This window comes from Streptomyces spiroverticillatus (assembly GCA_014650415.1).
GTDB classification, from domain to species: domain Bacteria; phylum Actinomycetota; class Actinomycetes; order Streptomycetales; family Streptomycetaceae; genus Streptomyces; species Streptomyces spiroverticillatus.
On record BMUX01000004.1, the window covers coordinates 1 to 229217 of the forward strand.

General features: G+C 71.4%; 198 protein-coding genes and 4 pseudogenes (1 of these 202 running past the window's edge). 76 read left to right on the forward strand and 126 right to left on the reverse strand.

The features are described 5' to 3' along the window. From IE269_RS11550 to IE269_RS11610, 13 genes and pseudogenes are all read right to left on the reverse strand, one after another. The coding region (locus tag IE269_RS11550; RefSeq protein WP_189823287.1) for an S-adenosylmethionine synthetase N-terminal domain-containing protein at positions 1-84 on the reverse strand (84 nt) is incomplete at its 3' end. Positions 85-600: 516 nt separating this feature from the next. Next, a pseudogene (locus IE269_RS43760) lies at positions 601-750 on the reverse strand (transposase); the annotation flags it as partial. Positions 751-886: 136 nt separating this feature from the next. After that, positions 887-2020 carry an MFS transporter gene (locus tag IE269_RS11560; RefSeq protein ID WP_229897574.1) on the reverse strand — a complete coding sequence of 378 codons (1134 nt, stop codon included), beginning with the start codon at positions 2018-2020 and terminating at the stop codon, positions 887-889. Positions 2021-2224: 204 nt separating this feature from the next. Further along, positions 2225-3037: a class I SAM-dependent methyltransferase gene (locus IE269_RS11565; protein ID WP_189822784.1), complete on the reverse strand. Its 813-nt coding sequence runs from the start codon at positions 3035-3037 to the stop codon at positions 2225-2227. A 48-nt stretch (positions 3038-3085) separates the two neighbouring features. Further along, positions 3086-3493, reverse strand: coding sequence for a YybH family protein (locus IE269_RS11570; RefSeq protein ID WP_189822785.1), 408 nt, complete (start codon positions 3491-3493; stop codon positions 3086-3088). Between the two features lie 74 nt (positions 3494-3567). Next, positions 3568-3948 carry a nuclear transport factor 2 family protein gene (locus tag IE269_RS11575; RefSeq protein ID WP_189822786.1) on the reverse strand — a complete coding sequence of 127 codons (381 nt, stop codon included), beginning with the start codon at positions 3946-3948 and terminating at the stop codon, positions 3568-3570. Between the two features lie 171 nt (positions 3949-4119). Then, entirely contained in the window at positions 4120-4755 is a 636-nt protein-coding gene (gene phzG, locus IE269_RS11580; RefSeq protein ID WP_189822787.1) for a phenazine biosynthesis FMN-dependent oxidase PhzG, read from the reverse strand. A gap of 53 nt (positions 4756-4808) precedes the next feature. Further along, positions 4809-5645 carry a PhzF family phenazine biosynthesis isomerase gene (locus IE269_RS11585; RefSeq protein ID WP_189822788.1) on the reverse strand — a complete coding sequence of 279 codons (837 nt, stop codon included), beginning with the start codon at positions 5643-5645 and terminating at the stop codon, positions 4809-4811. A gap of 77 nt (positions 5646-5722) precedes the next feature. Then, a complete protein-coding gene (locus IE269_RS11590) occupies positions 5723-7705 on the reverse strand; it encodes an anthranilate synthase family protein (protein ID WP_189822789.1) in 1983 nt (660 codons plus the stop codon). Next, positions 7702-8327: pseudogene (locus IE269_RS11595) on the reverse strand (isochorismatase family protein). Before IE269_RS11595 ends, IE269_RS11590 begins: the two are co-directional and overlap by 4 nt. 34 nt (positions 8328-8361) lie before the next feature. Further along, positions 8362-9534: a 3-deoxy-7-phosphoheptulonate synthase gene (locus IE269_RS11600; RefSeq protein WP_189822790.1), complete on the reverse strand. Its 1173-nt coding sequence runs from the start codon at positions 9532-9534 to the stop codon at positions 8362-8364. Positions 9535-9586: 52 nt separating this feature from the next. Further along, positions 9587-10081: a PhzA/PhzB family protein gene (locus IE269_RS11605; RefSeq protein WP_189822791.1), complete on the reverse strand. Its 495-nt coding sequence runs from the start codon at positions 10079-10081 to the stop codon at positions 9587-9589. A 284-nt stretch (positions 10082-10365) separates the two neighbouring features. Continuing rightward, positions 10366-10596, reverse strand: a complete 231-nt coding sequence (locus IE269_RS11610; protein WP_189823353.1) for a hypothetical protein — start codon at positions 10594-10596, stop codon at positions 10366-10368. Positions 10597-10995: 399 nt separating this feature from the next. Here IE269_RS11610 and IE269_RS43075 point away from each other — a divergent pair, with 399 nt between their 5' ends. Further along, positions 10996-11151, forward strand: coding sequence for a hypothetical protein (locus IE269_RS43075; protein ID WP_229897576.1), 156 nt, complete (start codon positions 10996-10998; stop codon positions 11149-11151). A gap of 391 nt (positions 11152-11542) precedes the next feature. Here the strand turns inward: IE269_RS43075 and IE269_RS11620 are convergent, their stop codons facing one another. After that, positions 11543-12781 carry an IS701 family transposase gene (locus IE269_RS11620; protein WP_229897578.1) on the reverse strand — a complete coding sequence of 413 codons (1239 nt, stop codon included), beginning with the start codon at positions 12779-12781 and terminating at the stop codon, positions 11543-11545. Positions 12782-12990: 209 nt separating this feature from the next. Then, positions 12991-13875, reverse strand: a pseudogene (gene pabB / locus IE269_RS11625) (aminodeoxychorismate synthase component I); the annotation flags it as partial. Positions 13876-14113: 238 nt separating this feature from the next. Between pabB and IE269_RS11630 the strand changes: the two are divergent. Both IE269_RS11630 and tal read left to right on the forward strand, forming a co-directional pair. Beyond that, positions 14114-16069, forward strand: coding sequence for a helix-turn-helix domain-containing protein (locus IE269_RS11630; protein ID WP_229897580.1), 1956 nt, complete (start codon positions 14114-14116; stop codon positions 16067-16069). A 250-nt stretch (positions 16070-16319) separates the two neighbouring features. After that, complete coding sequence (gene tal / locus IE269_RS11635; protein ID WP_189822794.1) at positions 16320-17429, forward strand: transaldolase; 1110 nt, start codon at positions 16320-16322, stop codon at positions 17427-17429. Between the two features lie 69 nt (positions 17430-17498). On the opposite strand, the gene hydA is transcribed toward tal, so the two are convergent. The 5 genes from hydA to IE269_RS11660 all read right to left on the reverse strand — a co-directional run bounded on the left by hydA (position 17499) and on the right by IE269_RS11660 (position 22143). Continuing rightward, positions 17499-18890 carry a dihydropyrimidinase gene (gene hydA / locus IE269_RS11640; protein WP_189822795.1) on the reverse strand — a complete coding sequence of 464 codons (1392 nt, stop codon included), beginning with the start codon at positions 18888-18890 and terminating at the stop codon, positions 17499-17501. 120 nt (positions 18891-19010) lie between these two features. Next, on the reverse strand, positions 19011-20294 hold the full coding sequence (locus IE269_RS11645; RefSeq protein WP_189822796.1) for an aspartate aminotransferase family protein: 1284 nt from the start codon (positions 20292-20294) through the stop codon (positions 19011-19013). 67 nt (positions 20295-20361) lie between these two features. Further along, on the reverse strand, positions 20362-21204 hold the full coding sequence (locus tag IE269_RS11650; protein ID WP_189822797.1) for a nitrilase-related carbon-nitrogen hydrolase: 843 nt from the start codon (positions 21202-21204) through the stop codon (positions 20362-20364). A gap of 237 nt (positions 21205-21441) precedes the next feature. Further along, positions 21442-21831 (reverse strand): PPOX class F420-dependent oxidoreductase, encoded by a 390-nt coding sequence (locus tag IE269_RS11655; protein WP_189822798.1) that lies wholly within the window; start codon positions 21829-21831, stop codon positions 21442-21444. A gap of 42 nt (positions 21832-21873) precedes the next feature. Then, a complete protein-coding gene (locus tag IE269_RS11660) occupies positions 21874-22143 on the reverse strand; it encodes a helix-turn-helix domain-containing protein (RefSeq protein ID WP_189822799.1) in 270 nt (89 codons plus the stop codon). A 63-nt stretch (positions 22144-22206) separates the two neighbouring features. On the opposite strand from IE269_RS11660, the gene map reads away from it, so the two are divergent. Beyond that, complete coding sequence (gene map / locus IE269_RS11665) at positions 22207-22977, forward strand: type I methionyl aminopeptidase (protein ID WP_189822800.1); 771 nt, start codon at positions 22207-22209, stop codon at positions 22975-22977. A gap of 71 nt (positions 22978-23048) precedes the next feature. Here map and ggt read toward each other — a convergent pair whose 3' ends face one another. Continuing rightward, the gene (ggt, locus tag IE269_RS11670; protein WP_189822801.1) at positions 23049-24890 is read right to left on the reverse strand and encodes a gamma-glutamyltransferase; all 1842 of its coding nucleotides are present in this window, start codon (positions 24888-24890) and stop codon (positions 23049-23051) included. 211 nt (positions 24891-25101) lie between these two features. Here ggt and IE269_RS11675 point away from each other — a divergent pair, with 211 nt between their 5' ends. Beyond that, positions 25102-25848 carry a hypothetical protein gene (locus tag IE269_RS11675; RefSeq protein ID WP_189822802.1) on the forward strand — a complete coding sequence of 249 codons (747 nt, stop codon included), beginning with the start codon at positions 25102-25104 and terminating at the stop codon, positions 25846-25848. Here the strand turns inward: IE269_RS11675 and IE269_RS11680 are convergent. The 10 genes from IE269_RS11680 to IE269_RS11725 all read right to left on the reverse strand — a co-directional run bounded on the left by IE269_RS11680 (position 25845) and on the right by IE269_RS11725 (position 36203). Further along, the gene (locus IE269_RS11680; protein WP_189822803.1) at positions 25845-27083 is read right to left on the reverse strand and encodes a cytochrome P450; all 1239 of its coding nucleotides are present in this window, start codon (positions 27081-27083) and stop codon (positions 25845-25847) included. The genes IE269_RS11675 and IE269_RS11680 overlap by 4 nt on opposite strands. Next, complete coding sequence (locus IE269_RS11685) at positions 27080-27862, reverse strand: alpha/beta fold hydrolase (protein WP_189822804.1); 783 nt, start codon at positions 27860-27862, stop codon at positions 27080-27082. Before IE269_RS11685 ends, IE269_RS11680 begins: the two co-directional genes overlap by 4 nt. A gap of 94 nt (positions 27863-27956) precedes the next feature. Further along, the gene (locus IE269_RS11690) at positions 27957-28553 is read right to left on the reverse strand and encodes a PH domain-containing protein (RefSeq protein ID WP_189822805.1); all 597 of its coding nucleotides are present in this window, start codon (positions 28551-28553) and stop codon (positions 27957-27959) included. Positions 28554-28647: 94 nt separating this feature from the next. Then, positions 28648-29691, reverse strand: coding sequence for an ABC transporter permease (locus tag IE269_RS11695; RefSeq protein ID WP_189822806.1), 1044 nt, complete (start codon positions 29689-29691; stop codon positions 28648-28650). Next, positions 29688-31367 carry a sugar ABC transporter ATP-binding protein gene (locus IE269_RS11700; RefSeq protein ID WP_229897582.1) on the reverse strand — a complete coding sequence of 560 codons (1680 nt, stop codon included), beginning with the start codon at positions 31365-31367 and terminating at the stop codon, positions 29688-29690. Before IE269_RS11700 ends, IE269_RS11695 begins: the two co-directional genes overlap by 4 nt. Then, positions 31364-32347, reverse strand: coding sequence for a sugar ABC transporter substrate-binding protein (locus IE269_RS11705; protein ID WP_189822807.1), 984 nt, complete (start codon positions 32345-32347; stop codon positions 31364-31366). Before IE269_RS11705 ends, IE269_RS11700 begins: the two co-directional genes overlap by 4 nt. Positions 32348-32459: 112 nt before the next feature. Continuing rightward, complete coding sequence (gene rbsD / locus IE269_RS11710) at positions 32460-32849, reverse strand: D-ribose pyranase (RefSeq protein ID WP_189822808.1); 390 nt, start codon at positions 32847-32849, stop codon at positions 32460-32462. Continuing rightward, on the reverse strand, positions 32839-33813 hold the full coding sequence (locus IE269_RS11715) for a ribokinase (RefSeq protein ID WP_189822809.1): 975 nt from the start codon (positions 33811-33813) through the stop codon (positions 32839-32841). Before IE269_RS11715 ends, rbsD begins: the two co-directional genes overlap by 11 nt. After that, positions 33810-34907 (reverse strand): LacI family DNA-binding transcriptional regulator, encoded by a 1098-nt coding sequence (locus tag IE269_RS11720; protein WP_189822810.1) that lies wholly within the window; start codon positions 34905-34907, stop codon positions 33810-33812. The genes IE269_RS11715 and IE269_RS11720 overlap by 4 nt, the downstream gene beginning before the upstream one ends. A gap of 135 nt (positions 34908-35042) precedes the next feature. Beyond that, the gene (locus IE269_RS11725; protein ID WP_189822811.1) at positions 35043-36203 is read right to left on the reverse strand and encodes a nucleoside hydrolase; all 1161 of its coding nucleotides are present in this window, start codon (positions 36201-36203) and stop codon (positions 35043-35045) included. 305 nt (positions 36204-36508) lie between these two features. On the opposite strand from IE269_RS11725, the gene IE269_RS11730 reads away from it, so the two are divergent. Then, positions 36509-37705 carry a L,D-transpeptidase gene (locus tag IE269_RS11730; protein ID WP_189822812.1) on the forward strand — a complete coding sequence of 399 codons (1197 nt, stop codon included), beginning with the start codon at positions 36509-36511 and terminating at the stop codon, positions 37703-37705. Between the two features lie 111 nt (positions 37706-37816). Here IE269_RS11730 and IE269_RS11735 read toward each other — a convergent pair whose 3' ends face one another. The 8 genes from IE269_RS11735 to pcaDC all read right to left on the reverse strand — a co-directional run bounded on the left by IE269_RS11735 (position 37817) and on the right by pcaDC (position 44554). Beyond that, positions 37817-38692 carry an amino acid ABC transporter permease gene (locus tag IE269_RS11735; protein ID WP_189822813.1) on the reverse strand — a complete coding sequence of 292 codons (876 nt, stop codon included), beginning with the start codon at positions 38690-38692 and terminating at the stop codon, positions 37817-37819. Continuing rightward, positions 38689-39333: an amino acid ABC transporter permease gene (locus IE269_RS11740; protein ID WP_189822814.1), complete on the reverse strand. Its 645-nt coding sequence runs from the start codon at positions 39331-39333 to the stop codon at positions 38689-38691. Before IE269_RS11740 ends, IE269_RS11735 begins: the two co-directional genes overlap by 4 nt. A gap of 14 nt (positions 39334-39347) precedes the next feature. Further along, the gene (locus IE269_RS11745; RefSeq protein ID WP_189822815.1) at positions 39348-40259 is read right to left on the reverse strand and encodes a glutamate ABC transporter substrate-binding protein; all 912 of its coding nucleotides are present in this window, start codon (positions 40257-40259) and stop codon (positions 39348-39350) included. A gap of 12 nt (positions 40260-40271) precedes the next feature. After that, positions 40272-41015 (reverse strand): amino acid ABC transporter ATP-binding protein, encoded by a 744-nt coding sequence (locus IE269_RS11750; protein WP_189822816.1) that lies wholly within the window; start codon positions 41013-41015, stop codon positions 40272-40274. Positions 41016-41199: 184 nt separating this feature from the next. After that, the gene (locus IE269_RS11755; protein WP_189822817.1) at positions 41200-41652 is read right to left on the reverse strand and encodes a DUF6278 family protein; all 453 of its coding nucleotides are present in this window, start codon (positions 41650-41652) and stop codon (positions 41200-41202) included. Between the two features lie 113 nt (positions 41653-41765). Then, the gene (locus IE269_RS11760; RefSeq protein ID WP_189822818.1) at positions 41766-42545 is read right to left on the reverse strand and encodes an exodeoxyribonuclease III; all 780 of its coding nucleotides are present in this window, start codon (positions 42543-42545) and stop codon (positions 41766-41768) included. Between the two features lie 58 nt (positions 42546-42603). Then, the gene (locus tag IE269_RS11765; RefSeq protein ID WP_189823290.1) at positions 42604-43236 is read right to left on the reverse strand and encodes an MBL fold metallo-hydrolase; all 633 of its coding nucleotides are present in this window, start codon (positions 43234-43236) and stop codon (positions 42604-42606) included. A 37-nt stretch (positions 43237-43273) separates the two neighbouring features. After that, a complete protein-coding gene (gene pcaDC / locus IE269_RS11770) occupies positions 43274-44554 on the reverse strand; it encodes a bifunctional 3-oxoadipate enol-lactonase/4-carboxymuconolactone decarboxylase PcaDC (RefSeq protein ID WP_189822819.1) in 1281 nt (426 codons plus the stop codon). 164 nt (positions 44555-44718) lie between these two features. Here pcaDC and IE269_RS11775 point away from each other — a divergent pair, with 164 nt between their 5' ends. Next, positions 44719-45159: a cold-shock protein gene (locus IE269_RS11775; protein WP_189822820.1), complete on the forward strand. Its 441-nt coding sequence runs from the start codon at positions 44719-44721 to the stop codon at positions 45157-45159. A gap of 81 nt (positions 45160-45240) precedes the next feature. Here IE269_RS11775 and IE269_RS11780 read toward each other — a convergent pair whose 3' ends face one another. Continuing rightward, positions 45241-45963, reverse strand: a complete 723-nt coding sequence (locus IE269_RS11780; protein ID WP_189822821.1) for a DUF3159 domain-containing protein — start codon at positions 45961-45963, stop codon at positions 45241-45243. 259 nt (positions 45964-46222) lie between these two features. Here IE269_RS11780 and IE269_RS11785 point away from each other — a divergent pair, with 259 nt between their 5' ends. Beyond that, complete coding sequence (locus IE269_RS11785) at positions 46223-46564, forward strand: hypothetical protein (RefSeq protein WP_189822822.1); 342 nt, start codon at positions 46223-46225, stop codon at positions 46562-46564. 40 nt (positions 46565-46604) lie between these two features. Here IE269_RS11785 and IE269_RS11790 read toward each other — a convergent pair whose 3' ends face one another. The 9 genes from IE269_RS11790 to IE269_RS11830 form a co-directional block, all read right to left on the reverse strand. Next, positions 46605-47261, reverse strand: a complete 657-nt coding sequence (locus tag IE269_RS11790; protein ID WP_189822823.1) for a response regulator transcription factor — start codon at positions 47259-47261, stop codon at positions 46605-46607. Next, positions 47243-49141 (reverse strand): sensor histidine kinase, encoded by a 1899-nt coding sequence (locus IE269_RS11795; protein WP_189822824.1) that lies wholly within the window; start codon positions 49139-49141, stop codon positions 47243-47245. Before IE269_RS11795 ends, IE269_RS11790 begins: the two co-directional genes overlap by 19 nt. A gap of 91 nt (positions 49142-49232) precedes the next feature. Continuing rightward, positions 49233-49859, reverse strand: coding sequence for a sugar kinase (locus tag IE269_RS11800; protein WP_189822825.1), 627 nt, complete (start codon positions 49857-49859; stop codon positions 49233-49235). Beyond that, positions 49856-51163 carry an ROK family glucokinase gene (locus tag IE269_RS11805; protein ID WP_229897583.1) on the reverse strand — a complete coding sequence of 436 codons (1308 nt, stop codon included), beginning with the start codon at positions 51161-51163 and terminating at the stop codon, positions 49856-49858. The genes IE269_RS11800 and IE269_RS11805 overlap by 4 nt, the downstream gene beginning before the upstream one ends. Before the next feature lie 224 nt (positions 51164-51387). Continuing rightward, entirely contained in the window at positions 51388-52272 is an 885-nt protein-coding gene (locus tag IE269_RS11810; RefSeq protein WP_189822826.1) for an ATP-binding cassette domain-containing protein, read from the reverse strand. Further along, positions 52239-53282: an ABC transporter permease gene (locus tag IE269_RS11815; protein ID WP_189822827.1), complete on the reverse strand. Its 1044-nt coding sequence runs from the start codon at positions 53280-53282 to the stop codon at positions 52239-52241. Before IE269_RS11815 ends, IE269_RS11810 begins: the two co-directional genes overlap by 34 nt. Then, positions 53279-54292, reverse strand: a complete 1014-nt coding sequence (locus tag IE269_RS11820; protein WP_229897584.1) for a sugar ABC transporter substrate-binding protein — start codon at positions 54290-54292, stop codon at positions 53279-53281. Before IE269_RS11820 ends, IE269_RS11815 begins: the two co-directional genes overlap by 4 nt. A 110-nt stretch (positions 54293-54402) precedes the next feature. Then, positions 54403-55422 carry a substrate-binding domain-containing protein gene (locus IE269_RS11825; RefSeq protein WP_189822829.1) on the reverse strand — a complete coding sequence of 340 codons (1020 nt, stop codon included), beginning with the start codon at positions 55420-55422 and terminating at the stop codon, positions 54403-54405. 163 nt (positions 55423-55585) lie between these two features. Further along, positions 55586-56350: a GntR family transcriptional regulator gene (locus IE269_RS11830; protein WP_189822830.1), complete on the reverse strand. Its 765-nt coding sequence runs from the start codon at positions 56348-56350 to the stop codon at positions 55586-55588. A gap of 114 nt (positions 56351-56464) precedes the next feature. On the opposite strand from IE269_RS11830, the gene IE269_RS11835 reads away from it, so the two are divergent. Next, on the forward strand, positions 56465-57463 hold the full coding sequence (locus IE269_RS11835) for a Gfo/Idh/MocA family protein (protein ID WP_189822831.1): 999 nt from the start codon (positions 56465-56467) through the stop codon (positions 57461-57463). A 24-nt stretch (positions 57464-57487) separates the two neighbouring features. On the opposite strand, the gene IE269_RS11840 is transcribed toward IE269_RS11835, so the two are convergent. Beyond that, entirely contained in the window at positions 57488-58144 is a 657-nt protein-coding gene (locus IE269_RS11840; protein WP_189822832.1) for an NAD(P)-dependent oxidoreductase, read from the reverse strand. Between the two features lie 122 nt (positions 58145-58266). Here IE269_RS11840 and IE269_RS11845 point away from each other — a divergent pair, with 122 nt between their 5' ends. Next, complete coding sequence (locus IE269_RS11845; RefSeq protein WP_189822833.1) at positions 58267-59184, forward strand: helix-turn-helix domain-containing protein; 918 nt, start codon at positions 58267-58269, stop codon at positions 59182-59184. A gap of 11 nt (positions 59185-59195) precedes the next feature. Beyond that, a complete protein-coding gene (locus IE269_RS11850; protein WP_189822834.1) occupies positions 59196-60122 on the forward strand; it encodes an alpha/beta fold hydrolase in 927 nt (308 codons plus the stop codon). On the opposite strand, the gene IE269_RS11855 is transcribed toward IE269_RS11850, so the two are convergent. From IE269_RS11855 to IE269_RS11870, 4 genes are all read right to left on the reverse strand, one after another. Beyond that, entirely contained in the window at positions 60106-60525 is a 420-nt protein-coding gene (locus tag IE269_RS11855) for a PaaI family thioesterase (protein WP_189822835.1), read from the reverse strand. The genes IE269_RS11850 and IE269_RS11855 overlap by 17 nt on opposite strands. A 3-nt stretch (positions 60526-60528) precedes the next feature. Then, complete coding sequence (locus IE269_RS11860; RefSeq protein ID WP_189822836.1) at positions 60529-61722, reverse strand: cytochrome P450 family protein; 1194 nt, start codon at positions 61720-61722, stop codon at positions 60529-60531. A gap of 131 nt (positions 61723-61853) precedes the next feature. Continuing rightward, the gene (locus IE269_RS11865) at positions 61854-62534 is read right to left on the reverse strand and encodes a response regulator (protein WP_189822837.1); all 681 of its coding nucleotides are present in this window, start codon (positions 62532-62534) and stop codon (positions 61854-61856) included. Positions 62535-62565: 31 nt separating this feature from the next. Continuing rightward, complete coding sequence (locus IE269_RS11870; RefSeq protein ID WP_189822838.1) at positions 62566-63819, reverse strand: sensor histidine kinase; 1254 nt, start codon at positions 63817-63819, stop codon at positions 62566-62568. 157 nt (positions 63820-63976) lie between these two features. On the opposite strand from IE269_RS11870, the gene IE269_RS11875 reads away from it, so the two are divergent. After that, positions 63977-64267 (forward strand): hypothetical protein, encoded by a 291-nt coding sequence (locus IE269_RS11875; RefSeq protein WP_189822839.1) that lies wholly within the window; start codon positions 63977-63979, stop codon positions 64265-64267. 27 nt (positions 64268-64294) lie between these two features. On the opposite strand, the gene IE269_RS11880 is transcribed toward IE269_RS11875, so the two are convergent. From IE269_RS11880 to IE269_RS11890, 3 genes are all read right to left on the reverse strand, one after another. Further along, positions 64295-65227: a DMT family transporter gene (locus IE269_RS11880; protein WP_189822840.1), complete on the reverse strand. Its 933-nt coding sequence runs from the start codon at positions 65225-65227 to the stop codon at positions 64295-64297. Between the two features lie 162 nt (positions 65228-65389). After that, positions 65390-66568: an acyltransferase family protein gene (locus IE269_RS11885; RefSeq protein WP_189822841.1), complete on the reverse strand. Its 1179-nt coding sequence runs from the start codon at positions 66566-66568 to the stop codon at positions 65390-65392. Positions 66569-66587: 19 nt separating this feature from the next. After that, on the reverse strand, positions 66588-67493 hold the full coding sequence (locus IE269_RS11890; protein WP_189822842.1) for a DUF459 domain-containing protein: 906 nt from the start codon (positions 67491-67493) through the stop codon (positions 66588-66590). Between the two features lie 229 nt (positions 67494-67722). Between IE269_RS11890 and IE269_RS11895 the strand changes: the two genes are divergently transcribed. After that, positions 67723-68475 (forward strand): SDR family NAD(P)-dependent oxidoreductase, encoded by a 753-nt coding sequence (locus IE269_RS11895; RefSeq protein WP_189822843.1) that lies wholly within the window; start codon positions 67723-67725, stop codon positions 68473-68475. Between the two features lie 36 nt (positions 68476-68511). On the opposite strand, the gene IE269_RS11900 is transcribed toward IE269_RS11895, so the two are convergent. The 3 genes from IE269_RS11900 to IE269_RS11910 all read right to left on the reverse strand — a co-directional run bounded on the left by IE269_RS11900 (position 68512) and on the right by IE269_RS11910 (position 71653). Beyond that, positions 68512-68916 (reverse strand): STAS domain-containing protein, encoded by a 405-nt coding sequence (locus IE269_RS11900; RefSeq protein ID WP_189822844.1) that lies wholly within the window; start codon positions 68914-68916, stop codon positions 68512-68514. Positions 68917-69052: 136 nt separating this feature from the next. Then, positions 69053-70717 carry a PP2C family protein-serine/threonine phosphatase gene (locus IE269_RS11905; protein WP_229897585.1) on the reverse strand — a complete coding sequence of 555 codons (1665 nt, stop codon included), beginning with the start codon at positions 70715-70717 and terminating at the stop codon, positions 69053-69055. 369 nt (positions 70718-71086) lie between these two features. Next, on the reverse strand, positions 71087-71653 hold the full coding sequence (locus tag IE269_RS11910) for a MarR family transcriptional regulator (protein ID WP_438817540.1): 567 nt from the start codon (positions 71651-71653) through the stop codon (positions 71087-71089). 101 nt (positions 71654-71754) lie between these two features. Between IE269_RS11910 and IE269_RS11915 the strand changes: the two genes are divergently transcribed. Further along, on the forward strand, positions 71755-72927 hold the full coding sequence (locus tag IE269_RS11915; RefSeq protein ID WP_189822845.1) for a PP2C family protein-serine/threonine phosphatase: 1173 nt from the start codon (positions 71755-71757) through the stop codon (positions 72925-72927). A gap of 140 nt (positions 72928-73067) precedes the next feature. Here the strand turns inward: IE269_RS11915 and alc are convergent, their stop codons facing one another. After that, entirely contained in the window at positions 73068-74195 is a 1128-nt protein-coding gene (gene alc / locus IE269_RS11920; protein WP_189822846.1) for an allantoicase, read from the reverse strand. A 3-nt stretch (positions 74196-74198) separates the two neighbouring features. Then, on the reverse strand, positions 74199-75575 hold the full coding sequence (allB, locus tag IE269_RS11925; RefSeq protein ID WP_438817541.1) for an allantoinase AllB: 1377 nt from the start codon (positions 75573-75575) through the stop codon (positions 74199-74201). 236 nt (positions 75576-75811) lie between these two features. Here allB and IE269_RS11930 point away from each other — a divergent pair, with 236 nt between their 5' ends. Next, positions 75812-76618: an IclR family transcriptional regulator gene (locus IE269_RS11930; RefSeq protein ID WP_189822847.1), complete on the forward strand. Its 807-nt coding sequence runs from the start codon at positions 75812-75814 to the stop codon at positions 76616-76618. A 54-nt stretch (positions 76619-76672) separates the two neighbouring features. Here IE269_RS11930 and IE269_RS11935 read toward each other — a convergent pair whose 3' ends face one another. Both IE269_RS11935 and IE269_RS11940 read right to left on the reverse strand, forming a co-directional pair. Beyond that, positions 76673-77362: an ABC transporter ATP-binding protein gene (locus IE269_RS11935; RefSeq protein ID WP_189822848.1), complete on the reverse strand. Its 690-nt coding sequence runs from the start codon at positions 77360-77362 to the stop codon at positions 76673-76675. Next, positions 77359-78435 carry an ABC transporter permease gene (locus IE269_RS11940; protein WP_189822849.1) on the reverse strand — a complete coding sequence of 359 codons (1077 nt, stop codon included), beginning with the start codon at positions 78433-78435 and terminating at the stop codon, positions 77359-77361. The genes IE269_RS11935 and IE269_RS11940 overlap by 4 nt, the downstream gene beginning before the upstream one ends. Before the next feature lie 112 nt (positions 78436-78547). Here IE269_RS11940 and IE269_RS11945 point away from each other — a divergent pair, with 112 nt between their 5' ends. The 4 genes from IE269_RS11945 to IE269_RS11960 all read left to right on the forward strand — a co-directional run bounded on the left by IE269_RS11945 (position 78548) and on the right by IE269_RS11960 (position 85076). After that, positions 78548-79780 (forward strand): sensor histidine kinase, encoded by a 1233-nt coding sequence (locus IE269_RS11945; protein WP_189822850.1) that lies wholly within the window; start codon positions 78548-78550, stop codon positions 79778-79780. Further along, a complete protein-coding gene (locus IE269_RS11950; protein ID WP_229897586.1) occupies positions 79777-80418 on the forward strand; it encodes a response regulator in 642 nt (213 codons plus the stop codon). The genes IE269_RS11945 and IE269_RS11950 overlap by 4 nt, the downstream gene beginning before the upstream one ends. A gap of 53 nt (positions 80419-80471) precedes the next feature. Continuing rightward, positions 80472-80771 (forward strand): hypothetical protein, encoded by a 300-nt coding sequence (locus tag IE269_RS11955; RefSeq protein WP_189822851.1) that lies wholly within the window; start codon positions 80472-80474, stop codon positions 80769-80771. A gap of 225 nt (positions 80772-80996) precedes the next feature. Continuing rightward, positions 80997-85076 carry a HEAT repeat domain-containing protein gene (locus IE269_RS11960; protein ID WP_189822852.1) on the forward strand — a complete coding sequence of 1360 codons (4080 nt, stop codon included), beginning with the start codon at positions 80997-80999 and terminating at the stop codon, positions 85074-85076. On the opposite strand, the gene IE269_RS11965 is transcribed toward IE269_RS11960, so the two are convergent. Next, entirely contained in the window at positions 85048-85389 is a 342-nt protein-coding gene (locus IE269_RS11965; protein WP_189822853.1) for a DUF5955 family protein, read from the reverse strand. The two genes, IE269_RS11960 and IE269_RS11965, sit on opposite strands and share 29 nt — an antisense overlap. A 275-nt stretch (positions 85390-85664) precedes the next feature. Here IE269_RS11965 and IE269_RS11970 point away from each other — a divergent pair, with 275 nt between their 5' ends. The 5 genes from IE269_RS11970 to IE269_RS11990 all read left to right on the forward strand — a co-directional run bounded on the left by IE269_RS11970 (position 85665) and on the right by IE269_RS11990 (position 90399). Next, entirely contained in the window at positions 85665-85850 is a 186-nt protein-coding gene (locus tag IE269_RS11970) for a hypothetical protein (RefSeq protein ID WP_189822854.1), read from the forward strand. Between the two features lie 38 nt (positions 85851-85888). After that, complete coding sequence (locus IE269_RS11975; RefSeq protein ID WP_189822855.1) at positions 85889-86497, forward strand: nucleotidyltransferase family protein; 609 nt, start codon at positions 85889-85891, stop codon at positions 86495-86497. Positions 86498-86766: 269 nt separating this feature from the next. Then, complete coding sequence (gene aceB, locus IE269_RS11980; RefSeq protein WP_189822856.1) at positions 86767-88392, forward strand: malate synthase A; 1626 nt, start codon at positions 86767-86769, stop codon at positions 88390-88392. A gap of 184 nt (positions 88393-88576) precedes the next feature. Then, positions 88577-89764 carry an FAD-dependent monooxygenase gene (locus IE269_RS11985; protein ID WP_189822857.1) on the forward strand — a complete coding sequence of 396 codons (1188 nt, stop codon included), beginning with the start codon at positions 88577-88579 and terminating at the stop codon, positions 89762-89764. Positions 89765-89838: 74 nt separating this feature from the next. Continuing rightward, complete coding sequence (locus IE269_RS11990) at positions 89839-90399, forward strand: hypothetical protein (RefSeq protein ID WP_189822858.1); 561 nt, start codon at positions 89839-89841, stop codon at positions 90397-90399. 44 nt (positions 90400-90443) lie between these two features. Here IE269_RS11990 and IE269_RS11995 read toward each other — a convergent pair whose 3' ends face one another. Further along, positions 90444-91013 (reverse strand): CGNR zinc finger domain-containing protein, encoded by a 570-nt coding sequence (locus IE269_RS11995; RefSeq protein ID WP_189822859.1) that lies wholly within the window; start codon positions 91011-91013, stop codon positions 90444-90446. 84 nt (positions 91014-91097) lie between these two features. Between IE269_RS11995 and IE269_RS12000 the strand changes: the two genes are divergently transcribed. Next, positions 91098-92612: an alpha/beta fold hydrolase gene (locus IE269_RS12000; RefSeq protein WP_189822860.1), complete on the forward strand. Its 1515-nt coding sequence runs from the start codon at positions 91098-91100 to the stop codon at positions 92610-92612. 107 nt (positions 92613-92719) lie between these two features. Here IE269_RS12000 and IE269_RS12005 read toward each other — a convergent pair whose 3' ends face one another. Continuing rightward, positions 92720-95956 carry a DEAD/DEAH box helicase gene (locus IE269_RS12005; RefSeq protein ID WP_189822861.1) on the reverse strand — a complete coding sequence of 1079 codons (3237 nt, stop codon included), beginning with the start codon at positions 95954-95956 and terminating at the stop codon, positions 92720-92722. Between the two features lie 149 nt (positions 95957-96105). Between IE269_RS12005 and IE269_RS12010 the strand changes: the two genes are divergently transcribed. Both IE269_RS12010 and IE269_RS12015 read left to right on the forward strand, forming a co-directional pair. After that, the gene (locus IE269_RS12010; RefSeq protein WP_189822862.1) at positions 96106-96606 is read left to right on the forward strand and encodes an excalibur calcium-binding domain-containing protein; all 501 of its coding nucleotides are present in this window, start codon (positions 96106-96108) and stop codon (positions 96604-96606) included. A gap of 62 nt (positions 96607-96668) precedes the next feature. Continuing rightward, positions 96669-98363, forward strand: coding sequence for a TerD family protein (locus IE269_RS12015; protein WP_229897648.1), 1695 nt, complete (start codon positions 96669-96671; stop codon positions 98361-98363). A 16-nt stretch (positions 98364-98379) separates the two neighbouring features. Here the strand turns inward: IE269_RS12015 and IE269_RS12020 are convergent, their stop codons facing one another. The 3 genes from IE269_RS12020 to IE269_RS12030 all read right to left on the reverse strand — a co-directional run bounded on the left by IE269_RS12020 (position 98380) and on the right by IE269_RS12030 (position 101494). Continuing rightward, positions 98380-99339 (reverse strand): fibronectin type III domain-containing protein, encoded by a 960-nt coding sequence (locus tag IE269_RS12020; protein ID WP_189823295.1) that lies wholly within the window; start codon positions 99337-99339, stop codon positions 98380-98382. A gap of 107 nt (positions 99340-99446) precedes the next feature. Further along, positions 99447-100985, reverse strand: coding sequence for a YfcC family protein (locus IE269_RS12025; protein ID WP_189822864.1), 1539 nt, complete (start codon positions 100983-100985; stop codon positions 99447-99449). A gap of 116 nt (positions 100986-101101) precedes the next feature. Next, positions 101102-101494: a winged helix-turn-helix transcriptional regulator gene (locus IE269_RS12030; RefSeq protein ID WP_189822865.1), complete on the reverse strand. Its 393-nt coding sequence runs from the start codon at positions 101492-101494 to the stop codon at positions 101102-101104. Positions 101495-101661: 167 nt separating this feature from the next. Here IE269_RS12030 and IE269_RS12035 point away from each other — a divergent pair, with 167 nt between their 5' ends. Together IE269_RS12035 and IE269_RS12040 are read left to right on the forward strand one after the other, a co-directional pair. Beyond that, positions 101662-103056: a DHA2 family efflux MFS transporter permease subunit gene (locus tag IE269_RS12035; protein ID WP_229897650.1), complete on the forward strand. Its 1395-nt coding sequence runs from the start codon at positions 101662-101664 to the stop codon at positions 103054-103056. Between the two features lie 38 nt (positions 103057-103094). Then, the gene (locus IE269_RS12040; RefSeq protein ID WP_189822867.1) at positions 103095-103694 is read left to right on the forward strand and encodes a 3'-5' exonuclease; all 600 of its coding nucleotides are present in this window, start codon (positions 103095-103097) and stop codon (positions 103692-103694) included. Between the two features lie 62 nt (positions 103695-103756). Here IE269_RS12040 and IE269_RS12045 read toward each other — a convergent pair whose 3' ends face one another. Further along, the gene (locus IE269_RS12045) at positions 103757-104227 is read right to left on the reverse strand and encodes a TetR/AcrR family transcriptional regulator (protein ID WP_189822868.1); all 471 of its coding nucleotides are present in this window, start codon (positions 104225-104227) and stop codon (positions 103757-103759) included. On the opposite strand from IE269_RS12045, the gene IE269_RS12050 reads away from it, so the two are divergent. Then, entirely contained in the window at positions 104214-104474 is a 261-nt protein-coding gene (locus IE269_RS12050; protein WP_189822869.1) for a hypothetical protein, read from the forward strand. The two genes, IE269_RS12045 and IE269_RS12050, sit on opposite strands and share 14 nt — an antisense overlap. A gap of 67 nt (positions 104475-104541) precedes the next feature. On the opposite strand, the gene IE269_RS12055 is transcribed toward IE269_RS12050, so the two are convergent. Then, complete coding sequence (locus IE269_RS12055; RefSeq protein ID WP_189822870.1) at positions 104542-105108, reverse strand: TetR/AcrR family transcriptional regulator; 567 nt, start codon at positions 105106-105108, stop codon at positions 104542-104544. A gap of 150 nt (positions 105109-105258) precedes the next feature. Between IE269_RS12055 and IE269_RS12060 the strand changes: the two genes are divergently transcribed. After that, complete coding sequence (locus IE269_RS12060; RefSeq protein WP_268253596.1) at positions 105259-106665, forward strand: MFS transporter; 1407 nt, start codon at positions 105259-105261, stop codon at positions 106663-106665. Positions 106666-106701: 36 nt separating this feature from the next. Here IE269_RS12060 and IE269_RS12065 read toward each other — a convergent pair whose 3' ends face one another. Continuing rightward, entirely contained in the window at positions 106702-107382 is a 681-nt protein-coding gene (locus IE269_RS12065; RefSeq protein ID WP_189822872.1) for an alpha/beta fold hydrolase, read from the reverse strand. Positions 107383-107593: 211 nt separating this feature from the next. Here IE269_RS12065 and IE269_RS12070 point away from each other — a divergent pair, with 211 nt between their 5' ends. Together IE269_RS12070 and IE269_RS12075 are read left to right on the forward strand one after the other, a co-directional pair. Continuing rightward, complete coding sequence (locus IE269_RS12070; RefSeq protein ID WP_229897653.1) at positions 107594-108370, forward strand: chitosanase; 777 nt, start codon at positions 107594-107596, stop codon at positions 108368-108370. 80 nt (positions 108371-108450) lie between these two features. Next, positions 108451-109281: a chitosanase gene (locus IE269_RS12075; protein WP_229897587.1), complete on the forward strand. Its 831-nt coding sequence runs from the start codon at positions 108451-108453 to the stop codon at positions 109279-109281. A gap of 102 nt (positions 109282-109383) precedes the next feature. On the opposite strand, the gene IE269_RS12080 is transcribed toward IE269_RS12075, so the two are convergent. From IE269_RS12080 to IE269_RS12115, 8 genes are all read right to left on the reverse strand, one after another. Continuing rightward, positions 109384-110745, reverse strand: coding sequence for a nucleobase:cation symporter-2 family protein (locus IE269_RS12080; RefSeq protein ID WP_189823298.1), 1362 nt, complete (start codon positions 110743-110745; stop codon positions 109384-109386). 382 nt (positions 110746-111127) lie between these two features. Beyond that, the gene (locus IE269_RS12085) at positions 111128-112552 is read right to left on the reverse strand and encodes an 8-oxoguanine deaminase (protein ID WP_189822873.1); all 1425 of its coding nucleotides are present in this window, start codon (positions 112550-112552) and stop codon (positions 111128-111130) included. A 45-nt stretch (positions 112553-112597) separates the two neighbouring features. Next, positions 112598-114070, reverse strand: a complete 1473-nt coding sequence (locus IE269_RS12090; RefSeq protein ID WP_189822874.1) for a nucleobase:cation symporter-2 family protein — start codon at positions 114068-114070, stop codon at positions 112598-112600. A 105-nt stretch (positions 114071-114175) separates the two neighbouring features. Next, positions 114176-115099, reverse strand: a complete 924-nt coding sequence (pucL, locus tag IE269_RS12095) for a factor-independent urate hydroxylase (RefSeq protein ID WP_189822875.1) — start codon at positions 115097-115099, stop codon at positions 114176-114178. 5 nt (positions 115100-115104) lie between these two features. Continuing rightward, a complete protein-coding gene (gene uraH, locus IE269_RS12100; RefSeq protein ID WP_189822876.1) occupies positions 115105-115497 on the reverse strand; it encodes a hydroxyisourate hydrolase in 393 nt (130 codons plus the stop codon). A 1-nt stretch (position 115498) separates the two neighbouring features. Next, entirely contained in the window at positions 115499-116026 is a 528-nt protein-coding gene (gene uraD / locus IE269_RS12105) for a 2-oxo-4-hydroxy-4-carboxy-5-ureidoimidazoline decarboxylase (protein WP_189822877.1), read from the reverse strand. A gap of 177 nt (positions 116027-116203) precedes the next feature. Further along, entirely contained in the window at positions 116204-116581 is a 378-nt protein-coding gene (locus IE269_RS12110) for a helix-turn-helix domain-containing protein (protein ID WP_189822878.1), read from the reverse strand. Further along, complete coding sequence (locus tag IE269_RS12115; protein ID WP_189822879.1) at positions 116578-116829, reverse strand: hypothetical protein; 252 nt, start codon at positions 116827-116829, stop codon at positions 116578-116580. The genes IE269_RS12110 and IE269_RS12115 overlap by 4 nt, the downstream gene beginning before the upstream one ends. A gap of 125 nt (positions 116830-116954) precedes the next feature. On the opposite strand from IE269_RS12115, the gene IE269_RS12120 reads away from it, so the two are divergent. From IE269_RS12120 to IE269_RS12130, 3 genes are all read left to right on the forward strand, one after another. Next, on the forward strand, positions 116955-117794 hold the full coding sequence (locus IE269_RS12120; protein WP_189822880.1) for a TIM barrel protein: 840 nt from the start codon (positions 116955-116957) through the stop codon (positions 117792-117794). Between the two features lie 57 nt (positions 117795-117851). Beyond that, complete coding sequence (locus IE269_RS12125; protein ID WP_189822881.1) at positions 117852-118742, forward strand: 2-hydroxy-3-oxopropionate reductase; 891 nt, start codon at positions 117852-117854, stop codon at positions 118740-118742. A 227-nt stretch (positions 118743-118969) separates the two neighbouring features. Beyond that, positions 118970-120430 (forward strand): catalase, encoded by a 1461-nt coding sequence (locus IE269_RS12130; protein ID WP_189822882.1) that lies wholly within the window; start codon positions 118970-118972, stop codon positions 120428-120430. Between the two features lie 348 nt (positions 120431-120778). On the opposite strand, the gene IE269_RS12135 is transcribed toward IE269_RS12130, so the two are convergent. From IE269_RS12135 to gcl, 3 genes are all read right to left on the reverse strand, one after another. Beyond that, complete coding sequence (locus IE269_RS12135; RefSeq protein ID WP_229897654.1) at positions 120779-121885, reverse strand: acyltransferase family protein; 1107 nt, start codon at positions 121883-121885, stop codon at positions 120779-120781. A gap of 307 nt (positions 121886-122192) precedes the next feature. Then, positions 122193-123119, reverse strand: coding sequence for an alpha/beta hydrolase (locus IE269_RS12140; protein WP_229897588.1), 927 nt, complete (start codon positions 123117-123119; stop codon positions 122193-122195). A gap of 358 nt (positions 123120-123477) precedes the next feature. Then, entirely contained in the window at positions 123478-125262 is a 1785-nt protein-coding gene (gcl, locus tag IE269_RS12145) for a glyoxylate carboligase (protein WP_189822885.1), read from the reverse strand. A 339-nt stretch (positions 125263-125601) separates the two neighbouring features. Here gcl and IE269_RS12150 point away from each other — a divergent pair, with 339 nt between their 5' ends. Both IE269_RS12150 and IE269_RS12155 read left to right on the forward strand, forming a co-directional pair. Continuing rightward, a complete protein-coding gene (locus IE269_RS12150) occupies positions 125602-126450 on the forward strand; it encodes a hypothetical protein (protein WP_189822886.1) in 849 nt (282 codons plus the stop codon). A gap of 130 nt (positions 126451-126580) precedes the next feature. Next, positions 126581-127150: a GNAT family N-acetyltransferase gene (locus IE269_RS12155; RefSeq protein WP_189822887.1), complete on the forward strand. Its 570-nt coding sequence runs from the start codon at positions 126581-126583 to the stop codon at positions 127148-127150. Between the two features lie 4 nt (positions 127151-127154). Here IE269_RS12155 and IE269_RS12160 read toward each other — a convergent pair whose 3' ends face one another. From IE269_RS12160 to IE269_RS12175, 4 genes are all read right to left on the reverse strand, one after another. After that, the gene (locus IE269_RS12160; RefSeq protein ID WP_189822888.1) at positions 127155-127517 is read right to left on the reverse strand and encodes a hypothetical protein; all 363 of its coding nucleotides are present in this window, start codon (positions 127515-127517) and stop codon (positions 127155-127157) included. 184 nt (positions 127518-127701) lie between these two features. Beyond that, positions 127702-129312 carry an AMP-binding protein gene (locus IE269_RS12165; RefSeq protein ID WP_189822889.1) on the reverse strand — a complete coding sequence of 537 codons (1611 nt, stop codon included), beginning with the start codon at positions 129310-129312 and terminating at the stop codon, positions 127702-127704. Position 129313: 1 nt separating this feature from the next. Then, entirely contained in the window at positions 129314-130855 is a 1542-nt protein-coding gene (locus tag IE269_RS12170; RefSeq protein ID WP_189822890.1) for an AMP-binding protein, read from the reverse strand. Positions 130856-130977: 122 nt separating this feature from the next. Continuing rightward, positions 130978-131430 (reverse strand): HIT family protein, encoded by a 453-nt coding sequence (locus tag IE269_RS12175; RefSeq protein ID WP_189822891.1) that lies wholly within the window; start codon positions 131428-131430, stop codon positions 130978-130980. 508 nt (positions 131431-131938) lie between these two features. Between IE269_RS12175 and IE269_RS12180 the strand changes: the two genes are divergently transcribed. Both IE269_RS12180 and lysA read left to right on the forward strand, forming a co-directional pair. Next, on the forward strand, positions 131939-132322 hold the full coding sequence (locus IE269_RS12180) for an SAV_915 family protein (RefSeq protein ID WP_189822892.1): 384 nt from the start codon (positions 131939-131941) through the stop codon (positions 132320-132322). Further along, positions 132312-133649 carry a diaminopimelate decarboxylase gene (lysA, locus tag IE269_RS12185; protein ID WP_189822893.1) on the forward strand — a complete coding sequence of 446 codons (1338 nt, stop codon included), beginning with the start codon at positions 132312-132314 and terminating at the stop codon, positions 133647-133649. The genes IE269_RS12180 and lysA overlap by 11 nt, the downstream gene beginning before the upstream one ends. 18 nt (positions 133650-133667) lie before the next feature. Here the strand turns inward: lysA and IE269_RS12190 are convergent, their stop codons facing one another. Beyond that, positions 133668-134855, reverse strand: a complete 1188-nt coding sequence (locus IE269_RS12190; protein WP_189822894.1) for a winged helix DNA-binding domain-containing protein — start codon at positions 134853-134855, stop codon at positions 133668-133670. A gap of 215 nt (positions 134856-135070) precedes the next feature. Here IE269_RS12190 and IE269_RS12195 point away from each other — a divergent pair, with 215 nt between their 5' ends. After that, complete coding sequence (locus IE269_RS12195) at positions 135071-136201, forward strand: magnesium and cobalt transport protein CorA (protein WP_189822895.1); 1131 nt, start codon at positions 135071-135073, stop codon at positions 136199-136201. A gap of 58 nt (positions 136202-136259) precedes the next feature. On the opposite strand, the gene IE269_RS12200 is transcribed toward IE269_RS12195, so the two are convergent. The 5 genes from IE269_RS12200 to IE269_RS12220 all read right to left on the reverse strand — a co-directional run bounded on the left by IE269_RS12200 (position 136260) and on the right by IE269_RS12220 (position 140404). Beyond that, positions 136260-136859 carry an MBL fold metallo-hydrolase gene (locus IE269_RS12200; RefSeq protein ID WP_189822896.1) on the reverse strand — a complete coding sequence of 200 codons (600 nt, stop codon included), beginning with the start codon at positions 136857-136859 and terminating at the stop codon, positions 136260-136262. 46 nt (positions 136860-136905) lie between these two features. Continuing rightward, positions 136906-137931, reverse strand: coding sequence for a L,D-transpeptidase (locus tag IE269_RS12205; RefSeq protein ID WP_189822897.1), 1026 nt, complete (start codon positions 137929-137931; stop codon positions 136906-136908). A 55-nt stretch (positions 137932-137986) separates the two neighbouring features. Beyond that, the gene (locus IE269_RS12210; protein ID WP_189823299.1) at positions 137987-139132 is read right to left on the reverse strand and encodes an LLM class flavin-dependent oxidoreductase; all 1146 of its coding nucleotides are present in this window, start codon (positions 139130-139132) and stop codon (positions 137987-137989) included. A gap of 2 nt (positions 139133-139134) precedes the next feature. Then, positions 139135-139776 (reverse strand): SRPBCC family protein, encoded by a 642-nt coding sequence (locus IE269_RS12215; protein ID WP_189822898.1) that lies wholly within the window; start codon positions 139774-139776, stop codon positions 139135-139137. Between the two features lie 115 nt (positions 139777-139891). Then, the gene (locus IE269_RS12220; RefSeq protein WP_438817550.1) at positions 139892-140404 is read right to left on the reverse strand and encodes a DUF6328 family protein; all 513 of its coding nucleotides are present in this window, start codon (positions 140402-140404) and stop codon (positions 139892-139894) included. A gap of 351 nt (positions 140405-140755) precedes the next feature. On the opposite strand from IE269_RS12220, the gene IE269_RS12225 reads away from it, so the two are divergent. Genes IE269_RS12225 through IE269_RS12235 form a run of 3 tightly spaced genes read left to right on the forward strand, consistent with a single transcriptional unit; the run spans position 140756 to position 149277 of the window. Continuing rightward, entirely contained in the window at positions 140756-145204 is a 4449-nt protein-coding gene (locus IE269_RS12225; protein WP_189822899.1) for a HAMP domain-containing protein, read from the forward strand. Further along, entirely contained in the window at positions 145201-148029 is a 2829-nt protein-coding gene (locus IE269_RS12230; protein WP_229897589.1) for a SpoIIE family protein phosphatase, read from the forward strand. Before IE269_RS12225 ends, IE269_RS12230 begins: the two co-directional genes overlap by 4 nt. Before the next feature lie 42 nt (positions 148030-148071). Next, positions 148072-149277: a phospholipase D-like domain-containing protein gene (locus IE269_RS12235; protein WP_189822900.1), complete on the forward strand. Its 1206-nt coding sequence runs from the start codon at positions 148072-148074 to the stop codon at positions 149275-149277. Here IE269_RS12235 and IE269_RS12240 read toward each other — a convergent pair. The 7 genes from IE269_RS12240 to IE269_RS12270 all read right to left on the reverse strand — a co-directional run bounded on the left by IE269_RS12240 (position 149252) and on the right by IE269_RS12270 (position 159116). Beyond that, on the reverse strand, positions 149252-150289 hold the full coding sequence (locus tag IE269_RS12240; RefSeq protein ID WP_189822901.1) for a YihY/virulence factor BrkB family protein: 1038 nt from the start codon (positions 150287-150289) through the stop codon (positions 149252-149254). The two genes, IE269_RS12235 and IE269_RS12240, sit on opposite strands and share 26 nt — an antisense overlap. A gap of 30 nt (positions 150290-150319) precedes the next feature. After that, the gene (locus tag IE269_RS12245; protein ID WP_189822902.1) at positions 150320-151690 is read right to left on the reverse strand and encodes a glycoside hydrolase family 6 protein; all 1371 of its coding nucleotides are present in this window, start codon (positions 151688-151690) and stop codon (positions 150320-150322) included. Between the two features lie 573 nt (positions 151691-152263). Further along, entirely contained in the window at positions 152264-153427 is a 1164-nt protein-coding gene (locus IE269_RS12250) for an XdhC family protein (protein WP_189822903.1), read from the reverse strand. A gap of 70 nt (positions 153428-153497) precedes the next feature. Continuing rightward, on the reverse strand, positions 153498-154955 hold the full coding sequence (locus IE269_RS12255; protein ID WP_189822904.1) for an NCS2 family permease: 1458 nt from the start codon (positions 154953-154955) through the stop codon (positions 153498-153500). Between the two features lie 255 nt (positions 154956-155210). Then, the gene (locus tag IE269_RS12260; RefSeq protein WP_189822905.1) at positions 155211-157610 is read right to left on the reverse strand and encodes a xanthine dehydrogenase family protein molybdopterin-binding subunit; all 2400 of its coding nucleotides are present in this window, start codon (positions 157608-157610) and stop codon (positions 155211-155213) included. A gap of 4 nt (positions 157611-157614) precedes the next feature. Then, the gene (locus IE269_RS12265) at positions 157615-158220 is read right to left on the reverse strand and encodes a (2Fe-2S)-binding protein (RefSeq protein ID WP_189822906.1); all 606 of its coding nucleotides are present in this window, start codon (positions 158218-158220) and stop codon (positions 157615-157617) included. Positions 158221-158222: 2 nt separating this feature from the next. Next, positions 158223-159116 (reverse strand): FAD binding domain-containing protein, encoded by an 894-nt coding sequence (locus IE269_RS12270; RefSeq protein ID WP_189822907.1) that lies wholly within the window; start codon positions 159114-159116, stop codon positions 158223-158225. Positions 159117-159453: 337 nt separating this feature from the next. Here IE269_RS12270 and IE269_RS12275 point away from each other — a divergent pair, with 337 nt between their 5' ends. The 4 genes from IE269_RS12275 (at position 159454) to IE269_RS12290 (ending at position 164540) form a co-directional block, all read left to right on the forward strand. Beyond that, positions 159454-161181: a PucR family transcriptional regulator gene (locus IE269_RS12275; RefSeq protein WP_189822908.1), complete on the forward strand. Its 1728-nt coding sequence runs from the start codon at positions 159454-159456 to the stop codon at positions 161179-161181. 189 nt (positions 161182-161370) lie between these two features. Continuing rightward, the gene (locus tag IE269_RS12280) at positions 161371-162204 is read left to right on the forward strand and encodes a hypothetical protein (RefSeq protein ID WP_438817542.1); all 834 of its coding nucleotides are present in this window, start codon (positions 161371-161373) and stop codon (positions 162202-162204) included. 152 nt (positions 162205-162356) lie between these two features. After that, positions 162357-163232, forward strand: a complete 876-nt coding sequence (locus tag IE269_RS12285; protein ID WP_189823303.1) for a (2Fe-2S)-binding protein — start codon at positions 162357-162359, stop codon at positions 163230-163232. 243 nt (positions 163233-163475) lie between these two features. After that, positions 163476-164540 carry a DUF2637 domain-containing protein gene (locus IE269_RS12290; protein WP_189822909.1) on the forward strand — a complete coding sequence of 355 codons (1065 nt, stop codon included), beginning with the start codon at positions 163476-163478 and terminating at the stop codon, positions 164538-164540. Positions 164541-164642: 102 nt separating this feature from the next. Here IE269_RS12290 and IE269_RS12295 read toward each other — a convergent pair whose 3' ends face one another. The 5 genes from IE269_RS12295 to IE269_RS12315 form a co-directional block, all read right to left on the reverse strand. Then, positions 164643-165137, reverse strand: a complete 495-nt coding sequence (locus IE269_RS12295) for an ATP-binding protein (protein WP_189822910.1) — start codon at positions 165135-165137, stop codon at positions 164643-164645. Positions 165138-165398: 261 nt separating this feature from the next. Beyond that, the gene (locus IE269_RS12300; RefSeq protein ID WP_189822911.1) at positions 165399-166085 is read right to left on the reverse strand and encodes a hypothetical protein; all 687 of its coding nucleotides are present in this window, start codon (positions 166083-166085) and stop codon (positions 165399-165401) included. A 151-nt stretch (positions 166086-166236) separates the two neighbouring features. Next, positions 166237-167979: a pyruvate dehydrogenase gene (locus tag IE269_RS12305; protein WP_189822912.1), complete on the reverse strand. Its 1743-nt coding sequence runs from the start codon at positions 167977-167979 to the stop codon at positions 166237-166239. Positions 167980-168075: 96 nt separating this feature from the next. Then, complete coding sequence (locus IE269_RS12310) at positions 168076-170400, reverse strand: protein phosphatase 2C domain-containing protein (RefSeq protein ID WP_189822913.1); 2325 nt, start codon at positions 170398-170400, stop codon at positions 168076-168078. Positions 170401-170518: 118 nt separating this feature from the next. After that, entirely contained in the window at positions 170519-174307 is a 3789-nt protein-coding gene (locus IE269_RS12315) for a S8 family peptidase (protein WP_189822914.1), read from the reverse strand. 155 nt (positions 174308-174462) lie between these two features. On the opposite strand from IE269_RS12315, the gene IE269_RS12320 reads away from it, so the two are divergent. Further along, positions 174463-175458: a helix-turn-helix domain-containing protein gene (locus IE269_RS12320; protein WP_189822915.1), complete on the forward strand. Its 996-nt coding sequence runs from the start codon at positions 174463-174465 to the stop codon at positions 175456-175458. A 172-nt stretch (positions 175459-175630) separates the two neighbouring features. Here IE269_RS12320 and IE269_RS12325 read toward each other — a convergent pair whose 3' ends face one another. Beyond that, the gene (locus IE269_RS12325; RefSeq protein ID WP_229897591.1) at positions 175631-176596 is read right to left on the reverse strand and encodes a LysR substrate-binding domain-containing protein; all 966 of its coding nucleotides are present in this window, start codon (positions 176594-176596) and stop codon (positions 175631-175633) included. 141 nt (positions 176597-176737) lie between these two features. On the opposite strand from IE269_RS12325, the gene IE269_RS12330 reads away from it, so the two are divergent. From IE269_RS12330 to IE269_RS12400, 15 genes are all read left to right on the forward strand, one after another. After that, entirely contained in the window at positions 176738-178180 is a 1443-nt protein-coding gene (locus IE269_RS12330) for a 2-hydroxymuconic semialdehyde dehydrogenase (protein WP_268253593.1), read from the forward strand. Continuing rightward, on the forward strand, positions 178177-178995 hold the full coding sequence (locus IE269_RS12335) for a 2-keto-4-pentenoate hydratase (protein WP_189822916.1): 819 nt from the start codon (positions 178177-178179) through the stop codon (positions 178993-178995). The genes IE269_RS12330 and IE269_RS12335 overlap by 4 nt, the downstream gene beginning before the upstream one ends. Continuing rightward, entirely contained in the window at positions 178992-179762 is a 771-nt protein-coding gene (locus IE269_RS12340) for a 2-keto-4-pentenoate hydratase (protein WP_189822917.1), read from the forward strand. Before IE269_RS12335 ends, IE269_RS12340 begins: the two co-directional genes overlap by 4 nt. Beyond that, positions 179759-180187: a RidA family protein gene (locus IE269_RS12345; RefSeq protein WP_189822918.1), complete on the forward strand. Its 429-nt coding sequence runs from the start codon at positions 179759-179761 to the stop codon at positions 180185-180187. The genes IE269_RS12340 and IE269_RS12345 overlap by 4 nt, the downstream gene beginning before the upstream one ends. Next, positions 180184-180783, forward strand: coding sequence for a 3-hydroxyanthranilate 3,4-dioxygenase (locus tag IE269_RS12350; RefSeq protein WP_229897593.1), 600 nt, complete (start codon positions 180184-180186; stop codon positions 180781-180783). Before IE269_RS12345 ends, IE269_RS12350 begins: the two co-directional genes overlap by 4 nt. Continuing rightward, a complete protein-coding gene (locus IE269_RS12355) occupies positions 180780-181829 on the forward strand; it encodes an amidohydrolase family protein (RefSeq protein WP_189822919.1) in 1050 nt (349 codons plus the stop codon). The genes IE269_RS12350 and IE269_RS12355 overlap by 4 nt, the downstream gene beginning before the upstream one ends. Next, on the forward strand, positions 181826-182758 hold the full coding sequence (locus IE269_RS12360; RefSeq protein ID WP_189822920.1) for an acetaldehyde dehydrogenase (acetylating): 933 nt from the start codon (positions 181826-181828) through the stop codon (positions 182756-182758). The genes IE269_RS12355 and IE269_RS12360 overlap by 4 nt, the downstream gene beginning before the upstream one ends. Then, positions 182755-183771 carry a 4-hydroxy-2-oxovalerate aldolase gene (gene dmpG / locus IE269_RS12365; protein ID WP_189822921.1) on the forward strand — a complete coding sequence of 339 codons (1017 nt, stop codon included), beginning with the start codon at positions 182755-182757 and terminating at the stop codon, positions 183769-183771. The genes IE269_RS12360 and dmpG overlap by 4 nt, the downstream gene beginning before the upstream one ends. After that, positions 183771-185030: a kynureninase gene (gene kynU / locus IE269_RS12370; RefSeq protein WP_189822922.1), complete on the forward strand. Its 1260-nt coding sequence runs from the start codon at positions 183771-183773 to the stop codon at positions 185028-185030. Before dmpG ends, kynU begins: the two co-directional genes overlap by 1 nt. 118 nt (positions 185031-185148) lie before the next feature. Further along, positions 185149-186921 carry an LVIVD repeat-containing protein gene (locus tag IE269_RS12375; protein ID WP_189822923.1) on the forward strand — a complete coding sequence of 591 codons (1773 nt, stop codon included), beginning with the start codon at positions 185149-185151 and terminating at the stop codon, positions 186919-186921. A 32-nt stretch (positions 186922-186953) separates the two neighbouring features. After that, entirely contained in the window at positions 186954-188192 is a 1239-nt protein-coding gene (locus tag IE269_RS12380) for a branched-chain amino acid ABC transporter substrate-binding protein (RefSeq protein ID WP_189822924.1), read from the forward strand. A gap of 43 nt (positions 188193-188235) precedes the next feature. Continuing rightward, positions 188236-189165, forward strand: a complete 930-nt coding sequence (locus IE269_RS12385; RefSeq protein WP_189822925.1) for a branched-chain amino acid ABC transporter permease — start codon at positions 188236-188238, stop codon at positions 189163-189165. Positions 189166-189170: 5 nt separating this feature from the next. Continuing rightward, complete coding sequence (locus IE269_RS12390) at positions 189171-190868, forward strand: branched-chain amino acid ABC transporter permease (protein WP_189822926.1); 1698 nt, start codon at positions 189171-189173, stop codon at positions 190866-190868. Next, positions 190865-191644, forward strand: coding sequence for an ABC transporter ATP-binding protein (locus tag IE269_RS12395; protein WP_189822927.1), 780 nt, complete (start codon positions 190865-190867; stop codon positions 191642-191644). Before IE269_RS12390 ends, IE269_RS12395 begins: the two co-directional genes overlap by 4 nt. Further along, positions 191641-192357 (forward strand): ABC transporter ATP-binding protein, encoded by a 717-nt coding sequence (locus IE269_RS12400; RefSeq protein ID WP_189822928.1) that lies wholly within the window; start codon positions 191641-191643, stop codon positions 192355-192357. The genes IE269_RS12395 and IE269_RS12400 overlap by 4 nt, the downstream gene beginning before the upstream one ends. Here the strand turns inward: IE269_RS12400 and IE269_RS12405 are convergent. The 11 genes from IE269_RS12405 to IE269_RS12455 form a co-directional block, all read right to left on the reverse strand. Further along, the gene (locus IE269_RS12405) at positions 192339-193790 is read right to left on the reverse strand and encodes a DNA-3-methyladenine glycosylase 2 family protein (RefSeq protein ID WP_189822929.1); all 1452 of its coding nucleotides are present in this window, start codon (positions 193788-193790) and stop codon (positions 192339-192341) included. The two genes, IE269_RS12400 and IE269_RS12405, sit on opposite strands and share 19 nt — an antisense overlap. Before the next feature lie 21 nt (positions 193791-193811). After that, positions 193812-195641, reverse strand: coding sequence for a GH39 family glycosyl hydrolase (locus tag IE269_RS12410; protein WP_189822930.1), 1830 nt, complete (start codon positions 195639-195641; stop codon positions 193812-193814). Further along, positions 195638-197077 (reverse strand): sulfatase family protein, encoded by a 1440-nt coding sequence (locus tag IE269_RS12415; RefSeq protein ID WP_229897595.1) that lies wholly within the window; start codon positions 197075-197077, stop codon positions 195638-195640. The genes IE269_RS12410 and IE269_RS12415 overlap by 4 nt, the downstream gene beginning before the upstream one ends. Positions 197078-197159: 82 nt before the next feature. Then, positions 197160-199526 carry an alpha-L-fucosidase gene (locus IE269_RS12420; protein ID WP_189822931.1) on the reverse strand — a complete coding sequence of 789 codons (2367 nt, stop codon included), beginning with the start codon at positions 199524-199526 and terminating at the stop codon, positions 197160-197162. Further along, positions 199523-202570: a glucoamylase family protein gene (locus tag IE269_RS12425; RefSeq protein WP_189822932.1), complete on the reverse strand. Its 3048-nt coding sequence runs from the start codon at positions 202568-202570 to the stop codon at positions 199523-199525. The genes IE269_RS12420 and IE269_RS12425 overlap by 4 nt, the downstream gene beginning before the upstream one ends. Beyond that, the gene (locus tag IE269_RS12430) at positions 202567-203454 is read right to left on the reverse strand and encodes a carbohydrate ABC transporter permease (RefSeq protein ID WP_189822933.1); all 888 of its coding nucleotides are present in this window, start codon (positions 203452-203454) and stop codon (positions 202567-202569) included. The genes IE269_RS12425 and IE269_RS12430 overlap by 4 nt, the downstream gene beginning before the upstream one ends. Further along, entirely contained in the window at positions 203451-204419 is a 969-nt protein-coding gene (locus IE269_RS12435; protein WP_189822934.1) for a carbohydrate ABC transporter permease, read from the reverse strand. Before IE269_RS12435 ends, IE269_RS12430 begins: the two co-directional genes overlap by 4 nt. A 2-nt stretch (positions 204420-204421) precedes the next feature. After that, the gene (locus tag IE269_RS12440; RefSeq protein ID WP_189822935.1) at positions 204422-205696 is read right to left on the reverse strand and encodes an extracellular solute-binding protein; all 1275 of its coding nucleotides are present in this window, start codon (positions 205694-205696) and stop codon (positions 204422-204424) included. 329 nt (positions 205697-206025) lie between these two features. After that, complete coding sequence (gene rsgA / locus IE269_RS12445; protein WP_308436941.1) at positions 206026-207108, reverse strand: ribosome small subunit-dependent GTPase A; 1083 nt, start codon at positions 207106-207108, stop codon at positions 206026-206028. 328 nt (positions 207109-207436) lie between these two features. Further along, entirely contained in the window at positions 207437-208648 is a 1212-nt protein-coding gene (locus tag IE269_RS43080; protein WP_268253594.1) for a matrixin family metalloprotease, read from the reverse strand. A 112-nt stretch (positions 208649-208760) separates the two neighbouring features. After that, entirely contained in the window at positions 208761-209363 is a 603-nt protein-coding gene (locus IE269_RS12455) for a CGNR zinc finger domain-containing protein (protein ID WP_189822936.1), read from the reverse strand. A 56-nt stretch (positions 209364-209419) separates the two neighbouring features. Between IE269_RS12455 and IE269_RS12460 the strand changes: the two genes are divergently transcribed. Further along, the gene (locus IE269_RS12460) at positions 209420-210586 is read left to right on the forward strand and encodes an MFS transporter (RefSeq protein WP_189822937.1); all 1167 of its coding nucleotides are present in this window, start codon (positions 209420-209422) and stop codon (positions 210584-210586) included. Here the strand turns inward: IE269_RS12460 and IE269_RS12465 are convergent. From IE269_RS12465 to IE269_RS12475, 3 genes are all read right to left on the reverse strand, one after another. Then, positions 210577-211329, reverse strand: a complete 753-nt coding sequence (locus tag IE269_RS12465) for a hypothetical protein (protein ID WP_189822938.1) — start codon at positions 211327-211329, stop codon at positions 210577-210579. The genes IE269_RS12460 and IE269_RS12465 overlap by 10 nt on opposite strands. A 272-nt stretch (positions 211330-211601) precedes the next feature. Next, the gene (gene dhbC, locus IE269_RS12470) at positions 211602-212864 is read right to left on the reverse strand and encodes an isochorismate synthase DhbC (protein WP_438817551.1); all 1263 of its coding nucleotides are present in this window, start codon (positions 212862-212864) and stop codon (positions 211602-211604) included. 81 nt (positions 212865-212945) lie between these two features. Further along, complete coding sequence (locus tag IE269_RS12475; protein ID WP_189822939.1) at positions 212946-213773, reverse strand: 2,3-dihydro-2,3-dihydroxybenzoate dehydrogenase; 828 nt, start codon at positions 213771-213773, stop codon at positions 212946-212948. A 98-nt stretch (positions 213774-213871) separates the two neighbouring features. Between IE269_RS12475 and fhuB the strand changes: the two genes are divergently transcribed. The 3 genes from fhuB (at position 213872) to IE269_RS12490 (ending at position 218099) form a co-directional block, all read left to right on the forward strand. Beyond that, positions 213872-216082: a Fe(3+)-hydroxamate ABC transporter permease FhuB gene (gene fhuB / locus IE269_RS12480; RefSeq protein WP_189822940.1), complete on the forward strand. Its 2211-nt coding sequence runs from the start codon at positions 213872-213874 to the stop codon at positions 216080-216082. 43 nt (positions 216083-216125) lie between these two features. After that, a complete protein-coding gene (gene fes / locus IE269_RS12485; RefSeq protein ID WP_189822941.1) occupies positions 216126-217349 on the forward strand; it encodes an enterochelin esterase in 1224 nt (407 codons plus the stop codon). 105 nt (positions 217350-217454) lie between these two features. Further along, a complete protein-coding gene (locus tag IE269_RS12490; RefSeq protein ID WP_189822942.1) occupies positions 217455-218099 on the forward strand; it encodes an SAM-dependent methyltransferase in 645 nt (214 codons plus the stop codon). A gap of 58 nt (positions 218100-218157) precedes the next feature. Here IE269_RS12490 and IE269_RS12495 read toward each other — a convergent pair whose 3' ends face one another. Further along, a complete protein-coding gene (locus tag IE269_RS12495) occupies positions 218158-219156 on the reverse strand; it encodes an ABC transporter substrate-binding protein (RefSeq protein WP_189822943.1) in 999 nt (332 codons plus the stop codon). Between the two features lie 108 nt (positions 219157-219264). Between IE269_RS12495 and IE269_RS12500 the strand changes: the two genes are divergently transcribed. Beyond that, entirely contained in the window at positions 219265-219927 is a 663-nt protein-coding gene (locus IE269_RS12500; protein WP_189822944.1) for a phosphotransferase family protein, read from the forward strand. A 26-nt stretch (positions 219928-219953) separates the two neighbouring features. On the opposite strand, the gene IE269_RS12505 is transcribed toward IE269_RS12500, so the two are convergent. Then, the gene (locus IE269_RS12505; RefSeq protein ID WP_189822945.1) at positions 219954-220949 is read right to left on the reverse strand and encodes an NAD-dependent epimerase/dehydratase family protein; all 996 of its coding nucleotides are present in this window, start codon (positions 220947-220949) and stop codon (positions 219954-219956) included. A gap of 491 nt (positions 220950-221440) precedes the next feature. On the opposite strand from IE269_RS12505, the gene IE269_RS12510 reads away from it, so the two are divergent. Then, on the forward strand, positions 221441-221836 hold the full coding sequence (locus IE269_RS12510; RefSeq protein WP_189822946.1) for a VOC family protein: 396 nt from the start codon (positions 221441-221443) through the stop codon (positions 221834-221836). On the opposite strand, the gene IE269_RS12515 is transcribed toward IE269_RS12510, so the two are convergent. Beyond that, a complete protein-coding gene (locus IE269_RS12515; protein ID WP_189822947.1) occupies positions 221773-222555 on the reverse strand; it encodes a helix-turn-helix transcriptional regulator in 783 nt (260 codons plus the stop codon). The two genes, IE269_RS12510 and IE269_RS12515, sit on opposite strands and share 64 nt — an antisense overlap. Before the next feature lie 128 nt (positions 222556-222683). Between IE269_RS12515 and IE269_RS12520 the strand changes: the two genes are divergently transcribed. Both IE269_RS12520 and IE269_RS43765 read left to right on the forward strand, forming a co-directional pair. Next, on the forward strand, positions 222684-223076 hold the full coding sequence (locus IE269_RS12520) for a CU044_2847 family protein (RefSeq protein WP_189822948.1): 393 nt from the start codon (positions 222684-222686) through the stop codon (positions 223074-223076). A 121-nt stretch (positions 223077-223197) separates the two neighbouring features. Further along, positions 223198-223434 (forward strand): annotated as a pseudogene (locus tag IE269_RS43765) (hypothetical protein); the annotation flags it as partial. Here the strand turns inward: IE269_RS43765 and IE269_RS12530 are convergent. Further along, positions 223382-224596, reverse strand: a complete 1215-nt coding sequence (locus IE269_RS12530; protein WP_189822949.1) for a YihY/virulence factor BrkB family protein — start codon at positions 224594-224596, stop codon at positions 223382-223384. The pseudogene IE269_RS43765 and the gene IE269_RS12530 overlap by 53 nt on opposite strands. A 17-nt stretch (positions 224597-224613) precedes the next feature. On the opposite strand from IE269_RS12530, the gene IE269_RS12535 reads away from it, so the two are divergent. Both IE269_RS12535 and IE269_RS12540 read left to right on the forward strand, forming a co-directional pair. Continuing rightward, positions 224614-226248: an acyl-CoA dehydrogenase family protein gene (locus IE269_RS12535; RefSeq protein ID WP_189822950.1), complete on the forward strand. Its 1635-nt coding sequence runs from the start codon at positions 224614-224616 to the stop codon at positions 226246-226248. A 109-nt stretch (positions 226249-226357) separates the two neighbouring features. Next, positions 226358-226936 (forward strand): GNAT family N-acetyltransferase, encoded by a 579-nt coding sequence (locus tag IE269_RS12540; RefSeq protein WP_189822951.1) that lies wholly within the window; start codon positions 226358-226360, stop codon positions 226934-226936. A gap of 6 nt (positions 226937-226942) precedes the next feature. Here IE269_RS12540 and IE269_RS12545 read toward each other — a convergent pair whose 3' ends face one another. Next, positions 226943-227191, reverse strand: a complete 249-nt coding sequence (locus IE269_RS12545; protein ID WP_189822952.1) for a hypothetical protein — start codon at positions 227189-227191, stop codon at positions 226943-226945. A 159-nt stretch (positions 227192-227350) separates the two neighbouring features. Here IE269_RS12545 and IE269_RS43085 point away from each other — a divergent pair, with 159 nt between their 5' ends. Both IE269_RS43085 and IE269_RS12550 read left to right on the forward strand, forming a co-directional pair. Next, a complete protein-coding gene (locus IE269_RS43085; protein ID WP_318299652.1) occupies positions 227351-227434 on the forward strand; it encodes a putative leader peptide in 84 nt (27 codons plus the stop codon). A 148-nt stretch (positions 227435-227582) separates the two neighbouring features. After that, on the forward strand, positions 227583-229217 hold the 5' portion of the coding sequence (locus tag IE269_RS12550) for a nitrite/sulfite reductase (protein WP_189822953.1). 72 nt of this gene lie beyond the right edge of the window; 1635 of the gene's 1707 nt are visible here — the first part of the coding sequence; its start codon is at positions 227583-227585; its stop codon lies beyond the right edge, outside the window.

The following is a 229217-nucleotide window of genomic DNA, read 5'->3' on the forward strand; positions in this document are numbered from 1 at the left end:
GAGAATCGTGTCGCTGATCTGGTCAGCGATCTTGTCGGGGTGGCCCTCGGTCACAGACTCCGAGGTGAAGAGACGACGGGACATGGTGCTCCTTGGGGAGTCCGGCTGAACCGGCACAACTGATGGAAGGGGAACGGTGATCGTTCGAAGGCCGCGCCGTTCGAAGGGCCGGGGCGGCCCGCCGCTCGATGGCGGAAGAGCGGACGCCGACACCTCGGCCCGAAGGCTGTGGCGGGCAGGTGCCGGTCGGCGGCAGAGGCCGCGCACCGCGTTCGGGATCACGCCAGACGCACTCGCTCGACTGCTCCAGGGGCGAGCACGGACTCTGTCAGGACGGAGGAATGGAGGGACGGAGGGTCAGACGGTCCTCGTGCGGACCACGTGCGCCACGGACACGAGCGTCATGTGGCGATGCCGACCGTCATCGGGGCGGCCGGTGAAGTCACGAGCGCCGACCTCGTCGGTGATGTGCGCGAAGGAGTTCTCCGCCGTACGAGCCGATACGGCCGGCGTGGCCGGTTCGGCGGGCGCCGAGGCGAGCACGTCGAGCGGGACGGACCTGCCGACCTTGAGCAGGAACGGCGGCCGGGCGACCGCCAGACGGGCCACGGCCCGCCGGACAGCCGGCCAGTCCCAGGTGGAGCAACTGGCGAAGTGGTGCAACCGTTGTTCCAGGGCGGCCCCGCCGCCCAGGCACAGCGCCATGTCGCGAAAGGACCTGCGGCCCTCGGCGACGAGCAGCCCCTTGACCGGCGGACCCGTGACCGTGGGGTGCGCCCTCCGTCTGTGGAGGGCGCACCCCACGGTCACGGGTGTCCGTCTCGGGCCGGGATTCCGCCGCGTCGTGCCTGGCGACGGGGCTCCCTGCTGATCCGGCCGTTACCGGTCAGGCCGCGGAGGCTTCCTGCTCCTTGGGCCGGAAGGCGCCAGTGCCGAGGAAGATGAGTCCGGCGACCACGAGGCAGGCCACTGTGAAGCCGGAGACTCCGTGGAAACCGTCGAACGAGGAGAGCAGGATGCCGCCCACGAATCCGCCGATCATGGTTCCGACGTACAGCGCGGTCGTGGCGAGCGAGGAGACGGTGCCGCGTGCCGCGGTGGTCCGGGAGAGCAGCATGGCCATGAAGATGGGGTAGTTGAGACCGAGCACCACGGAGCCCAGGGCCAGGCCGGTGATCGCCGTGGCCAGGTTGGGAGCGAACGGCACCGCGCCGTAGATCAGGATCAGCGCCACGAAGGCGAAGGCGAGGGTACGTTCCTCGCCCAGCCTCTTGATCAGGTGGCTGCCGAAGATCGAGGTGATGGCCATGCCGACACCGAGCGCCATCATCGCGGCGCCGATGGCGGTGACGCCGAGGCCGAAGTCATCGGCGAGCCAGGACCCGATGAACGAGATGGTCTCGAACACACCGGTCTGGTAGGCGAGATACCCCACCAGGTACCAGGTGAAGGTGCGGGAGCGGAACAGCCCCGCGTACACCGAGAAGAAGCCTCCGGTCGAGGTCGCGGCGGGAACCGAGGGGAAGACCCGGAACAGCACGAGCCAGACGAGGACGGAGAGCCCGGCGACCGCGAAGAAGGGCACGTGCCAGGAGCTGGCCGCGAGCCAGCCGCCGATCGGGACGCCGACGACCTGGGAGATGGACATGCCCGCCCCCGCCAGACCCATGGTCTTCACGATGGCGTCGGCCGGAACCATTACCGGAATGGAGGCCCACAGCTGAGGGGTCACCAAAGCTGCCGACATGCCGGCGAGCACCCGGAAAAGGATCATGGTCCAGAAGTTGGGCGCCACGCCGCAGAGCGCGGTTGCCACAGTGAATCCGGCGAATCCGAGAAGAAGTACGCTGCGCCGGTTCCGCCCGTCCGAGAGGGGCCCGGCCACCAGGGCGAAAAGTGCGAATCCGAGCGCGTAGGCGCTGACCATCCAGCCGGAAATGCTGGTGGAGACGTCGAAACTGCGCGAGAGCGTGGGGAGCATCGGAGCGACCAGGAAGGTGTCGGTTCCGATCACGAACATGGTCGTGAAGGAGAGCCAGGCGATGGCCGCGGCCGAACCCTTGCTCGCCTTTTGCGCATTCAGCGTCGCGGGAGGCACAGAATTGTCCGTGCCTGCCTTTTCCTGCGTGGAACTCATGTCTTTCACACCGCCGTCAGGGGAATTGCTTCAGATGGGGGGATGCTCCGGCGTCGGCAAGGAGGCCGGAACCGAGGGGGGAGGTTTTCAGCCCGCGGGATGGATGGGCTTCCGCCCCCACGCGGAATACACGAACGTCGATATGTCGGGAGCCGGCACGGCGGCGACCAGTTCTTGCGCGGCTGTGATCTGCTCGTCGGTCACCAGCCCCGCCTCGACCAACCGGGGGCCGCTCTGGACGAGCCTGATGGCCGGCAGTTGGTCCTGTACCGGGTCCACGCCGAGACCGCCGGGGGTGACGGAGACGCCCACGGCGTCACAGCCGACCGCCTCCAGCTGTGCCGGGATGCGCCTCGCCCAGGTCAAGTCGATGCCCTGTCCGGCGAGTGCCGTCAGGTAGGCGCCGTGCACCTCGCGCCAGGCGGCGTACGCGGAATCGGCCGCGGGCAGGAAGTGCACGTCCTCCAGGAGCAACCAGCCACCAGGGGCAAGCCAGCGCATTGCGCGCTCGACGATTTCCTCGCGCTGCGGCAGGTGCATGAACACCGCGCGGGCGTGGATCAGATCGAAGGAACCGGCCGGGAAGTGGTCGGTGGTCACGTCCGACCCCCGCACCTCCAGGTGCTCCGCGTGGCCGGCGTCGATGAACCGGGGGTCGATGTCCGGCGCGAGGACCGACCCCTCGGGCACCCGGTCGGCGAGCCAGTACGCGATGGAGCCCGCGCCCGCGCCCAACTCCAGGCACCGCCAGTCGGGCCGGATGGGAAGCCGGTCCAATGCCTCCGTGGTGCCCGGATCGTAGGTCTTCTCCAGGAGTTGGAGCCGCTCAGGCTCTGTGGGGAGGTCCTTGCTCAGCAGACCTGTCGTGTAGGCATCGGCAGGCACGACGCTTGTGCTCATCGCACTCTTTTCCTTTCCGAGGGGGTGTCGGCAAGCGCTGGACGAGGGTCAGCTGGGTTCGCCGAAGTAGCCGGACGAATGCAGGACGCGCAGCCAGCTGCCGTCGGGCTGCCGTCGTGGCACCTGGTACCGGCCTCGGCTGTTGTCCTGCGGAACGCTCGACGTCAGGGCGATGTCGCCGAGGAGCAGCGTGGGCAGCGACTGCTCCATGGGGAAGTACGTGAACTTCTCCAGCATTCCGGCGAACGCGCGCTGGATGGCCTCGCGCCCGTGGTGTTCGTGGCCGATGGGGAAGGCCATGACGGCGTCCGGCTCGTAAACGGCCATTCCCTCCGCGTCGCCCTCGTTCGCACGCTCCACCCACAGGCGGGCCAACGCGTCGGGCTCGTAGGCTCGTTCTCTCTCGGCCGCCACCTGCGTGTCGGGCACGTGGTCGTTCTGGTACTCCGTGGTCATCGGGGTCGACTCCTCGTCGTGTCGTGGGTGTGCGTGTGTGCAAGGGAATGTTGTGAGCGGGGAGGCAGTGGAAGTCAGTCGGCGACCAACGCGCGAGGGTCGTAGACCGCTCGAATCCTGTTGATCTTTCCGTTCTCGACGTGAATCCAGTTCGCGGCGGCGGTGGGGAGAGCGATGCTGGTGTGCAGGGTGAACCATGTGACGACGTCGGGTCCGGACACGAACACCCGTTCCACCACCAGGTCCGTCGTGACCGGTGCCATGCGCTCCAAGGACTTCCTGCACTCGTCCGGGTTGTCCAATGTCGCCAGCGGGCCGACGTAGGAGAAATCATCCGACAGGATTTCCCGCAGGGCGTCGAACTTCTTTTCCCGCCAGGCCGCGATATAAGTCGCGGCGATTTCCTCGGCGTTGCCCAGTCCGGCCTTTTCTGTTTCCTCGAACTTTTCTCTCACTCAAGGAATTGTGCGCAGGCAGTCGAGGTCTGGCGACGGGTCTCACCGCACTATGTCAAGTCATCGCCGGCGGCCCGGACACAGCGGGAGGGCCGCGCAGAAGTGTTCGACAGCGCAGAGGTGTCGCCCCGCCCGAGAGCGGAGCGACACCTGGTCGGGCACCTCCGGAGGTCACGGCTGGAGACGTCGTACCGCGTACCCGTCGCCGTTCCTGTCGTACCGCAGCCGTTGGTGCACGCGGTTCTCGCCGTTGGCCCAGAACTCCACGGCGTCGAAGCGCAGCAGGCAGGCCACGTAGGTCTCCGGGCGCGGCAGCGGACCCGCGTCCGCGAGGCGTGCGACCTCTGCCTGGAACGCCGCCATGTCGAGCAACTCCTCGCTCTGCCGCGAGGTCACCGAAGCGGCGTGCGTGAACAAGGGGCGTTCCAGCCACTTGGCGTCGGCCACCTCGGGTCCGATTATCTCCACCGATCCGCTGACACTGATCTGCTGACTGGTCTCACGCCAGTACAGGAGCCCCGACGCCCAGGGGTTCCCGGCGAGCTCCCTTCCTTTCTGGCTGTTGAGGTGCGTGGCGAAGACCAGGCCCTCGTCGGTCACCTCGTTCACCGCGACGATGCGGGTCGACGGGTGCCCTCGTCCGTCGACGGTGGCGAGGGCGAGCGCCTTCGGTTCCCGTACCCCGAGGCGGGCTGCGGTGTCCCACCATTCCCGGAAAATCCCTGCCGGGCCGGGCGGCGGTGCGTCGTACTCGGGGAAGCGGATGTCCACGGTGCCGGTGAGTGTTTCCGACCTGGTTGAGCTCATGACTGCCTCCGTCGTCGTACGGTGATCAGATGGGTGAGAGGCGTACTGGCCGGTCAGACGAGTGCCGTGCCTTGTGCGAACAGGGCGCCGCTGCCGCCGACCTCCACGGACACGAAGCGCTCCCCGGCGCCTTCCGCGCGCGCCAGCATCAGCGAGGGGCGACCGATCTCGACCCCCTGGAGGATCTGCACGGGCTGCCCGTACGCGATCAGCCCGTGGCGTCCGAGGTGCATGGCGAGCGGCCCCGCCGCCGATCCGGTGGCCGCGTCCTCCACCACGCCGTAGGCGGGTGAGAACATGCGGTTGCGCCAGTGGGTTCCTTCTCCGGCGAAGCAGTTGACGGCCAGGTCCTCGAACGCGGCCAGCGCCCGATGGTCGGGGTGCAGGCGGGACAGCGCCTCGACGCCCGGGAGACCGACGAAGACGTGCCGAGGGCCGTTGCGATACACCTCCACCGGCAGGGTCGACTCCCGTACCCCCAGTGCCGCCAGGAGTTCGTCGGACCGGTCGAACAACTCCCAGGTGGCAAAGGGCTGTTGCATGCGGGCGGAGACGACCCGGCCGGCTTCCCGGTCCAGCTCGAAGGGGATGACCCCCATCTCCGTCTCCAGCAGCAGTTTGTCCCGGTCGGTCTCGGCGCCCAGCGCGATGGCGGTGCCCAGCATGGGGTGCCCCGCGAAGGGCAGTTCGTTGACGGGTGTGAAGATGCGGATGCGTGCGTCCCCGCCGCCCCGGGGTGCCAGCACGAAGGTGGTCTCGGAGAGGTGCATCTCCTTGGCGATCTGCTGCATGCGCTCGCCGGGAATGTCGTCGGCGTCGAAGAAGACGGCCACGGGGTTGCCGCTCAGGGGCTCTTCGGCGAACGCGTCCACGATGACGTACCTGTGCATATGCGGTCATTTCCCTTGGGTGAAGTGTGAAGGGCGTTCGGTGTCCGGACGGCGGTGCCGCAGGTGGTGAAAGGTGGTCAGACGGGGACGTGCGAGGCGGGAAGGGCCGGCACGTCCGCCGGTTCCGTGTCCGGGGCGAGGCTGCTCACGTCGCCGCCTCCGGGCAGCGCGAGCACGTGTCGCAGCGCGCGGGCCACGATGTCCGGACCGTGGCGGGTGAGTACGGACTCGGGATGGAACTGCAAGGACGCGAAGCGCGGCCCCCGCAGGGCGTGCACCTCACCGGTGTCCGACCGGCTCACCTCGACCGTGCCGACCCCGTCGACCTCGACGAAGCCGTCGTCGCTCATGGCGACGAACATGTTGTAGAAGCCGACCTGTTCCACCGTGCCGAACAGGTCGACCGCCTTCTGGACGCCTTGGTTGGGGACGTCCCTGCGGCGCAGGTCGAAGCCGAGCCGACGGCTGAGCAGCTGGTGGCTGAGGCAGACGGCGAGGAAGGGCCGCCGCTCGCGCAACAAGGTGTCGACAGCTGCGCGCAGATGGCGCATCTTCGGGTCGTCGGCGGCGCTCGGGTCACCGGGCCCCGGCCCCATCACCACAAGATCGTGGCCGTCGAAGGAGTAGTCGTCGTCGAAGCGCCGCACCTCCACCATGAGCCCCAGCGAGCGGAGTTGGCCGGCGATCATCGCGGTGAAGGTGTCCTCTGCGTCGACGACCAGGACCCGACGGCCGACGAGATCGGAAGCCGGTCGCTCGCGCTGCCCGATTTCGCTCAGCCAGAAGTCGGCAATGGTGTCGTTCCTGCCGCCCAGGGCGGCACGGACGGCAGGGTGCTCGGCGAAGCGGCCGACTGCGGACGACTGGAGGGCAGCGATCAGGCCCGCCGCCTTGGCCCGGGTCTCGGCGGCCTCCGTGACGGGATCGGAGTGGCGCACCAGCGTGGCCCCGACGCCGATGCTCAGCCGTCCTTCGGCGGAGATGTCGGCGGTGCGGATCAGGATGGCCGAGTCCATCTGCCGGGCGCCGCAGTCGTCTCGACTGATCAGGGCTGCGACACCGCTGTAGTAGCCGCGGCCTTGGGGTTCGTACTGTTCAATGACCCGGCAGGCGCTCTCCAACGGGCTCCCCGTGACGGTCGGGGCGAACAGAGTCTCCCGCAGCACGTCGCGGACGTCCCGTCCGGTGTGTCCTTCGATGAAGTACTCGGTGTGCGCGACGCTGCCCAGTTCCTTGAGGTAGGGGCCGACGACCCGGCCGCCCTCGGGGCATATCTGGGCCATCATCTTCAGTTCTTCGTCGACCACCATGTAGAGCTCGTCGGTCTCCTTGCGGTCGGCGAGGAAGTCAATGATGCCGGGCAGCTCGGGGCCGGACGGCGGATAGCGGTAGGTGCCGCTGATCGGGTTCATGACAGCCACGCCGTCCCGGACACTCAGATGCCGTTCGGGCGAGGCGCCGACGAAGGTGCGGTCGCCGGTGTGGATGACGAAGGTCCAGTAGGCACCGGTCCCCCGGGCAAGCAGCCGACGGAAGAGCGCGAGCGCCCGGTGGGGCCCGTCGTCGCCGATGTCGGCGACGAAGGACCGCTTGACGACGAAGTTGGCACCCGCGCCGGTGCCGATGGCCTCGGCCAGGACGCTGCGTACCGTCTCGGCGTACTCCTCGTCGCTGATGTCGAAGTGCGGGTCGAGCAGTTCGGTCGCCGCGTCGGGGACACGTGCCGTCGCCTCCTCCACTCGTACGGTCTCCTGGTCGGAGACGGTGAGGGTGATCAGCTGTGCACCGTCGTCGGGGGCGGCGAATCCGCGCTCCGAGATCTGCCGGTACGGGACGACGGCGAGCACGTCGTGCCGGGTCCCACCGCCGGCCGGCGGTCCGTCGGGCAGCGGGATGTCCGCCAAGGCGTCCAGGTGGGAGACTTCGCCGACCAGGACGTCGAGGTACCCGGCCCCCGTGGTCTCGGGGCGGTGCAGCACGGCGAACGGCCCTGGTGAGACCCCCAGAATCCGGTCGAGGAGCCGGGAGCCGCCGCCCGGCGGGGTGCGCCGAACGCTCACGCTGCGACCTCCTTGGCGGTGAGCACCACGGCGCAGCGCTCCGCGGCGTACCGCACGGCCATGTGGTGGTACTCGGCCGAGAAGTCGGCGACCGCGTCGGCCACCAGGAACGGCTGGATGTCGTGGGTGAACGCCTCGACCGTCGACATGAGCACGCCGACGTGGGCATAGACGCCGCAGACGATCAGTTGGTCGCGGCCGGCGGCGCGCATGCGCTCCAGGAGGTCGGAGCGGAAGAAGGCGCTGTAGCGCCACTTGGTGAGCGACCAGTCGTCCGGTCCGGGGGTCAGCTCGTCGATGACCTCCCGGTCGGCGGGGTCGGTGCGCATCCCCGGGCCCCAGAAGTCCTTCAGGAGTCCGCGCTGTTCGTCGCCCATGCCGCCGGGCTGGGCGGTGTACGCCACCGGGACGCCGTTCGCTCTGCTCCACTGCCGCAACAGGGCTGCGTGCTCGACGAGTTCTTCGCGCAGGGGGGGGAGGGAAAGGGCTTGAGGAAGTACCTCTGCATGTCATGGACCAGCAGCACCGCGCGCGCGGGGTCGATGGTCCAGCGGGCGGTGTTGGCGGGCAGCTCACCGGCGATGGGCAACGCGTACGGTTCTATGGGCGGTATGCCGGGCATGGCTCTGGCCTCCGGGATCTGGAGCGGTGGGTGGTCAGGCGGCCCAGGCCGAGACCACGTCGATGGCCTGGCCCGGGTTGAGTCGCGGATCGCAACGACTGGTGTACTTTTCGCCGACTCGGGCCAGGGCGGTCTCGTCCGTGGCGCACTCCGTGACGTCGTCCGGGGTGGTCTCCAGGTGCAGGCCGCCGGCGACGCCTCCGGCGGCCGACAGGGCCTGCTGGAACTGGCGCACCTCGCGCACGACCGTCCCCAGCATGCGGGTCTTGTTCCCGTCGGGGGCGGTGACGGTGTTGCCGTGCATGGGGTCGGTCAGCCAGATCACCGGGTGCCCTGCGGCACGGACCGCCTCGACGAGCGGGGGCAGCCGGTCGGCGACGTGGTCCGCCCCCATGCGGGCGATCAGGGTGAGCCGCCCGGGGTCCCTGGCGGGGTCCAGCCGCTCGCACAGGGCGACGAGTTCGGCGGGGGTCATCCGGGGCCCGACCTTGCAGGCCACCGGGTTGAACACGTCTGCGAGCAGGCCGACATGGGCGCCGTCCAGTTGCCGGGTACGTTCCCCGATCCACGGCAGGTGGGCGGAGCCGAGGTAGGTACCGCCGCCTCCGTCCCGGCGCAGCATCGGATGTTCGTAGTCGAGCAGCAGTGCTTCGTGGCTGGTCCACACCGGGGCCTCGATGCCCCGGCTCTCGATGCGGGCCTTCCAGCCGAGGTTCTCCACGATGTCGTTGGCGGCCATGTAGCCGGCCAGGATGCGCAGCGGGTCCGGCCGACGGCTCTCGGCGTCCGGCTCGGGCCCGTTGACCATGTCGCCGCGGTAGGAGGGGAGTTCCTCCCCGCCCACCCATTCGGTCGGGCTGGAACGGGGTTTGGCGAACTGTCCCGCGATCCTGCCCACGCGTACGACCGGCTTGTGCGTCTTCATACAGAGGGTGCCCGCCAGCAGATCGAGAAGAGCCGCCTTGCGCGCCACGTGGCCGGGAGTGTGCTCGTTGACGTCCTCGGCGCAGTCGCCCGCCTGCACCATGAGTGCTTCCCCGGCCGCGACCCGGCCCAGGAGGGCGCGCAGCATACGGATGTCGTCCGCCCGGACGAGCGGCGGGCGGGACTCCAGAGTCTCCCGGACACGTTGGACCTGAAGCGGGTCAGCCCATTCCGACTGTTGCAGGGCAGCCCGGGACTCACCGGCGTGCAGAACGTTTTCCATGCTGTTCTTTCTCCAAGAGTGGGAGGAGGCGAAAACGACCGACTGCGATCCCTCAGGTGGGGATTCCCTCGCGCTTGATTTCGGGAACCGGGATCCCCAGCGCACGCAACTGCTCGAAAGGATTCATGAATTCGCGATTCTGCTTGATCTTCCCGTCCTCCAGCTCGAACGAGTGCAGGAAGTGGTTTTCGTAGTAACCCTCCGGGTAGCCGGGGAATCGGATGAGTCCGTGGCCGTCGCATTCGACCCAGAAGCGATTGGGATCGTCCGTCTCGAAGATTCGGATGTTGTACCACTCCCAGTCGGGGAAGCACTTGAGCGACCACACCGCGTGCTCTGCGAGCCGGTCGCGCCCGTTGATGACGATCGGGGCACCGGTGTCGGTGGTCCAGAGGCCACCGCTGCCGTCCTCGGTGAACAGCTCGTGGCGGCGCAGCCGGCTCTGGCCCTTCGTGTTCATGTACTGCTCCACGACGGCCCGGTGCTTTCGGCGCAGTTCGGTCGCGTCGGCGAATGCCTCGGCGCGCTCGGTCACGGTTTCGGACATGACTGTCCCCTTTTCTGTGAGTGGCGGGGGGAGGCGCCCGGGATTTCACCGGAGCGGGCGCCTGAATCATTGGTTGGCTCAATGCAGCCTAATGACGAGACATGAGGTACGGGAAGAGGATTGAACACTCACATGCGCTGCACACTCGGCCGGAAAACAGGCGTGCCGGAGCAGCCTGCGATGGCGGGCTGCTCCGGCACGAAAGGAGAATACGAGGAGGAATGTGCGGGGAAATGCGGCGAAGGACGACCGGTCGGACGATCATCCGGCGTCCGGACGACCGGTCAGGCGATCATCCGGCATCCGCGCTCGGTCTTCACCGCGTTGGCGAGGGCGTTCCACTCGGCGGCGCGCTGGGTGGCGACGATGCGCACCAACGGGGCGCAGTGTTCGGGCAGGACGGCAGCGATGCGCCGCCACTCGTCGGGGGTCAGGTCCGTGGCGACCAACGCCCGCAGCAGCCGCCGTCCCACTTCGCTGCCCTTGAGGGAAGGGTCCCTGAGCAGTTTGCGCACCGCTTCGCTGACGGAGTCGTGAGCGGGCGCATCCGCATCCCTGCCCGCCCCCGGGCCGGACCGCGTACCGGGGTGCCCCCCGGCGGTCGGCGGGCTCCACAGCGTCCCGCGCCGTCGCCGAGCCCTCGCGCCGCACAGGTCTGACGCCGTGCGTCCCCTCGGGCACCGGGGCCTCGCCGCGCCGCAGCCGGTCGCGGACATCTCGTACTGTCGCGGTGGAGAGCCCCGACCTGCGGGCGAGGTCGCGCAGCGAGGCGGTGGGGTCGACGGCGATCAGGGCCTGCTGCACGCAGTCTTCCGTCGCGGCTGTTGAGCGGGCGCAAGGTGCCGTCGCGGCCGACCCGGGTGTGCGACTGAGGAATTTCCTCACTCACACTCCCCCTCAGCCTGCCCACGGTCTTGCCGCTCAGCCCGGTGCGCTCCGCGATGGCGCGGTCGGACCAGTGGGGGTGGGTGCGCACGATGCGCTCGGCGGCGGCACGACGCTCGGCCCTCGACAGCGGCAGCCCGTGCCGGATGTTCAGCTGGACGGACAGGACGTACGCATCGGCCTGACTGCCGTCGAAGAAGCGCACCGCGACGGTGTCGTATCCCCGCAGCCGGGCGGCGGACAGCCGGTGCATCCCGTCGATGACCCGCATCGTCGGCCGGTGCACCAGGAGCGGCTCGAACTCCCGGCCCGATCCGGCCAGGGCGAGCACATGGTTTTCGTCGCAGGCACCGCCACGGGGCGAGTCGGAAGGCAGCAGCTGGTCGGTTCGTACTTCCTGAGCGCTCTTCGACCATGGCTGCTCGGACGCGTCCGGCCTGCCGGTGGATTTCACAGTCGTCCCCCCTCGGGTCTCTTCAGTCGTCCCGACCCGGTGTCCCCCGGCCGGAATCGTGCGGGACTCGTCGCGATCGGCCAAGGGCGCGGCGGGCACTACGTCAGGTAGCCCGGAGTCCGTCAAGCCGTCATGCCGTGGGCAGCCGGCGGAGCCGTGCCGACGGTTCCCGCCAGGGCCGCGACGGCGTGCGCGGCAGAGGCCAGCGTCATGTGGCGGTGCCAGCCTCGGAAGGAACGCCCCTCGAAGTCCTTCAGCCCCACGTCCTCCCCGGCCCCCGAGAGGTCCTGGCAGGCCCTTCCGCCGAGCCGGGTGAGGCGACTCAACCACTCGGCGGGTGCCGCAGTGGCGTTGGTGACCCACAACGCGCCGAGCGGTCCCCCCGCTTCCGGCCACTCCCCGACGAGGGCGAGCCCGCCGACGGCTTCGGCTGTTCCCACCGCACGCTGTCGTGGCAGTGCGCCCGGGGACATCACCCGCACCGCCGCAGCCAGGGTGCCGGCGTCCTGCCCGCGCCCTGCGACCGGGCGGCGCAGCCCGCGCACGCTCTCCAGGATCCGCTGCGCCTCCAGGACTCCACCGTTGTAGCCGGGCAGCGCGGGGTCGCCCATCAGAAGCCGGGCGGTGCCCCTGACCCGGGCCACGACGGTGACTCCGGCAGCGGTGAACCGCTGCACGGTCTCGGCGATCCGGTTGATGTGGGTGTTGAGCACCACCGGGCGAAGGGGCGCCTTCCAGGACAGCAGCATCTCCAAGGCGGCGTTGGTGGCGCACTGTTCCAGCGTCTCGCGCCCCGTCTCCTCGGGAATCTCCGCCTGGCGTCGCCGCTGTGTGTCGCCGAGCCACGGATCGGGCAGGAAGAGCCGCCAGTTGACGGGGGTGTTGAGCGTCCCGCCGGAGTGCCAGACCCCGAAGGCGCGCTGCCCCCGGAAGACTCCGGTGCAGGGATCGACGCCGTAGTCAACACCCACCGACTGGTCGCCCGCCTTGGGGATGAACAACGGGTGCACCACCCACGCCTGGTGTGTGGTGAACTCCGTCAGGTAACCCGCGAGGGCCTCACGGACCGGCCGCCAGTCCCAGGTGGAGCTGCTGATGAAGTGGTGCAGGCTCTGTTCGGAGGCCGAACCGCCTTCCTGGGCTGCGATGTTGCGGATCGACTTGCGCCCCGGTGTGCACAGCAGCCCGCGCAGGTACTGCTCGCCCTTGCGTCGCTGGTCCCGACGTACGAACGAGGTGAACAGCGCCTCGCCCATGCCCGAGACCAGCGACTCGCGCAGGTCCGGCAGTCCGCCGGGGCGGTACGCGGACCAGGACCGCGGTGCTCGCCCCGCACGTACCTCGCTGCTGATCACACTCACGGGTCTCCCCCCTCTGCCGCCGTCATCCCTCTGCCGTGACCGAGCATCGCCCGGCCGGACCTCCTCGCACGAGGTGCGGTGCCCCTCCTTCCTCCGCCACGGGTGGTGGTCCCACCACACTCTCGAACGGGCCGTCACCCCCCGGTACCCGTCCGCAGCCCGTGGCGACGGTGCCGGGACCACCAGTGCCGGCGGTACGCAGCGTGCGGTCAGCCCCGCACGGCGTTCGCGCTGCGCCTGCCGGGGAAGGCGGCGCCGATGAGCGCCAGCAGCGGTGCCGCTTTGACGGCCGTCTCCTCGAACTCCTCCTCCGCGTCCGAGAGCGCCACCACTGCCCCACCCACGCCGTAGCGGACGCGTCCGGGGGTGACCACGGCAGTGCGGATGGCCACGCTCAGGTCGACCGCGCCGGACAGCGAGAAGTAGCCGATGGCGCCCGAGTAGATGCCTCGCGGCCCGCTCTCCAACCGGTCGATGATCTGCATGGTGCGGGTCTTCGGGGCACCCGTCATGGAGCCGGCGGGAAAAGCCGCCCGGACCAGGTCGACGGGACTGCGGTCAGTGCGCAGCCTGGCCCGGACGGTGCTGACCAGTTGGTGGACGGTGGCGTACGTCTCCACGTCGAAGAGCTTGCTCACCTCGACGGATCCGGTCTCGGCATGGCGTCCGAGGTCGTTGCGCACCAGGTCGACGATCATCAGGTTCTCGGCCCGGTCCTTCTCGCTCCCGCGCAGGCCGTCGATGATCTCCTGGTCCTCGCGCGCTGTTGCGCCCCGCGGCCGGGTGCCCTTGATCGGCTTGGACTCGGCGATCCGCTCCGCGCTCAGGCGAAGGAATCTCTCGGGCGACGAGCTGAGCACGGAGAGCGCTCCGAAGCGCAGCAGGGCCGCGTAAGGGGCGGGGCTGAAGCGGCGCAGCGCCGGGTAGCCCTCCCACGGGTCAAGGGCATGCTCCGCCGCAGCCAGGTTGGTCAGGCAGATCTCGTACGACTCGCCTGCCGCTATCTCCTCGTGGCAGGCGTCGATCAGCCGGAGATAGTCGTCGCGCTCGTGGGGCAGCTGTATCTCGGCGAGGGACTCCACGGGCAGGGCCGGCTCCGTTGCTCCAGGTACGCGTCACGTGTGCGACGCCACCGCGGGGCGGCCCGATGCCGCCCCCGTTGACGAGCATGGCCGAGCGCGTGGAGCCTCATAAGGTGGTCCCGCAACACTGCGCCGCCGCCGAACGATGTTGCAGGCACACGTCATTTGTGAACTCGTACGAAGCTTCCTTGACCTCGCCCATAGCGCCACATACGTTCAAGCGGCGGAAGTTACGAACCGGGGGGCCGAAGTGAAGGGCGAGGATTCCATCGGCGTTCCTGCACTCGCCGTCCTGGAACTGTTGGCACAGGACTCCCCGCCGAGCCGGTTCCACGAAGTGTTCCAGAGCGCCCAACAGCAGCAGAGCCTGTCGTCGGACCATCTGTCCGAGCTCCAGCGGGCGACGCATCTGGCCCTGGACATCCAGGCGTCGGTGAGTCAGCGACGCCGTCGGGAGACCTTCATGACGGGGCTCGTGGACACCGTCCGCGACATGACGCTCCCCTCCAGCCCCGACACACTGCTGAAGGTCGTCACCAGCAGAGCACGCAGACTGCTCGGTTTCGACATGGCCTACGTGAGCCTGCGCGACGCCGACGACAACGCGTACATCCACAGCTCGGACGGCGACAGCACAGCACTCAACACCGGCCTCGTGGTGCAGAAGCAACGCGGTCTGAGCGAGCTGGTCCGCACCTCGGGGGCGCCCTTCTGGAGCACGGACTACCTCAACGACGACCGCATCCCGCACTGGCCCGAAGTCGACGACGTCGTCCGCGCGGAGGGTCTCTCCGCGATCATGGCGGTGCCCATCCTGCGTGCGAGCGAGACCATCGGCGTCCTGTACGGGGCGAACCGGGTGGTGCGGCACTTCACGCCGGACGAAATCAGTGTGATGCGTTCGCTGGCCGACTTCGCCTCGGTCGCCCTGGAGAAGGCCGAACTTCTCGACCGCACGCGGACGCAGGTCGCCGCACTGGAGTCGCTGGGCGCGCAATCCCGCGCAACCGTGGCCAGGCTGACGGATCTGGGAGAGGCCCAGACCCGGCTCACCGCGATGGTCCTCGACGGAAGCGACCTCCAGCAGCTTGCCACTGCGGCGGCCGAGATGCTCGCCGCCGACGTGACCATCGGTGACGCCTACGGCCAGGTCCTGGGGTCGTCGCAGGAGGCCCGGGAGCTGGGCGAGGTGATGACGACCGGAGCGGTTCTGGAGGCGCAGGCCGCAGGAGGGCCGATCCTCCTCTCCCCCGGAGTCTGGGGCTCTCCGGTCAGTGCCGGGGCCGAAAACCTGGGGCTCGTGGTGATGCTCTCGGACACCGAACCGGACACCGACACCCTGCGATACCTGCGCTACGTGGGCCATGCGGTCGCGGTGCTGCTGGTGATTCAGCGCAGTACGGCGGTCGCGGCCGGGCCGGTCCGTGACGAGTTCCTCGACGAACTGCTGGCCGTTCCGCTACGGCTGCCGCACCGGCTCGCCAGCCGTGCCCAACGGCTCCAGGTGGACCTGGAGGAGCCGTACGTGATCGTGATCGTGCGGCCCGAGGGCGGCGAGCACGGCAAGGCCGTCGTCTGGGGGTCGTCGTACAGCCATCGCCACCGCGGGCTCAAGACGGTACGGGACGGCCGGATCGTGCTGCTCCTGCCGGGCACCGACGCCTCGGCCGCCGCTCGCACAGTCTCCGAGGAACTGTCGCGCGTACTGACCGAACCCGCCACCGTCGGCGCGGCGGGACCGGCCACCGGGCTCACCCCGGCGTCGGAACTGCATCTTGAGGCCCAGCGGTGTCTCGACACGCTGATCGTCCTGGGCGAGACGGGCAGCAGTGCGTCCATGAGCGACCTCGGATTCCTCGGGCTGCTGCTCTCGGACGACCGGGACGTGGATGGGTTCGTCGCTTCGGCCGTCGGCCCGCTGCTGAAGCAGGACGCAGAGCGCGGTACCACTCTGATCGGCACGGTGGAGACGTACTTCGCATCGGGGCAGAGTCCCACTCGGGCAGCCGAGGCCCTCTACATCCACGCCAACACGGTGGCTCGGCGCCTCGACCGCATCACGGATCTGCTCGGCCCCGGGTGGCAGAAGGGCGAGCGTGCCGTGGAGGTGCAGCTCGCGCTGCGCCTCCTGCGTGCGCGCGGAGTGCTGCGTCGGCAGCGAGAGACAACACTGGGCACCGCCCCGCGGTCGGCGGATTCGGAGTAGCCCGCCCTTGGTCCGGTAAGCCGGGACTTGCACGGAAATGGTCCGGCGGCGCCGCTTACTTGACGAAGTCGTGGCAATCGTCTTCCGGTCTTCCACATCGTGGACAAGGATCGGGAAGGACGCGAAGGGGCGCTGCGCCCCCTTCTCCCGCCATCGGCCAAAGGAGCACTGAACGAGCGGTGGCCATGCCTCAACCTCCTACGAAGCCGTCCGTCGTGCGGACACCCCCGGCCTGCCCCGGCCACACGCCATGACGGCCGTTCGGCTGGCCCGGCTGAACAGGAACGGCGTCTCCTTCTGGCTCGACGGGATCAGCCGTTTCCTACTGGACAGCAAGGCCCTCGCCGCTCTGGTCCGCGACTGGCGGGTCTCCGGGGCCACGACGAACCTGGAACTTTTCCTGCACGCGGTGAACACCGGCCCCGCCTACACGGAGCAGTTGTGCAGCCTGGCCGAGCTCGGGGGCGACCTCAACCAGGCCGTACAGGAGCTGGCGGTGCGCGACATTCAGTGGGCCTGCGACGTCCTGCTGCCGACCCACCTTGCCCGGCACCACACCACCGGGCTGGTGTCGGCGGACATGGACCCACGGGTCTGTCACGACCAGCACACAACCCTCGACATGGCACGCACACTCTGGCGGGCAGTCGACCGGCCGAACATCTTGGTGAAGATCCCTGCTACCGACGCGGGACTGAGGGCAATCACTTCCTGCCTGGCTGAGGGCATCAATGTCCACGCGACCTCGATCTTCTCGGCAGAGCGCTACCAACAGGTCACCGAGGCACATCTCACCGGTCTCTCCTTGGCCTCGGAAGCGGGCCTCCCACTGTCCCGAATCCATTCCGCGGCATCGTTCCACGTCAGCCCGATCGACGCCGCGGTGGATCCGCTGTTGACCGCGGTCGGCTCGGACCGAGCTCTGGCGCTGCGCGGCAAGACGGCCCTGGCTGCCGCCGGAGCAGTGCTCGAACGGCACAAGGAGACCTTTGCGGGCACTGCTTGGCAGCAGCACGCCCGTCGAGGAGCCAGGCGCCAGCAACTCGTGTGGGCCGCGACAACGGTGAACGACTCCCGTTACCACGACACCCACTACACCGACGGGCTGTTCGCCCCCGACACGGTAAGCATCGTCTCCGAACAATCGCTTTGGGCGGTCGCCGACCATGGACGTGTTCTGCCGCACGAGGTGGCGGGCGTGGAACGCGAACGCGTGCTCGACGCGTTGCCGATGTGGGGCATCTCGCTGCCCGAGATCGGGAGCCGACTCGAAGACGATGCCCACCGGCGCGCCCTTGCTGTGTGGCAGCACCTGCTCGATGTCGTCCGTGCCGCTTTGAAGCAGTACCGCACGCATTGACGCCACGCCGGCGCAGGCTCCTCGGCCACTCAGCGAACAGCGGCACCACCGGCCTGCGAGAAGACCTGCTCAGTTGAGGTACTGAGAGGTCGAACGGGCAAGGTACGCCCCATGTCCGGCGCGCCCCTTGAACTCGCCCTGCGCGATGACCACTTCCCCCCGCGACAGCACGGTCTCCACCCGGCCGGCGATGCGGCGCCCCTCGTACGCCGAGTAGTCGACGTTCATGTGGTGTGTGGCCGCTGAGATGGTCTGTTCGGCAGCCGGGTCGTAGATGACGATGTCGGCGTCCGCGCCCGGGGCGATCGTGCCCTTCCTCCCGTAGAGCCCGAACACCCTCGCCGGTGTCGCGCACGCGATCTCGATCCAGCGGCGGCGGGTGATGTGACCGTCGACGACGGCCTGGTGGAGAAGGTCCATGCGGTTCTCCACACCGGGGAGCCCGTTGGGGATCTTGGAGAAGTCGCCGCGGCCCATTTCCTTCTGCCCGGTGAAGCAGAACGGGCAGTGGTCGGTGGAGACGACCTGGAGGTCGTTGGTGCGCAGGCCTCGCCAGAGGGCGGCCTGGTGCTCCTTGGGGCGCAAGGGAGTTGAGCAGACGTACTTCGCGCCCTCGAAGTCGGGCTCGGCGAGGTTGTCGGTGGAGAGGAAGAGGTACTGGGGGCAGGTCTCGCCGAAGACCGGGAGGCCCTTGTGGCGGGCGGTCGCGATCTCGTGGAGGGCTTCTTCGGCCGATACGTGGACCACGTAGACGGGGGCGCCGGCGACCTGCGCGAGCTTGATCACGCGGTGGGTGGCTTCCGCTTCGAGAAGGGCCTTGCGGACCTCGCCGTGGTAGCGGGGATCGGTTTCGCCGCGGGCCAGGGCCTGTTCGACCAGAACGTCGATGGCGAGGCCGTTCTCCGCGTGCATCATGATCAGGCCGCCGTTGGAGGCGGCTTTCTGCATCGCGCGGAGGATCTTGCCGTCGTCGCTGAAGAAGACCCCGGGGTAGGCAGTGAACAATTTGAACGAGGAAATTCCTTCGGAGACCAAGCCGTCCATCTCCTTCAGGGACGACTCGTTCACGTCCGACATGATCATGTGGAAGCCGTAGTCGATCGCGCACTTCCCGTCGGCTTTCGCATGCCACGCATCCAGGCCGGCGCGCAGACTCTGGCCCACGGACTGGATCGCGAAGTCGATGATCGTGGTGGTACCGCCCCACGCCGCCGCCCGGGTACCGGATTCGAAGTCGTCGGAAGCGTAGGTGCCGCCGAACGGCATCTCCATGTGCGTGTGCGCGTCCACGCCGCCCGGGATCACGTACTTGCCCGTCGCGTCGAGGGTGCGGTCGGCCGTCCAGCCGTGGCTGGACGGGGCGGCAACGCCCACCACGCGCCCGTCCTCGATCAGTACGTCGGCGTGGACTTCGTCGTTGGCGGTGATGACGAGACCGCCCGTGATCAGGGTGCGAGTCACAGCTTCGGCTCCATTCGCGATCGTACGGAGAAGTCGTATGGAGGGGTCGTGCGGAGAGGTCGTGCGGAGAAGAGTCGCGCGGGGCCCGTTCCTCGGAGCGGGCCCCGCGCGAAGGTTGAACTACACGCTGTGCAGGGCGCTTTCCAGGATCGAGGCCCCCTCTTCGGCCTCCGCCACCGTGAGGGAGAGCGGCGGGGCGATCCGCAGGACGCTCGTGTTGTGGCCGCCGCCCTTGCCGAGCAGGAGGCCGCCCTCGCGGGCCGCTTCCTGGATGCGGCCGGCCGCCTCCGGCCAGGCCTGGTCGGTGCCCGGACGGACGATCTCGATGCCCGCCATCAGGCCCCGGCCGCGCACCTCCCGTACGCAGGGGGTGGTGGCGCCGATCGCCCGCAGGCGTTCCAGGAGGAGGCCGCCGACGCGGCGGGAGTTGCCCTGGAGGTCGTGTTCCAGGAGGTACGAGAGGTTGGCGAGGCCGGCGGCCATGGTGACCGGGGAGCCGCCGAAGGTGGAGATGGAGCCGGAGTCCACGCAGTTCATGACCTCGGCGCGGGCGACGACGCCGCCGATGGACATGCCGTTGCCGATGCCCTTGGCGAAGGTCATGATGTCCGGCGGCCCGTTCTCGGCGTGGGCCTGCCAGCCCCAGAAGTGGTCGCCGGTGCGGCCCCAGCCGGTCTGCACCTCGTCGGCGATCCACAGGATGCCCTCGCGGGAGAGGACTTCGCGGAAGGCGGCGTAGAGGCCGTCGGGCGGGGAGGTGAAGCCGCCGACGCCCTGGATGGGTTCGGCGATGAGGGCGGCGACCTGGCCGCGGGTCTGGCCGAGTACGTCTTCGAGGTCGGCGACACACGCCTCGATGAACTGGGCGTCGGAGAGGTGCGCGAACGGCCCGCGGTACCGGACGCCCCCGTGGACGTACAGCGTCTGGAGCGGGGAGAGGCTGGTCGGGGACCAATTGCGGTTGCCGGTGAGGCCCACGGTGGAGAAGGAGCGGCCGTGGTAGCTGTTGCGCATCGCCAGGAGCTGGTTGGAGCGGCGGTACGTGGTCGCCAGGAGCAGCGCGGTGTCGTTGGCCTCGGTGCCCGAGGTGGTGAAGAAGACGCGGGCGTCGGGGATGCCGGAGAGGTGGGCGACCCGTTCCGCCAGGTCGATCATGGGGCGGTTGAGATAGAGGGTGGAGGAGTGGATCATGCGGGCGGCCTGCTCGGAGACCGCCTTGGTGACCTCGGGCAGGGCGTGCGCGGTCATCGTGGTGAGGATGCCGCCGAAGAAGTCGAGGTACTTGCGGCCCTCGGCGTCCCAGACGTGGCGGCCCTCGCCGTGGGTCAGCTCGATCGGGTTCTGGTAGTAGAGGGCCAGCCACTCGGGCAGGACGGCCTGGTGGCGGGAGTGGAGGTCGGTCACGGCTCAACCTGTCCTTCGTGTGCTTCGTACGCGTCGGGGCGGCGGTGCGGGCGGTGCGCCGGTACGGTCACGGCTTGACCAGTCCTTCGTACGCGTCCGGGCGGCGGTCGCGGTAGAACGCCCACTGGTGGCGTACTTCCTCGATGAGGTCGAAGTCGAGGTCGCGGACGACCAGTTCCTCGCTCTTGTCGGACGCCGGGTCGCCGACGAACTGGCCGCGCGGGTCGACGAAATAGCTGGTCCCGTAGAAGTCGTTGTCGCCGTACTCCTCCTGGCCGACGCGGTTGATCGCGGCGACGAAGTACTCGTTGGCGACGGCGGCGGCGGGCTGCTCCAGCTGCCACAGGTGGGAGGAGAGGCCGCGGGAGGTGGCGGAGGGGTTGTAGACGAGCTGGGCGCCTTCGAGGCCCAACTGCCGCCAGCCTTCCGGGAAGTGGCGGTCGTAGCAGATGTAGACGCCGATACGGCCGACGGCGGTCTCGAAGACCGGCCAGCCCAGGTTGCCGGGCTTGAAGTAGTACTTCTCCCAGAAGCCCTTGACCTGGGGGATGTGGTGCTTGCGGTACTTGCCGAGGTAGCTGCCGTCGGCGTCGATGACGGCGGCGGTGTTGTAGTAGAAGCCGGAGGACTCGCGCTCGAAGACCGGGACCACGATCACCATGCCGGTCTCGCGGGCGAGGTCCTGCATACGGCGGGTGGTCGGGCCCTCGGGGACGGCCTCGGCCCAGCGGTAGTGCTCGGGCTCCTGGACCTGGCAGAAGTAGGGGGCGTTGAACACCTCCTGGAAGCCGATGACCTTCGCTCCCTGCCGGGCGGCCTCCCGGGCGTGCTCCTCATGCTTGGCGATCATGGATTCGGTGTCGCCCGTCCAGGTGGCCTGGACCAGAGCGGCGCGTACGACGTGGGCCATGACTCGACTCCGTTCAACCCGTGCGACCGGACGCCCCAGACATCCGACGGGACGTCAGAGACCCTCTACGCCCGTAGAGTTGGGACGTGGATGCTTGAACGTAAGCCGCTGCGCTGAGCGGGGCAAGACCATCGCCGTGAACCCGCGGAGTCGATCTTGTTTCGCACCCGCAGGGGTGAAGGTTCCCGTTCTACACCTTGACCACAGGGCGGGAGGCGTACGCGCCCGCCCGCCCCCTCACGGCGCGAGCTTGATACGGATGCCGACGTGCGGCCGCTTCCCCCGCCGCACCAGTCGCGCGGGCAGGTCCGTCATCAGGTACTGCCAGGTGTACTTGCGCGCGATCATCCCGCGCACCTTCCGCAGCCCCTCCTCGTCGAGCACAGTCGCATGTCCCTCGACCGTCGGAGCACTGGGCCTGAGCCTGCCGCGTACGTCGCAGGCGGTGACGGTGACCCGGCCGTCCCGCCGGATCCGCTTGACCTTCCAGGACTCCTCGTTGGTCCACACGTACAGCGCATCGGCGTCGCCCGCGACCCAGACGGGCGTGGCGACGGGCGTGCCGTCCTTGCGGAAGGTGGTGAGGCTGATGTACCGGGTACGGGCGAAGGCGCTCTGGAGATCCATGCCCCGACCCTACGCGCGCTACCGCACCGCCCGGCGCTCCCGTTACGCCGTGCTCACGACCGGCATCAGCTCGCACTGCACCAGCAGCCCGTCCAGGGACAGCCCCAGCGTGGCCGCGAGCGCGGCGACGGTGAAGAAGGCCGGGGTCGGGGCGCGCCCGGTCTCGATCTTCCGCAGGGTCTCGGCGGAGAGGCCGGCCGCGGTGGCGACGTCGACGATCGTCCGGCCGTTCTCGGTGCGGGCTTCGCGGAGCAGGCGGCCGAGGCGTTCGCCGCGCTCGTGCTCTTCGGGGGTGAGGGGGGTGCGAACCATGGCGTTATTCTAATACCTCCCAACCGTTATTAGAATACCTCTCCGACCGGTATAGTAATTGGCATGGTGGAGATCAAGACAGACGCGTCCATCGACGCGATGCGTGAAGCGGGCCGGGTAGTGGCCCGTGCCCTGACAGCGGTGGAGAAGACGGCGGCGGTCGGTGTGACCCTGCGGGAACTGGACGAGGTGGCCCGGGAGGTCCTGCGGGACGCGGGCGCCGGCTCGCCGTTCCTCGACTACCACCCGGACTGGGCGCCCGTCCCCTTCCCCGCCGTCATCTGCGCGTCCGTGAACGACGCGATCGTGCACGGCATCCCGACCGACTACCGGCTGCGCGACGGCGACCTGGTCAGCATCGACTGCGGGGCGAGCCTGGACGGCTGGGTGGGCGACTCGGCGGTCAGTTTCACGGTGGGCCGGGCGAGGGAGGCAGACCTGCGCCTGATCGAAACGGCGCGGGCGGCCCTGAAGGCGGGCATCGCGGCCGCCGTCGTCGGCAACCGCACGGGCGACATCGCCCACGCGATCGGCACGGTGTGCCGGGCGGCGGGCTACGGAATCCCGCAGGGCTTCGGCGGCCACGGCGTGGGCCGCACGATGCACGAGGGCCCGGAGGTCCCGAACGAGGGCCGCCCCGGGCGGGGCATGAAGCTCCGCCACGGCATGGCGATCGCGATCGAGCCGATGCTGATCGGTGGCGGCGGGGACGGCTACGGGGAGGCCCCCGACGGCTGGACCCTGCGCACGCTGGACGGGAGCAGGGCGGCCCACGTGGAACACACGGTGGCAGTACGGGACGGCTCCCCGGCCCGCATCCTCACGGCCCTGTAACCCGGGCGGGGGAAGAGGGGACGGGGCGGCCCCTCCTCCCGCGGAGGAGGGGCCGCCCCGGAAGCAGGGAGCTACGGCCGCCCCGACGGCCGTACGACCATCGCCGAGCCACCCCCTCGCCGCACCTTCTCCGCCGCCGCCAGCCACCGCCCGTCACTCAACCGCTGCACCCCCGTCGCCGCCCCGATCTCCGGGTTCAGCTTGAAGACGTGCCCGAGCCGCTCCAGCTCGCCCCGCACCGCGCTGTCCCACAGCCCCGGCTCCAGCTCGGTGGCCGCCGCGTTGCGCTGGCTGGCGCGGGGCGCGGCGATCGCGTCGACCAGCGGCAGCCCCCGGTCCACATGCCCGACCAGACTCTGGAGCACGGTCGTGATGATCGTCGCCCCGCCCGGCGACCCGAGCGCCAGCACGGGCCGGTCGTGCTTGTCGAGCACGATCGTCGGCGAGATCGACGACCTCGGCCGCTTCCCGGGACCGGGCAGGTTCGGGTCGTGCACGGCCGGGTTGGCCGGGGCGAAGGAGAAGTCCGTCAGCTCGTTGTTCAGCAGGAAGCCCCTCCCCGGCACGGTGATCCCGCTGCCACCGGTCGACTCGATGGTCAGCGTGTACGAGACGACGTTCCCCCACTTGTCCGCCGCCGTGAGGTGCGTCGTGTTCTCGCCCTCGTACGTCGTCGGCGCGACGGCCCCCGAACTCCCGCACGTGCGCGACGGGTTGCGCGGATCCCCCGGCGGCAGCGGACTGACCAGAACAGCGTCGTCCTTGATCAGGCACTCCCGCGAGTCCGCGAACTTCTGCGACAGCAGTTCCTTCGTCGGTACGTCCTCGAACGCCGGGTCCCCGAGCCACCGTCCCCGGTCCGCGAACGCGATCCGGCTGGCCTCGATGTACCGGTGCAGGTACTTCGCCTGCGAGGCCTTGCGCAGGTCGGTGCGCTCCAGGATGTTGAGCGCCTCGCCGACGCTCGTGCCGCCGGAGGACGACGGCCCCATCCCGTACACGTCGAGCCCCCGGTAGGAGACCTTCGTCGGGGCGCGCCGCTCGGTCTCGTACGCACGCAGGTCGCGTTCGCGCAGGTCCCCGGTGCGCACCTTGCGGGTCGCCTTGGGGTCGACGGGCGGCTTCTGCACCGTACGGACGATGTCGCGGGCGAGGTCGCCCCGGTAGAGGGCGCCGACGCCCTCCCTGCCCAGCTTCTCGTACGTGCGAGCCAGATCGGGGTTCGTGAACTTGGCTCCCACGACCGGCAGTTGACCGCCCGGCAGGAACAGCTTCGCCGAGTCCGGGAAGTCCCGGAAGCGCGCCTCGTTGCCCTGCGTCTGGGTACGGAAGGTCGCGTCGACGGTGAACCCGTCCCGGGCGAGCTTCTCGGCGGGCTTGAGCAGGGTCCGCAGTGACTTGGACCCCCAGGCGTCCAGCGCGGTCTCCCAGGTGGCCGGGGTGCCGGGGGTGCCGACGCTCCGCCCGCTGGTCATGGCCTCGTCGAGCGGGATCGGCTTGCCGTCCTCGACGAACAGGTTCTTGTCGGCGCTGCGCGGCGCGGTCTCGCGCCCGTCGATGGTGCGCACCTTGCGGGACTTGGCGTCGTAGTAGACGAAGTAGCCACCGCCGCCGATGCCCGCCGAATACGGTTCGGTGACGCCGAGCGCGGCGGCCGTCGCCACGGCCGCGTCCACCGCGTTGCCGCCGTTGCGCAGCACCTCGATGCCCGCCGCCGACGCGTCCGCGTCCACGCTCGCCACCGCTCCCCCGTACCCGACGGCGACCGGTACCTTCGCGGGCGGCGTCGCGGCCTGCGGCTGGCTCGCGGCCCCCGGCGGGGCCGCCCCTCCCACGGTCACGACGACCGCGGTCGCAGCCAGCAGGGTCAGCGCCCGAAAAGCGGGCCGGGTGGGCCGAGTGGGTCGACGCATGCGTACCTCCAGGCGTGAGACGTCCGCGCAGCGTAGCCCCAGCGCCATGCCCCCGCCAGGTGCCACGGGGCGCATCTCGCCCCTCGGGCGGGAACGTCATACGTACGCAACAAGCCCGCCCGGCACCGCCGCCGACACCACCCGCCCCACCCGCATCTCCGCCGACACCACCCGCCCCACCCGCACCGCAGTGCCGCTACCATGCCCGCCCATGAGCGACGACCTCCGCAACATCGTCCTGGGCGTGATAGCCGCCGGCCTCAGCGCGGCCATCGGCTGGTTCGCCCGTACGTACCTCTGGCGGCGCAGACTCCACCGCAAACAGCAGTTCTTCGGGCTGCCGCGGAACTCCGAGTCGCTGCTGATCGTCAACCGCGAGGCGGGCAACGACGGGGCGGTGCACCGCTTCGACGTGTTCGCGCTCCTCGAACTCTCCGCCCTGATCAAGGACTGCGGGGCGCACGCCCAGATCCTCTCCCACGACCTCGCCCAGCAGGGCTTCGGCGAGCGCACTGAATTCTGCGTCGGGGGGCCAGGGTCAAATCGGCGCATGACGGCACATCTTGCCAGCCTTCTGCCGGGAATCCGCATCAACGTGGACGTGGAACCCTCCCCCGACCGGGGCGCCTTCCAGATCGGTACGGACCGCTACCGCCTGGAGCACGGCATCGCGGAGTACGTCCTCCTCGCCCGCCTGACAGTCGGCGAGAACGCCCGCCCCGTCTTCCTCTTCTGCGGCCAGCGCGCCATCACCAACCAGGCCGCCACCCGCTATCTCGCCCGCAACCACGAGAAGTTGGCCCGCAAGCACGGCAACCGCTCCTTCTGCCTCCTCCTGAAGGTCGTCAACTCCCAGGCGTACGGCCCGGACGTGGTGGAACTGGTCGCCGACGTGACCCGCGCGGCCCAGACCCCGCTGCCGGTCCCGCCCCGCAACTCCCACCGCGCGATCTCCTAACCCACCTCCACCTCAAGGGACTTGATCCCGTTGATGAAGTGCGAGACGAGCCGTCGCGGGGGCCGGGTCAACCGGTACGGGGGCAGCACCCGCAACGCCTCTTCGTGCAGGACACGCAGTTGGAGGCGGGCGAAGTGGGCGCCGAGGCAGACGTGCGGGCCGTCGCCGAAGGAAACGTGCGGGTTGGGCGAGCGGGTGAGGTCGAGGCGGTGCGGGTCGGCGAAGACCCGCTCGTCATGGTTCGCGGACGCGTGGAAGACGACGACCTTGTCGCCTCTGCGGAGCTTCCTCCCGGCGAGTTCGGTGTCCTCGGCGACGGTCCGCCGGAAGCTGAGCACGGGCGGATGCCACCGCAGCAGCTCCTCCACCGCACCCGCCAACTCGACCTTTCTCATGGCCTCTTGGGCCACCGCGTCCTCGGCGAGCGCGAGGAAGCCGCCGGGCGCCGCGCTGCGTACGGTGTCGTTCCCCGCCACGGTCAGCAGGAAGAAGAACATCTCCAGCTCGGCTTCCCGCAGCCCCTCGGCCTGCGCCAGCGCCGTCATGAGGTCCTCCCCCGGATGCTCGCGCTTGTACGCCGCCAACTCCCGCGCGTACGCGAACATCTCCCCCAGCATCGCCGGTGAACGGGGATTCACCGGCCGCCCGTCGGGCCCGCGCACCAGCCGGTGGGCCTCTTCGGGGTCCTGGTAGGCGATGACGCGCTCGGTCCAGTCCAGGAGCAGCCCCCGGTCGGCCGCCGGGACGCCGAGCAGGTCGGTGAGGTTGAGCAGCGCGTACGTGTCGGTGACGGCGGAGACGAGGTCGAAGACGGGGCCTTCCCGTACCGCCGCCTCCAGAAGCGTCCGGGCCCGCTCCCGCACCCGGTCCTCGAACCGGTCGATGCGCCCCGGCGTGAAGGCCCGACTGACCACCCGCCTCAACACCCCGTGCTCCGGCGGATCCTGATTGAGCATCATGCGCCGTACGAAGGGCAGGTCGGCGGGATCGGGATCACGGATCTGAGTGGCCCCCAGCCGGGAGGAAAAGACCCGCGCGTCCTTCAGCACCCGTACGACGTCGGCGTGCCGGGCCACCGCCCAGAAGCCGGGCCCGGCGGGCCAGCCCAGCACCTCGTACTCCTCCTGCCAGGCGACCGGCTCGTGGTCCCGCAGCCACCGGAAGTCGTCGTGCGGGACACCCCGGGCGTACCGGCGCGGATCGTACACATCCGGAACGCCCCGCACCTCACTCACACCCCCACATCCCCGTCCGCCCGCAGGAAGTCCTCGACCGTACGCACCAGTTCCAGCGGTGTCTCGTCCATGGCGTAGTGCCCGGCGCCACCGATCTCCACGAGCTCGGCCCGCGCGTACCAGCGCATCCAGGTCTCCCGCATCAGCCCCGCACCGAGCGCCGGATCAAGAGCCCCCACGACGGCGAGCGCGGGCACGTCCGCCCCCACGACCTCGTCGTGAAAGTCCTCACCGGCCCAGGAGTCGAGCCAGGTCCGGAACGCCTTGGCGTCGCTGCGCCCCACCGACTGCCGCACCATCCGGTCCAGCCAGGCGGCGGGCCGGACGCCCCCGGTGGTGAGGTCGATGATCGCCCGCCGGTTCTCCGGCCGATCGGCGGCCCCCGCGAACAGTTCCCAGTGCTCCGGCGGCATCGGCAACCCGCTCGCGGGCACGGGCGACACCCCCACCATCCGCCGCACCCGCCCGGGCACGGCCGCCACGATCCGCTGCACCACACTCCCGCCCATCGAATGCCCGACGACCGAGAACCGCTCCCACCCCAGATGATCCGCAACGGCCAGCACGTCCGCCGCCCCTTTCCGGGTGGTGAAACTCCCCGCCACGTTCAACGCCTCCCCGTACCCCCGCAGATCGACGAAGGCATACCGGAAGCTCTCCAGATCCAGGTCGGGCATGACCGCCGCATAGGCGGCCCGATCGGCGAACCACCCGTGCACGGCGAGCACATGGTGAGGGCCTTCGCCGACGAGGGTGTGGGGCAGAATGTGAGGTGCCATCGGGACTCCGATCGGACGGCGCCGAGCACCCGACCCGGCGGATCTCCACGGTGCCGCCGTCCGCTCCCGGGGACAAGGGCGCCTCCCGGGCCCCTCAGCGCCGCCGATCCTCCACATGCAACGTCGCCGGCGCATGCTCCCGCACCAGTCCCAGCACCTCGTCCATCCCGAACTCGAAGACGTACGTCTCGAAGCACCACCCCTGCTTCACCCTCGGCGCACTCCCCGTCATCAGGGAGAAGCGGCGGTACGCCGCCCTCGGCCGGGAGATGTACGGCAGCGCGCCCGGCGTGGACTCGCGGGCCTCCACGATGAGGAACTGGCCGGCCCGCACCCCCGCCGCCCGCACCGCCAGGACGTCGTCCCACGGGACGGTCCGTTCGGCGAGGAGCGGGAGGCGGACCAGGATTCCGGCCGGGCCCGCCCCCAGGGTCAGCGGGCGGACCAGGTAGCCGCAGTACGTCACGGCGACGAACAGGAGCAGCAGGCCGAGGAAGGACATCAGGGCTGCGGAGAGCGCGGCGTTGTTGCCGCCCGCGACGACCGCGTAGACGGTGTATCCCCACATCACGGTGACGACTGCCGCCGCGATGGGCATCGCCTTGACCACCCCGCGCAGCGGCAGCTCGATTCTGGTGTCCTCCGCGCGCACCGCGTCCTGCGGTCCCTGCGGATCCTCTGCATGCGTCATGGTCAGAGCTTCGGCGCTGTGCGGCCCGAGCACCAGTACCCGACGGTAATCGGCCCCGTAATCGGTACCGACTCTCCACCGGGTGACAGTGGATTCAGCCTGCGGCCGCCTTCTGCGGCATGCGGGCGGCAAGCTTGCCCCGGTAGTGGTCGACGACGACCGCGACCATGATCACCACACCTGTGATCATCTGCCGCTGGAAGTCCGAAACGCCCATGAGGAGGAGGCCGTTGGTGAGGACACCCAGCAGGCAGGCGCCCAGCAGGGTGCCGATCATGGAGCCCTTGCCGCCGGAGAGCGAGGCCCCGCCGATGACGACGGCGGCGATCGCGGAGAGTTCGTAGCCGCTGCCGATGGTGGGGCTGGCGATGTTCAGGCGCGCCATGTACGTGACGGCGGCGATGCCGACCGCGAAGCCCGCGATCACGAACACGGCGACCTTGATGATGCTGGTGCGGTGCCCGGAGAGCCGTACCGCCTCCTCGTTCGCACCGATCGCGAAGACCAGCCGGCCGAAGACCGTACGGGTGAGGACCAGGTGGCCGATCACCGCCATGACCAGCGCGATCCAGAAGAGGGAGGGGATGCCGAGGAGGGTGGAGGTGCCGAAGTGGCTGAAGCCGGGCGGGAAGTCGTACAGGGTCTTGGCGTCGGTGTATTCGAGCGCCGCGCCGCGCGCCACGTTGAGCATGCCGAGCGTGACGATGAAGGAGGGGACGCGCCACCGCTCCGAGACGAACCCGTTGACGAAGCCGCAGGCCATGCCCACGGCCGCCGCGATCAGCACCGTCAGCAGTACGGCGACCGGCGTGGACAGACTGGTGGACGTCAGCACCTCGCCCGCGACGACGCCCGACAGTGCCATCACCGACCCCACCGACAGGTCGATCCCGCCGACCAGGATGACGAAGGTCATGCCGACCGCGAGCATCGTGTTGAGGGTGATCTCGGTGGCGATGTTCGTGAGGTTGTCGGAGGTCGCGAACTTGGGCGCGGCGAGCGTGAAGATCAGCACGAGCGCGAGCAGGGCGATGCCGATGCCCGCCTCGCCCATCACCTGCCGGGAGAGCTGGCGTGCGGTGCGCCGCTCGCCGGCGGGCGCCGGGGCGGCTTCCTTGGTGGGGGCCGGTGTGGTCATGAGGAGGTCTCACCGTTCTTGGTGGGTACGTCGGTGGGTGTGTCCGGGACCGGGTCCAGGGCCGGGACCGGGGCAGGGTCCGGGTCAGGGGTCGGGTCCGCGACCGGGTCCGGGCCAGGGGTCGGTTCCGCGGCCGGGCCAGGGACCGGGTCCGCGACCGGCGTCTGCGTGACGTACCCCGAGTACGCCAGCGCCAGGATGCGCGAGTTGTCGAAGTCCTCCCGCGCCACCTCCCCGGCGATCCGGCCGCGCGAGAAGACGAGGATGCGGTCGCAGATGCCCATGAGTTCGGGCAGGTCGGAGGAGACGACGAGGAGGGCCTTGCCGGCGGAGGCGAGGTCGGTCAGCTGCTGGTGGATCTCGTAGCGGGCGCCGACGTCGATGCCCCGGGTGGGTTCGTCGACGACGAGGACGTCGGTCCCGGCGAGCAGCCAGCGGCCGAGAACGACCTTCTGCTGGTTGCCGCCGGACAGGGTCCTCACCGCCGTACGGATGCCGGGGGTCCGGATGCCGAGGCGCTCCACCGCCCGGTGCGCGTACGCGTCCTCCTCACCCCTCTTCAGCAGTCCCCCGCGCGAGACCTTCCCGGTGGCGGCCAGCGTCACGTTCGCGGCGACCGGCATGTCGAGGACCAGCCCCTGCCCCTTGCGGTCCTCGGTGAGGAGGCTGATGCCGTGCCGGACGGCGTCCCGGGGCGTGCGGATGCGGACCCGGCGGCCCTTCACGTACACGTGTCCGCCGTCGTGGTGGTCGGCCCCGAAGAGGGCACGTACGGTCTCGGTGCGGCCGGAGCCGACCAGCCCGGCGACGCCGACGACCTCGCCCGCGTGCAGGGCGAAGCTGACGGGGCTGCCGCCGCGCGGGTGCAGGTCCTCGGCGCGCAGCAGCTCGTCGCCGGGCGGCCGGGACACGTAGGGCGGGTACTCCTGCGCGAGGTCGCGGCCGACCATCAGCCGGATGACCTCGGCGGTGTCGGTGTCGGCGAGGTTCTTGGTGACGACGTGGCGGCCGTTGCGGAAGACCGTCATGCGGTCGCCGATCTCGAAGACCTCCTCCAGGTGGTGGGAGATGTAGAGGACGGCGGTGCCGCGTGCGGTGACCCGGCGGATCACCTCGAAGAGGCGCTCGGTCTCGCGGGAGGTGAGGGTGGCGGTGGGTTCGTCCATGACGAGGACCCGGCAGTCCTGCCACAACGTCCTTGCGATTTCCAGGAGTTGCATCTGCGCGATGCCGAGCCGCTCGACCTTGGTGTGCGGCCGGACGTCGAGACCGACCTCGTCGAGGAGGTCCTGTGCGCGCCGGTTGAGGGTGCGCCGGTCGACGAGCCCGTACCTGCGGGGCAGCCGCTGGAAGAAGAGGTTCTCCGCGACCGTGAGGTTCGGGAGCAGGTTCAGCTCCTGGTGGACGACCTGGACCCCCGCCTTCATCGCCGCCGCCGCGTCCTTGGGCGCGTACGGCTCGCCGCCCAGGCGCATGGTGCCGGTGTCGGGCGGCTGGATGCCCGCCAGGATGCGGACGAGGGTGGACTTGCCCGCCCCGTTCTCGCCGAGCAGGGCGTGCACCTCCCCCGCCCGCAGGTCCACCCGTACGCCGTCGAGGGCCTTGACCCCGGGGAACGTCTTGCCGATGCCGGCGGCCTCCAGGACCGCCGGCACCGCTTCATCGTGCCCGCTCATCCCGCGTCCGCTCCGGTCACGACCTTGACGTCCGTCTTCACCCAGGCCTCGGCCTTGCCGCCGTCGATGGTCTTCAGCGCCACGTCGATGCCGTCGGCGGCCTGCTTGGCCGCGAACTGGTCCACGGTGGCGACGACTTGACCATCCTTCAGGTAGGGCTTGATGGCGTCGATGTTGTCGAAGGAGGCCACGACGACCTTGCCCTTCTTCTTCGCCGCTCCGATCGCCTTGACCGCACCCAGCGACATCGAGTCGTTGGAGGACATGACGCCCTGGATGTCGGGGTGCGCGGTGAGCAGGTTGGTCAGGACGGTGTACGCCTCGTCGGTCTCCCAGTGCGCGGTCTTGGAATCCACGACGGTGAGCCCGCCGTCCTTGGCGGCCTCCTCAAAACCGGCCTTGCGCTGCTGGGCGTTGGCGGCACCCGGGTTGCCCTCCAGGATGACGACCTTGCCTCCCTTGCCGAGCTTCTTGGCCAGCACCTCGCCGGAGAGCCGGGAGCCCTCGGCGTTGTCGGGGCCGACGAAGGGCACGTCCAGCCCGGCGGCCTTCAGCGCGCCGTCGTCCAGCTTGACGTCGATGTTGACGAGCTTGATGCCCGCCTTCGCGGCCCTGCCGAGCGTCGAGACGAGGGCACGCGAGTCGGCGGGGGCGAGCACGATGGCGTCGGCCTGGTCGGTGATGCAGCGGTTGATGGCGGCGACCTGACCGTCGATGTCCGTCTCGTTCTGGATGCCGCTGGCCTTCAGCTCCAGGGTTCCGAGCTTCTGGGCGTGCTCCTCGGCGCCCTTCTGCATGGTCTGGAAGAACTCGTTGCCGAGCGACTTCATGATCAGGCAGACCGTCGGCTTGCCGTCCTTCTTCTTCTCCTTGCCGCCGCCGGCCGAGGGCGAGCCGCCCTCCTGCCCGCACCCGGTGAGGGCGACGGCCAGGAACAGGGATGCGGATGCGGAGACGGCGAGCGAGATCTTGCGGTTCATCGTTGAACTGCCTTCCGAGAGTGCCGGGTTGAGGGACGTTCCTTGTCCGGTGGTACGAGGGCGGACGGGCCCCGGGAGGTCTGGGTGGGCGCCACACGGTCCTGACAGTTCGTCAGAACGGGACGCCCGCGCGGAGGACGACATTCGCGTACGGGGTGGTCTCGCCGGTGCGGACCACCGCGCGGGCACGCCGGGTGAGCTTCTTGAGCCGGGCGTGCGGCACGCGGTCGAGGGTGACGTCGGCGAACTGCTGGTCGAAGACGACCAGGAGGTCCGGGTCGGCTGCTTCGCGGGCCACGGTGGCGTGTTCCAGGACGAGTTCGTCCAGGACCGCTTCGAGTACGGGCAGGAACGTGGGTTCGCCGCGCCGCCACACCAGGTCGACGACCTCCACCCCGGTCGGCACCGGCAGCCCGGGGTCGGCGACGACGAGCAGGTCGCCGTGGCCGAGGGAGGTGATGATCTCCAGGAGGCGGGGGTGCCAGAGGCCGTCAGTACGCATGGTGCACCTCGTTCGCGGAACGCTTCGGGAGGGGTACGCCGTCGAGCAGCGCCTCGACCTCGTCGGTGGACGGCAGTGAACTCTGGGCGCCCGGCCGGGTGGTGGCCAGCGCCCCCGCCGCGCACGCCCGGCGCAGGGCCTCCCCCAGCGGCGTACCGGAGCCGAGGGAGAGCGCGAGCTGCGCGCAGAAGGCGTCGCCCGCGCCGACGGTGTCGACGGCTTCCACGCTGAACCCGCCCTCGCGGCACACCCCGTGCGGGTCGGCGGCGACCGCGCCGTCCGCACCCAGGGTGACGACGACGGTGGTCGGCCCGAGCGCACGCAGGGCCTCGGCGTGCTCGGCCCAGTCGTCGTACGTACGCGGCAGCAGCCCTGCGGCCTCGGTCTCGTTGACCACCAACACGTCCACGGCACGCAGGAGTTCGGCGAGCTCCGCCCTCCCCGATGCGGGCAGCGGCGCGGCATTCAGTACGGTCAGCGCGCCCGCCGTACGGGCCTCGCGGGCGGCGGCGAGGACGGTGGGCAGGGGCACTTCGAGCTGGAGGAGGAGGGTGTCGGCGCTCTGGGCGAGGGTGCCGCCGGTGAGGGTGCCGAGGGCGGGAACGTCGAGGTGGTGATTGGCGCCGGGCGAGAGGGTGATGGTGTTCTCCCCGTCCTGCTGGACGACGATGAGCGCCAACCCGCTGGAAACGCCCGGCAGTTGACGTACCGCCTGGTCGTCGACGCCCTCCAGCGCGAGGCGTTCGCGCAGTTCGCTGCCGAGGGCGTCGTCGCCGAGCAGGCCGACCATGCGCACCTGGGCGCCGAGCCGGGCGGCGGCGACGGCCTGGTTGGCGCCCTTGCCGCCCGCGCCGCGCACCACGTCGGCGCCGGAGACGGTCTCGCCGGGGCGGGGCAGCCTCGGCACGGTGACCGACAGGTCCATGTTCAGACTGCCGACCACGACCAGTCGTTCAGTGCTCACTCGTGCTCACCGTTCTCTCCACGAAGTTCAAGGTGTTCGCCGCCCGCCGGGTCGGGGCACCCGCAGGAGCCCCTGGCCAGCAGGGTCACCGGGAGGACGTCCCGGGTGGGGGGCAGGTCGGGTTCACGCATCCGGTCGAGCAGGCGGCGTACCGCCGTGCGGCCGAGGTCGTCGTAGGGCTGGCGCATGGTGGACAGCGCCGGGCAGGTGTACGCACCGGCCGCGATGCCGTCGAAGGAGACGAGGGCGAGGTCGTCGGGGACCCGGATGCCCAGCTCGGTGGCGGCGCGCAGGACTCCGGCGGCCTGTTCGTCGGAGGTGACGAACAGGGCGTCCACCGAGCGGTCCCGCGACAGCAGCGCGAGCCCCGACCGGTAGCCGTCCAGCCGCCCGAAGGAGCCGTGCAGCAGCGGTGCGGCGTCCGGGCAGGCCTCCCAGCCGGTGCGCCCGCCCGACCCCGAGCCGGCCCGCAGGCCCGCCCGCTCCAGGGCGGTGCGCCAGCCGACGACGCGGTCCACCGTGGGGTGGATGCCGAGCGGTCCGGCGATGCAGCCGACGCGGCGGCGGCCGTGCGCGAGCAGGTGCTCGGTGGCGGTCTGCGCACCCCGGGCGTTGTCCACGAGGACGTACGACGTGGCGACCCCGTCCAGCTCGCGGTCGAAGACCAGGCTGGGCACTCCCGACCTGGCCAGCTCCGCCCGCCACGCCTTCTCCCCCTGGGAGGGGATCAGGACGAGCCCGTCGACCTGGCGGTCCACGAACGTACGGATGTATCCGGCCTCGCGGGCGGGGTCGTCGACGCTGTTGCCGACGAGGAGGGTGTATCCGGCGGCCCAGGCGTGGTCCTCCAGGGAGCGGGCCAGTTCGGCGAAGAAGGGGTTCGCGGCGTCGGGCACCACGAGCCCCAGCGTCATCGTGTGGCTCATCCGCAACGACCGCGCGACCGCGTTGGGCCGGTAGCCGAGTTCCTTGACCGCCGCGAGGACCCGCTCGCGGGTGGCGGGGGCGACGGAGCGCGGACCGTTGTTGAGCACGTAGCTCACGACCGAGGGCGACGTGCCCGCGAGCAGCGCCACGTCCTGTCGTGTTGCCATGCCGACCCCCGGTCTTCCCACGTCACCCGTCGGGCGGGCCGGGAAGTCCGGCCGCCGCAACACGAATTGGCAACTCGTGTTGCGGCGGATTATGAGAAGCAACCCGCGCAACCGCAAGGGGTGCGCGGTCACGTCTTATTCAGTGCGCAGCAGCCCGATGTACAGGTCCCAGAACCGCTCGGCGTTCACGTCGAGCACGATGCCCGCCTTGCGGGTCCCCTTCGGGTTGTTCGGCGCGTCGAACTCGTCGAGCTTGTAGCCGAGCGAACGCCCGTAGTTCTCACCGAAGTTGGCGTCCACGTCGACGTACCGGACGTCGGTCTTCTTCGCGACGGCCGGGTCGAGGAAGACGGCCGCGGTGATGGCGTCCCACAGCAGGTGGGTGGTGTTCGGGTCCTTCGCGAACTCGGGGCCCTGGAGGTCCTTGAAGATCTTCTTGATCGGGGTCTGCTTCCCCGCCACGATCCGGTCGTACTGCTTCTTGCCGTACACGACGTGCTGCGCGGCGTCGTCGGGCACGATCGTCTGCTTGCGGAAGGGGGTGCGGACCGCGATGCGCGCCGACTCGGGGTCGAACCACCAGTTGAACTCGGCGGCGGGGGTGATGTTCCCGGGCTTGTCGAAGGCGCCGCCCATGTAGATGACCTCCTTGATCAGCGGCACGATCTCGGGGTGGGTGCGCACGGCGAGCGCGAGGTTGGTGGCGGGCCCGTCGGCGAAGACGGTGACCTGGTTCGGGTACCGCTTGACCTGCTCGACGATGAAGTCCGCCGCCGCCGTGTCCTTCTTGGGCTTCGTCTTCGGGTAGCCGCCGTACGGGGGCTTCGCGAGCTTGTCGTACGCCGACGGGCGCTTGGAGTCGAAGGCTCCGGCCCACGGCGCCTTCCCGTACAGCGCGTTCTCGGCGGTGAGCCGCTCCTGACGGCCGGGCATCAGGGGTTCGCCCGCGCCCACGACGACGGGGATGTCGGTGCGGCCGATGAGCTCCAGCTGGCGCAGGGAGTAGGCGGTGCCCTCCTCGACCCAGGTGTTGCCGCTGACGACGGTGACGCCGAGGAAGTCGACGTCCTTGGCCTTGGCGAGCATGAACATGGTGACGGCGTCGTCGTTCAGCTCCCCCATGTCGACGTCCAGGATGACCTTGCGACCCTTGCCGGCCACCGGGGCGGCCGGCGCCTTCGCGGGCACCGGGGCGGCTTGCGCCTTCGCGGGCGCCGGGGCGGCCGGCGCCGAGGCGGCGACCAGCGGGACGAGCAGGGCGGCGGCGAGCAGCGGGCCGAACGTTCTCTTGCGCACGGGTGTCCTCCGATGGGGACGCAGGGGGACGGCACAGCACCGCACCCCGGGAAACGGACCGCGCGATTATCAGAAGCAACCCCCACAACGGCAAGAGACGTGCGGGCCACGGATCGTTCGCACCCGCAAGGGGTCGATGGGCCCGGCGTCCAGGGACTTTCGTCCCTGACCGCTGCGGGACTTGTCACAAAGCCGCTCCCCCGTTTGGCGCAACCGGGACCTTCCGGATTACCTCCTTACGAGAGGACGAACAAGGACAAGCAACCGCACCCGCACGACCACGCACCGCCACGGAGGTTTTCCAGTTGACCCGCACACGCCGCCCGCACGCCCGGCACCGTACCGTCACGCTCACCGGTACGGCCGTGCTCGCCGCAGCCGCGCTGACCGCCTGCAACGGCGGCAGCGGCACCGGTGAGGGCTCCGGCGCCGCCAAGGAGACGCCGCAGACCAAGGTGTCGGTGAGCGCCACGGGCAAGCAGGCCAAGGCGGGCGAGCCGGTCAAGGTGACCCTCACCGAGGGCGACAAGCTGGACTCGGTCACGGTGAAGGACACCAAGGGCGGCACGCTGACCGGCCAGATATCCGCCGACGGCAAGTCCTGGACCTCCGCCCGGACCACCTCGCCGGGCACCAGCTACACGGTCGAGGCGAAGGCGGCGGGCGCCACCGCGGCCAAGGCGGACTTCACCACCGCGGTGGCCGACAAGGTCAACAAGCTCTCCATGGCCCCCGGCAAGGACACCACGATCGGCATCGCGCACCCGGTCTCGATCGTGTTCGACAACCCGGTGAAGAACAAGGCCGACGTCGAGAAGCACCTCAAGGTCACCACCTCGAACAACACCGAGGGTTCCTGGGGCTGGATGACCGACTACTCCGGCAAGGACCGCGTCGACTGGCGTCCCAAGGACTACTGGAAGCCCGGCACCAAGGTCACCCTGAACGCCGACCTGAACGGCGTGAACTCCGGCAAGGGCGGCGGCTGGTTCGTCCGCGACTACACGACGACGTTCACGATCGGGAAGAACCAGATCGTCAAGGTCGACCTCGACAACCACCGCCTGAAGCTGATCCGCGACGGCGAGACCGTCAAGGACGTCCCGATGTCGGCGGGCACCCCGGGCGGCGACAAGGCGTCCTGGCGCGGCAAGACGGTGCTGATGTCGAAGGAGGGCACCATCAACATGCGCTCCGAGACGGTGGGACTGGGCGACGCCTACGACAAGATGGTCGACTACTCGATGCGGCTGACCTGGTCGGGCATGTACGCGCACGCCGCCCCGTGGAACAACGCCTACTTCGGCTCCGCCAACAAGAGTTCCGGCTGCGTCGGCATGAGCGACGCCAACGCCAAGTTCATCTACGACGCCGTGCAGGTCGGCGACCCCTTCGAGGTCACCGGCGACGACGCCAAGGGCACCCAGGCCCTCAACAACGGTTACGGCAACTGGAATGTGTCCTGGGCGGACTGGAAGGCCAAGAGCGCCCTCAAGGGCTGACCCCGACGAGCGCAACCTGTCCGGCACGCAGCTGACCTTCTCGTTCCGCCGCTTCCGCGGCGGAACAAGTGATCCCCGGCTGCAGCCGGACAGGCTTGCTCTCTCATCGAGCTACTGCCTGCCGCCCGGCAGCAGCGTCCCCGCCTCGGCCGGACCGATGTCCACGGCCTCCGTCTTGGGATTGCGTCGCTGACGCCTGGCCACCCAGTTGGCGAACCAGGAGAGCAGCATGCACATCCCGATGTAGATCGGTGAGATCACCAGAACTACGGGGATGAAAGGCAAATCGTAGTCGAGATTGGACGCGATGAGCTTTCCGGCATGGAGAAACTCCTCATAAGTGATCAGATATCCGAGGGAGGTGTCCTTGAGTGCGACCACCAACTGGCTGATGATGGTCGGCAGCATCGCCCGGACCGCCTGCGGCACCAGAACATGCGTCATGACCTGCGTCTTGCGCATGCCGAGCGCGTAGGCCGCCTCCCGCTGGCCGCGGTCCACGGAGTTGACCCCGGTACGGAAGACCTCCGCGAGCACCGAGCCGTTGTAGAGCGTGAGTCCGGCCACCAGAGCGGGCAGCGGCTGGACCTTCAGCGCGACGAAGATGAAGAAGATCATCACCAGTACGGGCATGGCGCGGAAGAACTCCACGCACAGACCGGCGATCCAACGCAGCGGGCGGTGCTCGGACAGACGCCCCACCGCGAGCAGCGCGCCCAGTGCGAGCGAGAGCACCGCGGCGTACGCGAACGCCTTGAGCGTGTTCGCGAGTCCGCGGAGCAACAGCTCCTGGATGCCCTTGTACTGGAAGGGGGTCCATTTGGCCGCCGTGAACTGGTCGGTGTGGAACAGGAGATACACGACCCAGCCGACGAGCCCCAGCAGCAGGACCGTCGAGGCGATCCCGTACATGAGGTGCCGTCGCTGGGTCTTGGGACCCGGGATGTCGTAGAGGGCGGTGGACTCCGTGAACAGGGCGCGGCTCATCGGGCGACTCCCCAACGCTTCTCCAGCGCGTGGAAGAGCGCGCTGATGGTGAGGGTGATGATCAGGTATCCGAGGGCGATCCAGACGAAGGACCAGATGACGCTGTAGCCCAGCTCGTTGAGGGTCTTGTACGTGCCGAGCAGCTCGGTGACGGAGAACGCGCCGGCGATCGCGGAGTTCTTGGCGAGCGCGATGAGCGTGGACCCGACGGGCGGGATCACGGACCGGAAGGCCTGCGGAAGCACCACCGTCGTCAGCGTCTGCCCGAAGGTCATCCCGAGGCTGCGCGCCGCCTCGCCCTGCCCGAGCGGCACGGTGTTGATGCCCGAGCGCAGCGCCTCGCAGATGAACGCCGAGGTGTAGCAGCCGAGCGCGAGGACCGCGAACAGCTGGAAGGGCAGGACCAGTCCGAAGCGGGGCAGACCCAGCAGCACCGCGAAGAACAGCAGCGTGAGCGGGGTGTTGCGCAGCACCGTCACCCAGGCCGTGCCGAGCGCCCGGAAGGACCCGACCGGGGAGACCCGGCAGGAGGCCATGAGGAAGCCGAGCACGAGGGCCAGCAGGGATGCGTAGACGGTCAGTTCGACCGTCCCGAGGAACCCCTTGCCGTACAGGGCGAAATTGTCGGTGAGTACGTTCATGACGGGTGCCTCCCTCAGCTCGCCGGGTAGCGGTCGATGGGCGGCGCGGGGGTGGCCTTGCGGCCGGAGAGCCCGAGCGTGACGTCGTACGCCTTCTGCCAGTCGCCGTTCTTCTCGCGTGCCGCGAGCGCGTCGTCGATGGCGAACCGGAGCGCGTTGTCGGGGCGCGGGACGCCGATGCCGTACGGCTCCTTCGAAAAGGGCGTGCCGACGACCTTCATCTCGTCGGGGACCTTGGCCGCGTACCCCATCAGGATCGTGTCGTCGGTGGTGACGGCGTCGACCTGGTAGGTGAGCAGGTTGTCCACGCAGACCGAGTAGGTGTCGTACGCGACGAGGTCCGCCTCCGGGTGGTCGGACTCGATGCGCTGGTACGGGGTGGAACCCGCGGCGGAGCAGACGCGCTTGCCCGCGAGGTCCTTCGGCCCCTTGATGTCGTTCTCGTCGGTGCGCACCAGCAGGGACTGGCCGGCCAGGTAGTAGGGCCCGGCGAAGCCGACGAGCTTCTTGCGCTTGTCGTTGATGGTGTAGGTGCCGACGTAGTAGTCGATCTGCCCGTTCTGGAGGGCGGTTTCGCGGTTCGCGGAGGCGATCGTACGGAACTGGACGGAGGCCGGGTCGAAGCCGAGGGACGCCGAGATCATCTTGGCGATCTCGATGTCGAAGCCGGAGTAGCGGCCGCTGGCCGGGTCCTTCTCGCCCATGTACGGCTGGTCCTCCTTGGCGCCGACGATCAGGTGGCCGCGCCGTTTGGCCTTCTCCCAGGTGGCCGACTCGGGCAGCGAGAAGCCCGGGGCGACCTGGTAGTGCGGGAGTTGGTCGGGGCGCGGGCCCTTGACCGGCGGGCTGCCCTCCTTGCCGCAGGCGACGGCGAGCAGCGCGAGGGCGGCGGTGACGAGAGCTCTTTTGGTACTGGTACGCAACATGACTCCGCCCCCTCAGTGCTTGAGGATCTTGGAGAGGAAGTCCTTGGCGCGGTCGCTCTCCGGGGCGGTGAAGAAGTCCTCCGGGGTGCGGTCCTCGATGATGCAGCCGTCCGCCATGAACACCACGCGGTTGGCGGCGGACCTGGCGAAGCCCATCTCGTGGGTGACCACGACCATGGTCATGCCGTCGGCGGCGAGCTGCTGCATGACCTCCAGGACCTCGTTGATCATCTCCGGGTCGAGGGCCGAGGTCGGCTCGTCGAACAGGAGCGCCTTGGGGTCCATGGCGAGGGCGCGGGCGATGGCCACGCGCTGCTGCTGGCCGCCGGACATCTGCGCGGGGAACTTGTCGGCGTGCGCGGCGAGTCCGACGCGCTCCAGGAGTTCCCGGGAGCGCTTGTCGGCCTCTTCCTTCTTCCGGCCGCGCACCTTGACCTGGGCGAGCGAGACGTTCGCCAGCACGGTCTTGTGCGCGAAGAGGTTGAAGGACTGGAACACCATCCCGACCTCGGCGCGCAGTTCCGCGAGCGCCTTGCCCTCCTCGGGGAGGGGTTTGCCGTCGATGAGGATGTCGCCGGACTCGATCGTCTCCAGCCGGTTCATCGTCCGGCAGAGCGTTGACTTGCCCGAGCCGGACGGGCCGATGACCACCACCACCTCCCCGCGGTCGACAGTGAGGTCGATGTCTTGAAGGACGTGCAACTTTCCGTAGAACTTGTTGACGCCACGCAGCTCGATCAACGGATCGACGGCCATACGCTGCCCTACCCACTCTCAGCTGTGTCGAGGTCAGCGCAAACTATCCAGCCCGGAAAGGGACTTCACGCCCGACACGCACAAGCGGGACGAACCGCCAATAGCCGTATTTACGCGGTTGACGCGGGTGTTGACGCACACGCTGGTGCCCTCGCGCCCCGGGAGGCCACGGGCGTCACACGCGTCACAACTCGGAGGCCTCCGCGTACACCTGCGACAGCTCGGGGGCGCCGGTGGCGGCCCAGTCGTGGCCCGCCTCGACGACGTCGAGGTCGCGGCCGGAGGCCAGCATCACGACGGGAGTGCCGTTGGACCACAGGTGCCAGTGCGCGCCGGCCACGGTGCGGACGATGACGGTGCCGAGGTAGAGACCGGCGTCGTTGCCCAGCCAGGGCAGCTCCTCCATGCCCTCCACGTCGTCCGGGTTGTCGCGCCAGCGCGGCGGAAGCTGGTCGAGGGCCTCCAACGAGGCGGGGCTGTCGTCCAGTTCGAGACCGTAACTCTTGACGCGGGCACGCAGCAGTTCGCACTCGGAGAGCAGCTCGGCGATGCCCTCTTGGTCGGCACCTTCGGCCGTGTACACGGCGAATCCGCGCGCCATACCGTGGCGCTTGCGCCAGGTGTCCAGGAAATTCATACCGCTCAGGTTCGCACCCACATGGCTCTGCACACCACAGGCGCGCGGGTGTTGACGCGCTCCCGGGACCCTCCCGGAGCCCCCGTGCGGGGCCCCGGGAGGGTCCTGCGGCGTCAGAGGTTGAGGTCGACGACCACGGGGGCGTGGTCGGACGCGCCCTTGCCCTTGCGCTCGTCACGGTCGACGTAGGAGTCGGTGACGGCCTCGGTGAACGGCTTGTTGCCGTAGACGAGGTCGATGCGCATGCCCTTGTTCTTGGGGAAACCGAGCTCGCGGTAGTCCCAGAAGGTGAAGGGGTGGTCGTACTTGAGCGGACGCGGCATCACGTCGGACAGGCCTTCGTCCCGCAGGGCGGCCAGGGCGGCGCGCTCGGCGGGCGTGACGTGCGTGGCGCCCTCGAAGAGGGCCGGGTCCCAGACGTCCGCGTCGGTGGGGGCGACGTTGAAATCACCCAGAACGGCGAACGGCCGTGACCCCGCCGCGTCTTCCGCGACGGCGGCCTTCAGCGCCTCGAACCAGGCCAGTTTGTACGTGTAGTGGTCGTGCTCGACCTCGCGGCCGTTGGGCACGTACACCGACCACAGGCGCAGCGGGCCGCAGGTCGCGGAGACGGCGCGGGGCTCCTGCACTCCCCCGTACTCGGGTCCGCCGGGCAGGCCGGAGACCACGTCCTCCAGGCCGACGCGGGAGACCAGCGCCACGCCGTTCCACCGGCCGTCGGCGACGACCGCGGACTCGTAGCCGAGCTCGCGCAGTTGGGCGGCGGGGAACTGCTCGGCGGTCGACTTGGTCTCCTGGATGCACAGCACGTCCGTGCCGGTGTTCTCCAGCCAGGCCAGCAGCCGCGGCAGTCGGGCGGTGATCGAGTTGACGTTCCAAGTGGCGATGCGCATGTCTCTCAACCTACTCGTCGGGTCTGACAGTCGGGGTGCGTGTCGGTGTCCGAGCAGGTCAGAGCCGCGCGGAGGCGCCCGGCGCGAGATGGTGGTGGTCGGTGCCGCCGAGGTTGCCGATGTGCTGGCCGTACAGCGGCAGGGCGAGGTCGGTGAGGAGCGCGTCGTGGATGTCGTACGCGTGCCTCGGCTTGACCTCGCGGACGTAGTCGATGACCTCGGAGACCTTGTTCCAGGGGGCCATCACCGGCACGAGGAGGGTCTCGACGGCCTGGTCGGGGACGGTGAGCGCGTCTCCCGGGTGGAAGACGGACCCGTCGACGAGGAAGCCGACGTTGGTGACGCGCGGGAGGTCCGGGTGGATGACGGCGTGCAGTTCGCCGTGCACCTGGACGTCGAAGCCGGCGGCGCTGAAGGTGTCGCCGTGCCCGACGGTGTGCACCCGGCCGGGGAAGGCGGCGGAGATCTTCTCGGCGACGCTGCGCAGCGTCCAGATCTCGGCGGCGGGGTCGGCCTCCAGGGCGGCCCGCAGGTGCGGCTCGCTGAAGTGGTCGGCGTGCTCGTGCGTGACGAGGATCGCGTCCGCGCCGAGTGCGGCGTCGGCCTCGCTGAAGGCGCCGGGGTCCAGCACCAGGGTGCGGCCGTCCTTCTCCAGGCGGACGCAGGCGTGGGACTTCTTCGTCAGTTCGATGCTGCTGCGGTGGGTGTCACTCATGGCTTCCATCCTGCTACGGCTGCGGCGTGGTCTCCTGCCGGACCACTTCCCGGGCGGTTTCGAAGGCGGCCTGCGCTGCGGGGACCCCGCAGTAGACGGCGGTCTGGAGCAGCACCTCGCGGATCTCGGCGGGGGTGAGCCCGTTGCGCAGGGCGGCCCGGACGTGGGTGGCGAGGGAGGCGTGGTGGCCGCCCGCGACGAGCGCGGTGAGGGCCACGACGCTGCGGGTGCGCCGGTCGAGGCCGTCGCGGGTCCAGACCTCGCCCCAGGCGTACCGGGTCAGCAGGTCCTGGAAGTCGCCGGTCAGCTCGTCGGCCCCGGCCAGCACCCCGTCGACGTACGCCTCACCGAGCACCTCGCGGCGCACCTTCAGGCCTTCGTCGTACGGGTCGGGCCGCCCGGCGGGCACCGGCTCGGGCTCGCTCGCGGGGGCGGCGGGCGGGGCCTCGGGGGCCTCCTCCGGCGCGGGCGCCGGTGCCGGAGGGACGGGGGCGAGCAGGGTGGTGCTGCCGTCCTCCCAGTCCGAGGAGAAGTGCCGTACGAGCAGATCGGTCACGGCGGCGGGCTGCTCGACGGGCGTCAGGTGCGAGGCCCCCGGCACCAGCGCGAGCCGGGCGTCGGGGATGCCCGCGACCAGGGTGCGGGCGTCGCCGGGCCCGGTGACCTGGTCCTGCTCGCCGACCACGACGAGGGTGGGCACGGCGATCCGGCCCAGTTCGGACCGTACGTCGAAGGCGGCCAGCGCCTCGCAGGCGGCGATGTAGCAGCCGGGGTCGGTGGTGCGCACCATCTGCACGGCCCACTCCACTATGGCGGGCTGGGCGGCGGCGAAGGACGGGGTGAACCAGCGGCCGGGCGCGGCGGCGGCCATCGGCTCCATCCCGTTGGTCCGCACGATGACGCCGCGCTGGCGGAACTCGTCCGCCGTGCCGAACCGGGGCGAGGCCGAGACCAGCGCCAGGGAGGCCACCCGGTGCGGGTGCCGCAGCGCCAGCTCGGCGCCGACCGCACCGCCGATCGAGCAGCCCGCGTACCCGAAGCGCTGGACGCCCAGCTCGTCCAGGACGGCGAGCAGCCGGGCGGTCAGCTCCGCCACCGACGCCACGGGCTCGGCGGGGGCGCCGCCGTGCCCGGGCAGGTCGTAGCGGAAGACACGCCAGGTGCGGGTCAGCTCGGGTATCTGCCGGTCCCACATGTGCCACGTCGTGCCGAGGGAGGGGCCCAGGACGAGGACCGGAGCGTGTTCTGGCCCGTCAAAGCGGTATTGCAGGGTTTCTGCCGTCGTCTGAGTCACCGGTCCAGGCTGCCATCTCGCCCGGACGCCCCCCTCAAGCGGGGTCGTCGGAGGCCGGCCGTGGGCCTCCTGAGATCGTCCTGGTCGCCCGAACGGCCGGAACAGGGCTATTTTGAGGTCCAGGTGTTTCGGGCACGGGGCCCGATGTGTATTTGGGGGTTGGCATGGTTGCCGGTCGTGTGGTGCGGTTCGACGGAACGCGGGGTTATGGGTTCATTGCTCCCGCCCATGGTGGGGAGGATGTCTTCCTGCATGTGAACGACCTCTTGTTCCCCGAGGCCTCGGTTCGCTCGGGGCTGGATGTGGAGTTCGAGATCGAGGACGGTGACCGGGGGCTGAAGGCCTCGTCCGTCCGGATGGCCACGGGGCCCGACGGGAGTCCGCTGTCGTCCTCGGCGGGCCATCGGTCCGGTGTTCCGGCCTCCGTGCCCCGGCACCTGGACGGCGACGACCCGCTGTGCGACGTGCTGACCACGGAGGAGTACACCCAGGAGGTCACCGAGGTCCTGCTGGAGGCGGCGCCTTCGCTGACCGGTGAGCAGATCCTCCAGGTCCGGCGCGCGCTGACGCAGCTCAGCAAGAACCACGGCTGGACCGAGGGCTGATCGACCGGACACGTCTGCGGCGCCGCTCGTGAGGAGCGGCGCCGCAGGCGTGTTCCGGGCCCGGTGTCACCGGGCCTGATGTCACCGGGCCCGGTAGTCGGGGTCGTACAGCTTGCGGCGGGCGTCGACCTTGCGGACCGCCCAGATGTTGTTCAGAACGACGACGAAGGTCAGCGGCCACCCCATGAGCAGGCGGACGATGCCCAGCCAGGTGGTCTCGTCCAGGTTGTAGAGCCACCGCTCCACCGCGAACCGTGAGAAGCACAGCAGCGCCCAGAAGACGGTCGCCAGGTCGTAGTGGAGCAGGGACCTGCGGTCGGTGCGCCAGAAGGTGCCCTGGGAGTTGGCGGCGGCCCAGACCTGGCCGATCAGGGGGCGGCGCACGAGGACGGACAGCAGCAGGAGGCTGCCGATGCCGACCGTGATCCAGTTGCCGATGAGGTAGTAGCCCTTGGCCTCGCCGGCCAGGACGGCGGCGCCGCAGGTGATGACGGCGGTGCCCAGGCCGATGAGGGCGGCGGCGGGCTTCTCCTTGCGGAGCAGTTGCCAGACGCCCACCAGGGCCGCGGTGCCCAGGGAGGACCAGATCGCCGGCCACATGCCGGCCGCCGCGTTGACCGCGATGTAGGCGATCACCGGCAGGACGGACAGGACCGTGCCGTGGACGCCGCCGATGTACGCCCAGGCGTAGGCCAGTTGCCCCTGGAAGTCCGCCGGGACCTTCCTGGCCCGGTCCTTGGCGGACGTGTCGTCGACGGCCTGGTCCGGCGGGTCGCCCGGCGACTGCGACGTGGCCGAGTGCATCGTTTCTCCCCGCGTCTGAGGGTCCTTGAGAGGATCTTCCACGCGCTCCATCGTGGCCGCCGGGAGGGGCCGGGCACATCGCAGCCAGGTCCCGAATGAGGGTGGAGTTATCTCTACTTTCCTCGGTGCCGGCTGCCCTCTGTCGGGCAGGTGCATATGCTCAACTCCCTTCAGGGATCAAACTGTTGGCGGTCGGCCACTCGATTGGATGACTTCTGTGTTCCGTGGAAAGGCCCGTGTCTGCGTTCCCTTGTTCGCGGTGGTACTGCTCACCGCGGGATGCGACGACGAGAGAAAGTCCGACAAGGCGTCCTCCGGTGTCTCCGACGTCAAGGACAAGGCTTCCGCCTGCGTCAAGGCGCTCCGGCTGGTCGAGCTCGTGCCGGATCCCAAGAAGGCGGAGGACTACGAGAAGAAGGGCGAGGATCTGCGCAAGCTGTCCGAGCACGTGCGGGACCGTGATGCCGCGAAGGCCATCCGCGAGGTGGCGCACCAGTACGGCATGGCCCGCGTGGAGGCCGCCCGCGACTTCGGCCGGGTCGCGGCGTGGGTCAAGCAGACGGCGTCCAACATCAAGGTGCTGAAAGAGGTCTGCACCTGACCACGGCGCGGACGGACCCCCGGGGCACCCCGTACGTCCGTCAGTCCAGGCCGGCGCTGTTGAGGTAGGCGAGCACGGCCAGGACCCGGCGGTTGGTGTCGTGGGAGGTGGGGAGGCCGAGCTTGCCGAAGACGCCGGCGATGTGTTTGCTGACCGCGCCCTCGCTGAGGTGCAGGCGGTGCGCGACCGCCGCGTTGGAGCAGCCCTCGGCCATGAGTTCCAGGACTTCCCTCTCCCGTGCGGTCAAGGTGCCCAGTGGTTCCTGGTGGGCGTTGCCCGCCACGAGCTTGGAGATGACCTCCGGGTCCATCGCGGTGCCGCCCTCGGCGACCCGGCGCAGCGCGTCGACGAACTGCGCGGCGTTGAAGACGCGGTCCTTCAGCAGGTAGCCGATGGCGCCGGTGCCGTCGGCGAGCAACTCGCGGGCGTAGAGCTGCTCCACGTGCTGGGAGAGCACGAGGACGGGCAGGCCGGGGATGCGGCGGCGGGCCTCGTGGGCCGCCTGGAGGCCTTCGTCGGTGAAGGTGGGCGGCAGCCGTACGTCCACGATCGCGAGGTCGGGCCGGTGTTCGTGGACGGCGTCGAGCAGCTCGGGACCGGTCTGGACCGCGGCGACGACGTCGAAGCCGTGTGCGGTGAGCAGGTGGGTCAGGCCTTCGCGCAGGAGGTAGAGGTCCTCTACGAGGACAACACGCACGGGATCTCCAGGGTGACTGTGGTGGGGCCGCCGGGTGGGCTGGTCACGGCGAGGGTTCCGTCGAAGGTGGCGAGGCGTCGCTGCACGCCGCGCAGCCCGCTGCCTCTGGACGGGTCGGCGCCGCCGGGTCCGCTGTCGGTGACGTCGATGCGCAGACGTTGTGCACGGTGGGTCACGTCGATGCGCACCCGGGCCGCCTCGGTGTGTTTGGAGACGTTGGTGAGCAGTTCGGACACCGCGAAGTAGGCGGCGGCCTCCACGGGGCGTTCGGGACGGCCGGGCAGGTCCGTGCGCAGGGTGACGGACAGCGGCGAGTCCAGGGCGAGGCTGCGGACGGCGTCGGCGAGGCCGCGTTCGGCGAGGACCGGCGGGTTGATGCCGCGGATCAGGTGGCGCAGTTCCACGAGTGCCCGCGCGGCGGACTCCTGGGCGGTCCGGACCAGGGTCCTGGCGGCGTCCGGGTCGCGTGCGATGAGGGCCTCGATGGCGCCGAGGCTCATGCCCATCGCGACCCATTGGGCCTGGGCCCCGTCGTGCAGGTCCCGTTCGATGCGGCGCAGTTCGGCGGAGAGCGTCTCCTGGGCCTCGGTGCGGGTCTCGGTGAGCCGGTCCACCCGGCGGCCCAGCAGCGCGGACCTGGTCGGCCCGAGCAGCAGGCGGCTCCACAGGCCGTGCAGGCGCAGCAGCGGCGGGGCGAGCAGGCATCCGGCGAGGGTGCCGGCCAGGCCGATCAGAGGGGCGAAGGCGGCCGGGTGCTCGGCGAGGACGGGGGTGTCGTCGGGCAGCAGGGGCCAGCGGTCGAACGTGTCGAAGGCGACGAAGAGCTGGAGGAGCGAGGCCCAGGCCCAGGACCAGACCAGGCCGAAGAAGCAGTAGGCGGTGAGGACGACGGGCACGGCGGCGAGCAGCACGGCGACCGGCGGGTCGAGCAGGAGCCACAGCAGGTCGCGCCAGGTGGCCGGGTCCTTCACGTGCCCGCGCAGGCGCAGGGAGCGCAGTGCCGACTCCGGGGAGCGGTGGAGGGTGCGGCCGATCCGGTACGTACCGCCGGGCCGGGGCGGTGGCAGCGCCGGGGCGGGCGGGTAGGGGTGGTCGATGCGGATGCCGGTCCACTCCTGGATCTGCCGGCGGCGCCAGGAGGTGAGCTGGCGGCCCGCGCTCAGCACGGTCGGCCAGGTCCACAGCAGGAGGGGGAACATCGCCAGCAGGTGCACGAGTGCGGCGGTCAGTTCGGCGAACGCGACACCGGCGGTCAGGGCCAGCCGCCAGGTGGCGCGCCCGCCGCGGCCGATCCGGACGAGCGCACGGCGTACGCCGGAGTCGGCTGCGGGGGCGAGGAGTTGGCGGGTGAAGCGGCCGTGCAGGTGCAGCAGCGACGGCCCGGAGCCGAAGCCCGCCAGTACGGTGGCCGCGGCCACCGGGACGGTGAGCGCGGGGTGCCCCGGCCGCAGCCACACCAGGGCGGCCCCGGCCGCGACCAGGGCGGGCGGGAGCAGTGCCGTGACGCTGCCGACGAGGGGGCCGGCGATCATCCAGAGCAGGTCGCGGGGGGTGGCCGGGTCCCGGGCGAGCCAGGCCCAACGCCGTTCGTGGGAGGGCTTCCTGGGCGTCTCGTACAGCCGGTTCTTGTGCCGGTACAGGCCGTCGTGCTCGGGTTCGGGCGGGGGTGGCGGGGGCTGGTAGGGCACGGGGATGTCGACCGCGCACCACCGGCCGACCAGGGCGCGGTAGCGGTTGAGGGGGGTGCGGTAGCCCTCGGCGAGCGACTGGATTCCGCACAGGACGCCGAGGACGACGGCGGCCAGCATCGGAACGGCCCCCAGGCCCAGGCCGAACAGCACGAGGCCGCGCAAGGGCGCCCGCACGTGCCCCTTGCCCATCGCTCTCCCCCGTACCTGCGGCGCCCCCCGCGCGCAGAGCCACGATACCGATCAGGGCAAGGGCTCTTGAGGGGACGGCGGGCGGGTCGGCTCAGGGGGTGGCCGTGGAGACCGCGTACACCCAGGGGCGCTGGGGGATCGTGCGGTCGACCGTGATGTCCACGGTGGGCAGCGGGCTCTTCTGCTCGTAGGTCAGGCCCGACCACTTGCGGCGCGGGGTGAAGACCCAGCCGACGGTGGCTTGGTCGTGCGGGCTGATGGTCACCTCGCCCTCCTTGAGGGCGGCGGTTGAGGCGCCCATCTGCTTCAGGAAGAGGTCCAGGTCGGCGGGGGTGGTGGCGAACCGGACGTGCAGCCGGTTGGTCTTCCAGTTGTTGGTCTCGTAGTAGGCGAGGTTCTGCGCCATCAGCGGGATCGGCAGGTGGTAGATGCGCCGCTGCACCTGGGAGGGCCAGCCGACGGTGAGTCCGGCGTTGGCGGCCTCGCGCTCCTTGTTGACACCGCCCTGGCGGCTCTGCTCGGCGGAGACCAGGAGGTATCCGGCCGGGATACCGATGAGCATCACGATGATGGCCAGGGTGAGGCTGCGGCGCACGATGACGTGCCGGCGGCTCTCCGGCGGCTTGTCCTTCTTGTAGCCCTTGGTGCCCTTGCCGCCGCGCCCGGGGCCGCCGGGGGCGTCCTGGGTGGGGCTCTGGCGCGGAATCGCTGACGTCATTCGGTGGTTCCCTGGGCGTTCTCGGCGCGGTCGGAGCGGGGTGCGGTGTCGGGGGAGGGTGCTTGCCCTTCCACCGTACGTTCCGTTTCCACGGTACGTTCCGGGCCGCCCGGCGCGACGGCGGCGGCCGGGGCGGTGGCGGCCGGGGTGCTGGCGGCGGACGGGGTGGTGGCGGTCCGCAGGGCCTGGGCGTAGCGCTCGTACCGCTCGTGGCGCTCGACCCTGCGGCGGTTCGCGCGCCGGAAACGGCGGGCGACGAGGCGGGCGAGGTCGGCGGCCCCCACCATGCCGGCCTCGGGGCCCAGCTGCGCCTTGGCGATGCGGGCCTCGGGGCGGTAGCCGCGCCCGGTGAGATGGCGGCGGAAGGCGTCCCGGGCGGGGCCGATGAGGAGGTCGTCGGCGGCGCTGACGCCGCCACCGATGACGAAGCAGGACGGGTCGAGGGCGGCGGCGAGGTTGGCGATGCCGACGCCGAGCCACTGGCCGATGTCCTGGAGGAGTTCGACGCACATGGCGTCGCCGCCGCGGGCCAGCTCGGTGATGAGCGGTCCGGTGATCTCGTGGACGTTGCCGCCGACGCGCTCGATGAGGTGGTAGGCGACCGGGGAGTCGGCGGCGGCCAGCTCGCGGGCCTCGCGGACGAGGGCGTTGCCGGAGCTGTACTGCTCCCAGCAGCCCCGGTTTCCGCACGGGCAGCGGTGGCCGCCGGGGACGACCTGCATGTGCCCGAATTCGCCCGCGACACCGTACTCGCCCCGCTTGACCTGGCCGTCTTCGAGGATGGCCCCGCCGATGCCGGTACCGAGGGTGATCATGACGAGGTGGTCCTCGCCGCGTCCGGCGCCGAAGCGCCACTCCGCCCAGGCGGCGGTGTTGGCGTCGTTGTCGACGAGGACGGGGACCGCGAGGCGGGAGGAGACGGCGTCGCGCAGGGGCTCGTTGCGCCAGGCCAGGTGGGGGGCGAAGAGGACCTTGTTGCGGTCCGCGTCGACCCAGCCGGCCGCGCCGATGCCCACCGCGTGGACGTCGTGCCGGTCGGAGAGGTCCAGGACCAGTTCGACGATGGTGTCCTCGACGACCTTGGGGCTCTTGGACTTGTCCGGCGTCTCGGTGCGCAGTGTCTCCAGGATGTTGCCGTCGGCGTCCACGACGCCCGCCATGACCTTCGTACCGCCGATGTCGATACCGACGGTGGGCACGCGGGGGGCGGTCAGGTGGGAGCGGCGCTCACGGGGGCCGACGGTGCGCAGGACGGTGGCGCGGGCGGTGCCGCGGTTCGCGAAGTCGCGGTAGCTGCTGCTCATGATCGGGAGCCTTCCGCGTGGGGCGTCCGGGAGGGGCGGGGGGAACGCACGAGGGGGGTCGTCCCTGCGGGGTGTCGGGGAGCCGGGGGCTCGGGGCTGGGCCGATGGCGCCGGCGGCGGACGGCGCCCGCCGCCGCCGATTCTGCCATCCATGGGCATAAGGAACCTGTCCGGGCGTGCGTCCGGGGGCCCGGCGCAGGGGCTCCCGGACGGCGCCGCGGAGGTTATGACGAGGGCTTGTCGTCCCCGGGTGCGACGGTGTGTCCGCCGATCTGGGCCGGTGCGGGGGCCCGCTCCAGTTCGTGGCTCAGCTCGTCCAGTTCGCTGCCTCCGGCCATCTGCCGGGTCAGCTCGTCGAGGGTGGTGTCCTGCTTCGTACTGCTGCCGGACATGGCCCCCCGCTTGAGGAGGACGAAGCGGTCGCCGACGAGGTAGGCGTGGTGCGGGTTGTGTGTGATGAGCACGACACCCAGGCCCGCGTCGCGGGCGGCGGCGACGTACTTGAGGACCACGCCCGACTGCTTCACGCCGAGGGCGGCCGTCGGCTCGTCGAGGACGAGGACCTTGGCGCCGAAGTGCACCGCGCGGGCGATGGCGACGCACTGGCGCTCGCCGCCGGAGAGGGTGCCGATGGGCTGGTCGACGTCGCGCAGGTCGATGCCCATGCGCAGCAGCTCGGACCGGGTGGTCTCGCGCATGTACTGCACATCGAGGCGGCGGAAGGGGCCGCGGCCCCTGGTGGGCTCGGAGCCGAGGAAGAAGTTCCGCCAGACGGGCATCAGCGGGACGACCGCGAGGTCCTGGAAGACGGTGGCGATGCCCCGGTCGAGGGCGTCGCGCGGGTTGACCAGGGTGGTCTCCTCGCCCTCGATGCGGAAGGTGCCCGCGTCGTGCTGGTGCAGCCCGGCGATGATCTTGATGAGGGTGGACTTGCCCGCGCCGTTGTCGCCCAGCACACAGGTGATCTCGCCCGCGTGGACCTCCAGGGAGACGCCCTCGAGGGCCTTGATGTTGCCGTAGAACTTCGAGACGTCGTCGAGCTGGACGAGGGGCGCTGCGCTCTGTGCGGCTGTGCTCATGACCGTGCCTCCGCGCGCTTGCGTACCCATGCGTTGAGCAGGGTGGCCAGAAGGAGCATCGCTCCGAGGAAGAACTTGAACCAGTCCGGGTTCCACTCGGCGTAGACGATGCCCTTGCTCGTCATGCCGAAGATGAACGCGCCGACCGCCGAGCCGATGGCGGAGCCGTAGCCGCCGGTGATCAGACAGCCGCCGATGACGGCCGCGATGATGTACGTCAGCTCGTTGCCGACGCCCTCGCCGGACTGCACGACGTCGTACGAGAAGAGCAGGTGCTGGCCCGATACCCAGGCGGCGAAGGCGACGCCCATGTAGAGGCCGATGCGGGTCTTGTTGACCGGGACGCCGGTGGCGCGGGCGGCGTCCTTCTCGCCGCCGACGGCGAAGATCCAGTTCCCGGCGCGGGTGCGCAGCAGGATCCAGGTGGCCAGGGCGATCAGTACGAACCACCACAGGATGGTGACCTTGAGGTTCACCGAGCCGATGGTGATCTGCGAGGCGAAGACGGCCTTGGCGGCCTCGAAGCCCTCCATGTCGCCGATGCCCTTGGTGGAGACGGTGCCGCTGATGAGCTTGGTGAGGCCGAGGTTCAGGCCGGTCAGCATCAGGAACGTACCGAGCGTGATGATGAAGCTCGGGAGTTTGGTGCGGGTCAGCATGAAGCCGTTGAAGACCCCGATCAGCAGCGTGACCAGCAGCGACACGAAGACGCCGACCCAGACGTTGGCGGTCATCTGGTAGCTGAACATCGAGGAGATCAGCGCGGAGCTGGTCACCATGACGCCGGCCGACAGGTCGAACTCGCCGCCGATCATCAGCAGGGCCACGGGGACGGCCATGATGCCGATCGTCGACGCCGCGTACAGGACGGTGCCGAAGCTGGAGGCGCGCAGGAAGCTGTCGGCGGCGATCGAGAAGAACAGGAAGACCGCGATCGCGCCGACGATGGACCCCAGTTCCGGGCGGCCCATCAGCTTGCGCAGCGGCGAGGTGCGGATCAGCCGTTCGTCGTGCTCGGCTTGTGGTGCGGTCGCTGTCATCGGGTCCCCCGCTTCGTGTACGCCTTCAGCTCGGCCGCGTCGTCCTTGGTGATGATCTGCGGGCCGGTCAGGACGGGCTTGCCGCCGCCGAGCATGTCCGCGTTGTAGCGGTAGAGCCAGAGCAGGTCGACGGCCTCGTAGCCCTGGAGGTACGGCTGCTGGTCGACGGCGAAGCCGAGCGTGCCCGCGTCGAGGGAGTCGGCGACCTTGGCGTTGAGGTCGAAGGTGTCGATCTCGGCCTCGCTGCCGGCCTGCTGCTTGGCCTGCACGGCGGCGTCGGCGAAGGGCGCGCCGAGGGTGACGACGGAGTCGATGTCCTTGGCGGTCTGGAGCTTGGCCTCGATGGACGCCTGGACGTCGGGCATGTTGGTGCCGTCGACGTAGAGGTTCTCGACCGTGCCCTTGAAGGACTTCTTCACGCCCTCGCAGCGCTGCTCGTGGCCGACGTTGCCCCGCTCGTGCAGCACGCACAGGGCCTTCTTCTTGGAGCGCTTGGTCAGCTCCTCGCCGACGGCCTCACCGGCGATGGTCTCGTCCTGGCCGATGTGGGTGAGCGCGCCGAAGGCCTTGGACTCCTCGGTGCCGGAGTTGATCGTCACCACCGGGATCCCGGCCTTCTTCGCCTTTGTCAGGACATCCTTCATGGCGTCCGGCTTGGCGAGCGTGACGATCAGCCCGTCGACCTTCTTGTCGATGTACGTGTCGACCAGCTGGGCCTGCTGCTGGGCCTCCGCGTTGTTCGCGTAGAGGAAGTCGATGTTGTCCTTGACGGCGGCCTGCTTGGCGCCGTTCTGCACGATGTCCCAGAACGTGTCGCCCGCACCCGAGTGGGTGACCATGGCGAAGGTCCACCGAGGGGTGTTCACCGCGGCCTTGCCCTGGGCGGCGGCCGCGGCCGCACGCTCCTCGGCCCGCTTGCCGCCTGTGCTGCTGCAACCGGTGAGGGAAGCCCCGAGCACCGCCGCCAGCACTGCGCCGAGCGCGCGTACCCCTGTCCGAACCCTTGCCACGACGTCGTGCCCTTCTCGCTGTACTCCTGGGTGCGGCCGGGGGGTATTGAGCCAGACCCCGGCCGCCCAAGTATCCGGCATGGGGGTCCGTCGTGTGGTCGGCGGGTGTGTCATCGGGTGCCGCGGGCGGTGTATTTCTCCAGCGCGGGTACGTCCTTCTCGGTGACGATCGCGGGTCCGGTGAGGACCGGTTTGCCCCCGCCCAGGACGTTCCCATTGGTGCGATTCAGCCAGATTTCGTCGATGGCGAGGTAGCCCTGGAGGTACGGCTGCTGGTCGACGGCGAAGCCGACCGCCTTGGACTTGAGGCTCTTCACGACGGCCGCGTTGAGGTCGAAGGTGTCGACCTCGGCCTTACTGCCCGCGCCCTCCTTGGCCTTCACCGTTGCGTCCGCGAACGGTGCACCGAGGGTGACGACGACGTCGATGTCCTTGGTCGCCTGGAGCTTGGCCTCGATGGAGGAGGTGGTGGAGGGCATGTTGGTGCCCTCGACGTTGAGGTTCTCGACGCTGCCCTTGAAGGTCTTCTTGACGCCCGCGCAGCGTTCCTCCAGGGAGACGTTGCCCTGTTCGTGGATGACGCAGAGGGCCTTCTTCTTTCCGCGCGTGTTGAGCTCCTCGCCGACGCCCTCACCGGCGACGGCCTCGTCCTGGCCGATGTGACTGAGCGCCCCGAGGGCCTTCGAGTGCTGACTGCCGGAGTTGATGGTGACGACGGGGATGCCGGCCGCGACGGCCTTCTTCACGGCCGCCACGACCGCCTCGGGCTTGGCGAGGGTGACGACGATGCCCTGGACCTTCTGGTCGATGGCCGCCTCGATCAGGGAGGCCTGCTCCTTGCCCTCCTTGTTGGCCGAGTAGAGGAACTCGACGTTGTCCTTGGCGGCGGCGGCCTTGGCGCCGCTCTGCACGATGTCCCAGAAGGTGTCGCCCTCGCCGGAGTGGGTGATCATCGCGATCTTGATGCGGGGGGTGTCGGCGGCCTTGCCGCCCGCACCCTGGGCCTGGGTCGGTTTCTCTTCGGAACTCTTCCCGCCGGAGCCGCTGCATCCGGTGAGGGCGAGTGCCGCCGACAGTCCTGCCGCGGTCAGGAGTGCCGCCTTGCGACGTGCCGTACGAGTGGTACGCATCGTGGGTCCGCCTCGTGTCCCCCGCCGCCCGGTTGCGGCTGGGGGTGTTCTAACGGGGGGTGTGCGACGGCGTCAATGGTTTGTCCGGACATTCGCCAGGTGCACACGTCACGTCCGTACGTGACGGCCGTACGACACGGCCGTATGTCTCATCCGTCGTATGTCACGTCCGTACGAGCAGCTGGAAGTCGAAGGAGTACCGGGACGCCCGGTACAGGTGCGAGCCGAACTCCACCGCGCGCCCCGTCCCGTCGAAGGTCCGCCGCTCCATGGTGAGCAGCGGCGCTCCCGTGTCCTCGCCGAGGAGCTTGCCCTCCGCCGCCCCCGCCGCCCGCGCGCCGACGGACTGGCGGGCGCTGTGCAGGGTGATCCCGGCGGCCCGCATCACCCGGTAGAGGCCCGTGGACTCCAGCTCCGCGCTGTCGAGGTCCAGCAGGCCGAGCGGGAGGTGGTTGCGGAGGTACGCCATGGGCTCGCCGTGCGCCGAGCGCAGACGGTCGATGCGGTGCACCTCGGTGCCTTCGGCGACGTCGAGCGCGGCGGCGACGGCCGGGGCGGCGGGCTCGACGGTGTTGTGCAGGACGAGGGTGGTGGGGCGCTGGCCGGCCGCCGCCAGGTCGTCGTACAGGCTGCTGAGGGCGAGCGGGCGTCTGACCTGGCTGTGCACGACCTGGGTGCCCACTCCCCTGCGCCGCACCAGGAGGCCCTTGTCGACGAGGGACTGGATGGCCTGGCGGACGGTGGGGCGGGAGAGGCCGAGGCGGGCGGCCAGCTCGACCTCGTTGCCCAGGCGGCTGCCGGGCGAGAGCCGCCCCTTCTCGATGGCGGCTTCGAGCTGCTGGGAGAGCTGGAAGTAGAGCGGGACCGGACTGCTGCGGTCCACGCCGAGTCGCAGGGCGACGGTGGGGTCGGTCGCTGGTTTCGGCACGGGGGTGAGCGTAGTCCCGGGGCGTCGGCGCGTCACCAAGTCCCGTTGTCCGTACGTCCTGTTGTCAGGACAAAGTCCTTGACAGGGTCCGGGGGCTGTTGTCGGCTGGGCAGCATGCGTATCGGACTCATGGGCACGGGCCGCATCGGTTCCTTCCACGCCGAGGTGCTGTCCCGGCATCCGTCGGTGGGCTCGCTGGTGCTGGCGGACGCGGACGCGGGGCGGGCGGCGGAGGTGGCCACACGGGTGGGGGCCGAATTCACCCCGGCGGAGGACCTGTTGAGCGGCCTTGACGCGCTGGTGATCGCGTCGGCGACGGCCGCGCACGCGGAGCTGATCGGCCGGGCTGCCCGGGCCGGGCTGCCGGTGTTCTGCGAGAAGCCGATCGCCGTCGACCTGCCGGGCACCCTGGAGGCGCTGCGCCAAGTGGAGGCGGCGGGCACGGTGCTCCAACTCGGCTTCATGCGCCGCTTCGACGCCGGGTACACGGTGGCGCGGGCCCGGGTGCGCGCCGGGGAACTGGGGCGGCTGCACACGATCCGTACGGTCTCCTCGGACGCCGCGCCGCCGCCCGCCGCGTACCTGCCGCTCTCCGGCGGCCTCTACCGGGACTGCCTGGTGCACGACTTCGACATCCTGCGCTGGGTGACCGGGCGTGAGGTGGTGCAGGTGTACGCGGTCGGGTCGGCGGCCGGTCCCGAGATGTTCGCGGCGGCGGACGACGTGGCGACGGCCGCCGCGGTGCTGACGCTGGACGACGGTGCGCTCGCCACGGCGACGGCGACCCGCTGCAACGGCGCCGGCTATGACGTACGCATGGAACTGGCCGGTGAGATCGACCAGTTGGCGGTCGGCCTGGACGACCGGACGCCGCTCACCTCCGCCGACCCGTCCGGCCCGCCCGCCCCCGCGAAGCCCTGGTCCGGGTTCCTGGAGCGGTTCGCGCCCGCGTACGAGGCGGAGCTGGACGCGTTCCTGGACGTCGTACGGGGGCTGCGGCCGAACCCGTGCGACGGGCGGGAGGCGCTGGAGGCGCTGCGGGTGGCGGAGGCGTGCGAGGTGTCGCGGCGGGAGGGGCGGGCGGTGCGGCTGGAGGAGATCCCGGGACGGTGAGCCCCGGGCAGGTCCGGTCGGGGCTCAGTAGCCGACCGTGAAGCGCTCCCCCACGTGCTGCGGGCGCTCGATCTCGTCGATCAGGGCGACCGCGTAGTCCTCGGCGCTGATGCGGCTGGTGCCCTCGGCGTCCAGGACCAGGTTGTCGGTGTCGGTGCGGTAGACGCCGGTGCGCTCGCCGGGCTCGATGGTGGCGGCGGGGCTGAGGCTGGTCCAGCGGACGTCGGTCACGGTGCGCAGGGAGGCGAGCGCGTCGCCGTGCGCGTGCATGATCTGCAGGACGAACTCCGGGAGGCCCTCGGCGTCCCAGACCTGCTTGCCGTCGGGAGTGCGCAGCGAGCCCGCACCGCCGACCATGATCAGGCGCGGGGCCTCGTCGCCGAGCGCGCGGACGCCTCCCACCAGGGCCTTCGCCGACGGTTCGACGGTGGCGAGGTGGCCGGGACCGTCGCCGTGACCGCCGCCGACCGCGCTGACCAGTACGTCCTGGCCCTTGGCGACCTCGGTGACGGAGGCCGGGTCGAGGATGTCGCCGACGACCACGGTGAGGTTCTGGTGGGTCTCGCCGAGCTTCGCGGGGTCGCGGACGACGGCGGTGACGTGGTGGCCTCGGTCGAGGGCCTCGCGCAGGATGCGGCTGCCGATGGTGCCGGTGGCTCCGAAGAGGGAGATCTTGGCCATGAGGGGGGTCCTTCCGGGTTTTCTGGGGGATGGTGAATTTCCGGATTCCGGACCTGCCGGCCCTTCGTCGCTCTTCCAACATAGGAGGTGAAAGCCGTGCGCGCCGGGTACGCTCCGGACACATGGTGGTGAAAAAACGACAGCCGGGTGCTTCGGGCACTCCCGGCATCCCCGAGGTCAGGTTCCACGCGCCGGGCGGGGCACCGGCCGGGCTTGAGGTGCTGACCCTGGCGACGCTGCGCACGAACGCCTGCGCGCACTCGATCTCGGCGACCCACCGGCCCGACTTCCACCACCTGCTCCGGGTGGAGAGCGGTGCTCTCCCCCTGATGGTCGACTTCGCGTCGTACCGGGTGCTGCCGGGCGAGTGGCTGTGGGTGCGGCCGGGGCAGGTGCACCGCTGGGACGACCTGTTCGGGGCGGAGGGCACGCTCGTCCTGTTCGAGGCGGGGTTCCCGGACCCGGCGACCAGTGCGGCGGCCCGCCTGGACGACCCCTTCGGGCCGACGGTGCGGCATCCTTCGGCGGCGGGCGACGCAGCCGCCGGGCGGGCGCTGGGACAGCTGCATGCGGAGTACCGGACGCTGCGGGACGCGGGGAGCGCCCCGGAACTCCCGCCGGACGCCCACCTCTCCGTACTGCGGCACCTCCTGGCCGTACTGCTGCTGCGCCTCGCGCACACCGGGGAGCCGTCGGCGGGCTGCGACAACCCGGACGCGTTCCTGCGCTTCCGGGCCGCCGTGGAGCGGGACTTCGCGCGCACGCGGCGCGTGGACGACTATGCGCGGGAGCTGGGGTACGCGCCGCGCACCCTGTCCCGGGCGACGCTGTCGGCGGCCGGGGTGGGCGCGAAGGAGTTCATCGACCGGCGGGTGGTGCTGGAGGCCAAGCGGCTGCTGGCGCACAGCGACCACAGCGCGTCCCGGGTGGCGGCCCTGCTCGGCTTCCGGGACGCGGCGAACTTCGGCAAGTTCTTCCACCAGCGCACCGGGGAGAGCCCGTTGGGATTCCGTGCGACGGCACGCGGCGGGGCCGTCTAACCTCGGCTTTCATGGACGCACAGCGGGAGTACGTGAAGACGGACGACGGTGTACGGATATGGGCGGCGCGGACGGAGAGCGCACCGGGACAGGGGGTGGACGGTGCCGCGCCCGGCGTTGTCCTGTGTCACGGCGGGCCGGGGCTGTGGGACACCCTGGAGGACGTGGCGGCGCTGCTGCACTGGGCGGGGGTGCCTGCCGTGCACCGGTGGGACCAGCGCGGGTGCGGCCGGTCGGAGCGTTCGGGACCGTACACGGTGGACCGGCAGGTCGCCGATCTCGACGCCGTGCGGCGGCACTTCGGGCTGGAGCGGATGGTTCTGGTGGGCCACTCCTGGGGTGCGCGACTGGCGTTGCACTACGCGCTGCGGCATCCGGAGCGGGTCGCGGCGCTGGTGTACGTGTCGGGCACGGGCATCGACGCGGACTCCTCGTGGAAGCCGGCCTACGAGCGGAACCTGCGTGCGGGCATCGGTGAAGGCCTTTCCAGATGGCTGGAGTTGACGGAGCGCACGTCCCTCGCGCCCGCCGAGGAGCGGGAGATGTGCGTGCTCCAGTGGTCGGCGGACTTCGCCGACCCGGACCGCACCCAGGCGCGGGCGCACGCCGAGCGGATGGCGACGCCCTGGCGGGGCGTCAACTTCGCGGCGAACAAGGCGCTGGGCGCGGAGGTGCGCTCCCAGGATCTCGCTCAACTCCGGCAGGAATGCGCCACGTTGGCCGCACCGACGCTGATCGTCGACGGGGCTCGGGACATCCGCCCGGGGTCGGCCGTCGACTCGCTGGCCGGGGTGCTGCCGGACGCGTCCCGGGTCACGCTGCCGACGGCGGGGCATCTGCCGTGGACGGAGGACCCGGCGGGGTTCAGGGACGCGGTCGCCGGGTTCCTCCGCAGCCTGTCCACGCCTGCGCGGGAAGGAGCTACGCCTGCACGGTGAGGACCGTGCCCTGTGCCACCGCGCACAGGGTCTCGGCCCCCGCCTCGTCCGCGACGTACAGCTCGCACCGGCACACCGCCTGACGCCGCCCGGCGTGCACCGTGGAGGCGCGGGCGATCAGGGTGGGGCCGGTGGCGGGGCGGATGTACTGGATGGAGAAGCCGCCGGTCAGGACGGCGGGTCCGACGGCCGAACCGGCGGCGAAGGTGAGGGCGTTGTCGGCGGCGTAGGCCAGGACGCCGCCGTGCAGGAAGCCGTTCTGCTGGCGCAGGTCGTCGCGGGCGTCCAGCTCCAGGACGGCCTCGCCGCCGCCGAACGCGGTGATGCGGGCGCCGAGCAGCACACTGAACGGCTGTGCTTCCAGCGTCTTCTGAGCCAGTGTCAGGTCGAAGGTCTCACTCATGGATCACCACCGTACCGGCAGCTTGCGGACGCCCCGCATGAGGAGTCCGGGCACCCAGTCGAGCGCACCGGCGTCGGGGGCGAGGGCCAGGTCGGGGCAGCGCTCCAGCAGCGTACGGATGGCGATGCGGCCCTCCATGCGGGCCAGGGGCGCGCCCAGACAGAAGTGGATGCCGTGCCCGAAGGCGAGGTGGCCCTGCGGGGCGCGGCGGATGTCGAAGCGGTCGGGCTCCGGGTAGCGGGCGGGGTCGCGGTCGCCGGAGGCGAGGGAGACCAGGACGGGCTTGCCCGCGGGGATGGAAACCCCGGCCAGCTCCAGGGGTTCGCGGGTGAAGCGCCAGGTGGCGTTCTCCACGGGGCCGTCGTAGCGGAGCATCTCCTCGACCGCACCGTCGATCAGGCCGTCGAAGTCGGCGCGGAGGTCGGCGAGTTGGTCGGGGTGGGAGAGCAGTGCGCGGACGCCGTTGGAGATCAGGTTGACGGTGGTCTCGTGTCCGGCGACGAGCAACAGGAAGGCCATGCCGACGAGTTCGTCGGGCGAGAGCTGGTCGCCGCCCTCGTCGCGGGTCTTGATGAGGGCGCTCATCAGGTCACCGCCGGGCGAGCAGCGCTTGTCCTCGATCAGCTCGACGAGATAGGCCCCCATCGCGCCCACGGCGGCGATGCTCACCTCGGTGTCGGTGGGTGAGACGACCTCGTTGGACCAGGCGCGGAAGCGGTCGCGGTCCAGGTCGGGAACGCCGAGGAGTTCGCAGATGACGGTCATCGGCAGGGGGAAGGCGAGCGCGTCGATCAGATCGGCCTCCGCTCCAGAACCGCCTTTCTCCATCATCGAGTTGAGGAGTTCGTCGGTGAGCTGCTGCACGCGCGGGCGCATCGCCTCGACGCGCCGGGAGGTGAACTCGCGGGCGACGAGCTTGCGCAGCCGGGTGTGCTGCGGCGGGTCCGTCTCCAGCATGTTGCTGCTCATGGCGGAGGCGTGGTCCGCGTTCCAGAGTTCGGAGTTGCGCCAGTTCTTGGAGAGCCGGGGGTCGGCGAGGGCCTTGCGGCCCTCCTCGTACCCGACGACCAGCCACATCTCCTCCACGTCGGCGGTGCGGACGTGGTGCACGGGCCCGGCCTCGCGCAGCTTCTCGTAGTACGGGTACGGGTTCGCCGTGAAGGCCTCGGTCTCGTCCCGCAGGTCCACGATCGCCATGGTTCGCCTCTCCGTCATGCTCTGCGTCGCGCTCTCCGTCGAGCCCGCCGTCGAGCTCTCCGTCGAGCCGGAGGCCGACCCCTCGGTCCGGCCTCCGGTTCAGCCTACGCGGCCGTCCCGTTCGGCCGGTGTCAGTCCTCGGCGGAGTCCAGGAGTCCGGCGTCGTGGGCGAGCAGGGCGATCTGGACACGGTTGTTGAGGTCGAGCTTGGCGAGGATGCGCGAGACGTGGGTCTTGACCGTGGGGACGCTCATGTACAGCTCGGCGGCGATCTCGGCGTTGGAGCAGCCGCGGCCGACGGCGACGGCGACCTCGCGTTCGCGTGCGGCGAGCAGGTCGAGCCGGGTCTGGGCGCGGCCCTTGCGGTCCTCGGTGCCGCCCGTTCCGGCGACGTGGGTGATGAGTTGCTGGGTGACGGCCGGGGAGAGCACCGGGTCGCCGGCGGCCACGCGCCGTACGGCTGCGACGATCTCGGCGGGCGGGGTGTCCTTGAGGACGAATCCGGCGGCGCCGACGCGCAGGGCGCGGAGCACCTGTTCGTCGGCGTGGAAGGTGGTGAGGACGACGACTTCGGGGGCGCCGTCCTGTGCGCGCAGCGCCTCGGTGGCGGTGAGGCCGTCGACCACCGGCATCCGGATGTCCATCAGGACGACGTCGGGCTTCAAGTCGGCGACGGCCTGCGGGACTTGGGCTCCGTCGGAGGCCTCGCCGACGATGTCGATGTCGTCGGCGCCGCCGAGCATGAAGGTGAGCCCGGCGCGCACGAGCGGGTCGTCGTCGACGAGGAGGAGCCTGATCGGGGTGGTGGTCATGGTGCTCCCGGCAGTAGCAGCGAGGTCGGCGTCATGGTGCCCACGGTAGCCAGGCGGTGATCCGGAAGCCGCCGTCGGGTTCGGGTCCGTGGTCGAGCCGTCCGCCCGCGAGTTGGGCGCGCTCGGTGAGCCCGATGAGGCCCTGCCCGGAACCGGGGACCTTCGGTACGTCGCCCTCGGGGGCGGGGTTGTGGAGGGTGACGGTGATGCCGTCGCCGGGGCGGCCGGTGACGGTGACGGTGACTTCGGCTCCGGGGGCGTGCTTGCGGGCGTTGGTGAGGGCTTCCTGGGCGATGCGGTAGACGGTGCGGCCCACGGCGGCGGGGACGGCGCCCGGGTCGGCGATGCGGTTGTCGAGGGTGACCTTCGCCCCGGCCTGGCGGGACTCGGCGACCAGGGCGTCGAGGGTGGCGAGGGTGGGCTGCGGGCGGTCCTCGTCGCCGGTGCCGGGGCTGCGCAGGACGCCGATGATCTCGCGGAGGTCCTGGAGGGCCTCGTGGGCGCTGTCGCGGATGACTCCGGCGGCGCGGGCGACCTGGGCGGGCGGGGCGTCGGGCCGGAACTCCAGGGCTCCGGCGTGCACGCTGAGGAGGGTCAGGCGGTGGGCGAGCACGTCGTGCATCTCGCGGGCGATGGCCTCGCGGGCGAGCCGTTGGGCCTGTTCGGCGCGGAGTGCGGCCTCGGCCTCGGCGCGTACGGTGCGTTCGCGCAGCGAGAGGACGAGCTGGCGGCGGGCCCGGACGAACATGCCCCAGCCGACGACCAGCAGCGTGATCACCACGGTCAGGACGAGGGCCAGCTTGAAGGACGTGCCCGGCTCGGGGCGCAGCCAGGACTGGAGCAGGCCCGAGGCGAGGGCGGCGGCCGCCACCGGGCCCGCGACCTTGAACGGCCGGTGCACGGTGACGCCGAACAGCGCGGCGATCATGGCGCCCGAGGCGAGGGGTGCGCCGATGGACAGCAGGACGAGGCCGACCGCCACGCCCGTCGGCCAGCGCCTGCGCAGCCACAGGGCACAGCAGGCGAGCGCCCCGGCGAGCTGGTCGAGGGCCAGCACCACTTCGGACTCGGCGTGGCCGGCCATCTCCTCCACCGCCGCCATCCCGAAGAACGCGGCGAGCACGAACATCAGGACGTCGACGATCCAGTCCCGCAGGGTCCGGCGCGGACGCCGTGCAGTGCGGGCGCCTGCACCGGGGTCGGTGCCGCTGTCCGTGCCGGTGCCGGACAGCTCGGGTCCGCCCATCGCCGACGGCAGCAGCCACCGGTACTCCTGTTCGCTCATACGTACAAAACTACGCAGGTGGGAGCGGTGCGGGCCGCCCTGAGCAGCAGGTGGCTACCAAAGTCGTACGGTCGACGACTTTGGGCGGGGCCACGGCTGCCGCGGGCAGCCCTGTGGACGATGGCGGGGGCCGTCCGGGCGGACCAGCATGGTGGCCATGAAGCGAATCTTCGAAGTCGTCGGTTTCCTCCTGACGCTGTGGGGCGTGGCCGGGCTCCTCCATGAGTGGTTCGACGGGTTCAGGATGTGGCAGTTCGTGGACAGGCTGGGCTGGTTCGAGGGCTACGAGGTCTACGCGAACATCGTGATCGCGGTAGTCGGCATCGCGCTGATGATCGCTTCGGAACGCGTCGGCCGTGGCGGCGGAGGCAGCAAGGGCGGCGGTGCCGGTGACCGCGCCCCGACCGTCGTCACCCGCAAGACCCCGGGGAGCGACGGGAGCCCCTGACTCCTCGTGCCGTCCCTCATGCCGTCCTCATCCCGTACGGTCCGGGCCCGCCGCCCGCCTGCCCCAGGCGGTGCCCGCCAGCACCAGGACGCCGCCCAACAGGCCGAGCGCGCCCAGCCGTTCGCCGCCCACCGCGATGCCGACGGCCGCCGCCCAGAGCGGTTCCGTACCGAGCAGCAGGCTCACCCGGGACGGCGAGGTCCGGCGTACCGCCCACATCTGCACGGCGAACGCGAACAGCGTGCAGAACACGGACAGGAACAGCAGCCCCGCCCACTCCCCCGCCCCGAACCCCGCCGCGACGCTCCACGGCGAGGGCCCCGTGCCCGGCGCGGCGGCCAGCACCGCGAACACCGCCACCGCCGCCCCGAGCTGGACCGTGGTCAGGGACAGCGCGTCCGCGTCCTGGACCGCCTTGATCCGGGCCATGAACAGCACGTGCGCGGTACGGGCCAGGGCGGCCAGCAGCATCAGCAGGTCGCCGAGCGAGGGGGTGGTGAAGCCCCCGCCCTGCGTCAGCAGCACCACGCCCAGCACGGACAGCCCGGCGGCGGCCAGGAACCCGCGGGACGGCGCGGTCCTGGTGACGGCGGCCTCGGCGAGCGGCGTGAAGATCATCGTGAGGCTGATGATGAGCCCCGCGTTGGTCGCCGAGGTGTGCACGACGCCGTAGGTCTCCAACAGGAAGATCCCGCTGAGGACCAGCCCCAGGAGCCCGGCCCCCCGCCACTGCGCCGCACTGAGCGCGCGCAGCTTCCTGTGCCCCGCGACCGCGAGCACGGGCAGCACGATCGCGAACCGGAGCACCAGCACCGCGACGACGGTCTGCGCGGTGGTGATCCCCTTGGCGGCGAGGTAGCTGGCGCCCCACACCACCGCCACGGCCAGGACGGGCAGATCGGCGAACCGGGCCGCGCGGGCGGGCGCGGGGGCGAGGACGGCGGAGGGTGCGGCAGCCACGGCGAGTCTCCAACGGGCGGTGTGATGTGGAGACTTCGGCGGCTCGCACGCGGAGCGCTCACCGTACCGGGCGGTGGATCTTCCCGGGAAGAGATTCCGGCAGGCGGACGGTCCTGCCGGGTCGCCCCGGACACCACCCGTTCCCGAAGGCTTGGAAAAACCCTACCCGGGCCCACTGACAATCGGTCCGCCTGACTCCCGCTGGATCATCACCGGCGCTGTGACCAGCGTGTAAGCAGCCAGCGACAGGGAGGCGACGGCCAGCCAGGACAGCAGGACCGGCGGTCTGAGGACCGTGTACCGCAGGGGTTTCTCGACCGCCTTGTACATCACGGCGGCCAGCCCGAGCGACAGGACGAACGCGAGGGCTCCGCGCACGGCGAGCGGCAGGCCGGGGCTCTCCAGGGTGAGGAACACCCAGACCGGCCAGTGCCAGAGGTAGAGGCTGTAGCTGACCCTGCCGAGGGCGGGCAGCGCCCGCAACGGCCCTGTGGCCAGCGCCCGGTGGAGCGCGGCCGGCCGGTCGAGCGCGGCGATCAGCAGCGCGGCCGCGCATCCGGCGAGGGGCAACTGCCAGTGCGGGAGCGCCGCCTGCCCGAGCCGGGCGAGGCCCCAGGTCCCGGCGAGCCCCAGTACCGCCACCGCGCCGAGTGCCGGGGCGGCCCGGCGCGGCAGGCGGCGCGGGGCGAGCGCGACGGCCGCGCCGAGGAGCAGCGCGCCCGAGCGGGTATCCGTACCGAGGTAGGAGCGGTCCGGGGCGGCCGGGTCGAAGAGGACGACGGCCAGGGCGTACGAGAGACAGGCCGCGCCCGCGCAGAACGCGGTGCCCGCCCACGGGCCCGCCGACCGGCGTTTGGCGGCGACCAGCAGCAGGAAGACGAGAAGGGGCGGCCAGAGCAGGTAGAACTGCTCCTCGACCGAGAGGGACCACAGGTGGGCGAGCGGTGCGGCGTCCCGGCCGACGGACCAGTAGTCGACGTGGCCGTGGATCGCGTACCAGTTGGCGACCTCGGCGAGCGCGGCGAGGGTCTGGCCGTCGGTGGTGGTGCGCAGGGCGGGGTACCGGCCGTCCGCCAGCCACAGTTGTACGCCGATGAGGACGGCGAGCAGGGCGGGCAGCAGGCGTTTGGCGCGGCGGAGCCAGAACCGGCCCAGCCGGATGCGGCCGGTTCCGGCGTGTTCGCGCAGGAGCAGGCGGGTGATGACGAAGCCGGAGAGGACGAAGAAGAGGTCGACGCCGAGGAAGCCGCCGGGCAGACCCCACTCGTAGTGGAAGGCGACGACCCCGAGGACGGCACAGGCCCGCAGGCTGTCGAGGGCGGGATTCCGCTTTCCGGTCACCGGGCGGGCGCGGGGCGGGTCAGTGCTTCGCGGCGGGGACGGCGGACAACGGGGCGTCGGGCCGTGGGGCAGCGGGCTTCGGGGCGGCGGACTTCGGGGCAGCGGGCTTCGGGGCGAACATCGCGTTGAGCGCCCAGGTGGCGAGGCGGTCGCGGACGGCGGGGGCGGGGTGGCCGGTCTCGTCGTAGACGGCTTGGCCGTCCCGGTCGAACGGGCAGCCGTTGTCGTTGCAGAGCTGGGCGCGCAGGTCGAGCAGGCCGCCGCCGGAGCGGGCCTGGCGGGCGGCTGCCGCGTAGATCTCCTCGTTGAGGACGAGGGCCCGGTCGCGGTAGGAGGGGTTGGCCGTGGCCTTGGAGTTCATGAGGAAGACCCTGGCCCCGCCTGCCGAGAGGATCCGGGCGCCGTGGGCCAGGTTGTCGGCGAAGAGCTTGCGGTAGAGGGGGTCGGCGGCGTCGCGGAGCCGGGCGGAGTCGTCGATCCGCTGCGGGGCGAGGTCCCACTGGGCGGTCATGAGGAGTACGGCGTCGGGGCGGTGCTCGGTCACGTACCGGGCCCATTTCTCCTGCCAGTCGCGGCAGTCCGGGGAGGCGTCCGGCGTGTTGGCCTGCATGATGCCGCAGCCGCCGAGGCCCGCGTTGACCACGGTGTTCGTACGGGCGGCGACGGCGGCCATGCCGGTGCCGATGCTCGCTGCCCAGGAGTCGCCGACGACCAGGATCTTCTTGCCGTGCACGGCCGGGTCCAGGGTCTCCTGGCCGAACGGCGGGGTGCCGGTGCCGAGCGGGCGGTCCTGGGCGGGTACGCCGCGGCCCGGGCCGTGCAGCAGTCCGGTGCCGTACGGGTCCTGGCCTGCCCCGGAGCAGGCGGTGGCCGAAGCGCCGCACAGGGCGGCGAGAACGGCGGCGACGAGCCTTCGACCGACCATCTGAGAACTCTCCGTAATCATCGGGAACTCTGAGTGATGGTCACCCGTTGTCCAGTCAGCGGCAACCGGAGGACGGCCGGAGGCGGCACCGAGTACAGGCAGACGGATGAAGGGGAAAGGGGGTGGAGTCGGTGTCCGAATGGCGCCAGCACGGGGAACGGCCGGGACGTTTCCTTGAACTCGCAAGCACCGCTTCGGGCATGCGACACCCAAGGAAAAGGACGACACGATGTCGACGACCATCACGACAGCCATCAACAGGACCGCACTGGTCACGGGCGGCAGCCGGGGCATGGGGGCGGCCATCGCCCTGCGGCTCGCCCAGGACGGGACCGATGTGGCGATCACCTACGTGGAGGGGGAGCAGGCGGCACAGGACGTGGTGCGCAAGATCGAGGCCGTGGGCCGGCGGGCGCTCGCGGTACGGATGGACGCGGCGGACCCGGAGTCGGTCACCTCCGCGGTGGCGGCCGTCGCCGACACCTTCGGGCGGCTGGACGTCCTTGTCAACAACGCGGGCATCGGCGTACTGGGCCCGGTGGAGTCGCTGACGCTCGCGGACGTGGACCGGGTCCTGGCGGTCAACGTACGGGCGGTGTTCCTGGCCTCTCAGGCGGCGGCGTCCGTGCTGGAGGACGGCGGCCGGATCATCTCCACCGGCTCGGCACTCACCCGGTACGCGGGCGGGCCCGGCGGCAGTCTCTACGCGATGAGCAAGTCGGCCCTGACCGGGCTGACCAAGGCCCTCGCGAGGGAGGTCGGCGACCGGGGCATCACGGTCAACCTCATCCACCCGGGCGCGGTCGACACGGACATGAACCCGGCGGACGGTCCGTTCGCCGAGCCGCAGCGGGCGAACACGGCGATCGGCAGGTTCGGCCGCCCGGACGAGGTGGCGTCCCTGGTCTCCTTCCTGGCGGGCGACGAGGGCGCGTACATGACGGGCGCGGAACTGGTCATGGACGGCGGCCACGCGGCGTAGCCGGTACGGGGCCGTAGCCGGGGCGGGGCGTCCTGCCTAGTCGGCGGAGGCGGCCGAGGGGCGGGGCTCCCGTTCCGCCTCGGCCGCGGCCGCGGCCCGGGTGGCGGCGAAGTGGGCGCCGACGCCGGTGACGTCGAGGATGCGCAGGAGGTGGTCTCCGGCCCCCTGGAGGGTCAGTGCCACACCGGCACGGGTGGTGTGGCGGTGCACCATGATGAGTGCGGACAGCCCGGAGGAGTCGAACAGGCCGACCCCGCTCAGGTCGAGGGTCAGTTCGGAGCCCCGGGGCAGGTCCGGCAGGACGTCCAGGACGGCCGCGCGCAGCAGCTCGGCGGTGACGAAGTCGCAGTCGCCGCTGAACTCCAGGACCGTCTCCCGCACGCCGGTGACCCGGTTCTCGGTCTGCCGGGCGGTGACGTCGAGGGGGTTGCCGCTCATCATGATCGGAAGGCGCTTTCCGTGTTCGGGTCCGCAGCGCGGGCCCGGGGTGGTGGGCAGGGGTGGGGTGCGGGGCGCGGGTTCGCCGGTGGTGCGGGCGGCCGGGGCGGGGCGGGGCGGGCCACCGGGGTGGGGCCGGTCAGCCGGTGAAGCGGCCGCGGCCGGTGCCGTTGACCATGCTCAGGTGGGTGCCGCGCGGGGCGGCGATGCCGAGGAGGGCGATGTCGTCGTGCTCCCGGGTGCCGAGCCACTGGGTGGTGAGGCTCTCGACCCGTTCGATCACCGCCTCCACCGGCATGCGGGCGCATTCAGAGAGCGCGGCCCGCAGGCGGTTGTCGCCGAGCATCTCCCTTCCGTCGGGTCCGCCCCTGGCCTCGGTGACGCCGTCGGAGTAGAGCAGGCACAGGTCGCCCGCCCGCAGCACCGTGCGGCAGGTGCGGGTGGTGATCTGCGGGAGGGCGCCGATCAGGGTGCCGCCGGTGGGGATCTCCTCGACCGTTCCGTCGGCGCGGACGATCAGCGGCGGCGGGTGTCCTGCGGCGGTGAGCCGCAGGGCCACGTCGCCGTGGGCGAGCGGGGTGGCCCCGGCCAGCACCATGGTGGCGAACCGGCTGTCGGTGTCCTCCAGCAGCGTGGAGTTGAGGAGGGACAGGAGGCGGCCGTGGTCGCTCTCCACGTGCCGCAGCGCCGAGAGGGTGTTGCGGATCTTGCCGGTGAGGACGGCCGCCTTGGCGCCCTTGCCGCAGACGTCGCCCAGGACGAGGAAGGTCTCGTCGCCCGGGTCCGGCCCCGGATGGACGTCGTAGAAGTCGCCGCCGATCAGGTCGGTGGCCCGGGAGGCGCGGTAGGTGGCGGCCAGGTCGAGGCTGCTGGAGCGGCGCAGCACCGGGGGCAGCAGGGAACGTTGGAGGACGGCCGTGGTCTCGGCCTTCTCCGCGTACAGGGCGGCGGCCGACACGGCGGCCCCGGCGCGGGCGGCGAAGACACGGGCGAACACCTCCTCGTCCTCGTTGAAGACGGGCGTGCGGGTGCGGCGCAGCAGGATCAGCGCCCCGGCGGGCACCCCGTTGCCCGGCATCGGCGTGACGACGACCGAGCCGAGCGGCCCGAAGCCGTCCGGGACCAGCCAGTCGGGGGCGAGTTCGGGGGCCAGCCAGCGTGCGGGCAGCGGCGGGAACCCGGCGAGGGCGTCGGCGAGGCCGGGCACTTCGGCGACGTTCTCGCTCAGGACGCGTTCGTCGGTGACCCGGCCGTCGACGGCGGAGGTGAACCACATCCGGCGGGCCCCCGTCCCGGCGACGACGACCGCCGCGTCGGCCATCCGTTCGCTGGCCAGCTCCGCCGCGGCCTGCACCGACTTGTGCCAGTTCAGGGAGGTCAGCAGCCGGGCGGAGGCCCGGGCGAGGAACTCGGCGCGCTCCCGCTCCTCCTGCCAGCGGCGCTGCCAGACCACCTCCAGGGTGACGTCGTCCAGCAGCCAGGCCCCGTACCCGTCCGGCAGCGACATCCGACGGGCCGTCAACTCCTTTGCGCCGAAGACTCCTTGGGCTTCGGGCAGCAGTTCGTTCTGGGCGTCCGCCAGCCAGCCGGGGACCAGTGGTTCGCTCAGCGTCCCCGCCTCGCGCAGCAACGGGAAGAGGGCTCGCGCCGGTTCGTTGAGCAGACGGACCAGCCCGGCCCCGTCCAGCATCACGACGGCGCCGATTCCGCTCTCCACCAGGGCGTGCACCTGCGCGGCGCCGATGGCGGCGGCGGGCGGCGCACCCTCTGCGGGGCGGTCGGTGGAGCGTGGGAAGGAAGTCACAACGGAAGACGAAGCCCGCGCCGGCCGTGGCCGTGCGGCTCCTGTCACCCTCTCCGAGCTATCGGGATATCGTGGCGCGGCGACAATTGTTGCCGCGCGGCAACCGTCTCGCGTTCGGCAGCCGTATGGCAAGCGGAGCCCACAGGACCTTCACAATGAATCCCGAACTGTCCGCCCATATCGGGACGTTGCGCACCTTCGTATGCACGGGTTCCACACACCGGATACGATGCGCGCGCGGACCGGCTCGCCGGGTTGTCACCGGGCGGAAGCCCGCAGCAGTCGGAACAGGCAGGAGCCGTGATGAACGCAAGCGGTGTCCCCGGAGGCGGTTCGACCACCCTCCCCGGCAGCCCGCCACGCCCCCCGCTACGCGGTCCGCGCGGCCCCGTCCGCGTTGGCACCCGCGCCGGGCTCCTGCCCCGCCCGGTCGGCCAGCGGCCAGATGCGCCCCACGGTGCCCGTCTCCACCGCCGCCCGGAACTCGCCGAGCCCGTGGATGAGCGCCTCCCGCGCGGCCTCCGGCATCGCCGCGACCGCCGCGACCAGCGCCTCCTCGCGCCGCGCCCGCAGGTCGCTGAGGTAGCTGCGGCCCGGCGCGGTGAGCCTCAGTTCGACCTCGCGGCGGCTGACCGTGCTGGCCGACCGCTTCACGTACCCCAGTGCCTCCAGCCGGTCGCAGAGTCTGCTGACCGACGGCGGGGCGGCGCCCAGCACTTCGCCGAGGGTGCGCAGGTTGATGCCCTCGGCCCGTTCCAGGATGTGCATGACCCGCAGCTGCGAAGACGACACGGGTGCGGGGGAGACCGCGTCCCTGCCCCGCTCCCACAGCACTTCCAGCAGTGCGATCACCTCGCAGGCGACGCCCGCGACGGCCTCGGCGGCAGCCGGGGGCGGTGCCGGGGCGACGACCGCCTCCGGCGCACCCGCGCTCACCCGGGTGTCCTCGCCGCGACGGTGTGCACCCGGACGGTGTGAGCCCTGGAGGTCCACGCTTGCCCTCCCCGTACATCCTTCGAGAAAGTGAATCTCCGACGTTGGACAGACTCGCGTCCGTGGAACGCACCTTGCGTGCCGCCGACCCCCATGCACTGCTCGACGCGGTGCGCAAGGTCCTCGCGGACCTCTACGGTGCTCTTGAGGTCGACCTGCTCATGGCCGACTACGCCATGACGATACTGCAACCGGTCGGAGCGCTCCCCCATACCTTCCAGCCCGTTTCGGCGCACACAGGCGCGCCGGGGCGGGCCTTCGGAGCACAGGAGCCCTATCCGTGCGAGGGCCCCTTCCCCGATTCGGTGACGGCACACCTCCCGGTGACCGTGCGCGGGGACCGGCTCGGGGTGCTGTCCGTCACCCTGCCGAAGGACCGCTACGACGCGGACGTACTGGCGGAACTGGCGGACGTCGCCGAGGCCCTGGGCCACCAGATCGTGGTCGCCGAGCGCGACACCGACCTCTACCTCCAGGCGCGCAGGGCCGAGCGGCTGACGCTGGCGGCGGAGATCCAGTGGGGACTGCTGCCGGGACGTTCCTGCGCCCGCGCGGAGTACGAACTCGGGGCGCAGCTGGAGCCCGCGTACGCGATCCACGGCGACAACTTCGACTGGTCGACCTCCGCCGACCACCTCACCCTCGCCCTCACCAACGGCATGGGCGAGGGCATCGACGCGGCCCTGCTGACCAGCCTCGCCATCAACGCCCTGCGCAACGCCCGCCGGGCCGGTCTGAGCCTGACCGACCAGGCGTGCATGGCCGACCAGGCGATCTACGGCCAGCACCGGGGCGCCCTGCACGTCTCGGTGCTGCTGCTGCGCTTCCACCTCCCGTCGGGGAACGTGGAGGTCGTCGACGCGGGCTCGCCGCGCGTGTGGCGGCTGCGGGACGGCGTCGTGGAGGCGATCGAGCTGGACGGGCAGCTGCCGCTCGGCATGTTCGAGGACTCGGTCTACACCCCGCAGACCCTGCGGGTGCTGCCCGGGGACCGGCTGCTGTTCGTCAGCGACGGGGTGTACGACGTGGCCTCGCCCGCCGGTGAGCGCTACAGCGAGAAGGCGCTCGCCCGTGCCATCCAGGCCACCCGGCTGTTGCCCCCGCCGCAGGTGCCGCGCGCGGTGCTGCACGAGCTGGCGGGCCACCGGGGCGAGGTCATGGCGGAGGACGACGCGATGATCGTGTGCCTGGACTGGCGGGGCCGGCCCACCGCCTGAGCGGCAGGGGCACGACGAAGACCCACCGCCTGAGCGGCAGGGGTACGACGAAGGGGCCCCCGGCACCAAGCACAGGGGGCCCCTTCCGGCGTACCGTCAACGCGGCCGGCAGGTCACTGACGTACCGTCAGCCGCGTTGCTCAGCCGCCGAGTTCGTGGTGGCGAGCCGCCAGCAACGCCGCACCGGACTCGGTGAGCGAGCCGAAGAGCCGCAGCCGGGAGATGCCGCCGTCGGGGTAGATGTCGATCCGCACCCGGGTGGCCGCCGGGGCGGAGGCCAGCACGAAGCGGTGGTTGGTGTCGGGCTGGAGGCGGGTGCGGGGCAGGATCTCGGTCCACTCCCCCGTGTCGCCGTCGCGCACCGACAGCGCCGCCCAGCCCGCCGAGTTGCCCTTGAGGTAGGCGGTGTCGATCTCGACGGCGCGGATCTCGGCCTGCTCGACCAGGTGGTAGCTGATCCAGTCGTTGCCCTTGTCGCGGCGGCGCCTGGTCTCCCAGCCGTCGTCCATCTTGCGGGAGCGGCCCGGCTGGATGGTGTTGGTGGCGGGCGAGTAGAAGCGGTCGGAGGCGTCCTCGACGCGTCCGCCGTTCTCCAGGGCGACCAGGTCGAAGGTGCCCAGCGTGGACAGCCACGCCGGGTCGGGGACGACCTCGCCGTAGACCCGCAGGCGGGCGATGCCGCCGTCGGGGTGCTGGTTGACGCGCAGGTGTGTGAAGCGCTGCTCGACGGTGACCTCGAAGCCGTTGGCCGCGTGGCCGCCGACCGCCGTGCGCGGGATCAGGGTCGTCCACTTCACGTCGTCGGAGAGCAGGTCCTCGGGCGACGGGGAGCCCGGCACCGAGGTGCCCTCGACGGACACGGCCTGCGGGTAGTTGCCCCGGAAGTGGGCGGTGTCGATGACGATGCCGCGTACGACACCGGGCGCGCCGAGGCGGACGAGCGCCCAGTCGTGGTCGTCCTCGGTGGGGTGCGGCTGCTCGGCGGAGACGCCGCGGCGGCGGCGGGTCTCCCAGCCGTCCATGATCTTGCCCTTGTGCCCGAAGTGCTCCGGGTCGAAGTGGGCGGGCTCGGGGATGAGCATGTTCTCGCGCTCGGCGAAGAACTCGTCGTTCGCGGCGATCACGCCCGCGCCGAGGCGGCGGTCGGCCAGGTCGGCGTGGTGCGTGAAGGGGAAGACGGCCGTGCGGTAGTCGGCGTACGGGTCGCCGCCGCCGAAGGGGCTGGCGTCACCGGTGAAGGAGGGTATCCCCTGAGAGGTCTCCGGCATGGGTCAGTTGTTCCTTTCCAGGAGGCGGCCCGCGGGCTCGGTGAGGGTGCCTTCTTCGTTGATGCGCGTGCCGCGCAGCCAGGTCTGCTTGACGACGCCGTGCAGGGTCTTGCCCGCGTACGCCGTGACCTGGTTGCGGTGGAAGAGGTGGGCCGGGTCGACCGTGAAGGTCTCCTCGGGGGCCAGGACCGCGAAGTCGGCGTCGCGGCCGGCCTCGATGGCGCCCTTCTGGGTCAGACCGGCGAGCTTCGCGGGGGCGGCCGACATCCAGCGGACGACGTCGTCGAGGGAGTGGCCGCGCTTCTTGGCCTCGGTCCAAATGGCGGGCAGGCCGAGCTGGAGGGAGGAGATGCCGCCCCAGGCGGACGCGAAGTCCGGGGTCTTGAGGTCGGTGGTGCACGGCGAGTGGTCGGAGACGATGCAGTCGATCGTCCCGTCGGCCAGGCCCTGCCAGAGCACGTCCTGGTTCTCGGACTCGCGGATCGGCGGGCAGCACTTGAACTCGGTCGCGCCGTCCGGGACTTCCTCGGCCGTGAGGGTGAGGAAGTGCGGGCAGGACTCGACGGTGACCTGGACGCCCTCGGCCTTGCCCTGGGCGATCAGCGGGAGGGCGTCGGAGGAGGAGAGGTGCAGGACGTGCACGCGGGCGCCGAGGCGCTTGGCGAGCGCGATGAGGCCCTCGATGGCGGTGTTCTCGGCGTCGCGCGGCCGGGAGGCGAGGAAGTCGGCGTACTTGCTCCCGGACTTCTGCGGGGCGGCGGCCAGGTGGTGCGGGTCCTCGGCGTGCACGATGAGCAGGCCGCCGAGTCCGGCGATCTCCGCCATGGAGGTGGCGAGCTGGTCCTGGTCGAGCTCCGGGAACTCCTCGACGCCGGACGGCGACAGGAAGCACTTGAAGCCGAAGACCCCGGCCTCGTACAGCGGCTTGAGGTCGGCGACGTTGGAGGGCAGCGCGCCGCCCCAGAAGCCGGTGTCGACGTGCGCCTTGGGGCGGGCGACCTCCTGCTTGACGCGCAGGTTGTCGACCGTGGTGGTCGGCGGCAGCGAGTTCAGCGGCATGTCCAGGAGGGTGGTGATGCCACCGGCCGCGGCGGCGCGGGTTGCGGTCCAGAAGCCTTCCCAGGCGGTGCGGCCCGGGTCGTTCACGTGGACGTGGGTGTCGACGAGGCCGGGCAGCAGGGCCTGCTCGCCGAGGTCCTCGAAGCGGGTGCCTTTGGGGATCTCCTCGCCGCGCGGCCCGTAGGCGTCGTACGGGAGCACCTCGACGATCTTCCCGTCGGCGACGGCGACCGAGGCGGGGCGGGTGCCCTCGGGGGTGACGACGCGCGAGGAGCGCAGCACCAGGTCCACGGTGGTGTTGGGCACGGCCGACTCAGTCACTCACGTCTCCTTACTTCAACGTTCTGTTGAAGCGGAGTCTTTCGCCGGGGTGCGGAGTCGTCAAGAGGTCCAGGACGCGGACGGGCCGGGATGTGATCACCGACACCAACCTTGGATGTTTCCACAGAATGGAATTAGACTTCCGCTTTGTAGAATGTAGCTCCTGCCTAGAGGGGCTTCCGGGACCACCACAGGTAGTCTGCTGCCTTGCCTGCCAGCCCCGAAAGGACCGCTCCGTGCCGACGTCCAGCGCCAGCACCACCGACGCTTCCAAGCCTGCCGCCGCGACTGGCGGTGTGCAGTCCCTGGAGCGCGCCTTCGACCTCCTCGAGCGTATGGCCGACGCGGGCGGTGAGGTCGGCCTCAGCGAACTGTCCGCGAGCAGCGGGCTGCCCCTGCCGACCATCCACCGCCTGATGCGCACGCTGGTCGCCTGCGGTTACGTACGTCAGCAGCCCAACCGGCGCTACTCGCTGGGCCCCCGCCTGATCCGGCTCGGCGAGAGCGCGTCCCGCCTCCTGGGGACCTGGGCCCGCCCTTACCTGGCCCGGCTGGTCGAGGAGACCGGCGAGACGGCGAACATGGCGCTGCTCGACGGCGACGAGATCGTGTACGTGGCGCAGGTGCCGTCGAAGCACTCGATGCGGATGTTCACCGAGGTGGGCCGCCGGGTACTGCCGCACTCCACGGGCGTGGGCAAGGCGCTCCTCGCGCACACCCCGGCGGACGAGGTACGGGCCCTGCTCGCCCGCACGGGCATGCCCGCCGCCACCGAGAAGACCATCACCACCCCGGAGGGCTTCCTGGACGCGCTGGAGCAGGTGCGCCGGGTGGGGTACGCGGTGGACGACAACGAGCAGGAGATCGGGGTGCGCTGCCTGGCGGTGTCCGTCCCCAACTCCCCGACCGCCGCCGCTGTTTCGATCTCCGGTCCGGCCGGCCGGGTCACCGAGGCGGCGACCGAGCGGATCGTCCCGATCCTCCAGGAGGTCGCCCAGGACCTGTCGGTGGCGCTGGCGAACACGGGGCCTGCGCAGGGCTGAACAGCATGAGAAAGGGGGGCCCGAGGGCCCCCCTTTCTCATGCCCCCAACGGGCTCACACCCCCGACGGACTCATCGCCCCCAGCCGTCCGTCCTCCATCCGCACCACCCGGTCCGCCACCTCCAGATGCGACCGGTCGTGCGTGACCAGCACCGTCGCCACCCCGCGCTCCCGCGTCAGCCCGGACAGCAGGTCCAGCACCGCCGCGCCCCGCTCGTGGTCGAGGGCGCTGGTCGGCTCGTCGACCAGCATCACGGCGGGCTCGTTCATCAGCGCCCGCGCGATGTTGATGCGCTGCCGCTGGCCGCCGGAGAGCTGGTGCGGGCGGCGGCCGGCCTTGTCCGCGAGGCCCACCGCGTCCAGCAACTCCAGCGCCCGCGCCCGCACTTCACGGGGCTTGCGGCCCGACAGGTGGGCCATCACCTGGAGTTGCTCGGCCGCCGTGAGGGAGGCGAGCAGGTTCGGCTGCTGGAAGACGATGCCGATCCGGTCCCGCCGCAGCTCCGCCTTCTCGGCGCGGCTCAGCGTCCCCGTCTCCGTACCGTCGACGAGGACGACGCCCGAGTCGGGTGTCACCAGCGTCGCCGCCACCGCGAGGAGGCTGGACTTGCCGGAGCCCGACGGGCCGACCACGGCCGCGAGTTCACCGGCGGCGACCGACAGGGTCACCGCGTCCAACGCGGTCAGCCGGGACGCGTCGCCGTCCGGGTAGGTGAGGGTGACGTCGTTCAGGGTGAGGGTCATCGGGCGCTCCCGAGGGCGGTGAGGGGATCGACGGCGGTGATGCGCCGGATGGACAGGGCGGCGCCGACGATGCCGAGCGCGATCATCACCAGGGCCGGGACGAGCAGGGTCGCCGCTTCCAGTACGAAGGGGACGGCGCCGCCGATCGACGCGCCCAGCAGCGTCGCCAGCGCCGTACCGAGCAGGGTGCCCAGCGTCAGCAGGACGACGGCCTGGCCCAGTGCGTCCTTCAGGAGGTACGGGGTGGAGGCGCCCAGTGCCTTCAGGACTGCGATGTCGCCGCTGCGCTGGATGGTCCAGACGGTGAAGAAGGCCCCGACGACGAGCGCCGAGATGGCGAAGAGGAAGCCGCGCATGAGCTGGAGGGAGCCGTTCTCCGCCTGGTACGAGGCGAGGGCGGCCAGCGAGTCGCCGAGCGGCACGGACCGCGTCTCGGTCGCCTTGTCGCCGGCGGCCCAGTCGGCCGAGCCCTTCAGCGCGACGACGGTGGCCTGCTCCTCCGTCGACGTACCGCTGTGGCCGAGCTTCTGCCAGTCGTCCAGCGACGTCCACACCACCGGCTGGTGGCTGTACATCGCCCCGCCCTCGACGGCGGCGACGGTCTCCTCGACGTCGCCGAGGCGCACCGTGTCGCCCGCGGCGAGGTTCAGTTCCTCGGCGGCCTTGGTGGAGAGGACCACCTTGCCCGGACCCAGGTCGCCGGAGGCCGGGGCGATCTTCGCGCCCGGTTCGACGCCGAAGGCGGCGACGGCGACCGTACGGTCGCCGGCCCAGCCGTTGACGGTACGGATGCCGATCGGCTCGGCGCTGTCCACGCCGGGCTGCTTGGCCCAGTCGCGCCAGGCGCTCTCGCCCACCGAGGAATTCGTGAACGACACCTCCTGGCCGTCGGGCGGGGCGGCGAACGCCAGCCGGTCGGCGGGCAGCGAGGTGACGGCCACGGTGTTGTCCCTGGCCAGCCCCGCCGTCAGCCCGGACAGCAGGCCGACGAGCAGGGTGATCAGGACCACGACCGTGCCCATGAGGGCGAAGCGGCCCTTGGCGAACCGGAGGTCTCTCCATGCAACGAACATGTGCACCAGGCTGGTCGCAGACGCTCCCCGAAACATCGGGCGCGGGTTCGCTCCGGCATCAATCCTTTGGTTGATACGCCGCGAGGACGTCCCCTTTAGGCTGGTACGAACCATGGATCCGCTCTCCCAGCCCCCGGCTGCCCTCACCCTCACCCCCGTCCTGCGCGTGCTGCGGCTCTGTCTGCACGCACTGCTGGCCGGGCTGCTCGCGCTCGCCGCCGTCAAGGCCGCCGCCGCAGGGGGTTCGTACGTGTACGCGGTCGTCGGGGCGGCCGTGCTGATGGCCGGGGTGTACGTCGCCGGGACGCTCAGCCCCTCCGTGGCCCGCTCGCCGCGCGCCGCCGCCTGGTGGCTGGCGGCACTCGGCGCGTCCTGGCTGCTGCTGCTCGCCCTGTCCCCCGACGGGCTGTGGGCCGCCTTCCCCCTGTACTTCCTCCAGCTGCACCTGCTCCCGATGCGCTGGGGGCTCACGGCTGTCGCCGCGACCGCAGCGGCGGCCATCGCGAGCTTCGTGCTGCACGGGCAGGCGGTGACGCCGGGCACGTTCATCGGGCCGCTGCTGGGCGGTGCCGTCGCGGTGGCGACCGTACTGGGGTACCAGGCCCTCTACCGGGAGAGCGAGCGGCGGCGCGAGCTGATCGACGAGCTTCTGTCGACGCGCGCGGAACTGGCGGAGGCCGAGCGCGCCGCCGGAACCCTCGCCGAACGCGAACGTCTCGCCCGCGAGATCCACGACACCCTCGCCCAGGGCCTCTCCAGCATCCAGCTCCTGCTGCGCGCCGCCGAGCGCGCCCTGCCGCCCCAGGACCCGGCCCTCGCGCACATCCGCCAGGCCCGCGAGGCCGCGCAGGACAATCTCGCCGAGGCACGCCGTTTCGTACGGGCCCTCAGCCCTCCGGATCTGGAGCACGGCTCGCTGGCCGCCGCCCTCGAACGCCTCTGCGCGCCCACCCCCGGCGGGCCGGCCGTGCAGTTCGGTGTGAGCGGGACGCCGGTCGAGCTGCCCACACCGTACGAAGTGGCCCTGCTCCGCATCGCCCAGTCGGCCCTCGCCAACACGGTCCGGCACGCGAAGGCGGACCGCGCGGAGATCACCCTCAGCTTCATGGAGACCTCGGTCTCGCTCGACATCGTCGACGACGGCATCGGCTTCGACCCGGGCGCGGTGCGCCGCAGCCCCGCGTCCGACGCCTCGGACGGCGGCTTCGGGCTGCCCGCGATGCGGGCGCGGGCCCGGTCGCTGGGCGGCACGCTGAGCGTGGAGTCCGCGCCGGGGCAGGGCACGGCCGTCGCGATCACCCTGCCGCTGCCCGTGTCCCCGACCCCCACTGGAGTCACCCCGTGAGCCCCTCCGCCCCCATCCGGCTGCTGCTGGCCGACGACCATCCCGTCGTACGGGCCGGGCTGCGCGCGGTGCTCGACACCGAGGCCGATTTCGTCGTCGTAGAGGAGGCCTCGACGGCGGAACGGGCGGTGGAGCTGGCGGCGGCGGGCGGGATCGACGTGGTCCTGATGGACCTCCAGTTCGGCCCGGACCGCATGCACGGTTCGGAGGCGACGGCGGCCATCGCGGGCCGCCCGGGCGCGCCCCGGGTGCTGGTCCTCACGACGTACGACACCGACGCGGACATCCTGGCGGCGGTCGAGGCGGGGGCGGCCGGATACCTCCTCAAGGACGCCCCGCCGGAGGAGCTGGCGGCGGCGGTCCGCACGGCGGCGGCCGGTCAGTCGGCGCTGGCCCCGGCGGTCGCGCACCGTTTGATGGACCGAATGCGGACGCCTGCGGAGGCGCTGACCAAGCGCGAGCTGGAGGTCCTCCAACTCGTCGGCGAGGGCCTCTCCAACCAGCAGATCAGCAAGGCCCTCTTCCTCAGCCAGGCCACGGTGAAGTCCCACCTCGTGCACATCTACGCGAAGCTGGGCGTCGACTCGCGGACCTCGGCGGTGGCGGCGGCCACGGCGCGGCGGCTGATCAGGCGCTGACCTGCACGAGTCCCCGTGCGGCCCGGTCCGGACGCGTCCTCCATAGTGGAGGCATGACTTACTTCATGTACGACGTCCACGGCAACGCGGTGGACGAGCCCGACGCGGCGACGCTGCGCACCCTGGTCGTGGACGGCCTGGCGGACCCCGAGGCCGTCAACCCGGAGGTCTCGCTGACCCACGAGAGCGGGTGGTCGCTGACCGCGTACGCGGGGGGACTGCTGCTGTGGGAGAACGTCGAGGACGAGGGGGCTGCGCCGGGGACGCGGGACGGGGTGCAGGTGGACGAGGCGGTCCGGCTGTTCGGGCTGCTGGCGGAGGGGGAGGTGGGGGAGGTCGGGGGGACGTTCTAGGTGGGTGGGCCGCGGGCCGCTTGGGCGCGGGGCGGTGCGGGCCGCTTGGGCGCGGGGCGGTGCGGAGTGGTCGGGTCGGCACCCGGTACCGGGCGTGCACGGTTTCCGCGCGGGTTCGTCGTGGCTGGTCGCGCAGTTCCCCGCGCCCCTAGATGCCTGCCCTTCGGGCGGCATCCCTGGGAAACTCCCTGGGCCCGGGGGTCGTCCGCCGCCTAGGATCCCGCGGTGGACACCGCAGCCCCCCTCACCCGTATCGCTCGCCTCCGTGCCGAGATCCTCCGCGACCCGTCCGCCGTGCACCGCGCTCCCTCCGGCCTTCTGCCCCACGCCCTGCACGGCGCCGACGTGACCCTCGCGCACCGCCCCGACCTGCTGGTCACCGAGCTGATCCGCGCGGGCCTCCGCGCCGAGGCCCTGCGCCTGACCACCGAGGGCCTGCACACCTGCGCGCTGACCCCGTCCTCCGCACGCTCCCTCCTGCTCAAGCTGGCGGAAAATCCGGCGGACGACGGCACCACCGAGGAGGCGCTTCGTCAACTCGCCCAGCCCTGGGCCTCGTTGACCCCGCTCCCGCACCCCTTCCCCCTCCGTACCGACGCCTCCCTCACCCTCGCCGCCCGGCACGGCCATCTCGACCCCCTCCGCGACGCCGTCACGGACCGCGCCCTCCCGCCCGCCCTCCGCCGCCGCGCCCTCGAACTCCTCGGCGGGCTGGCCGAGCGCGGCCAGGTCGGCGCGCTCATCGAGACCGCCTCCCGCGACCCGCTCCTCTACGGCGCGGCCCTCCTCACCTGCCTGCGCGGCATGCACCAGCGCGGCCACTTCGCGACGGACGCGGACGTCCCGGCCCTGGTCACGCTCGCCCTCGCCGACCACTCGATACGCCCCCGCGACCTCGCCACCACCCTCTTCACCTGCCGCCACGCCCTCCTGCACACCCTGCTCGACGCCCCGCCCGGCGACCCCACCTGGCCGCGCCGCCTCGACCTCCTCGTCGCGCTCGCCGCACAGGGCACGGGCGACCTGCCGGTCGGCGCGGAAATCACCCGCGCCCTCGCAGCCGCCCCGCACTCCCCCGAGCCCTTCCTCGCCGCCCTGCGCGAGCTGCGCCACGAGAGCGCGGAGGAAGCGGTCCTCGCTCTCCTCCCGTCCGCGCCCCGCGTCGTGCTCCACACGCTGGAGGCGATCGGCGGCGACCGGACGGTGCGGGTGCTCCGTGCTGCCTTCGGGCTGGACGGCGAAGACGCCATCACCGCCGCCCACTTGCTCCCCGTACGCCGTCAAGCCCTGGGCCTGCTCTGGCAGTTGACCCGCGACCCCGCCCACCGCGCCGGCCTTCTCGCCCGTCTCGACCCGACCGACCTCCCTCCGGCCGTCGCCGCCGACCTCGGCGCCCCCGACGAACACGAACTCGACGTCCTGCGGAGCCACTTGGACCCCGGCAGGCCGAAGGAGGCCCTGCTGCGGCTCGCCGCGCACGGCAGCAGCGGCACGCTGCCCGTACTCGCGGACCTCCTGCTGCGCCTCGCGGGCGAACTGGCCGCGGCCGCCGAACCCGGCGCTTCCCCGCACCCCCTCGCCGACGAACGCCCGGAGTGGCAGGACTGGCCGGCCGGGGAGCCGGAGATCCCGCAGGACGTGGTGGAGGCCCTGCGCGACCTCGGCGCCCGGCTCCATCTGCGGCAGCACATCCGCCCCCACTGGCACCTCGACGCCGCCGATCCGGCCGCAGCGGGCCACGCCCTGGTGACGGACCTGGCGCTCGGGCTGCTGGAGCGGCCTGGCCTCCACGAGGGCGAACAGGCAGTCCTCCTGCGGCTGTTGCTCGCCGGCGCCCCCTCCCCCCGCACCCGTCCCCGTGTCCACCGTCTGCTGCGTCACCCCGACCGGCACGTCCGCAAGCACGTGATCGCACTGCTCGCCCGCGACACCGACGGCGAGGACGCCCGTGCCCTGTCCGCGACGCTGATCAACCTCACCCGTGCGCAGGACGTCCAGACCGTACGGCAGGCCCTGCTGGCCCTCGGGCACGCGCGGGCCCACTGGGCGTCGGCGGAGGTCGCCGCCCGCCTCGACCACCCGAACATGAACGTCCGCAAGACCGCCGCCGACGTACTGTCCCGGATCGGCACGCCGGACGCGGTCCCCGACCTCCTGCGGCACCTGGGACGGCAGCGGAATCCGGGCCTGCGGTCCGCTCTCGTACGGGCGCTTCGCGCGATCCTCGGCCCGGCGTACGCGGCGACCGTGCTCGAAGCCGCCCAGCAGACCGCCGAGCGGGCGGCCGAGCAGGCCACGGAGCCCGCCGCCCGTGACCTGCTGCTGGCGGGACTCGACGGCGCGTTGCCGGTACGGTCCTTCCTCGCCCTGCACGCGCAGGCGCACCCGGTCGCCCCGGCCCTGTTCGCCCTGCTGCCGGACCACCGGGTGTGCCCGTCCGACGGCAGCCTGGCCGACCTGGCCGTACCGCTGGGACGCGAACCGCAACAGCCGAGCCCCGCAGCCCTCCTGGCCCGGCGCTGGGACCCGGAGGCTGCGCTGCACCTGGCGAGCGCCCCCATCGACGAGGATCAACTCCCCCAGCTGCGGCCCCACTTGGACGACTGGCTGCGCCTCACGGCCACCGCACCCCACGTACTCGCCTTCGCGCTGCGCCTCTGCCCCGCCCCCTGGGCCGCCGCCGAGATCCGGATCCTTGCTCGGCACCTGCCCCTTCTCCTGAGCGCGTTGGAACCCGGGGCCGAGATCCTGGACGCCCTGCTGCCCGTGCTCGAAGCCGTCGCGCCGACACTGCTCGCCGACGAGGCACTCACGGTGGTCGACGCGGTGCGGGCGCTGCCCGCCGTCCCGGGCCGTCCGGCACTGGCGCTGCTCCGGGCCTGCGGGGCGGCGCTCGTGCGCGCCGACCTCGAACGCGCACTGGAGGCGGCCGGGCGCGGGCGCGACCCGTGGCAGGCCGAAGTCGCTTTGCTGCGGGAGGCGTTCGGGCTCACCGGGGAGTCCCGACGGAAGGATCTGGCCGCACTGATCGAGTCCTACCCGAGCACCGACCCCGCCGACCGCCCCGCCCTGCTGGACCGGATCGAGGACCTTCAGCCCCTCGGCGTGCCGCCGCTGCCGGAGGCCCCGGAACCGACCCGCCCCCGCGTCGTACAGGACGGCGATCTCGACCAGCCCCGTTCCGCCGCGCAATACGCACGGCTGCTCGCCCTGCTCGACGCCCCCGAACAGGCGCGCCGGAAGACCGCAGCCGACGTGCTGCTCTCCTGGCCGGAGCCGGAGGCCCAACTAGCTGCCCTCAAGGCGTACTTGCAGGGTCGGCTCGGCGCGGGGCGCGCCTCACACCGGATGACCTGCGCCTTGCATCTCGCCGGGCCGGAGGTGCTGCACGCCGACGGCGTGCTCCCCGAGAGGGCCCTGGACCTGGCCTGCGAGCTCGACCCTTGGGACCCCGTGCCCCATCTGCCGCGCGTGCTCGACTGGTGGGAGCACGGTCCGGAGGGAGTGCGCGAGCAGGCCCGCCGAGTGCTGCGCCAGGCACCCGCCGACCTGGTCGCCGAACTCGTTGCCGATCGTCTCGCCGTCGGCGCCTGGGGAGTCCTCGACCTGCTCGCCCTCAGCGAACTCCAGCGATCTCCCCTGCTCGACAGGGTTGTTGAACGACTGCGGGCCGAGGGGCGCACCGAAAGCCTCACGCTCACCGACGGCCCCCTGCGCGCCCCCGGGGCCGCCGCCCGCGACGCCGAGGCGCTGGCCGGGCTGCGCGAGCGGGCTCCGGCCGCCGCAGCCGCCCGCCCGCCGTCCCGTGCGGAACTCCTCGCCCTGGCCCGCAGCGGCGACCGGGAGCAGATCCGCCGGGCGCTGACCCGTCTGACGGAGGAGGGCACCGCACCCGATGCCGAACTTCGTGATCTGCTGGCCGAGTTGATGAGCCACGACCGGCCCGCCGTGCGTCTGCACGCCCACCGGACCTCGCGTGCGCTGCTCGCCCCCGAGGACCATCTGCGCCTCACCGAGACCCTGCTCGCCGATCCGCAGACCGATGTGCGGTGCATGGCGGTGCGGGTGCTGTGCGGTGCGGGCTGGGAGCCTGCGGTTCCGGCCGTGGTCGCCCTGCTGGACGACGCCCACCCGGTGGTCCGCAGAACGGCGGCACAAGGGGTGCGGCGGCTGGGCACGCGGGCCGTTCCGGCGCTTCAGCGGAGTGCGGCGCACGCCCGCCCGGACAGGCGGGCCCTCTTCACGAACGTACTCAAGGAAGTCCTGACGGACGCCCTCACGGAACCGGAGGCCCCTGCCCCCTGAACCCCGCCCACCCGTCGCCGAAGCTCTCGACGGCCTCGCGGACCAGGCCGACCGCCGGGGCCAGCGCGCTCACCGAGCCGATCGCCCCGGCGATCAGCAGCAGCGAGCGGCGTAACCGCAGGACGTCGGGCGTGCCGCTGAGCAGCATCGCGGCGAGCGCCGCCAGCTCGTCCTCGGCGATGGCCCGGTCCGACAACTCGGCGGGGTGCGCGGCGAGTTCGCGTCGGAGCCGGGAGACGACCGTATGGAGTTCCGCGACCCTCGGGTCGCTGTCCGCGCCGGTCACGCACCGCTCCTCAACGCTTCGCAACAAAGCTCTCCCCCTCGCACGCCGTCGTGCTGCTTCTCGGGGGTCGTTCTCCAGCGAACGATCCCGGGCGACGGGCACGTTAACGCTCTCAGCGCGTGCGCGCCACCGTACGGACCGTAATCCGGCCCGCAGGGTTGAGCGGGGGGCCGTCACGTTTCCGCTGTGACACTGCCCCGGTCCGGGTACAGCAGAACCCGGGAGCACCCCTTCTGACCTGGGCGGATCTACCGTGAAAGCAGAGCGCGCGCAGTGGGTGCGCGCCTGCTGAAGGAGGGGCCATGGCGGACGGTTGCCGCGACTGCCGTACGTGTACGAAGAGCCTGGTGGGCCGCACCGCGCGGGGCGTGCTGTACGCGGTCACGTTGTCCTGGCTGGTGAAGCCGGTGTTCCTGCGGAACTGTCCGCAGTGCGGGCATGTGATGCGCCGTCACGAGCGCCGCCGCGACGGGTCCTTCCAGGACTGAGCCGCCGGATCCGCCGGGCGGACTGGTATGCAGGGCCCATGACGCACCCCACCCCGCACCCGCCCGTCGCCGGTCTGCTCCTCGCCGCGGGCGGCGGCCGCCGGCTGGGCGGCAGGCCCAAGGCCCTCCTCGACTTCCGCGGCCGCCCCCTGGTCGAGCACGCGGTACGGGTGCTCCGGGAGGGCGGCTGCTCCCAGGTGTACGTCGTCCTGGGCGCCGCCGCCGATGAGGTGCGCCGGCGCGCCGGGCTGGCCGGGTGCGTACTGGTGGAGAACCCGGAGTGGGAGCAGGGCATGGGGTCGTCGCTGCGCGCGGGCTTGCGGCGCCTCTCCGAGGACAAGGGGTACGGGGCCGCGCTGACCTCTCTCGTCGACCAGCCCGGCATCGGGCCCGCCGCCGTCGCCCGGGTGCTGGGTGCGGGCCGTGCCACCGGGCTGGCGGCGGCTTCGTACGACGGGGAGCGCGGGCACCCGGTCCTCTTCGGCGCGGACCGGTGGGCGGACATCGCGAGGACTGCGACCGGCGATCGCGGGGCACGCGCCTATCTGGAGGCGCACGCGGCGGAGCTGACGCTCGTCGAGTGCGGGGACGTGGCGCAGGCGTACGACATCGACTTGCCCGAGGACCTCGCCCGCCTGGAGGTGTGACCGCGGTCCCGCCCGCCTGGAGGTGTGACCTCCACTTGCGGTGAGCGGTGCGGCACTCAGGGCCACGTTCTGTCGCCCCGAAGAATCTCGACGTCAACAAACCATTGAACTTCCACCATGAGGAAACTAATATCCACTGTTCAGAAGCGCCTGATCGACCGAAACACATCAAACGGCGCCTGCGCCCGTATCTCGGCACCCTCGGCACCCCGTGCCGCGGCGACTGCCCGGCGGACGCGAAGGCACCGCCCGCGAAGGAGTGACCGCTCATGTCCGCACCAGCGCCGTCCCCGCTGGCCATCGTCGACGCCGAGCCCCTGCCGAGGCAGGACGAGGTTCTGACCGACGCCGCCCTCGCGTTCGTGGCCGAGCTCCACCAGCGGTTCACCCCCCGCCGCAACGAGCTGCTGGCCCGCCGCGCCGAGCGCCGCGCCGAGATCGCCCGCACCTCCTCGCTGGACTTCCTGCCGGAGACCGCCGCGATCCGCGAGGACGACTCCTGGAAGGTCGCCCCGGCCCCGGCCGCGCTGAACGACCGCCGGGTGGAGATCACCGGTCCGACCGACCAGAAGATGACCATCAACGCCCTGAACTCGGGCGCCAGGGTCTGGCTCGCCGACTTCGAGGACGCCTCGGCTCCCACCTGGGAGAACGTGATCCTCGGCCAGCGCAACCTGATCGACGCGTACACCCGCAACATCGACTTCACCGACCCGAAGTCGGGCAAGTCGTACGCCCTGAAGGACAACTCCGAGCTGGCGACCGTCGTGATGCGGCCGCGCGGCTGGCACCTGGAGGAGCGTCACCTGCGCGACGCCGACGGCAACGTCGTCCCGGGCGCGCTGGTCGACTTCGGCCTGTACTTCTTCCACAACGCCAAGCGGCTCATCGAGCTCGGCAAGGGCCCGTACTTCTACCTGCCGAAGACGGAGTCGCACCTGGAGGCGCGCCTCTGGAACGAGATCTTCGTCTTCGCCCAGGACTACGTCGGCATCCCGCAGGGCACCGTCCGCGCGACCGTCCTGATCGAGACGATCACGGCCGCGTACGAGATGGAGGAGATCCTCTACGAGCTGCGCGAGCACGCGGCGGGCCTGAACGCGGGCCGCTGGGACTACCTCTTCTCGATCGTGAAGAACTTCCGCGACGGCGGCGCCAAGTTCGTCCTGCCGGACCGCAACGCGGTGACGATGACCGCCCCGTTCATGCGGGCGTACACCGAGCTGCTGGTGCGCACCTGCCACAAGCGCGGCGCGCACGCGATCGGCGGCATGGCGGCGTTCATCCCCTCGCGCCGCGACGCCGAGGTCAACAAGGTCGCCTTCGAGAAGGTCAAGGCGGACAAGGACCGCGAGGCCGGCGACGGCTTCGACGGCTCCTGGGTCGCCCACCCGGACCTGGTGCCGATCGCGATGGCCTCCTTCGACGCCGTCCTCGGTGAGAAGCCGAACCAGAAGGAGCGGCTGCGCGAGGACGTCTCGGTCGCGGCCGGTGACCTCATCGCCATCGACTCGCTGGACGCGAAGCCGACCTACCAGGGGCTGGTCTCGGCGGTCCAGGTCGGCACCCGCTACATCGAGGCGTGGCTGCGCGGCCTGGGCGCCGTCGCCATCTTCAACCTGATGGAGGACGCGGCCACCGCCGAGATCTCGCGCTCGCAGATCTGGCAGTGGATCAACGCCGGTGTCGTCTTCGAGAACGGCGAGAAGGCGACGGCCGAGCTGACGCGGAAGATCGCGGCGGAGGAGCTGGGCAAGATCCGCGAGGAGATCGGCGAGGAGGCGTTCGCCGCGGGCAAGTGGCAGCAGGCGCACGACCTGCTGCTGACGGTCTCGCTGGACGCGGACTACGCGGACTTCCTGACGCTGCCGGCGTACGAGCAGCTGGTGGGCTGAGCCTGCCGGTCGGCTGAGTCTGCCGGTGGGCCGAGTCTGCCGGTGGGCCGAGCGCCTGCTGACGGGCTGAGGTCCTCTCGCCGAGGTCCGCAGCCTCTGACGGCCCGGGGCCGGACCCGCACATCGCGTGCGGGTCCGGCCCCGGGCCGTCGTCGTGGGTCAACTCCCCTGCCACAATGGGCACATGATCCCCCACGCGCGACTCGCCGTCATCGGGTCCAGCATCGCCGGATGTGCCGCCGCCCTCGCCGTCCAGCGGGCCGGGGCCGCGTCCGTCACCGTGTTCGAGCGGACCGGTGGGCGGCTCGCCGCGCGCGGGGTCGGGCTCGCCGTGCACGGCGAGCGGTACAAGGAGCTGGAGGCCGCGGGGTTCCTGGACGCGGCGATGCCGTACGTGCCGCTCACGCACCGGACCTGGTACGTCAAGGACAACTCCGCCCCCTCCCCTCTGGGGCGGGCGCTCTCCGTCATGCCCTTCGCGTTCCGGACGTACAGCTGGGGTTCCCTGTGGCGGGAGCTGCGGGCGCGGGTGCCCGAGGCGGTGGAGTTCCGGCCGGGGGTCGCCGTGAAGGAGGTCCGGCTCACCAGCCGGGGCGCGGAGTTGGACGGGGAGGCATTCGACGCCGTCGTGGGGGCGGACGGGTACCGGTCGGTGGTGCGGACCGCCGCCTGCCCCGGGACCGTACCCGAGTATTCGGGGTCTCTCGCGTGGCGCGGCGCGTACGCCGGGGCGGAGCTGCCCGACGCGCACCTGTGGCCCGTCGACGAATGCGCGTACGTCGTCTTCGACGGCGGGCACATCGTCATCTACCGCATCCCCGACGACGCGGGCGGCCACCGCGTCAACTGGGTCTTCTACACCACCCCGCCCGCCGGGCACACCCTGCCGCCGGACGGGCAGCGCGCCCTCACGGCCGACTTGGCGGAACGGCTCACCGACATCACCCGGCACCAACTCCCGCCGTTCTTCGCCGCGTTGATCGAGGCGACCCCGACGGAGGACCGCTTCGTGCAGCCGCTGTACGACTTCACCGCCCCGCAGTACGCCACCGACCGCCTGGCCCTCGTCGGTGACGCCGCCACCGTCGCCCGCCCGCACACCGGCGCGGGCGCAGTGAAGGCCCTCCAGGACGCGACCGCCCTCCAGGAGGCGCTCCGGGCCGCCCCCTCCGCCGCCGAGGGCTTCGCCGCGTACGACGCCCAGCGCGCCCCGGTGGGCCGCACCATGGTCGACCTGGGCCGCTCCCTCGGACGCGCGCTGGTGCAGGAGACGCCGGACTGGTCGGCGATGCGGGACGGCGACCTGGAGGCGTTCTGGAGCAGCGCGGACGGGAGCGGCGCTTTCGGTGGGCGGGAGCTGAAGCGCGGCTGAGCCTGCGGCGACCACCGGCGCAGGGTGCACACCCGGCATTGACCACCCTGGGTGGACCGGCCTAGGGTGGTCGTATGCCATTCAGTGAAGGACTTGAAGTCGTCCAGTTCCGGGACCCCTGGTGGATCACCATGTGGTGGCCGGAGGGGGCCGTCTCCGGAGGCCCGCAGAAGATCGTCATCGAGGCCGCCCCCGACGCCCCGCCGGGAGACGTGGCACGCGGCATCTCGACCACCGTGCTGCGGCGGCTCGACCTGGCGGAGGCGGTGAAGAAGGCGCAGGAGACCGCACCCGCGTCGCCGCCGTGGCGGGCGGAGGAGGGGCGGCTCGTCGAACTGGCCGCGCTGGCGGGCCGGTTGCTCGGCGGGGAAGGGGTGTCGGAGCGGTACCTGTCGGTGCTGTGCCTGACGTACCGGGACCTGGTCGACAAGGGGGTGCAGGCGCCGGTGCCGTGGCTGGCCGAGCGGCTCGGCAGGAAGCCCGATTCGGTCAAGGACCACCTGAAGAAGGCGCGCCGCGAAGGGCTGCTCACCTCACGGGCGGGGCGGGCGGGCGGAGACCTCGGCGAGCGGGCGCGAGAAGCGCTGGAGGGGGTGGAGGGGCTCCCCGAGGAGGTCACGCCGACCGAGGGGTGAGCGAGCGGGGGCCGCTCGCCAGGGGCAGACCCTCCCCCGCATGCTCAGCCCGCGTCTTCCTTGTGCCGCTGGTAGTACCGGCCGACCCGCACCCGGTTTCCGCACAGCGCCGGTGAGCACCAGCGGCGTCGCGGGTTCACCGCGAGGAAGAGCAGCCGGCATCCCGGCCCCTCGCAGCGCCGCACCTTGCCGAGCGCTGCCGGGTCGGTCAGCAGGTCGACGGTGGCGTCGGCCAGTTCGGCGAGCAGGACGCCGGTGGCGCTTCCCGTACGCACCCGGGCGGCGGTGACGCCCCCGTCCCCCCAGGCGAGTTCACGGTGCAGGGGGCCGGCGAGCTGCGCCCGGGTGAGAGCACGCAGCGCCTGGGCGGGCGGCTCCACTCCGTCGCGGGCACAGTCGACCGCCGTCTCGACCTGCCCGCGCAGCGCGCGCAGCGCGTCGAGGTCGATCCCGGCGGAGCCGGGGCCGGGGAGGCGTCCCGCCTGGGAGTCCAGCCACGGACGGAACTCCTGGGCGGACACCAGCAGATCGACCTCCCCGGCGGGTCCGTTCGCGCGGGTGTTGATCAGGTCCAGCGGAAGGGGTTCACCGACCAGGGGCAGCTTGTCTCTCATGGAACTAATGCTACTCCAGCCCATTGACCCATTAGGAGACCGGCCGTATAACTAATGCATCAACACCACGAGGGAGCATGTGACATGACGAGGCACACCCCAACGGGCATCGACGTCGCGCGGACCGTCCACCGCTTCGTGGAGGTGGACCGGGTCCGGGTCTTCTACCGGGAGGCCGGCCCCGCCGACGCGCCCACGCTGCTCCTGCTGCACGGCTTCCCGTCCGCCTCGCACCAGTTCCGGCGGCTGATCGACACCCTCGGCACCCGCTACCGCCTGATCGCCCCCGACTACCCCGGCTTCGGTCACACCGAGGCCCCCGAGGACTTCACGTACTCCTTCGAGAGCCTGGCCGACGTCATGGAGGGCTTCGTCGAGGCCCTGCATCTCGGCGCCGACGGATTCACGCTCTACACCTTCGACTTCGGGGGTCCGGTCGGCATGCGGCTGGCCGTCCGGCACCCCGAGTGGATCAACGGGCTGATCGTGCAGAACGCCAATGCGTACGACGAGGGCCTCTCCGACCTGGCCAGGGCGATGACCGCGAACCGGCCGGGCGTACCGGGCGCCGAGGAACGGGTCCGCGAGATCCTGACCCTCCCGGTCACCCGGGGCCAGTACGAGGGAGGGACCGGCGACGCCGCCCTCGTCGCTCCCGACGGCTGGACCCTGGACCAGCACTTCCTCGACCTGCCGGGCCGCAAGGAGGCGCAGGTCGCGCTGGCCCTCGACTACCACTCCAACATCGACCGCTATCCGCTCTGGCAGCAGTGGCTCCGCGAGCACCGTCCGCCGACCCTGGTGCTGTGGGGCCGCAACGACGCGTTCTTCCCCGAGGCCGGGGCGCACGCCTACCTGCGCGACCTGCCCGAGGCCCAGGTGCACGTGTTCGACACCGGCCACTTCGCGCTGGAGGAGAAGCTCCCCGAAATGGCCCCTCTGATCGCCGAGCTCCTCGAAACGTCCGCACGGCCCGCCGCAGCAGAGAACAGGAAGAGGACCGCCATGAAGATCGCGATCGTCGGAGCGGGCGGAAACCTCGGGGGCGCCGTCGCGGCCGAGGCGGCCGCGCGGGGTCACCGGGTCACGCCGCTCGGCCGGGCCACCACCGATGTCACCGACCCCGCCGCCCTGGCGGCGGCCGTCGCCGGGCACGACGCCGTGGTGGTCGGCGTCAAGGGTCCGGACCGCCTGGTGGCGAGAAGCGCGCAGGCGCTGCTGGAGGCGCTGCCCGAGGCGAAGGTTCCCCGGTTGGTGTTCCTGGGCGGCGGCGGCAGTCTGGAGTACGCACCGGGCGAGCGGTTCGTCGACGCCCCCGGCTTCCCCGCCGCGTACCTGGAGACGGCACGGGACCAGACCGAGGCCCTCGACCTGCTGCGCGCCACGCCGACTGCGGTCGAGTGGACCTACGTCAGCCCGCCGCCCATGCACCTGGTCCCCGGACCGAAGACCGGGTCCTTCCGCGCCGAGGCCAGGGACACCCCGATCACCGACGCCGAGGGCGAGAGCCGGATCTCCGTGGGCGACTTCGCGGCGGCGGTCGTGGACACCCTGGAGCAGGGCACCTTCGTCCGGGAGCGGATCACCGTCGGTTACTGACCGGGCCGGGCCGCCGGGCCCCCTTCCCTTCGGGGCGGGGGCCCGCTGTCGCCTGCACCCCGGGCAGACCCGCCCGTCCACCCCGGGCAGGCCCGCCCGCCCCGCCCTCACGCCGTCCCGTTGTACGCCCGCAGCCACCCTCCGCCCCAGTAGTCGCCCCGCGTGAAGACCGCCGCGCCCCGGTGACCCGCCGGGGCCCCCGACGGGTAGTCGACCTCCGAGGGCTCGCCCTCCGACGCCCACTCCCGTACCGCCGTGCCTTCCCACACCCGTACGACCGTCCCCGCCGGGGCCTCGGCCCGTACCGCCGACGGGGTCACGTCGAGGGAGACTCCCGTCGCCCGGTCCGCGAGCAGCGCGAGATAGCGGTCCGGGGAGAGCGCGCAGCCCGTCGGCGCCCGCGTGCCCCGCCAGTCCGGTGCGCCGATCTCCCGGGCCCTCGCCGCCCGCCACATCTGCGGCACCAGGCGCTGCGCGTGCGGCGCGGTCGCCATCTGCTCGCACATCCACAGCAGCCGCCCGGCACCCCGCTCCGGGCCGAGCACCCGCCACCGCACCCGCTGCGACAGGTCGGACGCCACGACCGCCGCCCACGGGTGCACCGTCCCCAGTTCGCCCTGCGCGCCGAGCCAGGCCAGGTACCGCTGGGACTCCTCCAGGATCTGGGCCATGCTGCCCAGCGGTACGCCGAGCACGTACCCGCTGCGGGTCCGGAAGAGCTTCGGGTTGTTCGCGACGAGCAGCAGCACGGCCCGCGCCAAGTCCCCTGCCACGGCCTTGGGTTCACAGGCCGAGGACTCCTCCGCAGAGGGCTCCTCCTCCCGCATCCCGCGGTTCCGCAGCACTCCCATGAGCGCCTTCTTCGCCCGTTCCGTGAACGGCGCCTGCTCCAGCGCGGGCAGCGTCGTGCTGAGCACCCCGATCAGCACGTCCTCCGCCTCCTCGGCCGACCCCGGCACCGGCGCCGCGTCGAGCGCCGACCGCACACTGTCCGCGAGGTCGGCCGCCACCATGAACCGGCTGGTCAGCATGCCCGTCGGCGTCGGCTCCAGCAGGTCGTCCCCGTCCTCGCCCGCCGTACGGCGCAGGAAGCCCCCGGAGACGAGGAAGCCCACCGCGTCGTACAGCGGGTCGAAGCTCTCGTGGCCCTGGTGGAAGGCGAGCGTGCGCGTCCACCAACTCTCCGCCTGCCGCAGCGAGTTGATGCTTCCCTGCACCGCCTCCGCCAGTACGTGGTCGGGCAGTACGTCCCTGATCCGGGAGGTGACCGTGTACCCGGCGGCCAGCCGCGCCTGCCACTGCGCCCGCTCCGGCCCCTCCGCGAGGAGGAACGCCCACCCCTCCCGTTCCCCCGCGCCGACCCGCCCCGCACGCCCGAACATCTGCTGGACCATGGAGACTTCGACCCGGTCGAGGCCGATCTGGGTGTCCCGTACGACGACGGCACGGGCGGGCAGATTGACCCCGGCGGCAACCGTCGACGTGGCGACGAGCACGTCCGCCGCACGCGTCCGGAAGTCCTGTTCCGCGTCCCGCTTGTACGGCCAGTCGCGGTAGTGCAGCCGTACGCCCGCCTTGGTGGTGAGCCGCTCGACCTCGTCCTCGTCGTCCACGTCCGCGCCCTTGACGGGGACGCCCCGGTCCCCGGCCAGCGCGAGCGCGGTCATCCGCACGCCGCGCTTGCTGCCGCAGAAGACGAGGGTGCTGCCGTCCTCCTCGGTGACGGCCCGGGTGAGCCGCACCGCCTCGGCGGTGCGGGCCGCGCCCCGGGCGGTCCAGTTGTCCTCGGTCGGCGGCAGCACGGGCAGCTGCCAGGTCAGCCGGGTGGGCCGCCAGGCGATACGGACCAGCCGCGCCCCGAGCCAGTCGGCGACCTCGTCGGCGTTGGCGACGGTCGCGGAGAGGCCGACGATACGGACCTGCTCGGCGTTCTCCCGTACGCGCGCCAGCAGCGCCTCCAGGACCGGCCCGCGGGTGGGGTCGCCCAGCAGGTGGATCTCGTCGACGATCAAGCAGCCGACCTCGGCGAGCGCGGTGCGCAGCGAGCCGGTCCGGCAGATCGCCTCGAACTTCTCGGTGGTCGCCACCCACACGTCGGCCGTCCGGATCGCCTCCGCGTCGACCGCGAACTCCCCGGTCAGGCGCACCACTTGGAGACCGGCGCGCCGCCACTTCTCCAGGTCACGGTCGAGTTCGTCGGTGAGCGAGCGCTGCGGGACGAGCCAGGCGGCCTTGCGGCCCTGCGCGTGCGCGTGCAGGGCGGCGACCATGCCGATGGGGGTCTTGCCCGCGCCGGTCGGGGCGACGACGACGGTGTGCTCGCGCTCGCCGAGGATCACGGGTACGGCGGCGGCCTGGGCCGGGTTGAAGGTGGGGTGCGGCAGCAGCCGGGCCCACTCCTCGGGCACGAGGCCGGCCACCGGTACGTACGCGGTCTCCTCCTCGACCGGCTCCAGCGCGTCCCACTGGAGCGCGAAGGCGTCCCGGGCGGCGAAGGCCGCGGGCCCGGCGGCGGGACTGGCCCCGGCGGCGGCGTACGCGACGAGGTCGGTGCTGCCGCCCAGGTCGTTGACGGTGGCGACCTGCTCGGACTCCTGCCAGTGCCGGACGCTGCGGTGCGGCACGGCCAGCGCGTCCAGCTCCGCGCGCAGCGCGTCGTACGGCGTGCCCTCCGGCATGATCACGCGTACGTCGTCGGCGGCGGCCAGCGCGGCGGGCTCCGGCCGCCAGCCGGGGTCGGCGACCTTGCACCACAGCAGCCGCCGGGCCTCGGCCTCGCCGGGCGGCACGAGGTCGTCGGGCCAGTCCGGGCGCGGGGCCCGCCGCTCGGACGACACCGCTGCGGTCCTGGCCGTCGGGGCCGGTGGGGGCGTGGCCCGGGCCTCTGCCGCCTCGGCCCTCAGCTTGCGCGCCCTGGCCGTCTTGCTGGTCCCGGCCGTCCCGGCGGTCTTCGCCGTCCTGGTGGTCTTCGTCGTCCTGGCGGTCTTCGCGGCCGTCCTGGCGGTCGCGGCCGTCCGCGTCTTCCGGGTGAGCTGGTCGTACGTCTTCGCCCCCAGGTCCTCCAGGGTGTACGCGGCGGGGCACTGCGGGCAGACGACGGCCACGTACCGGTACTGGCGGCCCCCGGACTCGTACGGGCGGCGCAGCGAGTGGAGCGGGGCCCCGCAGGTGGGGCAGTCCCGCCCGACCTCCTCCTGGTAGCTCCAACCGGGCGCCTCGAAACGGGAGTTGAGCTCGCCCTCAAGGACCACACCCCACACCCGGTCGACCCGTTCGGCCAGGGTCAACAGCTCCTCCGGCTCCCCGCCGGCCCCGTCCCCCGCCACATCCACGCTCACGTCCATCGGACCACTGTGCCATCAGGCCCGCCGTCCCCTCACCCGGGACCTTCGCCCGTCCGCCCCGGGGCCAAGGGCACTGTCTCCGGCGCACCCCGCGAACGTAACTTTGCGAGGTTGCCCCCTCCCCCTCCCCGTACAGGAACACCTCCCGCATGAGCACGCCCACCTGGAACAACCCGACGAACCCCTACGACGGCGACCGCCCGGCCGCCCGTCGCGGCAAGAAGAAGTACGCGCTGGCCGGCGGCGGCGCCCTGCTGGCCTTCTTCGTGGGCATCGGCGTGGGCGGCACCGGGAGCGACGGCGACACGCCGCAGGCCCGTACGGTCGCGGACGTCTCCCCCGCGCCGACGGTCACGGTGTCCGCCACGCCGCCCCCGGCCCCGACGGTCACCGTCACGGAGACCGCGACCCCGACCGAGCCCGCCCCGACCGTCACGGTGACGGCCACCGAGACCGAGACGGCGGCCCCGGCCCCGGCCCGTGAGCCCGCACGCCAGGAGGCGCCGGCCAAGAGCTCCGGCGGGGGCTCCGCGTACTACAAGAACTGCACCGCCGTCCGCAACGCCGGGAAGGCTCCGCTGTACGTGGGCGACCCCGGTTACAGTCGCAAGCTCGACCGGGACGGCGACGGCGTCGCCTGCGAGAAGTAACAGGGCCGGACGGCAGGCGGGAGCAGCTGATGGGTTTCGGTTTCCGTGTGGGCGTGCCCGGCATGAGCGTGCGCGTCTCCAGCCGTGGGGTGCGCACCTCGGTCGGCCCGCGCGCCGCCCGGGTCAGCTTCGGCGCGGGCGGCACCCGGCTGTCGACCGGCGCGGGACCGTTCTCCGCGTCCACCTCCCTGGGCGGCGGTGGGGGCAGGTCCCGCCGCCGCACCGCCACCGCCTCTCCCGCCCAGACCGACCGGCTCGCCCGGCAGGCCGCGCGGGCCGAGCAGCAGGCGGAACGCGAGGCGGCGATCGCCGAGCTGACCCGGCTCCGTGAGGAGACCACCACCGTCCACCCGGAGGATTTCGCCCCGGCCCGCCCGCCGCAGCTCCCTCCGCCGCCGGCGCGGGACCTGCGCTGGGCGCTCGCGGAGGCCGAACGGCACCATCTGACCGGCATCGGCCTGTTCTCGCGCGACCGGCGCTCCGCCGCCAAGCAGCGGGCGGCCGCCGAGGTACCCGCGTACCTGGCGGCCGAGGTCGCCAGCCGGGCCCACCAGTCGCACGCCCGCGTCGAGACGCAGGCCCGCGACTGGTGGGCCCGGCTGGCCGCGAACGACGAGGAGACCGTCTGCCGCACGGTCAACGAGGCGTTCTCCGACAATCCGGCGGCGGGCTGCGCGGTCGGCGTCTCGGACGGTGTGCTCTCCGTCGTCGTGCGCCAGCCGGACTTCGGCTCCTGGCCGACGAAGACGCCCGCGCTGACCCCGACCGGGCGGCCCACCCTCAAGAACCTCACCCAGCGCGACCGCCTGCACTGGTGGATGACGTCGCTGGGTTCGCACGTGGTGGCCACCCTCAAGGAGGGCTTCGCGGTCGCCCCGGGCATCACCGCGATCGACCTCGCGGTCCTGACCCGCATCCCTGACTCGCGCCGCCTCGGCATCGTCGTGTACGGACAGTGGTCGCGCCGGTCGGTCGAGGGCACGGCGTGGCGCACCGCCGAGGACGCGGTGCGGTTCCTGGACGTGGGTACGGGTGTGGAGTGCTCGGTGACGACGAGCGTCAAGGCGCTCGACGTGTCCCAAGTGCCGTGCCTGGCCGCCCTGTTGGGCAGCGCGGAGGACGACGCGGCGCTGGGCGACCTGGACGCCGGCCTGACGCGGGACGGAGGCACGCCCCCGCCCGCGCCGAACCCGTACACCCCGCCGCCGCCCGCGACGAGCCCGTACGATCCGCTGCCGTACGCCGCCTGGCTGGCCGACCGCAGGAACCCGCCGCCCCCTTCCGCCACCGCCCTGCGCCCCGGCGAGAACGTCGCCCTGCCCGCCCCGCACACCGCCCTGCGGCTGCACTGCCACTCCCCCGGCGCCGACCTGTCCGTGTTCCTGCTGGACACGGCCGAACGGGTCGCCCGCGACGAGGACTTCGTCTTCTACAACCAGCCGTCCGGCGCGGCGGGCGCGGTGCACCTGACCCCGCCCGCCACCGTCGACGTCGCGCTGGACCGGCTCCCGCCGTCCGTCGACCGGCTGGCGGTCGTCGTCAGCGCCGACACTCCGGTGGCCGCCCGGCTCTCGGTGACCGAACCGGCAGGCGGATCATGGGAGTTCGTGACCCCGGCCGCCTCCGGGATCACCGCCCTGCTCGTCGCCGAGGTCTACCGCCGGGGCCCCGGCGTCTGGAAGCTGCGCGCGGTGGGCCAGGGCTGGGCCGAGGGCCTGGCGGGTCCGGCCCGGCACTACGGCGTGGACCTGGACTGACTCCTTCGGCGTCCCCTCAGCCCGCCCCCACCACCGTCCGCTGCGCCGAGAAGTCGCCCCACTTGCCGTCCGGGAGCTTGGCGCGGAGCTTCACGGTGTAGCGGGTGCCAGGGGGTTCCGAGACGGTGAAGTCGTACGTCACGGGGCCGGGTGGCGGTGGGGCGCCCCAGGCGATGGTGGTGGCGAGCTGGCCGTTCAAGTACAGCTGGTACTCGGCCACTTCGCCTCCGGTACGGGGCTGGGTCCAGCGGAGTCGGATCGTGCGCTCGATGCCGTTGGCGTGGGCGGTGGCGGTCAGACCGGTGGGGGCCGTGGAGGCCCGGCCGCCCGGGGTGCGGGCGGTGGTCAGGTCGAGGGCGTTGCTGTCCTGGGAGGAGTTCTCGGCGGCGTCGCGGGCCCGCACGGTGAAGGTGTAGACGGTGCCGGGGCGCAGGCCGGTGACGCGGGTGCCGGTCTCGGTGCCGTGCACGCTGTGGATGCGGGAGTCCTCCTGGTAGATGTCGTACGCGGTGACGGCGCCGCCGGGGTCCGTGGCGCGCTTCCAGGAGAGCTGGACCGAGGTGCCGTCAACGACCCTGCCGGTGAGCGCAGTCGGGGTGCTCGGGGGTGTGCTGTCGTCGGGGGCGGGGGCGCGGGTCTTCGCGGTGACGGCGGGGCTCGGGGCGGAGAGGTTTCCGGCCGCGTCCCGGGCTCGTACGGTGAAGGAGTAGGAGGTGGCGGGGGTCAGCCGGTCGACGTCGACCATGGTGGTCTGCGGCGGAAGGGTCTTGACCTTCTTGCCCTGCGCGTAGACGTCGTAGCCCGCGATGCCCCGGTCGTCGGTGGACGCGCTCCACATGACGTGCACGGAGTGCGCGCTGCCCGCCTGGGCGGTGACTCCGGCGGGGACGGTCGGGGCGGCGGTGTCGCGGGCGGGCTGGGCCTTGGCACCACTACAGGCGGTGGCGCTCGCGAGCAGCAGCGCCGTACAGGTCAACACGGTGCGAACGGTGGGGCGTTGCACAGCCGGGACCTTTCCTCGGAGGGACTATTGGTCCAGACCTGTATGCCATGTCCGGCCGCCCCGGGACAAGGGGCCGGGCGTCATGTCATGACCGCACCCAGCGCCACGAAGCCGCAGATCAGGACGAACAGGGTGGCGAGCAGCGGCCAGACGAAGCGCAGGTAGGAGTTGTAGCCGACCTTGGCGAGTGCGACGCCGCCGATGGTGACGGCGGTGGTCGGCACCCAGAGGTTCATCAGCCCGCTCGCGGACTGCCAGGCCGTGACGACCACCGCACGCGGCACGCCCGCGAAGTCGGCGAGCGGGGCCAGGATCGGCATGGCGAGGGTGGCGTGGCCGGAGGTGGAGGGGATCAGGAAGGCGAGGGGGAGGTTGACGACGAAGACGATCACGGCGAAGAAGGCCGAGGAGGTGCCGGTGACGACGTCTTCGACGGCACTGAGGACGGTGTCGGTGATGCGGGAGTTGTTCATGATGACGGTGACCCCGCGCGCGAGCACGATCACCAGTGCCGGCGAGATGAAGTCCGCCGCGCCCTGCGCGATGGTCGAGCTGAGCTTCTGCTCGCCGAAGCGGGCGACGATGCCGACCACGACCGCCGCGACCAGGAAGAGTGCCGCCAACTGCGGGAAGGACCAGCCGAGTTCGAAGCCGTACGGGGTCGCTTCGGCGTCGCCGGTGAGGGCGCTGGACCACGGCACCACCGAGAAGATCATGAACGCGAAGGTGAGGGCGACCAGCACCAGTAGCACCTGGTGCAGGCCGGTCAGCGGCGGCGGCTCCTCCGCCTCGGCCGCCGACTGCTCCCGGTCACCGGGCAGGAAGCCGGAGATCGAGCGGGCCGGATCGCGCTGCACACGGCGCGCGTACCGGATGACGTACGCGATGGTGACGCCCGTCAGCACCACCCACATCAGCGCGCGCAGCACGATGCCGTCACCGAGCGAGATCCCGGCGGCGGAGGAGGCCACTCCGGTCGCGAAGGGATTCACGGTGGAGCACAGGACGCCGACGCCCGCGCCCAGGATGATCGTGCCGGTCGCCACCATCCGGTCGTACCCGAGCGCCAGCATCAGCGGAATGATCAGCCCGTAGAAGCCGAGGGTCTCCTCGGCGAACCCCTCCACCGTCCCCAGCAGGGCGAAGACGACCATCACGCCCGCGATGAGCAGCGCCCCGCGCTCGCGCAGCCGGTGGGCGAGGCGGCCGATGCCCCGGTCGAGGGCGCCGGTGGCGAAGACGACGGTGATGAACGCGCCGATGGCGAGGACGAAGAGGAAGACGCCCGCGCTGCCGTACAGCTCGCCCGCCAGGTCGGGCCCGACCTGCCCGGTCTTCTCGTCCTGTACGCCGTACAGACCGTTGACCGGGGAGAGGAAGAGGTCGTTGAGCCGATCGGTGAAGCTCTGGCCGGAGTCGACGCGGTGGTACGTGCCCTGGATCGGCGCGCCGTTCTTGTCGCGGTCGTACGCGCCGGAGGGGATGAGGAAGGCCAGCAGCCAGACGCCGAGGGTGACCAGGACCAGGACGGTCAGGGCGCTGGGGAAGCGGAACCCCTTCTTCTGACCCGGGTCGAGGTCGGGGTCCGGGTCCGGCCGGGGCTCGGTTGCCGTGCTCATGTTGATCAATGGATCACAGGAGCACGGCACCCGCATCCGCACCCTTCACCGCCGTTGCGGCCGCATCCGCCCCCTCGCCGCCGGTGCGCCCGCATCCGCACCCGTCGCCGCCGGTGCTACGCGGCCACCCCGTGCTCCTCGTCGTACGCGGCCCGCGCCTCGGCGACCGTCACGCGGTGCCGCTCGGCCCAGCCGGTCAGGGCGAGCAGGGAGACGTGCAGCTCCCGGGCGACCGGCGTCAGCTCGTACTCCACCTTCGGCGGGACGGTCGGGTGCACGGTCCGGGTCAGCATCCCGTCGCGCTCCAGATTGCGCAGGGTGAGGGTGAGCATGCGGCGGCTGATGCCGTCGATGGAGCGCTCCAGCTCGGTGAAGCGGATGGGGCCGTGGGCGGCGGCGATCAGGATCGGCACGCTCCACTTGCCCACCACCCTGTCAAGAACTTCGCGGACGGGGCAGGCCTCCGCGTTCACTGCCTGCGAAGTAACACCGGTGTTCCTGGGGGACATGGAAGTGCCTCCTTACGACGGGCCCTCATGGTCACGCACGATCTCCCTCGTTACAAGGCCCGTTACAAGTAGTGCACCTTTGGAGGTCAGACACCATGCCAGGGATCACGTCACCCACGGAACGCTCGCGTTGGACCGCGCTCGTCATCCTCTGCGCCGGCACCCTGATGACGATCCTCGACGGCAACATCGTCACGGTCGCCATGCCCGCGATTCAGAGCGACCTCGGCTTCTCCCCCGCCGGGCTCGCCTGGGTCGTCAACGCGTATCTGATCCCCTTCGGCGGACTGCTGCTGCTCGCCGGGCGGCTCGGCGACCTGATCGGCCGGAAGCGGATGTTCACGGCAGGTCTCGCCGTCTTCACGCTGGCCTCGCTCTTCTGCGGGGTCGCGACCACCCCGGGCGTGCTGATCGCGGCCCGTGCGCTCCAGGGCGTCGGCGGGGCGATGACGACCGCCGTCGTGCTCGGCATGCTGGTGGCGCTCTTCCCCGAGGGACGCGAGCGGGCGAAGGCCATCGCGGTGTTCAGCGCGACGGGGGCGGCGGGCGGTGCGCTGGGCACCTTCCTCGGCGGGGCGCTGACCAGCGCGCTCTCCTGGCACTGGATCTTCCTGATCAACCTCCCCATCGGTCTGGTCTCGGTCGTCGCGGCCTGGCGGGTGCTGGACCGGGACCAGGGCGCGGGCCTCGGCAGGGGTGCGGACTACCTGGGTGCCGCCCTGGTCACGGCGGCCCTGATGCTGGGCGTCTACACCCTCGTCCAGACCGCCGAACACGGCTGGGGCTCGGCCCGCACGCTGCTCCTGGGAGCCGTCGCGGTGGTCCTCCTCACGGCCTTCGTCCTCCGCCAGACCCGGGCCGCCGAACCCCTGGTCCGCCTCCGCGTCTTCCGCTCCCGCACCCTCACCGGCGCGAACCTCGTGCAGATCGCGATGATCGCGGGCATGTACGCCTTCCAGTACATCGGCGCCCTCTACCTCCAGCAGGTCCTGGGGTACGAGAGCCTCACGACCGGCCTCGCCTTCCTGCCCGCCCCGCTGGTCATCGGCACCCTGATGCTGGGCCTCTCCACCCGCCTGACCTCCCGCTTCGGGCCGCGCGCAGTCCTGCTCGCCGGGCTGGTGTCGATCGTCGCGGGCCTGGCCCTCTTCAGCCGGGCCCCGGCGGACGGCGCGTACCTCGCCGACGTACTCCCGGCGATCCTGCTCCTCTCGCTCGGCTTCGGCATCGGGATGCCCGCCCTCACCGGGCTGGCCATGTCGGACGCCCGCCCCGAGGACGCGGGCCTGGCCTCGGGTCTGTTCAACACCACGCAGGTGGTGGGCGGCTCCTTCGGCCTCGCGGCACTGAACTCGCTGGCGGCGGGCCGCACGGCGGACCTGGGCTCCGCCTCCCGCTCGACCCTCAATGCGGGCTACCAACTCGCCTTCGGTGTCGGCGCGTTGATCGTGACCGTCGGGCTGATCCTGGCGGCGGTGCTGCTCCGCGAGCGTACGAAGCAGACCCCTTCGGCGGTACGGACCGAACCGGCCCACAGCAGCGCGGGAGTTCCCCGGAATTGAGATGCCGGCCGGCGGGCCGTCCTGCCATGCTCACCGCCATGAGCCCCCGCCGTGTGAAGCCCAGCCTCTATCTCTCCGTCGACATCGAGGCGGACGGCCCGATCCCCGGCCCGTACTCGATGCTCAGCTTCGGGGCTGCGGTCGCGGGCCGTCAGGACCCGGACGGTTCGTACGTCGCCCATGACCCCGAGGCGCAGACCTTCTACCGTGAACTCCGCCCGATCAGCGAGGAGTTCGACCCGGCGGCACTCGCGGTGAGCGGTCTCGACCGGGACGAGCTCCTCGCCAAGGGCACGAACCCGGTACAGGCCATGGCGGACTTCACCGCGTGGGTGACGGAGGTCAGCACCGGCGTGGGCCAGCCGGTGATGTGCGGCTACCCGGCCTCGTACGACTGGACCTTCCTCTACTGGTACTTGATCCGCTTCACCGGATCGAGTCCGTTCAGCCACTCGGGCAGCATGGACATGAAGACCCTGTACGCCGTGAAGGCGCGCGTGCCGCTGCGCGCGGCGGTGAAGGGCACGATGCCGCGCGAGCTGCGCTCGGCGCGCCGCCACACGCATCACGCCCTGGACGATGCGCTCGAACAGGCCGATCTCTTCAGCGCGTTGATGACGTGGGAGGGCCCGGTGTGACGAGTCCCGGTCACCGTCCGATGTGACGGGCCCCGGTCACCGTCCGGCGTGACGGATCCCGGTCACCGTCCGGCGTCCGGTTCCGTCGCCCCGTAGAGGCGCATCACGGAGGCCCGGTACTGTTCCGTCGCAGCCCGTGCCCCCAGGTGGCCGCTGCGGATCCGGGCGTCGGCGGCGTGGCCCAGCGCGATCGTCGCGGCGATCAGCCAGCCGGTCTCCAGGTCGGTCCGGAACTCGCCGGTGGCACGGCCCCGGCGGATCAGGGCCTCCAGCCGCTCCTCCACGGGCCGGTGGCGGGCCGCCTCACCCTGCTCGTCCGTACCGGGATCCACCCGGATCGACACCGCCTGATGCATCATCAATTCGGCTGCCGCGTCCAGGAATCGGCCGAGCGCATCGACCGCCGGGCCCGACCCGGTGTCGGCGGCGTCCAGCACGGCTACCGCCCGGCGGCTCACCTCGTCGCGCACCGCCGCGAGTAGCGCCTCCCGGCTGCCGAAGTGTGCGTACGCGGTCTGGGTGACCGACGGCACGACACTCACCTGCGCGCAACTGATCTCGCACGCCCACCCCGTCTGCAAGAACTCCACGAGCTGCGACATGCGGATCGACGAACTCCTCGTGGACGGCAGCCGGTTCGCCGCGCGCTGCCGCCTCAGTTCCGACCACCGCAAGCTGGGGCACCTGGACATCGACTTCTTCCTCTTCGGCGAGGTCGCCGAGGACAGTCGGGTGCGCCGGGTGGACCAGCTCGGCCGCACCCTGAAGACCGCCTCGTGAACCCAGGAGCCGTCCGCACCGTTCACGGACTGGCCCTCCGCGCCCGCCCGCACACATCGGGGCGCGGTCACAGCAACCGGTCGACCAGCCCGTCCACGTAGTCCGGGGTGAGCGGCCCCGCGCCGAACAGGACGCGGATGTACATCGGCGCCATGACGTGGTCGAGCACGTCGAGCGCGGAGAGCGGTTGCTCGCCGCGCTCGGCGGCGCGGTCCAGCATGGACTGCACCTGGCGGCGGCGCTCCTCCATGAGGGCGTCGCGCTCCTTCAGGCCCGACTGCCCCTTGCCGGACAGGGCGACGGCCAGACGCAGCAGGGCCAGGCCGTCGGGGCCGGTGATCTCGCGGGCCACCTGGGCGGCGTACGCCCGCAGGTCGCCGTCCAGGCTTCCCGTGTCGGGCATCGGCGACTGCGCGTCGAGGCGGGTCAGCACCACGTCGGCGAGCAGCGCCTCCAGGCTTCCCCACCTGCGGTAGACGCTCGTGTCGGCGACTCCCGCGCGGGCCGCGACCTCGCCGACGGTGAAGCCGCCGTAGCCGCGTTCGGCGACCAGTTCGGTGACGGCCTGGTGCACCGCAGCGAGGACGCGGGCGCTGCGCCCGCCGGGCCGTCGGGTCGGCTGTCGTTCATCCATGCCCGCACCTTAACGCAGTTCCTGCTTGCGTTTACGAGACGCACACCTCTAAAGTCACCGCTAACGCAGTCCTGCACTGCGTTTAGCGAGAGGAGAACTGTCATCGATGCCTCAACTCCCGTCGGGGGCAAGCGAACCGGCCGGGCGACGCTGCTGGCGGTGACCTGCCTCGGCCAGTTCATGGTGCTGCTCGACAACTCGATCGTCGGCGCGGCCCTGCCCGACATGCAGCAGCGCCTGCACACGCAACTGACCGGGCTGCAATGGATCGTGGACGCCTATGTCCTGCTGGTCGCCATGCTGCTGCTGTCCGGCGGTGTCTTCGCCGACCGGTTCGGCCGCAAGCGGGTGTTCCTCACCGGTGTCGCGGTCTTCACCGTCGCGTCGGTGGTGTGCAGCGTCGCGCCGTCGGTGGGCTGGCTGGTCGCCGGGCGGACGCTTCAGGGGGTCGGGGCCGCGCTGCTGAGCCCCGCTTCGCTGGCGCTGCTCGTCGCCGCGTACCCCGTCGCGCAGGAACGGGTCAGGGGCATCGGGCTGTGGGCCGGGCTCAGCGGCATCGGCATGGCCGCCGGGCCGGTGGCCGGGGGTGTGCTGACCGACGCGTTCGGCTGGCCGGCCATCTTCCTGGTCAACGTGCCCATCGGCGTCGTGCTGCTGGCCGCCGGTGCGCGTGCGCTCGGCGAGTCCCGCAATGCGGGGGCCCCTGCCATCGACGTACCGGGCACGGTGCTGTCCGTACTGGGGGTCGGGGTGCTGACGTACGGGCTGATCGAGGGCGGTGCCCAGGGCTGGACCTCCCCGGTCATCCTGGGGAGCTTCGTGGCCGCGGCCGTCCTGCTCGGCGCCTTCGTCGCGGTCGAGGGGAGGCGTGCGGCACCGATGCTGCCGCTGCGGCTGTTCCGGGAGCGGCTGTTCACCGTGTCGAACACGGCGATGACCGTGGTGGGTTTCGCCCTCATGGGGTCGACGTTCTTCTTCTCCCAGTTCTTCGTGTACGTCCAGGGCAGTTCGCTGCTGGCCGCCGGGCTGCAAACACTGCCGACCACCCTCGCCATGGTGCTCGTCAGCCCGTTCGCGGGCCGGGCCGCCGCACGGTACGGCTTCCGCGTCGTGGTGACGACCGGGCTGGGCCTGGCCGGGCTGGGGCTGCTGGCACTGGGCGCGGTGCACGCCGACACCGGTTACGGGAACGTGTGGTGGCGGCTGGCGGTGGCCGGCATCGGCTTCGCCCTGACCATGTCCCCGCTCACCGGCGCCGCCGTCCTGGCGGTCGGCCCGCAGGAGGGCGGCCTCGCCTCGGGCATCAGCAGCACCACCCGGCAGATCGGTGCGGTGCTGGGAGTGGCCGTGCTCGGGGCCGTGGTCCGGGCCCGTCAGTCGGACGGCGCGTCCTTCGAGACCGGTCTCACCAGTGCGTTCGTGGTGGCGGGTGTCGTCACGCTGGTCGCCGCCGTGTTCACCGGCCTGCGGCTGGCGCGGTCCGCGCCGACGGAGGCGACCGTCGGCGCGGAACCGGCGATGAAGGAGCGGGAGTTGAGCGAGACACCCGGGCGCTAGCTGCTGAAGCCGGGCCTCACCTGCTCAAACCGGGCCTCAGCTGCTGAAGAAGTCGCTCACCCTGTCCGCGAACTGCTGCGCGTTCCGCTCGTGGATCCAGTGCCCGCCCGGCAGCGTGATCTGCGCACAGTCCGGGATGCGGTCGGCCATCTCGGGAACGTCGGAGGCGTCCATGTCGCTCTCCGGGCCGCCCGTGACGATCAGTGTGGGGGCGACGATCTCACCGAGCCGCTCCAGCCATTCCTCCGGCGGGGAGGCGAGCTGGGCCTGGATCTCCGGGACCGCGTTCTCGTCGTAGTCGACCGGCCCCGACTCGGGCAGCAGGTCCGCCGCCCCGTCGAAGGGGGCCGGGGTCTCCTCCAGGACGAGGCGCTCGACCCGGTCGGGGTGGTCCTGGGCCAGGAGGTAGGCGACGACGCCGCCCATGCCGTGGCCGACCACACCGGCCCGGTCGATCTTGGACTCCTCGATGAAGCCGAGGACGTCCTCCTTCATCAGCTCCAGGTCGTACTCGTCGGGCCAGTCGCTCTCGCCGTGCCCGCGCAGATCGAGTGCGTACACCCGCCATTCCTCGCCGAGCGCCTGCCCGGTCTTTTCCCAGGTCAGGGCGGAACCGCCGATTCCGTGCAGCAGAATGACGGGGGCGCCGTGCTGGTCGCCCCAGGAGCGGTACGACATGCGTACGTCGCCCACATCGACGACGGAGTGATCTTCCATAACTCTGACGTTACAGGGGTGTCCGGGATGGCAGAGTCGTCGGGTGAAGTCCGTTGTGCGTGGGGTGGGGCTGCTCGTAGTGGGCCTGACGATGGCAGTGGTGGGAAGCGTGAGCGTGATGCGGGACGGAGGGGGAGATGAGGCGGGCCGTGGGGGGCAGCCGTCGGAAACGAAGCACGAGAGGCCGGTGAAGGACCGGACGCCCGAGCCGGTGCGGCCTACGCGGGCCGGGGATCCGGGGCCGAAACAGGCCAGGCCGAAGCAGGCCGATCCTGGGCTGGCCGATCCGGCGAAGAAGAACGTGGCGATGCAGCTGGTGTCGAGCGCCGAGAACTCCTCGCTGGACTGGCGCAAGCAGTACCGGTACATCCAGGACATCGACGACGGGCGCGGCTACACCGCCGGGATCGTCGGGTTCTGCTCCGGGACCGGGGACATGGCGCAGGTCGTCGAGCGGTACAGCCGTGCCCGGCCCGGCAACGCGCTGGCGAAGTTCCTGCCCGCGCTGCGCAGGGTCAAGGGCAGCGACTCGCACGAGGGCCTGGAGGATCCCTTCACCGAGGCCTGGCGGCACGCCGCCGACACCGATCCCGCCTTCCGCGCGGCACAGGACGCCCAGCGGGACGCGGACTACTTCGACCCGGCGGTCCAGCAGGGGAAGAAGGACGGGCTGGGGGCGCTCGGGCAGTTTGTGTACTACGACGCGTACGTGATGCACGGGCACGACGACAGCCTCGGCTCGACGGGCTTCCTGGCCCTGCGCGAGAAGGCCAGGAAGAAGGCCAGGCCGCCCGCCGAGGGCGGGGACGAGAAGGCGTACCTGAACGCCTTCCTGGACGCCCGGGTGCAGGCGATGAAGGAGGAGCCCGCACACCGGGACACCAGCCGCATCGAGACGGCGCAGCGGGTGTTCGTCCGCGAGGGGAACCTCACACTCCGCACACCGCTTGCGTGGAAGGTTTACGGCGACACCTACCGGGTGAGATGAAGGAACTGTTCCGGCCGGGCCCCCGTCGTACGGGGGTCCGGCCGTCTGTTTCCGTACGCTGACCTGTACTGGAGGTTCCGTTGTCCGTCACCCGTCGAGTCCAGAACACCGTCCGCGCCCTGCTGGGCCTGACTCTCGCCGCCGTCCCCGGCACCGCCGTCGCGGCCGGTGCGCCCGAGGCGGACGATCCCGGTACGAGTGCCGCCTCGGGTCTTCGAGATCCCGCGAAGAAGGAGCTCGCGATGCGGCTGGTGTCCAGTGCGGAGAACTCCTCGCTGGAGTGGAAGAAGCAGTACCGCTACATCGAGGACATCGGCGACGGGCGCGGCTACACCGCCGGGATCATCGGCTTCTGCTCAGGCACCGGGGACATGCTGGAGCTGGTCGAGCACTACAGCGCCGCCAAGCCCGGCAACGTACTGGAGAAGTACCTCCCGGCGCTGCGGAAGGTGAACGGGTCCGACTCGCACCGGGGGCTCGGCTCCGGCTTCGTACGCGACTGGGAGAAGGCGGCGGACGACCGGGACTTCCGCGAGGCGCAGAACCACGAGCGGGACCGGGTGTACTTCGAGCCGGCGGTGCGCCGGGCGGAGCGGGACGGGCTCGGGACACTGGGCCAGTTCGTCTACTACGACGCGATGGTGATGCACGGCGCTGGCGGCCCCGACGGCTTCGACGCGATCCGCCGGGCCGCACTGGAACGCGCCGCGTCCCCCGCCCGGGGCGGCGACCAGGGGGCGTACCTGCACGCCTTCCTCGACGTACGGAAGAAGACCATGAAGCGCGAGGCGGCGCACGAGGACACCAGCCGGATCGACTCCGCGCAGCGCCTCTTCCTGCGCGAAGGCAACTTCGAACTGCGGACTCCGCTGGCGTGGCAGGTGTACGGGGACAGCTATCGGGTCGACTGACGACACGTCACCGTACGACTGCTCATGACTGACGGCACGTCAATGCACGGCGGCCGTACGGAAGTTGCTCCGTACGGCTGCCGCGCATGAAGTGACGGTACGTCAGTGGGTCGCCACCGCGGGCTTCTCGCTGCGGTGGGAGATCTCCTCGCCCGGCTCCATGGGAGCGGTGACCTCGTCGTCGTCGGCACGCTTGCCGATGTGGTTGAAGACGAGGTTGAGGACGACCGCCGCGAGGCAGCCGGTGGAGATGCCGGAGTCCAGGATGATCTTCGCGGTCTCCGGGAAGTGGTGGTAGAAGGTCGGCGCGGCGATCGGGATGATGCCGACCGCGAGCGAGACGGCGACGATCAGGACGTTGTTGTCCTTCTCCAGGCCCGCCTTGACGAGGGTCTGGATGCCGCTGGCGGCGACCGAGCCGAAGAGCACGATGCCCGCTCCGCCGAGCACCGGGCGCGGCACGACCGCGATCAGCGAGGCGGCGATCGGACACAGGCCCATCAGGATCAGGAAACCGCCGCCCGCCGCGACCACGAACCGGCTGCGGATCTTGGTCATGGCGACCAGGCCGATGTTCTGGGCGAAGGCGCTGCACATGAAGCCGTTGAACAGCGGGCTGACCGCCGAGCCGAGAGCGTCGGCGCGCAGCCCCGCGGCGATGGTCTTCTCGTCGGCGGGACGCTCGACGATCTCACCGAGGGCCAGCATGTCGGCCGTCGACTCGGTCATCGAGACCAGCATGACCACGCACATCGAGATGATCGCGGCGGCCACGAACTGCGGTGCCCCGAAGTGGAACGGCGTCGGGAAGCCGACGATCGACGCCTCGGTGATCGGCGTGAAGTCGGTGGCGCCGAAGGGGATCGCGATGATCGTGCCGATGACCAGGCCGAGGAGTACGGCGATCTGCTTGACGAAGCCGCGGGTGAAGCGGCGCAGCAGCAGGACGACGACGAGCGTGATCCCGGCGAGGCCGAGGAAGGTCGTCGAACCGTAGTCGTCCGCCTTGGGGTTGGGCCCCTGCGCCCAGCCGAAGGCCACCGGGAGGAGGGACACACCGATCAGGGTGATGACCGTACCCGTGACGACCGGCGGGAAGAAGCGGACCAGCTTGGAGAAGAACGGCGCGGCGATGAAACCGATCGCTCCGGCGACGATGATCGCGCCGAAGATGACCGGGAGCGCGTCCTCCTTGGACTGGCCGCCGGCTATCGCGAGCATCGGGGCCACGCCGGCGAAGGTGACGCCGTTGACGAAGGGCAGCCGGGCGCCGATGTTCCAGACGCCGAGCGTCTGGAGGAGGGTGGCGAGGCCGGCCATGAAGAGGCTGGCGCCGGTGAGGAAGGTGAGTTCCTTGCCGGACAGGCCCACGGCCGCGCCGACGATCAGCGGGGGTGCGACGACGCCCGCGTACATGGCGGCGACGTGCTGGAGACCGGTCGTGGCGAGCTTCAGGGGAGGCATCCCCTGGTCGACCGGGTGCTTCTCCGTGGTGGAAGGGGTCTTGCTCTCCTCGGCGGTGCCGTCCGTCGTGGAGCCTTGCGCGGTGAACCTGGGCGTCTTGGCCACAGCGTCCTCCTGTCGTTTTCCAGTGCCGGTGTTGGCACGTGCTTCAGGGAGGTGGTGCGTATGTGCAAGGTGCTGGTGGAGCTCAGGGGGGGTGCGGAAGGTGCAGCTGTTGTGCCGTTCGCCCGGTTGTGCCGGACCGCCCCGGGGGCGTGGTCCTCAAAGAGGGGGCCACGCCTCCGGGAACGGCTCCCGAGCAGCCCGCTCGGCTGCTCGGTTCCGGCCGGGAGCCGTCCCTCCCGGCCGGAATCTCAAACAGGTGGATACGAGGTGGTCGGCGTCAGCGGGGCTGCGCGGCGATCCGCGCCAGGCGCTGCGCCTCGTCCCGCGCTTCGCGGGCGATGGCTTCCTCGTCCACCGTGATCAGGTGGTTGTCCTCGACGACGGGTTCGCCGTTGATGAGGGACAGGGTGACCGGTGCCGCCGCGCCGAAGACGATGGCGGTGACCGGGTCGGCGATGGTGGAGTGGCCGAGGCCGTCGATCTTCCACATCACCAGGTCCGCGAGCTTGCCGGCTTCGAGCGAGCCGATCTGGTCTGCGCGGCCCAGGACTTGGGCGCCTCCGAAGGTGCCGAGGCGCAGGGCCTGGCGGGCGTTGAGGGCCCGCTCGCGGTGTTCGGTGTTCAGGCGGTTGATGAGGAGCGCGTTGCGCAGCTCGGTGTGCAGTTCGCCCGACTCGTTGGAGGCGGTGCCGTCGACACCGAGGCCGACCGGGACACCCGACTTGAGCATGTCGGGGACGCGGGCGATGCCTGCGGCGAGGCGGGCGTTGGAGGAGGGGCAGTGGGCGACGCCGGTGCCGGTGCGGGCGAAGGCGGCGATGTCGGAGTCGTTCATGTGGACGCAGTGCGCCATCCACACGTCGCTGCCGAGCCAGCCCGTCGACTCGAAGTAGTCGGTGGGGCCCATGCCGAACAGCTCGTGGCAGAACTTCTCCTCCTCCACCGTCTCGCTGCCGTGGGTGTGGAGTCGCACGCCCTTGCGGCGGGCCAACTCGGCGCCCTGGCGCATGAGTTCGGTGGAGACGGAGAACGGGGAGCAGGGTGCGACGGCGACCTGGGTCATGGAGCCGAAGGACGCGTCGTGGTGCTGGTCGACCGTGGCCTCGGTGGCGGCGAGCGCGCCTTCGAGGGTCTCGATCGCGAAGTCCGGCGGGAGGCCCCCGTCGGACTCGCCGCGGTCCATGGAGCCACGGGCGAGGGTGAAGCGTACGCCCATGTCGCGTGCGGCACCGATGATCGCGGAGGAGAGATCTCCGGAGCCCTGCGGGAAGACGTAGTGGTGGTCCATGGCGGTGGTGACACCGCCGCGGGCCATCATCGCCAGGGAGCCCCGGGCGGCCGCCGTCACCATCTGCTCGTCGATGCGTGCCCAGGTCGGGTAGAGGGCGACGAGCCAGTTGAACAGGTTGTGGTCGGTGGCCAGGCCCCGGGTGATCCACTGGTAGAAGTGGTGGTGCGTGTTGATCAGGCCGGGAGTGACGAGATGGCCGGTGCCGTCGATACGGCGGACCACGTTTTCCAGGCCTGCGGGCGCCGTGCCCGCGCCGATGGACTCGATCCGGTTGCCCGCGACGACGACGTGACCGGACGCGTATTCCGTGTCCTGGGCGTCGACCGTCGCGATCGCGCAGTTCTCAATGACGATCCGTGAGACGTCTCGTGAGCTGTCGGTGCGCGAAGCTTTTGCTGCCGGTGCTGCCATAAGGCTGCTTCCTTTACCTCTGTCATGAGCGGGCACGGCAGGACCCTAGGAGGATTTGAGTGCCACGGACGCCGCTGGAGTGCGACGCGCGCGGGTGCCGAGGTGGTGGAAGAACAGGTTGAGCAGGACGGCGACCAGTGCGCCGGCGCTGATGCCGGAGCCGAGGACGGTCTGTGCCCAGGCGGGGAAGTCCGCGTAGAAAGTGGGTGCCGCGAGCGGAATGATGCCCGCGCCGAGTGCCACCGCCACGAGGATGATGTTCGAGCTGTCGTCGAGTCCGGCCTCGGAGAGGGTACGGATGCCGCTCACCGCGATCGAGCCGAAGAGGACGATCCCGGCGCCGCCGAGTACCGGCATCGGCACCATGGAGACCACCGCGCCCAGCACCGGGAACACGCCGAGGAAGAGCAGTGCGCCACCGGCGACGGCGACGACGTACCGGCTGCGCACGCGGGTCAGCGTGACGACGCCGACGTTCTGCGCGAAGGCGCTGGTCGGGAAGCCGCCGAAGACGGGACCGATCAGGGTGGCGATGCCGTCGGTGCGCAGGCCGCGGGTGATGGTCCTGCCGTTGCAGTCGCGTTCGCAGATCTTGCCGAGGGCGAGCATCCCGGCCGAGGACTCGGTCATCAGGACCAGCATCACGATGCACAGCGAGAGGATCGCGGCGGGCTGGAACTCGGGGGCGCCGAAGGCGAAGGGCGTGGGCAGGGCGGCGATCGGGGCTTCCCCCAGCCCGCTGAAGTCGGCCAGCCCGAACGGGATCGCGGCGAGCGTGCCGGTCAACATGCCCAGAAGCAGGGCGACTTGCTTGATGAAGCCGGTACCGAAACGCTGAATGACAAGAATGACGACGAGCGTGAAGGCGGCCAGCGCCAGGTACTTCATGTCGCCGAAGTCGGCGGCGTCCTTGTTGCCGCCCTGCGCCCAGGCGACGGGCACGGGCATCAGCGTCACACCGATGAGGGTGATCACGACGCCGGTGACGAGCGGCGGGAAGAAGCGGAGGAGCTTTCCGAAGAAGGGGCCGACGGCGAGACAGAAGACACCGGCGACCATCACCGCACCGTAGATGGCGGGGAGTTGGTGGCCCGGGGCGCTGGTCTCGGCGATCGCGAGCATGGGCGCGATGCCGGCGGAGGACGCGGCGTTGACGAAGGGGAGCCGGTTTCCGGCGAACTTCGAGATGCCGATCGTCTGGAGGATCGTGGCGAGGCCCGCGATCAGCAGGCTGGCGGCGATCAGCCGGGTCATCCCGGCGGCGTCCAGGCCGACGGCCTGGCCGATGATGAGCGGAGGGGTGACGACGCCTGCGTACATGGCGGCGATGTGCTGGAGCGCGGCGGGGACGAGCCGCTTGGCGGGGAGCTTCTCGTCCACCGGGTGCACGGGATCGAGGAGATCGACCGGCTTTCCGAGGGACGGCGAGTCACCTGTTTCGGGTGACCCTTGGGTAGGCAGCTTCTTCTGGGTAGAACATGGGCCTTCTGCTGCCGGCCCCTTTGCTGGCTGTGCCATGAATGTTCGTTCCCTCCGGTCCGCGGCGCCGTCCCCCGCCCGGCGGGGCCGGGGGACGGCGCGGCCGTGACCGCGTCAGAGGTGGCCGGTTGAGGACCGACCGCGTCAGAGGTTGGTCATGTCGACCGGGATCTGCGGCTCGACTCCGTCCCGCAGGATGGTGGACTCGATGAGTCCGTACGGGCGGTCGGCGGCGAAGTAGACCTCGTTGTCGTTCTTCAGTCCGAACGGTTCGAGGTCGACCAGGAAGTGGTGGTTGTTGGGCAGCGAGAAGCGGATCTCGTCGATCTCGCTCCGGTTGTTGATGACCCGCGAACCCATCTGGTACATCGTCTGCTGGAGCGAGAGCGAGTACGTCTCGGCGAAGGCCTCGAGGATGTGCTTCTTGGCCTGCGCGTACGACTTCTCCCAGTTGGGCATCCGGTCGTCGTCGCTGGTCCAGTTGTAGCGCCAGACGGTGGAGACGTCGGTGCACAGGATGCGGTCGTACGCCTCCTTCAGCGTCGTGTACTTGTCCTTGACGTAACCCCAGAATTCGGAGTTGGTGGAGTTCATCACCGTGAGGTTCTTCAGGCCGGAGATGACTTCCCAGTTCGTGCCGTCGAAGGTGATCTGGGTGAGGCGCAGCTCCTGGCCCTTGCGGACGAAGGAGTGGTTGACCTCGTCGGAACCGATGAACTTGGAGTTGTTGTCCGAGGAGGCGATGCGCTCCCAGGAGTACTCCTCGATCCGGATGCGCGCCTTCTTGATCGGCTCCTGCGTGGTCACGAAGTGACGCGCGAGGTGGATGCCGAACTGCTCGGCGGACTCGATGCCGAACTCCTTGGCGAACGCGTACACCGTGTTCTTGGTGGTGTCGGTCGGCAGGACGTTGGCGTTCGAGCCGGAGTAGTGGACGTCGTCCATGTCGCCGGAGAGGGCGATCGAGACGTTCAGGTCCTTGATGTGGTGGGTGTCGCCGTCCCGCGTGATCTTGACGACGCGGTTCTCTGCTTTGCCGTACTGGTTCTGGCCGAGAATGGTGGGCATCAGTGCTAGCTCCCTCGGTATACGGAGTAGCCGAACGGGTTGAGCAGCAGCGGTACGTGGAAGTGTTCGCCCGGTACGACGGCGAAGGTGATCGCCACTTCCGGGAAGAACGCGCCGCTGTCCCTTACGCGGGGGGCGTCCTGCTGAGCCTCGGCTTCGGTCTTACTGGCGAAGTAGGTCTCGGTCTCGAAGTCGAGCCGGACGTGGGTCGTTCCCTCCGGCAGGGCCGGGAGGTCCTTGCAGCGCCCGTCCGCGTCGGTCTTCGAACCGCCGAGCGTCTTCCACTCCGCGTCCGCGCCGCTGCGGGCGGTGAGCGTGATGGCGACGCCCTCGGCGGGGCGGCCGATGCTGGTGTCCAGGATGTGCGTGGACACCGAGGCGGTGGTTGCGGTACTCATCTCAGTTCTCTTCTCCTGAATCCGCGGGGGATTCCACGAGGCGGGTCAGCCGGATGCGGTTGATCTTGCCCAGTTCGGTGCGGACGATTTCCCGCTCCTGCTCGGGCGAGTTGCCGCTCCGCTCACGCACCGCGTCGCGCATCTGCTCTCCGGTGGCGCCGGTCGCGCAGATCAGGAAGACATGTCCGAACTTCTCCTGGTACGCCAGGTTCAGTTCGAGCATCTCGGCCTTGAGTTCCTCGGAGGCGCCGGCCATTCCGCGCTGTTCGCGGGAGGAGGTCGGGTCTCCGGGCTTGGGGCGACCGATCGGCGGGTGTCCCGCCATCGCCTCGGCAAGGTCCTCGGCAGTGAGTTCCGCGAGGGCGGCGTCACTGGCGAGAAACAGTTCCTCGGCGGAGGCGTACGGGCGCTGAGCGACGAGCTTGCTCCCCCACGCCGAGCTGGCACACACCTCGTGGAGTTCGGCCTGGGCCGCACTCTCGGAGAGGTGGTTGAACCGGGAAAGGCCCGGTGTCTGGACCGAAGTCACGGGAGCCTCCGTGGCCTTGTGCTGGACGGGCTGCGCATAGCTAACGCCCTCAACAACTGGACGTCAACAGTTTGTTGAAAGTTCGCGAAGACAAAAGCCGCCGCCCCCAAGCGGGGACGGCGGCGACTCAAAATGATCGATCAAATGGGCCTCAGGGAGGGGCGATTGAAGGGGCGACTAGTCCCCCTTGGACCCGTTTTCCCTGTTGAGGTAGTTGTAAATAGTGAAGCGCGAGACACCGAGCGCCCCCGCCACCGTCTCCACACCGTGCCGTACGGAGAACGCGCCGCGCGCTTCCAGCGTCCGTACGACGGCCTGCTTGGCCTTGCGGTCGAGCTCGGCCAGCGGCACACCGTGCCCGCGCTCCAGCGCGGCAAGGATGCGGTCGAGGGAGTCGGAGAGCTGGGGCAGCCGTACGGCGATGACGTCCTCGCCCTCCCAGGCGAGCAGCACGTCCTCCCGGCCGGCCAGCCCCGGATCCAGCATCTCGGCCCCCATCGCGTCGACGAGCGGTTTGACCGCCGTGACCAGTGGGTGGTCCCCGGGTTCCGTCACTGCTCGCCCTCCCCGATCACATTGACCTGCAACGAGACGCGGGTGGCCCCGGCGGCGAGGGACTTGCGCAGCAGCGCGTCCACGGCGGTGAGCACGGCGTCGGCGCTCCCCTCCGCCGTATTGCCGAAGGGACCCACGTCGACGGCGTCCAGCTCGGCCACCTGGATCACCTCACGAGCAGCCACCGCATGCGGCGGCGCCTCGTCGAGATCGAAGGGCTCGGTCGTGAACTCCACTCTCAATCGCACGCGCACAACCTACTGCGAGCAGCACGAAATCCGGGAGCCCCTCTTGACAAGTCCTCGGGGCCGGTTGCAATCTTCCAACAGGCAGAAAACAACTTCCGCAATACGGAAGGAGCGCCGAAAACCCCATGGGCTACTCGGACCACCGCTTCGATGTGAACCTCTCGATCCTCTTCACGGAACTCCCGCTCCTGGAGCGCCCGGCGGCAGCCGCCGCGGCCGGCTTCACCGCGGTCGAGCTGTGGTGGCCCTGGATCGAGACCCCGACCCCCGACCAGTCGGAGCTCGACGCCCTGAAGAAGGCGCTCGACGACGCCGGCACCCAGCTCGTCGGCCTGAACTTCTACGCCGGACAGCTTCCCGGCCCGGACCGCGGTGCGCTCTCCGTGCCCGGCGAGGAGTCCGACCGCTTCCGCGCCAACATCGAGGTGGCGGCCGACTTCGCCGCCTCGGTCGGCTGCAAGGCGCTCAACGCGCTCTACGGCAACCGTGTGGAGGGCGTGGACGCCCAGATCCAGGACACCCTGGCGCTGGAGAACCTGGTCCTCGCCGCCCGCGCCGCCGACCGCGTCGGTGCGATCCTCCTGGTCGAGACCCTCAACAAGCCGGAGTCGCCGCTCTACCCGCTGGTGAGCGCGCCCGCCGCGATCGAGGTCGTCGACAAGGTCAACAAGGCGACCGGGCTCGGCAACGCCAAGTTCCTCCTGGACCTGTACCACCTGTCGATGAACGGCGAGAACCTCGAAGAGGTCATAGACGCCTACGCCGACAAGACGGGCCACGTGCAGATCGCCGACAACCCGGGCCGCGGCGCGCCGGGCACCGGTGACCTCGGCCTGGAAGCCCTGCTCGACCGCCTGAAGAAGGCCGGTTACGAGGGCTGGGTCGGCCTGGAGTACAAGCCGGGCGACAAGCCCAGCGCCGAGGCCTTCGACTGGCTCGACCGGTCGGCCCGCGCCGCCAAGTAGTGCCCTCGGGCACCAACTGAACTTCTTGACACGGTTTTTGAGAGAGGCAGCACCCTCATGAGCACGCTCCCCAAGATCGGTTTCATCGGCCTCGGCATCATGGGCTCCCCCATGTCCGAGAACCTGCTGAAGGCCGGTTACGACGTCACCGGTTACACCCTGGAGCAGGACAAGATCGACCGCCTGGTCAAGGCCGGCGGCAAGGGTGCCGCCTCGATCGCCGAGGCCGTCAAGGACGCCGACGTCGTCATCACGATGGTGCCCGCCTCCCCGCAGGTCGAGGCCATCGCGTACGGTCCGGACGGCATCCTGGAGAACGCCAGGTCCGGCGCGCTGCTGGTCGACATGTCCTCGATCACCCCGCAGACCTCGGTGGACCTGGCGAAGGCCGCCAAGGACAAGGGCATCCGCGTCCTGGACGCCCCGGTCTCCGGCGGCGAGGCCGGTGCGATCGAGGCCGTACTGTCCATCATGGTCGGCGGCGAGCAGGCGGACTTCGACTCCGCCAAGCCGATCCTGGAGGCTCTCGGCAAGACCATCGTGCTGTGCGGTCCGCACGGCTCGGGCCAGACGGTGAAGGCCGCCAACCAGCTGATCGTCGCGGTCAACATCCAGGCGTGCGCCGAGGCCGTGGTCTTCCTGGAGAAGTCCGGCGTCGACCTGAAGGCCGCGCTGGACGTCCTCAACGGCGGTCTGGCCGGCTCGACGGTCCTGACCCGCAAGAAGGACAACTTCCTCAACCGCGACTTCGCGCCCGGTTTCCGGATCGACCTGCACCACAAGGACATGGGCATCGTCACCGACGCCGCCCGCAACGTCGGTGCGGCGCTCCCCGTCGGCGCGGTCGTCGCCCAGCTGGTCGCCTCGCTGCGCGCCCAGGGCGACGGCGGTCTGGACCACTCGGCCCTGCTGCGCGCCGTCGAGCGCCTCTCCGGCCAGCAGGTCTGAAATCCCTCGGGCTCTAGGGCCTGACCTGCGGCTTCTTCACTGAAGCCGCCCCCGAACTCCGGGCTGCGGCAGCGCTGACACCTGTCCTGTCGCGCCCAGGCGCTGCCGCGGCCCGGGTCTCATACTTGCTCCACCTTCAATTTCAACAAACTGTTGACGCCGCGTTCTCCGCGTACTTACGCTCCTCACGCCGCCAGCAGATCCCGCAGGAAGGTCCCAAGGTCACCATGTCGAAGCGTGTGCTCACGACCGAGTCAGGCGCCCCGGTCGCCGACAACCAGAATTCCGCCTCCGCCGGTGTCGGTGGCCCGCTCCTCCTCCAGGACCAGCACCTGCTGGAGAAGCTCGCCCGGTTCAACCGCGAGCGCATCCCGGAGCGTGTCGTGCACGCCCGCGGCTCCGGCGCGTACGGCTACTTCGAGGTGACGGACGACGTCACCGGCTTCACCCGCGCGAACTTCCTCTCCGAGGTCGGCAAGCGCACCGAGACGTTCATCCGCTTCTCCACCGTCGCGGACAACCTCGGTGGCGCGGACGCGGTCCGCGACCCGCGCGGTTTCGCGCTGAAGTTCTACACCGAAGAGGGCAACTACGACCTCGTCGGCAACAACACCCCGGTGTTCTTCATCAAGGACCCGATCAAGTTCCCCGACTTCATCCACTCGCAGAAGCGCGACCCCTTCACGGGCAAGCAGGAGCCGGACAACGTCTGGGACTTCTGGGCACACGCCCCCGAGGCCACGCACCAGATCACCTGGCTGATGGGCGACCGCGGCATCCCCGCCTCGTACCGTCACATGAACGGCTACGGCTCGCACACCTACCAGTGGACGAACGCCGAGGGCGAGGCCTTCTTCGTCAAGTACCACTTCAAGACGAACCAGGGCATCCGCTCGCTGTCGTCGGACCAGGCCGCGGAGATCGCGGGCAAGGACGCCAACTCGCACCAGACGGACCTGCTCCAGGCCATCGAGCGCGGCGTCAACCCGTCCTGGACCCTGTACGTCCAGGTCATGCCGGCCGCCGAGGCCGCGGACTACCGCTTCAACCCCTTCGACGTCACGAAGGTGTGGCCGCACTCGGACTACCCGCTGCAGCGCGTGGGCCGTCTGGTCCTCGACCGCAACCCGGACAACGTCTTCGCCGAGGTCGAGCAGGCCGCGTTCTCGCCGAACAACTTCGTCCCGGGCATCACCGCCTCGCCGGACAAGATGCTCCAGGGCCGCATGTTCGCCTACGCGGACGCGCACCGCTACCGTCTGGGCGTCAACCACACCCAGCTGCCGGTGAACGCGCCGAAGAACGCGCCCGCCGACAACTACGGCCGCGACGGCTTCTACGCCACCCGCACCGGCTCGCGCCACGACAAGAACTACGAGCCCAACTCGTACGACGGTCCCGCGCAGACGGACGCCCCGCTGGGCGCCCCGGCCGAGCTCTCCGGCTGGACCGGCACGTACGCGTACGCGCAGCACGTCAAGGACGACCACTTCTTCCAGGCCGGTGAGCTCTACCGCCTGATGTCGTCCGACGAGAAGGACCGTCTCATCGCCAACATCGCCGGTGGCCTCTCGCAGGTCTCCCGCGACGACGTGATCGAGAAGAACCTCGCGCACTTCCACGCCGCGGACGCCGAGTACGGCAAGCGCGTCGAAGAGGCCGTCCGCGCTCTGCGCGACGACAAGTAATTCCCCGACTGCGGAAGGGGTCTGACGGGAGGTCAGGCCCTGCCCGCTGTCTGTGCCGCCGGCCCGAATGAGGGGTGGTCGGCGGCACGGACACGAACGAGGCCCGCGGTGGTGGGTGAGCCAGTGCGGTGGTGAAGGCCGGCGGTCTCTCCTTCTTGACCTGAGAGAAGGAGCCCCTGCCGGCTCATCGCCCCCACCGCGGCCTCATTCGCATTTCGCACGACGCATGTGCGCATGACGCTCGTGCGCATGACGCTCGTGCGCTTGCCGAACCAGGGCGCGGAGTACGGACGGTCCCGTGCTCCGCGCCCTTCGGCGTGCCCGAGCACCTGTCCCGCCCTGCGGCGGTCACCGGGTCCTCCCGCTCCGCCGCTCGTACGTCCGGTACGCCGCCCAGCACACCAGCAGCGCGCACGCGAACACCGGCAGACCGCCGATCCGGGCGAGCACCCACCCGGGGCCGTCCGGCTCGGTGTGCAGTCCGGGGAGCGGGCGGCCCGCGAGCAGGCCGAGCGCGGTGACGGCCATCATGGCGGTCTGGTGCCAGAGGAAGACGGTCATCGCGGCGAGGTTCAGCAGGGCGACGCCCGCCCAGGCCAGGGGCCGTCGCAGGAGCCTGCGGAGCGGTTCGAGGAGCAGGAGTGCGGCACCGCACTGGGCGAGGCCGAAGCAGACGGCGGCGAGGGTGGGCGGGTTGAGGTTGGAGACGGCCGCGCCGGGGACGCCGACCATGGAGGCGGGGTAGCCCGCGAAGAGGATCAGTGCGGCGGTGGCGGCCGCACCGCAGGACAGCAGCACGATCCCCGTACGAGTACGGAGCCCGCCCCGCGCCCAGAGCGCCCCCAGGCAGTACGGAACGAGCCAGCCCGCGCCGAGGTTGAGCAGCCCGAGCACCTCGGGGCCGCCGAGGGCGAAGCGGATCACGTCCACGCACAGGACGACGGCGAGCGGCCACAGCGGGTGCAGCTTCGCGACGAGCGGGGTGGCGGCGGTGAGCGCGGCGAAGACCAGCAGGAACCACAAGGGGGTGAGCACCAGCTTGAGGAGGGTGCTCAGGGTCTCCGGGCGCACCCCGCCGACGAGCATCGCGGCGGCGGCGACGGCCCAGGTGACCAGGAGTGCGGCGACGGGGCGGAAGAGACGCAGCAGCCGGGCGGCGAGCCAGTCCCGGTAGCGGGTGCCCCGGCCGCGGGCGGCCGCGTACCCCTTGGCTGCGACGTGTCCGCCGACCAGGAAGAAGACGGCGAGGGTCTGGAACACCCAGGATATGGGGGCGAGTTGGGGCATCGGAGCGAGCGGGCTGGTGCCGTGCACGGTCCCGGTGTCGACGACGAGCGCGGTGACGAGCCAGTGCCCGAGCACCACACCGAGAACGGCCAGGGCACGCAGTGCGTCGACGGTACGGTCACGGGTCGGCGGGGTGGCGGCGTCGATGCGCCGGGCCAGGTCTGCCACCTGCGGCAGGACCCGACGGGCCGGGGCCGCACTGGCGGCATCACGGCGGACCGGGGCCGCGCCGGCGGCATCACCGCGGACCGAGGTTGCCTTCGCGGCGTCGCGGCGGACCGGGGCCGTCGCGGGTGGATCGGCAGGAGGAGCCGGGGCCGCCGCCTGCGGGAAAGCTCGGCGGGCCGGGGTTGCCGCCGTCGAGGGGTGGCGCCCCACCGGGACGGGTGCCTGCGGGGTCTCCCTGCGGTCCCGGGCCGCCGTCTGCGGGACGGCGCGGCGGGCCGGCCCCGCCTCCTGCGGAGATGTGCGGTGCTCACGCACGGCCGACCACCGCACTTCCGGTGACGATGTCCGCGAGGTGCGCGAGGGATGCGGAGCCGGGCAACAGGTAGCCGCTGTGGTCGCTGTCGCCCGCATCGAAGCGGCGGGCGCCGAAGGCGGGCGACACCGGGTCGGCCCCGAAGCCCACGGTGGTGACGCCCAGGTCGAGTGCGGTGTGCGGGACGCCGCCGATCCAGTCGGCGCTCCCCCGGCCCGCCCAGACGGTGGCCCGGGTGCCGAGCGCGTCGACGCGTTCGGCGTCGGTGCCGATGCCGGGGCTGCCGAAGAGGACCAGGTTCGCCGCTTCGACGCCGGGGGCGGCTGCGGCGCAGACGACGGCACCGTAGGAGTGGCAGAGGTAGGAGACCGGCACACCGGAGCGCAGAGCGGTCAACTCACCCGCGAATAGGCTGAGTTCGCGTGCCGCTTCGTAGGCGCGCCCGGCCGTGAGGGCGTCGGTGCTGACGGTGGCCGGGGTGCGGTAGCCGACCCAGGCGACGACGGCGGTATGCGGGCCCGCCGCGCGCAGCAGGGCCTCGGCCCCGTCCCGCAGCCGGTCGTAGTGGTCGACGGAGGTGTCCGCCCCGGGCACCAGAACGGCGATCCGGTCCGCCCGCGCGAGGTCCCCGAACACCTCGACCGTACGCCCGCCGTCACGCCCGTCGAAGGCAAGGAACTGCCGGGATGGCAGGGCGAGTTGACGGAGTGCGGCGGCACGCTTGCGCGACCCGTGCGCGTCGGCGGCGGCTGCCGCGTCACGGATCCCGGCCCGCCGGGCGGCGTACCGCTCGGCGAGGTCGCCGGCGGTGGCGGCACGCAGCGGGGCGAGGGAGGCGGGGGCCGGGGCGGGTATCCCGGTGGCCCCGGCCGCACCGGACACGGGCAGCACCACGGACCCGACGACGACCCCGGCCAGCACCCCCCGCACCAAACGCCCGGACCGAAACCGCCCCCGCAGGAAGCCCCGCCCACCGGACCGGCCACCCCGGAGACCGCCCACACCGGTGCCCGCACCGCCATGCCGGTCGCCTGTCCTGGGGGCCGGGCGGTGGGGCTCGGCAGAGCTGGGATGCGGGTTCATGGTGGTGGTCCTTCCGTACCGGTGGCAGCTCCTGCTGCTGGTACGGAACTTAGGGATCGCCCCGTGTCGTCGGCGTCCCCCGCCGGATGGCACCTGCCGCGTACCTCTCACGTATGACAGGGACTACGGGGCACGGCGAAGGGGCCGGTCACCGCACTCCGCGGCGACCGGCCCCTCGTTCCCCCCTGCTTCCCGGCTACTCGCCGGTGAACGCGCGCACGGCGGTCGGCGCGTGGCCGGGCTCGGTCACGATGTCCTCCCACTCGTTGACGGCGTCGATGCCCGCGCCGCTCATCGAGATGTTGGTGACGCGCTCCAGGATCGCCTCGACGACGACCGGCACCTGGAACTCCTGAGCCAGCTTCTTCGCCTCCTCGAAGGCGGGCAGCAGCTGGTCGGGCTCGGTGACGCGGATGGCCTTGCAGCCCAGGCCCTCGACGACCTTGACGTGGTCGACGCCGTAGACGCCCAGCTCGGGCGAGTTGATGTTCTCGAACTCCAGGTTGACCTGGAAGTTGATGTCCAGGTTCCGCTGGGCCTGACGGATCAGGCCCAGGTAGGAGTTGTTGACCAGGACGTGGACGTACGGGATCTTGTGCTGCGCGCCGACGGCCAGCTCCTCCAGCATGAACTGGAAGTCGTAGTCGCCGGAGAGGGCGACGACCTGGCCCTCGGGGTCTGCGGTGGCGACGCCGAGCGCGGCCGGGATGGTCCAGCCGAGCGGGCCTGCCTGGCCGCAGTTGATCCAGTGGCGCGGCTTGTAGACGTGGAGCATCTGCGCGCCGGCGATCTGGGAGAGGCCGATGGTGGTGACGTACCGGGTCTCGGGGCCGAAGGCGCGGTTCATCTCCTCGTAGACGCGCTGCGGCTTGAGCGGCACGTTGTCGAAGTGCGTACGGCGCTGGAGCTTGGCCTTGCGGTCCTGCGTGGAGGCGGCCCACGCGCTGCGGTCGGGCAGCTTGCCCTCCGCCTTCAGCTCCTTGGCGACCTCGACGAACAGCTCCAGGGCGGCCTTGGCGTCGGAGGCGATCCCGTAGTCCGGCGCGAAGATCTTGCCCAGCTGGGTGGGCTCGATGTCGACGTGGACGAACTTGCGGCCCTCGGTGTAGACGGCCAGGTCACCGGTGTGACGGTTGGCCCAGCGGTTGCCGATGCCCAGGACGAAGTCGGACTCCAGGAAGTTCGCGTTGCCGTAGCGGTGCGAGGTCTGCAGGCCCACCATGCCGGCGTTGAGCTCGTGGTCGTCGGGGACGATGCCCCAGCCCATGAGGGTGGGGATGACCGGGGTGCCGGTCAGCTCGGCGAACTCCAGGAGCAGGTCGGAGGCGTCGGCGTTGATGACACCGCCACCGGCGACGATCAGCGGGCGCTCCGACTCCAGGAGGAAGGAGATCGCCTTCTCGACCTGCGGGCGGGTCGCGACCGGCTTGTAGACCGGGAGCGGCTGGTACGTCTCGGGGTCGAACTCGATCTCGGTGAGCTGCACGTCGATCGGCAGGTCGATGAGGACCGGGCCCGGACGGCCGGAGCGCATCAGGTGGAAGGCCTCCTGGAACACGCCCGGGACCTGCGCGGCCTCCAGGACGGTGGTGGCCTTCTTGGTGACCGGCTTGGCGATCGACGCGATGTCGACGGCCTGGAAGTCCTCCTTGTGGAGCTTCGCGACCGGGGCCTGGCCGGTGATGCACAGGATCGGGATCGAGTCCGCGATGGCCGAGTAGAGGCCGGTGATCATGTCGGTGCCGGCGGGGCCTGACGTACCGATGCAGACGCCGATGTTGCCGGCGTTGCTGCGGGTGTAGCCCTCGGCCATGTGGGACGCGCCCTCGACGTGGCGGGCGAGCGTGTGCTTGATCCCGCCGCCGACCTGGAGGGCCTTGTAGAAGGGGTTGATCGCCGCGCCGGGCACGCCGAACGCGTGGCTGACGCCTTCGCGCTTGAGGATCTCAACAGCCGCGAGGGCGGCGGTCATACGGGGCATCGGGTCACTCCTGTGCTTCAGGCCGGTTTTCCGTAATGCGGAATAACTGTTCTGCTATGTGGAAGCAACATAGGATGCGGAGGTGTCGCCGTCAAGGGAGGAGTCCACGGATCGGGAGCGGCGCGGGTGGAGGACCGCACAAAGCGGCACACGGAGGCACGCGGTGGAGTCCACGGATCGAAACGTCGACAGAAAAGACGCGAAGTGCCTGCCAAGGCTTCACAGTTGGTGTGACCATGGAATGACACAGCGCATCAGTCGTTCATGCGTTCCCGCGTTCACGCCCGGTCGCGCGCCGCCGGACGTGCCCGCCGGACGAGATGTCCCGGAGGTCGCCCCATGGGAAGCAGCGTGCCGGTGCGGTGCCCCGCCTGCCGCCGTGACCACGCGTACGAACCGCCCGTCTTCCCCTGCGCGTGCGGCGCGCCGCTGGCCCCGCCGCTCCAGCGCGACGCACCGGCGCAGACCGTCACGCACCGCACGTGGACGGACTCCTGGGTGACGGTCCGCTGCGAGTCGTGCGGCCGCAACGACCAGTGGCCCCAGCCGGAACTGGGCTGCGGCTGCGGTGCGGTCCTGCGCATCCCGGTCCGGCCCGCCCCCACCGTGCCCCCGACCGCGGAACCCGCTGGGCGGCCTGCGATGCGGCCCGAGTCGCTCCGTACGGACGAATCGGTGACCGCGTCGGCCTCGGACGTCGGAGCGGGCCCGGGCGTCGGCGCGGGCCCGGACACCGGCGCGCACCCGGATGCCGGAGCGGACGCGGGCACCCCGCGGGAGCGCTCCCGCGCTCCCCGGCCGCCCTTCCGCCCCCTCACCATCCGCACGGCCCGGGACGCGGTCACCGCCGCCGCGCTCTACCTCAAGTGGCTCGGCTTCCGGGGCATCCTCCAGTCCCCGGAGCACCCCGCGTCGGGCATCGACCTGCGGGCTCCGGGCCTGGTCGCGCAGGTCGACCCGAGCACGGAGCCGTCCACGCTGCGCGACGTGGAGTGCCTGTGGCTGCACGGGCTGAACCAGTCGTCCGTCGCGGTCTTCTTCTCCCTCACGGGTTACGAACCCGCGGCCCGCGCCCGCGCGGAGGAACTGGGCGTCCCCCTGTTCGTCCTCGACCTCACCGGCACCCCGAAACCGGCCACCCGCGCCGCCGACGACCTGGCGGGCAGCAGTACGGGCACGGGCGGCTAGCGGGACGGGCGGCCTGCGGGCACGGGCGGCTAGCGGGACGGGCGGCCTGCGGGCACGGGCGGCTAGCGGGACGGGCGGCCTGCGGGGGCGGGCCGGGTGCAGGCCCCGGGGTCCGCGCGATACTCGACACATGTCAGCACTTCGCCCCCGGCCGCAGACCCGGCCCGTGCCCGTCGGGGCGCACCCCGCGATCCGCCTCGCCCTGGCCGCCGAGCTGCCCCCGCTCCAGGACATCGAGAGGGCGGCCGGCGAGCCGTTCCGGGACCTCGGCATGACGGAGATCGCGGACGACGACCCGCCCGCACTCGACCTCCTGACGACCTATCAACTCGACGACCGCGCCTGGGTGTTCACCGACTCCGACGGCACACCCGGCGCGTATCTCATCTGGCAGGAGGTGGACGGCGCGGCCCACATCGACCAGGTGTCCGTCCACCCCCGCCTGGCCCGCCGGGGCGCGGGCCGCGCGCTCATCTCCCACCTGGCGCAGGAGTCCGGCCACGCCGCCCTCACCCTGACCACTTTCGCCCAGGTCCCGTGGAACGCCCCGTACTACACCCGCCTGGGCTTCCACACCCTCAGCGACGCCCAACTCACCGACGGCCTGCGGGAGATCGTCGCCGAGGAGTCCTCGATGGGCCTCGACCGCTGGCCGCGGGTGTGCATGCGGCGTGACGCGGACCGCTTCCCGCAACCCTGAAGGTTCAGTGACCCTGCTGGTTCGGCGCGTACGTCGGCTGGCCGCCGTAACCCGGCGCGACGCCGGTCGGGGCGGTCGACACCGGGGCCTTCTTGGTCGCGCCGATCGCCACCGACGCCGACGCGACCAGCAGGCCCACGCCCGCGAGGGAGATCGTGATGCCGGTGTTCTCGGCGCCGTTGGACCAGGTGTAGGTGTTGGGGCCCTGGGTCTGGCAGCGCTGCTTGGTGGTGGAGCCCGCGTCGGCGCCGCAGACCCACTCCAGGTTGTGCTCCTTGCGGGCCTTCTCGTCGTCCTCCTCGATGAAGCCGTAGAGGAGGAGGCCCAATCCGGCCACCATGAACAGGACTTGAAGGGTTCTCGCCACTGGGTGCATGAAGTGCTCTCGCCTCGTCGGGGCCGTTCGCAGACAGATGGGGGTCCGTCCGCGCCCCGTGAACGCGCACGCCGAACGACCGGCGCGTGCACCCCCGTGTCACGTGTCCCCCGGCCCGTATCCTGACGCAGCGGCCCCGTCCGGGCAAGGAGTGCGCGGACGGGGCCCGGGCGCGTCAACTGCCGTACTGCTCCCTCAACTCCACCTTGCGGACCTTGCCGCTGACCGTCATCGGGAAGGCCTCCAGGATCTCCACCCGGCGCGGGACCTTGTAGTGCGCGAGCCTGCCCTCGCAGTACGCGGCGAGCTCCTCCCGGGTGGGCGGGTCGGCCGGGTCGCGGGGGACGACGCAGGCCAGGATCTCCTCGCCGTAGCGCGCGTCGGGGATGCCGACCACCTGGACGTCGGAGATCTTCGGGTGGGCGTGGAGGAACTCCTCGATCTCGCGCGGGTACACGTTCTCGCCACCGCGGATGATCATGTCCTTGATGCGGCCGACGATCTGGAGGTACCCGTCCTCGCGCATCGTGGCGAGGTCGCCGGTGTGCATCCACCGCCCGGCGTCGACGACTTCGGCGGTGTGGTCCGGGTCCTCCCAGTACCCGAGCATCACGCTGTAGCCGCGGGTGCACAGCTCGCCCGAGGTGCCGCGCCGCACAGTGGTGCCGGTGGCCGGGTCGATCACCTTGACCTCCAGGTGCGGCAGGACCCGGCCGACGGTGCCGGTGCGGCGCTCCAGATCGTCGTCGCGGCGGGTCTGGGTGGAGACCGGGGAGGTCTCCGTCATGCCGTAGCAGATGGACACCTCCGCCATGTGCATCTCGGCGACGACCCGCTTCATCACCTCCACCGGGCACGGCGATCCGGCCATGATCCCGGTGCGGAGCGAGGTCAGGTCGTACGAGGCGAAGTCGGGCAGGTTCAGCTCGGCGATGAACATGGTCGGCACGCCGTACAGCGAGGTGCAGCGCTCGTCCTGGACCGCGCGCAGGGTGGCGGCGGGGTCGAAGGAGGGCGCCGGGATGACGACGCAGGCGCCGTGCGAGGTGGCGGCGAGGTTGCCCATGACCATGCCGAAGCAGTGGTAGAAGGGCACGGGCAGGCAGATGCGGTCGTGTTCGTCGTAGCCGACCGTCTCGCCGACGAAGTAGCCGTTGTTGAGGATGTTGTGGTGGGAGAGGGTGGCTCCCTTCGCGAAGCCCGTGGTGCCGGACGTGTACTGGATGTTGATGGGGTCGTCGCAGGACAACTCGCTTGTACGGGATTCCAGTTCGGCTTCCGTGGCCAGTTCGGCGGTGAGCGCGTCCCAGGTGGGGTCGCCGATGTGGTGGACGGAGCGCAGGGCGGGGCAGCGGTCGGCGGCCTCGGCGGCCAGCGCCCGGTAGTCGCTGCTCTTGTGGGTGAGGGAGGCGACGAGCAGGCAGACCCCGGACTGGTTGAGGACGTACGCCAACTCGTGCGAACGGTAGGAGGGGTTGATATTGACGAGGATCGCGCCGATGCGGGCGGTGGCGTACTGGAGGAGCGTCCACTCCGGACAGTTCACCGCCCAGATCCCGACCCGGTCGCCCTTCGCCAGACCCCGGGCGAGCAGCCCGCGCGCCAACTCATCGACATCCGACCGCAGTTGTGCGTACGTCCACCTCCTGCCCGACGGTACGTCGACGAGCGCCTCCCTCTCCGGGAAGGCCTCGGCGGTGCGCAGCAGGTTGGCGCCGATGGTGTCGCCCAGCAGCTCGGTGGTACCGGTGCCGTGGGTGTACGAGAGAAGTCCCTTGTCCAGCACGTCAGTTGACCTTCCGGTCCAGGCCCGCCCAGTAGGGCTCGCGCAGCTTGAACTTCTGGATCTTGCCGGTCGCGGTGCGCGGGATCTCCGCCCGGAACTCCACGGACGTCGGGGCCTTGTAGCCGCCGATCCGCTCCTTGCAGTGGGCGATGATCGCCGCCTCGTCGGCAGTCGCGCCCTCGACCAGGACGACCAGCGCCTTGATGGTCTCGCCCCACTTCTCGTGCGGGACGCCGATGACGGCGACCTCGGCGACGGCCGGGTGGCTGAAGATGGTGTCCTCGACCTCGATGGAGGAGACGTTCTCCCCGCCGGTGATGATGACGTCCTTCTTGCGGTCGGAGATCGTGAGGTGACCGTCGCTCTTGTCGAGGAAACCGCCGTCGCCGGTGTGGAACCAGTCGTCGGCGAGGGCCTCGGCCGTCTCCTCGGGCTTCTCCCAGTAAGCGTCCAGCACGACGTTCGACCGCGCCAACACCTCGCCGTTGTCGGCCACTTGGAGCTTCACACCGAGCGCGGGGATGCCCGCCCGGGACAGCTTGCGGGCGCGTTCCTCGGCGGGGAGGGCGTCGTCGGCGGGCTGGGTGCGGTTGAAGGTGAGGAGGGGTGAGGTCTCGGTCAGACCGTAGATCTGGGTGAACTCCCAGCCCAGCTCCTCGCCCATGCGCTGGATGGTACGGGTGGGCGGCGGAGCCCCCGCACACACCACTCGCACCTTGTCCCGCCCCGGAATCTCGCCGTCCCAGGTCGCGGCGGCATCCAGCACCGCATTCCACACGGCGGGCGCGCCGCACATCAGCGTCACCCCGTGCTCCTCCACCCGCCGCAGGATCTCCGCGCCGTCGACCTTCCTCAGCACCACCTGCTTTGCCCCGAGCCCGGCCATCACGAACGGCATGCCCCACCCGTTGCAGTGGAACATCGGCAGCGTGTGCAGGTAGACGTCCCGCTCCCAGGCGCGGGTGTGCAGGCCGAAGGTGAGCCCGTTCACCCAGATGTTGCGGTGGGTGAGCTGAACCCCCTTGGGCCGGGCGGTCGTTCCGGAGGTGTAGTTGATGGTGGCGGTGGCGTCCTCGTCCGGCCGCGACCACGGGCGCGGTTCGATCCCGTACCGCATCAGCTCGTTGTCGGTCTGCTCGCCGAGCACGAAGCGGTGCCGGGCCTTCACTCCGCTGAGTGCGTCGTCCAGCTCCGGGTCGACGAGCAGCACCTGGGCGCCGCTCTGCCGCACCATGTAGTCGATCTCCTCCGGCTTCAGCCGGAAGTTGATCGGCACGCAGATCCGCCCGCTGGTCGGGACGGCGAACAACAGCTCCAGCATCCGCGCCGAGTTGTGGCTGACGACGGCGATCCGCTCGCCCTCGCCGACGCCCAGCGCGTCGAACCCGGCCTGCCAGGCCCGCACCCGGGTGGCGAGGTCGCCGTACGTGGAGGTGGGGACGGGCAGCGCGGGCTGGAGGGGCTCGTCGATCACGCCGGGGCTGGAGGCGAACCCCAGCTCGGCGCGATCGAGGAAGTCGGAGATGGTCATCGGCGTCCGCATCGTGCTCTCCCTGTGTCGACCGTGGTCGCTACATCCTGTGCCAGTGGCCCGATTCCCACTACCGTTTCTCGTCACTGGACCCGAGCGATTCTGCGTCCAGGACTGCACGTCAGCGGCCCTGGCTAGGCGAGCGCTCGGCCGATCTCGCGGGCCAGTTCGTCGGCCCTCTCGGGGGAGACCCACTCCTCCTCGGGGCGGCCCAGATACCCGAAGACGGCGGGGCCGCGGCGGTCCTCGGGCTGATCGGCCATGCGCGCCACGACATGGAAGTGGACGTGCCCAAAACCCTCCGCCTCCGCGAACTGGACCACGTACGACTTCGCGCACCCGGTGACGGTCCGCAACGCCCGCGACAGGCGCACCTGCCACAGCCCGAGCGAGGCGGCCTCGGCGTCGGTGAGGTCGTGGACGGCGGTGACATGCCGCCGGGGCAGAAGGACGAGCCAGCCGGGCAGGGCCGAATTGAAGGCGTGCACGACCCGCCAGTGCTCGTCGCGGGCAACGCACTCACGGGGCGGAACGTCGGGGAGACGGGCCTCTTGGGCGCAGGGGTAGCAGGCGGGGGTGGTGGACATGGGGCGAGGCTAGGAAGCCGACCATAAGCGCCCCGTATGGGTGCCGCCCGAAGGGCAGGCACCCAGGGGCGCGGGACTGTGTCGATTTGCGGCTCCGCCGCGCGGGCGCGACATCCCGTGCGGGCCCACTTATCCATGCCCCTTCAGGGGCGCGGGGCTGTGTCGATTTGCGGCTCCGCCGCGCGGGCGCGACATCCCGTGCGGGCCCACTTATCCGTGCCCCTTCAGGGGCGCGGGGAACTGCGCGACCAGCCACCCACCCGCACGGAACCGTCCCACTGCCCCGCGGGTTTAGGTGAAGGGGCGGGGCTGGGGACAAACCCGCCCCGGCACCGGGTGCCGACCCGACCCACCCCGCACCGCACCGCACCGCCCCAAAGCGTCAGAACCGCATCAAGTTCCCCCACCCCCCGATCAACACCGCGTCAGGACGCACCCCCACCCCTCCCCCACCCCCCTAGCGTCGGCACGAAACACCGCACCACCCCACCACCCCGAGGAGCCCTCGATGGACACTCCCCACTCCCCCGCCGACGCGGACCCCGACGAACCCTGCCCGGCCGAGGGGCACCCCCATCACCCCCATCCGCCCCTCTACGTCCCCGTCCGCCCCAGCCACTCCGGCACCCCCCACCTCCAGTTCATGCGCACCCCCCTGGGCCACCGCACCGCCGTCGGCTTCACCAGCCCCGCCCGGCTCACCACCACCCTCGGCCCCCACCGCGCCTGGGTCCGGCTGGCCGAGCCCGCGCTCCGCGCCCTCGCCGCGCCGCTCGGCGTCACGGTCCTCACCGTCGACCCCCAACTCACCGCCCCAGCACCGCAGTCGGCCCCGCGCCCGCTGCCCGCGCCCTGGTTCGCCGTCACCGGGATCCACAGCCATGTCGACTGAAGCAAGCGCGGCCACCGCGGCCGGCCTCCTCGACGCCGCCCCCGTCTGGCCCTCCTCCGCGACCCTCGCCCCCGGCGGTCACCTCTCCGTCGCGGGCGTCCCGCTCGCCGAGCTGGCCGACAGGTTCGGCACGCCCCTGTACGTACTGGACGAGCAGGAGGTCCGGGACCGCGCCCGGGCGTGGCGGCGCGCGTTGCCGGACGCCGACGTCGTGTACGCCGCAAAGGCCTTTCTGTGCCGGGCAGTTGTCGACTGGGTACGGGAGGAGGGACTCGGTCTTGACGTGTGCTCGGCCGGGGAGCTGGAGCTCGCGGTGACGCGCGGCTTCGACCCGGAGCGCATCGTCCTGCACGGGAACGCCAAGTCGCCGCAGGACCTGCGGACCGCGCTGCGGTTCGGCGTCGGGCGGATCGTCATCGACTCCGACTGCGAGATCGCCCGGCTCGCCGCCCAGGTCGAGGGGCCGGCCCCGCAGCAGGTCATGGTGCGGGTGCTGCCGGGCATCGAGGCCGGGGCGCACAAGAAGATCCGCACCGGGGCCGAGGGCCAGAAGTTCGGCCTGTCGATCGCGTCCGGCGACGCCGAGGATGCCGTCGCCCGCATCCTGGGCCAGCCCTGCCTCCAACTCGTCGGCCTGCACAGCCACTTGGGTTCACAGATCACCGATCCCGAGCCGTACGGTGCTGCGGTCCACCGCCTGATCGCATTCCTGGCCCGCCTGCGCGAGCGGTACGGGATCACCCTCCCCGAGCTGGACCTCGGCGGCGGCTTCGCGGTCGCGTACCGGCCGGGCGATCCGGCCCCCGCCCCGGCCTCGTACGCACGCAGCATCACCCACCAACTCACCAGCTCCTGCGCCGAGTTCGACTACCCGGCGCCCCGCCTGACGGTCGAGCCGGGCCGCTCCCTGCTGGCTCCGGCCGGGGTCGCCCTGTACCGGGTGCTGTCGGTGAAGCGGTCGGCGGGCAGTGTCTTCGTCGCCGTCGACGGCGGCATGGGCGACAACCCGCGGCCCGCCCTGTACGGCGCCCGCTACACCGTCCGCCTCGTCGGCCGCCCCGAGTCCGCGCGGATGCGTACGACGACGGTGGTCGGCCGCCACTGCGAGGCGGGTGACGTCCTGGCCGAGGACGTCGAGCTCCCGGCCGACGTGCGCCCCGGCGACGTGCTCGCGGTGCCCGCGTCCGGTGCGTACCACTTGTCGATGGCCTCGGGCTACAACCTGGTCGGCCGGCCGCCGGTGGTCGCCGTACGGGACGGCCGGGCGCGTCTGCTCGTACGCCGCGAGACGTACGACGACCAGCGCAGGAGGGACGTGGGGCTGTAGCCCCAGGACCCGCCTGCCTTACGGCGCCTTGGTCCCGTAGAACTGCCCGAACCGTACGTCCTGCTTCGCCGCCCCGCTCAGGATCGCCAGCGTCCTGGCGCCCTCCTCCTCGACCTCCGCCCGCTGCCTATGGCTCAGCGGTGCGAAGGGCTCGACGAGGAGGGTGGCGGAGTCGTCCCGCTTCGACTCCTCCAGCCGCCAGATCCCGGCGATGAGCCCGTCCACGTGGAGGGTGCAGTAGCTGACGTTCCCGTACCAGGTGCGCGTCCTGTACTCGGCCGGGCCGACCCGGGTGCGGTCGGCGTGGGAGAGCAGGAGGTTGTCGTACTCGGGCAGGAAGCGGGGCGGCGCGGGGGTGTCCGCGTCGGGGCGGGGCGCGTCGGGCAGGTCGAAGAGCTCGACGCCGTTCTCGTCGCGGAAGGTGAGGAGGTCGGGGCGGAGCCGTTCGAATGCGGTACGGAGCCGGGTCAGCCCGCACCAGGTCTGCATGTCCTTGACGGATGCGGGACCGTACGCGTCGAGGTAGCGCAGCACGGTCGCGTCCAGCAGTTCCTGCGTGTCCTCGTCCGTGAGTACGGGTTCGGGCCGGCCGAACCAGGACCCGGCGCCGGTGAGCTCGACCTGCCCGCTCTCGCCCCACAGTCCGCGCGGGGTCGCCTGGAGGGCGGGCAGGGCGCAGCGGGCGACGGTCGCGAGGGCCTGCGGATCGGCGTCCGGCCACTCGGTGAGGAGGAGCTCGCGGAGCTCCTTGAGCGGGCGGGGCCGCTCGTCCAGGAAGGGCCGGGCGAGGGCGGCGACCCGGTCGCCGTCGACGCCGGGTAGCCGCCCCAGGAACATGCGCAGCTCACGGTCGACGACCGGCTGGACGAGGGGGCGCAGGGTGAGGGCGTCGTCGGCGGTGAGGGTGTGGATGGTGGAGCGCATGCTGACGATCCGGGCGACCTGCCGGGTCCGCATCAGTTCCGACAGCTCCTGGGGGTCGAAGCCTTCGAGGCGGGCGGCGAGGGAGTAGTACGGGGGCCGGGTGTTCTGCGCCTGGAGGCCGACGAGGTGGTGAACGGCGTCCTTGACGGGCCTCGCGTCCCGCTCCAGCAGCAGCTGCCGCGCGAGCGTGGCCCGCCCGAGGGCGCGGGGGCCGAGAACGGGGGCGGGGGCGGGGGCGGCGAGGGCGGTGGTCCGCCGGGGACGCTCGTTCGTCTTCGTCATGCCTCTCACTGTGCCCGCCCTTGCGGACAGCTTCGGTCCGCAACGCGTGCTCGCCCCGTACGAGACCACAGAGCACACCTCTCGACCTGCACCCCGGCCCCCGCCTCCCGCGCCCACCGCGCCAGCCCCCTTCACCCCATATATCCTGCTTCGTGATCCGCTGCCCGGCGGACGCGGACCATGCCCGGAAACGGACGAGGGAGGCGGACACCCCCATGCCGGCCAAGAAGCGCACGTGGCGCCGCCAGCCCGCCCTCGCTCCCGCCCCGCCCACACCCCCCGCTCCCTCGGCAGGGCACCGGAAGCCCGCAACCCCGCACGACCACGGCAGCGTCGTGAACGCCGCCCTCTACCGCGAGGGCATCCGCGTCTCGACCCCCGACTCCCTGGCCGAGACCTTCCGCCAGCTGCGCGAACACCCGGACGGCATGGCCTGGATCGGCCTGCACCGCCCGACGGAGTCCGAACTCCACTCCCTGGCCGAGGAGTTCGACCTGCACCCGCTGTCCATCGAGGACGCCCTCGAAGCCCACCAGCGCCCCAAGCTGGAGCGCTACGGCGAAACCCTCTTCGTCGTCCTGCGCGCCGCCCGCTACCTGGACGCGGCCGAGGAGGTCGACTTCGGCGAGCTGCACGTCTTCGTCGGCCACGACTTCGTCATCACCGTCCGCCACGGCGCGGCCCCCGACCTCTCCGCCGTCCGCCGCCGCATGGAGGAGACCCCCGAACTCCTCTCCCTCGGCCCCGAAGCCGTCCTCTACGCCATCCTCGACGCGGTCGTCGACGGCTACGCCCCCGTCGTCTCCGGCGTCCAGAACGACATCGACGAGATCGAGACCGAGGTCTTCCGCGGCGACCCCGAGGTCTCCCGCCGCATCTACGAACTCTCCCGCGAGGTGGTGGAGTTCCAGCGCGCCACCCGCCCCCTGATCGGCATGCTGAACGGCCTGATGGCGGGCTTCACCAAGTACCGCACGGACGAGGAACTCCAGCGCTACCTGCGCGACGTCGCCGACCACGTCACCCACACCAGCGAGCGCGTGGACGGCTTCCGCCAGGCCCTGACCGACATCCTCACGGTCAACACGACCCTGGTAACCCAGCAACAGAACGCGGAAATGCGGGCGTTGGCCGTCGCGGGCTTCGAGCAGAACGAAGAGATCAAGAAGATCTCGGCCTGGGCCGCCATCCTCTTCGCCCCGACCCTCGTCGGCACGATCTACGGCATGAACTTCGACAACATGCCCGAACTCAAATGGGGTTGGGGCTACCCCTTCGCCATCGGCCTGATGGCCCTCGTCTGCGGCGGCCTCTACGTCGTCTTCAAACGGCGCGGCTGGCTGTAGCGGCCTCCGCCCGAGCCGGGCTCGCGCTCGCGGAGGCGCATACCTGAAGCGACCGCCGTCAGAGCTGGGAACCCGGTTCCAGGTAGCGGTAGTTGGTGCCGCCTTCCGCCTCCAGCCAGCCGTTCGCGCTGGCCAGGCCGCGAGGGTTGAGTTGGGCGTCGTGGATGCCCAGTGCGCGGGACGGGTTGACGGTGCGGGTGAAGTCGATGGACTCGCTGAGGCGCATCCAGGGGGCGTGGAGGGGGACGAGGAGGGTTTCGACCGGGGTGGAAGGGACGTGGAGGGAGTCGCCGGGGTGGTAGACGGATCCCTCGATCAGGTAGCCCAGGTTGGCGCAGTCCGGGAGGTCGCCGTAGATGCGGGCGTGGGTGCCGCCGTGGGTCGTGATGCGGAAGCCCGCGGCGGTGAAGGTGTCGTTCGGGGTGACTTCGGTGAAGTCCAGGTCGGGGAGGGCGGCGCCCTTGGGGGCGTAGAGCGGGAGGTCGAGGCCCTGGAGGTGGGAGGGGTCGATGTGGTCGGCGTGTTCGTGGGTGATCAGGACCGCGTCCGCGCCGCGGAGGGCTTCGGGTTCGCTCCAGGTGCCCGGGTCCACGACCAGGACGCCGAGGTCTTCCCGTTCGAGGCGGATGCAGGAGTGGGTGTACTTGGTGAGGCGCATGGGGCAGACGTTATGGCCGCGGCAGCGCCTCAACAAGCAACTCCCGTCAGGTTGTGGGGCGTTCTCCCAGTTCGCTGCCCGCGAGCCAGGCGGACCAGGGGAGGTTCCAGTCGCCGTAGCCGTTGCCGAAGTGATCCATCGGCTTGCCGGTCGTGCCGGTGACCTCGATGACGTCGCCGACGCGGCTGAGGTTGTAGAGCCACTTGGCGTCGGCGTCGGACATGCCGATGCAGCCGTGGCTGACGTTCTCCTTGCCGAAGGACTCCGCGTTGTCCGGGGCGGCGTGGATGTACTCGCCGCTGATCGTCTCGCGCATGCTCCAGTTGTACGGGTCGTAGTAGCCGTCCGGGCTGTTGCGCGGGATGCCGATGGTGCGGGAGTCCATGACCACGCGGCCGTCCTTGGAGAGGATCGTCTTGATTCCCTCGCGGGTCTTGAAGCGCTTCTCGCCGCCGCTGACGGGTATGGTCCGGAGCGTCTCGCCGTTGCGGATCACGGTCATGGTGTGGGCGGCCAGGTCGACCTTGTTGATCATCGAGTCGCCGGTGGTGAAGGTCAGCCTGCGGTCGCGGTCGACCGCCGTGCCGCCTGCGAGCTTCACGTGGGAGAGGCGGGCGTCGAGGGTGACCTTGGTGTTGGCGGGCCAGTAGTGCTCCGGGCGGAAGTGGACCAGGGTGTCGCCCTTGGACTCCGTCCAGTGCCAGGCCCCGGTGAGCGGGGTCGAGGTGGTGACCTTGAGGGTGCCCTCGATGCCGGCGCGGAGCGACTTGTCGACCTTCTGGCCCTTGAAGACCAGGGCGAGGGGCTGGCCCACGCCGACCGTCGAGCCGTTCAGCGGCGCGAGCTGCGGGGCGACCGTGCGGCGGGGCGCGGCCAGCTTCTCGGCGGGCGGGGCGGGCTTCGCGGTCGGGGTGGGGGTCGCCGAGGGCGCCTTGTGCTCGACGTCGGCGACGACGGCGTTCTCCGCGGGCGCCAGCGCGCGGGTCCCCTCGCCTCCGCAGGCGGTGGCGGCAAGGGTGAGCGCCGCCACCGCGACGGGGGTGCGGACGGCGGACGTGACGGTGCGGCGCATTCTTCCTCGTACCTCTGGGGGACCCGGCCCGGTCGGGGTTCGGCCGGTCGGCCCTTCACGGTAGGAGGCGCCCCGCACCGCCTCCGGCTGCCGAAGGTCCCGAATCGGACGCCGATGGGCCCGAATCGGACACCGGCGGGGCCTGTCCCGTCTCCTCGTCCACTTCTCGTACGAGATCCAGGGCGCGGCCCAGCGTGTCCAGGCGGGCGGCGAGGGTGTCGCCGGAGGGGTAGAGGCGGATCGTGGTCACGCCCGCGTCGCGCCAGTCGCGCAGGCGGGAGCGGACCCTCTCGGGGGTGCCGATCAGGGTGGTGCCGAGGACCATGTCGTCGGTGACGCGGGCGGCCGCGCCGTCCCGGTCGCCCGCCTGCCAGCGGGCCCGGACTTCGGCAGCCACCTCGGCCCAACCCTGCCGGGAGTAGGCGTCGTTGTAGAAGTTGGTGCTGCCGGAGCCCATGCCGCCGAGGCTGAAGGCGAGTTCCTTCTTCCGGCCCGCGAGCATGGTGGTGAGTTCGTCCTCGTCGCGGGCGAAGGCGACTTCGGCGCCCTGGCAGACGTCGAGCGCCGTACGGTCGCGGCCGGCGGCGGCCAGGCCCGCGTCGAGGTGGTCGAAGTAAGCGGTGCGGGAGCCCTCGGGGACGAAGCTGGTGCCGAGCCAGCCGTCGGCGATCTCCCCGGTGAGGTGCAGCATCTTCGGCGAAAGGGTGGCGAGGTAGACCGGGAGGTCGTGCTCGGCGCGGATCGCCAGCCGCATGGGGCGGGCCTCGCCGCCGGGGAGCGGGATGGTGAAGGCGGTGCCGGAGTGGTCGATCTTCTCCCCCGCCACCGCCTGCCGGACGATCTGCACCGTCTCGCGCATCCGGGCCAGCGGGCGGGCGAACGGCACCCCGTGCAGCCCCTCGATCACCTGCGGCCCCGACGGCCCGAGGCCCAGCAGGAAGCGGCCTTCGGAGAGCCGAGAGAGCGTGAGCGCCGCCTGCGCGATCGCGACCGGGGTGCGGGTGCCGAGCTGGATGATGCCGGAGCCCAGCAGGATGCGCTCGGTACGGGCGGCCAGGAATCCGAGCGGGGACGGCGCGTCCGCACCCCAGGCCTCGGCGACCCAGCACATGTCCAGGCCCAGCTTCTCGGCCTCGGTGACGAAGTCCACGGTCTCGCGCCAGTCGCCGGACGCGGCCTCGACGGTGGTGGCGGTGCGCAGCATCAGCGGTCCGCCTCTCCCGGGTTCCCGGACTCCCCCGGGCTGCCAGAATCCCCCGGGCTCCCGGACACCCCCGGGCTCCCGGACACCCCCGGGCTCCCGGACACCCCCGGGCTCCCGGACGCCCCCGGGGTGTTCTCCGCGAGCTCCTTGAGTGCCCCGAGCGTCCGTCCCATCCCCGCCTCGAACTCCTTCATCCGTACGAACACGATCTTCTGCTCCTTCTCGGGCATCCGGTCGATCGCGTACGAGAGCCCCGAGCGCCCCGGACCGAGCCGCACCCACTGGGTCAGCAGCGTGCCGCCGCGTTCCGGGTCCTCCGAGAGGGTGAACTTCCAGAGCGCGGAGGGGACTTCGGGATCCTCCACCGCCCAGGCGAAGACCTTGCCGGGTTCACACTCGACGACGTACGACGTGGTCTGCCACTCACCGAAGGAGGGGTGCTGGTTGTGTCCGCCGAAGCGGGCACCGAGCGTGGGCCCGGTCGCGCCGTCGAGCCATTGCACGGACCGCAGTTCGGCGCTGGTGCGCGGCATCAGCGTGATGTCGCTGGCCAGTCGCCACACCGTCCGGGGCGGGGCGTCGATCCAGACGGCTTCCTGTGCGGTCGGCCCGTCCGCGTACCGCGCACCCGTCCACTCCATGACCACGCTCCCTCAACTCCGCCTCGGGGAAGGGCTGTTGAAGGAGGATACGCACAGACATACCGTCCGGTCAGTAGGGCGGTCCGGATGGGCGGGACGGATGGGCGGGACGGCCTCAGTCCGTGTGCTTCCAGCGCGCCCAGAACGGCAGCACGAACCAGCACAGCAGATACCAGGCGAACACCCCCGCAACCAGCCACGGCGCGAACGCGTTGTGCGTGGCCACCCGCATCACGAGCAGCAGCGCCGAGCACAGCGTGGCCAGCAGCAGGACCAGACCGAGGAAGGTCAGCCGGGAGGCCCAGATGACGGCCTTGTGCTTGATCCGGCGGCCGGAGACGATCCGGTGGAAGGAGACCGGCCCGATGAGTGCGCCGGTGGCCGTCGAGCCGAGGACCACCGTGAGGATGTAGATGGTCTTGTCGGTCTGGGCCAGCTCCTGGAAGTGCGGGGTGAAGACCACCGTGAGCAGGAACCCGAAGAGGATCTGCACCCCGGTCTGGGCCACCCGGATCTCCTGGACCAGCTCCGACCACTGCCGGTCGGCCCGCTCGGCCTCGCTCTCGGAACGGCCCCGGGGGTGGTCCTCGCCCTCCTCGGGCCGCAGCCCGGCTCTCCTGTCGGGCACCTCGTCCGTCACGTCCCGGCCCTCCTCGCGCCCACTCGCCGTCGAGCGGCAGGACTGCTCACCACCGGGCGGCAGGACTGCTCGCCGCCGAGCGGCCCGCCCGCCCGTTTCGGCCATGCAATCGAACGCATACCCTTTCGAGCGACAGCTATGAGCTCGACGAACGCCCTCACTCGCCGCCCGGCTCCTACCGGAGCGGGGTGAATGAGCGCGGGGACGGCAAAAATTGTCGTACGGCAACTGTGGCACCATGACCCACGGAACGCCCGTTCGGAAGTGAGCTGGTCGTACCGGGGCCGCTCCCTGCGCGCGGGCCGGTGTCGAGCAAGTCACAAAGGGGTGGGGCAGACCATGGGAACAACGGGTTCCGAGACGGGCGGACGTTCCGGCCTCGGCGAAGCGGCGGACGCCGCGGTGCCGGTCGCGGGTGCGGCGGTTCCGCAGGCGGGCGGTCCGGCGGACACCGGTGCCAGTGCGGCGACGACCGGCACAGCACCGGCCGTAGGCGCGGGTACGACCGATTCGGGCGCAGCAGGCACAGGCTCTGCGGGTTCTTCTCGTACGGAAGCCACCGCCGCCACCGACACCCCCGCGCCGCCCTCCCGTACGAGCCGGGCCAAGACCCCCCGCAGCCGTACGGGCAAGGCCTCCGCCAAGCCCCGCGCCACCCGCACCGCCGCCGCCGCTAAGACCGCAGCGCCGGGCGGCACCGCAGCGACCGCCCCGGTCGTTCCGGTCGTTCCGGAGGCCACCGCCCCCGCCCGTCCCTCGCGCGCCGCGCAGGGCAAGCCCTCCCCGGCCGCAACCCTGCCGAACGGGCACGCCCCGCACCCCGACGGCTCCGTCGGCGAGCCCGAGCTGCGCCAGCTGCTGGCCGGGCTGACCGCCGTACGCGACGGGGACTTCGGCACCCGGCTGCCCGACGACCGCGACGGCCTGCTCGGCGAGATCGCGCAGGTCTTCAACGGCATGGTCGACCAGCTCTCGCTCTTCACCTCCGAGGTGACCCGCGTCGCCCGCGAGGTCGGCACCGACGGGCGGCTCGGCGGGCAGGCCGAGGTGCCGGGCGTCGACGGCACCTGGAAGGACCTCACCGACTCCGTCAACGCGATGGCGGGCAATCTGACGACCCAGGTGCGTGACATCGCCCAGGTCGCGACGGCCGTCGCCAAGGGCGACCTGACCCGCAAGATCGACGTGGACGCGCAGGGCGAGATCCACGAGCTGAAGAACACCATCAACACGATGGTCGACCAGCTGTCCTCCTTCGCGGACGAGGTCACCCGTGTGGCCCGCGAGGTCGGCACCGAGGGGCGGCTCGGCGGGCAGGCCGACGTACAGGGCGTCTCCGGCACCTGGAAGGACCTCACCGAGTCCGTCAACGTCATGGCGAACAACCTCACCTCCCAGGTGCGGAACATCGCCCAGGTGACCACCGCCGTCGCCAAGGGCGACCTCTCGCAGAAGATCCGCGTCGACGCACGCGGCGAGATCCTGGAGCTGAAGGAGACCATCAACACGATGGTCGACCAGCTCTCGGCCTTCGCCGACGAGGTCACCCGTGTGGCCCGCGAGGTCGGCACCGAGGGCAATCTGGGCGGCCAGGCGACCGTGCGCGGCGTCTCCGGCACCTGGAAGGACCTCACGGACAACGTCAACGTGATGGCGTCCAACCTCACCGGCCAGGTGCGCTCCATCGCGCAGGTCGCGACCGCCGTCGCCAAGGGCGACCTCTCGCAGAAGATCAACGTCGAGGCGAAGGGCGAGGTCGCCGCGCTGGCGGGTGTGATCAACACCATGGTGACGACCCTCTCCGCCTTCGCGGACGAGGTCACGCGTGTGGCCCGCGAGGTCGGCACCGAGGGCATCCTCGGCGGCCAGGCGCACGTCCCGCACGTCGCCGGTACGTGGAAGGACCTCACCGACAACGTCAACTCGATGGCGAACAACCTCACCGGGCAGGTCCGCAACATCGCCCAGGTGACCACCGCCGTCGCGCAGGGCGACCTGACCCGCAAGATCGACGTCGACGCGCGCGGCGAGATCCTGGAGCTCAAGACCACCATCAACACGATGGTCGACCAGCTCTCCTCCTTCGCCGCCGAGGTCACGCGTGTGGCCCGCGAGGTGGGCTCCGAGGGCCGGCTCGGCGGCCAGGCCGAGGTCGAGGGCGTCTCGGGCACGTGGAAGCGCCTCACCGAGAACGTGAACGAACTGGCCGGGAACCTCACCCGCCAGGTCCGCGCCATCGCCGAGGTGACCAGCGCCGTCGCCGAGGGCGACCTGACCCGCTCCATCACCGTGGACGCGTCCGGCGAGGTCTCCGAGCTCAAGGACAACATCAACTCGATGGTGGAGTCCCTGCGCGAGACCACCCGCGCCAACCAGGAGCAGGACTGGCTCAAGACCAACCTGGCCCGCATCTCCGGCCTGATGCAGGGCCAGCGCGACCTGACCGTCGTCGCCGAGCTGATCATGGACGAGCTGACGCCGCTGGTCGGCGCGCAGTACGGCGCCTTCTACCTGGCGCACGACACCGGCCGCACCCCTCAGCTCGAACTCATCGGCTGGTACGGGCACTTCATGGGCTCGAAGGACCGTCCGGTCCGCTTCGAGCTGGGCCAGTCGCTGGTCGGGCAGGTGGCGCGCAGCCGCCGTACGATCGCCGTCGACGAGCTGCCGCCGGGGTACGTCACCGTGTCGTCCGGCCTCGGTTCGACCGATGCGCGCAGCCTGCTCGTGCTGCCGATCGCCGTCGAGGGGCAGGTGCTCGGCGTGATCGAGCTGGCCTCGGTGGGCGGGTTCACGCCGGTGCACCGGGACTTCCTGGAACAGCTGATGGAGACGGTCGGCGTCAACGTCAACACCATCGTCGCCAACGCGCGCACGGACGAGCTGCTCGGCGAATCGCAGCGCCTGGCGGCCGAGTTGCAGTCGCGCTCGGAGGAACTCCAGTCGCAGCAGGAGGAGTTGCAGCACTCCAACGCCGAACTGGAGGAGAAGGCGGCCCTCCTGGCGTCCCAGAACCGGGACATCGAGGCGAAGAACCTGGAGATCGAGCAGGCGCGGCAGGAGCTGGAGGACCGCGCGCAGCAGCTCTCCATCGCCTCGAAGTACAAGTCGGAGTTCTTGGCCAACATGAGCCACGAGCTGCGCACCCCGCTCAACTCCCTGCTCATCCTTGCCCAGTTGCTCGCCCAGAACCCGACCCGCAATCTCTCCCCCAAGCAGGTCGAGTACGCGGGGGTCATCCACTCGGCGGGCTCCGACCTGCTCCAGCTGATCAACGACATCCTCGACCTGTCGAAGGTCGAGGCGGGCAAGATGGACGTCAACCCGGAGCCGGTGGGGCTGCGCAAGCTCCTCGACTACGTGGAGGCCACCTTCCGGCCGATGACCGCGCAGAAGGGTCTCGACTTCCGGATCAGCGTGGCGCCGGGTGCCCCCGCCGAACTGGTCACGGACGACTCCCGGCTGCGCCAGGTCCTGCGCAACCTCCTCTCCAACGCGGTGAAGTTCACCGAGGCGGGCGCGGTGGAGCTGCGCATCGACCCGGCGATCGGCGCGGACCTGCCGCAGCTGGTGCGCCCGCACGGCCCGGCGGTCGCGTTCCGCGTGATGGACACCGGCATCGGCATCGCCGAGCAGCAGCTCGAAGCGATCTTCGGGGCCTTCCAGCAGGCCGACGGCACGACCAGCCGCAAGTACGGCGGCACGGGCCTCGGCCTGTCCATCAGCCGCGAGATGGCCCATCTGCTGGGCGGCGCGATCCAGGTCACCAGCACCCCCGGCGAGGGCTCGACCTTCACCCTCTACATCCCGGTGGCCCGCTTCGAGTCCCCCGCCGCGTACGCCGACCCGGCGGTCAAGGACAAGGAGCGCGAGGTGACGGCGCTCGGGGTGCCGGCCCCGGCCGTTCCCGCGCAACAGCGCAGGCTCCTGGTGATAGAGGACCGGCCGCGCGGGCTGCTGTCGCTGGTCGCGGAGAGCGCGGTGTCGGAGCTGGGCGACGGGTCGCTGCCCGACGCGCGGGGCCCGGTTCATGTACGTACCGCAGTCGGCCCCGAGGAAGCGGCGGCGGCGCTCGCCTCCGACCCGTGCCACTGCGTCGTCATCGGCCTGGACATGCCCGACGGCTCCGCCATGCGCCTGCTGGCCGCCCTGGACGGCGACCCGGCCCTGCGCCAGGTGCCCGTCCTGGCCCACCACACGCGCCCGCTCGAAGCGTCCCACGAGCGGCAGATCCTCGAGTGGTCCCGCTCCAAGCCGCTCGAACTCCTGCCCAGCCTGGACGAGTTGAGGGAGCGCATCGCCCTGCACCTGACGGCGGAACGCCCCGCCGACGTCCTGCCGCTGGTCCGCCCGGCCGCCCTGCCGCCGGAGGTGGCGCGCCACGCGGAGCCCTCCCCGGACGGCGGCCTGGACCTTTCCGGCCGGGTCGTCCTGGTCGTCGACGACGACGCCCGCAACGTCTACGCCCTCACGGGCATCCTCGAACTCCACGGGATGCGCGTCCTGCACGCCGACAACGGCCGCAAGGGTCTGGAGGTGCTCGCCCTGCACGGCGGGGTGGAGCTGATCCTGATGGACGTGATGATGCCGGAGATGGACGGGTACGCGGCGACGGCGGCGATCCGCGCCATGCCGGAGCACGCGGACCTGCCGATCATCGCGGTGACCGCGAAGGCCATGGAGGGCGACCGGGACAAGTGCCTGGCGGCGGGCGCGAGCGACTACATCACGAAGCCGGTGGACGCCGGCGACCTGGTGTCCCGCATGCGCACGTGGCTGGCCCGATGAGCGGGGAGCACGTGCCGGACCCGGGGGGCCTCACGGAGGGGGCCGGGACCAGGGGCGCGACGGGGCTCACGGGGGAGCCCGGGGCCCCGGACACAACGGACCTCACGGAGGAGGAGCCCGGAGCCCTGGACACGATGGACCTCACCGGGGAGCCCGGAACCCGCGACACGACGGACCTCGCGGAGGAGCCCGGAGCCCTGGACACGCCCGGCCGGGCACCCTCCAGGCCCGGCCCGCCGGTGCCCGGCCCGGCCGCGCCGCACAGGGGCCCGTCGAGCGACCCGGCCGACCTTCCCGGCGCAGGCTTCCTCGCAAGCCACCCGCCCTACGGAACGGATGCCGCACCCGGCACCAACCCCGCCGACCTCCCCGGCGCAGGCTTCCTCGCGAACCACCCGCCCCACGGAACGGACCCCGCCCCCGGCACCGGCCCCACCCCGTCCGCCCGTTCCGCCGCACCCGGAGCCGTTCCCTTCCCCTCCGCTCGCGGCGCGCACCCCTCGCCCCGGCCGCTGGATGCCCTCGCGTCCACCATCGAGCAGTTGCGGCGGGATCTGACGCTCGCCCAGGAGTCCGCCGACGCACGGGCGTTGATCGGGATCGCCACCGGAATCCTCGTCGAGCGCGGGCAGGGCGGGCCCGCCGAGGCCGCCCTGCATCTGGAGCGCCTCGCCGAGTCGGCCAGGGTGCCGCTGCTCGAGCTGGCGGCCGACATCGTCAACGGGGCCGCCGGGGACCATGTGGCGGAGGCCCTTCCCGTGTCCGCGTACCCGTCGCCGTCCGCGTCGGACACCGGCACCAAGCCCGGTACCGTGCTGCGGCTGCGGGCCGCCGAGACCGGCTCGATGACCGGCGACGCGCAGACCGCCGCCCAGTCCCTGTTCGAGCAGGCCCTCGCCCCGCTGGGCGCGAGCGCGCTGGCACTGTGGGCGGCCGGACGCGACGGCGCGCTGATACTGGCCGGGCACGCGGGCTTCTCGCGCGGCGAGGCCGAGCGCTGGCGATACGTTCCGCCGGGCGTCGGGACCTGGTCGCAGCAGGTGCTGACCGAGCGCCGCCCGCGCTGGTACGGGACGCTGCCGCCCGGCACCCCCGGCATCGGGCTGCGGCACGGCACCGACGGGGCGCGCAGCATCCTGCCCGCCGAGGTGGGCGGCCGCATCCTGGGCGTACTGGAAGTGTGCTGGCCGCAGCCGCAGCCGCCGCTGACGACCGCCGCGACCCGGCAGCTCGACGCCCTCGCGGACCTGTGCGCGCACACCCTGCCGGGCACGGACGTGTCGGCCGAGTCGGCCGGCTGGCCGCCGGACGAGCAGGCGGGCCCGCTCGCCGACCTCGCCGACGGCCTCCTCGACCCGGCCCTGGTGCTGCTGCCGCTGCTGGACGACCGCAACGAGGTGGTCGACTTCCACATCGCGTACACCAACGAGCGCTTCGCCGACCTCGCGGGCCGCTCCCGGGCCGTACTGACGGGCATGCGCTGGCTGGAGGCGTACCCACTGAGTGCCCATCAGGGCGGGCTGTACGAGCACCTGTTGAGGGTGCATGCGACGGGCGAGCCGTTCCGGGCGGGGCGGATGACGCTCAACTCCCAGGTGGACGAGGTGCCGTTGGTGTCGGTGGCCTCGGTCGGGGTCGGCCGGTACGGCGACAGTGTGCTGCTGAGCTGGCGGCTGGAGGACGAGGCGTCCCGGCTCGCTTCCCTGCTCCAGCACGCCCAACGCCTGGGCCGCATCGGCGGGTTCGAGGAGAACGCCGTCACCGGTGACATCCTCTGGAACGGCCAGCTCTTCACCCTCTTCGGCCTGCCGCCCAGCTCCTCCCCCGTACCGCTGGAGCGTCTGCACCACCACGCGCACGACGACGACTCGGTGGCCATCGGCCGCTTCCTGCGCACGCTGCTGCACCACCGCCACTCGGCGTCCGCGGCCTTCCGGCTGCGGCGTGCCGACGGGGTGATGCGGCACATCCGTATCGTCGCCGAACCCGTCACCGACCCCGCCGGGAACATCCTCTCCGTACGGGGCGCCTACCAGGACGTCTCCTCCCAGCACTGGACCGAGGTGGCGCTCGCCGCGACCCGGGACCGGCTGGCGGACTCCGAGGAGCAGTCGGCGGCCCGCTCCCGGCTGGCCCTCCAGCTCCAGCAGGCGATCATGCCGCCGACCCGGGACGCGGTGGACACCGCCGGGCTGCTGGTGGCCGTGCGCTACCGGCCCGCCGAGGAGGAGCACCTGGTCGGCGGCGACTGGTACGACGCGGTGGCGCTGCCCACCGGCAAGGTGCTGCTGGCCGTCGGCGACGTCGCCGGGCACGGCATCGACGCGGCGACCGGCATGGTCGTGCTGCGCAACGCCCTGCGCGGGCTCGCCGCTACGGGCGCGGGCCCGGCCCAGCTGCTCGGCTGGCTGAACTCGGTGGCCCACCACCTCACCGAGCAGGTCACCGCCACCGCGATCTGCGGTGTGTACGACCCGCAGACCCGGCTGCTGCGCTGGGCGCGGGCGGGCCACCCGCCGCCGGTGCTGGTGCGCGACGGGGCGGCTGCGGCGCTGCCGATGCCGCCGGGCATACTGCTCGGTGCGGTCGGCGAGGCTCCGTACACGGAGAACGACCTCGTGCTGGAGCCGGGCGACCGGCTGCTGATGTACACGGACGGGCTCATCGAACGGCGCGACCGCACGGTCCAGGAGTCCCTGGAGCAGCTGCTGTCGCTGGCGGGCACCGCCCCGCCGGAGCTGGAGAAGCACCTGGACCGGCTGCTGACCCACAGCCGCTCGGACACCGACGACGACACGTGTCTGATCGGCATCGAGGTCCGCTGAACCACCCGCCCTTCCTTTCATCTCCCCCGGAGCCTTTTTGCCATGACCGCTGAGCTGATACCCGTCCAGACGACCGCGGCCGCCGCCGACGCCGACGCCCGCAAGCAGCGGCTCCGCCGTCGCCTGGAGCGGCTGATCGGCATCGCGGCCACCGAGGGCAACCGCCTCACGGCGCTGCGCAACGGCGACGAGATCTTCCCGGCGATGCTGGGCGCGATCGAGAAGGCCGAGCACACGATCGACATGATGACGTTCGTGTACTGGAAGGGCGACATCGCCCGGGACTTCGCCTTCGCCCTGTCCGCGCGGGCGCGGGCGGGGGTCCGCGTACGCCTCCTCCTCGACGGTTTCGGCAGCCGGCTGATCGACAAGGAGCTCCTGTCCGAGATGGACGCGGCGGGCGTCCGGGTGGCGTGGTTCCGCCCGCCGCTGCGCCTTTCCCCGTTCAAGCAGAACCACCGCTGCCACCGCAAGGCGCTGGTCGTGGACGAGCAGATCGCGTTCACCGGCGGGGTCGGCATCGCCGAGGAGTGGTGCGGCGACGCCCGCAACCCGCAGGAGTGGCGGGACACCCACGTCGAGCTCAGGGGACCTGCGGTCGACGGCATCGCGGCGGCGTTCGCGCAGAACTGGGCGGAGTGCGACGAGGACCTCTTCGACACGCACGACCGTTTCGTGGAGCACCCCCGCCAGGGCGACGCGGTGGTGCAGGTGGTGCGCGGTTCGGCGAGCTTCGGCTGGCAGGACATGCAGACGCTGCTGCGGGTGGTGCTGGAGTCGGCGGAGGTACGGGTGAGGCTGGCGACGGCGTACTTCTCGCCCGACCCGTACTTCATCGAGCTGCTGTGCGCGACGGCCCGGCGCGGGGTGGAGGTGGAGATCCTGGTGCCCGGACCGTACACCGACAAGAGGGTCTGTCAGTTGGCCGGTGAGCAGCACTACGAGGAGCTGACGGCCTGCGGAGTGAAGATCTGGCACTTCCAGCCGACGATGATGCACGCGAAGGTCATCACGGTGGACGGGGTGGCCGCGCTGACCGGCTCCACGAACTTCAACCGGCGCTCCCTCGACCACGACGAGGAGGTCATGCTGGCGGTCCTGGACGAGGAGTTCACGGCTGTGCTCGACGCCCACTTCGACGAGGACGTGACGCGCAGCGAGGCGATCGACGGCGGCAAGTGGAAGCGCCGGGGCACGTTCCAGCGGCTGCGGGAGGCGGCGGTCACGCCGATCCGGCGCTACCTGTAGCCGTGGCCGTCGGGGTGTCCCCCGCGCCGGGGTGCGGCGAATCCCCCTCGCCGCCCTGCCCGGGGTCGGGCCGCACCGGGTCGGTGATCCCGGCGCGGGCGGCCTCCAGCTGGGCGGCGAAGGCGATGCCGAGGAAGAGGGCGATGCCGGTGAGGTTGGCCCACAGCAGCAGCGCCACGAACGCGGTGAGCGGCCCGTACAACGCCCCGAAGGACCCGCTCTTCGCGACGTAGAACGTCAGCAGCCACGTCGCCCCGACCCACAGCACCAGATGCACCGCCGACCCGAACGCCAGCCAGGTGTACCCGGGTTGGCGTCTGCGCGGCGACCACCGCAGGACGACCGCCGACGCGACCCACGCCAGCAGCACCCCGGCGGGGATGTCCATGGCCTGCCACCACCCGAGCCACCCGTCCGACCACCCGAGCGCACCGGCGAGCGCCTCCCCGACGGCGTCCCCCGCCACGAGCACCAGGAATCCCAGCACGAGCGGCACCCCGGCCGCCATCGCCAGCAGCAGACTGCGCCCGTACTTCTGCGCGAAGGGCCGGTCCCGCTCGATCCCGTAGATCCGATTGGCCCCGCGCTCTATCTGAGCCATCGCGGACGTGAGGTTGACCAGCGCGAAGACCAGCCCCGTCCACATGGCGACGGCGCTCCACACGCCCGAGCCCGCGCTGCGCCGCGTCTCGCCGAAGGCGTCCGCGACGAGATCGGCACTGTTGCCGGGCACGATCCCGACGAGCGTCCGCTCGACGACCCGCCCCACCGCTTCGTTGTGCACGGTCGCCGCCGCACCGACGACCGCCACCAGGAACGGCACGATGCCGAGCACGACCTGGTACCCGAGCGAGCGCGCGTTGCTGAACCCGTCGGCGTACCGGAACCGCGCGAAGGCGTCGAGCAGCAGCCGACGGCCGCCGTAGTGACGCAGGGCCATCAGTGCTTCGTCGCCGGAGAGTTCCTCCCCGATCATGTCCCGGGTCTGCGGGACATGAACAGCAGTTCCCATCCGGCATACGCTACAGCGGCACGGACCTGCCTAGCCCTCGGGGTTGGGCTCCCCCGGGGCGACCTGACCGGCGTCGCCCTCGTCCCCCGCCCGGCCGCCCGGCAGCACCGGCGGATTCGCCAGCCGTACGAGTTCCAGCGCCTGCTCGGGGAACCAGTCACCGGCCTTGGGGTCGACGGTGCCGCGCTCGGGGTCCTGGGGTCCTGCGGTGCCGCGCAGGCACAGTCCGTCGGACTCGCCCGGCGTCTTGATCCACAGCTTGGCGTCGTGCAGCGGGTCGCCGGTGCGGGTGGTGGGCCGGACGCCGAGGCCGCGTCCCGGCGGGTTGCACCAGTCCTGCGGGTCGGTGTACTTGCCCGCGGGCGGCGTCCACGCCCCCTTCCCGTTGCGGCTCGTGTCCGTGACGAAGTGCTTCATCTGGGAGGGCGGGGTGGTGACGTTCTTGTCGAGCCAGGCCTGGGCGGCGGCCTTGTCCCCCTTCTGCGAGGGGCACGCCTCGGCGTTTCCGCCCTTCTCGACGTACGCGATGCACGACGAAATCAGCTTCCCGTACCAGGAGTTGGCCTCGTCCGTCTGATAGTTGGACGCATTCGTGTAGAACCCCGTGGCGTTCTTGATGCCGCCCTTGATGAGCCGGGGGACGATGCTCGCGACGTCGTGCCAGCCGGCGTGCCCGGTGTCGAGGTAGACGCGGGTTTTCCGGAGGGCGGCCAGACTGCTGACGGCGTAGTTCACCTCCTCGTACCGGGCGGCGACCTTCTCCGCCTCCTCACCCTTCCCGCACTCGGAGGGCAGCAGGGCGAGGGCGTCCGGCTCCAGGACGACGATCGCGTCGCGCTTGCCGATGCCCTTGGCGACGCCGTCGATCCACGCCTTGTACTCGGCGGTGTTACTGGCGCCGCCCGCGGAGTAGTTGGAGCAGTCCCGGCCGGGGATGTTGTACAGGGCGAAGACGGGCATCGACCCGTCGATGCCGGCGTCCCGGGTGACGGCACGGGCGTCCTTCTCGACGGCCTCGGGCGTCTGGTCGCCGTACCAGACCGCGTGCGGGGTCCGCACCATGCGGATGATCCCGGCGGCGTCGCGCACGCCGGCGGCGCTGCTGGTGAGTTTCAGGGCCTGCTTGTACGCATCCGGATTGGCCAGCGGGGTGTACAGCCGAGGGCTCCCGGCCAGCGCGGGCGCGGGCGGCCCGGCGGCGGGCTCGGGGGCGCCGGAGGCGGGGGCGGAGGTGAGGGCCCAGATGACGCCGGCCGCGAGCGGGGGCAGGGCGGCGAGGGCGAGCACGCGCGGCTTGGGGCGGCGGTGCCGGGCAGGGGGGCTCAGAGTGGGGACGGGGTGGTCACCGTACCGGGTGGTGCGATCGTGCGGCACGGGGCGGTCGTGCTGTTCGGGTCGCATGGGGCTCTCCGGGGTCGCAAGGGCGTGCGGGAGCGGTTCCCGCACGAGAGTTGCCCAGGGCCATGTGCGCGTCAAGAGTGAGGGGGGTTCTGGGGGTGCCGCCGGGCCGGGATTTGATGGTGCATCAGGGGGTGGGGGGTGGCGAGCGGGGAGGGGCCGGTGGGGTGAGGGGGCGTCAGGCCCGCCGGGGGGTGGGGGTGGCTTCCGGGCCCGGGCCCGGTGCCGCGTGGGTCGCTTGACGCGGGGCGGGTCACTTCGGTGCGGGGTGGTCGGGTCGGCACCCGGTGCCGGGGCGGGTTTCGCCCCAGCCCCGCCCCTTCGCCTAAAGCGCTCGCCGCGCGGCTGGGTGGGTGGCTGGTCGCGCAGTTCCCCGCGCCCCTGGATGCCTGCGGCATCATTCAGCCCGTCCGGCGTTTGAGGACGCGCGGGCGCAGCCCGTGCAGGGGGAAAGGGGCGTAGCCCCATCAGGAACAGCAACCCACCACTCGCCCCGCAGGGTTTAGGTGAAGGGGTGGGGCTGGGGCGAAAACACCCCGGTACCGGGGACGGTACGGACAAGGCCCGCACCCCGCGTCACGCCACCTCGGTGATACGCCCCACCTCGGCCTCGCGCAGCGCATGGTGGATCGGCGTATGAGCCCCCGTCAGGGAAACCCCCGTACCCCCACGCCGCACAGCGACGATCTCCGCAGCGATGGAAAGGGCGGTCTCCTCCGGCGTGCGCGCCCCCAGGTCCAGCCCGATCGGCGAGTGCAGCCGCCCCAGCTCCAGGTCGGAAACCCCCACCGCCCGAAGGCGGTCGTTCCGGTCCAGGTGGGTGCGGCGCGACCCCATCGCCCCCACGTACGCCACCGGCATCCGCAGCGCCAGCTCAAGAAGAGGGATGTCGAACTTCGCGTCGTGGGTCAGCACGCACAGGACCGTCCGCGCATCGACCCCACCCGAGTCGCACGCCGAGGCGAGGTACCGGTGGGGCCAGTCCACGACCACCTCGTCCGCCCCCGGAAACCGCGCCCGCGTCGCGAAGACGGGCCGCGCGTCGCACACGGTGACGTGGTAGCCGAGGAACTTCCCCGCCCTCACCAGCGCCGCCGCGAAATCTATGGCCCCGAACACGATCATCCGGGGAGCCGGAACGCTCGACTCGACCAGCAGCGTCACCGGCGACCCGCACCGCGACCCGTCCGCGCCGATCTCGATCGGCCCCGTCCGCCCCGCGTCGAGCATCGCCCCGGCCTCGGCGACGGCGGTCCGGTCCAGCTCGGCAGGCCCGCCGAGCCCGCCCTCGTACGTACCGTCGGCCCGCACCAGGACGGCCCGGCCGAGGAGTTCCGCCGGACCCTGTGCCACCCGGGCGAGGGCCCCGGTGGAGCCCTCCGCAGCCGCCGCGCACGCCGCGGCGAGGACGTCACGCTGCGGCGAGTCCGCCCGTACGGGAGTCACCAGGATGTCGATGACTCCCCCGCAGGACAGTCCGACCGCGAAGGCGTCCTCGTCGCTGTAGCCGTAGCTCTCGACGCGGCTGACCCCGTCGGCCAGGGCCTGCTTGCACAGTTCGTAGACCGAGCCCTCCACACATCCGCCGGAAACCGACCCGATGGCCTCGCCGTCACTGTCGACGGCGAGGGCCGCACCGGGCTGCCTCGGCGAGCTTCCGTTCGTGGCCACGACGGTCGCGACCGCGAACTCCCGTCCCTGCCGGGTCCACCGGTCCAGCTCTTCGGCGATGTCCAGCACGGGGGTTCTCCTTCGAGGGACGAGGAACGGATGTGTGGAGGGCACGGAACCGTACTTCTACCTCAACGTCCTATCCGACGCCGAGCCAGCTCTCGATCGGGTGCAGGGCGAAGTAGACGACGAAGATCGCCGTCAGCGCCCACATGAACGCACCCAGCTCGCGGGCCTTGCCCTGGGCCACCTTGATGACGGTCCAGGCGATGACACCCGCGGCGACACCGGTGGTGATGGTGTACGTGAAGGGCATGAGGACGACCGTGAGGAACACCGGGATGGCGGTGGCGCGGTCGGCCCAGTCCACGTGGCGGGCGTTCTGCATCATCATCGCGCCGATCACGACCAGGGCGGCGGACGCCACCTCGGCCGGGACGATCGCGGTGAGCGGGGTGAAGAAGACGCAGGCCGCGAAGAAGAGGCCGGTGACGACCGCGGAGAGACCCGTACGGGCACCCTCCCCGACGCCCGTCGCGGACTCCACGAACACGGTCTGGCCGGAGGCTCCGGTGACACCGCCGATGGCGCCTCCCGCGCCGTCGACGAACAGGGCCTTGGACAGACCGGGCATGCGGCCCTTGTCGTCGGCGAGCTTGGCTTCCGTACCGACGCCGATGATGGTCGCCATCGCGTCGAAGAAGCCCGCCAGGACCAGGGTGAAGACGATCATGCCGACGGTCAGGACGCCGATGTCGCCCCAGCCGGTGAACTCGACCTTGCCGAAGAGCGAGAAGTCCGGCATGGAGACCACACCGTCGATCTCCGGCGGACGGCCGTTGCTCCAGCCCTTGGCCGGGATGGGCGAGATCGCGTTGACGATGACGGCGATGACCGTGCCGACGACGATGCCGATGAGGATGGCCCCGGGGATGTTGCGGGCCTGGAGCGCGAAGATCAGCAGCAGGGTGACTGCGAAGATCAGGACGGGCCAGCCGGCGAGTTCACCGGCCGGGCCGAGCGAGAGCGGGGTCGCCTTGCCGGGGTGCACGAAACCGGCCTTGACCAGCCCGATCAGGGCGATGAAGAGGCCGATGCCCATGGTGATGCCATGCTTGAGCGGCAGCGGGATGGCGTTCATGATCATCTCGCGGAGGCCGGTGACGACCAGCAGCATGATAACGACACCGTACATGATGCACATCGCCATGGCCTGTCCCCAGGTCATGTTCGGGGCGACCTGCGAGGCGAGCACGCCGGAGACGCTGAGTCCGGCGGCCAGGGCCAGCGGCACCTTGCCGACGAAGCCCATGAGGAGGGTGGTGACGGCCGCCGCGAAGGCGGTCGCGGTGATGAGCGCGGCGTTGCCGAGCACACCGCCCTTGGCGTCCGGGCCGCTGAGGATGACCGGGTTGAGCAGGAGGATGTACGCCATCGCCATGAAGGTGGTGATGCCGCCGCGCACCTCCCGGGCCACGGTGGACTGGCGCTTGGTTATGTGGAAGTACCGGTCGAGCCAAGAGCGGCCGGCGGGCTGGCGCGTACCCGCGCCGGCGTCCTCCGCCGTCGTCTTCGGCTCAGTGGACTGCTGGGTCATGGTGCCTGGTCTCCCAAGGTTCATAGGGGCATCCCAAATACCGCTCCGGGCATGGGAATTCGGGGACTTTTACGAGGGCTGCACGACCCGGAGGACGGTCCGAGGTGAGCGCTGGGTGTTGCAACTACCGCCTGGAAAGCGGGCGTTGGACCCCGGGCGACGGGGCGGGTGGAACGGTGACATTCCGTGGAGGCAGCGCCGCCCGGGGAGTTCATGAGGTCCTGACGATGCGTCAGGGGCCGTGGGGTTCCGGGATCACGTCCCGGTCAGGTGTTCCGGACGTACCGGAACGCGATTCAGCTCCAGTCCGGTGGCGGCGCGAACGGCCGCCAGCACGGCGGGAGTCGAGGACAGGGTCGGGGCCTCGCCGACTCCGCGCAGTCCGTACGGAGCGTGCGCGTCGGCGAGTTCGAGCACGTCGACGGGGATCGTCGGCGTGTCGAGGATGGTGGGGATCAGGTAGTCCGTGAAGGACGGATTGCGCACCTTCGCGGTCTTCGGGTCGACGAGGATTTCCTCCATGACGGCGATGCCCAGGCCCTGGGTGGTGCCGCCCTGGATCTGGCCGAGCACCGAGAGCGGGTTGAGGGCCTTGCCGACGTCCTGCGCGCAGGCCAGCTCGACCACTTTGACGAGGCCGAGTTCGGTGTCCACCTCCACCACCGCACGGTGCGCGGCGAAGGCGTACTGGACGTGTCCGCGGCCCTGCCCGGTGTGCCGGTCGAACGGCTCGGTGGGCCGGTGCCGCCACTCCAGCTCCACCTCGACGGCCTCCTCTTCGAGTACGTCGACGAGGTCGGCCAGCACCTCCCCGCTCTCGGTGACGACCTTGCCGCCCTCCAGGAGCAGCTCGGCGGTGGCCCAGGCGGGGTGGTAGGAGCCCAGCTTGGTGCGGCCCAGCTCCAGGACCCTTTCACGGACGTGCTCGCAGGCGTGTCTGATGGCCCCGCCCGTGACGTACGTCTGGCGGGAGGCCGAGGAGGAACCCGCCGAGCCGACCGTGGTGTCCGCCGGGTGGATCGTCACCCGGTCGACCCCGAGTTCGGTGCGCGCGATCTGGGCGTGGACGGTGACCCCGCCCTGCCCGACCTCCGCCATCGCCGTGTGGACGGTGGCGACCGGCTCCCCCGCGACGACCTCCATCCGCACCCGGGCGGTGGAGTAGTCGTCGAAGCCTTCGGAGAAGCCGACGTTCTTGATGCCGACCGCGTAGCCGACGCCCCGCACGACGCCCTCGCCGTGCGAGGTGTTGGAGAGGCCGCCGGGCAGGTCCCGTACGTCTGCCTCCTGGCCCGAAGAACCCGCCGACAGCCACTGCTGCTCCGGCGGCATCGGCATCGCCTTGACGCGGCGCAGCAGTTCGGCGACGGGTGCGGGCGAGTCGACGGCCTGGCCGGTGGGCAGCAGGGTGCCCTGCGACATGGCGTTGAGCCGCCGGAACTCGACCGGGTCCATCGAGAGCGCCGCCGCCAGCTTGTCCATCTGCGCCTCGTACGCGAAGCACGCCTGGACGGCGCCGAAGCCGCGCATCGCACCGCAGGGCGGGTTGTTGGTGTAGAGGGCGACGGCCTCGATGTCGACGTCGTCCACGGCGTACGGGCCGACGCTCAGCGAGGAGGCGTTGCCGACGACCGCCGGGGAGGAGGAGGCGTACGCACCGCCGTCGAGGACGATGCGGCACTTGAGGTGGGTCAGCCTGCCGTCCTTCGTCGCGCCGTGCTCGTACCAGAGCTTCGCGGGGTGGCGGTGGACGTGGCCGAAGAAGGACTCGAAGCGGTTGTAGACCATCTTGACCGGCCTGCCGGTGTGCAGGGCGAGCAGGCAGGCGTGGATCTGCATCGAGAGGTCCTCGCGGCCGCCGAAGGCCCCGCCGACGCCGGAGAGCGTCATGCGGACCTGCTCCTCGGGCAGGCCGAGGACGGGGGCGATCTGGCCGAGGTCGGCGTGCAGCCACTGGGTGGCGACGTAGAGGTCGACGCCGCCGTCCTCGGCGGGCACGGCGAGGCCGGACTCGGGGCCGAGGAAGGCCTGGTCCTGCATGCCGAAGTGGTACTCGCCACGGACGATCACGTCGGCCCGTTCGGCGGCGGCGGAGGCGTCGCCGCGCACGATGGGCTGGCGGTGCAGGATGTTGGGGTGCTCGACGTACCGGTGGTGCTCGTCGGTGCGGTTCTCGTGGAGTACGGGTGCGTCGGGTGCGGTCGCGGACGCCTCGTCGGTGACGAGGGGCAGTTCGCGGTACTCGACCTTGATCTTGGCGGCGGCCCGGCGGGCCGTCTCCGGATGGTCGGCGGCGACGAGCGCCACCGGCTCCCCGTGGTGACGTACCCTGCCCTCGGCCAGGACGGGGGTGTCCCGGATCTCCAGGCCGTAGTGCCTGGTTGCCGTGGGCAGGTCGTCGTACGTGAGGACGGCGTGCACCCCTGCCTGCGCCAGCGCCTCGGACACGTCGATCGAGACGATCTCGGCGTGCGCGAGCGTGGAGCGCAGGGTGTGACCCCAGAGCATGTCCTCGTGCCACATGTCCGACGAGTACGCGAACTCGCCGGTGACCTTCAGCGTGCCGTCGGGGCGCGGCGTGGATGCGCCGATGCCGCCCCTGGTCCTGCTGGCGGTGGACTGGTGGATGTCCGTGGGAGAGCCGGTGACGCCCATGGTGCTAGACCGTTTCTTCTTGTTCTGTCTGGCTGACCTGGCGCGCGGCCGCAAGACGTACCGCGTCGAGGATCTTCTCGTAGCCGGTGCAGCGGCAGAGGTTGCCCGAGAGGGCCTCCCGGATGTCCGCGTCCGACGGCGAGGGGTTGCGCTCCAGCATCTCGTCGGCGGCGACCAGCAGGCCGGGGGTGCAGAAGCCGCACTGGACGGCTCCGGCGTCGATGAACGCCTGCTGGATCGGGGCGAGCCGGCCGTCGTCCCCGGTGGGCTGCGCCTGCCACCGCTGGGCCGAGTCCAGCGACGTACCGCAGGAGCCGGAGGCCGACCCGCACGCTCCGCCCGGGTGCTCGCTGGACCGGTGCTGCGCGTAGTCCGCGAGCCCCTCGACGGTGACGACCTCGCGGCCCTCCACCTGCCCGGCCGCGACCAGGCAGGCGCAGACCGGGACGCCGTCGAGCCGGACCGTACAGGAACCGCATTCGCCCTGCTCACAGGCGTTCTTCGAGCCGGGAAGGCCCATGCGCTCGCGCAGGACGTACAGGAGGCTCTCGCCCTCCCAGACGTCGTCGGCCTCCTGCGGACGACCGTTGACCGTGAAGTTGACGCGCATGATCAGGCAGCTCCTTCCAGGAGGGCGGGGCCGGTGCCCCGGTACTGCTCCCAGGTCCAGCCGAGCGTGCGCCGGGCCATGATGCCGACCGCGTGGCGGCGGTACTTCGCGGTGCCGCGCACGTCGTCGATGGGATTGCAGGCGCCGGAGGCCAGCTCCGCGAACTGCTTGGCGATCGAGGGCGTGATGATCTTTCCGCTCTCCCAGAAGCCGCCCTCGTCGAGCGCGGCGTTCAGGAAGTCCTCGGCGGCGCGCGCCCGCACCGGGGTGGGTGCGGCGGAGCCGATGCCCGTCTTCACCGTCCGGGTGTCGGGGTGCAGGGCGATGCCGAAGGCGCAGACGGCGATGACCATGGCGTTACGGGTGCCGACCTTGGAGAACTGCTGCGGTCCGTCCGCCTTCTTGATGTGGACGGCACGGATCAGCTCGTCCGGTTCCAGGGCGTTGCGCTTGACGCCCGTGTAGAACTCCTCGACGGGGATCATGCGGGTGCCGCGCACGGACTGCGCCTCGACCTCGGCCCCTGCGGAGAGCAGGGCGGGGTGCGAGTCGCCGGCCGGGGAGGCGGCGCCGAGGTTTCCGCCGACCGAGCCGCGGTTGCGGATCTGCGGGGAACCCACGGTGTGGGCGGCGAGTGCGAGGCCGGGAAGCTCGGCCCGCAGGTGATCCATGATCTGGGTGTACGGAACGGAGGCGCCGAGGTTCACACTGTCCTGGCCCACCTCCCACTCCCGCAGCTCACCGATGCGGTTGAGGTCCAGAAGGTACTCGGGACGACGGTGGTCGAAGTTGATCTCGACCATGACATCGGTGCCACCCGCGATGGGGACAGCCGTGGGGTGCGCGGCCTTGGCGGCGAGCGCGTCCTCCCAGCTGGCGGGGCGAAGGAAGTCCATAAGTGGCTCTCTCTTCGATTCGGGGGCGACTGTTCAGTTGCGTGGTGGTTCGCTTGTTCAGTTGCACACCGTCCGCATGGATCAAGCCATCTGGTTCATGCTCTGTTCATGCGGGGGTGGCCCAAGTACACAAGCCGTGGCAGGCCCGGTGCAGTCACCGAAACCATGAAGGAGTTGGCTGGTCGCCCGTCTCGTCTTGTAGATTCGAACGAAAGACGGGGATCATCGACCTCTCCGATATTCACATTTATCTCGACCGAACACAGCTCCCGGGCCCCCGCGGCCCACCTCCCCCACCCCCCTGACCTCACGACACAGAAACGGCGGCGACACGACGATGCGGCTGCGCGCCCTGCTGGAAACCGATGCGCTCGGCCTGAGCCTCCTGGGCGGCGCGGACGAGCTCGACCGCACCGTGCGCGGGGTCATGACCACCGACCTGCGCGACCCGAGCCGCTACCTGTCCGGCGGGGAGCTGGTCCTCACCGGTCTGGCCTGGCGGCGCACCCCCGAGGACTCCGAGCCTTTCGTACGGATACTGACCGCGGCCGGTGTCGTGGGTCTCGCCGCGGGCGAGGCGGAGCTCGGCAGCGTGCCGCAGGATCTCGTCGAGGCGTGCGCCCGGCACCGGCTGCCGCTGTTTTCGGTCACGGAGTCGGTGGCCTTCGCCACGATCACCGAGCACGTGGTACGGCAGGTGTCCGGCGAGCGCGCGGGCGACCTGGCGGCGGTCGTCGACCGGCACCGCCGGCTGATGACCTCGGGTCCGGCGGGCGGCGGCCCGGAGGTCGTCCTCGACCTGCTCACCTCGGACCTGGACCTGCACGCCTGGGTGCTCTCCCCGGTCGGCCGCCAGGTCGCGGGCTCGGACACCCCGCTGCCCGCCGGGGTGGGCCCGGCGCTGGCCGCCGAGCACCTGGCGGCCAGCCGCACGGGCCGGCGCAGCCCGCACCGGGTGGTCCTGGGCGGCACCGCGTACTCCCTCTTCCCGATCCGTACGGCGGGCCGCGGGCCGGAGCGGCTCGCCGGGACGGCCGCCTCCCGGGACGTCCGCGAGAACGTGCTCTCCGACTGGCTGCTGGCCGTGGAGGCGGACGCCGGGGACTGGCCCGCCGCCCGCCTGGACCTGCTCCAGGGCGTCACCCAGCTGATCGCCGTCGAGCGCGACCGCAGGGACTCCGCGCGTACGGTGCGGCGCAGGCTCGCCCAGGAGGTCCTGGAGCTGGTGCAGGCGGGCGCGGCCCCCTCGGAGATCGCGGCCAGGCTGCGGGTGGCGGCCCCGGTGCTGCTGCCGGGTCTGGGGGCGGCCCCGCACTGGCAGGTCGTGGTGGCGCGGGTCGAGTGGGACGGCGGCGCGGTGGAGAGCGGTCCGGCGGCGCAGGCGCTGCTGGAGGAGATCCTGGTGGATCCGACGGTTCCGGCGGACTCGATGGCGGCTGCCGCCGAGCCCGCGGACCGGATCGCGGTGGCGCACAGCGGCGAGGAGGCCATCGCGCTGGTGCCGCTGCCGGCGGTCGCGGCCGATCAGCCCGACGCCGAGGACGACGCCGAGGGCGAGAGCAAGGCCCCCGGGCTGCACGCGGAGAGCCTGCTGGCCGCCGTGCAGGCGCCGCTGTCGGGCGGTCTCGCGGACGACGGGCGCCTGACGCTGGGCGTCAGCGCGCCGGTGCACTCGGCGGAGGGGCTGCGCGGGGCGCTCGAGGAGGCCCGGCACGCCCGCCGGGTGGCGGCGGCGCGGCCCGGGCGGGTGGCGGCGGCCGGGCACCACGAGCTGGCGTCGCACGTGCTGCTGCTGCCGTTCGTCCCGGACGACGTGCGGCGTGCGTTCACCGCGCGGCTGCTCGACCCGCTGCGGGACTACGACCGGCGGCACCGGGCGGAGCTGATCCCCACCCTGGAGGCGTTCCTCGACAGCGACGGCTCCTGGACGCGCTGCGCGACGCGCCTGCACCTGCACGTCAACACGTTGCGCTACCGGGTGGGCAGGATCGAGCAGTTGACGGGCCGTGACCTCTCCCGGCTGGAAGACAAACTGGACTTCTTCCTGGCCCTGCGCATGAGCTGACGGAAAGTCGCCGAAGCTCCACGGGCCGTTCATGACCAACTCCGGGTCGGCCTTTGTGAAAACAATCACCCGGCCCCTTGGCCCCACGTGTCATTTCGTGCTGTGATGCGCGCACGACCGAACGCCGAACACAACTGGCGTGGAAACGGTCGGACTTCACAGCTCAATGGCGCGCTCGGGGAGGGCAATGTGGCGGACACCGCCATGTCGGGTTCCACTTCCGAAACTGAGGGAGCGAGGGGAGAGGGGTCCGACGCGGGAGGGGCGGGAGGTCCGGGATTCCCGGGCGGTCCGCTCCAGACGGCGGTGTGGCGGCTGCGTTCGCGCGGCTGCTGGGCCGATGCCGCGGCCCTGCTGGAGTCCCGCCCGGGGGCGGCTCCGGCGCTCCAGCGGGCGGCCCTGCTGGTGGAGCGCTGTCTGTTCACCGAGAACGGCTGGCCGGAGGCCGAGGAGGCGCTGCGCGGCGCGGAGGCCCTCGCCAAGGAGGACGACGAGCGCGGCAGCGCGGCCTGCGAGCGCGGCCATCTGGCGTACGCCTCCACGGTGCTCGGGGTACGGGACCGCGCCGACGAGGCCCGTTCCGCACTCGGCAGGGCCGCAGCCCTGCTGCACCCCAACTCCCCCAACCGGCCCCTGCTGGACTTCCGGCGGGGGCTGATCGCCGAGCACCTCTCGGACTCGCCGCAGTCGGCGAAGGCGGCCTACCGCAGGGCGCACGCGGGCGCGACGACCCACCGCAAGTCCCTGCTGCTCTCCTTCACCTGGCGCCACCTGGCCGGACTCGCGCTGCGCGAGGGCGAGTTGGCGGAGGCCCGGCACGGGTTCGCGGAGTCGCTGCGGATAAGGGAGGAGCTGGGCTACCTGGTCGGTACGGCCCCGGCGCTGGCCGCGCTCGCGGACGCCGAGCCGGAGCCGGAGGCGAGCCGGCTGCGGGCCGAGGCGTCCCGCCTCTTCCACCTGCTGGACGGCGTCCCCACCTGGCTCGCCGCCCAGCTGCCCCCTCCGCCACCGGCTGCCGCGTAGGGGCCCGGGGAAGGGGTCGGGGACCACCTGCCGCTCTCGTACATAAGTCCATACAGCCTGGATGGAGCAACCCCCCAGTTCACAGCGGGCCAGAATCAGCTAAGGTAAGGCTTACCTGCACTAGCCCCGTGAGCGATTCGGTGGTCCCCTGCATGACCGTCCCCGCCCTGCTGCCGCCCCACGCCGTGCGCCCTGCCGCCGCATCGGCCGTGGCCGACTCCTACGCGCGCCTCACCGAGGTCTTCCCCTCGTTGGTGATCAAGGAGCTGACCGGCGACGAGAGCGCACCGCGCGGCGGCGGCTGGGTCGGCGCGGACGAGCTGGCCGCCGGAGGCGCGGGCCTGGACGCGTTCATGGCCTGGGACAACGCGCAGGTGCTGCGCGACTACGGGCAGCAGGCCCGCCCCGACGTGATCGCCAGCTTCGCCCTGCACCGGTACGCCTGGCCCGCCTGCCTGCTGGTCACCGTGCCCTGGTTCCTGCACCGCAGGGTCCCCCGGGTCCCGGTGACGGACGTGGCCTTCCAGCGGGTGCTGGGCCGGATGACCGTACGGGTGACGGAGTTCGCGTGCCTGCCGGACGACCCGGCGGCGGCGCTGCCCGGCGCCCGGGTCGTACCGGACGAGGAAGCCCTCCGCGGCGAGGCGCGCGACGCGCTGGCCGAGCACCTGGAGCCGGTGCTCGCCGGCTTCGGGCCCCGGATGCGACGCCGCGGGCACGCGCTGTGGGGCATGGCGACCGACGAGATCGTCGAGGGCCTGTGGTACGTCGCCCATCTGCTGGGCGAGGAGCAGCGCGCGATGGCGGAGCTGGAGCTGCTGCTGCCCGGCGCGACGGCCCCCTACCGCGCCTCCGCGGGCTTCCGCGAGCTGACCGGTCCGAACGGGGAGAAGCTGCCCACCCGGGACCGCGCCACCTGCTGCCTCTTCTACACCCTGCGCCCCGAGGACACCTGCACCACCTGCCCCCGGACCTGCGACGCGGACCGGATCAAGAAGCTCAGCGAGGAAGCCGTAACCTCCGCCTGATCGCCACGCCACCCGTGCGGGTGGCGGAATTCGAACCCAACCGGGCTCGTGGGAGCGGCAGTTCGAGATATTGCCACCTATCCGCGTAGTGCGGAGTCCCGATGGCGTTCTCTTGTCCCGAAACCCCTTGTGCGTCACGCGACGTGGGCCAATATGTCGCCGAAACGCAATCAGGCGCGATGCGCGGTCCGCGATCCGTACCCACGGACGCGTCGCCGCCGCGCTGACGCAAAGGGACTCCGCATGAGAATGACCGACATATCGCTGGACTGGCTGCTTCCTGGCGTCGTGATGATCGCGGGTGTTCTGGTGGCGATCGCCGTGGTCGCGCGCGGCAAGCGCGCGGGCGAGAAGGCCGCCAGCAGCGAGGACTCGTGGGAACGCAGCGAGGAGCGGCGCAGAAGGAAGGAAGCCTTCTACGGAAGCGCCTCCTACGTCCTGCTGTTCTGCTGCGCCGCCGTCGCCGCCGCACTGTCCTTCCACGGTCTCGTCGGCTTCGGGCAGCAGAACCTGAACCTGTCCGGCGGCTGGGAGTACCTGGTGCCGTTCGGGCTCGACGGGGCGGCGATGTTCTGCTCCGTGCTCGCGGTGCGGGAGGCCAGCCACGGTGACGCGGCGCTCGGCTCGCGGCTCCTCGTGTGGACCTTCGCCGGGGCCGCCGCCTGGTTCAACTGGGTACACGCGCCACGGGGGTTGGGGCATGCGGGCGCACCGCACTTCTTCGCCGGGATGTCGCTCTCGGCGGCGGTCCTCTTCGACCGGGCGCTCAAGCAGACCCGCCGCGCGGCGCTGCGTGAACAGGGGCTCGTACCGCGCCCCCTGCCGCAGATCCGGATCGTGCGGTGGCTGCGGGCCCCCCGGGAGACCTTCGGGGCCTGGTCGCTGATGCTGCTGGAGAACGTGCGCACGCTCGACGAGGCGGTGGACGAGGTCCGTGAGGACAAGCGGCAGAAGGAGCAGAACCGTCTCCGCAGGAGGGAGCACGAGAAGCTGGAGCGGGCCCAGTTGAAGGCCATCAACCGCCAGCACCGCGCCTGGGGGCGCAGCCGGGGCGGCCGTCAGGTCGACGTGCAGTTGTCGTCCGCAGGGTCGGGCTCCGCGCCGCACGCCGTCGCGGAGCCCGCCATAGCAGAAGCGGGACAACTGCCGCTTCGCAACCGGCCCTCCCTCCAGGCCGTGAAAGGCGCTGGGAGCAAGGGAGTTGAGACCCGGACGGTGGACCTGACCGCCGAGGACGACACGCAGGCCCTGCCCCGGCTGGACTCGCTGGAGCAGAAGCTCAAGGACCTTGAGCAGCAGTTCGGGTGACGGGACGTCAGTTTGCCCGTACGGTACGGGGGTTCGGCCGGATCATGGTCCGGCCGGGCCCCCGTGCGCACGTCCGGTGGCCGCCCGGCCCCCGTGCGCACGTCACGTGGCGGCCGGACCCCCGTCCAGTTCGAACCACACCACCTTGCCCGGCCCGTGTCCCTGCATCCGTACGCCCCAGGCGTCCGCGAGGGCCTGGACCAGGAGCAGTCCGCGGCCGTGCGTGTTCTCGTCGCAGCTCGCCAGTTGCGGTTCCGGCATCCGGGACAGGTGGTCGTGCACTTCGACGCGGAGCGTGGAGGCCGCCAGGGTGGCCGTCAGTTCCGCGTCGCTCTCGGTGTGTATCAGCGCGTTGGTGACCAGTTCGCTGGTGAGCAGTTCGGCGACGTCCGCACAGTCCGGGCGTCCCCAGGTGCGCAGCAGCTCGCGCAGTGCGTGGCGCGCGTCGGCCACGGCGGTGAGGTCCGCCCGGCCCAGTCGGCACCGCATCTGGGGCGATGCGCGTCCGCCCCCGGTCGTCTCGCCCGCCCGCGTGTCCCCCGACGCGGTGCGGCCCTTCGCCACCGGCCCGGGACGGCCCGGCTGTTGCCTTGTCATAACCCCCACCCACACCCGACTCAGTCCCCTCCTGGTCGAACACCCTCACGCAATGGATGCCCGCGCACACCGGCCGCACTCATGCCGGACCGGGTCCAGGTGGGCTCGGAGCGCCCCGATTCGCCCCAACGCCCTAGGCACGGCTGCCGTTCTGGGCGTACGCCATGCGCGGGAAACGCCGGTGCCCCGTCCTCCCAGCAAGCGAGGACGGGGCACCGGCGCATTCGTGTCCCGCACGGGGCGGGCGGTGGAGCGGGTGCGTCAGAGGATGCCGAGGCCCAGGTCGATGTCGACGTTGAGGCCGAGGGCGACCAGGATGCGGGCGTCGACGTCGGCCTCGATCCAGGCGTCCACCAGGACGTCGGCGTCGAGGTCGGCGAAGACGTGCACGCCCAGGACCGTGTCGAGCCACACGAAGGCGGCGGCGTCCAGCGTCAGTCCGCTGTCCAGGACGAGGGAGGCGTTCTCGTCGACGCTGACGGTGCTGACGTCCATGGTGCCGATGCGCACCCCGGCCTTGGCACCGACGTTGGCGGTGACGACCCCGGTGGCGAGGTCGACCCGGACGCCCGAGACGACGACGCTCTTGGCGCCCGCGGTCAGCTTGACGCCGCCCTTGAGTACGACGGTGCCGCCGACGATCGCCTCGTTGCGGGTGACGACCTTGCTGCCCGCGGCGACCGCCAGGGAAACGCCGGCGTCCGCCTCGACGGCTCCGTCGACGGCGGCCACGACCACACCGTGCGCGTCGAGGTCCACCGCGGCCGCGAGGTCGAGGGTGAGCAGACCGCCCTTGATCGGTACGTCGTCGGAGGGGGCGACCGCGGTGGCGGCCGTCGGGGCGGCGGCCGGCGTGGCGGCGAACGCGGCCGGGGCGGCGATGCCGGTGAGGACGACCGCGGCGACGGCTGCGGCGGAGATGCGGCCGTATCGACGGGAGGAAGACATGCGCGTCACGGACCCTTCCAGGGGGTGGTGAGGAACGATGGTCACTTGATCTGAACGTCTTCCTCGCCCCGCCCCGAAGACCACCCGTCGGCCGCGCTTTACATCCGTATGGCCCCGGCCCGGCGGGCCGGGGCGCTGTCCCCCGTACGGCTTAGGGGCGCGGGACATTCCGCAGGTTGGAGCGTGCCATCTGGACCATCCGGCCCACTCCTCCGTCCAGTACGACCTTTCCGGCGGACAGCGCGAAGCCCTTCACCTGGGCGGCCTTGATGTGCGGCGGGATCGACAGGGCGTTCGGGTCGGTGACGACCTCGACCAGGGCCGGGCCCTTGTGCCGGAACGCGTCCTTGAGAGCGCCCGCCAGCTCCTTGGGCTTCTCGACGCGCACGCCGAAGGCACCGCAGGCGCGCGCCACCGCGGAGAAGTCCGGGTTGCGGTTCTCCGTACCGTACGAAGGCAGTCCGTCGACCAGCATCTCCAGTTCGACCATGCCCAGCGAGGAGTTGTTGAACAGGACGACCTTCACCGGCAGGTCGTGCTGGACCAGGGTGAGGAAGTCGCCCATCAGCATCGAGAAGCCGCCGTCGCCGGACATGGACACGACCTGGCGGTTGCGGTCGGTGAACTGCGCGCCGATGGCCTGCGGGAGGGCGTTGGCCATCGAGCCGTGCGAGAAGGAGCCGATGACGCGGCGGCGGCCGTTGGGGGTGAGGTAGCGGGCCGCCCAGACGTTGCACATGCCGGTGTCGACGGTGAACACGGCGTCGTCGGCGGCGAGTTCGTCGAGGACGGAGGCCACGTACTCGGGGTGGATCGGGACGTGCTTGTCGACCTTGCGGGTGTACGCCTTGATCACGCCCTCCAGCGCGTCGGCGTGCTTCTTCAGCATCTTGTCGAGGAACTTGCGGCTCGACTTGGCCCGCACCCGGGGGGTCAGACAGCGCAGCGTCTCGCGGACGTCGCCGCAGACACCGAGCTCCAGCTTGCAGCGGCGGCCGAGGTTCTCGGGGCGCACGTCCACCTGGACGATCTTCACGTCCTTGGGCAGGAAGTCGTTGTACGGGAAGTCCGTGCCCAGCAGGATCAGCAGGTCGCACTCGTGCATGGCCTCATAGGCGGCGCCGTAGCCGAGCAGGCCGCTCATGCCCACGTCGTACGGGTTGTCGTACTGGATGAACTCCTTGCCGCGCAGCGCGTGCCCGACCGGGGACTTGATCCGCTCGGCGAACTCCATCACCTCGGCGTGCGCACCGGCCGTGCCGGAGCCGCAGAACAGGGTGATCTTCTCGGCGCCGTCGATCAGGTCGGTGAGCCTGGCGAGGTCGCTCTCGCCGGGGCGGATCACCGGGCGGGAGGTGATGAGCGACTGCTCCAGGGCCTCCTCGGGGACGGTCTCGCCCGCGACGTCGCCGGGCAGCGAGACCACGCCGACGCCGCCCCGGCCGACCGCGTGCTGGATCGCGGACTGCAGGACGCGGGGCATCTGCTTGGGGGTGGAGATCAGCTCGTTGTAGTGGCTGCACTCGTCGAAGAGCTTGTCCGGGTGGGTGGCCTGGAAGTAGTTGAGGCCGATCTCGGCGGAGGGGATGTGCGAGGCCAGCGCCAGGACGGGGGCCATCGAGCGGTGGGCGTCGAAGAGGCCGTTGATGAGGTGCAGGTTGCCGGGGCCGCAGGAGCCCGCGCAGGCGGCCAGCTTGCCGGTGATCTGGGCCTCGGCGCCGGCCGCGAAGGCGGCGGTCTCCTCGTGCCGGACATGCACCCACTCGATGGCGTCGTTGCGGCGGATGGCGTCCACGACCGGGTTGAGGCTGTCGCCGACGACCCCGTACAGGCGCTCCACTCCCGCCTGCACGAGGATGTCGACGAACTGCTCGGCCACCTTCTGCTTCGCCATGACGTGGGTGCCTCTCGGTAGGACGTCCTCGGCGGTACTGGCCGGGACTGGCTGACGATCACCGTTCGCCTGTCCATGAACCCACGAAATATGCGGCTATGCCTCCCAGACCGCGACGGCCGTGCGGTCGTCGGCGTACCCCTTGACGCGCAGTTGTACGTCGGCGAGATAGGCAGCGAGGCCCGGCGGCCTGGGGTCGCCCCAGCGTCCCGCGAGCTCCTTGGCGAGCGCCGCCTCGCCGCGCAGGGGCTCCGCCAGGCCCGCACTGCACAGCAGCAGGACGTCCTCGGTCCTGGCCACCGACGCCCGGAAGCGGAACCGGGAGCTGGGGGGCGCCGTCTCGACGTACGGGGACGGCGGTGTCGTGATCCCGAGGTCCATCGTCAGCCGGTCGCCGTCCGGGCCCTCCTCGGGCTCGCTGTCCGCACTCGGTGCGGAGCCGAAGCCGACCACCGCCTCGCCGGTGACGGCCTCGGGGACGGGCTCCGGCGGCTCGATGTCCTGCCACACCCCGTCGCGCAGCCGGAACAGGCCGCCTTCGCCGACCCCGAAGTAGATCCGGGTCCGGCACAGCGGGTCGGCGGAGAGCAGCAGGCAGCGCAGGTCGGCGGTGTACTCCCCCGGCTCCAGGCCCAGCTCGGCGGCGCGGGCGCGCAGCTTGCCGTAGCTGCGGTCGGTGAGCCGGTGCAGCCCGGACTTGAGGTCGCCGCGCCTGCCCGCCCGGATGTCCTCGGCAAGCCGCGCGTGGCTGCGGCCGACGGCTCCGGCGATCCACTGGCAGGCCTCGGCGGCGGCCAGATGCGCCCCCTCCGCCGCACGTGCCCCACTGGCCACGGCCACCAGCACCAGTCCCCCGTCCCCGCTGCCGAACCGGGCGGTGAGCAGGGCGTCCCGCCGGGGCTCGCCCCGGAACCGCGCCGAGTCGCCGCGCACGGAGGCGGCGCGCAGGGTGTACGAGCCGTACCGGGCCCCGTCCAGCACGGTGTCCGCGACGAGCGCGCCGAGGTCCTGCGGGTCGGCGGCGGCGAGGGCGGTGGGCTCGGCGTCGTAGGTGGGCGGCCCATCACCCAAGTGGGTGACGACGGTACGGGCCCGGTGGGGGCCGGCGGACACGGAGGCGTCCCAGGGGGCGGTAGGGGCGGGCGTGGGGGTGGGGACGTCGGGGCGGGTCTCCGTGCGCAGGGTGTTCGGGTGGGTCTCCGGGTGCGGGGTGGTGCTGGTGTCCGTGTCGGTGACGGTGTCGGGCTTGTCGTCGGCGGGGGTGGGCGGGGGGCCGAAGACGCCGGGGTCGGCGGGGGCGCGGCGGGGCTGCGGGGGAACGGTGGGAGGCTGCTGCGGGGCGTCCTGCCGGGGCGGGTAGGACGTCGGCAGGGGCGGTACGTCCCTGAGCCTCCCCTCCGTACGGGACGCGGCGCGCCGGGGGTCGGCGGCGGGGGTGTCGTCGCGGGCGGCGTCCGGTGCGGGTGGCTCGGGGCGGGGGCCGTAGGCGTCCGGGGACGGCTCGTCCCAGAGGCGGCGGGTCCGCCGGAGGTCGTGCCGGGGACCGGGACTCCCGGGCGGCCCGGGCAACGGGGGCGGCGGCCCCCAGGTGGAGGTCTCGGACCCGGACCACGGGCCGTCGGCGTCCCGCCGGGGGGAGTCGGGGGCGGCCCCGGGGGGCGAGGACGGCGCGGACGGCCCGGGGGCGGGCGGAGGGCCGGCGGCCGGGGCCTGCTCGGAGGTCGGGCCGGGGGCGGCGGCCTGTCCCCGGGTTGGATCCGCCGTGGGCCCGGAGTCCGCCGTGGGCCCGGGGGCCGGGGTGCGTGGCCCGGTGTCCGGTGTTCCGGGCCGCCAGTCGGCGGGGAGAGGTGCGGGGGCCGGGCCCGAGACCTCCGGTCCGGTGTCCGGGGCCGGTTCGGGCTGCGGCTCCGGCTGCGTGGGGGAAGGGCGCGGGACCGCGTCCCTGGGCCCCTCCTCCGTACCCCCGACTCGCCTGCTCCTGCGCGGCGTTGGCAGCCAGGCGTCCCAGCCCCGTTCGGCGGGGCGGGCGGACCTCGGGTCCGGCAAGGCGTCGGGCGAGGCATCGGGCGAGGCGTCCGGCCGGACGACGGGCGGAACGTCCGGCGGGACGTCCGGCGAGGCGTCGCGCGGGAACACGTCCCCGGGCGAATCCGCGGGCGAATTCGCGGACGGCGGGACCGACGGAGGCTCCGGGGGTTCCGGGGGTTCCCAAGGGGCCCTGGTCCGGGGCTCCTTGGGAACCGGCCGCGGCGGCTCCCGCACCCCGGCGTCCCGCGCCGGCCCAGCGCCCGGGGTCGAGTCGAAGTGGTCGTCCACGGTGTGGCCCGACGGCGTCGGGCCGGTGTCCGGAGCTGCCTCGTCGTACAGCCGGTCCCACCAGTCGTCCTCGGCGCCGGTGCGCCGCTCCCCCTGCTGACTCATGCCCCTATTGTCCACCGCTGAGGCGATTCGGAAACGGGGCAAGACGAAAAAATGGTCCGCCGGGCAACCCCACCCCCCACGGGAAGGATGCCCGGCGGACCGTTCGTGGCCCGGAGCGCTAGCGCACGTCGTAGGCGCGGGTCACGAGCTGGGTGACGGAGTTGCCGCGGGCGTCCGTCAGTTCGGTCTTGAGGGTGACCTGCTTGCCGGTGGCTCCGGCGTGGTCGACCAAGGCCGCCCAACTCCCGCCGGAGCGGCTCGTCTTGGCCTTGGTCCAGGTCTTGCCCTCGTCGTACGAGTAGGACAGCGCGGCAGCGGTGAGCGCGCCCGGGGTGTAGCCCGCGTGGCCGGAGGCGGTGAGGGTGATCTTCTGGCCGTTCGCGGCGGGGAGCGTCTTCAGGGCGTCCTCGGGGATGTCGTAGCGCGGGAAGAGGATCGGCAGCGGCACCGAGTAGGCGCTCTCGTCGAGCTGGGAGGTGAACTTCCAGGTGGTCTCGACGGCCGTCGAACGCTTCCACACCCCGGCGGGCATCCCGAACTTCATTCCCTGCTGGGTGAGTTCGTACGTCGCCTTCTCGGCCGGGACCTCGAAGACACCGCTCGGCCAGCCGCTCTCGCCGACGACCTCGCCGTTGCGGGTGAGGCGCAGGTTGCCGATGTCGCCGAACCCGCCCTGGATCGCCCAGTGTTCGCGGTCGCCCCACATGGCGTCGGCGAAGCCGATGAGCCTGCCCTGGCGTTCGGCCACCAGCACCTCCTTGCCCGCGTCGTCGCGGGGTGCGGTGGGGGCGACGACTCCGCCGTACCAGGACTCGGTGAGCTTCTGGCCGGAGCGCAGCACCCGGTGCGGGGAGACCATGAGTTCGCCGAACGGGAAGCTGCTCATCACCGTGCGGCCCCAGCCGGAGCCGTCCGCGCTGTAGAGCTCGGTGCGGGTGCCGGGGGCGGGCACCGGGTCGGCCATGGAGGAGGTGAAGACGCGGGTGCCGTTCGGGCGGAGCGCGTCGACGGAGTCGATGTAGTCGCTCGCGACGCCCATGGATCCGACGGTGTTCTGCACGGCGGCCAGCTTGCGGTCCGACGTGCGGTAGTTCCGGGCGGAGTTGAGCGGGCCCTCCTCCTGGAAGGCGAGGTTGTAGACGTACGGGCTGCGGGCGGTGGCCTGCCAGTCGAGGGCGACGGCGCCCTTGCCGAGCCGGGCCTTGAGGTCCTTGCCCTCGGCCGCCGGGACGGCGAGGACGGGGACGGCGGAGCCGCCGCCGAGGGCGACGCCGGGGTACCAGGTGCCGGCCGACGGGCGGTGCGCCAGGACGGCGACGGCCCCTTCGGCTGCGGCGTCCTCGGCGATGCCGCTCAGGAAGCCGCTGTCGTCGGGTACTTCGACGAGGGCGATACGGCCCTTGACGTTCGCCGCCTTCAGCTCCTCGGGAGTGCCCTTGCCCGCGTCGGCGAGTGCGGCGCTGCCGCGGCCGTCGAGGTTGACGGAGCCGACGCCGCCGGTGACGGCGTGCAGGTCCGGGCCGCCCTTGACCTTGAGACCGGTCAGCAGCGGGGCGTACAGCCGCCAGTAGCTGCCGAACTCGAAGTCGCCCTTCTTCGCGCGGCCCTGGATGTCGGCGTAGTAGGCGGGAACGCCTCGGCCGGCGCTCAGCGTGCCGGAGTGCCGCCAGGTGTCCTTCCAGGAGCGGTCGAAGGCGAGGGTGGTGCCGCGCCGCTCGCCGGGCCGGTCGGTCGTGACCTTCAGCTGGTGGGCCTTGCGGGCGTCGAGGACGACGGTGGTGTCCTTCTTGATCTCCAGCTGCGGGTGCGCGAGGTAGCTCAGCGAGCCGACGCCCTTGCCGGTGGCGTCGGAGGCGTCGGGGGTCGCGACGTAGGAGGAGAGGAAGTAGGAGCCGGGACGGATCTCGTAACGCTGTTCCGCCTGGCCGTCGTTGTAGCGGATCTCGCCGCTCTCGTCGTCGGTGCCGATGACGTCGAGGGTGCTCGGCCCGGTGGCGGGCTTGCCGCCGCGGTCGATCACCTTGACGCGCAGGGTGACCGTCTCGGGCTGGACGTGCAGGGAGAACGGGGTGGAGACGCGGACGCCGCCGCGCGCGGTGGCCAGGACGCGGCCCACGACGTCGCCGTACTGGCCGCGTTCCAGTCGGGCGGAGGGGTCGAGCGTCAGCGGCACCGTGACGGTGGACTTCGCGGGGACGGTGATCCGGTCCTTGCCGAGGCGGGCGACCCTGGAGGTGATGCGGGTGCCGTCGTTGCCGGTCGGCGCCTGGACGGCGAGGTCGAGGACGACCGGCTTGTCGGTGACGTTGGTGTACGGCACGTCGACGGTGGTGCGGTCGCTGCTGTGCTGGGGCCAGTTGAAGGTGCCGCCCTGGAGGGCGGGTGCGCCGGTGACCCCCGGGGCCAGGGCCGCCTTCACGTCGAGCCGGCCGCCGCCGGTCTCGCGGGCGTCGCCCTTGCCGACCTCGGCCGAGGAGACGATCGCCGCCTTGATCTGCTGGGCGCTCCAGTCCGGGTGGGCCTGCTTGAGGATCGCGGCGGCGCCCGCGACGTGCGGGGTGGCCATCGACGTACCGGACATGGACTGGTACGCGTACACGCCCCGCCCGCCCGCGGCGGCGGCGGAGATGGCGACGCCGGGGGCGGCGATCTCGGGCTTCAGGGTGTGGCCGACGACGGTGGGGCCGCGGCTGGAGAACGGCGCGGTGGAGTCGTCGCGGTCGACGGCGCCGACGGTGAGGACGCCGGGGGCGCAGCCGGGCGAGGAGACGGAGTTGCGGCGCGGGCCGAGGTTGCCCGCGGCAACCACGAACAGTGTCTGCTTGCTCTTCGCCAGTTCTTCGGCGGCGATGCTCAGCGGGTCGGTGCAGTCGGTGGGCTGGGGGCTGCCGAGGCTCATGGAGACGACGTCGGCCTTCTGGTCGACGGCCCACTGCATGCCCGCGATGATCCAGGATTCGGCGCCGGAGCCGCCGTCGTTGAGGACCTTGCCGTTGAGGAGCTGGGTGCCGGGGGCGACGCCCTTCTTCTTGCCGCCGCTCGCCGTGCCGGAGCCGCCGACGGTGGAGCTGGTGTGGGTGCCGTGGCCCTGGACGTCGCCGGTGTCGGGCGAGTCGGTGAAGTTCTGGGCGGCGGCGATCCGGCCCTTCAGGTCGGGGTGCTCGGCGTCGGCGCCGGTGTCGAGGACGGCGACCTTGGTGCCCTTGCCGTCGAACCCGGCGGCCCAGGCCGCGGGGGCGTTGACCTGCTTCGTCGACTTGTCGAGGGTCGCCTCGACCTTGCGGTCGAGCCACAGCTTGGCCAGGTCGGAGGCGGCCCGGGAGCGGGTGTTGGTGACATCCGCCCAGAAGTCCGCGGCCTTCGCCTTGTCGGCCTTGAGGGCGACGCCGCCGACGGCCGCCAGGACCGGGCCGCGAGTGGCGGCGCGCGGGGTCGCGGGGAGCGTGCGGGCAACGTTTACGGACTTGTCATAAACGGCGATCAGGGGGAGCGCCTTGGCGTGCGCGTCGTCGTAACCCTGCCGGATCAGCCCGGAGACGTTGAACAGCTCCCGGTCGACGCGGCCGGCGGCCAGGGCCCTGGCGGCGGACTCGGGGAAGACGTACAGGTCCTTGTCCGGGCCCGTCGTACGGGTCTGGACGAGCGGGACGGTGCCGTCCGGGCGCGGCAGGGCGGTCGCCGCGTCGGTGCCCGAACTCCCTTGACGTACGAGGATCTTGTCGCCGGTGACGAGGGTGACGACGACGGACTTGCTCTGCCCCTCGCCCGCCTTCGCACTGCCGGTGATCGGTCTCTTTCCGGACGCCGGGTCCGTGGGCGCGGGGGCGGCCACGGACGGGGCGACCGCGGTGACGGCGAGGACGGCGGCGGTCGCCGCGCCCAGGGCCGTGCGCGATATCGGACGCATAGTGCTCCCCAAGTCGGTCCGGCCCCGGGGGTGATGGCCGGTGGCGACAGGTTGGCAGAGGGGCAGGTGGTGCAGGGATGATGTGGTGAGGCGGGTTTGTGCCGTGGCTCATTCCCGCCAACAGTGCGTCGTACGTGGTGAGGGGGACTGCTGAGGTGTTGGGTGCGATAGGTCTGGACGAGGCGCAGGAGGCGACCTACCGGACGCTGGTCGCGGTGGGTGCGGCCGAGGTCGGCGACCTGGCCCACCGGCTGGGTGTCGGCGAGGCGGCGACGGAGCGGGCGCTGCGGCATCTGGAGCGGCAGGGCCTCGCCGCACAGGCGTCGTCCTCCGGCTCCTCCCGTACGAGTCGGTGGGTCGCGGCACCGCCCGGGGTCGCGCTGGGCGCACTCCTCACGCAGCAGCGGCACGAGCTGGAGCAGGCGGAGCTGGCGGCGGTGCTGCTGGCGGAGGAGTACCGGGCGGAGGCGGCCGAGCCCGCGGTGCACGATCTGGTGGAGGTCGTGACGGGGGCGAGTGCGGTGACGCACCGGTTCGCGCAGTTGCAGTTGGGGGCGGTCGAGGAGGTGTGTGCGCTGGTCACGGGGCGGCCGGTGGCGGTGACCGGTCATGAGAACGCGGCGGAGGAGCGGGCGACGGCGCGTGGGGTGACGTACCGGGTGGTCATCGAGCGGGAGGTGCTCACGCTGCCCCGGGGCGTGGTGGAGCTGACGGCGGCGCTGGCGCGGGACGAGCAGGTGCGGGTGGTGGACCGGGTCCCGACGAAGCTGGTCGTCGCGGACCGGTCGCTGGCGATGGTGCCGCTGACGGGTCGGGACGCGGAGCCGGCGGCGCTGGTGGTGCATGCGAGTGGGCTGCTGGAGTCGCTGATGGGCCTGTTCGAGGCGGTGTGGCGGGATGCGCGGCCGGTGCGGCTGGGGATGGGCGCGGGGGCCGGGGTGGAGGTCTCGGCCCCCGGGCCGGACGGGACGGACCTGCAGATTCTGTCGCTGCTGCTGGCGGGGATGACGGATGCGAGTGTGGCGAAGCAGATGGAGGTGGGGTTGCGGACGGTGCAGCGGAGGGTGAAGGGGTTGATGGAGGTGGCGGGGGTGACGACGCGGTTGCAGCTGGGGTGGCATGCGTACGAGAGGGGCTGGGTGGGGAGGTAGGCGGGGGCCCTCCCGGTGCCGGGTGTGTGAAGCACCGGCCCGCTGGGCCAAGAGGTCCCCAGCCCCGCCCCTTCACCTAAAGCGCTTGCCGCGCGGCTGGGTGGGGGGTTGCTCGCGCCCACGCGGCGGAGCCGCAAATCGAAACAGCCCCGCGCCCCTGAAGGGGCACGGCCTACCTGGCCGCCAGCGCAGCCCGCAGGGCGCCCGCCTCCACGTCCAGGGCGGCCAGCAGCGCCACCAGGCCCGGGGTGCGGATGCGGGCGGCCGCCTCCGTCGTGCCCACCGTGCGGCCCACCGAGGGGAGTTCGACCGGGAGGGCGACCAGGCGGTCGTCGTCGCGGAGGACGAGTTCGGGGAGGGCGGCGACCATGTCGGTGGAGACGAGGAGGGTGCGCATCGTGAGGATCGAGGTGCATTCGACCCGGTTCGGGGGGAGTTCGAGGCCCTGGGTCTCGAAGACGGCCGCCAGCTCCTGGCGGAGGGCGGTCTGTTCGAGGGGCAGGATCCAGGGGTGGCCGACCGTGTCGGCGAGGGTACCGGCCGGGCCGCGCAGCAGCGGGTGGCCGGTCCGGACCGCGAGGCGGATCGGTTCGCGGTAGAGGGCGCGTTGGCGCAGACGGCCCGGCTCGGGGGTGGGGCCGACCCGGCCGACGATGACGTCCAGGTCGCCGGTCAGGAGTGCTGGGTGCAGCACGTCGAAGGTGCCCTCGCGGACGACGACGGTCAGGTGCGGGCGTTCCGCCTTCAGGCGGGCCACCGCTCGCGGGAGGAGGAGGTTGGCGCCGGCCAGCAGCGTGCCGACCGTCACCGTTCCCGCCTGGCCCTCCCGCAGCCCCGTCAGGTGGTCCCCCGCCCTCCGCACCTCCGCGATCACCGCCCTCGCGTGTCCGACCAGCGCCTCCCCGTACACCGTCGGCCGCATTCCGCGCGGTTCGCGGTGGAAGAGTTCGACGTCCGCGAGCTTCTCCAGCTCGCGCAGGGTGCGGGTGGCGGCGGGCTGCGTGAGGTGGAGGAATTCGGCCGCCCTGACCATCGTCCCGTGCTCGGCTATCGCGGCGAGAAGTGTCAGATGCCGGAATTTCAGCCGGCCGTCGAGCAGGTCCATCCGTCTGCCACTCGTCCTCTCACCTGGTGTCATGTCGATTTCGGTATGGCAGTTGCCCGTTCCGGCATTGGCTCGGCATATGTGACCTGGCTCATGATGCACACGCAAGGAACCGGACACCAGAGGCAGGTTTGCCGGGAAACCCGGGAACGCGAGAACACGGAGGTCGCGAAGGTGAGTTCGCCCGCAGGACAGTTGCGGAGGGTGCGGCACTACACGGCCGGACGCTTCCACTCCGAGGGAGAGTCCTTCCCCCTGGTGGACCCGGTGGACGGACGTACGGTCGGGCTGGTCCCGGAGGCGGACGCGGCGACCGTCGACGCCGCCGTACGGGCCGCCCGCGAGGCCCTCGCCGGGCCGTGGGGCGCGTACTCCCCCGCCGACCGCTCCCGCGCCCTGCACCGGATCGCGGACGGCATCGAGGCCCGCTTCGAGGAGTTCGTCGCGGCGGAATGCTCCGACACCGGCAAGCCGCGCGAGCTGGCGGCCTCGGTGGACATTCCGCGCGGCATCGCCAACTTCCGTGCGTACGCGGACCTTTCGGCGTCCCGGAGCGAGCAGTCCTGGCACACGGAGACCCCGGACGGGCGCGGCGCGCTCAACTACACCGTGCACAAGCCGCTCGGGGTGGTGGCGGTCGTCGCGCCGTGGAACCTGCCGCTGCTGCTGCTGACCTGGAAGGTCGCCCCGGCCCTGGCGATGGGGAACACGGTCGTCGCCAAGCCCTCCGAACTCACGCCGTCCACCGCCGAGTTGCTTGCCGAGGTGATCGATGCGGCGGGGCTGCCCGCCGGGGTGTTCAACCTCGTGCACGGGCACGGCGCGGACGCCGCCGGGGCCTGGCTGACCGCACATCCCGGGGTGGACGCCATCGCGTTCACGGGCGAGTCCCGGACGGGGAGTGCGATCATGCGGGCCGCGGCCGATCACCTCACCCCGGTCTCCTTCGAGTTGGGCGGCAAGAACGCGGGGCTGGTCTTCGCGGACGCCGACCTGGAGAAGGCCGTCGCGGGGACGCTCCGATCCGCCTTCACCAACAGCGGCCAGGTCTGCCTGTGCACCGAGCGCGTGTACGTCGAGCGGCCCGTCTTCGAGGAGTTCGCCGCCGCCCTCGCCAAGGGCGCCGAGTCCGTGACGTACGGGCCGATGGTGTCGGCCGAGCACCGGGACAAGGTGACGGGGTACCTGGCGCAGGCCGCCGCCGACGGCACCGTGCTCGCCGGTGGTGACGCCCCCGCCTTCGGGGACGACCGGGACGGCGGGTTCTGGGTGCGGCCGACCGTGCTGACCGGGCTGCCGGAGGACCATCCGGCGGTGCGGGAGGAGATCTTCGGGCCCGTCGTCCACCTGGCCCCCTTCGACACCGAGGAGGAGGCCCTCGCCCTGGCAAACGCCGGGCCGTACGGGCTGGCCGCCACCGTCTGGACCGGCGACCTGAGCCGCGCCCACCGGGTCGCGCCCCGCCTGGACGTCGGGATCGCCTGGGTCAACACCTGGAACCTGCGGGACCTGCGCACCCCCTTCGGCGGGGTCAAGGCCTCCGGGATCGGCCGCGAGGGCGGCCACCACTCCCTCGACTTCTTCTCCGAACCGATGAATGTGTGCGTGAAGATATGACCGACCGGGATCTGGCCAAGGCGACCGTCGAGGCCGCCGACCGGCTCGACGAGGCCCGCCGCACGGGTGTCGCCGTCGCTCCGGTACGGGACCTCCTCCCCGCCGGTGACGTCGCCGCCGCCTACGCCGTGCAGAACCTCACCACCGAGCGGCGGCTCGCCGCCGGGCGTCGTATCACCGGCTGGAAGGTGGGCCTCACCTCCGCCGCCGTACAGCGTCAACTCGGTGTGGATTCGCCGGACTTCGGGGCGCTCTTCGACGACACCGCGATTCCCGACGGCGCGGAGATCCCCGTCGGCGCGGTGCTCCAGCCGCGTGCCGAGGCGGAGGTCGCGCTCGTGCTCGGCGCGGACCTGCCGCACGAGCGGAACACCGTCGCGGACCTCCTGCGGGCGACCGCGTTCGCGCTGCCCGCGATCGAGGTCGTCGGCAGCCGCATCCGCGACTGGGACATCAGCCTGGTCGACACCGTCGCCGACAACGCGTCCAGCGGCGTGTACGTCCTCGGCACCCGCCCCGTCGCCCTGGACGCCCTGGATCTGCGCACCGCAGGGGCGGTCCTGGAGCGGCGCGGCGAGCCCGTGTCGGTCGGGGCGGGGGCCGCCTGCCTGGGCAATCCGCTGAACGCCGCGCTCTGGCTGGCCGACACCCTGGCCGGTCTCGGGCGTCCGCTGCGGGCCGGGGACACGGTGCTGACCGGGGCGCTCGGCCCGGTCGTCCCCGTGGTGCCGGGCGATGTGGTGGAGGCCCGGATCGAGGGTCTGGGAACGGTACGGGCCGCGTTCGCGGCGAACCCGGAGGGAGAGGGCGCATGAGCGACACGCAGCTGGGGGAATTCGCGGCGGCACTGGACGAGGCCGCGCTCACCCGCACCACCCTCGCGAGCGGCAGCAGCGGCCTCACGGGCACAGAAGACGCCTATGCGGTCCAAGAGGCCCTGGTCGCGCGCCAGTTGGAGCGCGGTGCGCGCCTGTCCGGGTTCAAGCTCGGTTTCACCAGCACCGCGAAGATGCGCCAGATGGGCGTGCACGACCTCATCCACGGCCGGATCACCGACCGGATGCGGATCGCCGACGGCGGCACCTTCGACGCGGGCACCCTGATCCACCCGCGTGTCGAGCCCGAGGTGGCGTTCCTGCTCGGCGGACCGCTGGGGCCCGACACCGTCGCCCCGCTGACAGCGGTCGCGGCGGTCGCCCCGGCGCTGGAGGTCATCGACTCGCGGTACGACGGGTTCACGTTCTCGCTGCCCGAGGTGATCGCGGACAACACCTCCGCCGCCGGTTACGTCCTCGGACCGTGGCGCAAGCCCGTCGAACTCGCCGACCGGGGCGTTCTGCTGGAGATCGACGGCCGTCTGGTGGAGGCCGGTTCGACCGCCGCCATCCTCGGCCATCCGCTGCGCGCCCTGGCGGCCGCCGCCCGGCTGGCCCCGCGCGGTGTCCTCGACGCCGGAACGGTGATCCTGGCCGGCGCGGCCACCGCCGCCGCCCCGCTGCCGCACGGCGTGCACGTCCGGGCGACGGTGTCCGGGCTCGGCACGGTCGGCTTCAGCACCGTACCCAAGGAGTCCCAGCAGTGATCGTCGACGGCGCACCCGCCCCCCGCGGCCGCTTCCCGCACCTGCGTCGCGCCGGTGACCTGGTCTTCGTGTCCGGTACGAGTTCCCGGCGGCCCGACGGCACCTTCGCCGGGGCCTCGGTCGACCCCATGGGCGTGACCGACCTGGACATCCGCGAGCAGACGCGGGCGGTGCTCGACAACATCGGGCGGCTGCTCAAGGCCGCCGGAGGCAGTCTCGCCGACCTCGTCTCCGTCACCACCTACCTCGTGAGCATGAACGACTTCGGCGGCTACAACGAGGTCTACGCCGACTACTTCGACGAGTCCGGACCGGCCCGCACCACCGTCGCCGTCCACCAACTCCCGCACCCGCAGCTGCTGATCGAGATCAGCGCCGTGGCCCATCTGCCCCGCACCTCACTCTCCGAGGAGTTCCCCGCATGAGCAGCAGCCCGATGAGGAAGTCCCCGTCCGCGCCGTTCAACTTCCTCACCTGGATAGACGAGCACCAGCACCTGCTGAAGCCGCCGGTCGGCAACGTCCAGGTGTGGCAGGACACCGACCTGATGGTGACCGTCGTCGGCGGCCCCAACCGGCGCACCGACTTCCACGACGACCCGATCGAGGAGTTCTTCTACCAGCTCAAGGGCAACATGGTGCTCCGCGTGATGGAGGAGGAGGGTGCGCCGCCGCGCGACATCCACATCCGCGAGGGCGACGTCTTCCTGGCCCCCGCGCACCTGCGGCACTCGCCGCAGCGGCCCGAGGAGGGCTCGATCGGCCTCGTCGTCGAGTTCTCCCGCCCGGAAGGGGCGTTGGACGCCTTCGAGTGGTACTGCATGAACTGCCACCGCCTCGTCCACCGCAGCACGGTGCAGGTGAAGTCGATCGTGGACGACCTGCCGCCCGTCTTCAACGCCTTCTACGGCGACGACGGCGCCCGCACCTGCCCGCACTGCGCCGCCGTGCACCCCGGCAAGGACTGGCCGGACGCCCTCCGCCCCACAACGGTCGTGCCCGACGCTGAAGAGCGCGCATGACCACCGCGCACGGCGGGCCCGTCGTGGACGTCCACGCCCACGTCTTCCCGCAGATCTCCCGCGCCGAGTCCCGCCTGCTCCAGGACTCCGAAGGCCCCTGGCTGCGGTCCGACGGCACCGACGGCGCGGGCCAGGGCATGATGATGCGCGGCTCGCAGGAGTACCGGCCCGTCCGGCGCACCCTGTGGGACCCGGTCGCCCGCATCGCCGACCTGGACCGGCTCGGCGTCGACGTCCAGGTGCTGTCGAGCACACCGCTGCTGTTCGGGTACGACGCGGACGCGAGCCGGGCGGCCGACTGGTGCCGCATGGTCAACTCCCGTCTGCTGGAGTTCAGTTCGTACGACCGGGACCGGCTGCCCGCGCTCTGCCAGGTGCCGCTCCAGGACACCGAGGTGGCCTGCGCGCTGGTCACCGAGGCGATGGCGCAGGGCTTCCACGGCGTGCACATCGGCAACCACATCGGCGAACGCGACCTGGACGACGGCGCGGTGGTGGAGTTCCTCACCCACTGCGCGCACGAGAACGCCGCCGTCCTCGTGCACCCCTGGGACATGCCGGGCGGGCCGCGCGTGGAGCGGTACATGCTCCAGTGGCTGGTCGGCATGGCCGCCGAGACCCACCTCACCATCCTGTCGATGATGCTCTCGGGCACCTTCGAGCAACTCCCCTCCTCCTTGCGGCTGTTGTTCGCGCACGGCGGCGGCAGCTTCCCGTACCTCCTGGGCCGGGCGGACAACGCCTGGCAGCGCCGGGACCTGGTGCGGGCGGACAGCCCGCAGCCGCCGTCGACGTACACCGACCGGTTCAGCGTGGACTCGGCGGTCTTCGACCAGAGGGCGCTGGAGCACCTGGTGCAGGTGATGGGCGCCGAGCGGGTCCTGCTCGGTTCCGACCACCCGTTCCCGCTGGGCGAGGCGGAGATCGGCCGGCTGGTGCGCGAGAGCACGCTGAGCGACGCGGAGAAGGCCGCCGTGCTGGGCGGCAACGCGGTGCGCTTCTTCGATCTCGTACATCATCGCGTGGGGCAGGAGGCCGTACGGTGAGCACGCTCAAGGCAGCCGTGATCGGCTCCGGCAACATCGGCACCGACCTCCTCATCAAGATGATCCGGGGGTCGGGGATCGTGACCGCCGCCGCGATGATCGGCATCGACCCCGAGTCCGACGGGCTCGCCCGCGCCGCCCGGCTGGGCGTCGCGACCAGCGCGGACGGCGTCGACGGCCTGATCGGGCTGGACGGCTTCGGCGAAATCGACGTCGTCTTCGACGCGACCTCCGCAGGGGCGCACCACCGCAACGCCGCCGCGCTCGCCCCGTACGGGAAGCGGCTCATCGACCTGACCCCGGCGGCCATCGGCCCGTACGTCGTGCCGTCGGTGAACCTCGACGCCCACCTGGGCGCGACGAACCTGAACATGGTGACGTGCGGCGGGCAGGCCACCGTGCCGGTCGTCGCGGCCGTGTCGGCGGTGACCCCGGTGGCGTACGCGGAGATCGTGGCCTCGATCGCCTCCCGCTCGGCGGGGCCCGGCACCCGGGCCAACATCGACGAGTTCACCGAGACGACCGCACGCGCTCTGGAGCAGGTCGGCGGGGCCGCGCGCGGCAAGGCGATCATCGTGCTGAACCCGGCGGAGCCGCCGCTGATGATGCGCGACACCGTGCACTGCGTGACCGGTGACTGCGACACGGACGCGGTGGCGGAGTCGGTGCGGGCGAAGGCGGCGGAGGTCGCCGCGTACGTGCCCGGGTACCGGCTGAAGCAGGAGCCGCAGTTCCGGAAGCTGGCGGCGGGCGACCCGCTCGCCAGGCTGGCAGGGCTGAGCGCCGGCGGGGTGCTGGTCTCCGTGTTCCTGGAGGTGGAGGGCGCCGCCCACTACCTGCCCGCGTACGCCGGGAACCTCGACATCATGACGTCCGCCGCGCTCCGCACCGCCGAGCGCCTGGCCAGCACGACAGGGAGCCCGTCATGACACGCGTGTACGTCCAGGACGTCACCCTGCGGGACGGCATGCACGCCGTCTCCCACCGGTACACCGTCGACCAGGTCCGCACCATCGCCGCCGCGCTGGACGCGGCCGGGGTGGACGCCGTCGAGGTCGCACACGGCGACGGGCTCTCGGGTGCGTCGGTGACGTACGGGCCCGGGGCGCACACCGACTGGGAGTGGCTGGAGGCCGCAGCCTCCGTCCTCACCCGGGCGAAGCTGACGACGCTGCTGCTGCCGGGCATCGGGACGGCGGACGACCTGCGCCGCGCGCACTCGCTCGGCGTGAGTTCCATCCGTATCGCCACGCACTGCACCGAGGCCGACGTCGCCGCGCAACACATCGCGCTGGCAAAGGAGTTGGGGATGGACGTCTCCGGCTTCCTGATGATGTCGCACATGGCCGAGCCCGCCGAGCTGGCCCGGCAGGCGAAGCTGATGGAGTCGTACGGGGCCGGGTGCGTGTACGTCACGGACTCGGGCGGCCGGCTGACGATGGACGGCGTAAGGGAGCGGGTGCGCGCCTACCGTGACGTGCTCGACCCGGCCACGCAGATCGGCATCCACGCCCACCACAACCTGGCGCTCGGTGTCGCCAACAGCGTCGTCGCCGTCGAGGCGGGCGCGTACCGCGTCGACGCCTCGCTGGCCGGGCAGGGCGCGGGGGCGGGGAACGCACCGCTGGAGCCGTTCATCGCCGTCGCGGACCTGATGGGGTGGGAGCACGGCTGCGAGCTGTTCCCGCTGATGGACGCGGCGGAGGACCTGGTGCGGCCGACGCAGGACCGGCCGGTGCGGGTCGACCGGGAGACGCTGACGCTCGGGTACGCCGGGGTGTACTCCAGCTTCCTGCGGCACGCGGAGACCACGGCCGCCCGGTACGGCCTCGACACCCGTTCGCTGCTCGTGGAGGCGGGGGCGCGCCGGATGGTCGGCGGGCAGGAGGACCTCCTGACGGACATCGCGCTCGACCTCGTGGCCTCAAGGGAGACCGACTAATGGATTCTGTGCAGCAGTTGAAGGAGTTCGCGGCACGGGCCGAGGCCCTGGACGCGGCCGACCCCCTCGCGCACGTGCGGGAGCGGTTCCTGCTCCCCGAAGGCGTCGTCTACCTCGACGGGAACTCTCTCGGCGCGCTCCCGGCCGCCGTGCCGGAGGCGCTCACCGACGCGGTGCACCGCCAGTGGGGCACCGATCTGATCCGGTCGTGGAACGACAACGACTGGTGGAACGCGCCGCTGCGGGTCGGCGACGCGGTCGGCGCACTGATCGGGGCGGCCCCCGGGCAGACCGTCGCCGGGGACTCGACGAGCGTGCAGCTCTACAACGCGCTGGTCGCGGCGGTACGGCTGCGGCCCGGGCGGAGTCTGCTGCTCACCGACCCGGACCACTTCCCCACCGACCAGTACATCGCCGACTCGGTGGCCCGCCTGCTGGGCGTCGAGGTGCGCCGGGTGCCCGCCCGCGAGGCCCGCTCGGTGCTGGCCGCCGAGGGCTTCGACGTGGCGGTGGCCGCGTACGCGCCGGTCGACTACCGGACGGGCGAGGCGTACGACATGGCGGCGCTGACCTCCGCCACCCACGAGGCGGGTGCGCTGATGCTGTGGGACCTGTGCCACGCGGCGGGCGCGCTGCCGGTCCAACTGGACGCCATCGAGGCGGACTTCGCGGTCGGGTGCGGTTACAAGTACCTGTCGGGAGGGCCGGGGGCGCCTGCCTTCCTGTACGTCGCCGAGCGCCACCAGTCGTCGTTCGACCAGCCGCTCACGGGCTGGCACGGGCACGCCGACCCGTTCGGCATGCACGGCACCTACACCCCGGCGCCGGGCATCGCCCGGGCCCGGATCAGCACGCCGCCGCTGCTGTCGCTGCTCGCCCTGGAGGCGGCGCTGACCGCGTACGACGGGGTGGAGATGGCAGCGGTGCACGAGAAGAGCCTCGCGCTCACCGGGTTCTTCCAGGAGTGCGCGGACGTCCTCCTCGACGGCTTCGGGTTCACGGCGGCGACCCCGCGCGAGCCCGAACGCCGGGGCAGCCAGGTCGCACTCCGCCACCCGGAGGCGTATCCGCTGGTCGCGGCCCTGGTGGCGCGCGGCGTCATCGGTGACATGCGGGCGCCGGACCTGCTGCGGTTCGGAGTGAACGCGCTCTACGTCTCGTACGGCGACGTCCTGGACTGCGTACGGCAGTTGCACGAGATCGTCAGCACCGGGGAACACCGGGAGCCGCGCTTCCAGAAGCGCTCCACGGTGACCTGATCCACCGCTCGCGGGTCGGGGGAGGCGGCCGTGCGCCCCTCCCCCGGCCTTCCGCACCCTCGCACCATCCCTTTCCTCCGCATATGTACCCCCTTGGCCTTTCCGGAAGGACCGTCGGATGCGTCTCCCCCGTCCCACCACGTCCAGGGTCGCGCTCGCCGCGACCGCCGCCGCTGCCGTCACCGCGACGCTGCTCGTCCCCACCTCGGGCGACGCGGTCGCGGCCGCCCCGGCGGATCCGAACATCCCCACCGTCTGCGAGGACCGCGGGCCCGAACCGGTCGACCCCAAGTCGTACGGGATGCAGCTCGACAAGAGCTTCCTGCACCCCTCCCTCACCCCGCTGGACGAGGAGAACCCGCACCCCTTCCCGGGGCGCAACGCGGAGTACGACACGAAGTCGTACAGCAAGAACATGAAGGTCGAAGCGGCTTACGAGGGTGCGGACTTCACCCCGGACTACTTCCACACCTGGCAGAACGTCGTGGACTTCCACGGCCGCCGCTACCTCTTCCAGTACGACCGGTCCGAGGGCCGCGTCTACGACGTGACCGACGTGAAGAAGGTCAAGGTCGTCGAGAAGCTGACCCGTGCGGACGTCGGCGGCGACGAGTCGAAGGCGAGCAAGGACTGGGCGGCCGGAGACTACTGGGGCGGGTCCACGATCCAGTGGAACAAGAAGCTCAACGCCTATGTGATGGTGGTGAGTTTCGAGGACAAGCGGCAGATCAGCGAGCTGACGGACGAGCCCGGCCACGACAAGTACGGCAACCCGGAAGGCGTCGCGAAGCTGCGGGCCAAGAAGGGCCTGAAGGGCTTCAAGGTCTACCGGCTGGACGGGCCGCGCAAGAAGGACTGGAAGCTCCTGTCCACCGTCTCGACCGACTCCACGCAGCGGGACCCGCTCAAGAGCGACCTCGACAAGCCGCAGCAGGGCTCGGGTTCGCTGGACGTGCCGTACTGGACCGGCGGGAAGTACATGTTCCTCGCGGTCGCGCCCAATGACTCGTACGCGAACAACGAGTACCCGACGAACCTGCACTCGGCGGGCTACCAGTCGTGGGACATGTCCGACCCGGCGCACCCGAAACTGCTCGACACCTGGCACCTGCCGGGTCAGGTCACCGGCGAGTCGGCCGCGTACAAGACCAACCCGCGCTGCGGGAACCGGACCAGCTGGATGGGCGCGCGGATGCCGCTCTTCGTGCCCAAGTCGCCTGAACAGGGCGGGCGTTATGCATTCGCCGTGCAGGGCGGGCTCGGGCTCACCGTCATCGACATCTCGAACCCGGCGAAGATGAAGACCGTCGGGCACCTGGACCTGCCGTCGTCGGTGGCGGGCACCGAGGGCGACAACGTGGACGTGTCGCAGTACGAGAAGACCGGCATGGTGTACGTCTCCGGCTACCCGCTCACCGAGGACTGCTACGAGCCGTACAAGGAGATCTTCCAGGTCAACGCGAAGGACCCGGCGAACCCGCGGATCGTCGGCCGGCTGCCCCGCCCGACCCCGCCGAAGACTGCCTCCTTCACCGACTTCTGCCAGCGGCGCGGCAGCTTCGGCCCCAAGCGGACCGGCTACTACACCAACCCCGGCAAGCACGACGCGGGCGTCCTGAGTTACGGCTTCTACAACGCGGGCGTGCAGTTCTTCGACGTGACGAAGCCTCAGAAGCCCGAGATCGAGGCGTACTTCGTGCCGAAGGCGTACGGCAAGGACACCCCCGAGTACGCGTACGGCAACCAGACGCACGGCGTGTACGTCGAGTGGGACCGCAACATCGCGTGGGCGCTCACCAACCACGGCATCTACGCCCTGTCCGCCCCGAAGGTGCTCGGCAAGCCGAACCTCGGGCGGCCGGACGCCCCCTTCCGCAACAGCCAGCCGTGACCCTCTCCCCTTCCCGAAAAGGACCGATCCCCATGCGCAGAAGCACCGTCGCCCTGCCCGCACTCGCCGTCTGTTCGGCCCTGCTGGTCTCCGCCTGCGGCACCCGCTCCGAGGCCGGTGCCACGCCCGGCGGCGCGGCCGCCGGCGAGACCACCGTCGTCATCGGCTTCGACGGCCCCCTGACCGGCGACCTGTCCGCCCTCGCCATCGGTGCGAAGAACGCGGCCCAGCTCGCCGTCGACCAGGCCAACAAGAACAAGTCCGTGCCCGGTGTGAAGTTCGCCCTGAAGTCGCTGGACGACCAGGGCCAGCCCGGCACGGGACAGCAGAACGCGACCGCCCTGACCGGCGACAAGCAGGTGCTCGGCGTGGTCGGCCCGCTGAACTCGGGCGTCGCCAAGTCCATGCAGATGATCTTCGAGACGGCGAAGCTCGCCGTGGTCTCCCCGGCGACCACCAGCCCCGGCCTGACCCAGGGCGACAACTGGGCCAAGGGCACCAAGGAGCGCCGCTTCACGACGTACTTCCGCACGGCGACCACGGACGCCGTGCAGGGCCCCTTCGCCGCCCAGCACATGCACGACACCCTCAAGCTGACGAAGGTCTTCGTCGTCGACGACAAGAAGGCGTACGGGGCGGGCCTGGCGGCCACCTTCACCGACGAGTTCAAGAAGCGCGGCGGCCAGGTCGTCGACACCGACCAGATCAACTCGGGCGAGAAGGACTTCTCCTCGGTGATCAACAAGATCAAGTCCTCGGGCGCCCAGTTCGTCTACTACGGCGGCGAGTACCCGGACGCGGGCCCGCTGACCGGCCAGCTGAAGAAGGCGGGCGTGAAGATCCCGCTGGTCGGCGGCGACGGCATCGCGGACGCCAACTTCGTGAAGCTCGCGGGCGGCGGCGCGACCGGCGACTACTGCACGACGGTCGGCGCGCCTCTGGAGGAGGGTGCGGCGGGCAAGACCTTCGCCGCCGCGTACAAGGCGGCCGCCTTCAAGGACCCGTACGGCGCCTACGGCGGCTACGCCTACGACTCGGCGACCACGCTGGTCGAGGCCGTGAAGGCGGTCGTCGCGGCCAACGGCGGCAAGGTGCCGGCCGACGCCCGCGCCAAGGTCACCGAGGCGGTGCAGAAGGTCGCCTTCGACGGGGTGACCGGCAAGGTCTCCTTCGACGAGTTCGGGGACACCACCAACAAGCAGTTGACGGTCAATCAGGTGAAGGACGGCGCGTGGGCGCCGGTCACCAGCGGCACCTTCACCGCCAAGTAGCCAGCTCCCTCTATCTGTTCACCACTTCCACGGAGGCGTTGCAGTGCACGAACTGCCGCAAACGCTGGCCAACGGCCTTCTGCTCGGCTCGATGTACGGGCTGATCGCCATCGGTTACACGATGGTCTACGGCATCGTCCAGCTCATCAACTTCGCCCACGGCGAGGTCTTCATGACCGGGGGCTTCGGCGCCCTCACCGCGTTCCTGATGCTGCCGAGCGGTGTGTCGTTGTGGCTGGCTCTGCCGGTGATGCTGCTCGCCGCCGTACTGGTGTCCACGTCGGTGGCGGTCCTCGCGGAGCGGCTGGCCTACCGGCCGCTGCGCGGGTCGTCCCGGCTGGCGCCGCTGATCACGGCGATCGGTCTGTCGATCGCGATCCAGCAGATGGTGTGGGCCTGGTACCCGGACGCCAAGCAGGCCCGGACCTTCCCCCATCTGCCGGGCGGGCCCTACGAGTTGGGTCCGGTCACCGTCCAGACCGGGGACGTGTTCCTGGTGGTGGCCGCCGTCCTGTCGATGCTGGCGCTGATGTGGTTCGTACGGAGCACCCGCACCGGGCGCGCCATGCAGGCCACCGCGCAGGACCCGGACACCTCGCGGCTGATGGGCATCAACACCGACCGGATCATCGTCACCGCGTTCGCCATCGGGGCGGCCTTCGCCGCGCTGGCGGCGGTGGCGCACGGGCTGCGGTACGGGCAGGTGGACTTCCGGATGGGGTTCATCACCGGGCTGAAGGCGTTCACGGCGGCCGTGCTGGGCGGCATCGGCTCGATCCAGGGCGCGATGCTGGGCGGTCTCGCACTGGGGCTCGCGGAGGCGCTGGCGGCGGGTTACGTGAAGTTCCTGCCGGGTCTTGAGCTGTTCGGGGGCGGGGCGTGGGCGAACGTGTGGGCGTTCGTGCTGCTGATCGTGGTGCTGCTGATCCGGCCGCAGGGCCTGTTCAGCAAGCTGACGGCGGACAGGGCGTGAGGGGGATGAACACGGTGACTCGACTGACCAAGACGGCCCCGGCCGCGCCCGTCGTGCAGGAGGTCTCCCCCGCGCGGCCCGCGTCCCTGGGCCGGGCTCTCGCGGCGGCGGGCGGGGCACTGACCGCCGCGTCGACGCTGGTGGCATGGACCTGGACACCGGCCTTCCCGGGCGACCTCACGGTCAACGGGTGGCCCGGCGGGCTCCAGGTGCTCACGCTGGCCTCCGGGCTGCTGACGGTGCTGGCCGCGCTGGGTGCGTACGGGGTACGGGGCTTCCGGTGGGCGGTGCCGGCCGGGGCGACGACGGCGCTGCGGCTGTTCGCGCTGGGCGGTCTGGCCGTGACGTGGTTCGCGGTCGGGGCGATCTCCTGGACGCTGGGCGGGTCGATCAACGTGGAGCCGGGCGGCTGGTTCGCGGCGGCGGCCTCCGTGGTGCCGGTGGTGGGGGCCTTCCTGCTGCCGCAGGACCCGCGGGTGCCGCTGAAGCCCCGTCAACTCCCTTCGTGGGCCGAGCTGTTGTTGATCGCGGCGGCGGCCGGTGCCGGGCTCCTGGTCTTCACGTACGGGATCGGGACGGAAGGGGAGCTGTTCGCCGGGTTCCTGATCACCGCGGGGTTCGCGGCGGCGGGGCTGGCCAAGGCGGGGCTGCTCGCACGGCTGACCGGGCTGACGGCCCGCCACCGTACGACAGCGTCGGCGGCGACCCTCGTGGCGGCGATCGCCTTCCCCTTCACCGGGTCCGACGAGACGTACATGTCGGTGGGCGTGAACATCCTGATCTTCGCGACGGTCGCGCTCGGCCTGAACGTGGTCGTGGGTCTGGCCGGACTGCTCGACCTCGGGTACGTCGCCTTCCTCGGCGTCGGCGCGTACACGGCGGCCCTGGTCTCCGGGGCCTCGGCCTCCGCGCTCGGCATCCATCTGCCCTTCTGGGCGGCGGTGTTGGCGGGCGGGCTGGTCTCGATGTTGTTCGGTCTGCTGATCGGCGCGCCGACGCTGCGGGTGCGGGGCGACTACCTGGCGATCGTGACGTTGGGCTTCGGCGAGATCTTCCGTATCGCCGTGAACAACCTCGACGGGAAGTCCGGGCCCAACATCACCGGCGGCCCCGGCGGCATCCCCAACATTCCCGACCTGTCCCTCTTCGGCTTCGACTTCGGCGCGACGCATGTGATCGCCGGGGTTCCGCTGGGCCGGTTCGCCAACTACTTCCTGCTGATGCTGCTGGTCACCGCCGTGGTGGTGGTCGTCTTCCAGCGCGTCGGCGAGTCGCGGACCGGGCGGGCGTGGGTGGCGATCCGGGAGGACGAGACGGCGGCGACCGCGATGGGCATCAACAGCTTCAAGCTGAAGCTGATCGCGTTCGCGCTGGGCGCGGCACTGGCCGGCGTCGCGGGCACGGTGCAGGCGCACGTGTCGTACGCCGTGGTGCCCGACCCGTACCAGTTCGCGGGCGCGGTGCCGCCCAACTCGGCCTTCCTCCTTGCCGCCGTCGTCCTCGGCGGGACGGGCACGGTCGCGGGCCCGCTGATCGGGGCGGCGCTGCTCTACCTGATCCCGATGAAGCTGCAATTCATGCAGGACTACCAGCTGATGGCGTTCGGCATCGCACTGATCCTGCTGATGCGGTTCCGGCCGGACGGACTGGTCGCGGACCGGCGCAAGCGCATGAACGACGAGGCGGCGGGAGCCACGGCATGAGTGACGAGTACGTGTTGGACGCGACCGGTGTCACGATGCGCTTCGGCGGGCTGACCGCCGTGCGCGGGGTCGACCTGAGGGTCGGCAGCGGCGAGATCGTGGGCCTGATCGGCCCGAACGGGGCAGGCAAGACCACCTTCTTCAACTGCCTGACCGGCCTGTACGTCCCCACCGAGGGCACCGTCCGCTACCGGGGCACGGTCCTGCCGCCCAAGCCCCACCTGGTGACGAAGGCCGGCATCGCCCGCACCTTCCAGAACATCCGGCTCTTCGCCCACATGACTGTCCTGGAGAACGTCCTGGTCGGCCGCCACACCCGCACCAAGGAGGGCCTGCTGTCGGCTCTGCTACGCGGGCCGGGCTTCCGGCGCGCGGAGGCCGAATCGCGGGAACGCGCCCTGGAACTTCTGGAGTTCACCGGGCTCGCCGCCAAGGCGGACCACCTCGCCCGCAACCTCCCCTACGGCGAGCAGCGCAAGCTGGAGATCGCCCGGGCCCTGGCGAGCGACCCCGGCCTGCTCCTCCTGGACGAGCCCACCGCCGGAATGAACCCCCAAGAGACCCGCGTCACCGAGGAGTTGGTGTTCGCCATCCGCGACCGAGGCACGGCGGTCCTGGTCATCGAGCACGACATGCGCTTCATCTTCAACCTCTGCGACCGGGTCGCCTGCCTCGTCCAGGGCGAGAAGCTGGTCGAGGGCACGGCCGACGTCGTACGGGGCGACGAGCGCGTCGTCGCCGCCTACCTGGGCACCACGGAAGGGGCCGCCGCGTGACCGCTCTCCTTGAGGTCGAGGACCTCCGCGTCTCGTACGGCAAGATCGAAGCCGTGAAGGGGATCTCCTTCCGGGTGGACGAGGGCCAGGTCGTCACCCTCATCGGCACCAACGGCGCGGGCAAGACGACCACGCTCCGCACCCTCTCCGGCCTCCTGAAGCCGACCGGCGGCCGGATCTCCTTCGACGGCCATCCCCTCGCGGGCGTCCCCGCCCACAAGATCGTGGCGCTGGGCCTGGCCCACTCCCCCGAGGGCCGGCACATCTTCCCGCGCCTCACCATCACGGAGAACCTCCAGCTCGGGGCGTTCCTGCGCAACGACAAGGAGGGCATCGCCAGGGACATCCAGCGGGCGTACGACCTCTTCCCGATCCTGGGCGAACGCCGGAAGCAGGCGGCGGGAACCCTCTCCGGCGGCGAGCAGCAAATGCTTGCCATGGGAAGGGCGTTGATGTCCCGCCCCAAGCTCCTCATGCTGGACGAGCCCTCGATGGGCCTCTCCCCGATCATGATGCAGAAGATCATGGAGACGATCGCTGAGCTGCGCTCGACGGGCACGACGATCCTGCTCGTCGAACAGAACGCCCAGGCCGCCCTCTCCCTCGCCGACCGGGGCCACGTCATGGAGATCGGCAAGGTCGTCCTGTCGGGCACGGGCCCGGACCTGCTCCACGACGAGTCCGTGCGGAAGGCCTACCTGGGCGAGGACTGAGTGCTCGGAGCCCCCTCCCGCAGGGCGAGGTGCCGGGTGGCGTACGAGCGCCAGGGGCGCCAGGCTTCCTCGTCGGGGGATTCCGGGAGCGTCACGTCCGGGTCGCCCAGGGCGCGCATCCGGATCAGGGCCGCCGTGCGGGCGTCCAGGTCAGGGATGGCGGCCAGGGCGCGGGCCGTCTCCTCCCGGTCGGCTCCCGGGTCGAGTCGTACGGTTCCCAGCGCGAGCGCGGTGGCCAGCGGCCCGGCGTCGGGCTCGCCGGTCAGGGCGTCCGGGGCCGGGAAGAGCAGGTCGAGGGTGCCGCAGGGGTGGGGGTGAGCCTCCCCGTAGGCCTCGACGAGCGCTGTGGCGCGCTCCCGGCCGATCCTCAGCCGTACCGCGCACTCGTCGGGATCGGCGGCACCCGGCGAACGGAGGCCGGGGCGCGCCTCCACGAGGCGGGTGAGCCGGGGGTCGCTGCCGAGGCGCTCGTCCACGGCGTACGGGTCGGCGTCCAGGTCGAAGAGGCGGCGCAGGCGCTGGACGGCGGTGGTGAGGTCGCGGAGGTCGGAGAGGCTGATGCGGGCGTCCAGCCAGCCGGGGCGGGGGGCTTCGTCGACGGAGACCGTCCCTGTGCCGTGCGGCAGCCGCAGCGTCCGCCGGTAGGTGCGCGTGCCGGGCTCGCCCACTACCTCCTCGATGCGGGGCACGGCTTCTGCCGCGAGGAGGTCGAAGGTCTCGCGGGCGGCGTAGGGGCCGCGGTAGGCGAGGCGGAGGGGGATGCCGGCGAGGAGGGGGTGGGCGGGGGCGGACGGGGCGGAAGTGCCCTCCGCCGGACGTGCGCCCCGCTCAGCCCGCAGTTCGCTCGGCGTGCGGGCGTAGATCTTGCGGACCGTGTCGTTGAACTGGCGCACGCTCGCGAAGCCCGCCGCGAAGGCGATGTCCGTGACCGGGAGGGGCGTGGTCTGGAGGAGGACCCGCGCCGTGTGCGCCCGCTGGGCGCGGGCCAGGGCGATCGGCCCCGCCCCCAGTTCCGCCGTGAGCTGCCGCTGGACCTGCCGGGAGCTGTAGCCCAGGCGGGAGGCCAGGCCCGGGACGCCCTCCCGGTCGACCACCCCGTCCGCGATCAGCCGCATCGCCCGCCCGACGGCGTCGGCCCGTACGTTCCACTCCGCCGACCCGGGCACCGCGTCCGGCCTGCACCGGCGGCACGCCCGGAAGCCGTTGCCCTGGGCGGCGGCGGCCGTGGGGAAGAAGCGCACGTTGGCCCGCTTGGGGGTGACCGCCGGGCAGCTCGGGCGGCAGTAGATGCCCGTGCTGGTCACCGCGAAGAAGAACACCCCGTCGAACCGGGCGTCGCGGCTGCTCACGGCCTCGTAGCGGGTGTCGTCGTCAGCGCTCATGCCTCCCAGTGTGCGCCGCGCACCGCCCCCGGGCTCGCGGGATTCGGACATCGAGCCCGGGGGCGGGAGCGCCTACGGTTCGGGGATCAGCTCCACGTACGACACCCCGGGCATCGGCAGCTCGAAGACGACCGGTCCACCCCCGTGGGCCCGCTCCCCCTCCAGCTCGTCCAGCACGTTCGCCGCCCGCAGCGCCTCCCACTCCTCGCCCTGCGGCCAGTCCGCGCTGCTGTGCTCGCGCCACACCGCCTGGATGTTGGAGTGCTGCTCGTCGATGCGGTGGTGGACCAGCCGGTACGGGACGCCCTCCGGAAGGCCCGTCACGTCCAGCTCCACCGTCCGGGTCAGCTCCCGTGCCCCGCCGGCCTGCGCCTGGTTCAGGGTGCCGTTCCAGACCAGGACCCCGATGCGCCCGTCGTCGTGCCGGGCGGCCCATGCCTCGACGCCCGCCGTGTCCCCGCCCACCGAGGCGGCCAGCTCGTGGTCGCCGAGCCGGTTCAGCAGGTCCAGCGCCCAGTACCGGGGCTTGCGCAGGTTCCCGACGGTGAGCAGCCCGAATCCGCCGTGGAAGAGCCGGGGCGGAGTGCCCAGCTCCTCGAAGTGGTCGGACGCCACCCAGTGGGCGAGCGCGTCGAGCCGCCCGGCGGAGGACTTCATGCCGTGCAGCAGGAAGGTCGCCCCGAAGGCCCCGTCGCCGATGCCGTGGAAGTGGGTCGGGGTGGGCCCCCATTCGGTCCACCACACCGGCACGTCCGCCTTGCCGTACTGGGCGAGGACGGGCCGCCAGTCGAGGGGAGCGTTCCCGTACGTGTGCGTCGTGACGAAGTCGAGAGCCGCCCCCGACTCCCTTACGTGGGCGAGGAGTTCCCGCACCCACCCGTTGGCAGCACTGGACGGGCCCCCGACCCGCAGCCCCGGGTCGACGCTCTTCACGGCGGCCGCGGTGACGTCGTACAGCCGGAAGAACTCCTCGGGCGTCCCGGACCAGAAGACTTCGAGGTTGGCCTCGTTCCACACCTCGAAGGCCCAGTGGTCGCGGACCTCCTCCAGGCCGTAGCGGTCCACGAGATGCCGGGTCAGGGCCGCCACGAGGTCGCCCCACCGCTCGTACGACGTCGGCGGCGAGACGATCGCCTCGTACCCGAAGACCGTCTTCGTCGGGTCGGACGCCAAGTCCCGTGGCATGTAGCCGATTTCGACGATCGGCCGCAGCCCGATCGAGCGGATCGAGTCGTAGACCGCGTCGACGCCGGTGAAGTCGTGCACGGGTTCGCCGTCGACCTCCCGGTACACGCCGAGGTCGTCGCAGAGGATGGCGTGCGCGCGGACCGTCTCGACGCCGATCTCGTCGTGCACCAGGCGCAGCGCCTCGGTCAGCTCGGCCCCGATCGGCCGGCCGCCCGTGGTGTCCTGACTGAGGGAGTACGAGAGGTGCTCGGACCCGATCATGTACCGCCACGGGCGCGGCAGTTGACGCTCCCTCACATCCGCGCGCACGGACACCGACACCTTCGGCGGCACCGACGGCACGACCGCCGCCGCAGCCGCGATCGGCGCGCAGAACGGTCCCGTCACGTCCATCCCCGCGACGGCCGCCACGACGTAGCGCACCGTCTCGCCCGGAACGAGGGCCGTGTCCACGAAGCGCGGCGACGGCACCTGCGGCACGTCCACGTCGCGCTGCTTGGTGGTGACGAACTCCCCTCCCCCGACCGCCTTGTGCACCAGGTAGCCGATCGCCCCGTCCACGGGCTCCCATTCGAGCGTGACGTGCCCGGCCCCGGCCCGCATCCGCAGCCCCTGCGGGGCGGCCAGGGCGACCTCGGCCACGGCCGCGACGTCGCCCGACGGTTTGTGGATCCGCTCGCGCCAGTCGGACCTGGCCTCCTCGGCCGTCGTCATGCGCGCTCCCCCGCCACGTACGGCTTGTCGCCTATCTCCGCCTGGACGCGGGCGAGTTCGGCCTCCAGCTCCGCCCGCACCTGCTCGTACGCCGGGTCGTCGTAGACGCTCTTCATCTCCCAGGGGTCGTTCTCCAGGTCGAAGAGTTCCCACTCGGGTTCCATGACCTTGTCGGAGGTGCCGGGCAGGCCGAGGCCGTCGGCGTAGTAGTAGACGAGCTTGTACCGGTCGGTGCGCACCCCGTAGTGGGCCCACACATGGTGGATGCCGTCGTCGTGCTCCCAGTAGCGGTAGTACACCGACTTCCGCCAGTCGTCCGGGAGTTCCCCCTTGAGCAGGGGCCGCAGCGACTCGCCCTGCATGCGCTCGGTGGCGGGCAGTCCCGCGTAGTCGAGGAAGGTCTGCGCGAAGTCGACGTTCATGCACAGCGCGTCGCTGACCGACCCGGCCTCGATCTCCTTCGGGTAGCGGATCACGAACGGCATCCGCAGCGACTCCTCGTACATGAAGCGCTTGTCGTACCAGCCGTGGTCGCCGAGGAAGAAGCCCTGGTCGGAGGTGTAGATGACGATGGTGTCCTCGGTGAGGCCCTTCGCGTCCAGGTAGTCGAGCAGCCGCCCCACGTTGTCGTCGACCGAGGCGACGCAGCGCAGATAGTCCTTGATGTACGTCTGGTACTTCCACAGCGCCTGCTCGTCCTGGGTCATCCCGGGCGGCAGCAGCTTCTTCAGGTCGTCCATGCGCAGGTGGTCGGCGACCCGCATCTGGGCCTCGCGGGCGGCGGTGGCGCGCCCCGAGTAGTCGTCGAAGAAGTTCTCGGGGACGGCGAGGTCGCCGTCGGTGTACATGTCGAGGTGCTTGGCGTCCGGCTCCCAGTTACGGTGCGGGGCCTTGTGATGGACCATCAGGAAGAAGGGCTTCTCCTCGTCGCGGCCGTCGAGCCACTCCTCCGCCAGGTCCGTGATGATGTTCGTCGCGTACCCCGGGATGACGCGCTGGCTGCCGTCCATGTCGATGAACACCGGGTTGTGGTAACGCCCTTGGTCGGGGACGACCGTCCAGAAGTCGAAGCCGCGCGGGTCGTGGTTCTCGCCGTGCCCGAGGTGCCACTTGCCGACGATGGCGGTCTCGTACCCCGCCTCCTTGAGCATGCCCGCGACGGCCGGCTGCCGGGAGTCGAACTCGGTGGAGAGCGTCTGCACGCCATTCACGTGGTTGTAGGTGCCGGTGAGGATGGTCGCCCGGCTGGGTGCGCACAGGGAGTTGGTGCAGAAGCAGTTGTCGAGGCGCATGCCGCCCTCGGCGATGCGGTCGATGTGCGGGGTCTCGTTGATGTTGCTGCCGTACGCGCTGACCGCGTGCGCGGCGTGGTCGTCGGCCATGATGAAGAGGATGTTGGGGCGGCGGGGTGCGCTGTCGCTCTGCTGGTCGGGCACGGTGCTCTCTCTCGTGAGGGTGGTGAGGGGTACGGGGAGCCCGCACCCGGTGTCGGCCGGATGCGGGCTCCCCAGCGGCGGGCTACTTCTCGGCGGTCAGCGCCCAGAGGTGCAGCTCCACCAGGGCGGGGTTGGCGCCGGTCGCCTTGGCGACGGAGACCGACTTGACCTCCTTGGCGGGGTCGACGGCCAGGGAGTGCACGTTGATGTGTGCCCCCGTGTCCTTGGCGCCGGAGCCGTTGTAGCGGTACTTCGTCTTGATCGCGACGGGCTGCTTCCCGGGCTGGAGCCAGTCCGCGAACTCCATCGGGATCGTCTGCGTCGTCCCGTCGGTGTACGTCACCGTGGCCGACGTCTTCCCCTCGCGCCCGTAGGCGGCGGACGCGAGCAGGTGCAGCTTGCGGTACTTGCCCGGGGTGACGGGCAGCGCCTGGCCTGCGGCGATCAGGTTGTTCTTCTGGCCGTCCACATCACCGGACCCCCAGTTGAACGGGATCTTCTGCGGGCTGGTGAAGACTCCCGCCGTGGGCAGTTCCTCGGCCGGGTAGGCGGAGCCGCCCTTGCCGAAGAGGCCGTCCTTGGGGTTGGCGGCGGTGGCGATGGCGTCGTTGTCGTACAGCGGCGCGAGGTCACTGCGCTGCATCTCGCCGAGCACCGACAGTCCGGCCGAGGCCGGGAACTCCTCGCCCCGCACCCGCGAGGAAATCTGGATGCGGTAGTCGCCCGGCGCCAGCTTCGCCGCGAGCTTGACGTCCGCGGTGAGGGTGACACGGGTGTGCGGGGCGAGCGTGGGGGTCTTCAGCCAGGTGGAGAAGGAGCCGGGCACGGAGACCTTGGTGTAGCCGCTGGGGATGGTCTTGTCGCTCCGGTTGGCGAACTCGACGGGCAGCTTGATGCGCTCACCCGCCGACGCGGTCAGGTCCGGGGCCTTCACGCCCAGCATCGTCGCCCTGTCGGCGCGGTAGCCGGGCTTGGCGATGCGGAAGCTGTACGCACTGTGCTGGCCGGGGTCGGCGAGCTGCGAGGTGTCGACGCTCAGCGAGCCGTCGGCGTTCTTCGTCCAGGGCAGCGCCTTGCCGCTCCTGTCACCCAGGAGCCGGATCTCGTCGCCCTTCGCCAACGGCACCTGCGCCGTCAGCTTCAGTTCCTTCCCGGGCCACTTGAGCGCGGTCGCGTAGAACGCCTCCGGCTGCGTGGTGAACCGTACGGGCACATTCGCGCCCTTGTCCTCGGCCTGCGTCCAGTAGCGGGAGCCGTAGATCGCCTCGCCGTTGGTCTTCAGCCAGCCGCCGAGGTCGCGGACCCGCTCCTCCTGGGTGGGGTCCATGGTGCCGTCGGCCTTGGGGCCCATGTTCAGCAGCAGGTTGCCGTTCTTGGCGACGATGTCGACGAAGCTGGCGACGAGGTCGGCGGAGGTGAGGTAGTCCTCGGGCTTCTCCTCCGCGTTGTAGCCGTAGGAGCGGCCGATGCCCCGGCTGGCCTCCCACTTCTCCGGCTTGATGGTGGGCTCGACGGAGTATTCGGGGGTGGTGAAGTCGTACGGCACGTTGGTGCCGCAGCGGTTGTCGACGGCGACTTCCTTGGGCTGCGGGCGGTTCTTCGCCCGGTTGAAGAAGTAGGCGTTGAACTCCTCGCTGTTGTTGACGTTCTCCAGACCGATGTCGCACCAGATCAGGTCCGGGTCGAAGCGGTCCACCAGCTCCTTCAGCTGCGGGAACTGATGGTCCTTCACATAGCTGTCGATGGGCTTGTACCCGGTGTAGGGCACCGGCTCCTTGGTGAACGGGTTCTTCGGAGCGCCCGCACCGAACCAACCCCCGCCGATCTTCGGCATCTTGGGGTTGTACCACTCGGGCATCGAGTAGTAGAAGCCGGTCTTGAGGCCGTAGTTGCCCCGCTTGCCCTCGTCGACCAGCTCCTTGACGAAGTCGCGGCCGGGGCCCAGCTTCACCGTGTTGCGGTCGCTGGTCGCGGTGTCCCAGAGGGCGACGCCGTCGTGGTGCTTGGTGACGAGGGTGTAGTACTTCGCGCCGCCGTCCTTGAAGAGCCCGAGCCACTTCTTGGCGTCGAACTTCTCGGCCTTCCACTCCTTGACGAAGTCGTCGTAGGGCTTGGCCTTGCCGTACTTCTCCACGTGGTGCTTCTGCGCCGGGCTGTCCGCCCGGTTCATCTCGCTCCAGTACCACTCGGAGTACGGGCTCCCGGCCGGGCGGCCCTCCTTGGTGGCGTACGCGGGGACGGCGTACGCGCCCCAGTGGATGAAGATGCCGAGCTTGGCGTCCTCGAACCACTGCGGAACGGGGTGCTTGGCCAGCGACTCGTAGGTGGGCTGGTAGTCGGGCGTTCCGTCACCGACAGGCTTGGCCTGTACGGCGGTCGGTGCGGCCAGGGCGAGGGCGGCGATTCCCGCCACCACCGCCACGGCATGTCTTCTGCGGATGCGTGTCACGAGTGCGACTCCCACTTCTCCAGGCCGAGCAACGGCTTCAGTACGGTCGTGGCTTCACCGGCGGCGAAGTAGCCGCGCAGCTTGTCGCCGGTCAGGGCGTTGCCGAAGGAGGCGAGCAGCATGCCCTGGTCGAGGGCGAGGTAGCGCTTGGAGACCTTGCCGGACTTGACCGCGACGGCGTCGTAGAAGCCGCCGGGCCCGTACGCGTCGAAGTCGGCGCGCAGCTTGGCGAGGTTGTCCAGGGCGGCCTTGGGCTCGTACCGGTAGGCGAGCGCGGCGGCGTGCGGGGTGACGACTCCGTCGCCGTACGACGTCGGGGCGGGCTTGCCCTCGCGGCAGCCCTCGAAGCCGCCGTCGACCTGGGTCTTCTCCTGGTCGGAGGTGTAGCCGTCGGCGGCCATGCCGATGGCGTCCACTCCGTACTCGCGGTAGCCGCCGTTCGGGTTGTTGGACGGCGAGAAGCCCCAGTACCCGTACTTGGCCTCCTCCATCCCGTGCGCGATCTGCGCCTTGACGAAGACGGGGTGGTTCTTGCCCCAGCTGTCCGGCGCCCACTTGTTCTCGGGCACCACCAGGTCGTTCATCAGCTCCTCGAACATGGAGCCGCCCCAGTTCGGCATGAGCTTCATGCCGCGGTAGCTGTAGGTGCCCTCGAAGACGGGGGCGCCGAGGTAGGTGTGGGTGGTGCCGGTCGGCTTCTGCTCCTGCCAGGCCCAGGCGCAGGTGGGCTGGAAGCCCCGGTTGCCGCCGAAGTAGTGGACGGGCGGGATCTGACCGGAGGCGATGCCGACGTAGGAGACGATGCGGGTCTCGCCCATGGCGCCGTAGTTGTGGCAGGTGTACTGGACGTCGGGCTTTCCGTCGCCCGCGTAGTTGCCTGCCACGGTGCAGGTGCCGTCGGTGGGCTTGGTGGGCCAGAAGCCGCCGCGCATCAGGCCGGCCGGGCTGCCGGGGGTGGCGTCGACGTTGTTGTAGAAGTACGTCCACTTCATGCGGCCGAGGATGGTCTGCGCCTGCGTCTTCGCCTCGGGGACGGCCGTCCGTACGACCATGAGCGCCGAAGCCAGCCACGCGTTGTCGACACTGGACAGGAACGGCTTGACGACGTTGCCGTTGCCCGGCCAGGTGGTGAGCGTGTGGCCGGTCTTGGGGTCGAACCAGTTGTAGTACATGCCCGACGCCTCGTGGTGGTCCATCGTGGCGAGCGTGCCGAGCACCTTCTGCACCCGGGCACGGGCGTCGGCGGCGGTGATCAGGCCGAGGTCGCGGGCGGTGACCGCGCCCCACAGGTACATGCCGATGTTGGTGGGCGAGGTGGTCGCGGAGCGGCTGGCAGCGCTCAGGTCGCCGCCGATGTTGTCGGCGGGCAGGCCGGTCGCGGGCTCCACCATGGCGTCCATCGACTTCCAGGTGTCCACCGCGTACGCCCGGACCGTCGCCGCGTCGTCCTCCTTGAAGGCAGGGGTACGACGGTCCTGGCTGGCGAAGCGCTCCTTGGCGATGACGTCCTTGACCCGGTACAGGCCGACCGGGTCGCTGCCCCGCACGAAGCCGTCGCGCAGGGAGTTGCCGGTGAGGGCGTTGCCGAGGGCGGCCATCACCATGCCCTGGTCGAGGGTGAGGTACTCGCGGGACACCTTCTTCGACTTCACGGCGACGGCGTCGTAGAAGCCGCCCGCCCCGTACACGTCGAAGTCCTTGCGGAGCTTGGCGAGGTTGTCGAGCGCGGCGCGGGGCGCGTAGCGCAGGGCGAGGAAGGAGGCGTGCGGGGTGACGACGCCGTCGCCGTACTTGGCGGGCAGCGGCTTGCCCTCGCGGCAGCCCGTGAAGCCGGGGTCGCGGGTGGTCTTCTCCTGGTCGGAGGTGTAGCCGTCGGGGTCCATGCCGATGCCGTCGACGCCGTACGCGCGGTAGCCCCCATTCGGGCTGTTCGACGGGGAGAAGCCCCAGTACCCGTACTTGGCCTCGTCCATCCCGTGCTCGATCTGGGACTTGACGATCAGCGGGTGGTTCTTGGCCCAGCTCTGCCTGCCCCACTTCTCCTCGGGCACGAACAGGTTGGGCATCATCGCCTCGAACATGGAGCCGCCCCAGGCGGGCATGACCTTCATGCCCCGGTAGTCGTAGGCCCCCTCCCAGACCTTGACCCCGTCGTAGGTGCGCCAAGAGCCGGTCGGCCTGGTCTCCTGCTTGCACTCGGTGTCGGCGAAGGAGCGGTTCTGCCCCCAGTACGCCTGGCGCGGGACCTGGCCCAACGCCATGGCCACGTACGTCACTTGGCGGGTCTCGCCGAGCGCTCCGTAGAAGTGGCAGGTGTAGCCGACACCCCGCTTCTTGACGGTGCAGACGTTCGGGGCGGTCTCGGTGGTGTAGAAGCCGCCGCGCATCAGGCCGCCGCCCTTGTTGGCGCCGGTGGCGTTCGCCTCGTAGAACCAGCGGAAGTCCATCCGGTCGAGCAACGGGCTTATCTCGCGCCGCAGTTCCGGGAAGGCGTCCTTGACGACCATGAGACCGGTGGCGGCCCAGGCGTTGTCGACGCTGGAGACGAAGCGGGCCTCGGGGGTGGCGTCGCGCAGCTTGCCGGTGTACGGGTCGTACCACCGGTAGAACATGCCCGATTCCTGGTGGCGGTCGAGCCTGCCGAGCGCCTTCAGGGTGCGCTGCACCCGCTCGCGGGCCTGGCCCCGGCTGATGAGCCCGGTCTTCCAGGCGGTGGTGGCGCTCCAGAGGTACGTGCCGAACGGGGTCGGCCCGGTCTGGTGGACGCGGTTCTTGAGGTCGCCGGTGATGGAACTGGCGGGCAGCCCGGTCTCCGGGGAGATCAGCGCCTCCAGGGACTTCCAGGTGTCGGCGGCGTACCCCTTGAGGGTCGAAACGTCTTTGTACGTCAGGGAGTTCGGGTCGACGGGCCGTCGGGCCTCCTGGGCGCGGGCCTCGGCAACGGGCGGCGCGCTCAGGCCGGTGACGGCGACGGCGGTGGTCAGGGCGGCGGCCAGTAACAGTCTGAGCCGGCCGGGTCTGCGGAGGAAGGGCGGTCTGGTCATTTGAGTCCCGTCGTAGCGATGCCTTGGACGAAGTGGCGCTGGAAGTAGACGAAGACGGCGATGATCGGCAGCACGAGCATCGAGGCACCCGCGAGGAGCAGGCCGTACTCGGCGTTCTGGTGGTCGAGCGAGTAGAGCGCGACGCCGACCGGAAGGGTGTAGAGGTCCTCGCTCTGGGCGACCACGAGCGGCCACAGGAAGCTGTTCCAGGAGGCGAGGAAGGTGAGCAGCCCGAGGGTGGCCAGCGCGGGGCGGCACAGCGGCAGGATGATCCGGAAGAAGATCCGGAACTCCCCCGCGCCGTCCACGCGTCCGGCGTCGATGAGGTCGTCGGGCAGCCCCTGGATGAACTGCCGCATGAGGAAGACGCCCATGGGGGCGGCGAGTCCGGGCAGGATGATGCCCGCGTAGCTGTCGACCAGGCCGAGCGAGGCGACGACCACGAAGGTCGGCACGAGCAGGGCGATGCCGGGGATCATCAGCTTGGAGAGCACGAGCCCGAAGATGAACTTCTTGCCCGGGTAGTCGATCTTCGCGAGGGCGTAGCCGAGCATCGAGCAGAACAGCAGGTTGCCCAGCGTCGTCACGGTGGCGACGAAGACGCTGTTGAACAGGAACTGCGGGATGTCCAGCTTGTCGAGCAGGATGCTGAAGTTGTCGAAGCCGGGGGTCTCGGGGAACCAGGTCGGCGGGTCGGCGTAGATCTCCTTCTCGGTCTTGAAGGAGCTGAGCACCATCCAGACGAAGGGCGCGCACACCACGACCAGACCGGCCGCCAGCACCACGTACACCCAGCGCTGACCGCGCTCGGGGCGGTCGGGGGTGATCTCCTGCGGGGGCCGGTCGCGGCCGGTGTCGATCCGCAGGGACATGGGGGTGCTCATGGCTTCTCCCGCAGCAGCCGGAACTGGATCAGGGTCAGCCCGGCGATCAGGATGAACAGGACGTAACTCATCGCGGCGGCGTACCCGTACTGGCCGGTGCCGAAGGCCTCGTAGATCTGGTAGGCGATCGAGGTGGTCGAGTCCAGGGGCTCGCCCTGGGTCATCACGAACGGCTCCTCGAAGAACTGGAGGTTGCCGATCATCGAGATGACGACCATGAAGAGCATGGTGGGCCGCAGCATCGGCAGCGTGATGTACCGGAAGGCCTGCCACTTGGTGGTGCCGTCGAGGGTCGCCGCCTCGTACATCTCCTTCGGTACGCCCTGGAGCCCGGCCAGGAAGATCACCATGGCGAAGCCCATGTGCCGCCAGACCGCCATGCCGATCAGGGCGGGTATGGCCCAGGTGGTGGAGTTCAGCCAGTCGGGGCCGTCGATGCCGACCCAGCCGAGGGCCGTGTTGATCAGGCCCATGTCGTCCTTGAGCAGGTAGTTCCAGACGACGGCGACGGCGATGATGCTGGAGACCACGGGCAGGTAGTAGCCGACCCGGAAGAAGGTCTTGAAGCGGGCGATGCCGGAGTTGAGGGCGACGGCCAGGGCCAGGCCGAGGACCAGGGTGAGCGGGACGCTGACGGCGGTGAAGTAGAAGGTGTTGCCGATGGCCTTCCAGAACACCTCGTCGGACAGCAGCCGGGAGTAGTTGTCGAGCCCGGCGGGGTCGACGGCGAGCGGGTCGCGCAGGTCGGTGGAGCGCATGTCGGTGAAGCTGATCGCGATCGACGCGATCACCGGCACCAGTTCGAAGACCGCGTACAGGACGAGGAACGGCAGGGAGAACGTCCAGCCGGCCCAGGCCCGCCGGGTGCGGGCCGTGGCCCGCACCCGCCCGCCCGCCGGCCGGGACTTCGGGGAGTTCGGCGGCGTCGCCGGCTCCCCGGTCCTGGCCAGCGTGGTGGAGGTCATGGTCAGTTGCCCGTTCCGATGGCGTCGGCCTTCTTCTGCATCTCCTTGGCGGCGTCGGCCGGGGACAGACCGGCCTTGACGACCTTCTCGACCGTCGACTCGATCATGGTGTTGACCTGCTCGAAGGTCTGGATGGCCGGGGGCGCCTTGGCGTCGGTCATCTGCTTGCCGAAGGCGGCGTTGTTCGGGTTGTCCTTCAGCGGCCCCGACTCCCAGGCGGCGGGCACGCTGGGCAGGTCCTTCTGGATGTCGTACCACTTCGACTGGACCTTGGCGTCGGTCAGCCAGTTGACGAACTTCCAGGACGCGTCACGGTTCTTGGCGGACTTGAAGACGGCGAGGCCCGCGCCGCCCGCGAAGGAGGTGCGCTTGGCGGCGCCCGGCACCATCGAGACGGCGAACTCCTTCTCGAAGCCCGCACCGCCGAGCTTGGCGAACTGGGAGACCATGAACGGGCCGTTGAGGTTGTAGCCGAGCTCGTTCTTGGTGAACCAGCGCTCCGGGTCGCCCTCCGCGAACGCCTTCGGGGCGATCTTCTCCTCGAAGAAGGACTTGTAGTACGTCAGCGCCTTGACGGTCTCGGGGGTGTCCAGCGTGAACTTCTTGCGGCCGGCGTCCATGATGTCGCCGCCCTGCTGCCAGATCAGCGGCAGCAGCACCTGGCCGGAGCCGAGGCCGCCCGGCGGGATGAACAGGCCCCACTTGGCGCCGCCCTTGGTCTGTGCCGCCTTGGCGGCGGCCTTCAGCTCCTCCCAGGTCTCCGGGGCCTTGGTCACCCCGGCCTTGCTCAGCACCTTGCTGTTGCCGAAGAGGGCACGCACGTCGACGTACCAAGGCACCGCGTACATCTGGTTGTTGACGGTCATCGGCTCGACGGAGGCCGGGTAGAACTTGGCCTTGTCGACGAGCGTGGGCACCGGGTCCAGGGCGCCCGTCTTGGCGAACTCCGCCATCCAGGTGGTGCCGACGAGCGAGATGTCCGGGGTCTTGTCGGCGGCGATGGCACCGGCCAGCTTGTCGTGCGCGGCGCTCCACGGGATCGCCGTGACCTTGATCTTGGTGCCCGGGTTCGCCTTCTCGAAGTCCGCCGCCAGCTTGGGCAGGTTGTCGCCCTCGCCGCCCATCGCCCAGACGGTGATCTCGCCCTTCGCCGCGCCCGCGTCGACGTCCTTGGCCTTGTCGTCCTTGCCCGTGTCGGACCGGCCGCACCCGGTGAGCGTGAGAGCGGTGGCGGCGACCAGGGCGGTCCCGAGGGTGATCAGCTGACGACGTCTCACGCGGAGCTCCTTGAGTTGTCCGACAAATCGGAGGGTGCGACAAGTTGGAAGCGCATACAAGTGGCTTTACAGCCGTTCGGGGCGCGAGTTTGGCACCGAGTGGTCGGACCTGTAAAGGCTTTTCACTGGCCCGACATCCCGGCGACGCAGACTCCTGCTGGGGCTGCGGGGCTCCTCGGCAGCCCCTCAACATGGCGAAAGGGGCACCGAGTTGCCTCGATGCCCCACTCAACTGCCGGGAACGCCCCGGGTCTTGCCTGCGTCACGTGCGTTTCGGCTATGCCGCACCCGGGAGTTCGCCTATGGGCCCGCCACCGGGGCCCTGCGTGCTACCGGATGCGCTGCCCGCGCTTGATGGCGCCGTTGGTCCGGCCCTCGGCGCCCATCTGCTTCCAGTTCTTCAGCATTTCCTGGCGCATCCGGGCGTCGGTCTTGGCGACGATGCGCCGGTTCTCGCGCATCAGCTTGCGCCAGCTCTCCAGCCGGCGCTCGGGCAGCGCACCGTCCTCGATCGCCGCGAGCACGGCGCAGCCCGGCTCGGAGACGTGCCCGCAGTCGTGGAAGCGGCACTCCTCGGCCAGTTCCCCGATCTCGGAGAACACCTGGCCGACCCCGGCCTCGGAGTCCCACAGCCCGACCCCGCGCAGCCCGGGGGTGTCGATGAGGACTCCCCCGCCGGGCAGCGCGAGCAGGTTGCGGGTGGTGGTGGTGTGCCGGCCCTTCCCGTCGACGTCACGGGCGGCCTGCACCTCCATCACGTCCATGCCGAGGAGGGTGTTGGCGAGGGTGGACTTGCCCGCGCCGGAGGCGCCGAGCAGCACGCTGGTGCCGTCGGCGACGACCGCCCCGAGGACGTCCAGGCCCTCCCCGGTGGTGGAGCTGACGGCGAGCACCTGGACGCCGGGGGCCGTGGTCTCGACGTCCTCGACGAGGTACGAGCGTCCGGTGGCGTCCGGGACGAGGTCCGCCTTGGTGAGGACGACCAGGGGCTGGGCCCCCGACTCCCACGCCAGGGCGAGGAAGCGCTCGATGCGGCCGAGGTCCAGCTCGACGGCGAGCGAGACCGCGATGATCGCGTGGTCGACGTTGGCGGCGAGGATCTGCCCCTCGGACCGCTGGGAGGAGGTGGACCGTACGAAAGCGGTCCTGCGCGGCAGCAGCGCACGGATCAGCCGCGGGTCACCGACGGGCTCGACGGCGGCCCAGTCGCCGGTGCAGATGATCCGCAGCGGGTCGTTCGGGGTGACCAGCGCGGTGTCGGCGCGGATCAGGCCGTCAGCGGTGACGACGTCGGCCTGTCCGCGGTCGACCCGTACGACACGGCCGGGCAGCAGGCCCTGCTCGGCGTACGGGGCGAATTCGGCCTCCCACTGCGCGTCCCAGCCGTACGGCGAGAGCGGGTGCGAGGACACGGAAGCGTTGAACGTGGAGGAAGCAGACTGCGAGAAGGCAGCAGAAGACAAGGTGGGACCCTTCAAGGACGGCCCCGGCACCGCGTTCACGGACGCGGAAGGAGGAGATTCAGCCGGAGGCCACGGAGGTGGTGGAGAGAACGAGCTTCCGAGTGCGCGCGGCACCCATGACGACGACGGCAGCCATCGGGCCCACCTCCTGCCTTGCTTCGACCGAATATTCCGGCAGCGCTGAGCGCCGCCGGAGAACGAGGTGAACCATAACCACGTTCTCCGTCGGCGCGCCAGCGTTTATTTCACGGGGTCTGCTGTTTCACGGGGTCTGTGCTCACCGGTGGCTGATGCTGTAGTTCCCGCTGCCGACCTTGTCGTGCGACCCGCCCGCCGGGCAGACGCCCGAGGTGGCGTGGCCGCCGTAGGCCAGGCCCTGGCACTTGCGGCACCAGCGCCAGTTGTCCTGCTGGCCCGGCGCGTTGCCGGCCGAGAACTGCAGGCTGTAGTTGCCGCTGCCGGTCTTGTCGTGCGCCCCGCCGGCCGGGCAGACCGGGCCGGGGTTGCCGCCGAAGTGCAGGCCCTGGCACTTGCGGCACCAGCGCCAGTCGCGCTGCCAGCCGGGGGTGTTCGTCATGTTGTGGGCAAGGACGTAGTTGCCGCTGCCGGCCTTGGTGTGGGCGCCGCCCGCCGGGCAGACGGGGTTCGGGTTGCCGCCGAAGAACATGCCCTCGCACTTGCTGCACCAGCGCCAGTCGGCCTGGTGCGGGTAGAGCGCACGGGCGCCGTTGATGTCGTCGGCGGTCAGGGCGCGCTTGGTGAAGTTGGCGGAGACGGTCGGGAACATGACCGAGCCCGCGACGCCGGAGTGCCCGAGGCCGATGATGTGGCCGATTTCGTGCAGGGCGACGGTCTCGACGTCGAAGCCGTTCGCGACCGCGCCGATGGTCCACAGGTGCTCGGTGTCGTCGAAGTGCACCGGCTTCGGCAGGGAGTTGGTGACGACGGAGCAGCCGGGCGGGAAGTCGGCGTGGGCGAGGACGCCGCCGACCATGCTGTGGTCGGGGTCGTTGGCCGGACGCCAGCCGACCCGGATGTCGGGCGCGGACACGGTGGAGACCTCGGCGAAGGTCAGCGGGATCACCGAGGACCAGGTCCGGAAAGCGTTCCGGACGGCGATGAATTCGTCCGCGCAGTCGGCCGTTCCGGTGTCAAGGGCGAATTTCAGGCTCCATTTGTTCCAGGAGCACTGGGTGGCGAAGTCGATTCCGTGATCGAGGTCGGGCAGCGCGCAACGCGATTGCGTCATGGCCTGCTGGGTGGAATCGTCGAAGATCCCGGTCTCCGGTACGTTGTTGAAGCTCTGGTACTTCTGAAGCGCGGCGGACGTCTGGTCGTCCAGCTCTTCGGGCTGGTAGGCGGCCTCTTCCAGATAGCCGAAGCGCACCAGGAAATTCTGGACGAGTTCGAGCCCCGGACTGCTCTCGCCGGTCTTCGTCGGCTGGACGGCGGCTATTCCCGCAAAGGGCGTGACGGATTCCTTGGCCATGACTTCCCCCTGTGGGTGCAGGCCTGTTGCTTTCCGAGTTCTGCTCGCTGGATTCGGAAAATACTCCGCTGGGGCGGGGGGTCAACGGGCGCACACGGAATGACGAGAAGAATTACGCACGCCCGTCGGAGCGGGCCCCCTCGGAGTGCGCCCCGCCGGAACGGGCCTCCTCGGAGTGCGCCCCGCCGCGCGCCCGGCGGTGGGCGGCGACGCGCTCGCGCGTGGCGCAGCGCCGGGAGCAGTAGCGGCGCTCGGGCCCGCTGCCGTGGGCGAGGTAGACGTGCGGGCAGGACGGGGAGGCGCAGAGCCCGCCCGGGGGTGCCTGCCGGTCCCAGAGCAGCACGGTCAGGGCGAGCACGGACGACGCGAGGAACCACTCGCCCCACGGCGCTTCGTCGTCGCTGTCCAGATGCGGATGCCACCCGACGGCTCCCTCGTGCGAGGTGAGCCGCAACCGCCCCTGCACCCCACCCAGCAGTCCGTTGAGCACGGCCGCCGCACTGTCGACGTCGCTCGCGGCGAACACCTCCCGCAGCAGCAGGGCCGCCGCCCGCAACTCCTCGAGATCCCCCTCCCCCAGTCCGAGCGGCTCCAACTCCCCGTACTCCACGAGCACTTCACCCACAGCCTTGACCGCGTCCGCCCCCACCCCCCTCTGCTCGCACAGCACATTGATCAGGGCCACGGTCCGCCGGGCGGTGTCCATCGACAACATCCGCCCACCGTAACGCAACTGGCACAGCTTTCCGTTACCTGCGTAACGTCCGGCCCATGCCGAAGCGTTACTCCCCCGCTCTCTACGTCACCGGATCGACCCTCGCCCGCACCGGTGACGAGATGTCGGGCCCCGCCCTGCTCCTCCTCGCGCTCGCCGTCACGGGATCCGCGTCGGCCGCCTCGTCCCTGCTGGCGGCGCTGACGGTCGCGGCGGCACTGGGCGGCCCCCTGTTCGGAACGCTCCTCGACCGGTCCCGCCACCCCGGCCGCCTCCTCGCCGCCTCCCTCGCGCTCTACGCGACGGGCCTCCTCCTGGTCCTCCTCACCCTGGGCCGCACCCCCACCCCCCTCACCCTCCTGCTCGCCCTTGCCACCGGCCTGCTCGGACCGGCCCTCTCGGGCGGCTGGACCTCCCAACTCCCCCACTCCGTCAGCGAGTCGCACCTCCCCCGGGCGAACGCCCTGGACGCCATGACCTTCGACGCGGCGAGCCTCGCGGGCCCCGCCCTGGCGGCCGGGGTCACAGCCCTGGCCGGCCCGGACACGGGGATGGTGGCCTCGGCCGCACTCATCGCAGCGGCGCTCCCCGCAGCCTGGCGCCTCCCCGCACCCGCACCCCGTACGAAGAACCACCCCACCCCGCTCTCCACCCTCTCCGCCGGATTCCGCATCCTCGTACGCCGCCGAGCCCTCGCCCGGGCAACGGCCGCATCCGTGCTCTCCTGCGCGGGCGAGGGGATGTTCATCGCGACGACCCCCCTGCTCGGCGCACTCGCCCTGGGCGGCGCCCACTACGGCACACTCCTCCTGACCGTGTCGGCCGTCGCCGCCCTGACCGCCAACGCACTCCTCGCCACCCGCCCGCACCTCGTCCGCCCCGACTCCGCACTCACCGCGAGCACGGGCGCCCTCACGGCGGCGATGCTGCTGGCCGCGACGACGCACCCCGCGCTCCTGGTCTTCGCCGCGGTCCTGACCGGACTGGCGACGGGCCCCCAGCTCACGGCGCTGTTCGCGATACGTCACCGGGAGGCGCCGGAGCGACTGCGCGGCCAGGTGTTCACGACCGGGGCCAGCCTGAAGATCACCGGTTTCGCGCTGGGCGCGGCACTCGCGGGCCCGCTGGCGGTGCGGTCCGTCCCGGCGGCGCTGCTGGCGGCCGCCGGGTTCCAGACCCTGGCAGTGCTGGTCTGCCGGTACGTACGGGTGGATCAGAGGTGACGGGTGAGGACCTGGGCGACCATGTCGAGGGCGGCGTGCAGTTCGAGCAGTTCGTGCGGCTGGAGCGCGGGGTCCAGCTGGGGGCTCGCGGAGGACAGCGTGATCCGCTTGTCGCCCTCGCCGACCTCCACCCGTACGTCGACGGCCGTGCCATCGGGCAGGGCGAGGCTGATCGTGGCGGCGGTGGGCATGGGCCGCAGGAAGGTGATCTCGGAGTCGGACCGCTGAATCTGGGCGGCAAGCTCACGGGCGGTGTTGCGGGACGCCCGATGCAGGTGCGAGTAATGCAGCGCGACCTGAAGGAAGTCGGAGAGCTCCTCCGCCGTCTCCAGCCGGTCCGCGCCGGGCAGATCATCGATCAGAAGAGCAGCCAGGCTTCGGTACGCACGGGCCATCTGCCAGGCCACGGTCGACAGCGGCCCCGGATCGGCCACGTCGTCGATCGCGGGCCACACGGCGTCGTGCGCCGCACGGGCCGCCTGCTCGGCGGCGTCCGCGGTCAGGAGGTCGGGCCGGGGGGCGGGAACGGCGTCGCAGTCGTTCCAGTCGATACCGCGCTCCTTGAGCACGGCATAGACCTCGTCGCGGGAAACCGCACCGCCCGACGCGTCGGCGAGCTCACCGGCACTACGGGTGCCGGTCCGCCAGGCGGCCTCGATGAGGTCGGCACGGTCGTCACCGGAACCGTGCGCCAAGGCATGCAGGGCATCCAACCGGGGACCTTGTGTCTCGTATGCGCTCATACCGGTCAAGGTAGGGCGTACGGGGTGCCCGACACGGCACCACCACACCACGGGCCCCCGGGTGGCGGGGGGATGGCTGTCCATCCAGGGGCGCGGGGCTGTGTCCATTTGCGGCTCCGCCGCGCGGGCGCGACCAGCCACGACCTTCCTGCACGGAACCGTCCCATTGCCCCGCGGGTTTAGGTGAAGGGGCGGGGCCGGGGCGAAACCCGGGGGTCCGGGGGCAGAGCCCCCGGCAGGAACAGCAACCACCCACCACCCCGCACAGAAACCTAGTCCGCCCCCACCGCATGCAGAAACGTCCGGAACTTCGCCCCCGTCTCCGCCGTCTCCGCCTCCGGCTCGGACGCCGCGACCACCCCCGCCCCCGCATACAGCCTCAGTGTCCGCCCCTCCGCCTCCGCGCACCGGATCGTGACGACCCACTCGCCGTCCCCGTCCGCGTCCCCCCACCCGATCATCCCGGTGAAGAACCCCCGGTCGAACGGCTCGGTCTCCGCGATGACCTGACGCGCCGTCAGTGTCGGCGTCCCGCACACCGCCGGCGTCGGATGCAGCGCCGACGCCAGCTCCAACGCACTCGCCGCCCCCTCCTCCGGCAGAACGCCCGTGACCGTCGTCGACAGATGCCACATCGTCGCCGTCCGGATCAGCGTCGGCTTGGCCGGCACGTCCAGACTCACGCAGAACGGCGCCAGCGCCCCGTGCACCGCATCCACCACCACCGCATGCTCATGGAGATCCTTCGCGGAGGCGAGCAGGGCCGCGGCCCGCCGCACGTCCTCCGCCAGGTCCGCGCTCCGCGGCGTGGACCCCGCCAGCGGGTTGGCGACGACCTTGTTCCCCCGCCGGGACACCAGCAGCTCAGGGCTGGCCCCGATGAGCGTCCGCCCGGCACCGGTCCGGACCTCTCCCTCGACCCCCGTGGGCAGCGCAAACGTATAGCCCGACGGATCCCGCCGCGCCAGCCGCTGCAACATCACGGGCAGATCCAGCGGCGCGTCCGCCGTCATCTCCAGGGTCCGCGCCAGCACGACCTTGCTGAACTCCCCCCGCCACATCCGGTCCACGACGGCGGCGACCCCGGCCCCGTACACCTCGGGCTCGGGAACCGGCCGTACGTCCCACTCCACAGCAGCGGGCAGATCCGCCGGCAGCGCGATCAGCGGATCGTTCGCCAGCGGCGGCGCGTCCTGCACGAACTCCGGGACCGCCAGCGCGGCGGGCGCGCTCTGGTCGAAGGGCACGGCACCGATGACGACCGGCCGGCTCTGCCCGTCCCGCCGCGCGGCGGCCAGCGTCTCGGCCACCCGCTCGCTCAACGGCGTTTCCCCGTGCGGCACTTCACGCGCCGGCCCGTCGGACAGCAGCGTCCGGGTGGGCGTGGCGAGGAACCGCGCACCGGGGGTGTAGGCATCCAGCAGCGCGGTGGCGGCACCCACGGCGGGGTGTGCGACCTCAGCGGTACGGCTGCCACGCGGAGCGGGTACGGAATCGGCAAGTGCGGCGGTGGCGACTTCGGGGGCCGTCGACACGGTGTCCACGGGTTCTCCAATGCTCGTGAGGATGTGGGGGCGGAGCCAGAGAAGGCGTATCCGGAAGGGGAAGGGGGACGATCAGCGCAGGGTCGCGCCGCCGTCGACGTAGATGTCCTGCATGGTGATGTGGCGTGCCCGGTCGGACGCCAGGAAGAGCACAGCGTCCGCGATGTCCTCGGGCTGGGCGATCCTCCCGAGCGGTATGCCGTTCTTGTACGAGGCCAAGTCGCCGTCGATCAGGGAGCGTTCGGCGTCGACCCGCCCCTCCCCCATGCCGCGCAGCATGGGCGTGTCGGTGGAGCCGGGTGCGACGACGTTGCACCGCACACCACTGCGGGCGACTTCGAGGCCCAGGCACTTGGTGAACATGGCGGCGGCGGCCTTGGACGCCGCGTAGGCGGCCATGCCGGTGCGGGGTATCCCGGCGGCGTTGGAGGCGACGGTGACGACGCAACCCTTGCGGCGCTCCGCCATGCGGGCGGCGGCGGCCCGGGAGGTGTGGAAGACGCCGGTGGTGTTGACGGCGAAGGTGTCGGCCCAGTCCTGGTCGGTGAGTTCGGTGGCCGGGGAGATCCGGAGGATTCCGGCGACGTTCACCAGCAGGTCGAGCGGCCCGAGTTCGTCCTCGACCCGGGCGACGACCGCGTCCACGGCCGCCGCGTCGGTGACGTCGAGCGGGTACGCCACCACCTTCCCGGCGCCCGGTTCGGCCGCCAGTGCCTCGACGCCCTCCGGGGTCCGGTCGGTCGCGGCGACGGTCGCCCCGCGCGCTGCCAGGGCCCGCACCACCGCTTCACCGATGCCCTGCCCCGCCCCGGTGACGAGCGCGACCCGGCCGGCGAATTCGCCGTGGCCCGCGAACTCGCCCGGTGCGGACGGTGATTGCGACGGTATGTGCTCAGGCATGCAAAGTCCTCCCGGGTTTTGTTAGGTGAGCCTAACCTAACGCACGATGAAGATCGACAACACCGGGGGTCCCGCAAAACTTAGGCTAGCCTCACCTTATGATTGCCCCGCGTGCGGACACCACCGAGGTATCCGCCACCTCCGACCAACTCCCGGCCGAAAAGGCCCGGGTGGGCATATCGGGCACACCGGACAGCGGTGGAGTGAACCGGAACCGGCTCCCGCTCCTCCTGCCCGCCCTGACCCTGGCCCTGCTCCTCCTCGCCGCCCTCTCCCTCTGCATCGGCGCGGGCGAGGTCGGCGCCCTGGGCGTACTCGACTACGTACTCGGCCACAACGGCGCCCGCACGGACGCCCGCCTGGCCCTCGTCGTCGGCGACCTGCGCCTGCCCCGCACCCTGACCGCGCTGCTCGTCGGTGCGGCGCTGGGCGTCGCGGGCTGTCTGCTCCAGGCCGTCACCCGCAATCCGCTGGCCGAGACCGGTCTGCTCGGGGTCAACGCGGGTGCGTCGTTCGGTGTGGTCACGGGGATCGCGCTGCTGGGGCTGGACTCCGGACACGCCTATCTGGTGTGCGCGTTCGCGGGCGCGGTGCTGGCCAGTGGTCTCGTCCTGCTCATCGCGGGCCGCAGGGGCGGCGGTTCACCGATGCGGCTGGTGCTCGCGGGGGCCGCGCTCGGCTCCACCTTCGGGGGCGCGACCAGCGTGATCGTCGTGAACTCGGCGGAGGCGTACGACCGGTTCCGCAACTGGGTGCTGGGCTCGCTCGCGGGCGTCGAGGGCTTCGGCGAACTGGGCCGCCTCTCCCCCGTCCTGCTGACCGGTTTCCTGGTCGCCCTGCTCGTCGCCCGCCCGCTCTCCGCGCTGGCTTTGGGCGACGACATGGCGCGCGGTCTCGGCCACCGGCCGCCGGTGATCCGTACCGTCGTGGCGGTCGGCGTGACGCTCCTCACCGCGTCGGCCGTCGCTCTGGCCGGGCCCATCTCTTTCCTCGGACTGCTCGCGGGCTTCGTCGCCCGCTCGCTCGCCGGGAACCGGCTGCCCGCGCGGCTTCTGTGCGCGGGGCTGATCGGCGCGGGCGTGCTGACGGCGGCGGACGTGGCGGCGCGCGTGGTGGCCCGCCCGTTCGAGGCCCCGGTGTCGGTGATCGTGGCGCTGATCGGCGCGCCGGTCCTGATCGCGCTCGTACGGTCGAGGAAGTTCGCGGCGACCGGCCTGGCCGATCCGGCGACGGAGGAGCCCAAGCCCGTCAAGGCCGCCCGCACCCGGACCTTCTGGGGCGGCGAAACGCTTCTGCGCAGGGGCCCGGTCTCCCTCCTGGTCGTCCGGCGCGCACTGTTCGCCGTCCTCGTCCTGGCGGGTCTGCTGCTCGTCGCCGTCGTGCTGTCGGCGCAGGCCGGACAGAGTGACATGGGGGTGGTCCGCACCTTCCGCGCGATCTTCGGCGAGGGCGACCGCTTCGACGTCCTGGCCGTCCAGAAGTTCCGGCTGAGCCGCATCGTCGCCGGACTCGCGGCGGGCGCGGCCCTCGGTCTCGCGGGCTGCCTCACCCAGACCCTGGCCCGCAACCGCCTCGCCACCCCCGAACTGCTCGGCGTCAACGACGGCGCGACCGCCGCCGTGCTGATCGCGGTGAGCTTCAGCGCCGCCGGGACCTTCGGGGCCTGGTGGGCGGGCCCGCTCGGGGCGCTGGTCGCGGTGGTCGTCGTGACGACGGTCGCGGGCGGCCTCGGCCAACGCGGCTACCGGGTCCTCGTGGTCGGCCTCGCCATGTCGGCGCTCGCCTCCGCCGTCACCCAGGTGGTGCTGGCCCGCCGCTCGCTCGGTTCGGCGAGTTCGCTGTACGTCTGGACGCAAGGCAGCCTCAACGGGCGCGGTTACGAGGTGGCGCTCCCGGTGCTGCTGGGGCTGCTGGCCCTGGTGCCGCTCGCCCTCGCGGTGGCCCGGCACCTGGACGTGCTGCGGTTCGACGACACCACCGCCTCCTCGCTGGGCGCGGCACCGGCCCGGGTGCGGGCGGTGTGCATGCTGCTGGCGGTGGCACTGGCCGGGCTCGCGGTCGGCATCTGCGGCCCGGTCGGCTTCGTCGCGCTGGCGGCACCGGTGATCGCCTCCCGGCTGTCCGGCCCGCTGCGGGTGCCGCTGCTGGGTTCGATGCTGGTGGGGGCGGCGCTGGTGACGGTGGCGGACACGGTGGGACGCATCGCCTTCGAGGGGTCGGAGATCCCGGTGGGCGTGGTGACGACGGTGCTGGGCGGTCCGTTCCTGCTGTGGGTGCTGCTGGGCCGGTCGGCCGCGACGCGTGTGTGATCCCGTACGCGAGCTCGGTGATCCCGTGCTCGAACTTGTTGACATGAAAGGCCACCCGGTGCTGCTCAGCCCTCTTCTGCGCGCCCTGTCCGACGACGTACGCGCCCAGAAGCCCGGTGCGGAACGGGACTTCTGGACGTACGCGCAATCCGTCGGGACCCCGCTCGTGGAGCCGGACCCCGACCCCTCGTACCGCCTGGTCACCTTCGTCCTGCGGGACGACGTCCGGCGACCGGCGACCGACGTCCTGGCGCTGCTGCACACGGTGACCGACCGGGACCGGCACGCCGGGAACCTGCTGCCCCACCTGATGGACCGCATCCCGGGAACGGACGTGTGGGCGATCACGCACCGGCTGCGTGCGGACCTCCGGGCGTCGTACCAGTTCGCGCCGGCGTACGGGTCGCGGGAGGAGACGGTACGGACGGACCGCCGGTCCTGGATCGCCGTACTGGACCGGGCGGTGCCCGATCCCCTCAACCGGACGCTGCCGCTCCCCTCGGGCAGCGCCCGCAACCCGGCCTCCGTCCTGTCCCTCCCCGACGCACCCCCGCAGCCGTGGGTGCGGCACCGGGAGGCGGTGGCGCGGGGCGAACTGCGGGAGGAGGTGGTGGACGGCCGCCGGGTGACGGTCCACCTCCCCCCGTCGCCCCCGCAGGCGGTGGCGGTCCTCCTGGACGGCGAGATGTGGGCCCCGGTCCTGAACTTCGCCGACTCCCTCGACAATCTCCACGCGGAGAACCGACTCCCGCCCACCGCAACCCTGTTCGTCGACACGATGGGCAACCGGATGCAGGACCTGGCCTGTCACGCCCCCTTCGTGGACTGGCTGGCGGACACGCTCCTCCCCTGGGCGACGGAACGCTTCGGCACCCCCGCCGACCCGGCCCGCACGGTGCTCGCGGGCCAGAGCATGGGCGGTCTGACGGCAACGTACGCGGGGCTGGTGCGGCCGGACCGGTTCGGGCGGATCCTGGCGCAGTCGGGCTCCTTCTGGTGGCCGGACGGGGACGCGGCCCGGGGCGCCGAGTGGCTGACGGCAGAATTCGCCCGGGCGGACCCCAGCCCCGGAGTCCGCTTCCGCCTGGAGGCCGGCACTCAGGAGTGGATGCTCCTGGAGGAGAACCGCCGCATGCGCGACGTCCTGCGCACCGGCGGCCACGACCTCTCCTACACCGAATTCACCGGCGGCCACGACTACGCGTGCTGGCGGGGCGGCCTGGCCGACGGGCTCGTGCAGCTCCTGGCCCGACCCCGTATTCAGTGACCCCGCATTTGCTGTTCCCGCAAGAACCTTTGCCGCAGGTGCAGGGTCGGACGGACGCTGTCGTCACGGAGCAACGACCCCACTTCGCCGGAGGTAGGCACACTCATGACGACTGTCGACGACACGCTGGACCCGACCGACTCGACGGAATACTGGGACGGCCGGTACGCGGAGAACGACCGCTTCTGGAGCGGCAACCCGAATGTCGTCCTGGTCCGGGAAGCCGCCGGACTCACCCCGGGCCGGGCCCTGGACCTGGGCTGCGGCGAGGGCGCGGACGCCGTGTGGCTGGCGGGGCGGGGCTGGACGGTGACGGCCACGGACATCTCCCGGGTGGCCCTGGACCGGGCGGCGCAGCACGCCGCGGAAGCGGGTGTGGCCGACCGGATCGACTGGCAGCGCCACGAACTCGGCAAGACCTTCCCCGAGGGTGAATTCGACCTGGTCTCCAGCCAGTTCCTGCATTCGCCGACGGAGCTGCCCCGCGAGGAGATCCTCCGCCGGGCGGCCTCGGCGGTGGCCCCCGGCGGCCTCCTGCTCATCGAGGGCCACTCGGGCTGGCCGTCCTGGCAGCCGAACCCGCACCCGGAGGTGCACCTGCCGTCGCCGCAGGAGGTGGTGGAGTCGCTGCGCCTGGAGGAGGGTGCCTGGGAGGTCCTGATCTGCGCGGAGCACGACCGCAAGCAGCTGACCCCGGAGGGCGTGGAGGCGACCCGCACGGACTCGACGGTCCTGATCCGCCGCCGCTGACGGGCGGGGGTGGGGCGGCCTCAAGGAAGCCGCCCCACCCCCCCATGGGTTCCAGGGACTACTTCGTGAGGGCCTTCGTGATGTCCTCCCGGACCACCTGCGCGGCCAACGGCCCGCCCCGCGTCGACCACACCGACCCGTTGACGCCGACCACATGCCCGGCCTTCACCGCGCCCAACTCCTTGTAGGCGGGTTTCGCCTGAACATCCATCAGGGCCTTCTCCCCGTCCGACGTCAGCGTCGACAGGAACAGCCACCGACCGTCGATCTCGGAGATCTTCTCCAGGCTCAGCGCGGGCGTGTGCGCGTTGCCCTCCTTGTCCTGCACCTTGGGCCGCTTCAGCCCCATGTCCAGTGCGACCCCACTGGCGAACTGCTTGCGCTCCATCCAGCTCGGCCCCTCGGGGTTCCAGCGCACGATGGAGACCTCGGCACCCTTGTTCTTCCCGAGCTTCTCGCCCGCGGCCTTGGCCCCGGCCTCGTACTCCCCGATGACCTTGTTGGCGTCCGCCAGCTTGTTGACCGCGTTGCCGACGCCCCGCAGCGACAGCTTCCAGTCGTCGGTCGGGGCCATCGTCACCAGCGTCGCGGGGGTGATCTCCCGCAACTGCTTGAGCACTTGCTCGTCCTGCATGTCACCGGCGAGGATCAGGTCCGGCTTGGCCTGGATGACCTTGTCCATGACGGGCTGGAGCAGATTGCCGACCACGCTGATCCCCTGGACCTTGTCCTTGAGGTAGGCGGGCGGTTCGCTCAGGCCCTGCCCGTTCGTGATGCCCACCGGCTTGATGCCCAGCGCCAGTACGGCGTCGAGGTCCTCCTGCGTGAGGGTGACGATCCGCTTCGGCTGCGCCGGTACCTGGACCGCCCTGCCGGTCGCGTCCTTGACGGTACGGAAGTCGGTCCCGCCCGCGGCGGGCTTCCCCGCGTCGCCGGACTTCGCGTCGTCCGCCCCGCATCCGGTGACCAGCAGGGCGGCCGCGGTGAGGGCCGCGAAGGCTCCCGTCGCGCGTCGGGCGACGGGCGCGGTCGCGCGGGAACGGACGGACACGGTCATGGAGGACTCCGGGCTCGACTCAAGGAAGATCACGATAAGGCAAGGCTTACCTTACCCAACGTCAACCCGCTGCCCGCCTCCGATCCGAAAACCCGTACGCCCTCCCCGATGAGCAAAGCTGACCCCATGGAACTGCTGCCGCACGGACACACCAACCACACCACCCATCACGCCGGTGTCGTCACCAAGACCTACAAGGGCCGGGACGCCCAGCGCCGGATGGAGCGGGAGGCCGCCGCGCTGTGCGGTCTGGAGACCCTCGGGGCGGTCCTGCCGGTGCCTCAGCTGATCGGCTGCACCGGGGAGAGCCTCAGCATGACGTTCCTGGAGGGCGTCCACGGCCAGGACCTGATCGAGGCGGGCTGGGCCGAGTCCGTGCTCCAGACCTGCGGCGACGCGTTGCGCGCGGTGCACTCGGTGGACGCCGTCGAGGTGTTCCCCCGGGCGCGGCCCGGCGCGGTGCTGGTGCACGGGGACTTCGGGCCGAACAACATGCTGCTCTCCGACGACGGCTCCCACCTCTTTGGACTCCTCGACTGGGAGTGGGCGCACGCGGGCGACCCGGTGGAGGACCTGGCCTGGTGCGAGTGGATCGTCCGCACCCATCACCCGCAGTGGGTACCCGCGTTGGAGGGATTCTTCGACGCGTACGGCGAGCGTCCCGACTGGGAGGTGCGGCACCGGGCGATGACCGCCAGGTGCCGCGAACTCGTCGACTTCCAGCCGCACCGGGTGGGCCTGCTCATCGACACCGAGAACTGGACGGAGTGACTCCGCCCCTTCTCCGTCTACGGTCGTCAACCTCCCAGTGCCGCAAGCACCTTCGCCTCGACGTCCGGGTCGAGCCCGACCACGGGCCGGTCGGGACGCTGCGGGGCCACCCCGCCGAGCGTGCCGAGCCACGCCCAGGTGTCGGCGACGGTCTCCGCGACCGGCCGGCACCGCAGCCCGGCGGCGACCGCCCGGGAGACGTCGGCGCGGTGGATCGCGTCGTGGTCCTCGCCCGGCGGCACCCACACCGGCAGGTCCGTCCACGGCGTGACGCCATGGGCGAGGATCAACTCCGGCTCCGCCCACCGCAGTTCCACCCCCTCCGCACCCGTCGCCCGTACGCAGGCCTCCAGCAGCTCCCCCATCGTGGTGTGCCCCTCGGGCGACACCAGCTGGTACGGCCCGGACAGCCCCCGCTCGGCCGCGTCGAGCATCCACACCGCCATGTCCCGCGCGTCCACGTACTGGAGAGGCAGGTCGTGGGGGCCGGGGGCCAGCACCGGGCCGCCCCGGGCGATGCGGTTCAGCCACCACGGCAGGCGGCCGATGTTCTCGCCGGGGCCCAGGATCAGCCCGGCCCGCACCAGCAGGCTGCGCTCGTCGCCGAACGCCTCGACGGCGGCCAGTTCCCCGCCTCGCTTGACGTGCGCGTACCCCTCGTCGCCGGGCTCGACCAGCGCCCCGTCCTCGCCCTGGTGCGGCGGAACGGGGTCGGCGTACACGGAGCGGGAGGACACGTACACGTACCGGCCCGCGTGCCCGGCGAGCAGTTGTGCCGCCTCGCGGACCGCGGAGGGCGCCCCCGACCACGTATCGAGGACGACGTCCCACGAAGCCCCGCCGCGCACGGCGTCGGCAAGCGCGGCGAGCCCGCCGAGCCGGTCGCCGTGCAGGGCGGTGACGCCGGGCGGCGGGGCGTGGGTCCCCCGGTGGAAGACGGAGACGTCCCAACCCCGGTCGAGGGCTTCCTCAGTGACGGCACGTCCGACGAATTCGGTGCCGCCGAGTATCAGTAGCTTCATGCGGCCGATGATGCCCCGCCCGCGGCGACGGGACCCCGTACGGGCCCTGCGCCCACAGCGGAACGGGAGTTCCCGAATCCGCGACCGAATCGGGGACGGGGTCCGGGACCGAGGCGGGGTCCGGGTCCGCGGCGGGATCCGGGACCGAGGCAGGGTCCGGGTCCGGGACGGGGTCCGAGGCGGGGTCCGAGGCGGGATCCGGGTCCGAGGCAGGGTCCGGGTCCGGGACGGGGTCCGGGTCCGGGACGGGATCCGGGTCCGGGGCGGGATCCGGGTCCGAGGCAGGGTCCGGGTCCGGGACGGCGTCCGGGTCCGGGACGGGGTCCGAGGCGGGGTCCGGGAGCGGCACCGGGTCCGGGACGGGCGCCCAAGCCGCCCCGAGACGGCTGCGGAACCGGCCCCCAGGCGCACCCGGGGCCGGCCCGAAGCACGCCCCGGGTGCGTCCGAATTCTTCAAGATCCGGGTCCGGCGGCCGGGATACGTTTCCCCCATGACTCCGCGATTCGATTCCATCAGCCTCGTCACGGCCGACCTGGCCGCCTCCCTCGCCTTCTACCGTCTCCTCGGCGTCCCGGTGCCCGACGACGCCGCCTCCCTGCCGCACGTGGAGGCCCCGCTGCCCGGCGGTCTGCGCCTCCTGTGGGACACCGAGGACGTGATGCGTTCCATCGACCCCGACTGGAAGAAGCCCGAGGGCGGCGACCGGATCGGTCTCGCGTTCCGCTGCGACGACGCCGCCGACGTCGACGCCACGTACGACGGCCTGGTCGCCGCCGGGTACACGGGCAGCATGAAGCCGTGGAACGCGGAGTGGGGCCAGCGTTACGCCGTCGTGCTCGACCCGGACGGACTCGGGGTGTCGATCTTCGCCGACGACCTCGCATAACGCGCTGCCATCAGCGCCGTATAGGCGCGCAGCGTCATCCCCGCCAACTCCCGCGCCTCACGGGCCAGATGGGCCTGGTCCGCGCACCCCGACCGGTACGCCGCCTCCGCGAACGGCGTTCCTTCCCGTACGAGTCCCAGCGCCCGCTGGAGCCGCAGCACCCGGGCGAGCGTCTTGGGCCCGTACCCGAAGGCGTCCAGCGAGCGGCGGTGCAACTGCCGGGCGCCGAGGCCGACGGCATCGGCGGCCGCACCGACGGTGGCCCCCGCTTCGAGCCCGGCGGCGACCGCCCTGATCACCGGGTCCCACGGCCCGGCGTCGGCGGCCCTGCGCAGGGCGAACTCCTCCAGCGCCAGGAGCGGGTCCGCCGCCTCGGCGATACGCCCGGACGCCTCCCGCGCCACACCCTTCGCCCACACCTCGTCGAGCGGAACCCGCAGGTCACGCAGGGCGTGCGCGGGTACGCCGAGGAAGGCGGCCCCCGTCCCTGGCGCGAAGCGGATTCCGGCGAACCGGCCGCCGGGGCTGTCGGAGGTGCCGTGGGCGCGGGTGTCGGGCCCCGCGACGATCAGCCGCCCGTCGAGCAGAACCAGGTCCATGCAGCCGTCGGGCAGCACCGGGTACGCCGCCGCGTCGGGTGCGGGGGCGGGGTCGGCTTCGCGCCGCCAGAGGACCGCGCCGTCCAGCAGGGACGGGCGCTCGCGGTAGGTGCCCGGCATGCCTCCAGGCTACGTCGCACCCCTGTGCCCGGCCGCCCGTCGGGCCGATCCGCTGGCACTCGTACCCACCCTCGGGGAGAATGCGGTTCACCTGGTGCCGCACAACTCACGTGATCGCGGGGGACGTTGTGAGCGAACTGATGCAGTTCAAGACGGAGGACGGCGGGAACGTGGTCGTCGAGATCGACCACGCGCCGCGCGGGGCGACGCTGGTCTCGCGCCGCGACAACCTGCTGGACGCGGGCCGCAGCTTCAACGACGCCCTGGAGGGCATCCGCACGGCGGCCGAGTCCGCGCTGCGGACGTTCCGGGGCGGGGCGCTCAGCCCGGACGGGGTGGAGCTGGAGTTCGGCGTGAAGCTGACGGGCGAGGCGGGGGCGGTGATCGCGAAGACCTCGATGGAGGGGCACATCACGGTCAAGCTGGCGTGGGGCTCGAAGGTGGTGGCCCCGGACGCGGCGGCGGCCGCACCCCCGGCAGCCCCCGGTGTCGTCCCCGCTCCGGGCGCCCCCGCACAGTGAGCAGACCCCGGTGAGCACCAACACCTCCCCCGCCTGGCACGTGCGCGTCGACCGCCGGGGCACCCCGGAGGGCTCCGGCTTCCTGGTCTCCGACCGGCACGTGGTGACCTGCGCCCATGTCGTGCACGGGCTGGAGCGCGTCGAACTGGCCTTCCCCGGCAGCCGTTCGCTGCCGCCCGGCGGGGCGACGGTGGTCGAGCGGGGGCCCTGGTCGGGCCACCGTCTGGACGCGGGCGACGTGGCACTGCTGGAGCTGGACGGAGAACGCGCCCTGACCCCGACGCCCCCGGACCTGCTCCCCGCTCTTACTCCCCCCGCTCCTTCTCCCCCGCCCTCTCCCGCTGCGCATGCAGCCGCCCCTTCACATCGTCCGGCGGCAAGAACCGCGACCACCGCTCCGGGAACTCCGACGGCATGTCCGGGTTGGCCCCCGTCCACTGGCCCTCGCCATCGTCCCCGTACAGCTCGTCCTCCTCGTCGTCCCGGACCCAGCCCGCCTGCGCCTCCAGCTCGGCCGCGCGTGCCCGCGCTATCACCGCCGCGGCCTGAGCGGTCCGCAGCCGGTCGTTGTCGGCGCGAGCGGCGGCGGTGGCGACGGACGGCCACACCCGGTCGATGGCCGCGTTGACGGCGGCGCCCACCAGCACGGCGAAGGCCGAGACCCCGATCCACAGCAGCACGGCGATCGGCGCGGCCAGCGAGCCGTAGATCGTGCCGCCCTCGACGGTGCTCGTCACGTAGATACGGAGCAGGAAGCTGCCCAGCACCCACATCCCCAGCGCTATCAGCGACCCGGGCACGTCCTCCACCCAGGGCGACCGCACCGGCACGGACACGTGGTACAGCGTGGTCAGGAAGACGACCGACAGCACTATCACCAGCGGCCAGTACAGGACGGAGATGACCTCGGTCCCGAACGGCACCAGCTCCACCACCCGGTCTGGGCCCACCACCATCAGCGGCAGCACCACCGCGCCGATGAGCAGCGCGACGACGTACAGCAGGAAGGCCAGCAGCCGGGTCTTGACGATGCCCCGGTGCCCGTCCAGCCCGTACATGACCGTGATCGTGTCGATGAAGACGTTGACGGCCCGCGAGCCCGACCACAGGGCGATGGCGAAGCCGATCGAGATGACGTCCGGGCGGCCCTCCCTCGTCACGTCCTCGAGGAGCGGCTTGGCGAATTCGTTGACGCCCCGGTCCGACAGGACCGCCTGCGAGGCGTTGAGGATGTTGCGCTCGATGGACTGGACGGTCTCCGTCGCCGTCCAGTCGTCGATGTAGCCGAGCAGACCGATCAGGCCGAGGAGGAGCGGCGGCAGGGACAGCAGCGTGAAGAAGGCGGCTTCGGCGGCGAGGCCGAGGATGCGGTATTCGACGCAGGAATTGACGGTGTCCTTCAGGAGCTGCCAGGCCAGCTTCCGCTTCGACACGTTCCGGTAGAGGACCCGAGCGCGGTGGAGCCGGTTCTCCTTGCGGTGTTTCCGCGGCCGTTCGGGTGTTTCTTTTGCTGCCTGCACCTCCTTACCGTATCCGCATGGCAGCCACCACCCACACAGTGACCAATCAGGCCCCGCCCCTGGTGGGGTACGACGTCTACGGCGAAGACCGCGCGCTCGCGGAGGCGGTCGAGCGGCATGTCGAGCCCGCTCTCCTCGACGGCGTACGGGAGGAACTGACCGCGCTCGGGCAGGCCGCCGGATCCGCGCAGGTCCAGGAGTGGGGGGCGCTGGCGAACGAGAATCCGCCGACCCTGCACACCCACGACCGGTACGGCAACCGGATCGACGAGGTCGCCTTCCACCCGTCCTGGCACCGCCTCCTCGGGCACGCCGTGTCGTCCGGGTTGACGAACGCCTGGGGTCGCCCGAACGGGCACGTGCGGCGGGCCGCCGGGTTCCTGGTGTGGACGCAGGCGGAGGGCGGACACGGCTGTCCGGTGTCGATGACGCACGCCGCCGTGCCGGCGCTGCGGGCGGATCCGGCGCTGGCGGCCGTGTGGGAGCCGAGGCTCACGTCGTCGGTGTACGGGCAGGAGCTGCTGCCCGCCGCGCAGAAGCCGGGCGCCCTGTTCGGCATGGGCATGACCGAGAAGCAGGGCGGCAGCGACGTACGGGCGAACACGACCCAGGCGCTGCCGACGGGTGTCGACGGCGAGTACGCGCTCACCGGGCACAAGTGGTTCTGCTCCGCCCCGATGTCCGACGGGTTCCTGGTGCTGGCGCAGGCGCCGGGCGGGCTGAGCTGCTTCCTCGTACCGCGCGTGCTGGAGGACGGGACGCGCAACACCTTCCGCATCCAGCGCCTCAAGGACAAGCTCGGCAACAAGTCGAACGCGTCGAGCGAGGTCGAGTTCGACGGGACGTGGGGGCGGCTGGTCGGCGAGGAGGGGCGCGGGGTGCGCACCATCATCGGGATGGTCGCGGCGACCCGGCTGGACTGCGTGATCGGCTCGGCGGCGCTGATGCGGCAGGCGGTCGCACAGGCCACCCATCACGCCGCGTACCGCCGTGCCTTTGGCGGGGAGCTGATCGACAAGCCGCTGATGCGCAACGTCCTGGCGGACCTGCACCTGGAGTCGGAGGCGGCGACGACCCTGGCGCTGCGCCTGGCAGCCGCGTACGACAGCGACACCGAGCAGGACCGGGCGCTGCTGCGGCTCGCCGTCCCGGCGGCGAAGTACTGGGTGACCAAGCGGTGCACGCCGGTCGCGGCGGAGGCCCTAGAGTGCCTGGGCGGCAACGGGTACGTCGAGGACTCGGGCATGCCGCGCCTGCTGCGCGAGTCGCCGCTGAACTCCATCTGGGAGGGGTCGGGCAACGTCCAGGCGCTGGACGTGCTGCGGGCGCTCCAGCGGGAGCCGATGGCGCTGAACGCCTTCCTGACGGAGGTGGGGCAGGCGCGCGGCGCCGATCACCGCCTGGACGGCGCGATCAAGAACCTGCTCACCGAGCTCGCGGACCTGGACGGTATCGAGGGGCGGGCACGCCGTCTCGTGGAGCGGATGGCCCTCGTCCTCCAGGGGTCGCTGCTGGTGCGGTGGGCGCCGTCGGAGGTCGCGGATGCGTTCTGCGCCTCGCGGCTGGGCGGCGACTGGGGCTCCGCCTTCGGTACGTTGCCGAGCAGCCTGGACCTGGGGGCGGTGGTGGAGCGGGCGCGGCCGGAGGCGTAGCCCGCCGGTCCGGGCAGGCGGCCGGAAGCGTAGCCCGCCGGTCCGGGCGCGCGGCCGGAATCACAGCCCCCGCTTCTGCGGCACGCGCGGGGCGTGATTCTCTGACGTCATGAGCACCATCGACGTCACCACCTGGTCCCTCGAACAGACCTCCCCGGACGATCTGAGCCCGGTCCCGCCCCCGCCGGGCGACGACCTGCGGATCGTCCGGGCCGAGGTCCCCTCCCCCGAATTCAGCCGCTTCCTGTACACCGCCGTGGGCGGCGACATCCGCTGGACGGACCGGCTGCCGTGGTCGTACGAGCAGTGGCGGCGCGCCGTGGACCGGCCCGAGGTCGAGACGTGGGTCGCGTACGACAGGGGCACGCCTGCCGGGTACGTCGAGCTGGAGGCGCAGGACGAGGGCGCGGTGGAGATCGTCTACTTCGGGCTGATCCCGGCGTTCCGGGGCCGGCGGATCGGCGGTCACCTCCTCTCGTACGGGATCGAACGCGCCTGGGACCTCGCCGAGCGGCACCCGGACCGGACGCCGACGAAGCGGGTGTGGCTGCACACCTGCTCCAAGGACGGCCCGCACGCGATGGCGAACTACGAGCGGCGCGGCTTCCGGCTCTTCGACACGACGGTGGAGGCGGAGCCGGAGGTGGCGAATCCAGGGCCTTGGCCGGGGGCGTTTCCGCAGGCCTGACCGGGGCTAGTCGAGGGCTGCCAGATCGGCCACGAGGCGGCGCAGCGAGGTCCGGTGCTCACGGGTCCGCCGGGTGTAGCGCCGCAGGGCCGTCCTGGCCAGCAGGGAGCTGCCCGCCAGCCGTCCGTAGAGCGCGGCCGAGATGCGGTCGACGGCCTTCTTCAGCGTGTCTTTCAGCTTCATGCCGATCACGGCCAGGACGATCCCGCCGCCGACCAGCAGCCAGGACTGCAACTGCCCCCGCAGGCCCGCCATGAGCGCCCCCGGATTGTGCGCATGTGCTGGTACAGCAGGATATGACCGGACCTGCGATCCGGAGTGACCCAGGACACAGCGTTTCGTCATGTGAGACGAAGTGGTCCACATGATGGATAGTGGTGGACTGGCCCGAGATCCCCGTGCCACGCTTCCGTCATGTCTACAGCTGGAGTTGCCTTGATCAGTCGGCGTCACGTCGACCTCGGCCGCATGTCCAGCGCCATCTGTCCGGCCTGCTGACAGCCCAGCACTGCCGCACTCCCCCTTTTCAGGTTTTCCGCGCACCCGCTCCCCGCATGTCTGCGCACCCCCGCGCCGTTTCTGCGCGAGTGTGCAGGTCAGAGCCGCCTGCCCGCAGTCCCCCTGCATGCCCGAAGGACGTACCGCCATGTCTGCCACCCCAGAGAAGCCCGCAGCGGGTGCTGCCGTCACCGCCCGCCGCAAGGCCGGACGCCACCGCGGCGAAGGCCAGTGGGCCGTTGGGCATCACACGCCGCTCAACGGCAACGAGCAGTTCAAGAAGGACGACGACGGTCTCAACGTACGGACACGTATTGAGACGATCTACTCCAAGCGCGGTTTCGACTCCATCGACCCCAACGACCTGCGGGGACGCATGCGTTGGTGGGGGCTGTACACGCAGCGCAAGCCCGGGATCGACGGCGGCAAGACCGCGATCCTGGAGCCGGAGGAGCTGGACGACGAGTTCTTCATGCTGCGCGTGCGCATCGACGGCGGCCGGCTGACCACCGAGCAGCTGCGCGTCATCGGCGAGATCTCGCAGGAGTTCGCCCGGGGCACCGCCGACCTGACCGACCGGCAGAACGTCCAGTACCACTGGATCCGCATCGAGGACGTGCCGGAGATCTGGCGCCGCCTGGAGGCCGTGGGGCTGTCGACGACCGAGGCGTGCGGCGACACCCCGCGCGTCATCCTCGGCTCGCCCGTCGCGGGCATCGCGGTCGACGAGATCATCGACGGCACGCCCGCCATCGACGAGATCTACCGCCGCTTCATCGGCAACCCGGACTTCTCCAACCTGCCGCGCAAGTTCAAGTCGGCGATCTCCGGTTCGCCGCAGCTGGACGTGGCGCACGAGATCAACGACATCGCGTTCGTCGGCGTCGAGCACCCCGAGCACGGCCCCGGCTTCGACCTGTGGGTCGGCGGCGGGCTCTCCACCAACCCCAAGCTCGGTGTGCGGCTGGGGACTTGGGTCTCCCTGGAGGACGTGCCGGACGTGTACGGCGGCGTCATCGGCATCTTCCGCGACTACGGCTACCGGCGGCTGCGCAACCGCGCCCGCCTGAAGTTCCTGGTCGCGGACTGGGGCCCGGAGAAGTTCCGGCAGGTCCTGGAGGACGAGTACCTGAAGCGCAAGCTCATCGACGGGCCCGCCCCGCAGCAGCCCAAGGGCACCTGGCGCGACCACCTCGGCGTGCACCGGCAGAAGGACGGGCGCTTCTACGTGGGCTTCGCCCCGCGCGTCGGCCGGGTCGACGGCTCCACGCTGACGAAGATCGCCGAGCTGGCGGAGACGCACGGCTCCGGGCGGCTGCGCACCACCGCCGAGCAGAAGATGATCGTGCTCGACGTCGCCGAGGAGCAGGTCGAGTCGCTGGTGGCGGGGCTGGAGTCGCTGGACCTGAAGGTGACGCCGTCGCCGTTCCGGCGGGGCACGATGGCCTGCACCGGCATCGAGTTCTGCAAGCTGGCGATCGTCGAGACGAAGGCGCGCGGCGCCTCGCTGATCGACGAACTGGAGCGCCGCATCCCGGAGTTCGACGAGCCGCTCACCATCAACATCAACGGCTGCCCCAACGCCTGCGCCCGCATCCAGGTCGCCGACATCGGCCTCAAGGGCCAGCTGGTCCTGGACGCCGACGGCAACCAGGTCGAGGGCTACCAGGTGCACCTGGGCGGCGCGCTCGGCCTGGAGGCCGGGTTCGGACGCAAGGTCCGCGGCCTGAAGGTCACCGCCGCCGAGCTGCCCGACTACGTGGAGCGTGTCCTGACCCGCTTC

What these genes read in the sequence shown, in the direction of transcription:
- IE269_RS11560 (WP_229897574.1), bottom strand. Translation starts at nt 2,020, where the DNA reads ATGTTCGTGATCGGAACCGACACCTTCCTGGTCGCTCCGATGCTCCCC.
- IE269_RS11565 (WP_189822784.1), bottom strand. Translation starts at nt 3,037, where the DNA reads ATGAGCACAAGCGTCGTGCCTGCCGATGCCTACACGACAGGTCTGCTG.
- IE269_RS11570 (WP_189822785.1), bottom strand. Translation starts at nt 3,493, where the DNA reads ATGACCACGGAGTACCAGAACGACCACGTGCCCGACACGCAGGTGGCG.
- phzG (WP_189822787.1), bottom strand. Translation starts at nt 4,755, where the DNA reads ATGAGCTCAACCAGGTCGGAAACACTCACCGGCACCGTGGACATCCGC.
- IE269_RS11585 (WP_189822788.1), bottom strand. Translation starts at nt 5,645, where the DNA reads ATGCACAGGTACGTCATCGTGGACGCGTTCGCCGAAGAGCCCCTGAGC.
- IE269_RS11600 (WP_189822790.1), bottom strand. Translation starts at nt 9,534, where the DNA reads ATGGAAAACGTTCTGCACGCCGGTGAGTCCCGGGCTGCCCTGCAACAG.
- IE269_RS11605 (WP_189822791.1), bottom strand. Translation starts at nt 10,081, where the DNA reads ATGTCCGAAACCGTGACCGAGCGCGCCGAGGCATTCGCCGACGCGACC.
- tal (WP_189822794.1), top strand. Translation starts at nt 16,320, where the DNA reads ATGACGGCCGTTCGGCTGGCCCGGCTGAACAGGAACGGCGTCTCCTTC.
- IE269_RS11650 (WP_189822797.1), bottom strand. Translation starts at nt 21,204, where the DNA reads ATGGCCCACGTCGTACGCGCCGCTCTGGTCCAGGCCACCTGGACGGGC.
- IE269_RS11655 (WP_189822798.1), bottom strand. Translation starts at nt 21,831, where the DNA reads ATGGATCTCCAGAGCGCCTTCGCCCGTACCCGGTACATCAGCCTCACC.
- IE269_RS11660 (WP_189822799.1), bottom strand. Translation starts at nt 22,143, where the DNA reads ATGGTTCGCACCCCCCTCACCCCCGAAGAGCACGAGCGCGGCGAACGC.
- map (WP_189822800.1), top strand. Translation starts at nt 22,207, where the DNA reads ATGGTGGAGATCAAGACAGACGCGTCCATCGACGCGATGCGTGAAGCG.
- ggt (WP_189822801.1), bottom strand. Translation starts at nt 24,890, where the DNA reads ATGCGTCGACCCACTCGGCCCACCCGGCCCGCTTTTCGGGCGCTGACC.
- IE269_RS11675 (WP_189822802.1), top strand. Translation starts at nt 25,102, where the DNA reads ATGAGCGACGACCTCCGCAACATCGTCCTGGGCGTGATAGCCGCCGGC.
- IE269_RS11685 (WP_189822804.1), bottom strand. Translation starts at nt 27,862, where the DNA reads ATGGCACCTCACATTCTGCCCCACACCCTCGTCGGCGAAGGCCCTCAC.
- IE269_RS11690 (WP_189822805.1), bottom strand. Translation starts at nt 28,553, where the DNA reads ATGACGCATGCAGAGGATCCGCAGGGACCGCAGGACGCGGTGCGCGCG.
- IE269_RS11695 (WP_189822806.1), bottom strand. Translation starts at nt 29,691, where the DNA reads ATGACCACACCGGCCCCCACCAAGGAAGCCGCCCCGGCGCCCGCCGGC.
- IE269_RS11700 (WP_229897582.1), bottom strand. Translation starts at nt 31,367, where the DNA reads ATGAGCGGGCACGATGAAGCGGTGCCGGCGGTCCTGGAGGCCGCCGGC.
- IE269_RS11705 (WP_189822807.1), bottom strand. Translation starts at nt 32,347, where the DNA reads ATGAACCGCAAGATCTCGCTCGCCGTCTCCGCATCCGCATCCCTGTTC.
- rbsD (WP_189822808.1), bottom strand. Translation starts at nt 32,849, where the DNA reads ATGCGTACTGACGGCCTCTGGCACCCCCGCCTCCTGGAGATCATCACC.
- IE269_RS11720 (WP_189822810.1), bottom strand. Translation starts at nt 34,907, where the DNA reads ATGGCAACACGACAGGACGTGGCGCTGCTCGCGGGCACGTCGCCCTCG.
- IE269_RS11735 (WP_189822813.1), bottom strand. Translation starts at nt 38,692, where the DNA reads ATGAGCCGCGCCCTGTTCACGGAGTCCACCGCCCTCTACGACATCCCG.
- IE269_RS11740 (WP_189822814.1), bottom strand. Translation starts at nt 39,333, where the DNA reads ATGAACGTACTCACCGACAATTTCGCCCTGTACGGCAAGGGGTTCCTC.
- IE269_RS11745 (WP_189822815.1), bottom strand. Translation starts at nt 40,259, where the DNA reads ATGTTGCGTACCAGTACCAAAAGAGCTCTCGTCACCGCCGCCCTCGCG.
- IE269_RS11750 (WP_189822816.1), bottom strand. Translation starts at nt 41,015, where the DNA reads ATGGCCGTCGATCCGTTGATCGAGCTGCGTGGCGTCAACAAGTTCTAC.
- IE269_RS11755 (WP_189822817.1), bottom strand. Translation starts at nt 41,652, where the DNA reads ATGAATTTCCTGGACACCTGGCGCAAGCGCCACGGTATGGCGCGCGGA.
- IE269_RS11760 (WP_189822818.1), bottom strand. Translation starts at nt 42,545, where the DNA reads ATGCGCATCGCCACTTGGAACGTCAACTCGATCACCGCCCGACTGCCG.
- IE269_RS11775 (WP_189822820.1), top strand. Translation starts at nt 44,719, where the DNA reads ATGGTTGCCGGTCGTGTGGTGCGGTTCGACGGAACGCGGGGTTATGGG.
- IE269_RS11780 (WP_189822821.1), bottom strand. Translation starts at nt 45,963, where the DNA reads ATGCACTCGGCCACGTCGCAGTCGCCGGGCGACCCGCCGGACCAGGCC.
- IE269_RS11795 (WP_189822824.1), bottom strand. Translation starts at nt 49,141, where the DNA reads ATGGGCAAGGGGCACGTGCGGGCGCCCTTGCGCGGCCTCGTGCTGTTC.
- IE269_RS11800 (WP_189822825.1), bottom strand. Translation starts at nt 49,859, where the DNA reads ATGACGTCAGCGATTCCGCGCCAGAGCCCCACCCAGGACGCCCCCGGC.
- IE269_RS11805 (WP_229897583.1), bottom strand. Translation starts at nt 51,163, where the DNA reads ATGAGCAGCAGCTACCGCGACTTCGCGAACCGCGGCACCGCCCGCGCC.
- IE269_RS11810 (WP_189822826.1), bottom strand. Translation starts at nt 52,272, where the DNA reads ATGGGTACGCAAGCGCGCGGAGGCACGGTCATGAGCACAGCCGCACAG.
- IE269_RS11815 (WP_189822827.1), bottom strand. Translation starts at nt 53,282, where the DNA reads ATGACAGCGACCGCACCACAAGCCGAGCACGACGAACGGCTGATCCGC.
- IE269_RS11825 (WP_189822829.1), bottom strand. Translation starts at nt 55,422, where the DNA reads ATGCGTACCACTCGTACGGCACGTCGCAAGGCGGCACTCCTGACCGCG.
- IE269_RS11835 (WP_189822831.1), top strand. Translation starts at nt 56,465, where the DNA reads ATGCGTATCGGACTCATGGGCACGGGCCGCATCGGTTCCTTCCACGCC.
- IE269_RS11840 (WP_189822832.1), bottom strand. Translation starts at nt 58,144, where the DNA reads ATGGCCAAGATCTCCCTCTTCGGAGCCACCGGCACCATCGGCAGCCGC.
- IE269_RS11845 (WP_189822833.1), top strand. Translation starts at nt 58,267, where the DNA reads ATGGTGGTGAAAAAACGACAGCCGGGTGCTTCGGGCACTCCCGGCATC.
- IE269_RS11850 (WP_189822834.1), top strand. Translation starts at nt 59,196, where the DNA reads ATGGACGCACAGCGGGAGTACGTGAAGACGGACGACGGTGTACGGATA.
- IE269_RS11855 (WP_189822835.1), bottom strand. Translation starts at nt 60,525, where the DNA reads ATGAGTGAGACCTTCGACCTGACACTGGCTCAGAAGACGCTGGAAGCA.
- IE269_RS11860 (WP_189822836.1), bottom strand. Translation starts at nt 61,722, where the DNA reads ATGGCGATCGTGGACCTGCGGGACGAGACCGAGGCCTTCACGGCGAAC.
- IE269_RS11865 (WP_189822837.1), bottom strand. Translation starts at nt 62,534, where the DNA reads ATGACCACCACCCCGATCAGGCTCCTCCTCGTCGACGACGACCCGCTC.
- IE269_RS11870 (WP_189822838.1), bottom strand. Translation starts at nt 63,819, where the DNA reads ATGAGCGAACAGGAGTACCGGTGGCTGCTGCCGTCGGCGATGGGCGGA.
- IE269_RS11875 (WP_189822839.1), top strand. Translation starts at nt 63,977, where the DNA reads ATGAAGCGAATCTTCGAAGTCGTCGGTTTCCTCCTGACGCTGTGGGGC.
- IE269_RS11890 (WP_189822842.1), bottom strand. Translation starts at nt 67,493, where the DNA reads ATGGTCGGTCGAAGGCTCGTCGCCGCCGTTCTCGCCGCCCTGTGCGGC.
- IE269_RS11895 (WP_189822843.1), top strand. Translation starts at nt 67,723, where the DNA reads ATGTCGACGACCATCACGACAGCCATCAACAGGACCGCACTGGTCACG.
- IE269_RS11900 (WP_189822844.1), bottom strand. Translation starts at nt 68,916, where the DNA reads ATGATGAGCGGCAACCCCCTCGACGTCACCGCCCGGCAGACCGAGAAC.
- alc (WP_189822846.1), bottom strand. Translation starts at nt 74,195, where the DNA reads ATGCCGGAGACCTCTCAGGGGATACCCTCCTTCACCGGTGACGCCAGC.
- IE269_RS11935 (WP_189822848.1), bottom strand. Translation starts at nt 77,362, where the DNA reads ATGACCCTCACCCTGAACGACGTCACCCTCACCTACCCGGACGGCGAC.
- IE269_RS11940 (WP_189822849.1), bottom strand. Translation starts at nt 78,435, where the DNA reads ATGTTCGTTGCATGGAGAGACCTCCGGTTCGCCAAGGGCCGCTTCGCC.
- IE269_RS11945 (WP_189822850.1), top strand. Translation starts at nt 78,548, where the DNA reads ATGGATCCGCTCTCCCAGCCCCCGGCTGCCCTCACCCTCACCCCCGTC.
- IE269_RS11955 (WP_189822851.1), top strand. Translation starts at nt 80,472, where the DNA reads ATGACTTACTTCATGTACGACGTCCACGGCAACGCGGTGGACGAGCCC.
- IE269_RS11970 (WP_189822854.1), top strand. Translation starts at nt 85,665, where the DNA reads ATGGCGGACGGTTGCCGCGACTGCCGTACGTGTACGAAGAGCCTGGTG.
- IE269_RS11975 (WP_189822855.1), top strand. Translation starts at nt 85,889, where the DNA reads ATGACGCACCCCACCCCGCACCCGCCCGTCGCCGGTCTGCTCCTCGCC.
- aceB (WP_189822856.1), top strand. Translation starts at nt 86,767, where the DNA reads ATGTCCGCACCAGCGCCGTCCCCGCTGGCCATCGTCGACGCCGAGCCC.
- IE269_RS11985 (WP_189822857.1), top strand. Translation starts at nt 88,577, where the DNA reads ATGATCCCCCACGCGCGACTCGCCGTCATCGGGTCCAGCATCGCCGGA.
- IE269_RS11990 (WP_189822858.1), top strand. Translation starts at nt 89,839, where the DNA reads ATGCCATTCAGTGAAGGACTTGAAGTCGTCCAGTTCCGGGACCCCTGG.
- IE269_RS11995 (WP_189822859.1), bottom strand. Translation starts at nt 91,013, where the DNA reads ATGAGAGACAAGCTGCCCCTGGTCGGTGAACCCCTTCCGCTGGACCTG.
- IE269_RS12000 (WP_189822860.1), top strand. Translation starts at nt 91,098, where the DNA reads ATGACGAGGCACACCCCAACGGGCATCGACGTCGCGCGGACCGTCCAC.
- IE269_RS12005 (WP_189822861.1), bottom strand. Translation starts at nt 95,956, where the DNA reads ATGGACGTGAGCGTGGATGTGGCGGGGGACGGGGCCGGCGGGGAGCCG.
- IE269_RS12010 (WP_189822862.1), top strand. Translation starts at nt 96,106, where the DNA reads ATGAGCACGCCCACCTGGAACAACCCGACGAACCCCTACGACGGCGAC.
- IE269_RS12015 (WP_229897648.1), top strand. Translation starts at nt 96,669, where the DNA reads ATGAGCGTGCGCGTCTCCAGCCGTGGGGTGCGCACCTCGGTCGGCCCG.
- IE269_RS12025 (WP_189822864.1), bottom strand. Translation starts at nt 100,985, where the DNA reads ATGAGCACGGCAACCGAGCCCCGGCCGGACCCGGACCCCGACCTCGAC.
- IE269_RS12030 (WP_189822865.1), bottom strand. Translation starts at nt 101,494, where the DNA reads ATGTCCCCCAGGAACACCGGTGTTACTTCGCAGGCAGTGAACGCGGAG.
- IE269_RS12035 (WP_229897650.1), top strand. Translation starts at nt 101,662, where the DNA reads ATGACGATCCTCGACGGCAACATCGTCACGGTCGCCATGCCCGCGATT.
- IE269_RS12040 (WP_189822867.1), top strand. Translation starts at nt 103,095, where the DNA reads ATGAGCCCCCGCCGTGTGAAGCCCAGCCTCTATCTCTCCGTCGACATC.
- IE269_RS12055 (WP_189822870.1), bottom strand. Translation starts at nt 105,108, where the DNA reads ATGGATGAACGACAGCCGACCCGACGGCCCGGCGGGCGCAGCGCCCGC.
- IE269_RS12065 (WP_189822872.1), bottom strand. Translation starts at nt 107,382, where the DNA reads ATGGAAGATCACTCCGTCGTCGATGTGGGCGACGTACGCATGTCGTAC.
- IE269_RS12080 (WP_189823298.1), bottom strand. Translation starts at nt 110,745, where the DNA reads ATGCCTCCCCTGAAGCTCGCCACGACCGGTCTCCAGCACGTCGCCGCC.
- IE269_RS12085 (WP_189822873.1), bottom strand. Translation starts at nt 112,552, where the DNA reads ATGGCAGCACCGGCAGCAAAAGCTTCGCGCACCGACAGCTCACGAGAC.
- IE269_RS12090 (WP_189822874.1), bottom strand. Translation starts at nt 114,070, where the DNA reads ATGGCACAGCCAGCAAAGGGGCCGGCAGCAGAAGGCCCATGTTCTACC.
- pucL (WP_189822875.1), bottom strand. Translation starts at nt 115,099, where the DNA reads ATGCCCACCATTCTCGGCCAGAACCAGTACGGCAAAGCAGAGAACCGC.
- uraH (WP_189822876.1), bottom strand. Translation starts at nt 115,497, where the DNA reads ATGAGTACCGCAACCACCGCCTCGGTGTCCACGCACATCCTGGACACC.
- IE269_RS12120 (WP_189822880.1), top strand. Translation starts at nt 116,955, where the DNA reads ATGGGCTACTCGGACCACCGCTTCGATGTGAACCTCTCGATCCTCTTC.
- IE269_RS12125 (WP_189822881.1), top strand. Translation starts at nt 117,852, where the DNA reads ATGAGCACGCTCCCCAAGATCGGTTTCATCGGCCTCGGCATCATGGGC.
- IE269_RS12130 (WP_189822882.1), top strand. Translation starts at nt 118,970, where the DNA reads ATGTCGAAGCGTGTGCTCACGACCGAGTCAGGCGCCCCGGTCGCCGAC.
- gcl (WP_189822885.1), bottom strand. Translation starts at nt 125,262, where the DNA reads ATGCCCCGTATGACCGCCGCCCTCGCGGCTGTTGAGATCCTCAAGCGC.
- IE269_RS12150 (WP_189822886.1), top strand. Translation starts at nt 125,602, where the DNA reads ATGGGAAGCAGCGTGCCGGTGCGGTGCCCCGCCTGCCGCCGTGACCAC.
- IE269_RS12155 (WP_189822887.1), top strand. Translation starts at nt 126,581, where the DNA reads ATGTCAGCACTTCGCCCCCGGCCGCAGACCCGGCCCGTGCCCGTCGGG.
- IE269_RS12170 (WP_189822890.1), bottom strand. Translation starts at nt 130,855, where the DNA reads ATGCGGACGCCGATGACCATCTCCGACTTCCTCGATCGCGCCGAGCTG.
- IE269_RS12175 (WP_189822891.1), bottom strand. Translation starts at nt 131,430, where the DNA reads ATGTCCACCACCCCCGCCTGCTACCCCTGCGCCCAAGAGGCCCGTCTC.
- IE269_RS12180 (WP_189822892.1), top strand. Translation starts at nt 131,939, where the DNA reads ATGGACACTCCCCACTCCCCCGCCGACGCGGACCCCGACGAACCCTGC.
- lysA (WP_189822893.1), top strand. Translation starts at nt 132,312, where the DNA reads ATGTCGACTGAAGCAAGCGCGGCCACCGCGGCCGGCCTCCTCGACGCC.
- IE269_RS12190 (WP_189822894.1), bottom strand. Translation starts at nt 134,855, where the DNA reads ATGACGAAGACGAACGAGCGTCCCCGGCGGACCACCGCCCTCGCCGCC.
- IE269_RS12195 (WP_189822895.1), top strand. Translation starts at nt 135,071, where the DNA reads ATGCCGGCCAAGAAGCGCACGTGGCGCCGCCAGCCCGCCCTCGCTCCC.
- IE269_RS12200 (WP_189822896.1), bottom strand. Translation starts at nt 136,859, where the DNA reads ATGCGCCTCACCAAGTACACCCACTCCTGCATCCGCCTCGAACGGGAA.
- IE269_RS12205 (WP_189822897.1), bottom strand. Translation starts at nt 137,931, where the DNA reads ATGCGCCGCACCGTCACGTCCGCCGTCCGCACCCCCGTCGCGGTGGCG.
- IE269_RS12215 (WP_189822898.1), bottom strand. Translation starts at nt 139,776, where the DNA reads ATGGAGTGGACGGGTGCGCGGTACGCGGACGGGCCGACCGCACAGGAA.
- IE269_RS12225 (WP_189822899.1), top strand. Translation starts at nt 140,756, where the DNA reads ATGGGAACAACGGGTTCCGAGACGGGCGGACGTTCCGGCCTCGGCGAA.
- IE269_RS12230 (WP_229897589.1), top strand. Translation starts at nt 145,201, where the DNA reads ATGAGCGGGGAGCACGTGCCGGACCCGGGGGGCCTCACGGAGGGGGCC.
- IE269_RS12235 (WP_189822900.1), top strand. Translation starts at nt 148,072, where the DNA reads ATGACCGCTGAGCTGATACCCGTCCAGACGACCGCGGCCGCCGCCGAC.
- IE269_RS12240 (WP_189822901.1), bottom strand. Translation starts at nt 150,289, where the DNA reads ATGGGAACTGCTGTTCATGTCCCGCAGACCCGGGACATGATCGGGGAG.
- IE269_RS12245 (WP_189822902.1), bottom strand. Translation starts at nt 151,690, where the DNA reads ATGCGACCCGAACAGCACGACCGCCCCGTGCCGCACGATCGCACCACC.
- IE269_RS12255 (WP_189822904.1), bottom strand. Translation starts at nt 154,955, where the DNA reads ATGACCCAGCAGTCCACTGAGCCGAAGACGACGGCGGAGGACGCCGGC.
- IE269_RS12260 (WP_189822905.1), bottom strand. Translation starts at nt 157,610, where the DNA reads ATGGGCGTCACCGGCTCTCCCACGGACATCCACCAGTCCACCGCCAGC.
- IE269_RS12265 (WP_189822906.1), bottom strand. Translation starts at nt 158,220, where the DNA reads ATGCGCGTCAACTTCACGGTCAACGGTCGTCCGCAGGAGGCCGACGAC.
- IE269_RS12270 (WP_189822907.1), bottom strand. Translation starts at nt 159,116, where the DNA reads ATGGACTTCCTTCGCCCCGCCAGCTGGGAGGACGCGCTCGCCGCCAAG.
- IE269_RS12275 (WP_189822908.1), top strand. Translation starts at nt 159,454, where the DNA reads ATGCGGCTGCGCGCCCTGCTGGAAACCGATGCGCTCGGCCTGAGCCTC.
- IE269_RS12285 (WP_189823303.1), top strand. Translation starts at nt 162,357, where the DNA reads ATGACCGTCCCCGCCCTGCTGCCGCCCCACGCCGTGCGCCCTGCCGCC.
- IE269_RS12290 (WP_189822909.1), top strand. Translation starts at nt 163,476, where the DNA reads ATGAGAATGACCGACATATCGCTGGACTGGCTGCTTCCTGGCGTCGTG.
- IE269_RS12295 (WP_189822910.1), bottom strand. Translation starts at nt 165,137, where the DNA reads ATGACAAGGCAACAGCCGGGCCGTCCCGGGCCGGTGGCGAAGGGCCGC.
- IE269_RS12300 (WP_189822911.1), bottom strand. Translation starts at nt 166,085, where the DNA reads ATGTCTTCCTCCCGTCGATACGGCCGCATCTCCGCCGCAGCCGTCGCC.
- IE269_RS12305 (WP_189822912.1), bottom strand. Translation starts at nt 167,979, where the DNA reads ATGGCGAAGCAGAAGGTGGCCGAGCAGTTCGTCGACATCCTCGTGCAG.
- IE269_RS12310 (WP_189822913.1), bottom strand. Translation starts at nt 170,400, where the DNA reads ATGAGTCAGCAGGGGGAGCGGCGCACCGGCGCCGAGGACGACTGGTGG.
- IE269_RS12315 (WP_189822914.1), bottom strand. Translation starts at nt 174,307, where the DNA reads ATGCGTCCGATATCGCGCACGGCCCTGGGCGCGGCGACCGCCGCCGTC.
- IE269_RS12325 (WP_229897591.1), bottom strand. Translation starts at nt 176,596, where the DNA reads ATGACACCAGGTGAGAGGACGAGTGGCAGACGGATGGACCTGCTCGAC.
- IE269_RS12335 (WP_189822916.1), top strand. Translation starts at nt 178,177, where the DNA reads ATGACCGACCGGGATCTGGCCAAGGCGACCGTCGAGGCCGCCGACCGG.
- IE269_RS12340 (WP_189822917.1), top strand. Translation starts at nt 178,992, where the DNA reads ATGAGCGACACGCAGCTGGGGGAATTCGCGGCGGCACTGGACGAGGCC.
- IE269_RS12350 (WP_229897593.1), top strand. Translation starts at nt 180,184, where the DNA reads ATGAGCAGCAGCCCGATGAGGAAGTCCCCGTCCGCGCCGTTCAACTTC.
- IE269_RS12355 (WP_189822919.1), top strand. Translation starts at nt 180,780, where the DNA reads ATGACCACCGCGCACGGCGGGCCCGTCGTGGACGTCCACGCCCACGTC.
- dmpG (WP_189822921.1), top strand. Translation starts at nt 182,755, where the DNA reads ATGACACGCGTGTACGTCCAGGACGTCACCCTGCGGGACGGCATGCAC.
- kynU (WP_189822922.1), top strand. Translation starts at nt 183,771, where the DNA reads ATGGATTCTGTGCAGCAGTTGAAGGAGTTCGCGGCACGGGCCGAGGCC.
- IE269_RS12375 (WP_189822923.1), top strand. Translation starts at nt 185,149, where the DNA reads ATGCGTCTCCCCCGTCCCACCACGTCCAGGGTCGCGCTCGCCGCGACC.
- IE269_RS12380 (WP_189822924.1), top strand. Translation starts at nt 186,954, where the DNA reads ATGCGCAGAAGCACCGTCGCCCTGCCCGCACTCGCCGTCTGTTCGGCC.
- IE269_RS12390 (WP_189822926.1), top strand. Translation starts at nt 189,171, where the DNA reads ATGAACACGGTGACTCGACTGACCAAGACGGCCCCGGCCGCGCCCGTC.
- IE269_RS12395 (WP_189822927.1), top strand. Translation starts at nt 190,865, where the DNA reads ATGAGTGACGAGTACGTGTTGGACGCGACCGGTGTCACGATGCGCTTC.
- IE269_RS12405 (WP_189822929.1), bottom strand. Translation starts at nt 193,790, where the DNA reads ATGTCCGAATCCCGCGAGCCCGGGGGCGGTGCGCGGCGCACACTGGGA.
- IE269_RS12410 (WP_189822930.1), bottom strand. Translation starts at nt 195,641, where the DNA reads ATGACGACGGCCGAGGAGGCCAGGTCCGACTGGCGCGAGCGGATCCAC.
- IE269_RS12425 (WP_189822932.1), bottom strand. Translation starts at nt 202,570, where the DNA reads ATGACCAGACCGCCCTTCCTCCGCAGACCCGGCCGGCTCAGACTGTTA.
- IE269_RS12430 (WP_189822933.1), bottom strand. Translation starts at nt 203,454, where the DNA reads ATGAGCACCCCCATGTCCCTGCGGATCGACACCGGCCGCGACCGGCCC.
- IE269_RS12435 (WP_189822934.1), bottom strand. Translation starts at nt 204,419, where the DNA reads ATGACCTCCACCACGCTGGCCAGGACCGGGGAGCCGGCGACGCCGCCG.
- IE269_RS43080 (WP_268253594.1), bottom strand. Translation starts at nt 208,648, where the DNA reads ATGGCCAAGGAATCCGTCACGCCCTTTGCGGGAATAGCCGCCGTCCAG.
- IE269_RS12455 (WP_189822936.1), bottom strand. Translation starts at nt 209,363, where the DNA reads ATGTTGTCGATGGACACCGCCCGGCGGACCGTGGCCCTGATCAATGTG.
- IE269_RS12460 (WP_189822937.1), top strand. Translation starts at nt 209,420, where the DNA reads ATGCCGAAGCGTTACTCCCCCGCTCTCTACGTCACCGGATCGACCCTC.
- IE269_RS12465 (WP_189822938.1), bottom strand. Translation starts at nt 211,329, where the DNA reads ATGAGCGCATACGAGACACAAGGTCCCCGGTTGGATGCCCTGCATGCC.
- IE269_RS12475 (WP_189822939.1), bottom strand. Translation starts at nt 213,773, where the DNA reads ATGCCTGAGCACATACCGTCGCAATCACCGTCCGCACCGGGCGAGTTC.
- fhuB (WP_189822940.1), top strand. Translation starts at nt 213,872, where the DNA reads ATGATTGCCCCGCGTGCGGACACCACCGAGGTATCCGCCACCTCCGAC.
- fes (WP_189822941.1), top strand. Translation starts at nt 216,126, where the DNA reads ATGAAAGGCCACCCGGTGCTGCTCAGCCCTCTTCTGCGCGCCCTGTCC.
- IE269_RS12490 (WP_189822942.1), top strand. Translation starts at nt 217,455, where the DNA reads ATGACGACTGTCGACGACACGCTGGACCCGACCGACTCGACGGAATAC.
- IE269_RS12495 (WP_189822943.1), bottom strand. Translation starts at nt 219,156, where the DNA reads ATGACCGTGTCCGTCCGTTCCCGCGCGACCGCGCCCGTCGCCCGACGC.
- IE269_RS12500 (WP_189822944.1), top strand. Translation starts at nt 219,265, where the DNA reads ATGAGCAAAGCTGACCCCATGGAACTGCTGCCGCACGGACACACCAAC.
- IE269_RS12505 (WP_189822945.1), bottom strand. Translation starts at nt 220,949, where the DNA reads ATGAAGCTACTGATACTCGGCGGCACCGAATTCGTCGGACGTGCCGTC.
- IE269_RS12510 (WP_189822946.1), top strand. Translation starts at nt 221,441, where the DNA reads ATGACTCCGCGATTCGATTCCATCAGCCTCGTCACGGCCGACCTGGCC.
- IE269_RS12515 (WP_189822947.1), bottom strand. Translation starts at nt 222,555, where the DNA reads ATGCCGGGCACCTACCGCGAGCGCCCGTCCCTGCTGGACGGCGCGGTC.
- IE269_RS12535 (WP_189822950.1), top strand. Translation starts at nt 224,614, where the DNA reads ATGGCAGCCACCACCCACACAGTGACCAATCAGGCCCCGCCCCTGGTG.
- IE269_RS12540 (WP_189822951.1), top strand. Translation starts at nt 226,358, where the DNA reads ATGAGCACCATCGACGTCACCACCTGGTCCCTCGAACAGACCTCCCCG.
- IE269_RS12545 (WP_189822952.1), bottom strand. Translation starts at nt 227,191, where the DNA reads ATGGCGGGCCTGCGGGGGCAGTTGCAGTCCTGGCTGCTGGTCGGCGGC.
- IE269_RS43085 (WP_318299652.1), top strand. Translation starts at nt 227,351, where the DNA reads ATGTCTACAGCTGGAGTTGCCTTGATCAGTCGGCGTCACGTCGACCTC.